The sequence below is a fragment of the Methylomagnum ishizawai genome (assembly GCF_019670005.1).
Taxonomy (GTDB): domain Bacteria; phylum Pseudomonadota; class Gammaproteobacteria; order Methylococcales; family Methylococcaceae; genus Methylomagnum; species Methylomagnum ishizawai.
The window spans coordinates 1,592,103-1,822,788 of the sequence record NZ_AP019783.1 but is presented as its reverse complement, the minus strand read 5'-3'; the positions used below and the strand labels follow the sequence as shown (position 1 = coordinate 1,822,788).

General features: G+C 63.5%; 192 protein-coding genes, 3 tRNA genes, 1 other RNA gene and 1 pseudogene (2 of these 197 only partly in view). 130 read left to right on the top strand and 67 right to left on the bottom strand.

From position 1 onward, the window contains the following. Positions 1 to 598 carry the 3' portion of a 5'-nucleotidase gene (locus K5658_RS08360; RefSeq protein WP_221066489.1) on the top strand. 332 nt of this gene lie to the left of the window's left edge, so the window shows 598 of its 930 coding nt (coding positions 333-930); the start codon falls outside the window, past its left edge; it ends in the stop codon at positions 596 to 598. A 20-nt stretch (positions 599 to 618) separates the two neighbouring features. Here the strand turns inward: K5658_RS08360 and K5658_RS08355 are convergent, their stop codons facing one another. Together K5658_RS08355 and K5658_RS08350 are read right to left on the bottom strand one after the other, a co-directional pair. Then, positions 619 to 2,148, bottom strand: a complete 1,530-nt coding sequence (locus tag K5658_RS08355; protein ID WP_221066488.1) for a CYTH and CHAD domain-containing protein — start codon at positions 2,146 to 2,148, stop codon at positions 619 to 621. A gap of 171 nt (positions 2,149 to 2,319) precedes the next feature. Next, the gene (locus K5658_RS08350; RefSeq protein WP_221066487.1) at positions 2,320 to 2,595 is read right to left on the bottom strand and encodes a hypothetical protein; all 276 of its coding nucleotides are present in this window, start codon (positions 2,593 to 2,595) and stop codon (positions 2,320 to 2,322) included. A gap of 316 nt (positions 2,596 to 2,911) precedes the next feature. Here K5658_RS08350 and K5658_RS08345 point away from each other — a divergent pair, with 316 nt between their 5' ends. The 8 genes from K5658_RS08345 to K5658_RS08310 all read left to right on the top strand — a co-directional run bounded on the left by K5658_RS08345 (position 2,912) and on the right by K5658_RS08310 (position 10,397). Further along, positions 2,912 to 4,156 carry a GGDEF domain-containing protein gene (locus tag K5658_RS08345; RefSeq protein ID WP_221066486.1) on the top strand — a complete coding sequence of 415 codons (1,245 nt, stop codon included), beginning with the start codon at positions 2,912 to 2,914 and terminating at the stop codon, positions 4,154 to 4,156. Between the two features lie 65 nt (positions 4,157 to 4,221). Further along, a complete protein-coding gene (locus tag K5658_RS08340) occupies positions 4,222 to 6,390 on the top strand; it encodes a RelA/SpoT family protein (protein ID WP_221066485.1) in 2,169 nt (722 codons plus the stop codon). Continuing rightward, positions 6,383 to 6,829 (top strand): hypothetical protein, encoded by a 447-nt coding sequence (locus K5658_RS08335; RefSeq protein WP_221066484.1) that lies wholly within the window; start codon positions 6,383 to 6,385, stop codon positions 6,827 to 6,829. The genes K5658_RS08340 and K5658_RS08335 overlap by 8 nt, the downstream gene beginning before the upstream one ends. A 92-nt stretch (positions 6,830 to 6,921) precedes the next feature. Next, a complete protein-coding gene (locus tag K5658_RS08330; protein ID WP_221066483.1) occupies positions 6,922 to 7,146 on the top strand; it encodes a type II toxin-antitoxin system HigB family toxin in 225 nt (74 codons plus the stop codon). Between the two features lie 62 nt (positions 7,147 to 7,208). Beyond that, positions 7,209 to 7,436, top strand: coding sequence for a hypothetical protein (locus tag K5658_RS08325; RefSeq protein WP_221066482.1), 228 nt, complete (start codon positions 7,209 to 7,211; stop codon positions 7,434 to 7,436). A gap of 106 nt (positions 7,437 to 7,542) precedes the next feature. Next, positions 7,543 to 7,968 (top strand): hypothetical protein, encoded by a 426-nt coding sequence (locus K5658_RS08320; RefSeq protein WP_221066481.1) that lies wholly within the window; start codon positions 7,543 to 7,545, stop codon positions 7,966 to 7,968. 163 nt (positions 7,969 to 8,131) lie between these two features. After that, on the top strand, positions 8,132 to 8,827 hold the full coding sequence (locus tag K5658_RS08315; protein ID WP_221066480.1) for a glutathione S-transferase family protein: 696 nt from the start codon (positions 8,132 to 8,134) through the stop codon (positions 8,825 to 8,827). A gap of 394 nt (positions 8,828 to 9,221) precedes the next feature. Further along, entirely contained in the window at positions 9,222 to 10,397 is a 1,176-nt protein-coding gene (locus K5658_RS08310) for an oxygenase MpaB family protein (RefSeq protein WP_221066479.1), read from the top strand. A 4-nt stretch (positions 10,398 to 10,401) separates the two neighbouring features. Here the strand turns inward: K5658_RS08310 and K5658_RS08305 are convergent, their stop codons facing one another. The 6 genes from K5658_RS08305 to K5658_RS08280 all read right to left on the bottom strand — a co-directional run bounded on the left by K5658_RS08305 (position 10,402) and on the right by K5658_RS08280 (position 16,086). Next, positions 10,402 to 11,745 carry a cytochrome P450 gene (locus K5658_RS08305; RefSeq protein ID WP_221066478.1) on the bottom strand — a complete coding sequence of 448 codons (1,344 nt, stop codon included), beginning with the start codon at positions 11,743 to 11,745 and terminating at the stop codon, positions 10,402 to 10,404. 18 nt (positions 11,746 to 11,763) lie between these two features. After that, positions 11,764 to 12,819: a sulfotransferase family protein gene (locus K5658_RS08300; protein ID WP_221066477.1), complete on the bottom strand. Its 1,056-nt coding sequence runs from the start codon at positions 12,817 to 12,819 to the stop codon at positions 11,764 to 11,766. After that, entirely contained in the window at positions 12,785 to 13,831 is a 1,047-nt protein-coding gene (locus tag K5658_RS08295) for an NAD-dependent epimerase/dehydratase family protein (protein ID WP_221066476.1), read from the bottom strand. Before K5658_RS08295 ends, K5658_RS08300 begins: the two co-directional genes overlap by 35 nt. A gap of 332 nt (positions 13,832 to 14,163) precedes the next feature. Further along, positions 14,164 to 14,703, bottom strand: a complete 540-nt coding sequence (locus K5658_RS08290) for a hypothetical protein (protein ID WP_221066475.1) — start codon at positions 14,701 to 14,703, stop codon at positions 14,164 to 14,166. Between the two features lie 215 nt (positions 14,704 to 14,918). Beyond that, on the bottom strand, positions 14,919 to 15,506 hold the full coding sequence (locus K5658_RS08285; RefSeq protein ID WP_221066474.1) for a hypothetical protein: 588 nt from the start codon (positions 15,504 to 15,506) through the stop codon (positions 14,919 to 14,921). A gap of 70 nt (positions 15,507 to 15,576) precedes the next feature. Beyond that, positions 15,577 to 16,086 carry a hypothetical protein gene (locus K5658_RS08280; protein WP_221066473.1) on the bottom strand — a complete coding sequence of 170 codons (510 nt, stop codon included), beginning with the start codon at positions 16,084 to 16,086 and terminating at the stop codon, positions 15,577 to 15,579. Positions 16,087 to 16,320: 234 nt separating this feature from the next. On the opposite strand from K5658_RS08280, the gene rlmKL reads away from it, so the two are divergent. The 21 genes from rlmKL to K5658_RS08175 all read left to right on the top strand — a co-directional run bounded on the left by rlmKL (position 16,321) and on the right by K5658_RS08175 (position 38,157). Beyond that, the gene (rlmKL, locus tag K5658_RS08275; protein ID WP_221066472.1) at positions 16,321 to 18,522 is read left to right on the top strand and encodes a bifunctional 23S rRNA (guanine(2069)-N(7))-methyltransferase RlmK/23S rRNA (guanine(2445)-N(2))-methyltransferase RlmL; all 2,202 of its coding nucleotides are present in this window, start codon (positions 16,321 to 16,323) and stop codon (positions 18,520 to 18,522) included. A gap of 135 nt (positions 18,523 to 18,657) precedes the next feature. Next, positions 18,658 to 18,939, top strand: a complete 282-nt coding sequence (locus K5658_RS08270; RefSeq protein WP_221066471.1) for an acylphosphatase — start codon at positions 18,658 to 18,660, stop codon at positions 18,937 to 18,939. 458 nt (positions 18,940 to 19,397) lie between these two features. After that, positions 19,398 to 19,997, top strand: coding sequence for a nitroreductase family protein (locus K5658_RS08265; RefSeq protein WP_221066470.1), 600 nt, complete (start codon positions 19,398 to 19,400; stop codon positions 19,995 to 19,997). A gap of 108 nt (positions 19,998 to 20,105) precedes the next feature. Beyond that, positions 20,106 to 22,013, top strand: coding sequence for a DCC1-like thiol-disulfide oxidoreductase family protein (locus K5658_RS08260; RefSeq protein WP_221066469.1), 1,908 nt, complete (start codon positions 20,106 to 20,108; stop codon positions 22,011 to 22,013). 92 nt (positions 22,014 to 22,105) lie between these two features. After that, positions 22,106 to 22,726: a MotA/TolQ/ExbB proton channel family protein gene (locus tag K5658_RS08255; protein ID WP_221066468.1), complete on the top strand. Its 621-nt coding sequence runs from the start codon at positions 22,106 to 22,108 to the stop codon at positions 22,724 to 22,726. A gap of 9 nt (positions 22,727 to 22,735) precedes the next feature. Then, the gene (locus tag K5658_RS08250) at positions 22,736 to 23,170 is read left to right on the top strand and encodes an ExbD/TolR family protein (RefSeq protein WP_221066467.1); all 435 of its coding nucleotides are present in this window, start codon (positions 22,736 to 22,738) and stop codon (positions 23,168 to 23,170) included. Continuing rightward, on the top strand, positions 23,167 to 24,165 hold the full coding sequence (gene lpxK, locus K5658_RS08245) for a tetraacyldisaccharide 4'-kinase (protein WP_221066466.1): 999 nt from the start codon (positions 23,167 to 23,169) through the stop codon (positions 24,163 to 24,165). The genes K5658_RS08250 and lpxK overlap by 4 nt, the downstream gene beginning before the upstream one ends. Further along, positions 24,162 to 24,380, top strand: a complete 219-nt coding sequence (locus K5658_RS08240) for a Trm112 family protein (protein WP_221066465.1) — start codon at positions 24,162 to 24,164, stop codon at positions 24,378 to 24,380. Before lpxK ends, K5658_RS08240 begins: the two co-directional genes overlap by 4 nt. Next, the gene (gene kdsB / locus K5658_RS08235) at positions 24,377 to 25,153 is read left to right on the top strand and encodes a 3-deoxy-manno-octulosonate cytidylyltransferase (protein ID WP_221066937.1); all 777 of its coding nucleotides are present in this window, start codon (positions 24,377 to 24,379) and stop codon (positions 25,151 to 25,153) included. The genes K5658_RS08240 and kdsB overlap by 4 nt, the downstream gene beginning before the upstream one ends. Before the next feature lie 92 nt (positions 25,154 to 25,245). Next, entirely contained in the window at positions 25,246 to 26,340 is a 1,095-nt protein-coding gene (gene rlmM / locus K5658_RS08230) for a 23S rRNA (cytidine(2498)-2'-O)-methyltransferase RlmM (RefSeq protein WP_221066464.1), read from the top strand. A gap of 110 nt (positions 26,341 to 26,450) precedes the next feature. Then, positions 26,451 to 27,179 (top strand): phosphate signaling complex protein PhoU, encoded by a 729-nt coding sequence (gene phoU / locus K5658_RS08225; RefSeq protein WP_221066463.1) that lies wholly within the window; start codon positions 26,451 to 26,453, stop codon positions 27,177 to 27,179. 79 nt (positions 27,180 to 27,258) lie between these two features. Further along, a complete protein-coding gene (gene bamA / locus K5658_RS08220; protein WP_221066462.1) occupies positions 27,259 to 29,604 on the top strand; it encodes an outer membrane protein assembly factor BamA in 2,346 nt (781 codons plus the stop codon). Between the two features lie 158 nt (positions 29,605 to 29,762). Beyond that, complete coding sequence (locus tag K5658_RS08215; protein WP_221066461.1) at positions 29,763 to 30,269, top strand: OmpH/Skp family outer membrane protein; 507 nt, start codon at positions 29,763 to 29,765, stop codon at positions 30,267 to 30,269. 52 nt (positions 30,270 to 30,321) lie between these two features. Continuing rightward, on the top strand, positions 30,322 to 30,762 hold the full coding sequence (gene fabZ / locus K5658_RS08210) for a 3-hydroxyacyl-ACP dehydratase FabZ (RefSeq protein WP_221066460.1): 441 nt from the start codon (positions 30,322 to 30,324) through the stop codon (positions 30,760 to 30,762). Beyond that, the gene (lpxA, locus tag K5658_RS08205; RefSeq protein WP_221066459.1) at positions 30,759 to 31,529 is read left to right on the top strand and encodes an acyl-ACP--UDP-N-acetylglucosamine O-acyltransferase; all 771 of its coding nucleotides are present in this window, start codon (positions 30,759 to 30,761) and stop codon (positions 31,527 to 31,529) included. The genes fabZ and lpxA overlap by 4 nt, the downstream gene beginning before the upstream one ends. A gap of 13 nt (positions 31,530 to 31,542) precedes the next feature. Further along, the gene (locus K5658_RS08200) at positions 31,543 to 32,133 is read left to right on the top strand and encodes a ribonuclease HII (protein ID WP_221066458.1); all 591 of its coding nucleotides are present in this window, start codon (positions 31,543 to 31,545) and stop codon (positions 32,131 to 32,133) included. A gap of 92 nt (positions 32,134 to 32,225) precedes the next feature. Continuing rightward, positions 32,226 to 32,867, top strand: coding sequence for an MOSC domain-containing protein (locus tag K5658_RS08195; protein WP_221066457.1), 642 nt, complete (start codon positions 32,226 to 32,228; stop codon positions 32,865 to 32,867). Positions 32,868 to 32,890: 23 nt separating this feature from the next. Further along, positions 32,891 to 33,667, top strand: coding sequence for a helix-turn-helix transcriptional regulator (locus tag K5658_RS08190; RefSeq protein WP_221066456.1), 777 nt, complete (start codon positions 32,891 to 32,893; stop codon positions 33,665 to 33,667). Positions 33,668 to 33,820: 153 nt separating this feature from the next. Further along, the gene (locus K5658_RS08185; RefSeq protein ID WP_221066455.1) at positions 33,821 to 36,796 is read left to right on the top strand and encodes a beta strand repeat-containing protein; all 2,976 of its coding nucleotides are present in this window, start codon (positions 33,821 to 33,823) and stop codon (positions 36,794 to 36,796) included. Positions 36,797 to 36,827: 31 nt separating this feature from the next. Then, entirely contained in the window at positions 36,828 to 37,529 is a 702-nt protein-coding gene (locus K5658_RS08180) for a PEP-CTERM sorting domain-containing protein (protein WP_221066454.1), read from the top strand. 181 nt (positions 37,530 to 37,710) lie between these two features. Further along, positions 37,711 to 38,157, top strand: a complete 447-nt coding sequence (locus tag K5658_RS08175) for a methyltransferase family protein (protein ID WP_221066453.1) — start codon at positions 37,711 to 37,713, stop codon at positions 38,155 to 38,157. 94 nt (positions 38,158 to 38,251) lie between these two features. On the opposite strand, the gene hpnH is transcribed toward K5658_RS08175, so the two are convergent. Then, the gene (hpnH, locus tag K5658_RS08170; RefSeq protein ID WP_221066452.1) at positions 38,252 to 39,355 is read right to left on the bottom strand and encodes an adenosyl-hopene transferase HpnH; all 1,104 of its coding nucleotides are present in this window, start codon (positions 39,353 to 39,355) and stop codon (positions 38,252 to 38,254) included. Positions 39,356 to 39,672: 317 nt separating this feature from the next. Here hpnH and K5658_RS08165 point away from each other — a divergent pair, with 317 nt between their 5' ends. From K5658_RS08165 to K5658_RS08115, 11 genes are all read left to right on the top strand, one after another. Next, entirely contained in the window at positions 39,673 to 40,764 is a 1,092-nt protein-coding gene (locus tag K5658_RS08165) for a phytoene/squalene synthase family protein (protein WP_221066451.1), read from the top strand. Positions 40,765 to 40,796: 32 nt separating this feature from the next. Then, the gene (gene shc / locus K5658_RS08160) at positions 40,797 to 42,755 is read left to right on the top strand and encodes a squalene--hopene cyclase (RefSeq protein ID WP_221066450.1); all 1,959 of its coding nucleotides are present in this window, start codon (positions 40,797 to 40,799) and stop codon (positions 42,753 to 42,755) included. A gap of 163 nt (positions 42,756 to 42,918) precedes the next feature. Beyond that, positions 42,919 to 43,680, top strand: a complete 762-nt coding sequence (locus tag K5658_RS08155) for a phosphorylase family protein (protein WP_221066449.1) — start codon at positions 42,919 to 42,921, stop codon at positions 43,678 to 43,680. Further along, a complete protein-coding gene (locus K5658_RS08150) occupies positions 43,681 to 46,320 on the top strand; it encodes an MMPL family transporter (RefSeq protein WP_221066448.1) in 2,640 nt (879 codons plus the stop codon). It abuts the gene before it with no gap. Positions 46,321 to 46,364: 44 nt separating this feature from the next. Then, positions 46,365 to 47,756 carry an aspartate aminotransferase family protein gene (locus K5658_RS08145; RefSeq protein WP_221066447.1) on the top strand — a complete coding sequence of 464 codons (1,392 nt, stop codon included), beginning with the start codon at positions 46,365 to 46,367 and terminating at the stop codon, positions 47,754 to 47,756. An 82-nt stretch (positions 47,757 to 47,838) separates the two neighbouring features. Next, positions 47,839 to 48,018, top strand: a complete 180-nt coding sequence (locus K5658_RS08140) for a hypothetical protein (protein ID WP_221066446.1) — start codon at positions 47,839 to 47,841, stop codon at positions 48,016 to 48,018. A 39-nt stretch (positions 48,019 to 48,057) separates the two neighbouring features. Further along, a complete protein-coding gene (locus tag K5658_RS08135; RefSeq protein ID WP_221066445.1) occupies positions 48,058 to 48,564 on the top strand; it encodes a DUF3592 domain-containing protein in 507 nt (168 codons plus the stop codon). 51 nt (positions 48,565 to 48,615) lie between these two features. Further along, entirely contained in the window at positions 48,616 to 48,987 is a 372-nt protein-coding gene (locus tag K5658_RS08130; protein WP_221066444.1) for a copper resistance CopC family protein, read from the top strand. A gap of 12 nt (positions 48,988 to 48,999) precedes the next feature. Beyond that, positions 49,000 to 50,676, top strand: coding sequence for a copper resistance D family protein (locus K5658_RS08125; protein WP_221066443.1), 1,677 nt, complete (start codon positions 49,000 to 49,002; stop codon positions 50,674 to 50,676). A 161-nt stretch (positions 50,677 to 50,837) separates the two neighbouring features. Beyond that, positions 50,838 to 52,235: a glycoside hydrolase gene (locus K5658_RS08120; RefSeq protein ID WP_221066442.1), complete on the top strand. Its 1,398-nt coding sequence runs from the start codon at positions 50,838 to 50,840 to the stop codon at positions 52,233 to 52,235. A 179-nt stretch (positions 52,236 to 52,414) separates the two neighbouring features. Continuing rightward, complete coding sequence (locus K5658_RS08115) at positions 52,415 to 53,047, top strand: protein-methionine-sulfoxide reductase heme-binding subunit MsrQ (RefSeq protein WP_221066441.1); 633 nt, start codon at positions 52,415 to 52,417, stop codon at positions 53,045 to 53,047. Here the strand turns inward: K5658_RS08115 and K5658_RS08110 are convergent. Together K5658_RS08110 and K5658_RS08105 are read right to left on the bottom strand one after the other, a co-directional pair. Beyond that, positions 53,004 to 53,417, bottom strand: coding sequence for a DUF6691 family protein (locus K5658_RS08110; protein ID WP_221066440.1), 414 nt, complete (start codon positions 53,415 to 53,417; stop codon positions 53,004 to 53,006). The genes K5658_RS08115 and K5658_RS08110 overlap by 44 nt on opposite strands. Then, positions 53,414 to 53,881: a YeeE/YedE family protein gene (locus K5658_RS08105; RefSeq protein WP_221066439.1), complete on the bottom strand. Its 468-nt coding sequence runs from the start codon at positions 53,879 to 53,881 to the stop codon at positions 53,414 to 53,416. The genes K5658_RS08110 and K5658_RS08105 overlap by 4 nt, the downstream gene beginning before the upstream one ends. A gap of 116 nt (positions 53,882 to 53,997) precedes the next feature. Here K5658_RS08105 and corA point away from each other — a divergent pair, with 116 nt between their 5' ends. The 4 genes from corA to K5658_RS08085 all read left to right on the top strand — a co-directional run bounded on the left by corA (position 53,998) and on the right by K5658_RS08085 (position 57,489). Further along, a complete protein-coding gene (gene corA / locus K5658_RS08100) occupies positions 53,998 to 55,158 on the top strand; it encodes a magnesium/cobalt transporter CorA (RefSeq protein ID WP_221066438.1) in 1,161 nt (386 codons plus the stop codon). A gap of 43 nt (positions 55,159 to 55,201) precedes the next feature. Continuing rightward, on the top strand, positions 55,202 to 56,149 hold the full coding sequence (locus tag K5658_RS08095; protein ID WP_221066437.1) for a glycosyltransferase family A protein: 948 nt from the start codon (positions 55,202 to 55,204) through the stop codon (positions 56,147 to 56,149). Positions 56,150 to 56,164: 15 nt separating this feature from the next. Continuing rightward, a complete protein-coding gene (locus tag K5658_RS08090) occupies positions 56,165 to 56,569 on the top strand; it encodes a hypothetical protein (protein WP_221066436.1) in 405 nt (134 codons plus the stop codon). Between the two features lie 371 nt (positions 56,570 to 56,940). Next, entirely contained in the window at positions 56,941 to 57,489 is a 549-nt protein-coding gene (locus tag K5658_RS08085; protein ID WP_221066435.1) for a DUF1097 domain-containing protein, read from the top strand. A gap of 154 nt (positions 57,490 to 57,643) precedes the next feature. Here the strand turns inward: K5658_RS08085 and K5658_RS08080 are convergent, their stop codons facing one another. Beyond that, complete coding sequence (locus K5658_RS08080) at positions 57,644 to 59,329, bottom strand: L,D-transpeptidase family protein (RefSeq protein WP_221066434.1); 1,686 nt, start codon at positions 59,327 to 59,329, stop codon at positions 57,644 to 57,646. Positions 59,330 to 59,465: 136 nt separating this feature from the next. On the opposite strand from K5658_RS08080, the gene K5658_RS08075 reads away from it, so the two are divergent. From K5658_RS08075 to K5658_RS08005, 15 genes are all read left to right on the top strand, one after another. Further along, positions 59,466 to 59,924 (top strand): SUF system Fe-S cluster assembly regulator, encoded by a 459-nt coding sequence (locus tag K5658_RS08075; protein ID WP_221066433.1) that lies wholly within the window; start codon positions 59,466 to 59,468, stop codon positions 59,922 to 59,924. A 4-nt stretch (positions 59,925 to 59,928) separates the two neighbouring features. Beyond that, entirely contained in the window at positions 59,929 to 61,374 is a 1,446-nt protein-coding gene (sufB, locus tag K5658_RS08070; RefSeq protein ID WP_221066432.1) for a Fe-S cluster assembly protein SufB, read from the top strand. Between the two features lie 17 nt (positions 61,375 to 61,391). After that, positions 61,392 to 61,598, top strand: a complete 207-nt coding sequence (locus K5658_RS08065) for an AbrB/MazE/SpoVT family DNA-binding domain-containing protein (RefSeq protein WP_221066431.1) — start codon at positions 61,392 to 61,394, stop codon at positions 61,596 to 61,598. After that, positions 61,595 to 61,969, top strand: coding sequence for a type II toxin-antitoxin system VapC family toxin (locus K5658_RS08060; protein WP_221066430.1), 375 nt, complete (start codon positions 61,595 to 61,597; stop codon positions 61,967 to 61,969). Before K5658_RS08065 ends, K5658_RS08060 begins: the two co-directional genes overlap by 4 nt. 49 nt (positions 61,970 to 62,018) lie before the next feature. After that, positions 62,019 to 62,771 (top strand): Fe-S cluster assembly ATPase SufC, encoded by a 753-nt coding sequence (sufC, locus tag K5658_RS08055; RefSeq protein ID WP_221066936.1) that lies wholly within the window; start codon positions 62,019 to 62,021, stop codon positions 62,769 to 62,771. After that, a complete protein-coding gene (gene sufD / locus K5658_RS08050) occupies positions 62,740 to 64,086 on the top strand; it encodes a Fe-S cluster assembly protein SufD (protein ID WP_246628596.1) in 1,347 nt (448 codons plus the stop codon). Before sufC ends, sufD begins: the two co-directional genes overlap by 32 nt. A gap of 38 nt (positions 64,087 to 64,124) precedes the next feature. Next, a complete protein-coding gene (locus K5658_RS08045; RefSeq protein ID WP_221066934.1) occupies positions 64,125 to 65,387 on the top strand; it encodes a cysteine desulfurase in 1,263 nt (420 codons plus the stop codon). A gap of 32 nt (positions 65,388 to 65,419) precedes the next feature. Then, complete coding sequence (locus K5658_RS08040) at positions 65,420 to 65,818, top strand: VOC family protein (RefSeq protein WP_246628595.1); 399 nt, start codon at positions 65,420 to 65,422, stop codon at positions 65,816 to 65,818. A gap of 78 nt (positions 65,819 to 65,896) precedes the next feature. Further along, positions 65,897 to 66,352, top strand: a complete 456-nt coding sequence (gene sufU / locus K5658_RS08035; RefSeq protein WP_221066429.1) for a Fe-S cluster assembly sulfur transfer protein SufU — start codon at positions 65,897 to 65,899, stop codon at positions 66,350 to 66,352. Positions 66,353 to 66,357: 5 nt separating this feature from the next. Continuing rightward, positions 66,358 to 66,678 (top strand): non-heme iron oxygenase ferredoxin subunit, encoded by a 321-nt coding sequence (locus K5658_RS08030; RefSeq protein ID WP_221066428.1) that lies wholly within the window; start codon positions 66,358 to 66,360, stop codon positions 66,676 to 66,678. A gap of 27 nt (positions 66,679 to 66,705) precedes the next feature. Further along, positions 66,706 to 67,554 (top strand): hypothetical protein, encoded by an 849-nt coding sequence (locus K5658_RS08025; RefSeq protein WP_221066427.1) that lies wholly within the window; start codon positions 66,706 to 66,708, stop codon positions 67,552 to 67,554. Between the two features lie 58 nt (positions 67,555 to 67,612). After that, positions 67,613 to 69,622 (top strand): UvrD-helicase domain-containing protein, encoded by a 2,010-nt coding sequence (locus K5658_RS08020; protein ID WP_221066426.1) that lies wholly within the window; start codon positions 67,613 to 67,615, stop codon positions 69,620 to 69,622. Positions 69,623 to 69,646: 24 nt separating this feature from the next. Next, positions 69,647 to 69,723, top strand: a tRNA-Arg gene (locus K5658_RS08015). Positions 69,724 to 70,280: 557 nt separating this feature from the next. After that, positions 70,281 to 71,264 (top strand): PAS domain-containing protein, encoded by a 984-nt coding sequence (locus K5658_RS08010; protein WP_221066425.1) that lies wholly within the window; start codon positions 70,281 to 70,283, stop codon positions 71,262 to 71,264. Further along, positions 71,261 to 72,250, top strand: coding sequence for a sensor domain-containing diguanylate cyclase (locus K5658_RS08005; protein WP_221066424.1), 990 nt, complete (start codon positions 71,261 to 71,263; stop codon positions 72,248 to 72,250). The genes K5658_RS08010 and K5658_RS08005 overlap by 4 nt, the downstream gene beginning before the upstream one ends. Here K5658_RS08005 and K5658_RS08000 read toward each other — a convergent pair. The 5 genes from K5658_RS08000 to K5658_RS07980 all read right to left on the bottom strand — a co-directional run bounded on the left by K5658_RS08000 (position 72,247) and on the right by K5658_RS07980 (position 79,011). Beyond that, a complete protein-coding gene (locus tag K5658_RS08000; RefSeq protein ID WP_221066423.1) occupies positions 72,247 to 73,380 on the bottom strand; it encodes an FG-GAP repeat domain-containing protein in 1,134 nt (377 codons plus the stop codon). The two genes, K5658_RS08005 and K5658_RS08000, sit on opposite strands and share 4 nt — an antisense overlap. Positions 73,381 to 73,453: 73 nt before the next feature. Beyond that, a complete protein-coding gene (locus K5658_RS07995) occupies positions 73,454 to 74,398 on the bottom strand; it encodes a GDP-L-fucose synthase family protein (RefSeq protein WP_221066422.1) in 945 nt (314 codons plus the stop codon). 13 nt (positions 74,399 to 74,411) lie between these two features. Further along, on the bottom strand, positions 74,412 to 75,503 hold the full coding sequence (gmd, locus tag K5658_RS07990; protein ID WP_221066421.1) for a GDP-mannose 4,6-dehydratase: 1,092 nt from the start codon (positions 75,501 to 75,503) through the stop codon (positions 74,412 to 74,414). A gap of 35 nt (positions 75,504 to 75,538) precedes the next feature. After that, positions 75,539 to 76,897 (bottom strand): HlyD family type I secretion periplasmic adaptor subunit, encoded by a 1,359-nt coding sequence (locus K5658_RS07985; RefSeq protein ID WP_221066420.1) that lies wholly within the window; start codon positions 76,895 to 76,897, stop codon positions 75,539 to 75,541. Then, positions 76,870 to 79,011: a peptidase domain-containing ABC transporter gene (locus K5658_RS07980; protein WP_221066419.1), complete on the bottom strand. Its 2,142-nt coding sequence runs from the start codon at positions 79,009 to 79,011 to the stop codon at positions 76,870 to 76,872. Before K5658_RS07980 ends, K5658_RS07985 begins: the two co-directional genes overlap by 28 nt. A gap of 707 nt (positions 79,012 to 79,718) precedes the next feature. Here K5658_RS07980 and K5658_RS07975 point away from each other — a divergent pair. From K5658_RS07975 to K5658_RS07905, 15 genes are all read left to right on the top strand, one after another. Next, on the top strand, positions 79,719 to 86,978 hold the full coding sequence (locus tag K5658_RS07975; protein WP_221066418.1) for a hypothetical protein: 7,260 nt from the start codon (positions 79,719 to 79,721) through the stop codon (positions 86,976 to 86,978). Positions 86,979 to 87,039: 61 nt separating this feature from the next. Then, the gene (locus K5658_RS07970; RefSeq protein WP_221066417.1) at positions 87,040 to 88,884 is read left to right on the top strand and encodes an O-linked N-acetylglucosamine transferase, SPINDLY family protein; all 1,845 of its coding nucleotides are present in this window, start codon (positions 87,040 to 87,042) and stop codon (positions 88,882 to 88,884) included. A 114-nt stretch (positions 88,885 to 88,998) separates the two neighbouring features. Further along, positions 88,999 to 89,769 carry a glucose-1-phosphate cytidylyltransferase gene (gene rfbF, locus K5658_RS07965; protein WP_221066416.1) on the top strand — a complete coding sequence of 257 codons (771 nt, stop codon included), beginning with the start codon at positions 88,999 to 89,001 and terminating at the stop codon, positions 89,767 to 89,769. Continuing rightward, the gene (gene rfbG, locus K5658_RS07960; protein ID WP_221066415.1) at positions 89,766 to 90,863 is read left to right on the top strand and encodes a CDP-glucose 4,6-dehydratase; all 1,098 of its coding nucleotides are present in this window, start codon (positions 89,766 to 89,768) and stop codon (positions 90,861 to 90,863) included. The genes rfbF and rfbG overlap by 4 nt, the downstream gene beginning before the upstream one ends. After that, complete coding sequence (gene rfbH / locus K5658_RS07955; protein ID WP_221066414.1) at positions 90,829 to 92,142, top strand: lipopolysaccharide biosynthesis protein RfbH; 1,314 nt, start codon at positions 90,829 to 90,831, stop codon at positions 92,140 to 92,142. The genes rfbG and rfbH overlap by 35 nt, the downstream gene beginning before the upstream one ends. Further along, on the top strand, positions 92,139 to 92,723 hold the full coding sequence (locus tag K5658_RS07950) for a dTDP-4-dehydrorhamnose 3,5-epimerase family protein (protein WP_221066413.1): 585 nt from the start codon (positions 92,139 to 92,141) through the stop codon (positions 92,721 to 92,723). Before rfbH ends, K5658_RS07950 begins: the two co-directional genes overlap by 4 nt. Then, a complete protein-coding gene (locus tag K5658_RS07945) occupies positions 92,720 to 93,604 on the top strand; it encodes an NAD-dependent epimerase/dehydratase family protein (RefSeq protein WP_221066412.1) in 885 nt (294 codons plus the stop codon). Before K5658_RS07950 ends, K5658_RS07945 begins: the two co-directional genes overlap by 4 nt. Continuing rightward, the gene (locus K5658_RS07940) at positions 93,601 to 94,776 is read left to right on the top strand and encodes an FkbM family methyltransferase (RefSeq protein ID WP_221066411.1); all 1,176 of its coding nucleotides are present in this window, start codon (positions 93,601 to 93,603) and stop codon (positions 94,774 to 94,776) included. Before K5658_RS07945 ends, K5658_RS07940 begins: the two co-directional genes overlap by 4 nt. Before the next feature lie 18 nt (positions 94,777 to 94,794). Then, the gene (locus K5658_RS07935) at positions 94,795 to 95,832 is read left to right on the top strand and encodes a radical SAM/SPASM domain-containing protein (protein WP_221066410.1); all 1,038 of its coding nucleotides are present in this window, start codon (positions 94,795 to 94,797) and stop codon (positions 95,830 to 95,832) included. A 46-nt stretch (positions 95,833 to 95,878) separates the two neighbouring features. Further along, on the top strand, positions 95,879 to 97,516 hold the full coding sequence (locus tag K5658_RS07930; protein ID WP_221066409.1) for a B12-binding domain-containing radical SAM protein: 1,638 nt from the start codon (positions 95,879 to 95,881) through the stop codon (positions 97,514 to 97,516). Positions 97,517 to 97,528: 12 nt separating this feature from the next. Next, positions 97,529 to 98,824: a glycosyltransferase family 4 protein gene (locus K5658_RS07925; protein WP_221066408.1), complete on the top strand. Its 1,296-nt coding sequence runs from the start codon at positions 97,529 to 97,531 to the stop codon at positions 98,822 to 98,824. Next, positions 98,821 to 99,972, top strand: a complete 1,152-nt coding sequence (locus K5658_RS07920; protein WP_221066407.1) for an FkbM family methyltransferase — start codon at positions 98,821 to 98,823, stop codon at positions 99,970 to 99,972. Before K5658_RS07925 ends, K5658_RS07920 begins: the two co-directional genes overlap by 4 nt. A gap of 5 nt (positions 99,973 to 99,977) precedes the next feature. After that, the gene (locus K5658_RS07915; protein ID WP_221066406.1) at positions 99,978 to 102,140 is read left to right on the top strand and encodes a glycosyltransferase; all 2,163 of its coding nucleotides are present in this window, start codon (positions 99,978 to 99,980) and stop codon (positions 102,138 to 102,140) included. A 9-nt stretch (positions 102,141 to 102,149) separates the two neighbouring features. Beyond that, entirely contained in the window at positions 102,150 to 104,111 is a 1,962-nt protein-coding gene (locus tag K5658_RS07910; protein ID WP_221066405.1) for a glycosyltransferase, read from the top strand. Then, on the top strand, positions 104,108 to 104,839 hold the full coding sequence (locus K5658_RS07905; protein WP_221066404.1) for a DUF5672 family protein: 732 nt from the start codon (positions 104,108 to 104,110) through the stop codon (positions 104,837 to 104,839). The genes K5658_RS07910 and K5658_RS07905 overlap by 4 nt, the downstream gene beginning before the upstream one ends. Positions 104,840 to 104,863: 24 nt before the next feature. On the opposite strand, the gene ubiH is transcribed toward K5658_RS07905, so the two are convergent. Genes ubiH through K5658_RS07890 form a run of 3 tightly spaced genes read right to left on the bottom strand, consistent with a single transcriptional unit; the run spans position 104,864 to position 107,929 of the window. Next, positions 104,864 to 106,054 carry a 2-octaprenyl-6-methoxyphenyl hydroxylase gene (ubiH, locus tag K5658_RS07900; protein ID WP_221066403.1) on the bottom strand — a complete coding sequence of 397 codons (1,191 nt, stop codon included), beginning with the start codon at positions 106,052 to 106,054 and terminating at the stop codon, positions 104,864 to 104,866. Beyond that, positions 106,051 to 107,367 (bottom strand): Xaa-Pro aminopeptidase, encoded by a 1,317-nt coding sequence (gene pepP, locus K5658_RS07895; RefSeq protein WP_221066402.1) that lies wholly within the window; start codon positions 107,365 to 107,367, stop codon positions 106,051 to 106,053. The genes ubiH and pepP overlap by 4 nt, the downstream gene beginning before the upstream one ends. A gap of 13 nt (positions 107,368 to 107,380) precedes the next feature. Beyond that, entirely contained in the window at positions 107,381 to 107,929 is a 549-nt protein-coding gene (locus K5658_RS07890) for a UPF0149 family protein (RefSeq protein WP_221066401.1), read from the bottom strand. A gap of 230 nt (positions 107,930 to 108,159) precedes the next feature. On the opposite strand from K5658_RS07890, the gene K5658_RS07885 reads away from it, so the two are divergent. From K5658_RS07885 to K5658_RS07775, 23 genes are all read left to right on the top strand, one after another. Then, positions 108,160 to 108,453: a cell division protein ZapA gene (locus tag K5658_RS07885; protein ID WP_221066400.1), complete on the top strand. Its 294-nt coding sequence runs from the start codon at positions 108,160 to 108,162 to the stop codon at positions 108,451 to 108,453. Positions 108,454 to 108,498: 45 nt separating this feature from the next. Further along, positions 108,499 to 108,683, top strand: a non-coding RNA gene (gene ssrS / locus K5658_RS07880) — 6S RNA. Between the two features lie 71 nt (positions 108,684 to 108,754). Continuing rightward, a complete protein-coding gene (locus K5658_RS07875; RefSeq protein ID WP_221066399.1) occupies positions 108,755 to 109,351 on the top strand; it encodes a 5-formyltetrahydrofolate cyclo-ligase in 597 nt (198 codons plus the stop codon). A 2-nt stretch (positions 109,352 to 109,353) separates the two neighbouring features. Beyond that, positions 109,354 to 109,668 (top strand): hypothetical protein, encoded by a 315-nt coding sequence (locus K5658_RS07870; protein ID WP_221066398.1) that lies wholly within the window; start codon positions 109,354 to 109,356, stop codon positions 109,666 to 109,668. 66 nt (positions 109,669 to 109,734) lie between these two features. After that, positions 109,735 to 110,193: an EVE domain-containing protein gene (locus tag K5658_RS07865; RefSeq protein ID WP_221066397.1), complete on the top strand. Its 459-nt coding sequence runs from the start codon at positions 109,735 to 109,737 to the stop codon at positions 110,191 to 110,193. 143 nt (positions 110,194 to 110,336) lie between these two features. Continuing rightward, a complete protein-coding gene (locus K5658_RS07860) occupies positions 110,337 to 111,296 on the top strand; it encodes a Nudix family hydrolase (protein ID WP_221066396.1) in 960 nt (319 codons plus the stop codon). Between the two features lie 148 nt (positions 111,297 to 111,444). Next, complete coding sequence (glnA, locus tag K5658_RS07855; protein ID WP_221066395.1) at positions 111,445 to 112,854, top strand: glutamate--ammonia ligase; 1,410 nt, start codon at positions 111,445 to 111,447, stop codon at positions 112,852 to 112,854. Between the two features lie 180 nt (positions 112,855 to 113,034). Continuing rightward, entirely contained in the window at positions 113,035 to 114,258 is a 1,224-nt protein-coding gene (locus K5658_RS07850; RefSeq protein ID WP_221066394.1) for a tyrosine-type recombinase/integrase, read from the top strand. Between the two features lie 199 nt (positions 114,259 to 114,457). Then, complete coding sequence (locus K5658_RS07845) at positions 114,458 to 114,847, top strand: hypothetical protein (protein WP_221066393.1); 390 nt, start codon at positions 114,458 to 114,460, stop codon at positions 114,845 to 114,847. Positions 114,848 to 114,896: 49 nt separating this feature from the next. Beyond that, positions 114,897 to 116,225: a transposase gene (locus K5658_RS07840; RefSeq protein WP_221063785.1), complete on the top strand. Its 1,329-nt coding sequence runs from the start codon at positions 114,897 to 114,899 to the stop codon at positions 116,223 to 116,225. Positions 116,226 to 116,230: 5 nt separating this feature from the next. Then, positions 116,231 to 117,700 carry a hypothetical protein gene (locus K5658_RS07835; protein WP_221066392.1) on the top strand — a complete coding sequence of 490 codons (1,470 nt, stop codon included), beginning with the start codon at positions 116,231 to 116,233 and terminating at the stop codon, positions 117,698 to 117,700. Between the two features lie 200 nt (positions 117,701 to 117,900). Then, a complete protein-coding gene (locus K5658_RS07830; RefSeq protein WP_221066391.1) occupies positions 117,901 to 118,155 on the top strand; it encodes a helix-turn-helix transcriptional regulator in 255 nt (84 codons plus the stop codon). Beyond that, complete coding sequence (locus tag K5658_RS07825; RefSeq protein ID WP_221066390.1) at positions 118,152 to 118,364, top strand: hypothetical protein; 213 nt, start codon at positions 118,152 to 118,154, stop codon at positions 118,362 to 118,364. Before K5658_RS07830 ends, K5658_RS07825 begins: the two co-directional genes overlap by 4 nt. A 320-nt stretch (positions 118,365 to 118,684) precedes the next feature. Continuing rightward, complete coding sequence (locus K5658_RS07820; protein WP_221066389.1) at positions 118,685 to 119,035, top strand: hypothetical protein; 351 nt, start codon at positions 118,685 to 118,687, stop codon at positions 119,033 to 119,035. Further along, entirely contained in the window at positions 119,028 to 119,432 is a 405-nt protein-coding gene (locus K5658_RS07815) for a hypothetical protein (protein WP_221066388.1), read from the top strand. The genes K5658_RS07820 and K5658_RS07815 overlap by 8 nt, the downstream gene beginning before the upstream one ends. After that, the gene (locus K5658_RS07810; protein ID WP_221066387.1) at positions 119,422 to 120,432 is read left to right on the top strand and encodes a toprim domain-containing protein; all 1,011 of its coding nucleotides are present in this window, start codon (positions 119,422 to 119,424) and stop codon (positions 120,430 to 120,432) included. Before K5658_RS07815 ends, K5658_RS07810 begins: the two co-directional genes overlap by 11 nt. After that, a complete protein-coding gene (locus tag K5658_RS07805; protein ID WP_221066386.1) occupies positions 120,429 to 122,024 on the top strand; it encodes a YfjI family protein in 1,596 nt (531 codons plus the stop codon). The genes K5658_RS07810 and K5658_RS07805 overlap by 4 nt, the downstream gene beginning before the upstream one ends. A 618-nt stretch (positions 122,025 to 122,642) precedes the next feature. Further along, complete coding sequence (locus K5658_RS07800) at positions 122,643 to 123,014, top strand: hypothetical protein (RefSeq protein WP_221066385.1); 372 nt, start codon at positions 122,643 to 122,645, stop codon at positions 123,012 to 123,014. 230 nt (positions 123,015 to 123,244) lie between these two features. Further along, entirely contained in the window at positions 123,245 to 125,095 is a 1,851-nt protein-coding gene (locus K5658_RS07795) for a site-specific DNA-methyltransferase (protein WP_221066384.1), read from the top strand. After that, the gene (locus tag K5658_RS07790; RefSeq protein ID WP_221066383.1) at positions 125,092 to 127,590 is read left to right on the top strand and encodes a DEAD/DEAH box helicase; all 2,499 of its coding nucleotides are present in this window, start codon (positions 125,092 to 125,094) and stop codon (positions 127,588 to 127,590) included. The genes K5658_RS07795 and K5658_RS07790 overlap by 4 nt, the downstream gene beginning before the upstream one ends. Positions 127,591 to 127,617: 27 nt before the next feature. Continuing rightward, positions 127,618 to 128,166, top strand: coding sequence for a DUF4365 domain-containing protein (locus tag K5658_RS07785; RefSeq protein ID WP_221066382.1), 549 nt, complete (start codon positions 127,618 to 127,620; stop codon positions 128,164 to 128,166). Next, on the top strand, positions 128,163 to 129,347 hold the full coding sequence (locus tag K5658_RS07780) for a hypothetical protein (protein WP_221066381.1): 1,185 nt from the start codon (positions 128,163 to 128,165) through the stop codon (positions 129,345 to 129,347). Before K5658_RS07785 ends, K5658_RS07780 begins: the two co-directional genes overlap by 4 nt. Positions 129,348 to 129,615: 268 nt before the next feature. Continuing rightward, positions 129,616 to 130,179, top strand: a complete 564-nt coding sequence (locus K5658_RS07775) for a recombinase family protein (RefSeq protein ID WP_221066380.1) — start codon at positions 129,616 to 129,618, stop codon at positions 130,177 to 130,179. A gap of 562 nt (positions 130,180 to 130,741) precedes the next feature. Here K5658_RS07775 and K5658_RS07770 read toward each other — a convergent pair. The 12 genes from K5658_RS07770 to mutL form a co-directional block, all read right to left on the bottom strand. Further along, the gene (locus K5658_RS07770) at positions 130,742 to 131,392 is read right to left on the bottom strand and encodes a nucleotidyltransferase family protein (RefSeq protein WP_221066379.1); all 651 of its coding nucleotides are present in this window, start codon (positions 131,390 to 131,392) and stop codon (positions 130,742 to 130,744) included. Positions 131,393 to 131,406: 14 nt separating this feature from the next. Next, positions 131,407 to 132,390: an XdhC family protein gene (locus K5658_RS07765; protein WP_221066378.1), complete on the bottom strand. Its 984-nt coding sequence runs from the start codon at positions 132,388 to 132,390 to the stop codon at positions 131,407 to 131,409. Continuing rightward, complete coding sequence (locus K5658_RS07760) at positions 132,390 to 134,585, bottom strand: xanthine dehydrogenase family protein molybdopterin-binding subunit (RefSeq protein WP_221066377.1); 2,196 nt, start codon at positions 134,583 to 134,585, stop codon at positions 132,390 to 132,392. Before K5658_RS07760 ends, K5658_RS07765 begins: the two co-directional genes overlap by 1 nt. Positions 134,586 to 134,598: 13 nt before the next feature. Continuing rightward, positions 134,599 to 135,057: a (2Fe-2S)-binding protein gene (locus tag K5658_RS07755; protein WP_221066376.1), complete on the bottom strand. Its 459-nt coding sequence runs from the start codon at positions 135,055 to 135,057 to the stop codon at positions 134,599 to 134,601. A 181-nt stretch (positions 135,058 to 135,238) separates the two neighbouring features. Further along, the gene (locus K5658_RS07750; RefSeq protein ID WP_221066375.1) at positions 135,239 to 136,411 is read right to left on the bottom strand and encodes a zinc-dependent alcohol dehydrogenase; all 1,173 of its coding nucleotides are present in this window, start codon (positions 136,409 to 136,411) and stop codon (positions 135,239 to 135,241) included. Between the two features lie 15 nt (positions 136,412 to 136,426). Beyond that, complete coding sequence (locus K5658_RS07745) at positions 136,427 to 137,305, bottom strand: SRPBCC family protein (RefSeq protein ID WP_221066374.1); 879 nt, start codon at positions 137,303 to 137,305, stop codon at positions 136,427 to 136,429. Positions 137,306 to 137,474: 169 nt separating this feature from the next. Then, complete coding sequence (locus K5658_RS07740; RefSeq protein ID WP_221066372.1) at positions 137,475 to 138,845, bottom strand: tetratricopeptide repeat protein; 1,371 nt, start codon at positions 138,843 to 138,845, stop codon at positions 137,475 to 137,477. Then, entirely contained in the window at positions 138,842 to 139,921 is a 1,080-nt protein-coding gene (locus K5658_RS07735) for a DNA polymerase beta superfamily protein (RefSeq protein WP_221066371.1), read from the bottom strand. The genes K5658_RS07740 and K5658_RS07735 overlap by 4 nt, the downstream gene beginning before the upstream one ends. Further along, entirely contained in the window at positions 139,918 to 140,673 is a 756-nt protein-coding gene (locus tag K5658_RS07730) for a nucleotidyltransferase domain-containing protein (RefSeq protein ID WP_221066370.1), read from the bottom strand. The genes K5658_RS07735 and K5658_RS07730 overlap by 4 nt, the downstream gene beginning before the upstream one ends. A gap of 49 nt (positions 140,674 to 140,722) precedes the next feature. Continuing rightward, entirely contained in the window at positions 140,723 to 141,049 is a 327-nt protein-coding gene (locus K5658_RS07725) for a hypothetical protein (RefSeq protein WP_221066369.1), read from the bottom strand. Positions 141,050 to 141,298: 249 nt separating this feature from the next. Beyond that, on the bottom strand, positions 141,299 to 142,243 hold the full coding sequence (miaA, locus tag K5658_RS07720; protein WP_246628594.1) for a tRNA (adenosine(37)-N6)-dimethylallyltransferase MiaA: 945 nt from the start codon (positions 142,241 to 142,243) through the stop codon (positions 141,299 to 141,301). 2 nt (positions 142,244 to 142,245) lie between these two features. Continuing rightward, on the bottom strand, positions 142,246 to 144,081 hold the full coding sequence (gene mutL, locus K5658_RS07715) for a DNA mismatch repair endonuclease MutL (protein ID WP_221066368.1): 1,836 nt from the start codon (positions 144,079 to 144,081) through the stop codon (positions 142,246 to 142,248). A gap of 549 nt (positions 144,082 to 144,630) precedes the next feature. On the opposite strand from mutL, the gene K5658_RS07710 reads away from it, so the two are divergent. The 4 genes from K5658_RS07710 (at position 144,631) to K5658_RS07695 (ending at position 148,788) form a co-directional block, all read left to right on the top strand. Then, a complete protein-coding gene (locus K5658_RS07710; protein WP_221066367.1) occupies positions 144,631 to 145,944 on the top strand; it encodes an FAD-dependent oxidoreductase in 1,314 nt (437 codons plus the stop codon). A 14-nt stretch (positions 145,945 to 145,958) separates the two neighbouring features. Then, positions 145,959 to 146,723 carry a 6-phosphogluconolactonase gene (locus tag K5658_RS07705; RefSeq protein WP_221066366.1) on the top strand — a complete coding sequence of 255 codons (765 nt, stop codon included), beginning with the start codon at positions 145,959 to 145,961 and terminating at the stop codon, positions 146,721 to 146,723. Positions 146,724 to 147,051: 328 nt separating this feature from the next. Further along, complete coding sequence (locus tag K5658_RS07700; RefSeq protein WP_221066365.1) at positions 147,052 to 147,780, top strand: class I SAM-dependent methyltransferase; 729 nt, start codon at positions 147,052 to 147,054, stop codon at positions 147,778 to 147,780. A 180-nt stretch (positions 147,781 to 147,960) separates the two neighbouring features. Continuing rightward, positions 147,961 to 148,788, top strand: coding sequence for an IS5 family transposase (locus K5658_RS07695; RefSeq protein WP_221066364.1), 828 nt, complete (start codon positions 147,961 to 147,963; stop codon positions 148,786 to 148,788). 64 nt (positions 148,789 to 148,852) lie between these two features. On the opposite strand, the gene K5658_RS07690 is transcribed toward K5658_RS07695, so the two are convergent. The 3 genes from K5658_RS07690 to K5658_RS07680 form a co-directional block, all read right to left on the bottom strand. Further along, complete coding sequence (locus tag K5658_RS07690; RefSeq protein WP_221066363.1) at positions 148,853 to 150,028, bottom strand: N-acetylmuramoyl-L-alanine amidase family protein; 1,176 nt, start codon at positions 150,026 to 150,028, stop codon at positions 148,853 to 148,855. Positions 150,029 to 150,137: 109 nt separating this feature from the next. Continuing rightward, complete coding sequence (gene tsaE, locus K5658_RS07685) at positions 150,138 to 150,599, bottom strand: tRNA (adenosine(37)-N6)-threonylcarbamoyltransferase complex ATPase subunit type 1 TsaE (RefSeq protein WP_221066362.1); 462 nt, start codon at positions 150,597 to 150,599, stop codon at positions 150,138 to 150,140. Then, complete coding sequence (locus K5658_RS07680; protein ID WP_221066361.1) at positions 150,596 to 152,083, bottom strand: NAD(P)H-hydrate dehydratase; 1,488 nt, start codon at positions 152,081 to 152,083, stop codon at positions 150,596 to 150,598. The genes tsaE and K5658_RS07680 overlap by 4 nt, the downstream gene beginning before the upstream one ends. Before the next feature lie 221 nt (positions 152,084 to 152,304). Between K5658_RS07680 and K5658_RS07675 the strand changes: the two genes are divergently transcribed. Continuing rightward, positions 152,305 to 153,054: a HesA/MoeB/ThiF family protein gene (locus tag K5658_RS07675; RefSeq protein ID WP_221066360.1), complete on the top strand. Its 750-nt coding sequence runs from the start codon at positions 152,305 to 152,307 to the stop codon at positions 153,052 to 153,054. Between the two features lie 131 nt (positions 153,055 to 153,185). On the opposite strand, the gene K5658_RS07670 is transcribed toward K5658_RS07675, so the two are convergent. Further along, on the bottom strand, positions 153,186 to 154,112 hold the full coding sequence (locus K5658_RS07670; protein ID WP_221066359.1) for a histone deacetylase family protein: 927 nt from the start codon (positions 154,110 to 154,112) through the stop codon (positions 153,186 to 153,188). A 111-nt stretch (positions 154,113 to 154,223) separates the two neighbouring features. On the opposite strand from K5658_RS07670, the gene acnB reads away from it, so the two are divergent. The 8 genes from acnB (at position 154,224) to K5658_RS07630 (ending at position 168,584) form a co-directional block, all read left to right on the top strand. Then, positions 154,224 to 156,794, top strand: a complete 2,571-nt coding sequence (gene acnB, locus K5658_RS07665) for a bifunctional aconitate hydratase 2/2-methylisocitrate dehydratase (RefSeq protein WP_221066358.1) — start codon at positions 154,224 to 154,226, stop codon at positions 156,792 to 156,794. A 147-nt stretch (positions 156,795 to 156,941) separates the two neighbouring features. Then, positions 156,942 to 157,706, top strand: coding sequence for a hypothetical protein (locus K5658_RS07660; RefSeq protein WP_221066357.1), 765 nt, complete (start codon positions 156,942 to 156,944; stop codon positions 157,704 to 157,706). A 242-nt stretch (positions 157,707 to 157,948) separates the two neighbouring features. Further along, positions 157,949 to 161,110: an integrin alpha gene (locus K5658_RS07655; RefSeq protein ID WP_221066355.1), complete on the top strand. Its 3,162-nt coding sequence runs from the start codon at positions 157,949 to 157,951 to the stop codon at positions 161,108 to 161,110. Positions 161,111 to 161,412: 302 nt separating this feature from the next. Then, a complete protein-coding gene (locus K5658_RS07650) occupies positions 161,413 to 164,790 on the top strand; it encodes a beta strand repeat-containing protein (protein ID WP_221066353.1) in 3,378 nt (1,125 codons plus the stop codon). A 157-nt stretch (positions 164,791 to 164,947) separates the two neighbouring features. Next, the gene (locus tag K5658_RS07645) at positions 164,948 to 166,303 is read left to right on the top strand and encodes a calcium-binding protein (protein ID WP_221066352.1); all 1,356 of its coding nucleotides are present in this window, start codon (positions 164,948 to 164,950) and stop codon (positions 166,301 to 166,303) included. 22 nt (positions 166,304 to 166,325) lie between these two features. Next, positions 166,326 to 167,378, top strand: a complete 1,053-nt coding sequence (locus K5658_RS07640) for a TIGR03032 family protein (protein ID WP_221066350.1) — start codon at positions 166,326 to 166,328, stop codon at positions 167,376 to 167,378. A gap of 32 nt (positions 167,379 to 167,410) precedes the next feature. Beyond that, complete coding sequence (locus K5658_RS07635) at positions 167,411 to 167,767, top strand: nuclear transport factor 2 family protein (protein WP_221066349.1); 357 nt, start codon at positions 167,411 to 167,413, stop codon at positions 167,765 to 167,767. Continuing rightward, positions 167,757 to 168,584 carry a ferritin-like domain-containing protein gene (locus K5658_RS07630; protein WP_221066347.1) on the top strand — a complete coding sequence of 276 codons (828 nt, stop codon included), beginning with the start codon at positions 167,757 to 167,759 and terminating at the stop codon, positions 168,582 to 168,584. The genes K5658_RS07635 and K5658_RS07630 overlap by 11 nt, the downstream gene beginning before the upstream one ends. A gap of 20 nt (positions 168,585 to 168,604) precedes the next feature. On the opposite strand, the gene ispG is transcribed toward K5658_RS07630, so the two are convergent. Next, positions 168,605 to 169,834 (bottom strand): flavodoxin-dependent (E)-4-hydroxy-3-methylbut-2-enyl-diphosphate synthase, encoded by a 1,230-nt coding sequence (gene ispG, locus K5658_RS07625; RefSeq protein WP_085212566.1) that lies wholly within the window; start codon positions 169,832 to 169,834, stop codon positions 168,605 to 168,607. 158 nt (positions 169,835 to 169,992) lie between these two features. Between ispG and K5658_RS07620 the strand changes: the two genes are divergently transcribed. The 4 genes from K5658_RS07620 to K5658_RS07605 all read left to right on the top strand — a co-directional run bounded on the left by K5658_RS07620 (position 169,993) and on the right by K5658_RS07605 (position 175,124). Next, positions 169,993 to 170,721, top strand: a complete 729-nt coding sequence (locus tag K5658_RS07620) for a metallophosphoesterase (RefSeq protein WP_221066346.1) — start codon at positions 169,993 to 169,995, stop codon at positions 170,719 to 170,721. 280 nt (positions 170,722 to 171,001) lie between these two features. After that, positions 171,002 to 173,131, top strand: coding sequence for a DUF3604 domain-containing protein (locus tag K5658_RS07615; RefSeq protein WP_221066345.1), 2,130 nt, complete (start codon positions 171,002 to 171,004; stop codon positions 173,129 to 173,131). Beyond that, positions 173,092 to 174,090: a peptidylprolyl isomerase gene (locus K5658_RS07610; RefSeq protein ID WP_221066344.1), complete on the top strand. Its 999-nt coding sequence runs from the start codon at positions 173,092 to 173,094 to the stop codon at positions 174,088 to 174,090. The genes K5658_RS07615 and K5658_RS07610 overlap by 40 nt, the downstream gene beginning before the upstream one ends. After that, a complete protein-coding gene (locus K5658_RS07605) occupies positions 174,087 to 175,124 on the top strand; it encodes a HupE/UreJ family protein (protein WP_221066343.1) in 1,038 nt (345 codons plus the stop codon). The genes K5658_RS07610 and K5658_RS07605 overlap by 4 nt, the downstream gene beginning before the upstream one ends. Positions 175,125 to 175,304: 180 nt before the next feature. Here the strand turns inward: K5658_RS07605 and K5658_RS07600 are convergent, their stop codons facing one another. Together K5658_RS07600 and K5658_RS07595 are read right to left on the bottom strand one after the other, a co-directional pair. After that, positions 175,305 to 176,075, bottom strand: coding sequence for a DUF2272 domain-containing protein (locus K5658_RS07600; RefSeq protein ID WP_246628593.1), 771 nt, complete (start codon positions 176,073 to 176,075; stop codon positions 175,305 to 175,307). A gap of 71 nt (positions 176,076 to 176,146) precedes the next feature. Beyond that, positions 176,147 to 177,931 carry a hypothetical protein gene (locus K5658_RS07595; RefSeq protein ID WP_221066342.1) on the bottom strand — a complete coding sequence of 595 codons (1,785 nt, stop codon included), beginning with the start codon at positions 177,929 to 177,931 and terminating at the stop codon, positions 176,147 to 176,149. Positions 177,932 to 178,660: 729 nt separating this feature from the next. On the opposite strand from K5658_RS07595, the gene K5658_RS07590 reads away from it, so the two are divergent. From K5658_RS07590 to K5658_RS07540, 11 genes are all read left to right on the top strand, one after another. Beyond that, complete coding sequence (locus K5658_RS07590; protein ID WP_246628592.1) at positions 178,661 to 179,011, top strand: hypothetical protein; 351 nt, start codon at positions 178,661 to 178,663, stop codon at positions 179,009 to 179,011. 87 nt (positions 179,012 to 179,098) lie between these two features. After that, positions 179,099 to 181,672 carry a heavy metal translocating P-type ATPase gene (locus K5658_RS07585; RefSeq protein WP_221066340.1) on the top strand — a complete coding sequence of 858 codons (2,574 nt, stop codon included), beginning with the start codon at positions 179,099 to 179,101 and terminating at the stop codon, positions 181,670 to 181,672. Between the two features lie 86 nt (positions 181,673 to 181,758). Next, positions 181,759 to 182,196, top strand: a complete 438-nt coding sequence (locus tag K5658_RS07580) for a hypothetical protein (protein WP_221066339.1) — start codon at positions 181,759 to 181,761, stop codon at positions 182,194 to 182,196. A gap of 40 nt (positions 182,197 to 182,236) precedes the next feature. Next, positions 182,237 to 182,446: a hypothetical protein gene (locus K5658_RS07575; protein ID WP_221066338.1), complete on the top strand. Its 210-nt coding sequence runs from the start codon at positions 182,237 to 182,239 to the stop codon at positions 182,444 to 182,446. Positions 182,447 to 182,511: 65 nt separating this feature from the next. Continuing rightward, positions 182,512 to 183,045, top strand: a complete 534-nt coding sequence (locus K5658_RS07570; RefSeq protein ID WP_221066337.1) for a hypothetical protein — start codon at positions 182,512 to 182,514, stop codon at positions 183,043 to 183,045. A 32-nt stretch (positions 183,046 to 183,077) separates the two neighbouring features. Next, positions 183,078 to 183,281, top strand: a complete 204-nt coding sequence (locus K5658_RS07565) for a hypothetical protein (RefSeq protein ID WP_221066336.1) — start codon at positions 183,078 to 183,080, stop codon at positions 183,279 to 183,281. Continuing rightward, on the top strand, positions 183,278 to 185,662 hold the full coding sequence (locus K5658_RS07560; protein ID WP_221066335.1) for a heavy metal translocating P-type ATPase: 2,385 nt from the start codon (positions 183,278 to 183,280) through the stop codon (positions 185,660 to 185,662). The genes K5658_RS07565 and K5658_RS07560 overlap by 4 nt, the downstream gene beginning before the upstream one ends. Positions 185,663 to 185,722: 60 nt before the next feature. Next, on the top strand, positions 185,723 to 186,394 hold the full coding sequence (locus K5658_RS07555) for a hypothetical protein (RefSeq protein WP_221066334.1): 672 nt from the start codon (positions 185,723 to 185,725) through the stop codon (positions 186,392 to 186,394). Between the two features lie 2 nt (positions 186,395 to 186,396). Then, the gene (locus tag K5658_RS07550; protein ID WP_221066332.1) at positions 186,397 to 187,215 is read left to right on the top strand and encodes an EcsC family protein; all 819 of its coding nucleotides are present in this window, start codon (positions 186,397 to 186,399) and stop codon (positions 187,213 to 187,215) included. 158 nt (positions 187,216 to 187,373) lie between these two features. Continuing rightward, positions 187,374 to 188,471: a calcium/proton exchanger gene (cax, locus tag K5658_RS07545; protein WP_221066331.1), complete on the top strand. Its 1,098-nt coding sequence runs from the start codon at positions 187,374 to 187,376 to the stop codon at positions 188,469 to 188,471. 12 nt (positions 188,472 to 188,483) lie between these two features. Further along, positions 188,484 to 189,230, top strand: coding sequence for a hypothetical protein (locus K5658_RS07540; RefSeq protein ID WP_221066329.1), 747 nt, complete (start codon positions 188,484 to 188,486; stop codon positions 189,228 to 189,230). 97 nt (positions 189,231 to 189,327) lie between these two features. Here the strand turns inward: K5658_RS07540 and K5658_RS07535 are convergent, their stop codons facing one another. The 4 genes from K5658_RS07535 to uvrB form a co-directional block, all read right to left on the bottom strand. Beyond that, entirely contained in the window at positions 189,328 to 190,053 is a 726-nt protein-coding gene (locus tag K5658_RS07535; protein ID WP_221066328.1) for a DUF4410 domain-containing protein, read from the bottom strand. Positions 190,054 to 190,097: 44 nt separating this feature from the next. Beyond that, a complete protein-coding gene (locus K5658_RS07530) occupies positions 190,098 to 191,675 on the bottom strand; it encodes a reprolysin-like metallopeptidase (RefSeq protein WP_221066327.1) in 1,578 nt (525 codons plus the stop codon). A gap of 181 nt (positions 191,676 to 191,856) precedes the next feature. Further along, complete coding sequence (locus K5658_RS07525) at positions 191,857 to 193,071, bottom strand: polysaccharide deacetylase family protein (protein ID WP_221066326.1); 1,215 nt, start codon at positions 193,069 to 193,071, stop codon at positions 191,857 to 191,859. A gap of 342 nt (positions 193,072 to 193,413) precedes the next feature. After that, complete coding sequence (gene uvrB, locus K5658_RS07520) at positions 193,414 to 195,477, bottom strand: excinuclease ABC subunit UvrB (RefSeq protein WP_221066325.1); 2,064 nt, start codon at positions 195,475 to 195,477, stop codon at positions 193,414 to 193,416. A 172-nt stretch (positions 195,478 to 195,649) separates the two neighbouring features. Between uvrB and K5658_RS07515 the strand changes: the two genes are divergently transcribed. Continuing rightward, positions 195,650 to 196,831 carry a pyridoxal phosphate-dependent aminotransferase gene (locus K5658_RS07515; protein ID WP_281425971.1) on the top strand — a complete coding sequence of 394 codons (1,182 nt, stop codon included), beginning with the start codon at positions 195,650 to 195,652 and terminating at the stop codon, positions 196,829 to 196,831. A 64-nt stretch (positions 196,832 to 196,895) separates the two neighbouring features. On the opposite strand, the gene galU is transcribed toward K5658_RS07515, so the two are convergent. From galU to K5658_RS24165, 15 genes and pseudogenes are all read right to left on the bottom strand, one after another. Then, on the bottom strand, positions 196,896 to 197,774 hold the full coding sequence (galU, locus tag K5658_RS07510; RefSeq protein ID WP_221066324.1) for a UTP--glucose-1-phosphate uridylyltransferase GalU: 879 nt from the start codon (positions 197,772 to 197,774) through the stop codon (positions 196,896 to 196,898). Positions 197,775 to 197,790: 16 nt separating this feature from the next. After that, complete coding sequence (cysC, locus tag K5658_RS07505; RefSeq protein ID WP_221066323.1) at positions 197,791 to 198,396, bottom strand: adenylyl-sulfate kinase; 606 nt, start codon at positions 198,394 to 198,396, stop codon at positions 197,791 to 197,793. A 123-nt stretch (positions 198,397 to 198,519) separates the two neighbouring features. Further along, a complete protein-coding gene (locus K5658_RS07500; RefSeq protein ID WP_246628591.1) occupies positions 198,520 to 198,828 on the bottom strand; it encodes a ComEA family DNA-binding protein in 309 nt (102 codons plus the stop codon). A gap of 147 nt (positions 198,829 to 198,975) precedes the next feature. After that, positions 198,976 to 200,130, bottom strand: coding sequence for a lipopolysaccharide assembly protein LapB (gene lapB / locus K5658_RS07495; protein WP_221066322.1), 1,155 nt, complete (start codon positions 200,128 to 200,130; stop codon positions 198,976 to 198,978). A 103-nt stretch (positions 200,131 to 200,233) separates the two neighbouring features. Next, positions 200,234 to 200,545: an integration host factor subunit beta gene (locus tag K5658_RS07490; RefSeq protein ID WP_221066321.1), complete on the bottom strand. Its 312-nt coding sequence runs from the start codon at positions 200,543 to 200,545 to the stop codon at positions 200,234 to 200,236. Positions 200,546 to 200,596: 51 nt separating this feature from the next. Next, positions 200,597 to 202,267 (bottom strand): 30S ribosomal protein S1, encoded by a 1,671-nt coding sequence (gene rpsA / locus K5658_RS07485; RefSeq protein ID WP_221066320.1) that lies wholly within the window; start codon positions 202,265 to 202,267, stop codon positions 200,597 to 200,599. Between the two features lie 104 nt (positions 202,268 to 202,371). Next, positions 202,372 to 203,037 carry a (d)CMP kinase gene (cmk, locus tag K5658_RS07480; protein ID WP_221066319.1) on the bottom strand — a complete coding sequence of 222 codons (666 nt, stop codon included), beginning with the start codon at positions 203,035 to 203,037 and terminating at the stop codon, positions 202,372 to 202,374. After that, complete coding sequence (gene aroA / locus K5658_RS07475; protein WP_221066318.1) at positions 203,034 to 204,362, bottom strand: 3-phosphoshikimate 1-carboxyvinyltransferase; 1,329 nt, start codon at positions 204,360 to 204,362, stop codon at positions 203,034 to 203,036. The genes cmk and aroA overlap by 4 nt, the downstream gene beginning before the upstream one ends. Positions 204,363 to 204,378: 16 nt before the next feature. Then, positions 204,379 to 205,251, bottom strand: coding sequence for a prephenate dehydrogenase (locus K5658_RS07470; protein ID WP_221066317.1), 873 nt, complete (start codon positions 205,249 to 205,251; stop codon positions 204,379 to 204,381). Next, the gene (hisC, locus tag K5658_RS07465) at positions 205,248 to 206,363 is read right to left on the bottom strand and encodes a histidinol-phosphate transaminase (protein WP_221066316.1); all 1,116 of its coding nucleotides are present in this window, start codon (positions 206,361 to 206,363) and stop codon (positions 205,248 to 205,250) included. Before hisC ends, K5658_RS07470 begins: the two co-directional genes overlap by 4 nt. Positions 206,364 to 206,392: 29 nt before the next feature. Then, positions 206,393 to 207,496 carry a prephenate dehydratase gene (gene pheA, locus K5658_RS07460; RefSeq protein ID WP_246628590.1) on the bottom strand — a complete coding sequence of 368 codons (1,104 nt, stop codon included), beginning with the start codon at positions 207,494 to 207,496 and terminating at the stop codon, positions 206,393 to 206,395. Positions 207,497 to 207,502: 6 nt separating this feature from the next. Further along, on the bottom strand, positions 207,503 to 208,666 hold the full coding sequence (locus tag K5658_RS07455) for a phosphoglycerate dehydrogenase (protein ID WP_221066315.1): 1,164 nt from the start codon (positions 208,664 to 208,666) through the stop codon (positions 207,503 to 207,505). Positions 208,667 to 208,671: 5 nt separating this feature from the next. Then, a complete protein-coding gene (gene serC / locus K5658_RS07450; protein ID WP_221066314.1) occupies positions 208,672 to 209,754 on the bottom strand; it encodes a 3-phosphoserine/phosphohydroxythreonine transaminase in 1,083 nt (360 codons plus the stop codon). Then, positions 209,738 to 213,424, bottom strand: a complete 3,687-nt coding sequence (gyrA, locus tag K5658_RS23930; RefSeq protein WP_425515948.1) for a DNA gyrase subunit A — start codon at positions 213,422 to 213,424, stop codon at positions 209,738 to 209,740. Before gyrA ends, serC begins: the two co-directional genes overlap by 17 nt. Continuing rightward, a pseudogene (locus tag K5658_RS24165) lies at positions 213,425 to 213,928 on the bottom strand (DNA gyrase subunit A); the annotation flags it as partial. A 208-nt stretch (positions 213,929 to 214,136) separates the two neighbouring features. On the opposite strand from K5658_RS24165, the gene K5658_RS07440 reads away from it, so the two are divergent. The 3 genes from K5658_RS07440 (at position 214,137) to K5658_RS07430 (ending at position 223,268) form a co-directional block, all read left to right on the top strand. Continuing rightward, positions 214,137 to 214,940 carry a hypothetical protein gene (locus tag K5658_RS07440; protein WP_221066313.1) on the top strand — a complete coding sequence of 268 codons (804 nt, stop codon included), beginning with the start codon at positions 214,137 to 214,139 and terminating at the stop codon, positions 214,938 to 214,940. 262 nt (positions 214,941 to 215,202) lie between these two features. Continuing rightward, positions 215,203 to 219,021, top strand: coding sequence for a beta strand repeat-containing protein (locus K5658_RS07435; protein WP_221066312.1), 3,819 nt, complete (start codon positions 215,203 to 215,205; stop codon positions 219,019 to 219,021). 182 nt (positions 219,022 to 219,203) lie between these two features. Beyond that, positions 219,204 to 223,268 (top strand): hypothetical protein, encoded by a 4,065-nt coding sequence (locus K5658_RS07430; protein ID WP_221066311.1) that lies wholly within the window; start codon positions 219,204 to 219,206, stop codon positions 223,266 to 223,268. A 58-nt stretch (positions 223,269 to 223,326) separates the two neighbouring features. On the opposite strand, the gene siaD is transcribed toward K5658_RS07430, so the two are convergent. The 9 genes from siaD to gltX all read right to left on the bottom strand — a co-directional run. Further along, positions 223,327 to 224,124, bottom strand: coding sequence for a biofilm regulation diguanylate cyclase SiaD (gene siaD, locus K5658_RS07425; protein WP_221066310.1), 798 nt, complete (start codon positions 224,122 to 224,124; stop codon positions 223,327 to 223,329). 1 nt (position 224,125) lies between these two features. Next, positions 224,126 to 224,518 carry a biofilm regulation phosphoprotein SiaC gene (gene siaC, locus K5658_RS07420; protein WP_221066309.1) on the bottom strand — a complete coding sequence of 131 codons (393 nt, stop codon included), beginning with the start codon at positions 224,516 to 224,518 and terminating at the stop codon, positions 224,126 to 224,128. 14 nt (positions 224,519 to 224,532) lie between these two features. Beyond that, on the bottom strand, positions 224,533 to 225,078 hold the full coding sequence (gene siaB, locus K5658_RS07415; protein WP_221066308.1) for a biofilm regulation protein kinase SiaB: 546 nt from the start codon (positions 225,076 to 225,078) through the stop codon (positions 224,533 to 224,535). Between the two features lie 22 nt (positions 225,079 to 225,100). Then, positions 225,101 to 226,861: a SpoIIE family protein phosphatase gene (locus K5658_RS07410; RefSeq protein WP_221066307.1), complete on the bottom strand. Its 1,761-nt coding sequence runs from the start codon at positions 226,859 to 226,861 to the stop codon at positions 225,101 to 225,103. A gap of 381 nt (positions 226,862 to 227,242) precedes the next feature. Further along, on the bottom strand, positions 227,243 to 227,866 hold the full coding sequence (locus K5658_RS07405; RefSeq protein WP_221066306.1) for a PEP-CTERM sorting domain-containing protein: 624 nt from the start codon (positions 227,864 to 227,866) through the stop codon (positions 227,243 to 227,245). Positions 227,867 to 228,566: 700 nt separating this feature from the next. Beyond that, on the bottom strand, positions 228,567 to 228,956 hold the full coding sequence (locus K5658_RS07400) for a VanZ family protein (protein ID WP_221066305.1): 390 nt from the start codon (positions 228,954 to 228,956) through the stop codon (positions 228,567 to 228,569). 112 nt (positions 228,957 to 229,068) lie between these two features. Next, a tRNA-Glu gene (locus K5658_RS07395) sits at positions 229,069 to 229,144 on the bottom strand. 20 nt (positions 229,145 to 229,164) lie between these two features. Further along, positions 229,165 to 229,240 (bottom strand) — tRNA-Ala (locus K5658_RS07390). A gap of 46 nt (positions 229,241 to 229,286) precedes the next feature. Then, on the bottom strand, positions 229,287 to 230,686 hold the 3' portion of the coding sequence (gltX, locus tag K5658_RS07385; RefSeq protein WP_221066304.1) for a glutamate--tRNA ligase. It continues 7 nt past the right edge of the window; the window shows 1,400 of its 1,407 coding nt (coding positions 8-1,407); its start codon lies off the right edge, out of view; the stop codon is at positions 229,287 to 229,289.

The window sequence follows — 230,686 nt, the reverse complement described above, 5'->3', positions numbered from 1 at the left end:
CATCGGCGCGTTCGGGGCCGACCTGTTCCTATCGGCCAACGCCGAGGACGTGGCCCAGGCCCTGGCCGCGGGCCACGCCGCCGCCACCATCCTCGATTCCAACCCGGCCCACAGCACCAACCCCCAACTCCGCATCGCCTTCGATGGCGACGCCGTGCTGTTCTCCGACGAAGCCGAGCGCATCTACCAAGCCGACGGCCTTGGCGCGTTCACCGAGAACGAGGTCGAAAAGGCCAAGACGCCGCTGTCCGGCGGTCCGTTCAAAGCCTTCCTCGCCAGCCTGCACCATATCCAAAGCCTGTTCCCGCCCGACCTGGCCCCGATCCGCACCGCCCTGGTCACGGCCCGCGGCGCGCCCGCCCACGAACGGGTGGTCAGGACGCTCAGGGCGTGGAATATCCGCATCGACGAGGCTTTGTTCCTGGGCGGGATGGACAAGGGGCCATTCTTGCGGGCGTTCGGGGCGGATATTTTCTTCGACGACCAGCAGAAGCATTGCGCCTCGGCCTCGGGGCATGTGGCGACCGGGCATGTGCCGCATGGCATCGCCAATCCGCGCGTTTTGCCGGGACCGGCCGGCCCCGGCGGCAAGGCATAGGCGGACCCGGCGTGTCCGCCCTATAGCGGCTTGGCCGCGGGCTTGAACAAACGCCGGAATTTGCGCCGCCGCCCCGCCGCCGCGAACCCGGCGAAGCAGTCCGGAAAATCCTCCCGCAACCGCCGCTCGTGGTTATAACGCCGGTCCAGCAAGGCACCCAAGGCCAACAGCGTCCCGGTCGGCGCGCCCGTTGCCCGCAAGGCTTCGGCGAAATCCCGTAACTGCCCGATCTGGGCCTGGGCATCCTGGTACGCGCCCAAATGTTCCTGCAAGCCTTTGAGCGCCTTGATGAGCGGGTCGATCCGCTCCGGCGGATAGAGTTCGCGGAAGAATTCCAGCAGATAGCGCAGTTTCTTGGCGGTCTTGCGCAATTCATGGAGCCGGTCGGCGGGGCTCGCGGGTTCTATCGCCAAGCCTTCCGCGACCACCCGCCGATAGAGCTTCCAGATGCGGCGGCCGGCCAACGCCCGGATCGGCAGGGCGGCTTGCGGCGCGGTGGGACGGGCGGGCGGTTCGCGGTGCAGGAAGCGCTCCCATTGCCGCGCCATGCTGCGGTAGCCGGGGGACTTGAGATAGTCGTTGAGCCGGGCATGGGCGGCCGCGGCGCGTTCGCGGAGCAGCGCCCGCAACGGTTCGAGTTCGCCGTGCCAAGCCTCCGGCAACGCCTCCCGGTGCCGCTCGAAATCCAACAGGTACACATCCAAATCGCGGGGTTCGCCGGTGACGCGCCCGAGCTCCGCGAAAGCCTGGGCATAGCGCAGGGTGGCCGCCGCCGGGAACACGCCTTTGATCTGGCCCAGGGCGGCGCGGGTGCGCCGCACCGCGACCCTGAAATCGTGCAGGAATTCGGTGTCGATGGGGTCCAGGACACCGGCCTCGTTGCGCCGGATCGCCGCCCACTGGGCCGCCAGGATGCGCTTGGCCGCCACATCGGCCCGCTCCGCCGGATCGAGCCGGCATCCGGCCACGCCGGATAACTCCGACACCTCGGCCCGTCCACCCACCGGGGCGGGCTCCAAACCGAAGCGTCCGCTCACAGCCACCACGGTATGGCGGAACCGCTTATGCCCGCAGCCGACCGCGACCAGCCGCAACCGGACAGGAAGCGGCGGCGCTTCCAGCGCCGGAATATCCAGTTCCGCCCGCATCAGCGCCTCGCCCGCCGCGTCCTCCCACACGAACATCTCGCGCACCAAGGCGATACCGGGCCGGGGTAGCAAGGCCCGGCAATCCAGCAAGGCCGCCACCGGCCCGCGCCAAGGAGCCGACGGCAGGTCTTGGGCGAAGCGCGGCGGGGCCGCGACGGCGACCGGCTCATACCAAGCGCCGCCGGGTCCGGCCACCCATACGGCGAGCGCGTCCCCATCCGGCTCGATGGCGTAGCCGAACCCGGCCCGCCGCAAGCGCCCGTCGAAGCTGTCGTAATACACCCGCTCCAAACGGCGGCGTCCCTGGGGCAGGAAGCCGAAGGCTTGCTCCAAGGCATCGGCCAGTTCGGCGGGATTGGCATGGGAAGGCAGCGCGAATTCACTGCGGAGGAGATCGCTCATAGCGGCGCGGTGGCTGAGGAACGGGCCGGGATTTTCCCATGGCACCCCGCCCCCTGTCTCCCCGCGCATCCAGGACGATAGGAAACAACGCCGGGCCAGGCTGGAACGCAGTGGAATCCGGGACTCCGGGTTTCCCCAAGAACCCCCGGATTCCGCTTCGCTCCATCCGGGCTACGCCACCCGGTATAAAGTTTGCCGCGACGGCGGCGTCTTGGGCGCGTAGGCCGCGGCGGCCTGGCCGGGGGCGGGTTCCAGGCCGACGGGCCTGAGATCGTATTCCGGCACCAGCAGCACCAACCCGGAAGCGAAGACGATATAGACCTCGTGGGTGTCGGAGTGCGGATGGCGGACGATGACGGCCTCCTTGCCGACATATTGGGCGCGCCGCGGATTGCTGTGCAGCGGCGCGTAGATCATGGTGGTTCCAATGGTGAATTTTCCGTCCATAAGCATCATCATCCAGCAGTGGTTTCGATTGCCATGGGCCATCTCTCGGCCCTCCGCCTGGAAACAGGCTTTGGCATTGCAGCAAAGCCACCCCGCCCCGGCAATACGGGAATCCCTGCATTGCTTAAGGGCAGCGGAGGGACTAGCCTTCGCCATGGACGGGCCGCTTCCATAAACCCGGACCGCGTGGCTCGCCCCGGATTCCCCGCCGGGATATACTGCCCCCGAGCCGAAGCGGCCGCGCCCACGCCGACCGAACCTGGCTAGCCCGGCCTTCGCGGCCCCCCTCAACGCCCCTACCCCAGTGTTGCCCCGGATGCCACCCAGTGCCGCTTTCCCCTGGATAGACCCCATCCCCCGTCCCGTGCTGCTGGTCGCCCTGGACGATGGCCGTATCGCCTTCGCCAACCGCCGGGCGCGGGAAAAGCTCGGAACCACCGCCCAGCCCGGCCCGGCGGCGGCGTTCTTCTCCGAACCCGGCGACCTCGCCCACCTGCTCGAAACCACCCGGACCGGACCGGCCCGCCTGGACCGCACGGCCTTGCACAGCGCCGCGGGAGCCCGCGCCTGGTGCCGGGTCGAGGCCGAGCGCACGCTGATCGAAGGCCGCGAATATGCCTTGTTGAGCCTGGACGAGGCGCAGGACGACCCGGCCCACGGATTCCCGGACCCCCGGTCGGCCTGGTGGCGGGCCATGTTCGACCAAGCCGGGATCGGCATCGTGCTGTTGGACGCGACGGGCCGGCTGCTGGACGCCAATCCGCGCTGGCTGGAACTGTTCGGCTACACCTGGGACGATGCGCGGGCGCTGCGCCCCTCCGCTTCCCTGGACCAAGGCCGGATCGGTGCCCTGCTGCGTGGCGAAATCGCCCAATACCGTGTCGAGCAAGCCTATGTCCGCCAGGATGGCACGCCATTCTGGGGGGATTTATCGGTCGGCGCGTTGCGCGACGCCGAGGGCGCCGCCCGCTATGTGGTGGGCTTCCTGCTCGATATCACCGCCCGCAAACGCGCCGAGGACCAACTGCACGAAGCCAACGAGCACCTGGAAATGCGGCTATTGGAAAACCAGCGGCTACAGGAGCAACTGGCCGGCTTCGCGGTGCGCGACGGACTGACCGGCCTGTTCAACCGCCACTACCTGGAAGCCACCCTGCACCGGGAACTCAACCGCGTGGGCCGGGAAGACCAGCCCCTCAGCGTGGTGGCCATGAAGATCGACCAACGGGCGGGCGATCCGGCCCTCAAAACCGTGGCCGGCCTCCTGCAAAGCCAGATGCGCGGCGCAGACCTGGCCTGCCGCTACGGCGACGCGGTCTTCGTGGCGGTGCTGCCCGGCGCGCCCCTGATGAACGCGGCCCGGCGGGCCGAATCCTGGCGCGCCGCCGTGGAAGCGCTCGCCATCGACCACGCCGGCCAGACCCTGCGCTGCACCCTGTCCATCGGGATCGCCGAATATCCCCGCCACGGACTTTCCGGCGAGCAACTGCTCGCCCAGGCCGACAACGCCCTCCACCTCGCCCAAGCGGCCGGCCGCAACCGGGTCATGGCCTGGGGTTGAACCCCGGCGCGGAACCCCTAGAATTCAGCGGAAGCGGCCCGCGCCGGGACCGATACGGATTTCCCATGAAGCATTCCTATTACCACGCCGATATTTCCTCCCGCCCCAACGACGAACTGCTGGCCCGGCTGTCGGCGGGCTACAAGGAAGAGGAGCGCGGCAAGATCGCCGAAGCCCTCGAACTCGCCGTCAAGGCGCGGGACAACGACACCCAGGTCCGCCCCCGCGGCATCGATGTCGCCCACACCCTGCACAATCTCAAGGTCGATGCCCCGACCCTCCAGGTCGCCCTGCTCAGCGATCCCTATCTGCGCGACACCCTGGACGAACACGAGATCGAACACCGTTTCGGCCCGGCCATCGCCGAACTGGTGCGCAAGGTGAACTGGCTCAACACCTTCGACGAATACCGCCCCGACGAGCCCAAGCAACCCGACCAGGCCGAATTGCTGCGGCGCATGTTGCTGGCGGTGGTGAACGATGTGCGCGGCGTGGTGGTGAAGCTGGCCTACCGCCTGCAACGCCTGCGCCTGCTCAAGGACCAGGACCAGGACGAACGCCAGCGCCGCAAGATCGCCCTGGAAACCCTGGACATCTTCGCCCCGCTGGCCAACCGGCTCGGCGTCGGCCAGCTCAAGTGGGAACTGGAAGACCTGTCGTTCCGCTACCTGGAACCGGAGGAATACAAGCAGCTCGCCAAATCCCTGGCCGCCAACCGCGCCGAGCGCGAAGGCTTCATCCACCGTTTCATGGCCGACCTGCGCGAGGAATTCGAGGCCCAGGGCATCAAGGTGCGGGTGTTCGGCCGCCCCAAGCATATCTACAGCATCCACCGCAAAATGACCCGGAAGGAGGTGCCGCTGGACGAGCTTTACGATCTGCACGCGGTCAGGGCCATCGTCGAGGACGTGCCGTCCTGCTATGCCGTGCTGGGTTTGGTGCATAGCCGCTGGCTGCATGTCCCCAAGGAATTCGACGATTACATCGCCAACCCCAAGGACAACGGCTACCAATCGTTGCACACCGTGGTGGTGGGACCGGAAGGCAGGCCCGTCGAAATCCAAATCCGCACCGAGGACATGCACGCCTTCGCCGAATACGGCGTGGCCGCGCATTGGCGCTACAAGGAAGGCGGCAGGCAAGATGCCGCCCTCGACCGCAGCATCAACGCCCTGCGCCGCCTCCTGGAAAACAAGGAGGACGAAACCATCCTGGAAAGCTTCCGGGCGGAATTGTTCGAGGACCAAATCTTCGTGCTGACGCCCAAGGGCCAGGTGATCCGGCTGCGCAAGGGGGCGACGCCGGTGGATTTCGCCTATGCCATCCACACCGAGGTCGGCCACCATTGCCGGGGCGCGAAGGTCAACGGGCGCATGGTGCAGCTGACCCACGCCTTGAAATCCGGCGACAAGGTCGAGGTGCTGACCACCAAGGCCGGCGGGCCGAGCCTGGGTTGGCTCGACAGCCACTTGGGCTATGTCAAGACCGCCCACGCCCGCGGCAAGATCAGGGCGTGGTTCCGCCAGCAGGACCACGAAAAACACCTCAAGGCCGGCAAAACCATCCTCGACCGCGAACGCCAGAAGATGGGCGTGAAGGAGGTGGATTTGGAGGACCTGGCGCGGCATTTCCATCTGCCGCACGGCAACGATTTGTTGTTGGCGGTGGGCCGGGCCGATATTTCGGCGGCGCAGTTGGCGGGCGTGCTGAAACCCGCCGATTGGCAGCCGCCGCGCCCCAAGGTGCCGGTGGTGAAGAAACCGGTGCCGCAAGGCCAGGCCAAGGAGGAAGTGACGATCCAGGGTATCCGCAACCTCATGACCCATATGGCCCGCTGTTGCGCCCCGGTGCCGGGCGATCCCATCGTGGGCTATATCACCATCGGGCGGGGCATCGCCATCCACCGGCGGGATTGCGTGAACGTATTGCAATTGCGCGAGGAGAAGCACAGCCGTTTGATCGATGTGGCCTGGGGCGAGGAGCAGGAAACCTTCCCGGTGGAACTGGAAGTGCGGGCGCTGGACCGCAAGGGCTTATTGAAGGATATCGCCCATGTGCTGTCCGCCGAGCATATCAACATCCTCCGCAGCAACACGCTGACCGATCCCGACAAGGGGGATGTGGTGATGCTCATCACGGCGGAAGTCGCCGACCTGGCCCAGTTGAGCCAGGCGCTGGACCGGATCGGGGAGGTGCATAATGTTTTGGGGGCGCGGCGGAAGGAGCATGGGTGAGGGAATCAGCACAGATTTTATGTCATCCTGCACTAATCGGAGCGGCCTAACCAATAAAGCGAGTAAAGCAAGGAAAACGCCTTTGGAAAACACGGCGAAATCGTACAAGCAAAAAACAATTGACGAAGCACTCTCAGTCAACTTGGCAGACGGTATATTCATTATCACATTTTACAACTCACGGCATTCAGCCAAAGAACCCGATAGCCAAATTAATCCGTTCGAGATTTTTGCTGCGGCATCTCAAACAGAAATTGAAGATTGGATAAAGCGCTCAAAAATGCTCATGTCGTCTTGTTATGCGGTAGGAATCGCATTTATAGACAAGAGTACGGAATACGAAAAAATTAGAGATGACTTTATCAATAGCAACCCCGGCTTTAGCGACGCGACTTACGGACGTGCTTTCTATATTGGAGCTACTGCGGCTTGCTTTTAACCAGTAAGGCCTTAGGGCAGAATAGCGTACCCACGTATTCCGCCGACCCGCCCCCGCCATTTTGGATATAACCACCCACCTCCCAGAAAACCATGCGAGTTATCTCCAAGAAACCCATCCGTGAATTCTGGGGACGCCACCCGGAATCGAAACCCGCGTTGGAAGAATGGTTTCGCAAAATGGGGCAAATTACGGCAACATCCTTTCCCGAATTGCGGAGAACCTTCAGCTCGGCGGATTATGTCGATGGCTATACGTTATTCGATGTGGGCGGCAATAAATATCGGATCGCCACCGTCATCCACTACGACAAATAACGCCTCTATATCCGGCAAGTCATGACCCACGCCGAATATGACCGAAACCATTGGAGGAAAAAATGAACGCCGTCCTCAACATCGAAAAACTGGTTCCCGCTTGGCAGGCACTCAGAGCCACCGCCCCCATATCCCATATCGAATCAGAAAGCGATTACGAACAAGCCACCGAACTCTTGAACAACCTACTCGATATTGTCCGGGACGATGCCACCCATCCGCTATATTCGCTGGTTTCCGTGATTGGCGATTTGATCGAGACCTATGAACACGATCACGAGCCGCTATAGCTCGTAGGATGCGATGAACGAAGGGAATCGCATCATTTGGGCAGCCCCGCTCATCACCGCACACTACAAGAAGCGACAGCCAAACCCGGCTCATTAGCAAAAAGCCATGGAAAAATACTTCATAGAACCCACCCAAGAATCGGGAGCCGCCTTATTTAGACGGGGTATTTCAGGGCCGGTGGTGATGCTGAACCTGATCCGCCTCAAAGAGATCGCGGATTACGCCAATAGCCCGGAACTGGCACCCCAAACCCAAATATCCGGCGGAGAGGCGTTCCAAAAATACATAGACCACGCCCTGCCCTTCCTCAAGGCAAGTGGCGGTGAACTGCTACTGCTCGGGGACGGTGGAAAACTCCTTGTCGGCCCCAGCGAAGAGCAATGGGATATTGTCATGCTGGTTAGGCAAAGCTCCGTGGCAAGCTTCTTCGCTTTCGCCTCCAATCCTAGATATATGGCTGGAATAGGCCATAGAACCGCCGCAGTCCTTGATTCCAGATTATTGCCGGTAGTGGAGCGCCACATTCCGTAGCTGTGGTGAACGGAGACAGGCCCGTAGGGTGGAATAGCGTACCTGCGTATTCCGCCGGATGTGGAATCCCAACCACGCAGCGGCAAGAGGGGTTTCGCTACGCTCCACCCATCCTACGGTACCGATCTGCCCTATCAACCACCATCCCCAACGAGGCTTTGCGATGCTGACCCTCTATTCTTACCCTCCCCTATTCGGCGTCGCCGACAACAATGGCTACGGCCTGAAGGTTTTCGCGTTCATGCGCCTCGCGGGACTGGCTTTCGAGCAGGTGCATACGCTTGATGCTTCCAAGGCACCCCGGGGGCAACTTCCCTATCTCATCGACCAGAACCAGACCGTGGGCGACAGCGACACCATCATTGCCCACCTTAACCAAAAGTACCCATCCAACCTCGATGCCGGTTTGACCCCCGCACAGCGCAACACCTGTGTCTGGGCCAGCCGCCTGCTGGACGACCTCTACTGGGCGATGTCTTATTCGCGCTGGCAGGACGAACGCTACTGGCCCGCCTTCTGTGCGGCACTGACGCGGGAACACCCCGAAATCAACGAAACCGCGCTGTGCCAAGCCCGCGAATACAACCGCCAGCGCTATTTCTTCCAAGGCATAGGCCGCTATGAGCCGGATGCGGCCCTAGCCCGTGGCATCGCCGACCTCCAAGTGCTGGCAGACCTCGTTCCGGCGCAAGGATTCGTGTTCGGCGACCAACCCACCAGCCTCGACGCCGCCCTCTACGGTTTCCTCGCCAACATCCACTTTTACGAAATCGATACCCCCCTGAAACGCTGCCTGGAAAACCACCCAAACCTGGTGCGGCATTGCCTCGAGATTCATCGGAGGATTACCGCTGTTTAGGATAAGCGGGTCCTTTATGGGTTGGTGCCCCCTGCGAATCGAGCGGTTCCTGGGGGTCCGGCCTATCGAATTTGACAGGTAATTAACGCCACGTTATAGCTTATGGGGTGGAATAGCACACCCGCGTATCCCACCGGATGTGGCATCCCGACCATGCGGCGGAATACGTCCGACCTCAAGCCCGCGGAACCGGCAAGACCACGGGTTCCGCACCGCTCCATTCATCCACGAACCACAGGCCAGCCCGCGACCCAGGAACACCCCAGGCACGCGCCTTGCCAAGTGCCGCGCCCCGTATCGTTGGCGTATACGGGCGTTTCTCCGCCGCCCACATTTGTTTGGTCAACCTCTCCTATATTCTTCAATCAATCGCGCAACCTTCAGAAGAAGACCGATGAAAGCCGAACCCTTTACTCCCGGAAGCTCGCCATTTCCCCCGCTGTCTCCCGAGCGCGTCGCGGCGGCCAAGGCGCGGCATGGCGAAGCCGTTGACCGCTATCTGGAATGCCTGCATATCGGCGACCCGCTGGCCGACGCATTGACCCTTCATTTCGCTACGCTCCCGCCCGGCGACGGCATGAAAATGCTGAACCTGGCGCTTGAAGAAGGTATCGGGGCGGTCGAGGACGCGCCCGACGAACTGCGGGCCTTGTTCGAGACGCTGGATCGTGTGCCGTTATGGGTGGATTGGGACCGCATGCGCCATGCCAGCGCCAAGATTTGCCGCAACGGCTTCTTGGTCGCGCTGTCGTTCGCGGCCTATGCCTTGCCGCACTCTTATCTGGCCAACGGCAACAAACCCCTGGCGTTCACCGCCGAACTCCTCAATGCGACCCCGTTGCGTTTCGCCCGCACGGCGCGCTTCGTGGTCGAGACGTTCTATCCCCAGGGCTTGCGGCGCGATGCGGACGGCTTTAAATGGGCGGTGTTGATGCGGATGATGCACGCCCGCGCCCGGCAGCAGTTGCTGCGATCCGGCCAGTGGGATTGCGCGACCTATGGCCTGCCGATCAATCAGGCGCATATGGCGATGAATGCCGTGTTCTTCTCGTTCTATGTGCTGAAGGGTATGCAGCGCATGGGGGTCCGCTTCACCCCGCAAGAGGTCGAGAGCATCTTGTTGACTTGGCGCTATGTCGGCTATTTGTTCGGCATCCATCCCGAGATGGTCTACACCTCGGAGTATGAGGCGCAACGGTTGCTCGATATCGGCTTTTCCCTGGAATTCGATCCCGACGAGGACTCCAAGCGGCTGTGTAAATCGATGATGGAGGCGGGACCGGCCTTCCTGAAAATCGACGATCCGCGCCTGGCCCAATGGGAGATCAACCTCGTCTATACGATGTCCCGCCATCTGCTCGGCGACGGCTTGGCCGACCGCCTGGGCTTCCCCCCGGCCCGGCACCGGTGGCTGGGCCATGCCTTCATGGCCTGCGTGCGCGGGTCGGAATGGTTGCCCTTTTTGGTGCCCGCCGCCGTCCGTAACTTCATGGGGATGGAGTTCTGGCTGGACATGAGCGATTACGAGAGCGTCCCCTTCGGGCAGCACGCCTCCCGCCCTCCGGCTTGAACGGCTATGGCGCGGTCGCCGCCCGCGCCCGCACGGTCATCTGGAACCCCCGTGGAAATTGATAGAACACCAGGGAATTCACCACGGGGGGATGGCTGGACACCACATTCAACCGCCAGCGCGGGACGATGGCCGCCAGCATGAACACGGCTTCCATCCTGGCGAAGGCTTCGCCCACGCATTTATGGACGCCCAGCCCGAAGGCCGACAGGGCCAGCTTGGGATGGTCGTTCTCCTCCAGCCAACGCTCCGGCTTGAAGCCCCCGGCCTCCTCGAAGAAACGTTCATCGCGGAGGCCGGCCAGCAAACAAGGCTGGAGGGCCGTTCCCTTGGGAATCAAGTAATCGCCGAGGGTACTGTCCTCGATGGCTTGGCGTCCGACGTAGTAGACCGGCGGGAATAGGCGCACCGTCTCGTCGAACACCGCGCGCGCATACACCAGCCGGTCGTAATCGGCCAAGCCCGGACGCCGCCCCCCCAACACCCCGTCGATTTCGCGCTCCAAGCGCTCGCGCACCGCCGGGTGCTGGTCGAGGCAGTAGAACATCCAGGCCATGACGTTGGCGGTGGTTTCATGGCCCGCCATCAAAATGACATAGGCTTCGTCGCGCACCTCGGCGCGGTTCAAGGAGCGATCCACGCCGCCTTCGTCCTTGGCCCGGACCAAATGGGAAATCAGGTCGTTACGTTCCTGGCTGGCGTCGAGGGCTTGGTCGATGATGGCGTCGATCTCATGATCCAGCGCACGGAAAGCGGCTTGGGCCTGCCGGTTCCGCGGCAAAGGCAAGCGGGCCAAATAGCGGTTGAACGGCAATTGGCCGAGCGTGAAATCCCAAAAAACGCCTTTGAGCGCCTCCCCGACCAAACCGGGATCGATCCGCGAATCCGCGCCGAAGAAGGTCCGGGTCGCGATATTCAGGGCGGTCGCGGTGGTGGTTTGGACGAGGTCGATGGTCTGGCCGTCGCGCCAGCCCCGTTGCAGTTTGTCCGTCTCATCGATCATGGTCTCGGCATAACCGTTGAGCGCCTGCTTGTGGAAGGACGGCTGGACCAGCTTGCGCCGCCGCTTATGCTCGTCGCCATCCGAGGTCAGCACGGTGGGACCGCCCAGGAAAGTGGCCCGCTTATAACCCGGCCCTTGCTCGAACGAGGCGCGTTTTTCGACCAAGGCTTGCTGGATCAGCACCGGGTCGAAGATCACGCAGAGCTTCCTGAACGGCACGCTGAGATAAACGATGCCGCCATATTCGGCCTGGAGGCGGGCGAAGAAATCGGCGTTATTGTGTAGCCGCGCCCAGAAATGGCGGATGGCGCGGCCTTTGGGGCCGGGAGGGAGTTGGGTGGTCATGGCGTGTCACCTGGATCGCTAGGGTTGAAGGCCGTAGCCCAAAAGTTGTTGTCCCGGCGCGCAGGCGGCGGCCAGCCGGGCTTGTTCGTCCGGGGCCAGCCCTTGCCAAGCGGGTGGCCTGGAGCGCGGCAGGGCGGCCGCCGCCTCCAGCCAGGCCGGGTTTTCGTATTCCGGCCCCACGAACCGGATGAACCGGGTCAATTCCTCGCGCGGCGCGGCCACCAGGATTTCATAACCCACGGACAACACCCGGTTCTGCGGCAAGGCGTTCAAATACCCGAGGCCGCGTTCGATCATGCCGCTCCAGAACCCCCCGAACGCCGCAAGCGGGAGTTCGGTCCGCCGGTATTTCTCGGCATCGAAGCGCCAGAACAACAGCCGCTCGAACCAGGGCATCCACGGGCTGGTGCCGGGCACGTTGAACGGGTGGAAGGGGTCGAGCCCGAACGCCTTCAAGCGCAGCGCGGCCTGCACCCGCAGGCGGAAAAAGTGATGGCGGTACATGGACAGGGCGGTATCCCGGCCATCCCGGTAGATATGGACGAACCGCGCATCGGGAAACATCCGGGCCAAGGTGGGCACGAACAACAAAGACGCCCCGGAACGCTCCAGCCATGCCTGTTTCCCGAAGCGGCAGGCCAGCCAATCGAACACGAAGCGGTAATGCCCGGCCAGCGTGTCCGCGCCCCGCGCCCGCAACAAGGGGGCGAGTTCGTCCCAGAGCGCGTCAGGGTCCCCGGTCAGGTGCGGCAGCGTGGCGCAGAGGATCGGCGGCAGATTCTCGGGTTGGTAACGGCCCCCTTGCGGATACAGGAATTCATCGACGGTCAGGCCGTTCTTCAACAAGGCCCGTCCGCCGGGCGGCAGGGTATTCAGGCGCTGGAACACCGCCTCGCCCGTCGGCCGCCCCCCGCCGGGAAAGGCGTTGCTGGACAGCGAGGTGAAGAATTCCGAAATGCTCAACAGGTCGGGATGCAGCTTGACCATATTCGACAACAGGGTCGAACCGCAGCGTCCGGTGCTGACGATGAATAAGGGTTTAAACGAGGCCGTCGGCGAGTAATTGTTCGACATGGTCTTGGATGGTTTGGGAAAAAGGGATATAGCGGAGGCCCAGCCGGGTTTGGCTTTTGGTATTGTCGAAGGCCACCGGCAAGCCGATGTTCCTGGCGATGAAGCGCCAGCTCAGGCCAAAGCCGGGACCGGCCACATAGGCCAAGACCTTGGGAAGGGTCCGTTTCGGCAACTTGTAGCGCCCCGGAAAATGCCGCTCTATGGCCTGGGCGATCCCGAGCAGCGAACCGCCCTCGCCCACCACGATATGCCTGCCCTCGGCGTCGGCCCGGAACGCCGCGGCCAAATGCGCCGCCGCGACATCGCGCACATCGACCACGCCGAACGCCAGCGCGGGCACGCCCCAGGCGAAGCGGCCCCGCAGGAAATCGCGCAAGGTGGCGATGCTGGTGGAATCGACCCTCGGGCTGAGGGAAGGCCCCATGACGAATCCCGGATTGATCGTCACCAAGCGCCAGCGGTCTTGGCCCTGGGCCACTGTCCAGGCGGCGCGTTCGGCGAGCGTCTTGGAATAGGGGTAGGGCTGGTGGCGGGCCGAACTGCTTTCGTTCCAATCCGCCTCGGTGAATATACCCCGCGGCGTCCGCTGGAGGTCGGCGTTATCGCCGCAGATGGCCGCGACGCTGGAGGTCAGGACCACCTTCTTCACCGAGCCGGCTTTTTGCACGGCGTCGAGGACGTTGAGGGTGCCTTCGAGCGCCGGTTCGATGAGTTGCCGGTGCGGGTCTTCCACCCCGACGCCCAGGAATGGCGAGGCGGTATGGATAACCACTTCGCAGCCTTGGGCCGCCGCGTCGAAAGAACCTTTCACCAGCAGATCGGCGGCCACCGGCTGGAATGAACCGGGCGCGGCGGCGCGTTCCAGGTGTTGGTAGCGGTCTTTGGCGTCCAGGTGCCTGACCGTTCCCCTCACGGTACATCCTTGATCCAAAAGTTGCTTCACGATCCAGGAGGCCACATAGCCGCCCGCGCCCGTGACCAGCACCGGCTTGTTTTTATCGATGGTGAACATTGCCTAGGCATCTCCACGTTATAAAGCCACGCGGATAATCTGGACCGCTTGTGGGAAACCGGGCGTGATCCGCTAGTCGCGGATAAGCGTAGCGCATCCCCCAACAGCCGCCGGTTAAGTGGACCAAAACATGATGGGCCGCACCTTCCCCATTTTACAAGCCGTCCTTAGCGCTGGCCCGGTGTTTTACAGTGTCATTATGATCGCCCGCGTCGCAGGTTCCGCCGCATCCTGCCCATCCTGCAAACCCGCGATGAAAAAAGGCCGACGCCCACCGGGCACCGGCCTTTTGCCTGCTTAGCCCGCCGGAATTCCCGGCCAGCCGGCCGCCCTTATTCCGCCGAACAAATGGGGGGTATGGCCTTGAGGTATTGGTAAATCGCCAGCAGGTCGCAATCGGCCATCTTGCTATAGACCGGCCAGGGCATCACTTGCAGCTTCGGTCCGGTGGGATCGTGCATATCCGTACCGTTCCGCATGATGTCCTTGAATTGCTCGAAGGTCCATTCCGGGTGGCCATTCTTACCGCAAGGGGTCAGATTCCGCGACACGAAGGGACCGAAGGTGGTCCCCCCGGCCAAATAGCCCGCCGTATTGATCTGCTCGGGTTGGCCCTGGAAGGGATCGCCGCCGCTGGCGTAGGGCGGATTCGTATGGCAATCGTTGCAACCGCCCACGGCGTTGACCAAATAGCTACCATAGCCGACCCGCCTGGGGTTGATGCCTTTCATGCCCAGGTTCAGCGTCACCGGCGCCATGGCCAGACCCGCTTCCGAGCGATCCAACGGCACCGGACAACCGGCGGTGGCGGCGGCCTGGTCGATAGCGAGGACGCTCAACAAACCCAAAGCTAGCGGTAGGACTTTTTTCATTTTCGTTCTCCTAGGCAGTGATGGTTCTTTGAACCCTGGTTCCGCAAACGCGGGCGGTACATGTTCATCCGTGAAGCCGCCTCTAATTCAGTATCCTTGACTCCCCTCAAAGCCACGCCACCCGCACGCGGTACCTCCGGGCGCATCCATGGTACCTGCTTTTTGGGAAGAAAAAACCCCGGCGTGACTATGGAATGGCACGGTGTATCCCCACACTAAGGGGATACGCAATCATAGGCGACGATGATTTGTTCATCGACGACCTGCACCCGCGACGAGCCGACCTGAACCGGCAAGGTCGATGTTTTTCCGCATTGATAGGAAAATCCGACATAGCGGGCGATTTTGGGTTGTTTTCTACGGTGACAATAATCCGCTGCGGCGCTCTCGGATTTGGAGGCTTCCCGGGCGGCATCACCTTGGAACCAGAAATCTATCGATCCCTCGTTGTATTGGAGCACACGGATCACCGGCCCGGCGCTGGTCGTCAAGAAACTGAAGTATGGGGTTAAGGCTTCCGCCGATAGGTTTGCGTCCGGTTGTCCGCTGGGGTTCCTCAATGGATTGATAAGAGAACCCAAAGCCGATGTCAAGGCCGAGTCGATGCCGCCCCCTATATTGGCGTTGCATAGGGAAAGACCCGCTGGCAAGTGTTGTGGATTCAAGGGTCCGAAACTAGCGCGGGTGAGGTTGACCCCTTCGGGTTGGGCCATGGATAAAGTACCGCAGCCCGATAGGATCGCGCTTAATAGGGCGGTGATCGCGGGGGATATATATTTCGTATATGGGGTGATGGTCGTCATGTTTTGGTTCCTTGCTTTTTAGGGTCGATGTGCGGTTCATTCTATGGTTTTTGGCATGGGATGGCGCAGCCTATTTCGTCCCGCCCGTCATGGTTTCGATCTCCATCGGGTTGACTGGGATTTTATCAACCATGCCGTCCAATAATTCCCTGTAGAAAGCCAGCCACTCCCTGTCATATCGCGCAAACTCCGGGATGCTCGATTTTCCTGAGTACGCCAAACTTATCGTTTGCCCTTTGACTCGCACCGCTATTTCAGTTTTCTCGTCATGAAATCCTTCAGAGTTTCCTACTCCGATATTATCACCCCTTCCAGCAACCCAGCGCTGGATTTCAGGGAGGCTTAATATAAGCTTCGCATGAAGATAGTGTTTTTTTATTTCTTCATTTTCAACAAAACTAAACGTCTCCACCTTCATATCCACAGTTGGATCGCCATAAATAAAATTCCCCCTACTGGGAAGAAAAAAAATCTTGACGTAATCCTTACCATTGACATCCTCCTCCTCTTCTTCTTCGGCAAAGACCGGCTGCGATAACAACAAGATGATCGATAAAATTGTAAGTTTGAAAGGTTTCATGGCGGTTTTGGCAAGTTAAGGTTGAAGGAAACTTTATAACCCATAGGCATTTCCGAATCACAGCCCAGACACTACGCCAAACTATCTCGCCCATCAAGCACACCGCTCATTTTAGAATCACCGTCAATGGCAAAATCCCCCAAACCGCGACATTCCTCCCGCTATCCTCCCGCCCCCCCACATGCTATGGTGCGTCCCCCCTTTTCCCCATAGCCCATCGCCACGCCCGATCCCATGAATCCAACCCACCGCTTCTTCGCCACCGCCCCCCTGGGGCTGGAACTCCTCCTGGCCCAGGAACTCCGCGACCTGGGCATTCCAGAAGTCGCCGAGGCCAAGGCCGGCGTCGCCTTCGGCGGCGACCTCGAAACCGCCTACCGCGTCTGTCTCTGGACCCGCCTCGCCAACCGGGTCTTGCTGCCCATCGCCCAATTCCCGGCGGACAGCCCCGAAGCCCTCTACGCCGGGGCCGCCCGCATCGAGTGGGCCGACCACATGGACGCCGAAGCCACCTTCGCCGTCGATTTCGCCGCCAACCGTTCCCAGATCACCCACACCCTGTTCGGGGCGCAACGGGTCAAGGACGCCGTCGTCGATTATTTCCGCGCCCGCTCGGGCACCCGGCCCTCGGTGGACCTCGCCGAACCTGAAATCCGCATCAACCTCTATCTCGACCGCGACCTCGCCACCGCCAGCATCGACCTGTCCGGCGACAGCCTGCACAAACGCGGCTACCGGCTCGACGGCGGCAAGGCCCCGCTCAAGGAAAACCTCGCGGCGGCGATCCTGCTCCGCGCCGGTTGGCCCAAGTTCGCCGCCGCGGGCGGGCAGTTCATCGACCCCATGTGCGGTTCCGGCACCCTGCCCATCGAGGCCGCGCTGATGGCGGCGAATGTCGCGCCCGGCCTGCGCCGGTCCTGGTTCGGCTTCCTGGGCTGGCGCGGACACCGGGCCGGCCTCTGGCAAACCCTGCGCGACGAGGCCCAGGCCCAAGCCCAAGCCGGACTGGAACATCTACCCCCCATCGTCGGCTACGACATCGACCGCACAGCCGTCCACACCGCCCTCGCCAACGTCGAACGCGCCGGTTTGCGTGGCCGGGTCCACATCGAGCGCAAAGCCATGGCCGAAGCCCGCCCGCGCCTGGCCCACGGCCTGGTGGTGGCCAATCCACCCTATGGCGAGCGCCTGGGCGAAGAGGAAACCCTGGTCCCGCTCTACACCGGACTGGGCGCGACCCTGCGCGAACATTTCCAGGGCTGGCAGGCCGCCGTGTTCACCGGCAACCCGGAACTGGCGTTCAAGCTCGGCATCCGCGCCCGCCGGTTCTACGCCCTCTACAACGGGGCCCTCGAATGCAAGCTGTTCAACTTCGAGATCGCGCCGGAACGCTTCTTCACCCCGCGCGAAGGCGGCCCCCCGAGCGAAGCCCAACGCCAGCACAGCGCCCTATTCCGCCAAACCCGCGCCATCGATGTCCACAGCGGCGGTGCGGCCATGGTCGCCAACCGCTTGCGCAAGAATTTGAAAAACCTGGGCCGCTGGGCCAAGCAGGAGGGCATCAGTTGCTACCGGCTCTACGACGCCGATCTGCCGGAATACGCGGTGGCGGTCGATCTCTACCAAGGCGAGCAACTCTGGGCCCAGGTCCAGGAATACGAAGCCCCGGCCACGGTCGATCCGGCCAAGGCCGAACACCGCTGCCTCGAAGCCCTGGCCGCGATCCAAGCGGTGCTGGAACTACCGCCCGCCCAAATCTTCCTCAAAACCCGCCGCCGCCAGAAAGGCACGGCCCAATACGAGAAACAAGCCGAATCGGGCCGGTTCTTCGTGGTGGAGGAAGGCGGCTGCCAATTCTGGGTGAATTTCGAGGATTACCTGGATACCGGGCTATTCCTCGACCACCGCCCGGTGCGCCTCATGATCCAGCGGGAAGCCCAGGGGAAAAGCTTCCTCAACCTGTTCGCCTACACCGGCACGGCCACGGTCCACGCCATCCGCGGCGGGGCCAGCGCCACCACCACGGTCGACCTGTCGCGCACCTATCTGGATTGGGCCGGACGCAACCTGGAACTCAATGGGATGCGCGGCCATCAACACGAGTTGATCCAAGCCGATTGCCTGGAATGGCTGGCCGAGGCGGTGCGCGGCAGTTGGCGCTACGACCTGGTTTTCCTGGACCCGCCGACCTTCTCCAGTTCCAAGCGGATGCGCGACACCCTCGATGTGCAGCGCGACCATGTCGGCTTGATCCGCCAATGCGTAGCGCTGTTGGCACCGGGCGGCAAGTTGCTGTTCTCCACCAACCACCGCAGGTTCAAGCTGGATACGGAGGCGCTGGCCGATTTGCGGATCGAGGACATCAGCCGCCGGACGCTCCCCAAGGATTTCGAGCGGGATGCGCGGATCCATCGCTGTTGGGCGATCAGCCGCTAATCCGGATATCGGGCGAAACGATTTATGATGTAATGTTGCTCAGCCTGTAGCGATACACCACACAGGCGCACGGCCCAAGACAGGGCGTTCACTATCGGAGACTTGAAAACCAGAAAGGGGGCGAGGCCGGGATCGATGCGACAGCGTGTGCATGTATGGGTAAGTGGTCGGGTACAGGGCGTGTATTTCCGGGGGACGGCGAAAGCCCAGGCGATGGAATTGGGGTTGGCGGGTTGGGCGCGTAACCGCGCCGATGGCGGGGTCGAACTCCTGGCCGAGGGCCCGCCCGAACGCATCGCCCAATTCCTGGCCTGGTGCCGGTCCGGCCCGCCCTTGGCGCGGGTGGACGAATGCCGGGTGGTCGAGGAAAGGCCGTTGGGCGATTGCGTGGGTTTCGAGGTGCGGCGCAGCCGTTGAGCCGTCGCCAGCGGGATCTGTAATTGCGCGTAGGTACCGATGCGGATAGGTGCGGAACGGCCGGGGTGGTTAACTCTCGGTCCAGAGGCGTTACCCAAAGGACAGGAACCGTAACGGCGGAGGAAAGCCAATCCGGGTGGCCCAAGGAGGGGCGACAGGGAGGAAAGCCGGTTCAGGGCATGAACCCGATGGAATCCCGGCAATCCGGTTTTCCCCGCCGTGGCGAAGGGAATCGCCCGCCTCATTAACCGTCCGGTCGTTTGGAGTCGTTGATAGCATGGCCGGGAGCCGCCCGGCCTCTGAAGCCCACTTGCCGCCCAGGCCGGTCGTTCCGGCTTGGGCGGATTTTGTCGTATCTTTTATCCCCGGCGGATGGGATTGCCGGTTCGCCCATCCACCCTGGAGTGGCGGTACAATTCAGCCGCCCGCGGCCGCGCCGCTTCTTCCAGGACAGCGCCATGTTCGACAAACCCGCCCTGACCCAAACCCCCATCGCCGATCCCCTGGCCCGCCGCTGGAGTGGCCGGGCCTACGATCCCGCCCGTCCGGTCGAGCCGGAAAAACTCGCCGCCCTGTTGGAGGCCGCCCGCTGGTCGCCCTCCTGCTTCGGGGACCAGCCCTGGCGCTATCTGATCTGGGACCGGTTGGGCGACCCCGAGCGCTGGCGGCGGGCGTTCGACTGCCTGGTCGAGGGCAACCGCGGCTGGGCGATCCACGCGCCCGTGTTGATGCTGGCCTGCGCCGACCGCCAGTTCGCCGATGGCCGTCCCAACCGTTGGGGCCAGTACGACACCGGGGCCGCCAGCATGAGCCTGTCGGTCGAGGCCACCGCGCTGGGCCTGATGGTGCATCAGATGGGCGGCTACGATCCCGCCAAAATCCGCGCCGAATTCGCCATCCCCGAGCGCTACGACTGCATGGCGATGTTGACCCTCGGCTACCAATTGCCCGAAAGCCAAATCCCCGAAGACCTCAAAGCCCGCGAATACGCCGCCCGCAGCCGCCGCCCCCTGGGCGAAAGCTTCTTCGTCGGCGACTGGGACCGGCCCTACGCCTGAAGCCCCGGTTCCACGGTATTTTTCCCGCAGCCATCGCACCCGCGGGGGCGGATTCATCCGCCCTCCAGCCCCGTGTTGGCGCATGCATCCGCACATCCGCTCCCCGACATGTACAAAACCATTTTGAATCTCGTCGCCCAAGGGCTGCAAAAACCCGTACCCGCCACCGGGCTCGGTATTTTCCGCATCGCCTTCAGCCTGGTGATCTTGCAGGAAATCCTGTTCCTCTATTACTTCCGCCACCTCATTTTCGACCCGGTGCCCTATCTCGACCGGGCTTCGCCGATGCTGCATTTCTTCCTGCTGGTTTGGCTGGCGGTCGCCGGGTGTTTGGCGTTGGGCTACCATACCCGCCGCGCCGCCGTATTCAATTATCTATTCTGGGTCTTGTTCGTCTGTTTCACGCCGATGTGGCAGGATTTCGACGGCGGTTTCGACCAGTTGATGACCAGCACCAGTTTCCTGTTGATCTTCCTGCCCGCCGAGCGCGCCTTATCGCTGGATAATCTACGCCATAAGCTGCGCTATTCCATCCCCGGCTCGCCTTATCAACCGCCCACCCAGGTCACGGTCTTGGCCTATTATCTGCCGTTGGGGATTTCCTTGGGCCTCCTCTATTTCGATTCCGGCCTGCATAAGCTCTCCTCGGAATTCTGGCGCAATGGCATGGGCTCCTGGTTGCCACCCACCATGCCGTATTACATGTCCGCCATCGACATGAGTCCGCTGTTGAATCTCAAGGTTTTCGAGCAACTCATCGGCTATGCCATCATCTTGTTTCAATTCCTATTCCTACCGCTGTTTTGGCACCGGCGGTTCCGGGTACCCTTGATGCTGGCCGGTGCGACCTTCCATGCCGGGATCATCCTGTCGCTGAATATCTATCCCTTCGGTTTCGCCATGCTGGTGCATTATCTATTGATGGTGCCGTTCCGCTGGTGGCGGGAGATACACGATAAACTCCGCTTGGCGCAGCCGATCCTGACCGTGTTCTACGACCAGGATTGCCCCTTGTGCAATCGCACGGTGATCGTGGTGCGGCATTTCGATGTGCGCGGGGCCATCGACTTCAAGGGTTTACAAACCCATGCCCGGCAATACCGGGCCTTGGATGCCATTCCCGACGATAAGCTCTTGACCGACCTTTACGCCCTGGATGGCCAAGGGCGTTTATTCGCCGGATTGGATACCTATATCAACATCCTCCGGGCCATGGGTTATACCCTGCCCTTGGCTTGGATCATGGGTTTGCCGGGCTGTTATGGTTTGGCCGGACGGGTCTATCGCAAGATCGCCGATAACCGCGAGCGCTGGGTTTGCGACGGGGCTTGCGCGGTGATTACCGCGCCTCCGTTCGAGGACGAACGGCCTTTTTCCCGCGGGTATGCCCGTTATGCCGCCACCGAGCGCCAGACCGCCCAGCGCATCGCCAAATTCCTGGTTTTGGTCCTGGTGCTGCAATTGAATAGCACCATCCATTACGGCCTGTTATATCGCTGGGCGCAGCGGCCCGCCGATCCGGCCCTCGCGATATTGGATCATCTGAGCGATTCCATCATCAATTATTCCCACGCCTTTTTGGGGATTACCCCGCACGCCTTGTATATGCACGACCATTTCGCGGGTTATAACCATATCCTGGCGCTGAGCTACCGGGATGCATCGGGCCGGGAAACCTGGCTGCCCTTCGTCAACCAGGAAGGCCGCTTGCTGTCGCCGCATTGGGGCCGGGTGCAATCGATGTGGGCGAATGTGGCGGTGACTTCGCATATGGGCCGCGAGCGCCTGGAGAAATTCCTGCGCAAAATCACGGCCTATTGGGCCATGGAACTGGGCATCGACCTCAAGGACGCCGATTTCGTCATCAAGCTGAAGGAAGTGCGGGTACCCATGGATTGGGAGGACGATTTGCGCCACAAGAATATGGCCGCGCCCTGGCGGGATATCGGTGTGGTGCAATGGCGGGGTAAGACGATGCGGGTGGATATTCCCGGCTTGGATATCGAAGCCCTATGATGAAGACGGCCTCCCCACCCGTGACTTGAATCACGGGCGGGTAGCCCAAGCTCCTGTTAGTATTAGCGGCTTTGTTTGACGGGGAGAGGACCGTGTTCGAGATCATCACTTCGGGCGGCTGGATGATGTGGCCCATCATCGCCTGTTCCGTGCTGGCCCTGGCCATCGTCGTGGAACGCTTCTGGACCCTGCGTCCGCAACGGATCGTTCCGCCGCACCTGGTGAACCATGTCTGGGGGCTTTACCGCAAGCACCAGTTCGACACCATGCAACTCCGCGCCCTGCGCATGGGTTCGCCCTTGGGCACGGTGCTGGCGGCGGCGCTGGCCAGCCACAGCCAGGGCCGCGCCGCGATGATGGAGAGCGCCGAGCAAACCGGGCGGCAGGTGGTCCACGAACTGGAACGCTATCTCAATACGCTCGGCACCATCGCCTCGGTCTCGCCCTATCTGGGCCTTTTGGGCAGCGTGCTGGGGATGATCAAGGTGTTTTCCACCTTCTCGGTGGCGGGGGGCATCGGCAATCCGGCCCGTTTGGCCGGGGGGATTTCGGAAATCCTGGTCGCCACGGCGGCGGGTCTGGCGGTGGCGATTCCGAGCCTGATCTTCCACCGCTTTTTCCAGGGCCGGGTCACCGATTACGCCGTGCGGATGGAGGAGGAAACCCAGCGTTTGATCGACGCCGTCCACGCCGCCCGCGAAGACGACCACTGAGGCATCCCCATGAATTTCCGGCCACGGCGACGGGAAACCCCGGAGCTGAACCTCATCCCCATGATCGACGTGCTGATCGTGCTGCTGATTTTCCTGGTGCTGACCACCACCTTCAGCCGGGAAGCCGAACTCAAAATCCACCTGCCGGAAGCCACCGGGACCGATCCCTCGGAAGACCCCGGCATCGAGGTCGTGGTCGATGCCGAGGGCCGCTATGTCATCGAGCATCGCCAGACCGTGAACAACCAGCCCGAGACCGTGAAGAAAGCCCTGCGCCTCGCGGTCGGCGAGCGCAAAGACCCGCTTATCGTCATCGACGCCGACAAGGACGCCACCCACCAAGCGGTGATGACCGTACTGGACGTCGCCAGCCAACTGGGCTACCGCCATGTCACCTTCAACGCCATGCACGAACCCGGCGGAACCGCGGGCGGTAAGCCATGAAGTCCGACCTGGGCCGTTGGCTGCAAGCCCAGTGGTACGGAGCGTCCGGGCCGCATCCGCTGCTCTTGCCCTTGGAGGCGCTGTTCCGGCAGGCGGTGGCCCTGCGCCGCCGGGCCTATCGCGAAGGACACAAGCGCTCCGAGCGCCTCCCCGTCCCGGTGATCGTGGTCGGCAATCTCACCGTAGGCGGCACCGGCAAGACACCCTTGACGATCTGGCTGGCCGATTTCCTCAAGGCACAGGGCTACCGGCCCGGTATCGTCAGCCGGGGCTATGGCGGCAAGGCGCAAGCACAACCCCTGGCCGTGGACGCCTCCACCGATCCGGCCCTGGCGGGCGACGAGCCGGTTTTGATCGCCCGCCGCACCGGCTGTCCGGTCTACGTCTTCCCCCGGCGGGCGGAAGCGGGCCGGGCGCTGCTGGCGCGGCATGATTGCGATATCCTCGTCGCCGACGATGGCTTGCAGCATTACGCCCTGGCCCGCGATATCGAAATCGCCGTGGTCGATCACGCCCGGCGCTTCGGCAACGGGCATTGCCTCCCGGCGGGACCGCTCAGGGAACCGCCCGAGCGCTTGGCCGAGGCCGATCTGGTGGTGTATTCCGGCGCGGAACAAGCGCCCGCGGGCTATGCCATGGCCTTGGTCGGCACGGAAGCCGTGAACCTCCGGGATGCAACCCTGCGCCGTCCCTTGGCCGATTTCGCCGGGCGACCGCTGTGCGCACTGGCGGGCATCGGCCACCCGGAACGGTTTTTCGCCCATTTACGCGCCGCCGGGCTAACATTCGAGGCCCGCGCCTTCCCCGACCATCACGCCTACCGCCCGGAGGATTGGGCGTTCGCCGCCGGGGCCGACCTCCTGATGACCGAGAAGGACGCGGTCAAATGCCGCCCACACGCCGAGGCCCGGCATTGGTGCGTGCCGGTCGCGGCCCGTTTACCGACGGCGTTCGGCCAAGATTTATTAACCCTGTTGAAGGCTAAAACCCGATGAATCAGAAACTGCTTGAAATCCTGGTCTGCCCGGTCTGCAAAGGCCCGCTGGTCTACAAGAAGGAAGAGAAGGAATTGATCTGCAAGGCCGACCGGCTGGCCTATCCGATCCGCGACGATATCCCGGTGATGCTGGAAGGCGAGGCCCGCCGCATCAGCCTGGAGGAATACGACGCCCTCGCGCCCCAGCGTCCGGCCCCGGTGGCGGCGGAATAATGGCCGGCTTCAAGATCGTCATCCCGGCCCGCCATGGCTCGACCCGTTTGCCCGGCAAGCCTTTGCTGCCGGTGGCGGGCAAGCCGATGATCGCCCATGTGTGCGAGCGGGCGCTGGAAGCCGGGGACGAGGTGTTCCTCGCCACCGACGACGAGCGCATCCGCGAGGCCGTGGCGGATTTGCCGGTCCAAGCCTTGCTGACCCGCCCGGACCATGCCAGCGGCACCGAGCGCATCGCCGAGGTGGCCGATGCCTTGGGTTGGCCGGATGACGCCATCGTGGTCAACCTGCAAGGCGACGAGCCTTTGATGCGGCCCGCTTTGATCCGCGAACTGGCGGCGGCCCTGGCCGGGCAGACGGCGGCGCGGGTCGCCACCCTGGCCGCGCCCATCGGCGAAGTGGCCGAGGTGTTCGATCCCAACGCCGTGAAGGTGGTGACGGACGCCCAGGGTTATGCGCTGTATTTCAGCCGTGCGCCGATTCCCTGGCACCGGGCGTCGTTCGGACAGGCCGGACCCGGCTTGCCGGAGGATTTCCCCTGGCTCCGGCATATCGGCATCTATGCCTATTCGGCGGGCTTCCTGCGGGACTATGTGCGTTGGCCCGCTTCCCGCCTGGAGGCGGTGGAAGCCTTGGAGCAATTGCGGATACTGTGGCGGGGTGAGCGCATCCGGGTGTTGCCGGTGGACGAAGCCCCGGAGGCGGGGATCGATACCGAAGCCGATTGGCGGCGGGTGGAGGCGGTGTTGGCGGGACGGAATCCAGCGGGTTAGGCGCTTTGCGCCCATTCCCCGGCGGGGTTTGGGAACCCACGGAACCCGCCCCGCTATTGACGCCACCCGACTCCACCCCTACCCTCTGCCCGATGAATCCATCCATCGCCACCCATCCCGCCCCGAAATCCTCCCCCGACTGTCTGCTGCTCTACTGCCGTGGCGGCTTCGAGAAAGAATGCGCGGCGGAAATCATCGACCACGCCCTGGCCCTGGGCGTCGGCGGCTATGTCAAGGCCAAGCCCGATAGCGGCTATGTGGTGTTCGTGCCCAACGACCCCAAGACGATGGCGGCGGCGCGGCGGCTGCGCTGGGCCGATTTGATCTTCGCCCGCCAATTGATCTTCGCCAGCGGTCCCCTGACGGAACTTCCGCCCGAAGACCGGGTGACGCCCCTGCTGGAACAGGCCCGCGGCCTGGCCCAGCGCTTTTCCGATTGCTGGCTGGAAACCGCCGACACCAACGCGGCCAAGGAACTCTCGGTGTTCGTGCGCAAATTCGCCGTGCCCTTCCGCAAAGCCCTGGAACGGGAAGCCCTGCTCGGCGGCAGCAAGACCTTGCGCCTGCATGTCTTCTTCCTGGACTCGGCCACGGCCTATGTCGGCGTGGCCGATCCCCACCACGCCGCGCCCTGGCCCATGGGCATCCCGCGCCTGAAAGCGCCGCGCTCCGCCCCCAGCCGCTCCACCCTCAAGCTGGAAGAGGCGTTCCTGGTGTTCGTGGCCGATCCCGAGCAAGACCTGAAACCCGCCATGACCGCCGTCGACCTGGGCGCGGCCCCCGGTGGCTGGACCTGGCAACTGGTGCGGCGGCATCTGCGCACCACCGCCATCGACAACGGCCCGCTCGATCCGGCCCTGCTCGACACCGGCATCGTCGAGCATCTCAGGGTCGATGGCTTCCGCTACCGCCCGCCCAAGCCGGTGGATTGGCTGGTCTGCGATATGGTGGAGCAACCCGCCCGCATCGCCGCCCTCGTCGCCGAATGGCTGGCGCAAGGCCATTGCCGCCAAGCCATCTTCAACCTGAAATTACCCATGAAAAAGCGCTACGAAGAAGTCCGGCGCTGCCGGGAAATCATCGCGGCCCGGTTGGATAAGGCGGGTATCGATTACCGGCTGGCGTTCAAACAGCTTTACCATGACCGGGCGGAAATCACCGGGTATCTGGCCCTGGATCGCCGCTGAAACCCCGTGCCGCGCCGCAAAGTCCCGAACTTTCAACCGTCATGCCGAGTTGATAGAATGCCGACCGCCCCCATCGATGAAAATCAGCCAATAATCGTGCCGAACCCATCATGACCAGCTTATTCGACAGCGAAAATATCCACCATCATATTTCCAAGCAATACGACCAGGAGCTACTGGATATCCGCAACCGGGTTTTGGCCCTGGGTGGCTTGGTGGAATCCCAAGTGGAATCGGCCATCACCGCCTTGATCGAATGCGATGTGGAATTGGCGGAACGGGTCATCGCCGACGATTACAGGGTCAATTCGATGGAGGTCGCCATCGACGAGGATTGCACCCATATCCTGGCCCTGCGCCAGCCCGCCGCCCGCGACCTCAGGTTGGTGGTGGCGGTCATCAAGACCATCACCGACCTCGAACGCATCGGCGACGAGGCCAAGCGCATGGCCCGCGTCGCCATCGACCTCGCCGCCCACTATCCCAAGAAGAACCAATTCACCGACCTGCAACAACTGGCCCAGCATGTGCGCGGCCTGTTGCGCGAAGCCCTGGACGCCTTCGCCCGCATCGACGTGGACGAAGCCCTGCGGGTGGTGCAGGAAGACCGGCAGGTGGATTGCGAATACGAAAGCATCATGCGCCAGCAGATCACCTATATGATGGAAGACCCGCGCTCCATCCCCCTGGCCTTGAACATCATGTGGTCGGCGCGTTCCCTGGAGCGGATCGGCGACCGCTCCTGCAATATCTGCGAATACGTGATTTACTACGCCAAGGGCAAGAACATCCGGCATATCAGCATCGAGCAGGTGCAAGCGGACCTCCGGCGCAATTGACGCCCGCCCGGCGGGGCGCAGACCGGAACGCCCGCCACCCCCGTCCCAGGCCGTCCCCAATCCCTGACTATCCCCATTCATGAAGCGCTTCCTCAAAACCCACTTGGCGGGGCTGATGCTCCTTACCGCGGTTTCGACCCAAGGCATGGACTCGTTCATCATCGAAGATATCCGCGTCGAAGGGCTGCAACGGGTTGCGCCGGGCACGGTGTTCAATTACCTGCCGGTCAAGGTCGGCGATTCCTTCGACCAGCGCTTGGCGGCGGAATCGATCAAGGCGCTGTTCAAGACCGGCTTCTTCAAGGATGTGAAGCTCGAACAGGACGGCGACACCCTGCTGATCCTGGTCGAGGAGCGGGCCTCCATCGCCAGCGTCAAGCTGGAAGGCAACAAGGACATCGGCACCGACGACCTCAAGAAGGCGCTCAAGGGCGTGGGCCTGTCCGAAGGCAAGGTGTTCGACCGCGCCATCCTCGACAAGGTGGAGCAGGAACTCAGGCGGCAATACTACAGCCGCGGCAAATACGGCCTCAAAATCACCTCCACCGTGGAGGAACTGCCGCGCAACCGGGTCGAGGTCGTCATCAAGATTTCCGAGGGCAAGGTCGCCAAGATCAAGCAGATCAACATCGTCGGCAACTCGGTGTTCAGCGACGAGGAATTGCTCGACGCCTTCGAACTCAGCACCGGCAACCTCCTGTCCTTCTATACCAAGAACGACCAATACTCCAAGCAAAAACTGGGCGCGGACCTGGAACGCCTGCGTTCCTATTACCTCGACCGCGGCCATATCAATTTCCAGATCGAATCCACCCAGGTCGCCATCACCCCGGACAAGAAGGAAATCTACATCACGGTCAACGTGAAGGAAGGCGAGGTCTACAAGGTCAGCGATGTGAAGCTGACCGGCAAGCTGATCGTGCCGCCGCAGGAACTCACCCCCCTGGTGCAGATCGGCCCGGCCGACACCTTCTCCCGCAAGCTCGCCACCGAAACCTCCAAAGCCATCTCCGACCGGCTCGGCGACGAGGGCTATATCTTCGCCAATGTCAACATGGTGCCCGAGGTCGACGAGGCCACCAAAACCGTGGCCATCACCTTCTTCGTCGATCCGGGAAAACAGGTCTACGTGCGCCGCATCAACTTCCGCGGCAACACCAAGACCCGCGACGAGGTGCTACGCCGGGAAATGCGCCAGATGGAAGCCGCCTGGGCCTCCAGCACCAAGATCGAGCGCTCCAAGACCCGCTTGGAACGCCTGGGCTATTTCCAGGAAACCAACGTGGAAAGCCCCGCCGTCCCCGGCACCACCGACCAGATCGACGTGAACTACAGCGTGACCGAAAAGCCCTCCGGCAACATCATGGCGGGCGTCGGCTATTCGCAGGTGCAAGGCATCATCCTCAACGCCAGCATCACCCAGGACAACGTGTTCGGCACCGGCAAGCGCATCAACTTCACCTTCAACAACAGCCAGATCAACACCATCTACCGGATCGGCTATTTCAATCCCTATACCAACCTGGACGGCGTCAGCAGCGGCTTCGACCTGTCCTACCGCCAGACCAACGCCCAACAGATGAACCTCGCCAACTACAATACCGACGTGGCGACGGCGGGCGGCAACCTGGGCGTGCCCCTGGGCGAATTCGACTCCCTGCGCTTCAACCTGGATTACAACCACACCAAGCTCAAGACCTCGTCCAACACCTCGGAGCAGGTCTACAACTTCATCCAGGACAACGGCGACACCTTCGACTACGTCACCCTGGCGGCGGGCTGGGTCCACGACACCTTGAACCGGGCCATCTTCCCCACCGACGGCGGGGCGCAGCGCCTGTCGATCCTCAGCACCATCCCGGTGGGCGGGCTGGAGTTCTACAAGGCCAGCTACAAAATCCAGCATTATTTCCCCATCGCCAAAGACCTCACCTTCATGGTCCAGGCCGAGGCGGCCTATGGCGACGGCTATGGCGACACCGACGGCCTGCCGTTCTTCGAGAACTATTTCGCGGGCGGCCCGCAATCGGTGCGCGGCTTCATGGCCAACACCCTGGGCCCACGCACCACGCCCAACCCCACCACCGGCTTCGGCGGCAACCTGCCCCTGGGCGGCTCCAGCAAACTGGTGGGCACGGCGGAACTCCTGTTCCCGGTGCCGTTCATGCACGACAACAAGAGCATCCGGCTCGGCGCCTTCATGGACGCCGGCAACGTGTACTGTGGCGCGTTCAAGACCCCGAACCCCGACGATATCAATTGTTACGCCCAGTCCAGCGGCAATTTCATGCGCTTCTCGACCGGGCTGTCGGCGCGTTGGTTGTCGCCCTTCGGCAACCTGTCGTTCAGCATCGCCGAGCCGCTCAATTCCCAACCGGGGGATAGGACGCAGTTGTTCCAGTTTTCGTTCGGTTCGGGCTTCTGAGGCGCGACGGCCGGCCCCGCCCGCGCCCGGCCCCGGCATGGAATGGCGCGGCTACCGGCAAAGCCTGTTAGAATTTTCCCCTTCATGCGCCGGGCCATTCCCCGACCGGCCGGCGCATCCCGGATTGTTTTCACTATTAGCCTTGGAGCGAGACTCGAATGGGTAAGAAAATCGGTGTAGCGTTGCTGGTCCTGTTGACGAGCGCGGGCGTTTCCGCGGCCGACCTCAAGATCGGATTCGTGAACGTGGCGAAACTGCTGGAAAAAGCCCCCCAGGCGGAAAAAGCCAAGAAGGACCTGGAACGCGAGTTCGCCCCCCGCGATAAAAAGCTGGTGGCCGAGCAAAAGGAACTCAAGCAGATGGAGGAAAAGCTCAACAAGGACGCCGCCGTCATGAGCGACTCGGAAAAACAACGCCTGGACAAGGAAATCATCAGCCGCAAACGCGAAGCCAAGCGCCTGCAAGACGAATTCCGCGACGACTTCAACCTGAGCCGCAACGAAAAGCTGAGCCAACTGCAAAAGGAAATCTTCGAGGCCATCCAATCCCTGGCGAAAGAAGACAGCTACGACCTGCTCCTGACCGATGGCGTGGTCTACGCCAGCGAAGCCATCGACGTGACCGGCAAGGTCGAAAAGAAGCTCGAACAAAGCTTCAAGCGCTGACATTCCCCCGCCCCTCCCGCACGGCCCACTCCTGACATCATAGGCAACCGCATTGGATATCCAACAAATAAAGGAATACCTGCCCCACCGCTATCCCTTCCTGCTGATCGACCGCGTGGTGGAGGTGGAACCCGGCAAACGGCTCCTGGGCTATAAGAACGTCACCTGCAACGAACCGTTCTTCGCCGGGCATTTCCCGCAGGAACCCATCATGCCCGGCGTCCTCATCATCGAAGCCCTGGCCCAGGCCACGGGGCTCCTGGCCGGCAATTCCATGGCCGGCATCATGGGCAAGAACAAAACCTATTACCTGGTCGGACTCGACAAGGTCCGCTTCAAACGCCCGGTGACCCCCGGCGACCGGCTGATGCTGGAAGCCACCTACCTGCGCCACAAGCGCAACATCTGGGCCTTCTCCTGCCGCGCCGAGGTCGATGGCGAATTCGTCGCCAGCGCGGAAATCATGTGTGCCGCAGCGGAGCGGGAGTCTTGATTCATCCCACGGCTATCATCGACCCGTCCGCCGAACTGGCGGAAGATGTGGAGGTCGGCCCCTACAGCCTGATCGGCGCGGATGTCCGCATTGGCGCGGGCACCCGGATCGGTCCCCATGTGGTGATCCGGGGTCCGACCGTGATCGGGCGCGACAACCGGATATTCCAATTCGCCTCCATCGGCGAAGACCCGCAGGACAAGAAATACCGGGGCGAAACCACCCTGCTGGAGATCGGCGACCGCAACACCATCCGCGAATTCACCACCGTCCACCGCGGCACGGCCCAGGACCGGGGCGCGACCCGCATCGGCCACGACAACCTATTGATGGCCTACACCCATGTCGCCCACGATTGCGTGGTCGGCAACGGCGTCATCATGGCGAATGCCGCCTCGCTGGCCGGCCATGTCCATGTCGATGACTGCGCGATCCTGGGCGGATTTTCGCTGGTGCACCAGTTCTGCCAGATCGGGCAATACAGCTTCTCGGCCATGGGCAGCGTCATCACCCGCGATATTCCGCCCTATGTCATGGTCGGCGGCAGCCCCACCAAACCGCACGGCATCAACAGCGTGGGGTTGGAACGCCGGGGCTTCAGCCCCGAGGCCATCCGCCAAATCCGCAAGGCCTACAAAGCCATCTACAAATCCGGCCTGAAACTGGAAGAAGCCCTGCAAAGCCTGATCGAAATGTCCGCCGCGACACCGGAAATCCAGTGCATGGCGGATTTCATCCAACAAACCGGGCGCAGCATCCTGCGCTGAGGCACGGGAACCCATGGACGCCAGCGGTCCCCGGCTCATCGCCGGCCTCGACGAAGTCGGGCGCGGTTGCATCGCCGGTCCCGTCATCGCGGCGGTGGTGGTGTTCCCGGAGGGCGCGGCCCCGTTCCCCGGCCTCGCCGATTCCAAAAAACTCACGCCCAAGCGCCGCGCCGAACTGGCCCGGCGCATCGAGGCGGAAGCCCTGGCCTACGCCATAGGCCGGGCCGAAGCCCCCGAGATCGACCGGATCAACATCCTGCAAGCCACCTTCCTGGCGATGCGCCGCGCCTACGCCGGCCTCGGGCTGGAACCCGACGAAATCCGGGTCGATGGCGACCGACGCCCCCCCGGATTGCCGCGGCCCTGCCGCGCCATCGTCGGCGGCGACGCCATCGAACCCACGATTTCCGCCGCCTCCATCCTGGCCAAGGTGTTCCGCGACCGCGAGATGGAAATCCTGGACGGCTTCCATCCGGGCTATGGTTTCGCCATCCACAAGGGTTATCCCACCCCGGCCCACCAGGCGGCGCTGCGCGCTTTGGGCATCAGCCCGGTCCACCGCCGTTCCTTCGGGCCGGTCGCCCGCGCGGCCAGCCTGTTTTAAACCGGGCGGTATATCCTATGCGCCCATTCCCAAGCGGCGCTTGGGAATCCGTACAACCCGCAAACTATCCATCATGCCCGCGAGGTAATCCCATGGAACTGCTCGCCATCAGCCTGGCCCCGGCCCGGCTCGTCGAATACCAACGGGGCCGGGTCTCCACCGGCATCTTCAAGGAACCGGTCGCGGGACCGGTGCGGGTCGGTCCCGAAGGCTTGGAAGGCGATGTGCAGGTGGACCGCGAGAACCACGGCGGACCGGACAAGGCCGTCTATGCCTATAGCCTGGAGAATTACCGCCATTGGGAACAAGCCCTGGGCCGCACGGCACCTTTTCCTTACGGCCAGTTCGGCGAAAACCTGACCGTCACGGGACTGCCGGACGAAGCCGTGCATATCGGCGATATCTTCCAGGTCGGCGGCATCCGGGTCCAAGTCACCCAACCGCGGGTACCCTGCTTCAAGTTAGGGCTAAAGATGGGCGATCCCCGCTTCGTCGCGGTGTTCCGGCATTCGGGGCGGGTGGGCTTCTATCTCAGGGTGCTGGAAGGCGGCGAGATCGAGGCGGGGGCTCCCATCGTCCGGGTCGGGGAAGACCCGGCCCAGGTCAATATCCGCGATGCCATGCTGGCGGTGAACAAGGGGCCGCGCCAGCGCGAGTTCATCGACAAGGTGTTGGCGGTCCCGGCGCTGTCGTTGGCCTGGCGGGAAGAATTGACGCAGCGCCGGGCTGGCTAAGCGCCTGCGCGACCACGGCCCACATGAACGCCGCGTCCCAAGAAGATATCCACCGCCTCTGGGATGAACTGTCGGACTTCGAAGCCCACCAAGCCGAGCAAGCCGCCATCCACCTAATGGAATCCCTGTGCCATCTGGCCGGTGCCTGGAACGCCACCTGGGGTGGCGCGACCCGCCTGTCCGGGGAGTGCGGGAGCGACCCGTTGCGGGGCTGGCGCGTTCCCGCCATGAAGTTGCTCCACCCCATCATGCCCCATCCCGACGAAGGGCCGTTCAAAGAAATCCTGCGGCTCTGGGACCAAAGGGAAATCGATCCTTCCTTCCTGCTGCCCATGCGCGGTGTCGGCACCTTCCGCACCTATTCCTTCCGGCGCGAATTGCCACCGGAGTGGTTCGAATCGCCGTTCTACCAAGGCCATTACGCCGCCGTCGGCACCCACGACTCGGTCTTCGTGGGCTTCCCGCTCAATCCCGACGCCGAATCCCATTTCGGCTTCTATTCCCGCAGGACGTTCACCGACGCGGAAATCGCCCTGCTCGCCTACGCCATGCGCGGCATCAAATGGTTCCATCGCAAGCTCATGCTGGGCCACGGCCTATTGATGGCGTCCTCCCCTTTGACGCCGACCGAGCGCCGGGTGTTGCAACTGTTGCTGACCGAGTTATCGGAAAAGCAAATCGGCGGTCAAATGGGCCTCGCGGCTTCCACGGTCCACCAGCACGTCCTCAACATCTTCCGTAAATTCGGGGTACGCAGCCGCGCCGGGCTGATGAGCCTATGGCTGAACCGGGCCGGTTGAGCTTCCCACCCCCACCGAATAGTGGATATGGCGCGGCGACCATTTTCATTATTCTTATCCGGTTAAACCCTTACATACGCATGGAATTGCCGCCGCCCGGGCCGTGGAGGCCCAACCATCCACAACCCACCCCCTCGACACAGGCCCAATCCAATGAAAAACACGAATTCCCCGCTTCCGACAGCCCTGCCCCTGGCCGGGCTGTGCCTCCTGGCCTGGACCTCCGGCGTCCACGCCTTCGACACGACCCTAGGCTCCGGGTCCAGCGCCAACGGCACCTGGTCCGGCAATACCTGGGTGCCCAGCGCGGCGGGCTCGGTGGTGTCCGCCGCCGAGGTGCGGAGCCATCTGGCCTCCGGCCCCGTGACCATCGAGGCCACCGGCGGCGACGACCTCACCGTGGCCGCGCCGCTGGCCTGGGCCGACCAGACGCTCACCCTGCGGGCGGGCGGCGACATCAAGCTCCAGGCCCAACTCGATGGCACCGGCACGGCGGGCCTCGCGCTGGAATACGGCCAGGACGCGGTGACCGCGGGCAACGCCGCCAGCTATTCCGTCAACGCCCCGGTCAACCTCGCCGCCACCGGCGGTTTCAGCACCCAACTCGGCTCCGACGGCACGGTGAAGAACTACACCATCCTCACCAGCCTGGGCAGCGAAGGTTCCATCACCGGTACCGACTTGCAGGGCATCCATGGCAACCTCGGCGGCAACTATGCGCTGGGGGCCGACATCGACGCCAGCGCCACCAGCGGCTGGAACGGCGGCGCGGGGTTCAAGCCGATTGGAGGCGCGTACGATGCCATTGATCATTCGAACTACTACACCGGGCAATTCGACGGCCTCGGCCATGTCATCAGCGGCCTCACCATCAACCGCCCCTCGCAGTATTACATTGGGTTGTTCGGGAAGGCGAAGGATGGCGCGCGCATTGCCCATGTCGGCCTCCGCGACGTTTCCATCGTTGGCAATATCTTTGTCGGAGGGCTGCTCGGACTGGGGCAAACCGCCACGATAGAAAGGAGCCATGTCACCGGCTCGGTGACCGGCGCCGACCACGTGGGCGGCATTCTCGGGCGAGACCCTGTTCCCATCAGTTCGGTCTCTCTCAGGAACGTCTGGTCTTCCGCCGATGTCACCGCCACCCGCCCGGGAACCGGTGGTCAAAGTTTGGGCGACGGCGTCGCCGGTGGCTTGGTTGGATATGGGGGCAGGGTCTACGACAGCTATGCCACCGGCAAAGTGCGCGGCGGCAACCATGTTGGCGGGCTGATCGGCCTGGGCATGGCAAGCACCGTCAACAACGCGTATTTCTCCGGCACCGTGGGCCTTTACGCGGGAACATCCCCTTCAGTCGGCGGCATCATGGGTTCCTGGGTGAACGGGGCCATCGGGGCGGGGATCCACAATGTCTATTGGAACACCGACACCGCCGGAGCCACTGGCCTTGCCCAGGGGGCTGCCTCGGGCACCATCACCAACCTCACCGGCCTGACCACCGCGCAGATGCGCGATGCGGCCAACTTCACCGGCTTCACCTTCACCAGCACGCCGGGCGGCGACGGCTGGGTGCTGGTCGGCAGCGACGGCACCCTCAACGGCAACAATGGCACCGTGCTGCCCATGCTCGCCTCCGAATGGTCGCCAGTCATCAAAAACACCCACCAGTTGCAGTTGATGACGCTGAAAAAGAACACGGGCTATGCCCTGGCCGGCAACATCGATGCCGCCGACACCAACGGCAAGGACGTGTGGCTTTCCAGCAGCTTCATGCCGGTGGGCAGGGCCACGGTAGGGAACTTCTTTACCGGCCGCTTCGACGGCCAGGGCCACATCATCGACGGATTGACCATTGACCGCAGTGGAACGGATTACGTCGGCTTGTTCGGCTTTGCCCAAACCGGCTCCTTGCTGCGCAACGTCGGCCTAACCAACAGCCACATCACGGGACAAAGCAAAGTCGGCGCACTGGTAGGCGGTATCGTTAACGGCAGCGTCGCCACCAGTTATGCGGACGGCGGCAGCGTGAGCGCGACCGGCGACAATGCCGGCGGCCTGGTCGGCAGCATTGCCAATGGGGGTAGCAGCGTCAGCAATTGCTTTGCCAATATCAGCGTCAGCGGTGCCAACTTTGTGGGTGGATTGGTCGGGATCAACTGGGGAAGCCTGGGTAACAGCCACGCCAGCGGCAATGTCAGCGGCGGCAGCAATCTCGGCGGTCTGGTGGGACATAACTACGGTGGCGGCACCGTCGCCAACGGCTATTACGCCGACACCACCGGCCAAGGCGACACCGGCAAGGGCACCCGCAGGACCGACACCGAGATGAAACAGCTCGCCACCTTCGCCGGCTGGGACATCGACGACGAAGGCGGCACCGGCAAAGTCTGGCGCATCTACGACGGCCACACCTACCCCCTGCTACGCGGCTTCCTCGCGCCACTCACCGCCACCGCCACCAGCGGCAGCCGCCCCTACGACGGCACCGCCACGGGACTCGGCCTGACCTACTCGCCCGCCCCTGACATGGCCCATTTGTTCGGCACCCTCACCGGCCTCGCCGACGGCGCGGAGGTCGGCTCCCACGCGGTCACGCCCGCCGGGCTGTATTCCGACCAACTCGGCTACGATATCACCGCCGTCGCCGGGACGCTGGACATCAACGCCGGATGCCCCGGCGATTCCGACTGCGACGGCCTCAGCGACATCCTCGAAGCCAAGCTGGGCACCGGCATCAACACCCCCGACACCGTGAAAACCGGCACCCCAGGCGCGGACAACCTCGTCGGCACCGGCGGCCCCGACCTGCTCGACGGCGGCCTGGGCCGCGACACCCTCACCGGCGGGGCAGGGGCCGACGTGCTCATCCTCCACACCCGCAACGACGGCACCGACCTCGCCACCGACTTCCAGCCCGGCACCGACCGCATCTCATTGGTGGACCTGTTCGCCGCCGAGAGCATCCACACCACCGACCCCATCGGCGACGGCTATATCAAGGCCATCGCCAGCCGGGGCGTCACCTACCTCCAGTTCATCCCGCCCGGCGGCCGCGCCATCACCCTGATGCAGTTCTCCGGCCCCCTCGCGGCGGCGGCGCTGGGGGTCAACGGCAACTTCGTGTACTGAATCCACCAAGCCCAATAGATAGGCAATCCCCATGTTCCATAGAAAATCGGCCCTCCTAATCCTGGCCGCGCTATGCCACGGCACCGCCGCCCAGGCCGGCATCTTCACCTTCACCAACCGCGCCGCCTTCACGTCGGCGCTGGCCACCGGCGGCTACGCGACCACCGTCGATAGCTTCGAGAGCTATACCCTGGGCACCACCTTCGCCAGCGGCGGCGGTCTCGGCGGCTATAGCTACACCGACAACAACGGCACCGGCCTGGACTTCGTGGTCGAAGACCAAACCGACACCAGTTCGCCCACCCAGGGGCTGGGCCTACGCGATCCGGGCGGTTCCGACCTCCTGACCTCCACCGACAGCATCGATATCGGCTTCGCCGCCACCCACGGCTTCGGCCTGGAAGTGATCACCGAGCCCGGCGCCCAGGATGGCGACCTGGTCCTCACCATCGGCGGCACCCAGGTCAACCTGCTAGCCTCCGCCCTGCAAACAACCCTGCCCGACGGTGGCACGGCCTATTTCTTAGGGCTCTACGACGACACCGGCACCTTCACCAGCGCCACCATCGCGGGCTCCGGCGGCTGGGGCTTCTGGAACATCGACGACGTGACCGCCGCCTACGCGCCCGCCGCCTCCGTGCCCGAACCCGCGACCGGCGGCGCGGTCTTGCTCGGGCTGGGCCTGCTCGGCGCGGCCCGGCGCAGGACCGGCCACGCCCTCCACTCCCGATAACCCCAAACGGCGGACGCCACCGGGGAAACCTGGCGGTGGTCCACCGGCACCGACGCTATAGCGCCGCGCCCACCCTCCTGCGCGGCCTGTCGCCCTTGGGCGGACTTTAGCCGCCCAAGGGGATTTTTGCTTATCATGGCGGTCCCTACCCCCTACCCTATCGAACCCATACCATTCCGCCATGAACAAACTCATTCTGATCCCGCCGCCCGTGTTCGCCCTGCTATTGTTGGGCGTGGGCTATGGCCTGGACCTTTTGTTCCCCACCTTGCCCAGGCCGCATTTGCCGCTATTGGGCCTGATCCTGATGGCGTCCGGCCTCGCGCTGGGCTTGATGGCCCTGGCCTATTTCCGGCGCGAGCGCACCACCCCCATCCCGCATGGGGAACCCAGCGCCCTGGTGCTGGCCGGGCCTTACCTCTGGACCCGCAATCCGATGTACCTGGGACTCTTCACCGCGCTGCTGGGCCTGGCCTGCTACCTGGGCGGATGGCCCTTGCTGCTGGCGGCACCGGGCTTTTGCGCCGTGGTCAACCGCATCCACATCCCGCACGAGGAGGCCAAGCTGGCCGGGTTGTTCGGCGAAGATTACGCCGCGTTCCGGGACCGCATCCCGCGCTGGCTCTGAATCGCGGAGGCCGTAGCCCGTAGGCTACGAGGCGCATAAAAAAACGGCGGCTCCCCAAGTGGGGAGCCGCCGTTTTCCGTTGGGTCCGGCGGACTCAGTCCACGGCCTTGATCGGGATGGCCGGGCGGGCCTTGGGCGCGGCGGGGATTTCGTATTCGGGCACCGGCTCTTCCGCCATCGGCCCCGTGGTGCGCGGCCCGAGCAGGGACACCCAGGCGGCTTTGAGCGGATTCCTCAGCGAATCCTCCACGGCGCTGGCCTCGTAGCCGCAATGGGCCATGCAGTTGGCGCACTTGGGATTCTTATTATTGCCGTATTTATCCCAAGGGGTTTCTTCCATCAGCGCCTTGAAGCTGGGAGCGTAGCCTTCGTCCACCAGCAGATAGCATGGCTTTTGCCAGCCGAACACGTTGCGGGTCGGATTGCCCCAGGGCGTGCAGTTATAGCTTTGGTTCCCGGCCAGGAAATCCAGGTACAGGCTGGAATGGTTCAGTTTCCACTTGCGGCCCCGCCCCAGCTTGAACACATCGCGGAACAACTGCTTGCTCTCGCGCATCTTGATGAAGATATCCTGCTTGGGCGCGTGTTCGTAGCTGAAACCGGGCGCGATGGTAGTGCCCTCGACGCCCAGCCGGTTGCAATGGTCCAGGAATTCGGCGATTTCCCCCGCTCCTTCGCCCTGGAACAAGGTGCAATTCACCGTGACCCGGAAGCCCCGGCTGATCGCCATCTCGATGGCCTCGACCGCGCGGTCGAACACGCCCTTCTGGCAGACGGAGGCGTCGTGGCGGTCGCGGTTGCCATCCAAGTGGATGGAGAAGGTCAGATAGGGGGAAGGCTGGTAATCGTCGATGCGCTTCTTGAGCAGCAAGGCATTGGTGCAGAGATAGACATATTTGCCCCGTGCGATGATGCCCTCGACGATCTGGGGCAGTTCCTTGTGCAGCAAGGGTTCACCGCCCGCGATGGACACAATGGGGGCACCGCATTCGTCCACCGACTGCAAAGCCTCCTCGACACTTAAGCGGCGATTAAGAATCTCGTCTGGATAATCGATCTTGCCGCAACCGGCGCAGGCCAGGTTACAGCGGAACAGGGGTTCGAGCATCAACACCAGGGGATAGCGCCGATTCCCCTTGAGTTTCTGCTGTAGAAGATATTTCGCCACGGTGAACTGTTGCCGTAGTGGAACGCCCATGCGTCGTCTCCATTGAATGGTCGGTTGAAACTATCGGGGATGGCGTCCTGTTGCGTAATAGAAACACGGCCGGCCATCGGAAATCTTGGTCGGGCCTTGGAATTCCCCGCTCCAGCGTCGTGGAAACCGGGAAACTCCAACTATTCCCAAACTTTGAACAACATGCTAGCGTTTAGTTGTATTTTCCTCAACTCTTTTTCGTTAAAATACAACATCGCTTGACGGAAAGACCGATAGCCCAAGCCCCGGCCCCGATGCCGGGATCGCCCAAGACCCGAAACGGTTGGAAAAACACCACACGGAGCCGCGTTGCCCGCATGAGCGCTAACCGCCCCATGGACCTATCCCAGGGGACCGCATCCCTATCCGACGACGCCCTGCAAGACCATCTCTTGCAAGGCGTCTCGCGCACTTTCGCCCTGACCATCCCGCAATTGCCCCCGGCCCTGGCCAAGCCGGTCGCCAACGCCTATTTGCTGTGCCGGATCGTCGATACCATCGAGGACGAGGTCGCGTTGGACTCCATCCAGAAGCGCCGGTTCTGCCAGCAATTCGCCCAGGTGGTGCGGGGCCGGGAACCGCCCGCGGCCTTGCGCGACGCCCTGGCCCCGCTGCTGTCGGACCAGACCCTGCCCGCCGAACACGAATTGATCGGCCTGATCCCCAGGGTGGTCGCCATCACCCACGGCTTCGCGGAAGAACAGCAGGACGCCCTCGCCTGTTGCGTCGAGATCATGGCGCGGGGCATGGCCGAATTCCAGGACCGCGACCTGAGCGCGGGGCTCGCCACGATGGCGGAAATGGACGCCTATTGCTATTACGTGGCCGGCGTGGTCGGGGAAATGCTGACCCGCTTGTTCTGCCATTATTCGCCCGCGATCGCCGCCCACCGCGCCGCCATGATGGAACTCGCCGTCTCCTTCGGCCAGGGCTTGCAGATGACCAACATCCTGAAAGACCTGTGGGACGACCGTGGCCGGGGCGTGTGCTGGCTACCGCAAAACATCTTCGACGCCCATGGCTACGATCTGCGCGAACTCGCGCCCGGCCATGACAGCCCGGCCTTCCGCGCCGGATTCCAGGATTTGATCGGCATCGCCCGCGGCCATTTACGCAATGCCTTGCGCTACACCCTGCTCATCCCACCGCAGGAAACCGGACTCCGGGAATTCTGCCTATGGGCCTTGGGCATGGCGGTGCTGACCCTGCGCAAGATCAACCGCCATTTGGATTTCGCCGCCTCCTCCGAAGTCAAGATCACCCGCCGCGCGGTCAAGGCCACCATCTTGACCAGCCGCTTGTTCCGTGCCTGCAACCCGCTGTTGAACGCCAGCTTCGCCCTCGCCACCACCGGGTTGCCACCGGAGCCCAACCGGCCCTCGCTCCCGGCGCATCCCCCAGAATCCTAAGCAGCCAACCACAATAAGGGAATCTCTTAGCTATGTTTACAGAACCGGCAGCCCGCAGCACCGCTATCGATTCGGCTTTCCTCAAGCCGTACGAAACCCCGCTGGACCAAGCCATCCGCCGCGTCAAAGAGCCGCTCCTGGCACTACAGTATCCAGAGGGCTATTGGGTCTTCGAATTGGAAGCCGATTGCACCATCCCGTCGGAATACATCCTGATGATGCATTTCATGGACGAGATCGACGCGGACTTGCAAGCCAAGATCGCCGTCTACCTCCGCGCCCACCAGCAGGCGGACGGCAGCTACCCGCTGTTCACCGGCGGCCCCGGCGACATGAGCTGCACGGTGAAGGTCTATTACGCGCTGAAGCTGGCGGGCGACGATATCGACGCCCCCCACATGAAAAAGGCGCGGGATTGGGTCTTGGCCCAGGGCGGCGCGGCCCATTCCAATGTGTTCACCCGCATCATGCTGGCGATGTTCGAGCAGGTGCCGTGGCGGGCCGTGCCCTTCATCCCGGTGGAAATCATGCTGCTGCCCAAGTGGTTCCCGTTCCACCTGGACAAGGTCTCCTATTGGTCGCGCACGGTGATGGTGCCCTTGTTCATCCTGTGCAGCCACAAGGTGAAGGCCCGCAATCCGCTCAAGATCGGCGTGCGCGAACTCTTCACCGTGGACCCGGAACAAGAGCGCGATTATTTCTCCCATGTCAAAACCCCGCTGGGCAAGGTGATCCTGGCCTTGGAACGGGTGGGCTTCAGGCTGGAACCCCTGATCCCCAAAGCCCTGCGCCAAAAAGCCACCCAAAAGGCCTTGGACTGGTTCGTCGAGCGCCTCAACGGCGTCGATGGCCTGGGCGCGATTTTCCCGGCCATGGTCAACGCCTACGAAGCCCTGGATTTGCTGGGCTATCCGCCCGAGCATGAATACCGCCGCATCGCCAAGGAATCCATCGACCGGCTGTTGGTGTTCAAGGACGACCATGCGTATTGCCAGCCCTGCGTTTCGCCGATCTGGGATACCGGCTTGTCCAGCCTCGCCCTGCAAGAGGCCAACAAATACGACCGCGACATCCGCACCGAAATGGCCGTGAAGGCCGGGCTGCGCTGGCTGGCGAGCAAACAGCTCACCGACCATCCAGGCGATTGGCGGATACGCCGTCCCAATGTCGAAGGCGGCGGCTGGGCCTTCCAGTTCGACAACACCTATTATCCGGATGTGGACGATTCCGCCGTGGTGGCCCAGGCCATCCTGCAAGGCCATGGCCCGGAACACCAGGAAGTCCTGCGCCGGGCCGGCAACTGGATCGCGGGCATGGCCTCGGAGAACGGCGGTTGGGGCGCGTTCGACGCCGACAACACCTATTACTACCTGAACAACATCCCGTTCGCCGACCATGGCGCTTTGCTCGATCCGCCCACCGCCGACGTGAGCGGACGCTGCGTGATGTTCCTGGCCAGCGACAAACAGCGCCGGGCCGAATTCCAGCCGGTGATCGACGCCGGAATCGCCTATCTCCGCCAGGAACAGGAAGCCGATGGTTCCTGGTTCGGACGCTGGGGCACCAACTATATCTATGGCACCTGGTCGGTGCTGGTGGGTTTCGAGGCAGCGGGCATGTCCAAGGACGACCCCGCCATGCGCCGCGCCGCCGCCTGGCTCAAGAGCGTGCAGCGGCCCGACGGCAGTTGGGGCGAGGACAACCTCACCTATCACGATCCCGGCGAGGACAAGCGGGGCCGTTTCGAATACAGCATGGCCTTCCATACCGCCCTGGCCTTGCTGGCCCTGATGGCGGCGGGCGAGGCCGATTCGCCCGAGGTGGCGGCGGGCGTGGATTATCTATTGCGGACCCAGGGCGCGGATGGCTTTTGGCACGATCCCTATTTCAACGCCCCCGGTTTCCCCAAGGTGTTCTATCTGAAATATCACGGCTACGATAAGTTCTTCCCGCTATGGGCCTTGGCGCGGTATCGCAACGAACGGGGCTGAACCGCGACGGGACGGGCCGTGGCCCGCCCCGTCCGATCCACGTGTTAGTCCGAACGCGCCGGGCCGGGCTTTCCAAGCATCCGTTTGGAAATCCGGCCCGGAATGTTTCGGCCCGTGGCACGGCCCAAGCCGGGAAGACCCCAGAAAAAACGCTGCCCGCACCATGAAGAAGCTCCGCGCCCGACCCAAGCCCCCGCACAACCCCATCGGCGTCCTGGTCGCCCTGCCCGACGAGGCCCAGAGCCTGCGCCGCTTCAAACCCGGTTGCGGCCGCTTGGTGCGCACCGGGGACGGCCATCATTTGATCGCCTCGGGGGCCGGTCCCGACCACGCCCGCCGCGCCGCCCTCCGGCTGGTCCAACAGGGCGTTTCCGGCTTGATGAGTTGGGGCTGCGCCGGGGCGCTGGTTCCGGGGCTGCAACCGGGATATTTGGTGATCCCCCAAACCCTGCTGGGCGCGGACGGCGAACGATTCGCGCCCGACCCCGCTTGGCACGAGCGCTTCGCCTGGGCCCTGGACAAAAAGCTCAGCACCAGCACCGACCTCCTCGCCGAAAGCGCCCACGTGGTCGCCACCGTCGCAGCCAAGCAAGCGCTACGCGCCGCCACCCAGGCCACGGCGGTGGACATGGAAAGCGCGGCGCTGGCGCGGGTGGCGCGGGAACACGGCCTGCCGTTCCTGGTGGTACGCGCCATCGCCGACCACTGGACCCTGGACATGCCCAAGGCCGTGACCTTCGCCCTGAACCGGCGCGGCGAGGTCCGCCTGCTGTGGCTGTTGGCCTATACCCTGGTCCATCCCGGCCAAGTCCCGCAACTGGTGGCGCTGGGCCGGGCCTTCGAGTCCGCCCTACAAGCGCTCCGCGCCGCCAAGGCCCATTCCGGCGCGGATTTTTGCTTCCCGACCCCGAACCCGGATTTTTAAATGACCAAGCTCGCCTCCCGTTTCCTGCTCCGCCTGATCCACGGCTGGGAAACCCATGTCATGAGCCACCCCTGGCTGGTGATCCTGTTCTTCGTGGCCGCTTGCGGACTGAGCCTGTGGTACACGGTGGAGAACCTATCGGTCAACACCAACACCGCCGACATGATCGCCACCGACGTGCCGTTCCAGAGGAACCGCATCCGTTTGGAAACCGCCTTCCCACAGGATGTGAATACCATCCTCCTCTTGGTCGAGGGTCAGACGCCGGAGGACACCCAGACCGCCGTGGAACGGATCGGCGATGCCCTGCGGGCCGACCGGGCCGATTTCTCGGCGGTCTACGTCCCGGACGACGGCGAATTCTTCGCCCGCAACGGCCTTTTGTACCTGAGTCCCCAAGAGCTTGAGTCCCTCGCCGCCCAACTGGCCCAGGCCCAGCCCTTCATCGGGCGCATCGCCGAGGACAACACCTTGCGGGGCTTGTTCGGCATCGTCGGCCAAGCCCTGACCGAGGGCGACCAGCACGACCTCGACCTGGACCTCAAGCCGTTGTTGCACAAGGTCCGCGAGGCGGTGGCGGCGGTGGCGGCGGGCCGGCCCTACCAGGTGTCCTGGCAGCAATTGATGAGCAGCCGCAACTCCGGGCTGGGCATCACCAAACGCTTCATCATCGCCACGCCGATCCTGAATTTCTCGGAGATGCAGCCCGCCGAAAAGGCCATCGCCGCCGTCGATAGGATCGTCGCCGCCACCGTCCAGGGCGAACTGGCCGGCGTGGTGGTGCATAAGACCGGCGAGGTGGTGCTGGAACACGAGGAAATGCAGACCATCGGCCTCGGGATGGGCGGCGCGGGGCTGGCTTCGTTGGTGCTGGTCAGCCTGACGCTGTGGTTCGCCTACCGCTCGTTCAAGCTGATGTTCGCCACCACGCTGACCCTGACCATGGGGCTGATTTTCTCGCTGGGTTTCGCCACCGCCGCCATCGGCCAGTTGAACCTCATCTCCATCGGCTTCGCGGTGCTGTTCATCGGCATGGGCGACGCCTATTCCTCGCATTTCTGCCTACGCTACCGGGAATTGATCCTGCGCGGCCAGACCGACCGCGATGCCTTGCACGGCACCCTGACCTCGACCGGCTCGTCCCTGGTGCTGAGCGCCATCACCGGGGCATTGGGCTTGTTCGCCTTCATCCCGACCAAGTATTCCGGGGTGGCGGAACTCGGCGTCATCGCCGGCACCAGCATGTTCATCGCCCTGGCGACCACCTTCACCGTGTTGCCGGCCCTGATGCGGGTCATGCCCATCCACCCCAAACCCAAGCTCAAAACCGCCAAGACCCGCCAAAAACCCCCGGCCTTTTCCTCGAACTGGCCTTTGCGCTATGCCAAGCAAGTGCGGATCGTGACGATCCTACTGGGACTCGGGGCGTTGGGCCTGGTGTTCCAGGTACAGGTGGATTTCAATCCCTTGAACCTCCGGGACCAAAGCACAGAATCGGTGAAGACCTTCAAATACCTGCTGCAATCGCAGGACACCACGCCCATGACCCTGGCGTCCCTGGCCCCGAACGCCGAAGAGGCCCAAACCCGCAAAGCCCGCTTCGAGCGCCTGCCCACGGTGGACCGGGTGATGAACATCTTCGATCTGGTGCCGGGCGAGCAGGAGGACAAGCTGGCGATCCTGTCCGACCTCGCCCTGGTCATGGGTCCGCAGTTGGAAAGCTTCACCGGACCCAAACCGGGCGGAGCGACGGTGGCGGCGGTGGAACAATTCCATCGTGCCGTCCAAGAACGGCTGGCCGCGAGCGGGGACGATGGCGTGCTCGGTCCCTTGGATCAAGCACTCAACACGTTCCGCGCCCAACTGGAAACCACGCCCGCGGCGCGCCAAGCCCTGCTGGACCGCCTACAGAGCAGCCTCCTCGACCCGCTGCCACCCATCATCGCCAATCTGCGGAAAAGCCTGGACGCCCAGCCCATCACCCTGGAATCCCTGCCCAAGGATTTGGTGGAGCGCTGGATCAGCGCCGATGGACTCTACCGCTTGCAAATCTTCCCCAAAAAGGACTTGAACGACCTCGACAATCTAAGGGAATTCATCCTGGACGCGCAAAAGGTCGATCCCGATGTCACCGACCTGCCCGTGACCTATCTGGAATCGATGAACGAGGTCATCGTCGCCTTCCAGCAGGCGTTCGCCATCGCCTTCGCCCTGACCACGGTCATCCTCCTGATCGTGCTGCGGAATATCAAGGATACCTTGCTGGTGTTGCTGCCCTTGCTGCTGGCCTCGCTGTTCACCGCCGCCATGACGGTGCTGGTGGGCGTGCCGTTCAATTTCGCCAATATCATCGCCCTGCCCTTGCTGTTCGGGCTGGGCGTGGACAGCGGCATCCACATGGCCCACCGGCTGCACTATCTCCGCTCCAGCGAGGACAACCTGTTGAGCAGCAGCGAGGCGCGGGGCGTCTTGTATGGCTCGCTGACCACGGTGTTCAGTTTTTCCAGCCTCGCCTTCACCCACCACGCGGGCACCGCCAGCATGGGGATGTTGCTCGCCATCGGCTTGTTGCTGACCCTGGTGTGCGCCCTGGTGGTCTTGCCCGCGTTCAGCACCCTGCGCCTGCCGCGCACCCATTGATCGTGTAAAATCCCAATCATTTCAATATCTTCTCGACTTCGGCCATGTCCAGCTACATCAAGGATTTACTCCAAACCCACCCCGGCAAGAATTTCGATTTGCACGATGCCCACCTCAACACCCAGATGGTGCGGGTGCTGAAAACCATCGGCTACGACCGGGTCTACACCCGCGCCAGCGGTCCCTATCTCTACGACAACCAGGGCAACGAATACCTTGATCTTCTGAGCGGCTTCGGCGTGTTCGCCCTGGGCCGCAACCACCCGGAAGTGGTGCAGGCGCTCCGGGACGTGCTGGACGCCGAATTGCCGGATTTGGTGCAGATGGACGTGTCGCTGCTGAGCGGCCTCTTGGCCGAAGCCCTGCTGAAGCATTGCCCGCCCAACCTGAGCAAGATGTTCTTCTGCAACTCCGGCGCGGAAGCCAACGAAGCTGCGATCAAATTCGCCCGCTACACCACCCAGCGCGAGAAGATCGTCTATTGCGAGCATGGCTTCCACGGTCTGACCCTGGGCGCTTTGTCCTTGAACGGCGAGGAGGTGTTCCGCGAAGGCTTCGGTCCCTTGCTGCCGGGCTGCGTGGCGGTGCCGTTCGACAACCTACCCGCGCTGGAAAACGCCCTGAAAAACCAGGACGTGGCGGCCTTCATCTTCGAGCCGGTACAGGGCAAGGGCGTGAACATCCCCTCCGATAGCTACCTGCCGGAAGCCGCCAAGCTGTGCCGCAAATACGGCACCTTGCTCGTGGCCGACGAGGTCCAGACCGGGCTGGGCCGCACCGGGAAATTCTGGGCGGTCGAGCATTGGGGTGTGGAACCCGACATGATCCTGATGGCGAAGGCGCTGTCGGGCGGTTTCGTGCCGGTGGGCGCGGTCGCCATGACGGCGCGGATCATGGACGCGGTATTCAACCGCATGGACCGCGCCGTGGTGCATGGCTCGACCTTCTCCAAGAACAATATGGCGATGGCGGCGGGCCTCGCCACGCTCAAGGTGATCGAAGAGGAGAAGTTGGTGGAGAACGCCGCCAAGATCGGCGGCGAGATCGTGGAGGGCATGCGGGCCATGATCCCGAAATACGATTTCCTCAAGCAGGTGCGCGGCAAGGGGTTGATGATCGCGGTGGAATTCGGCTCGCCCGACGGCCTGCTGCGCAAAGCCGCCTTCGCCGGGCTGGAAGCCGCCAACAAGGGGCTGTTCAGTCAAACCATCACCATCCCGCTGTTCAAGAACCACCGGATACTCAGCCAGGTGGCGGGCCATGGCATGAACGTGGTGAAGTTCCTGCCGCCCCTGGTCGTCACCGAAAAAGACCGGGATTGGATACTCCGGGCCATGGACCAAGTCATCGGCGATACCCAGGAAGTGGGCGGGGCGATCAAGGATTTGGGGAAGAATCTGATTAGCCATGCGTTGAAGCAGAAGGCGGGGGCTTGAATAGGTAGGATGCGCTGAACGAAGGGAATAGCTTTTATATCTTTGGACAACCATAGCAACAAGCCTCTATTAGAAGCCCATAATGCACGCCATCAAACGCGCAATCTCTATAGATGCCAACCATGAAATTCGCTTAACCATACCGGAAGCCCCCATTGGCTGCGAGGCGGAAGTCATTATTTTATTCAAACAGATACCCGAAACCGCCGAAGCCGAGAAATTTACCGATTTCCAAGGCAAGTTCCTAGAATTCCATGGATGAAGTGGTAGCCCACGTCCAGAAACTGCGGAAAGACCGGAAATGATCGAAAAGCAAATAAAAATGCGCCCATGTCCGCCAACTAAGTCGCTTTTGCTTTTACCCGCTTTCACTGCGTTTCTAGGAATTATTCTCCTGCTCTCTGGGCATGGAAACATCAAACAGGCTTGGCAATCATTAAGCTGGCCGAGTGTTGACGGTGAGATACTCTACTCCGATGTCGTGATGGCAAGCGGCGTCGGGCAATACCAAGCCATAGTCAAATTCCAATATTCGGTAGATAGCGAACAATATATCGGCGATACGATAGCTTTTACTCAAGCCTACAGCAGGGATAAAAGTTCTTTGCAAAATTTGGTGGCCGCCTATCCTATTGGATCGAACCCCAAAGTTTATTATGACCCTAAGAATCCCTCCACATCCGTGCTTAAGCCAGGGCTCCTAGGCACCAAAGACGATAATTTCGCGACCATTTCCGGGGGATTCATGTTTTTGGCTTCGCTATTAGGAATATTTTCAATACTGTACAAGCAAACAACAGAAAAATAGACCGGAAGCAACTTAATCCCCCCAATATTTCACCCAACCAATATCCACCCCATGCCACACCACCACAAAACCCTCCCCACCCTAGCCCTGGCCGCCCTCCTCGGTCTCGTCGGTGTCAACACCGCCCACGCCCACGCCGTGGTCACCGAATCCTCGCTCACCAAGGAACCCATCAAGCCGCACCATGCCGCCACCGTGGCCCTGTTCTTCAATTCCAACGTGGAACTGAAACTGTCGCGGGTGTTCCTGGTCAGCGCGGGCGATGTCTACCACCCGGTGGAAATCTCCAAGGGCAAGAAACCCGGCGAACTCCATATCAAGCTCCCCGCGCTCGACCCCGGCGACTACGCCATCAAGTACAAGGTGTTCGCCGCCGACGGCCATCTCACGGAAAACGCCATCCGCTTCCACGTCGCGGAATAAGGGGGCCATTCCATGTACATGCAAGGTTTGGCCAATTTCATCGACGACTTCCTGGGCGGGCTTATCCTCATCGGCTATGCGTTGGTGGTGGGCAGCCTCCTGTGGAGCATCGTCATCCTCAAGGTCTGGTCGCCCCAACCCGCCGCCGGCCCGGCCATCGTCCGCCGCGCCGCCTGGGTGCTGCGCTTCGGGGCCATCGCCCTCGCCGCCATGCAGGGCAGCAAGCTGCTCATCAAGGGCATGGTGCTATGGGGCGTGCTGGGGGAATTGCCGGTCGATGCCTACGTGGGCACGGTGCAATTCCAAGCGGGGCTGATGCGTTTCCTGCTGGCGCTGGGCATCGCCTACCTGGGGGGGCAATTGCTGCTGAGGCCGACCGAGCGGCGGCTGTGGGATTACCTCGCGCTCTGCACCGCGCCCCTGGTCATCGCCGGGGCTTGGCTGGTCCACGCGGTCGGGCGCTTCGAGATGCGTGAACCTTTGATGCTGATGACCCTCCTGCACCAATTCGCCGCCGCCGTCTGGTTCGGCGGGGTGGCGCAGTTGTTGGCGCTGTGGCATCTCGGCAGGCACGACCCCGAGGCCAAAGCCCTCTGGCCCAGCGCCATCGTGCGTTTCGGGGCCTTGGGCTTGAGTTCGGTGGTTCTGCTGATCTTGACCGGATTGCCCTTGGCCCTGGCCTTCGTGGCGTCCTGGCAAGGCTTGTTCGGGACGGGCTATGGCAGCCTGGTGTTGACCAAGATTTTCCTGCTGGGCGTGGCGCTGTGCTTCGCCTATATCAACAACCGGGCGGGCAAGCGCTGGAAGGAGCAAGGCGACGGCGACACCTTGAACCGCAAAGTGCCGTACTACATCGAGGCCGAAGCCTTCGTGCTGGTCGGCGTGCTGTTCATCGCCGCCACCCTGTCCTCGCAACCGCCGTCGGAGGATATCGCGGGCAATCCCGAACTCACCGCCACCCTCCCCGAAGTGGCGCAGATGTTCACCCCGCGGCTCCCCAAAATCCATTCGCCCAGCCACGAGGCGCTACTGGCCGGGGAAGCGGGCCGGGTCGCCGTGGTCAACAAAGTGCCCTCGGTCGCCGCCACCGAATGGTCGGACTACAACCACAACGTGGCCGGCTTGTTCCTCGCCACCATGGGCTTGATGGCGATGCTGTCCTACATCCGGGGGCCGGGTTTCCAATGGGCGAACTACTGGCCCATCGGCTTCGTGGGGCTGAGCATCTTCCTGTTCTTCCGCAGCGACGCCGAAACCTGGCCGCTCGGCCCCATCGGCTTCTGGGAAAGCACCTTCAGCAATGGCGAGGTGTTCCAGCACCGCATCGCCACCTTGTTGGCCTTCGTGCTGGGCGTGTTGGAACTCCGCGCCCGCACCCGGCACGGCGACCCCAGGATGCGCTACATGTTCCCGATCCTGTGCGCGTTCGGCGGTATCCTGCTCCTGACCCACGCCCATGCCGAATTCGAGCTGAAGAGCGAATTCCTGATCCAGTCCACCCACACCACCATGGGCCTATTGGCCGTGTTGATGGCGAGCGGGCGCTGGTTGGAACTGCGCCTCGCCCCAACGGAAGGCGCGGCCCAGGGCGAGGCCTACGCCGAAGGCAGCATCGCCGGTTTCATCGGCATCGTGGCGATGTTCCTGATCGGCAATATCATGATGTTCTACCGGGAGCCGTTGTTCTAGGGGGAAGCGTTCCGGCCAAACCCAAGGGCACCCTTTTCCTATGGGCATCCGCTGTCCCACCGGGAACCGCCGTTTGGAGCGGGCCGCGCAGCGGTCCAATCCCAAGGGCGCCGGTTCCGCGCCCACGTTTCCGAACCATCCCACCCAAGGAGGGATCCGCCATGCCAAACCGCCGCAAACCCTATCTGGCGCTCCTGCTGTGCCTGAGCCTCGATGCCTACGCCGACCCGAAACCGGAAATCCCGGAGGTCCGGGAAACCGTCGCCATCGACACCCGTCAGATTTCCCACGAGTTCCTCGGTTTCGGCACACAAATCTGGGCGCCCGAACTCACTCCCAAAGGCCGGCAGGTATTGGCGGACCTCGATATCGATTATGTCAGGCTCTCGGCCTCGTCGGGATTGAACACCCCCGGCGATCCCACCCCGGTGGATAGCAGCCCGGAGGCTATGGATCGATACATCGCCCGGCAATTCGATAAGAACCCGACCCGGTTGCCCGCCACCAAGTCCGCGTTCGATTTCCTGAAAAGCCAACAGATACAAACCGTGCTTTTAATCTGGCAGGCTCCCAAAGAATGGCAACCCAAGGCCAATCAACTGCTCCCCCAATACCTGGACGATTATGCCCGCGCCTGGGGTTCGACCCTGCATTATCTGGAAACACATGGCATCCGTCCCGATTTCATCGAAATCGTGAACGAACCGGAAGGCCATTGGAGCACCTACGTCCCCCCCGACCAATATAACCAACTCGTGAAACAGGTGAAGCGAGAACTCCAGCGGCGCGGCCTCGGCGATATCGGCATCCTCGGCCCCGGCGTCGGCTCCCAAACCGGCGATAAATGGCCGGCTGGCTTGGACAGCGAGGGCAGGAACGCCTTAAAGGCCTGGTCCGCGCACACCTATGAGGGCAAATATGGCGGCGCCGCGCATAACCTGGCCCCTTTCATCGCGGCGGTCCGCAATATCCAGCCCCAAAAGCCGGTATACATCACCGAGTATTCGACCAAAAACACCGTATTCGACGGTTTCGTCACCCGGCCCAACAACGACCCGGCGGTCGCCGGGCCGATCAAGGCCTCCTATTCGGACCATTATGCCGTGGAGGTTTTTCAAAATACCCTGGCCTTGATTAATGGCGGGGCCAATGCGCTCTTTTACTGGGAATTGGGAGACCATAACTGGGGCATCAACAAAGACTGGGGGATGATAGACCGCCAGGGCAATCCAAAGCCGGTATATTTCGCCCTCAAAACCCTATATCCCCGGATACCGGACCATGCCTCGGTCATCAAGCCGCAATGGCAAACCCATGCCATTACGCTCAGCGCGTTGAAGGCCCAAGGCAAGCTGATTGTCGCGGTCGCCAACAATACCCGCGCCCCGGTGAGCGCCACTTTGAACCTATCGCCCCCGCCTCCGCCAGGGAAACTCGGCTACGTTTCTTTCGAGGGCGGTGCGGCGGTCCAGAAAAACACCGCCCAGTTAGGACAAAACCGGCAAATCGAGATTAAACTGAACCCACAAAGCACGCTCACCTTGGATATTCCCTACTAGCCCAGGGCTCGTCGATTGCGCAAACCTATGAAGCCCAACAACCCTTCCCCGCCCGCGCGGGGTTCCGTGGACGGCATGCCCTGTCCGGCGGCGGTTGGCTTTCCTAGGGGCCGGACGATCCTGGCCGGTGGGAAGCCACCCCCCCGCTTCCACTGAGCGGCGGCCCCGCGCGCCACCGCATGAAATCCCCGCCGCCGCCGCGCATCCTCCTGTTCCTGGCTTGTTCGATCCCGGCGCTCCGCTTGACGGTGGGCGCCCTCACCGGCGGCCTCGGGGCCGATCCGGTCGCCGCCATCACCGCCACCACCGGCCTGTGGACCCTCAACCTGCTGTTCGCCACCCTCGCCATCACGCCGCTGCGCAGGCTCACCGGCTGGCATGGCCTGGGCCGCCCGCGGCGGATGCTGGGGCTGTTCGCGTTCTTCTATGCCTGCCTGCATGGCGCGGCCTACCTGGTGTTCGAGCAGTTCTTCGATTGGGCCGGGATGCTGGCCGATATCGGCAAGCGGCCCTTCATCGCGGCGGGCTGCCTGGGCTTCGCTTTGATGGTGCCGCTGGCGGCGACCTCGACCGATGGCATGATGCGGCGCTTGGGCGGACGCCCTTGGCGGCGGCTGCACCGGCTGGCCTATCTTTGCGCCCTGGCGGCGGTGTTGCATTACCTGTGGTTGGTGAAACGCGATATCACCGTGCCGGGGCTTTATGCCTTAGTCTTATGCGGCTTGCTGGCGGCGCGGATGGTCCGGCCCCGGCGCGGACCGGTCCCGGTCAATCTCCCGGAAACCAGCGCCCCTGTACATAGGCACCAATGAAAATACCGGCCAGGGCGATCAATAACGGCATGTTGCCCACCCCCAAACCCGCGATGGCGGGACCGGGACACACCCCGCACAAGCCCCAACCCGCCCCGAACAGCGCCGCGCCGATCCAGGTCCTGGCACCGGGCCGGGAAGGATGCCGCCCGAATCGCGGCTCCAGCAAGGGCTTTTGCAACAGGCGCGGCGCGAGTTGATAAAACACCAAGGCCACCCCCACCGCGCCGCCCAACACCAAGAGCAGGCCCAAATCCCGGAACAGCAGGAAATCCAGCACCACCTCCGGCCTGACCATGCCCGACACCGCCAAGCCCAAACCAAACAAGGCACCACACCCCAACACCACGCCCAAAGACGCCGCCTTCATGGAACCACCCCCAAACCGTGGAACACCTGGGCCACGGCGATGGCCGTGCCCAGGAACACCAACACCGCCACCAAGGACGGCCATTGCAAAGCGGCCAGCCCGCAAATGCCATGCCCCGCCGTGCAGCCATTCGCCAACCGCGCCCCGAAGCCGATCAACAAGCCGCCGACGAACAAACGCCACGCCTCCACGCCCGTGGAAAAGGACCCGCCGGTGAAGGCCAGATAAACCAGGGCCCCCAGGATCAGGCCGGCGGCATAGACCAAGCGCCAAACCCGGCTAGCCCGCAGATGTTCGCCCTGGAAATGGGCTTGGCGCGACACATAGGACCAAGCGGCGCTGAACAGCGTGCTCATCCCGCCCACCAATCCGGTGGCGAGATAAAGCAACCCGACGGCACCGCCAATCGCGAGGCCACCCCCTAGGTAATGCGCTATCCCCCGGGGGAAAAACGGATCGATCATGGATGCATCCCGATAAGCAAAGGCTGATATTTTAAAGGCTCGGCCCACCCCACCGATACACGGGACCATGCCACCATGGGATAACATGCCCCACCCGATAGGAAGCGGACCCCGATATGAAACGTAAAAAAACCAAACGGCCCCGGACGGCGGAAGATAAATCGCCCCGCGCCCATTTTTCCCCCAGCGGGCGCATGTTGCGGCTGATGCCCTCCCTGCGCCCGTCCAAAGCGGAAATCCCCGCCGCGCCGGTCCCGGCCGCCGAACCCGCCGCCGAATCCGCGCTGCGCGTGATCTGCGTCGATTATTGCCCGGAGCGCATGGAATGCCGGGACATCGTCGATATTCCCGGTTTCCTGGCCCAGCACCGGCCCGTTTGGGCGCGGGTGCGCTGGATCAATATCTCGGGCCCCCACCGGACGGAAAACCTGCGCCCCTTCGCCGAGAAATACCAGTTGCACCCCCTGGCGATAGAGGATGTCTCCTCCGGTGCCCAACGCCCCAAGGTGGAGGATTATCCCGGCCATGGCGAAGCGCCGGGGCGCTTGTTCATCGTGGCCCGCGTGGTCCATATGCTGAACGGCAAACTGCACGACGAACAAATCAGCCTATTCCTGGGCCGCACCACGCTTTTGAGTTTCCAGGAAACCCCCGGCGGCGTATTCGAACCGATCTACCGCCGCCTCGAAGCCCCAGGCTCCAGGATACGCGAAGCCGAGGCCAGTTTCCTGTGCTATTCCTTGCTCGATGCCATCGTCGATAGTTATTTCCCCTTCCTCGAATATTATTCCGACCGTATCGACGAAACCGAGGATGAATTACTGGAAGACCCGGACCATTTCACCCTGCAAAAAACCCATTCGGTGAAGCGGGGCTTGCTGCTATTAAGACGGGCGATCTGGCCGATGCGGGAAATGATCGCCCAATTGCTACGGGAACGGCATGAATGCCTATCGGAAACCACGCTGACCTATTTCCGCGATATTTACGACCATTGCGTGCAGATCATCGACCTCAATGAAACCTACCACGAAATCGCCGCCGCCCTCACCGAAACCTATATGTCGGTCATGTCCAATCGCATGAACGAAATCATGAAGGTGCTCACGGTCATTAGCACCATCTTCATGCCGCTCACTTTCATCGCCGGGGTTTATGGGATGAATATGCCGATCCCGGAAAACCGCTGGCCCTGGAGCTATCCGGTGTTCTGGCTGGTGTGCTTGCTTATCAGCCTGGGGATGCTGGTCTGGTTCCGCCGCCGCGATTGGATATAATTTCGTTATTTCCACGATGCCTATCGCTCCCCGAATACCCGACATGCGCTATACCTTCACCATTTTTATTCCCACTTATAACCGCGCCCATCTCTTGCCCCGCGCCCTCGCTAGTATCCAAGCCCAGACTTTCCGGGATTTCGAAACCGTCATCGTGGACGATGGCTCCACGGATAACACCGAAGCCTTGATCCGGGACTGGCAGGCGCGGGCGGATTTCGAGCTGGTGTATCTCAAGCAGCCGAACCAAGGCAAATACGCCGCGCAGAATGCCGGGGTGGCGGTGGCGCGGGGCTGGTTTTTCCTACTGTTGGATTCAGACGACCGATTGTTGCCGGATACTTTGGAGCGCATACTGCGCCATTGGGAATCCATCCCGGCAGCCGAGCGCCCGCGCTATGCCGGGGTGGAAGGCTTGGTGGAAAGCATGGACGGGCAGCGGGTATTGACCACGCCCTACCCAAGCAATCCTTGCGATATCAGTTATCTCGACCTGTATTATCGGTTGGGGATCGGCGGCGATAAAAAGCACGCCATCCGCACCGAGATATTGCGGCGGTTTCCCTATCCATTATTTCCAAGTGAATTGAATAGCCGCGATTCCATCACCTGGAACCGGATCGCCCATGAATATATCTTCCGCTGCGTGAACGAATCGGTGCAGCAGGTGGAATATCAGCCCGATGGGCTAACCTCCAACCGCTTCCGCATCCGCATGACCAGTCCGCGTGGATTCCAATTATTTTTCCGGGAAGAAATCACCCTGCACCGGGCTTGGCTCAGCCGCAAGCAGCTTCGGCGCAGCACCATCGAATTCATCCGCTTTTCGCTGCATATCGGCTTGGGACCGTGGAGACAGGGAAAACAGGTGGGTTACGACCCGCTCTGGCTATTATCATTGCCGATGGGGTATATACGGTGGTGGGTGGACTTATATCGACTGCGCTTCAAGGGCGGAAATATCCGCAACCGGGCGGTGATGCATAATTAGCGGGTCAATATAACCATGTGGCGCATCGAGTTCTGTTCGGCTGAATTCCTGCCCGTCCTTCCCGAGCAATGCCAAGCCAATCCGGGCGCATATGGATTCGAACTGGCTTGGTGGCTGGCCCAAGCGCTCGCAAGAAACGGCTTTGTCACCAGTTATCCCATAGGGGAGGATTGGGGCTGGCTTATCGAATATATCAGCCCATCCGGTGTGGAATTCACCATCGGATGCGGCAGCATGGGCGAGCCGGGCGCTGGATATCTCCAAACTCCGCTTGAATGGTCCATCTTTATTCGACCCCATCCCTCTCTCAGGCAACAGCTCAAGGGTATTTCCCACGCAGCGGAGGTATCGCGCTTAGGCCGGGCTATTGTCGATATGCTCGATAGCAAAGGCATCGTAGCTACGCAAGCCGAGATGTAAGGTAAGCAGCACCATCGCCTATTATTTGCGCGGCCCCGGATGCGGGTTTTAACTGAGTGAATGAGCCATTCCGCACAGACCCAAACCCGCGCCATGAAATCCGGCGCGAAGACCCATCACCGCAAGCCATTATTCCATATCGGGTTCTGGATATATCACCTCGAAATGCCAACGGATCGCGCCTTATGGCGGGATTCGCAGCCGGACCGAAAAACTATTGCATATCCCATATTGCGACAATATGCCCCGCCCCGCCCGCGTTGACATCGGTGTGGGACGCAAGCATCCTCTGCCCCCCTTAATGGGTTATTGCACCCATTACGACACTGCGCTTACTTCGTTTTGATTTTTACCGATATGGGATATGAACCATGGATAAACTGACTTCCCTTTCCTTGAGCATTGGCGTTTTATCGGGTATCGCGACCTATTTCGCCGTGGGGCCGGCGGCGGGTGTGTTTTTCATTTGGGCGGCGACCATCGCCTGGGCCGCCTATTTCCTATTGGGTGCCAATTTGGAGGCCGCGATCAATACCGGCGTCAACGGCATCTTCGGGGTGTTCATGGCCTGGGTAACCGCGATATTTTTGCTGAAAATAGACCCTAAGGTTTCTATCGGCGTGGAAATCGCCACGGCCTTGATCGTAGGCGGAGCGGTGATTGTTTTGTGCCTGTCCGCCAAGCTACCGCAATTCGCGGTGATCCCGGTGGGCGTCCTGGGGTATTCCTCCACTTTCGCCTATTTGCTACAAACCCCGGACAAAATGACCCAGGAAGTGCTGTTGGGTGCCAGCCTGAATAATCCGCTCTTGGTGATTTCGATTTCCTTCATCCTCGGCGCGGTATTCGGCCACCTGTCCAATCAACTCGCCAACCAGTTGAATTCCCTGCCAAACCCATTCGCTTCGGATAGGGGATGATCAAGCGCAAGTAGCCCGGATGCGGCATAGCGGAATCCGGGCTACGCTAGAATATTCTCGGTTTGGGTGTACGCCCAGCCGTAGCGGATCATCTGAGTGGGCACGGAATACGTGCCCACCCTAAAAGGAATGTGGAAATGCTCTAGTGGCGGATTCAGAAAGGATAGGGAAACCCCTTCTCCAACAAGGTCTCCAACACCCGGTCATGGCCATAAATATCGCCAAAGAAACTCACCCGCCCTTCCCTGTCGGCCAGGACCGTGGAATAGAAAATATACACCGGGATCGGCTTATCCAGCGTGACATTCTTGGGGCTATCGCCCTTCATCGCGGCCTCGATCCGTTCCCGCGACCATTCCGCGTTATCCGCCAGCACCCATTCCGCCAACTTCACCGGGTCTTCCACCCGGATACAGCCATGGCTGAAATCCCGCCGCGAGCGCTGGAATAAACCCTGGCTGGGCGTACTATGCAAATAGACATTATTGTTATTGGGGAAGGTGAATTTAACCAAGCCCAACGCATTCTTAGGACCGGGCCTCATCCTCAATTTTAAAGCCCCGGAAGCCAGCATCTCGATATTGCCGGAACTGGCCGCATAGGGCTGGGCATTGGGGCCGAAATTGGCGACGATCTCCATATTATGCTGGGCCAGATATCCAGGATTGCGCCGGGCGATGGGCAGGTATTCCTTGACCGCGATTTGATACGGCACATTCCAATAAGGCCGGAAGGTCACATAGGTCATATCCGAATGGAACACCGGGGTATGGCGTCCATTGATGGCCTCGCCCACGATCACATTCATCTGGATATCGTGGTGGCCGAAACCCTCGCCATCCCTGGAGCCATACAATTGGAACGAAGGGATATTCACGATCAGATATAAGCCCTTGATATCCTCCGGCAACCAGCGCAGCCGCTCCAAGCCCAATTGGATTTGCCGGACCCGCTCGGCCAGCGGCACATTCAACTGCGCCAAAGTCCCCTTGCCGATCACGCCATCCGCCGCCAGGCCGTGGCGCTTCTGGAACGCCTTCACCGCCGCCGCCAATTCGGGATCGTAGGTTTCCGATTCCGCCAGTTCCGGCTTGATCTCCTTGATATCGCCCAAGGCCAGCAGCAAGCGCCGCAAGGCCGGCACATCCTTGTGCTTGGCACCGGGACCGAACTTGGCCGGGAAATTCACCGCCACCGTCAGGGTGTCCTTCGCCAACGCTTGGTAGCGCGCCAAAGCCTCTTTCAGCCAGCCATACACCGGCAGTTTGGGTTCGACCGCATCGACCAGGGCTTTCGGGTGATCGCTGGCGGCGATGTCCTTGAGCAGGGCGGGCAAATCCAGTTTCTTGGGTTCGATGCTGAGGCCGAAATCGACATGGCGCGGATTCACCCGCCCCACGTACAGGTTGGATACATAGCGCATGGTGGCGAGGCTCAAAGCCAGATCGAACAGCGCCGTCTCGCGGGGATTGGCGTTGGCCAGTTCCGGGGCGGCCAGCCATTGCTTGAGCAAAGCCGCGTCGTAATCGGCGGCGTTCAAACCCTTGGCGTCGGCCTCGGCCAGGCTGTCGATCATCGCCGCCGCTTGCGGGGTGGGCTGGCCGTCCTTGATCCAGAGCGGCGCAAGGCCGGTTTGCTGATAAAGCTCGTCGAGCTTGGCCTGATAATCCGGGAACGCGCCCCAGCGCGATTTGGGATGCGTCCCCTCCTTCAACAGGCTTTGGAGATGGGTGGACACCGTATCGGTCGGCGGCTCTTCGGCCCGGCCGGAATGGACGAAACACAGGAGCGCGAACAGGCAGCACCAAAGGCTCCCGGTGGGAAAACGGGCGGTCATCATCGGAATAGTTATCCTGGCTGGCAATCGGGCGGAGCGCGAAGTATACGCCGATTGCCCGCGTCCCCCGGCAATACCCGACTGCTTTACTTGGGCTTTATACAGGACTAGAATGGTCCCCAATTAACGGAGCCTATCCATGCTACGCATCGGCAAACTCACGGATTACGCCATCATCGTGCTGGGCCACATGGCGAAACAGCCCGAGCGGACCTATACCGCCTCCGACCTCGCCAGCACGGCCAGCGTCGCCATCCCCACGGTGAGCAAGATATTGAAAGCGCTCACCCGCACCGGCGTCCTCAAATCCACCCGCGGCGCCAAAGGCGGCTACCAACTTGCCCTGCCGCCCGAGCGCACCACCGTGGCCCGCATCATCTACGCGATGGAAGGCCCCATCGCCCTGACAGAATGCGGCCTGGAACACGATGTCTGCGAGCAGGCCTCCTGCCACATCCGTGGCAACTGGGCCGTCATCAACCGGGCGATCCGCTCCTCGCTGGAATCGGTCACGCTGGCCGACATGGCCCGGCCCCAAGCGCCCGAGGAAATCCGTATTTCCGCGCATAATATCCCCATTTACCCGAGACCGGAGTAACCCCATGGCCGCGACCGCCGAAACCCTGGAAAAGCTGATTAAAAAGGAATATATGCCCGGCTTCGTCACCGATTTAGAAGCCGATACCCTGCCCCCAGGCCTGAGCGAAGACGTGATCCGCGCCATTTCCGCCAAAAAGGACGAACCGCAATGGATGCTGGAATGGCGCCTGGAAGCCTATCGCCATTGGCTGACCATGCAAGAGCCGCGCTGGGCCTATGTCGATTACGAGCCGGTGGATTATCAGGCCATCAGCTATTACTCGGCCCCGAAAACCAAGGAAGGACCGAAAAACCTGAACGAAGTCGATCCGAAACTCCTGGAAACCTACAAGAAACTGGGTATCCCGCTCTATGAGCAAGAACGCTTGGCCGGGGTGGCGGTGGACGCGGTATTCGATAGCGTTTCGGTCGCCACCACCTTCAAGGACAAACTGGCGGCGGCGGGGGTGATTTTCTGCTCCATCTCGGAAGCCGTGCAGAAACATCCCGAGCTGGTGCGGCGATATATCGGCAGCGTGGTGCCGACCGGCGATAACTTTTTCGCGGCGCTGAATTCGGCGGTATTCACCGATGGTTCCTTCGTGTATATCCCCAAGGGTGTGCGTTGCCCGATGGAGTTATCGACCTATTTCCGTATCAATGCCTCGAAAACCGGCCAGTTCGAGCGCACCTTGATTATTGCCGATGAAGACAGCCATGTGAGCTATCTCGAAGGATGCAGTGCACCCATGCGCGACGAAAATCAACTCCACGCCGCCGTGGTGGAATTGGTCGCGCTGGACCGGGCACAAATCAAATATTCCACCGTGCAAAACTGGTATCCCGGCGACGAGGAAGGCCGGGGCGGGATTTATAATTTCGTGACCAAGCGCGGCGATTGCCGGGGGTTTCAATCCAAGATTTCCTGGACCCAGGTGGAAACCGGCTCGGCCATCACCTGGAAATATCCCAGCTGCATTTTGACCGGCGATGAATCGGTGGGCGAATTCTATTCGGTCGCCGTGACCAACCACCGCCAGCAAGCCGATACCGGAACCAAGATGATCCATATCGGCAAGAATACCAGCAGCACCATTATCTCGAAGGGGATTTCCGCCGGTCGCGCCCAGAATAGCTATCGGGGCTTGGTCAAAGTTTTGAAGAGCGCCGAAAACGCCCGTAATTATACCCAGTGCGACTCCCTCTTGATCGGCGACCGCTGCGGTGCCCATACCTTCCCCTATATCGAAGTCAAACAACCTTCGGCCCAGGTCGAGCATGAAGCCACTACCTCGAAAATCAGCGAAGATCAATTATTCTTTTGCCAACAGCGGGGTTTGTCCGCCGAGGATGCGGTATCGATGATCGTGAATGGCTTCTGCAAGCAGGTGTTCAAGGAATTGCCGATGGAATTCGCGGTGGAGGCGCAGGCTTTATTGGGGATTAGCCTGGAAGGCAGCGTGGGTTAATCAACCGGAGATCGCCAATGCAAACCGTGACCGTCTCGCCAAACCTGGAACTGCCTTTACCCATTTCGATTTGCGAAGCTTTGCATATCAAGCCGGGCCAGAAAATCCAGGTGGTTCAACTCGATGGCCGCATCGAATTGATTCCGCAACCCAGCCTAAAACAGGCCCGTGGTTTTCTAAAAGGCATAGACACTACGATTGAACGGGAAGAGGACCGGCTGTGAATGTCGTCGATTCCTCCGGCTGGTTGGAATATTTCGCCGAAGGTCCGAATGTGGAATTTTTCGCTCCGGCCATTGAGGATACCCGGAACCTGATCGTACCTTCCATTAGCCTGTACGAAGTGTTCAAGCGGGTATTGATCCAAGCCGACGAAACCCAGGCTTTACGTGCGGTTGCCTTGATGCAGGAAGCCCAGGTTATCGATTTGAATACAAGCTTGGCCGTTTACGCGGCCCAACTTTCATATCAATATAAAACGCCCATGGCGGATAGCATCATATTAGCCACGGCCTGGACATATCAGGCCGTACTGTGGACCCAGGACAATGATTTCGAGGGGTTGCCCAAGGTGAATTACATCCATAAACCATGAACCATAACCCTTGAAACTATCGCCCCAGCTCATCGAGATTTCAAAAACCATGCTCACCATCGAAAACCTCCAAACCCAAGTCGAAGACAAACCCATCCTCAAAGGTATTAGCCTCACGGTGAATCCTGGCGAAGTCCATGCCATCATGGGCCCGAACGGCTCCGGCAAAAGCACTTTGTCGCATGTTTTAGCCGGGCGCTCCGGCTATGAAGTGACCGGTGGCAGCGTGGATTTCAAAGGCCAGAACCTCCTGGACATGAAACCCGAGGAGCGGGCCAGGGCCGGGATATTCCTGGCGTTCCAATATCCGGTCGAAATCCCCGGCGTCAGCAATATCTATCTGCTGAAAGCGGCGCTCAACGCCGTGCGGCGGCATCGCGGCGATAACGAAGTCGATGCCATGGATTTCCTGCAACTGGTGAAAGGCAAAATCAAATCGCTAGGATTGGATGAACAATTCCTCTATCGCGGCGTCAACGAAGGGTTTTCCGGCGGCGAGAAGAAGCGCAACGAAATCCTGCAAATGGCGATTTTGGAACCCGGTTTGTGCATCCTCGACGAAACCGATTCCGGCCTCGATATCGACGCCCTGAAAATCGTCGCCGATGGGGTGAATGCGCTGCGCTCGCCGGAGCGGTCTTTCATCCTGGTCACGCATTATCAGCGCTTGCTCGATTACATCAAGCCGGATTTCGTGCATGTATTGGCCCATGGCCGTATCGTCAAATCGGGCGGGCCGGAATTGGCCTTGGAATTGGAAGAAAAAGGTTATGGCTGGGTCGAACAACCCGCCGCCGCCTGAGGGTTCCATCATGCAGCAATACGCCGAATATTACCAAGCCACGGCCCGCGATTTACCGGGGCGGGATTTGCCTTGGCTCCAAACCCTGCGGGCGGAAGCCACCGAGCGCTTCGCGGCGGGCGGTTTTCCGTCGCCGCGCGAAGAGGAATGGAAATACACCAATATCGTCGCCCTGGAGAAAAAGCGGTTCCAGCCCAGCTTGGCCGGGACGGCTGGCACGCTCGCTCCGGCCAAGATCGAAGCCTGGCGTTTGCCGGAAGCCGCGGCGCTGGTGTTCGTCGATGGCCGCTTCGATGCGGGCTTGTCGCGCTTGGAAGGCTTGCCGGACGGCGTGACCGTGTTGCCCTTGACGGCGGCTTTGGCGCAATATCCCGAACGGGTCGAGGCGGCTTTCCAGCGCGTGGCCGGACGCGAACCCCATGGCTTCGTCGCCTTCACCACGGCTTATTTCCAGGATGGGGCGTTCATCTCGATCCCGGCGGGCGTGGTCTTGGCTAGGCCATTGCAATTGCTGCATGTTTCGACCCGCGACGATGGGCTGGCGACCCTGCGCCATATCATCGCGCTGGACCGGCAGGCCCAGGCCCAGGTGGTCGAAACCTATGTCGGCCTCGACGGCGCGGCCTATCTGACGGCGGCGGTCACGGAAATCGACCTGGGCGAAGACAGCGCCCTCGACCATTACAAGTTCCAGGCCGAGACCGACAAGGCTTATCACTTCGGCGGCATCTACGCGGCAGAGGCGCGTTCGGCCCGGCTGTATCAGCATCACGCGGCTTTCGGGGGACTCCTGGCCCGCACCGAAATCCACAGCGCCCTAGGCCTGGGCGCGGAATGCGAATTGAACGGCCTGTTCCTCGCCACGGGTCGCCGCCACCTCGACACCCACACCTTGATTCAGCACCAAGCCCCACGCGGCACCAGCCGCGAAACCTACCGGGGCATCGCCGCCGACCGGGCGCGGGGCGTGTTTTCGGGCAAGGTCGTGGTCGCCCAGGACGCCCAGAAAACCGATGCCGATATGAATATCCGCAACCTGCTGCTGTCGGCGGATGCCGAGATCGACGCCAAGCCGCAATTGGAAATCCTGGCCGACGATGTGAAATGCGCCCATGGCGTCACCGTGGGCCAACTCAACCCGCAGTCGGTGTTCTACCTGCAATCGCGGGGAATGGACGAGGCTTCGGCCCGCAATATGCTTACTTTCGCCTTCGCCAATGAAATGGTGGAGAAAATCCGGCTGGACGGCCTGAAACAACAGGTCCAAGACGCCCTGCTCGCCGCCCTGCCCCAAGCCCAAGGGGACTGGCTATGAATACCGCTGTGCAAAAACACCAAAGAACCGCCGAACCCATGCCGCAGTTCATACCCCAACCGCAATTACAGGTCGCCGATACCGGCTACGACCTCGCCCGCATCCGCGCCGATTTCCCGATCCTGGCGCAGAGCATCCACGGCAAGCCCTTGGTCTACCTGGACAACGCCGCTTCCACCCAGAAGCCCCGCGCCGTCATCGATTGCATCCGCAAGGTGTACGAGGAGGACTATGCCAATGTGCATCGCGGGGTGCATACCCTGAGCCAGCGGGCGACGGATTTGTTCGAGGGGGCGCGGGAGAAGGTGCGGGCGTTCATCAACGCCGGAAGCGAGCGCGAAATCATCTTCACCCGCGGCACCACCGAGGCCATCAACCTGGTGGCGCAGAGCTATGGCCGCTCCAAGCTGGGCGCGGGCGACGAAATCCTTATCACCGCCATGGAGCATCATTCCAACATCGTGCCCTGGCAGATGTTGTGCGGGCAAACCGGCGCAGTGCTGAAAGTCGCGCCCATCAACCTCGACGGCGAATTGCTGCTGGACGAATTCGCGGCGCTGTTGTCGGAACGCACCCAGCTGGTGGCCGTCACCCATATGTCGAACGCGCTCGGCACCATCAACCCGGTGGCGGAAATCATCGCCCTGGCCCATGCCCGCAGCGTGCCCGTGCTGCTGGACGGGGCGCAGGCGATTCCCCACCTCACCGTGGACGTGCGGGCGCTGGATTGCGATTTCTACGCCTTTTCCGGGCACAAGCTGTATGGGCCGTCCGGCATCGGCGTGTTGTACGGCAAGGAAACCTTGCTGAAAGCCATGCCGCCCTACCAAGGCGGCGGCGACATGATCCGCCAAGTCACGTTCGAGAAGACCGAGTACAACAGCCTGCCCTATAAATTCGAGGCCGGCACGCCCAATATCGTCGATACCATCGCCCTGGGCGCGGCCATCGACTATGTGCGCGGCATCGGCATCGAAGCCATCGCCGCCCACGAACACCGGCTGTTGGCCTACGCCACCGAACGCGCCGCCCAGATCGACGGGCTGAAGCTGATCGGCACCGCCCACGCCAAGGGTGCGATCCTGTCCTTTACCCTCGGGCGCATCCATCCGCACGATATCGGCACCTTGCTCGACCATATGGGCATCGCTATCCGCGCCGGGCACCATTGCGCCATGCCGGTGATGGATTTCTTCCAGGTGCCGGCCACGGCGCGGGCCTCGTTCGGGCTTTACAATAGCTTCGAGGAAGTCGATACCCTGATGGCGGGCCTCCGCCAGGTGATCGAGATTTTCGGTTAGGTGCCGCTTTCCAGACCAATAGGAAAACCCCGATGGGCTCACCGATAAAAATCGCTGGCATCGACCATTTGGTCTTGACAGTCAAGGATATCGCCACGACCTGCGCCTTCTACGAAAAAGCGCTGGGCATGAAGGTCACGACCTTCGGCGCGGATAGGAAAGCCTTGTCCTTCGGCAGTCAAAAGATCAATCTGCACGCCTATGATCATGAGTTCGAGCCGAAAGCGCTGAAACCCACACCGGGGGCGGTGGATATCTGCTTTATTACCTCCACCCCCATCCCCGAAGTCATCGGGCATTTGACCGGCTGTGGCGTGGCGGTCGTCGAAGGGCCGGTGCGGCGGACCGGCGCGCAAGGCCCGATCTTATCGGTCTATTTCCGCGACCCCGACCTGAATTTGATCGAAGTCGCCAACGCGATAGACCCGTAGTTGATCGCCAAACGCCCAGCGCGGCGGATGCTCCGCTGCCGGATGCGGCCTATTTCCCCCTTTTCGGACACCTAAAGAATGCTGGATACAATCAGAGACCTGTACCAAGAAGTCGTCTTCGACCACAACCGCAACCCGCGCAATTTCCGGGTGATGGACGACGCCAACCGTAAGATCGAAGGCTTCAATCCCCTGTGCGGCGACCGCATCACCCTTTATGTCAAAGTCAACGCGGGCGTGATCGAGGACGTGAGTTTCCAAGGCTCGGGCTGCGCCATCTCCACCGCCTCGGCCTCCTTGATGACCGAGATCGTGCGCGGCCAGACCGAAGCCGAAGCCGAGCGGCTGTTCGAGACCTTCCACCGCATCACCACCAGCCAGGACGGCGACGCCGTGAACCTGGAGGAAATCGGCAAGCTGGCGGTATTGGCGGGCGTCCGGGCCTATCCGGCGCGGGTGAAGTGCGCGACCCTGGCTTGGCATTCCTTGCAGGCGGCGCTCAAGAACGAAGGCGAGACCATCAGCACGGAGTGAGAACCATGTCCGACTGGATCGACGTGGCCCGCGAGGGTAGCCTGGCCGAAGGCGAACATCTGGTGGTGGACGTGGACGGCACCGAGGTCGCCGTGTTCAGGATCGAAGGCGCGTATTACGCCATCCAGGACGCCTGCACCCACGACGGCGCGGAAATCGCCAGCGGGCGGTTGGAAGGCTGCGAAATCATCTGCCCGCGCCACCGCGCCCGCTTTTCCCTCAAGACCGGGAAAGTGCTGTCGCCCCCGGCCTACGAAGACCTCGCCACCTTCCCGGTGCGGGTCGAGGACGGGCGCATCCAGGTCCGGGACGCATGCTGGGATTGAAAGGCCCATACCCCGCCCGCTGTCAGGATGAAACCGTGGCTCGTCGGCTGGCTCCTGGCCCTGGCGCTGGCCTCCGGCGCGGCGGAAGCGCGTAGCCTGCGCGGCAAGCGCCTGAAATCCACCCAGGACACGGTGGCAACCGATAGCGGCGACCGAAAAAAAACCGACAGCCTCGCCGTCGAAGCCGACGAATCGGTCGCCGAACAAGTCAACGACCCGGCTTCCTTCCTCCGCGAAATCAGCCTCGACACCCGCATCGAACACGGCACCGGACCCGATCCCACCACCCTCGAACTCACCCCCACCCTGGCCCTGCCCGTCGGCCAAAGGTTCCGCTTCGAGGGCGGGATTCCGGTGCTGGTGAACGGCCCCGGCGACCGCAACGATATCGAACCGGGGGATATCTATGGTTCGCTGGCCTATATCTTCGCCTCGACCCGGAACGCCAATTATCTGGCCGACCTACGCATCGACCTCCCCACCGGCAACCTCCCGTTCAACGCCGGACAGAACGTCGCGCTTTGGCATGTGGGGCTGGGCGCGGTGGGCTACGCCTTCCAAGAGCTTGGCTTCCTGCTGGTTTCCAAGCTGGAATACCAACGCTCGATCCCCCGGAACCGGGGGGACGCCCGTATCGCCGACCTGCTGGGCAATCTCGCCCTGGTCTACCTCTGGTCCGATACCGCCTACCTGCGCGGCGAATTCACCCTCACCCTGGACGAACGGGCGGGCTGGCGCAACGCGGGGCTGTTCGCCGTGGAAGCCGGCTGGGTATTCCTGGACCATTATTCCGTGGCGCTGGGCTATGAATTCGACGCCTGGGGCAGCCCAGAAATCCGCAACGCCGCCAACCTCGCGCTGGGCTATCTGTTCTGAGCCAAGCCGCCGCCGATGCCGGTACAATCCGCCGCTTCCCCCTTCGCATCACTTTCCCATGTCCCAACTCAATCCCCAACAACACGCCGCCGTGGTCACGCTGGATTGCCCGCTCCTGGTCCTGGCCGGGGCCGGCAGCGGCAAGACCAAGGTCATCACCGAGAAAATCGCCCATCTCATCCGGCAAGGCACCCCGGCCCGCCACATCGCCGCCGTCACCTTCACCAACAAGGCGGCGCGGGAAATGAAATCCCGCGTGGGCCGCATCGTGGACGAGCGCAATATCCGGGGACTCACGGTCTCGACCTTCCACGCCCTGGGCCTCGATATCGTGCGGCGCGAACACAAGGCGCTGGGGTTCAAGCAGAACATCTCGATCTTCGACGAACACGACCGCCTGGTGCTGCTCAAGGAACTCATCAAGCATTCGGTGTCGGAATGGGATATCGACAAGGCCGAAGCCTACGCCTGGCAAATCAGCCGCTGGAAGAACCTGTTCATCACCCCGGAACAGGCCCAGGCGGAACCGGAAGGGCTGAATCCCGGCATGGCCCGGCTCTATGGCGAATATGTGCGCCATCTGCGGGCCTATAACGCGGTGGATTTCGACGACTTGATCCTGTGGCCGGTGCTGCTGTTCCAGGATCAACCGGAGGTATTGGAGCAATGGCGGCACCGGATCCGCTATCTGCTGGTGGACGAATACCAGGACACCAACCAGACCCAATATCAACTGGTCAAGTTGCTGGCCGGGGCGCTGGGCCGCTTCACCGTGGTGGGCGACGACGACCAGTCGATCTACTCCTGGCGCGGTGCCCAGCCGGAAAACCTCGCCCAGTTGCAGCGCGATTACCCGAGGCTCAAGCTGGTCAAGCTGGAACAGAACTACCGCTCGACCGGGCGCATCCTCAAGGTCGCCAACCAGCTCATCGCCAACAATCCCCACCCGTTCGAGAAACGGCTGTGGAGTTCCCTGGGCTATGGCGATCCGCTGCGGGTGCTGAGCCACAAGGACGACCTCCAGGAAGCCCGCAACATCGCCACCGATCTGGTCCATCACCGCTTCCGCCACGGCACCCAATACCAGGATTACGCCATCCTCTACCGGGGCAACCATCAATCGCGGCCCTTCGAGCAGGCGCTGCGCGAACACAGCATCCCCTATTTCATCAGCGGCGGCCTGTCGTTCTTCGGCTACACGGAAGTGAAAGACATCCTGGCCTACCTGCGGTTGCTGGTGAACCCGGACGACGACGCGGCCTTCCTCCGCATCGCCAACGTGCCGCGCCGGGAAATCGGCCCCGCCACCCTGGAAAAACTCGGTGCCTACGCCAACCGGCGGCACATCAGCCTGTTCGCGGCCTGTGCGGAATTCGGCCTGGAACACAGCCTGCCCGAGGCGGGTTTGCGGCGATTGCGGCATTTCTGCGGGCAGATTTCCACCGTGGCCGAACAGGCACGGCAGGGCGACGCCTTCGCGGTGGTCGATGAATTCGTCGCGGCCCTCGGCTACGAGCAATGGCTGAAGGACAGCCTCGACAATAACGACACCGCCAAGCGCAAGATGGGCCAGGTCCGCGAACTGCTGGACTGGCTGAAACGCATCGCCCACGAAGACCCGGCCAAACCGAAAAGCCTGTCCGAAGTGGTGGCCCGCATCATGCTGCTGGACGTGCTGGAACGCGGCCAGGAAGAAAAAGCCGGCGACCGGGTCAACCTGATGACCCTGCACGCCGCCAAGGGTTTGGAATTTCCCCATGTCTATCTGGTCGGCCTGGAGGAAAACATCCTGCCCCACCAAGCCAGCATCGAGGCCGACACGGTCGAGGAAGAACGCCGCTTGGCCTATGTCGGCATCACCCGCGCCCAGCGCACCCTGACCTTGAGCTATTGCAGCCACCGCAAGCGCCAGGGCGAATTGCAAAGCACCCAGCCCAGCCGCTTCCTGGACGAGTTGCCGCAGGACGACCTGGAATGGGTGAACCGCAAACCGCCGGACCCCGAACTCCAGCGCGAATACGGCATCGCGGCCCTGGCCCATATCCGCAGCCTGTTAAACAAGCCCTGAATGCGTTAGAATGGGCGCTCCTCAGTGCCCGTAGCTCAGTTGGATAGAGTGTTGGCCTCCGAAGCCAAAGGTCGTGGGTTCAAGTCCCGCCGGGCACGCCAGATAAATCAAGGGGTTAGCGAAAGCTAACCCTTTGTCATTTTCAGCGGTGCAACCTCTATTCCCCCCCGCGACCCGCACCGCCGTAAGCCCCACCGCAATCCCCCCAATCGGCGGCGACCCAATCCCGCATTCAGACGATGGGCGTGAAAATTAGCGGAGCGCTAAAGCCCGATGTAATATCGAACCGCCCGGCAGCGTCCACCCCCATGGCAATCAGGACAAAACATCCATCCGCTCCGGCCTATTTTTCAGATGTTGGCGGAAGCGGGGGGATGGACCCAACCCCGCCCATAGGGCCCTCCTAAGCCATCGCGCAAACCCAAGCAGAACCGCCCGCCGGGCTCGCCCGGATGCCGGCACCTTCGAGCGTATCGGCGGCTCCCGGCGGTAAACCATCCCATGGCCCGGATTCCGCGCTCCTCCCGCCGGAATGACGGCATCCGAGACAGTGTTAAACCCAAACCCAAACCAAAATCACCTCTGGAATATAGGGTTTATACCCAACAGCCACCAACGGTGCTTAGACCGACCCCTGCCACCCGCCGACCCATCAGCCATGCGATTTCCGAAAATCTTCGCCCATCCATCCACGTATCCGCCCTATCCACGGGCGGAACAGGCACCGGCCCGGAAAATGTACGCGGTGGTGGCCTTGTTCACGGCCATCGTCCTGGGTTCGCTGGGCGTGAACCATTTCTGCGCCCAGGCGCTCGATTCGGTCCGGGCCTATATCGCCGGGGAAGGCTTGTGGTCCAAGGGCCAGAAAACCGCCTTCATCCACCTCCTGCGCTACCTGTCCTCGCACGACGAAGCCGATTACCAAGCGTTCCAACAAGCCATCGCCATCCCCCTGGGCGACCGCCAGGCGCGGCTCGAATTGGACCGGCCCGAGCCGGACCCCGGCCGGGTCCGGGCCGGTTTCCTCGGCGGGGGCAACCATCCCGACGATATCGAGGCTTTGGTGTCGTTTTACCAGCGCTACCACGCCATCGGCTACATGCGCCAAGCCGTCGCCACCTGGGCCGAAGGCGACCGGCACCTCCTGGCCCTGCTCGCCCTGGCCGAACGCCTGCATCGCGAAGCCCTGGACGGCATCCCGCCCGACGCCGATAGCCTGCGCGAACTGGAAACCCTCAACCAACGGCTCTCGACCCTGGAAGCCGCTTTTTCCAGCACACTGGGGGCAGCCTCCCGCTGGGTCAACCACCTCACCCAAATCCTGACCTACGCCAGCGTGGCCCTGTTCCTCGGCCTGGGCCTGTCGCTCTCGCTGCTGATTATCCGCAAGGTCCACCGCGCCGAGCGGACCCTCTACGACAGCGAGGCCCGCTTCCGGCACGTCGTGGATTCCAACATGATCGGGATCGTGTTCTGGCGGCGGGATGGGAAAATCCTGGAGGCCAACCAAGCCTTCCTCAGGATGCTGGGCTATGACGAAGCGGATATCCACGGCCTGGACGGCCTGTCCTGGCAATCCATCACCCCCGAGGAATACGCCGGACTGGACCGGGACGCCCTCCCCCCTACGAAAAGGAATTGATCGGGCGGGATGGCGATAGGATTCCGGTCTGTGTCGGCGCGGCCCTGTTCGGCCATCCCCCCGACCAGGGCGTCGGCTTCGTGCTGGACATGCGCGAGCGCAAGCGCATGGAGGCGCGGCTGCGGCTGGCGGCGCGGGCCATCGAGGACAGCGGCAAGGCCATCGTCATCACCGATGCCGAAAACCGCGTGGTCTTCGCCAACCGCGCCTTCACCGAAATCACCGGCTACGCCCCCCACGAAGTCCTGGGCAAGAGCCAGCACCTGTTCAGCCCGAAAACCGAACATTCGCTGCGGGAAACCGGGCGCTGGGAAGGCGAGATCGTCGGGCGGCGCAAAAGCGGCGCAGCCTATCCCAAATGGTTGAGCATCAGCGCGGTGAAGGACGAACACGGCAGGGTCGGCCATTATGTCGCCATCTTCTCCGATATCACGGAACGCAAGGCGATGGAAAGCAAGATACTCCACCAAGCCCGCCACGACGCCCTGACCGGCCTGCCGAACCGCCTGCTGCTGGAAGAAGGGCTGGGATGCGGCATGGCCGAGGCGGAACGCCGCCATCTGGGCCTGGCAGTCCTGTTCCTCGATTTGGACGGCTTCAAAGCCGTCAACGACAGCTTCGGCCACCGGGTCGGCGACCTGTTGCTGCGGGCGGTGGCGGAACGGCTGCGGCGCGGCGTGCGGCATGACCACGACCTGGTGGGCCGCCTGGGCGGCGACGAATTCGTGGTCATCCTGAACGGCATCCATCATGTCCGCGAAGCCTTGGCCGTGGCCGAAGAATTGGTGGACGCCATCGCCACGCCCTACGATATCGAGGGCCGGACGCTCAGGATCGGTACCAGTATCGGCATCAGCGCCTACCCCCAAGATGGGCGCAGTCCGGCGGAATTGCTCGGCCACGCCGATAGCGCGATGTATCAGGCCAAAAAACAGGGCCGCAATACCTATAGGTGCTATAGCCCCGGTCCGAGGGTACTGAATTAAAAGGCTGTTTTATTCATCAGCACGCTGACCGAATTATCCAGTTGGCTCGGCACAGCGACATCCAGCTTGCCATCGCCATTCCAATCCCCCAACACCACCGAGAAAGGAACCCTCCCGGTCGCATAATCCAGTTTGACTTGGAAAGCGCCATTCCCCAAACCTTTCAACACGCTGACGGTATTCCCATAATAATTGGCGGCGACCAGATCAAGCTTGGTGTCCCCATCCATATCCGCCACCGCCACCCCGGTGGGCGATTGCCCGGTAGGATAATTTACTTCCGCGCCCAAAGTTCCATCGCCATTTCCCAATAAAACGCTCAGCGCATTGCCACGGAAACTCGGGGTGACCACATCGAGCTTACCATCCCGGTTGAAATCCCCCAGCGCGGCCGCTTGCGAAAACGTGCCGGCCGGATAGGTCGCCTTGGGTTTAAAAACTCCTTTGCCATCATTGAGCAAGACGCCGAGCGTGTTGTCGCCCTCGTTCTCGATAGCTATATCGGGCCGGCCATCGCGATTCAAATCCCCCACCGCAATCGCATCGGGATAGGCACCAGTGGGATAATCCACATGGGTATCGAAAGTGCCATCCCCCCGACCGGATAAAACACAAACAACATTTCCATAAAAATTCGTCACGATCAGGTCGGGTTTGCCATCGTAGCCCAAATCCGCCACCGCCACGGCGGTGGCCACCGCGTTCACCGAACCGATGGGGTAATCGACTTTGGGATTGAAGATACCGTTGCCCTTGCCCAGCAGTACGCTCACGACATTGCCGCTGGTGACCGCCAGGTCGGGTTTGCCGTCACGGTTAACATCCCCCACCGCCACGCTATTGGGAAACGCCCCGACCGGATAATCCAAATGGGGATTGAAAGTACCATTGCCCATGCCCAGCAATACGCTCACGCTATTGCCGTTATAATTGGATGTCACCAAATCGAGCTTCCCATCCCGGTTGAAATCCCCGGCGGCGATCCGGTTGGGAGCCAAGCCGGTGGGATAATCCACCTTGGCGGCGAACCCCAAGGTACCGGCATACAATCCAACACCAAAATCGGGGATCACTATCCCGGCGACCAAAGCCCACAAAAGTTTATTGATATGGTTTTTACGTGTTTCCATTGGCTTTTCCATCGTTGTCTTCTATTTCCAGAAGCATAATTTGGGCATCGCATTTCTTTCAACCCGGCCCACCTCAAACCCGCAAGTCCGCCGCGTGACCCAAATACCAACGGTAGGTTTTGCGGATGCCCTCGGCCAGCGGCGTCGCCGCCCGCCAGCCCAGCGCCGACAAGCGCGACACATCGAGCAATTTCCTGGGCGTGCCATCGGGCTTGCTGGCGTCGAAGCGCAGTTCGCCCGCGAACCCCACCTCGGCCCGGATCATTCCGGCCAGTTCGCGGATCGATAAATCCTCGCCGGTCCCGATATTGACGATCCCTGGGTCCGAGTAATTTTCCATCAAGAACACCACGGCCTCGGCCAGGTCGTCCACGTAGAGGAATTCCCGCCGGGGCGTGCCGCTGCCCCAGACCGTGACGGCGGCGTCGCCGCGCTGCTTGGCCTCGTGGAACTTGCGCAGCAAGGCCGGCAGGACGTGGGATTTCTCCAGGTCGAAATAATCGCCCGGCCCGTAGAGGTTGGTGGGCATCAGGCTGATGGCGTCGAAGCCATATTGCCGCCGGTAGGCTTGGCACATTTTTATACCGGCGATCTTGGCGACGGCGTACCACTCGTTGGTGGGTTCCAGCGCCCCCGTGAGCAGGTGTTCCTCGCGCATGGGCTGGGGCGCGGCCTTGGGGTAGATGCAGGACGAACCCAGGAACACGAACTTGCGCACCCCGGCCCGGTAGGCGCAATCGATCAGGTGGTTCTGGATGAAGAGGTTGTCGCGGATGAAGTCGGCGGGATAGCTGTCGTTGGCGAGGATGCCCCCGACCTTGGCGGCGGCGTCGATCACCACCTCGGGTTTTTCCTGCTGGAACAAGGCCGCGACGGCGCGGTAATCGGTCAGGTCCACTTCGCCGCGGGCGCGGGTGAGCAGGTTGTGATAGCCCCGCCGTTCCAAGCAGCGCAGCACCGCCGACCCCACCAAGCCCCGGTGGCCCGCCACGAAAATCTTCCGATCCAGGTTGTCCATGTTCGCGCCTCGCTCATTCTTCGCTGCGTTCGGGGATGGCATAGCCTTCGCGGCGGCAGAGGGCGTCGCGCTCGGCGGCTTTCCTATCCTCCCGCACCATTTCCTCGACCAGTTGGCGGTAGGGGATGCGTGGGGTCCAGCCCAGTTTTTCCCGCGCCTTGGTCGGGTCGCCCAACAGGGTTTCGACTTCGGCGGGGCGGAAATAACGCGGGTCGATTTCGACCACGCAGCGCCCGGTGTCGGCGTCGTAGCCTTTTTCCTCGACGCCGTGGCCGCGCCATTCCAGCCGCATCTCCAAGAACTCCGCCGCCGTCTCGACGAATTCGCGCACCGTGTGCTGCACGCCGGTGGCGATGACGTAATCGTCGGGCGCGGGTTGTTGCAGCATCAGCCATTGCATTTCGATGTAGTCGCGGGCGTGGCCCCAATCGCGGCGGGCGTCGAGGTTGCCGAGGTGCAGCCGCTCCTGCATCCCGGCCTTGATGCGGGCGAGGCCGCGGGTGATTTTGCGGGTGACGAAGGTTTCGCCGCGGAGGGGTGACTCATGATTGAACAGTATGCCATTACAGGCATACATCCCATAGGCTTCCCGGTAATTGACCGTGATCCAATAGGCGTAGAGCTTGGCGACGGCGTAGGGCGAGCGGGGATAGAACGGCGTGGTTTCCCGTTGCGGGGTTTCCAGCACCTTGCCGAACAACTCGGAGGTGGAGGCTTGGTAGAACCGGGTTTTGTCCGTCAATCCCAGGATGCGGATGGCTTCCAACAGCCGCAGCGTGCCCAGGCCGTCGGCGTCCGCCGTGTATTCCGGGGTTTCGAACGACACCTGCACATGGCTTTGCGCCGCGAGGTTGTAGATTTCGTCGGGCCGGACCTGCTGGACGATGCGGATCAGGTTGGTGGAATCGGTCAGGTCGCCGTAATGCAGGATGAAACGGCGGTGATCGACATGGGGGTCCTGGTACAGGTGGTCGATGCGCTCGGTGTTGAACAGCGAGGCCCGCCGCTTCACCCCATGCACCTCGTAGCCCTTGCCGAGCAGGAATTCGGCGAGATAAGCCCCGTCCTGGCCGGTCACGCCGGTAATCAACGCCACTTTGGTCATGGTTGTTCTCCCTTCGTTTAAGGTTTTGGCGGCGGTCACGGCTCGCGCATCGATTCATCCAGGGCGCGGGTCAAGGGCCACAGCAGATAGGACATCACCGAGCGCTTGCCCACCACGATTTCCGCCGTGAGGGTCATGCCGGGCAGCAGGCGGGCGTGGGCGGGCAAGCGCCGCAAATGGGTGTCGCCCAGTTCGATGCGGCTCAGGTAATAGGCGTCCAAGCCGTCGGCCTGGGCATTGGCGTCGCGGCGGAAGGCGTCCTCGCTGAGGGTCCGCACCTTCGCCTCCAACGTGCCATGGCGCTGGAAAGGATAGGCGTCGAGCTTGAGATGCGCGAGGTCGCCGGGCTTGACATAGCCCACGTCCAGGGAATCGATCTGGACCTCGGCCTCCAGCTTGGCATCGAGCGGAACCAGGGTGAACAAGGCTTCCGCCCCCCGCGCCACCGAGCCTTGCGAGAGCTTGGCGATTTCCAGCACCACGGCGTCGGAGGGCGATGTGAGCGTCACCAGCTTCTGGCGCTTGTCCGCCTTCTGCAATTGCTCCTTGATCGAATCGCGCTCCCGCGTGACCGCCAATAGCTCCTCCATGGTCTTTTGCCGCCAACCCTTCTCGAACGCCGCCTTTTCCGCCTGGGTCGAAGCCAGTTCCTTGCGTAGTTCCTGCTCGCGGTTGATCGCCAATTGCATATCGCGCTCCACTTCCAAACGCCGCTCGCGGGCTTCCAGCAAGCCGGTCTTGGGACCGAGTTGGCGTTCGACCAGGCTTTGCTGCATGGTTTCCATTTCCCGCAACGGCTCGATGCGCTCGGCCAAGGCCTTTTGGTCGCGGCGGTCGGTTTCGATGGCGGCTTGCAGGCGGGCGAGGCTTTCGTCGAAATGGGTGATCTGGGCCGCGTAATTGGCCCGCCGCTCGTCCAGGAGTTCGGCCTGCAGTTGGGTATCGGCATCGACCGGGGCCGCGGGCGACGGACCCAGCTTACCGGCCAGTTCGGCTTGGAGGCGGCGGGTCTCGGTGTCCAGGCTGTTGAGGCGCACCCGCAACTGCGCCTCGTCGGCGCTGGCGAAGGTCGGGTCCAGGGTCGCCAGCCGCTCGCCCTTCCGCACCACCTGGCCCAGGCGCACATCCAGGCTCTGGATGATGGCGGTTTCCAAGGGCTGGACCACGATATTGGGCAAGGGCGTGACCAAGCGCCCATGCGCCACCACCACCCGCTCGATCTCGGAAAAATAAGCCCAGGCCAGGAAGACCACCAAGACGGCGAACAGGACGTGCAAGGTCAACCGGGCCACCCGCGGCAAGGGGGCGCGTTCGATTTCGTCGGCGTCGGGCAGGAAATCGACCGCCGTGGCCGGATGGGCCGGTTCTACAGGTGGCTGGTTTGTTGATGCCATAGCTGTTGATAGGTGGGGCAACGGGTCAGCAATTCTTCGTGGCGGCCGCTATCGACCAAGCAGCCCCGCTGCATCACCAGGATGGCATGGGCGTTGACCAGGGTGGACAGGCGATGGGAAATCATGACGACGGTGCGGCCCACGGCGATGCGCGACAGGTTGCGGATAAAAATAGCCTCGCTTTCGGGGTCGAGGGCGCTGGCGGCCTCGTCGAGGATCAGGATGCGCGGCTTGGTGAGCAGGGCGCGGGCGATGGACAGGCGCTGTTTCTGGCCGCCGCTCAGGTTCGAGGCGTTCTCCTCCAATAAGGTGTCGTAGCCCTGCGGGAAGCGCTCGATGAATTCCTCCGCCCCCGCCGCCTGGCTGGCCGCGACGATCTCCTCGAAACTGGCGTCGGGCCGGGCCACGGCGATGTTGTCGCGGATGGTGCCGCGGAACAGGAAATTCTCCTGCAAGACCACCCCGATCTGGCGGCGCAGATGGGCCAGATCGATCTCGCGCGCGTCCACGCCGTCGAAACGGATGATGCCCTCCTGCGGCGCGTACAAACCCTGGATCAGCTTGGTCAACGTGGTCTTCCCGGAACCGCTGCGCCCGACGATGCCCACCACCTTGCCCGCCGGGATGGCGAACGCGGCACGGTCCAGGGCGGCGGTGGTCGATTCCGGGTAGCGGAACGTCACGTCCTCGAAGCGGATTTCCCCGACCAACTGCGGCCTGAGGTTGCCCGCGCCGGGACGGCTTTCCGGGGGCCGGTTCATCACCTCGCCCAGCATCCGCACCGACAGGGCGGTCTGCTGGTATTGGTTGACCAGGGCCACGATCTGCACCAAGGGCGCGACCACCCGCCCGGAAATCATCTGGAAGGCGATCAAGGCGCCGACCGTGAGGGTCTGGTCGAACACGTCCTGGGCGCCGATGACGATGACCGTGACCGGCAACAGCTTCCCCAGGAAATCGGTCAGGGCGTTGCCGGCGATGGCGAGCTTGCCCACCTTGAAATGCGAGGCGATCGACAGCGCGGACAACTGGTCCCAGGCCCGGCGCTGGGCCGGCTCGATGGCCAGCGCCTTGACCGTCCGCATGCCATGGATGGTCTCGACCAACAAGGCTTGGCGGCTGCCCTCGGCCCGGTACAGCGCGTCCAGCAAACGGCGGAAGGTCGGCATCAACAAGCCCACGGTGGCGACGATCACCGCGGTGAAACCCAGCACGATCATCGCCAGCTTGACCGAATAGGCGAACAGGATCGGCATGAAAATCCCCAGCGCGGCCAGGTCGAGGGTGGTGGTGAACAACTGGCCGGTGAGGAACTGGCGGATGATTTCCAATTGCTGCATATGGCGGACCACCACGCCCGCCGCCGCCGTCTCGAAATAATCGATGGGCAAGGACAGCAAATGGCCGAACGCCCGCCGGGTGATCCGCATATCGATCTTGTTGGTGGCGGCCAGGGTCAGCAATTGGCGCAGATAGCCGAACACCGAATCGAACAGCAGCGCCAGGGCGATCCCCACCGCCAGCACCCACAGGGTGGAAACGCTCTTGTGGACCAAGACCTTGTCCACCACCAACTGGAAAAAGATCGGGGTCGCCAGCCCCAGCACATGCATGCCCAAGGCGGCGATGGCGATATCGCGGAAGGCGTCCTTCTGGCGGAGGATTTCCGGCACGAACCAGCGCAGGCCGAACGGCTGGTCCGGGTCGTTCAGGGCGTGATGGCGCTTGAGGAACACCACCTCCCCGCTCCAGCGCTCGCGGAACTGCCCGCCCGGAGCCAGGATGACCTCGGCCTTGCCCGCCATGGGATCGATCAAGGCCACCCGCCCGCCCTCCTGGGGCTGGACCGCGACCACGATCACCATATTGCCGCCGTTCAACCGGGCCATGAGCGGGAATACCCCGTCCTGCGCCAACAAGCCGTCCCAAGCGAGTTTTTGCAGCTTGGCCTTGAGTCCGATGTCCTGGGCCATGCGGAGCAATAAAGCGGGCCGGGGCTCCTCCGCGCCCAGGGCGTATTCGTCGATCAGCCGCTCCGGGTTGACCCGGAGTCCATGGTGCTGGGCGATGGCGGTGAGGCACTGGACGGCGGTATGCGGAAAAGCGGCGGGCATGGGCGTGTTCGGAAATGGACGGGTCTGGTGGGTGTCATGGATTGGCCGGGACAAGGCCGGTCTTGAGGGAAGTCTAGTGCCCAATCCTTCCGCGTGCGCGGTGACGGACACATGGCCCACCGGTCCGGCTCCGTGGATGGGCATGCGTCCCGCAATACACGGCGCGTCTCCCGGCCAGGCCAGCGGCTTCTACAGGTTCTTAGTAGTTCCAACAGTGTTCACCAGCTCTACAGCATAAATACCGTTATTTTTTATAAACATATCCCGCTTATCCCAAACCAAAACAGGGCAGATTTAAACCGATGAATATTTTACGTGAAAAAATTCCCAGCCCATCCAGCAGGCGATATTCGGAAGCGTCATCCCTATAGATGCCCAGCCCAAACCACTGTCTCCAAAAAAAACATATATCAAATAAAAATTACACAAAAATAATACTAAAGTTTCACCCAGCCCTACCGCTACATACTGAAAAATCTATCTGTAGACCTTGGCCTCGGGACCCAACCCCCACTTCGTCGATCCACATGGGACACCCAAACCCTGGGCCTGAAAACAGTATTTAAAGGTTTAACTATCCGGTGGCGAGCGTATCAATCGAAATATATCGAAAGCTGTTATCTGCCGGATATTTCATTTTTATACCTGAATGAATGCCGATGCCGGGTCATCGTGGACATTCCAAATAACTTGAAGAGGATACGAATATGAGCTCCATAGTCATTGGCATGACCACCGCCCAGATCGCTGCGCTCACGACGGCCCAGGTCCAATCGCTCTCCACTGCGGATTTCGCCGCGCTCACTACCACCCAAATCGCGGCCTTCACCACCGCCCAAATACAAATCATCGAAACCAGGGATTTGGCGGCGCTCTCGACGACCCAAATCAACCAAGGCCTGACCACCACCCAGATCGCCGCGCTGACGACCGCGCAAGCGCTCAACATGGGTACCGCCCAGGTCGCGGCCTTCACCACCGCCCAGGCGGCGGCGCTGGAAACCGCCGATCTCGCCGTCTTCAAGACCGCCCAGATCGCCGTCATGACCACGGCCCAGGTCGCCGCCCTCACCACCGCCCAGGCCGTGGCCCTCACCACCCTGCAAGCCGCGGCGCTGACCACCGCGCAAACGGCGGCCTTGACCACCGCCCAGGTCGCGGCCATGGAGACCGCCGACCTCGTCGCCTTCAAGACCACCCAGATCGCCGCGATGAACACCGCCCAGGTCGCGGCGCTCGCCACCACCACCATCGCCGCCCTGAAGACCGCCCAGGCAACGGCGCTCACCACCGCCCAGGTCGCGGCGATGACCACCGCCCAGGCGGCGGCTTTGACCACCGCCCAGGCCGCGATCCTGTCCACCGCCCAGACGGCGGCGCTCACCACCGACCAGGTCGCCGCCCTCGAAACCGCCGACCTCGCCGCCTTCAGGACCGTCCAGGTCGCGGCGCTCACCACGGCACAGGTCGCCGCCCTCACCACCACCCAGGCGGTCGCCTTCACCACCACCCAGGCGGCGGCGCTCACCACCCTCCAGACGGCGGCCTTGACCACCGCCCAGGTCGCGGCCATGGAGACCGCCGACCTCGCCGCCTTCAAGACCACCCAGGTCGCCGCGATGAACACCGCCCAGGTCGCGGCGCTCGCCACCGCCGCGATCGCCGCCCTGAAAACCGCCCAGGCGGCGGCGCTCACCACCGCCCAGGTCGCGGCGATGACCACCGCCCAGGCCGTGGCCCTCACCACCGCCCAGGCCACGATCCTGTCCACCGCCCAGACGGCGGCGCTCACCACCGCCCAGGTCGCCGCCCTCGAAACCGCCGACCTCGCCGCCTTCAGGACCGTCCAGGTCGCGGCGCTCACCACCGCCCAGGTCGCCGCCCTCGCCACCACCCAGGCGGTCGCCCTCACCACCACCCAGGCGGCGGCGCTCACCACCCTCCAGACGGCGGCCTTGACCACCGCCCAGGTCGCGGCCATGGAAACCGCCGACCTCGCCGCCTTCAAGACCGCCCAGGTCGCCGCGATGAACACCGCCCAGGCGGCGGCGCTCACCACCGCCGCCATCATCGCCCTGAAAACCGCCCAGGTCGCGGCCTTGACCACCGCCCAGGTCGCCGCCTTGACCACCGCCCAGGCCGTGGCCCTCACCACCGCCCAGGCCACGATCCTGTCCACCGCCCAGACGGCGGCGCTGACGACCTCGCAGGTCGCCGCCCTCGAAACCGCCGACCTCGCCGCCTTCAAGACCCTCCAGGTCGCGGCGCTCACCACGGCCCAGGTCGCCGCCCTCGCCACCACCCAGGCGGTCGCCTTCACCACCACCCAGGCGGCGGCGCTCACCACCGCCCAGACGGCGGCGCTCACCACCGCCCAGGTCGCGGCCATGGAGACCGCCGACCTCGCCGCCTTCAGGACCGCCCAGGTTTCCGCCCTCACCACCGCGCAGACGGCGGCGCTCACCACCGCCGCCATCGCCGCCCTGAAGACCGCCCAGGCGGCGGCGCTCACCACCGCCCAGGTCGCGGCCTTGACCACCGCCCAGGCCGTGGCCCTCACCACCGCCCAGGCCGCGATCCTGTCCACCGCCCAGACGGCGGCGCTCACCACCGACCAGGTCGCCGCCCTCGAAACCGCCGACCTCGTCGCCTTCAAGACCCTCCAGGTCGCGGCGCTCACCACCGCCCAGGTCGCGGCGCTCACCACCACCCAGGCGGTCGCCCTCACCACCACCCAGGCGGCGGCGCTCACCACCGCCCAGACCGCCGCGATGACCACCGCCCAGGTCGCGGCCATGGAGACCGCCGACCTCGCCGCCTTCAAGACCGCCCAGGTCGCCGCCCTCACCACCGCGCAGACGGCGGCGCTCGCCACCGCCGCCATCGCCGCCCTGAAGACCGCCCAGGCGGCGGCGCTCACCACCGCCCAGGTCGCCGCGATGACCACCGCCCAGGCCGTGGCCCTCACCACCGCCCAGGCCGCGATCCTGTCCACCGCCCAGACGGCGGCGCTGACGACCGCCCAGGTCGCCGCCATGGAAACCGCCGACCTCGCCGCCTTCAGGACCCTCCAGGTCGCCGCGATGACCACCGCCCAGGTCGCGGCGCTCGCCACCACCGCCATCGCCGCCCTGAAGACCGCCCAGGCGGCGGCGCTCACCACCGCCCAGGTCGCCGCGATGACCACCGCCCAGGCCGTGGCCCTCACCACCGCCCAGGCCGCGATCCTGTCCATCGCCCAGACGGCGGCGCTCACCACCGACCAGGTCGCGGCCCTCGAAACCGCCGACCTCGCCGCCTTCAGGACCGTCCAGGTCGCGGCGCTCACCACGGCACAGGTCGCCGCCCTCACCACCACCCAGGCGGTCGCCTTCACCACCACCCAGGCGGCGGCGCTCACCACCCTCCAGACGGCGGCCTTGACCACCGCCCAGGTCGCGGCCATGGAAACCGCCGACCTCGCCGCCTTCAAGACCACCCAGGTCGCCGCGATGAACACGGCCCAGGTCGCGGCGCTCGCCACCGCCGCCATCGCCGCCCTGAAGACCGCCCAGGCGGCGGCGCTCACCACCGCCCAGGTCGCCGCGATGACCACCGCCCAGGCCGTGGCCCTCACCACCGCCCAGGCCACGATCCTGTCCACCGCCCAGACGGCGGCGCTGACGACCGCCCAGGTCGCCGCCTTCGAAACCGCCGACCTCGCCGCCTTCAGGACCGTCCAGGTCGCGGCGCTCACCACGGCCCAGGTCGCCGCCCTCGCCACCACCCAGGCGGTCGCCCTCACCACCACCCAGGCGGCGGCGCTCACCACCCTCCAGACGGCGGCCTTGACCACCGCCCAGGTCGCGGCCCTCGAAACCGCCGACCTCGCCGCCTTCAAGACCGCCCAGATCGCCGCGATGAACACCGCCCAGGCGGCGGCGCTCACCACCGCCGCCATCATCGCCCTGAAAACCGCCCAGGTCGCGGCCTTGACCACCGCCCAGGTCGCCGCCTTGACCACCGCCCAGGCCGTGGCCTTGACCACCGCCCAGGCCGCGATCCTGTCCACCGCCCAGACGGCGGCGCTGACGACCTCGCAGGTCGCCGCCCTCGAAACCGCCGACCTCGCCGCCTTCAAGACCCTCCAGGTCGCGGCGCTCACCACGGCCCAGGTCGCCGCCCTCGCCACCACCCAGGCGGTCGCCCTCACCACCACCCAGGCGGCGGCGCTCACCACCGCCCAGACGGCGGCGCTCACCACCGCCCAGGTCGCGGCCATGGAGACCGCCGACCTCGCCGCCTTCAGGACCGCCCAGGTTTCCGCCCTCACCACCGCGCAGACGGCGGCGCTCACCACCGCCGCCATCGCCGCCCTGAAGACCGCCCAGGCGGCGGCGCTCACCACCGCCCAGGTCGCGGCCTTGACCACCGCCCAGGCCGTGGCCCTCACCACCGCCCAGGCCGCGATCCTGTCCACCGCCCAGACGGCGGCGCTCACCACCGACCAGGTCGCCGCCCTCGAAACCGCCGACCTCGTCGCCTTCAAGACCCTCCAGGTCGCGGCGCTCACCACCGCCCAGGTCGCGGCGCTCACCACCACCCAGGCGGTCGCCCTCACCACCACCCAGGCGGCGGCGCTCACCACCGCCCAGACCGCCGCGATGACCACCGCCCAGGTCGCGGCCATGGAGACCGCCGACCTCGCCGCCTTCAAGACCGCCCAGGTCGCCGCCCTCACCACCGCGCAGACGGCGGCGCTCGCCACCGCCGCCATCGCCGCCCTGAAGACCGCCCAGGCGGCGGCGCTCACCACCGCCCAGGTCGCCGCGATGACCACCGCCCAGGCCGTGGCCCTCACCACCGCCCAGGCCGCGATCCTGTCCACCGCCCAGACGGCGGCGCTGACGACCGCCCAGGTCGCCGCCATGGAAACCGCCGACCTCGCCGCCTTCAGGACCCTCCAGGTCGCCGCGATGACCACCGCCCAGGTCGCGGCGCTCGCCACCACCGCCATCGCCGCCCTGAAGACCGCCCAGGCGGCGGCGCTCACCACCGCCCAGGTCGCCGCGATGACCACCGCCCAGGCCGTGGCCCTCACCACCGCCCAGGCCGCGATCCTGTCCATCGCCCAGACGGCGGCGCTCACCACCGACCAGGTCGCGGCCCTCGAAACCGCCGACCTCGCCGCCTTCAGGACCGTCCAGGTCGCGGCGCTCACCACGGCACAGGTCGCCGCCCTCACCACCACCCAGGCGGTCGCCCTCACCACCACCCAGGCGGCGGCGCTCACCACCCTCCAGACGGCGGCCTTGACCACCGCCCAGGTCGCGGCCATGGAGACCGCCGACCTCGCCGCCTTCAAGACCACCCAGGTCGCCGCGATGAACACGGCCCAGGTCGCGGCGCTCGCCACCGCCACCATCGCCGCCCTGAAGACCGCCCAAGTTGTGGCACTCACCACCACCCAGGTCGCCGCAATGACCACCGCCCAGGCCGTGGCCCTCACCACCGCCCAGGCCGCGATCCTGTCCATCGCCCAGACGGCGGCACTGACGACCTCGCAGATCGCCGCCCTCGAAACCGCCGACCTCGCCGCCTTCAAGACCCTCCAGGTCGCGGCGCTGACGACCGCCCAGGTCGCGGCGCTCACCACCGCCCAGGCCGTGGCCCTCACCACCCTGCAAGCCGCGGCGCTGACCACCCTCCAGACGGCGGCCTTGACCACCGCCCAGGTCGCGGCCATGGAGACCGCCGACCTCGTCGCCTTCAAGACCACCCAGGTCGCCGCGATGAACACCGCCCAGGTCGCGGCGCTCGCCACCACCGCCATCGCCGCCCTGAAGACCGCCCAGGCGGCGGCGCTCACCACCGCCCAGGTCGCCGCGATGACCACCGCCCAGGCCGTGGCCCTCACCACCGCCCAGGCCGCGATCCTGTCCATCGCCCAGACGGCGGCACTGACCACCGACCAGGTCGCCGCCCTCGAAACCGCCGATCTCGCCGCCTTCAGGACCGTCCAGGTCGCGGCGCTCACCACGGCCCAGGTCGCCGCCCTCGCCACCACCCAGGCGGTCGCCTTCACCACCACCCAGGCGGCGGCGCTCACCACCCTCCAGACGGCGGCCTTGACCACCGCCCAGGTCGCGGCCATGGAAACCGCCGACCTCGCCGCCTTCAAGACCGCCCAGGTCGCCGCGATGAACACCGCCCAGGTCGCGGCACTCACCACCGCCGCCATCGCCGCCCTGAAAACCGCCCAGGCGGCGGCGCTCACCACCGCCCAGGTCGCGGCCTTGACCACCGCCCAGGCCGTGGCCTTGACCACCGCCCAGGCCACGATCCTGTCCACCGCCCAGACGGCGGCGCTGACGACCGCCCAGGTTGCCGCCATGGAAACCGCCGATCTCGTCGCCTTCAGGACCGTCCAGATCGCCGCCCTCACCACCGCCCAGGTCGCGGCGCTCACCACCGCCACCATCGCGGCGCTCGCCACCACCCAGGCGACGGCGCTCACCACCGCCCAGGTCGCGGCCTTGACCACCGCCCAGGCCGTGGCCTTGACCACGGTCCAAGCCGCGATCCTGTCCACCGCCCAAACCACGGCGCTCACCACGGCCCAGGTCGCCGCCCTCGAAACCGCCGACCTCGCCGCCCTCAGGACCGCCCAGATCGCGGCCTTGACCACCGCCCAGATCGCGGCCCTGACCACCACCGAGGCGGTCGCCCTGACCACCCTCCAGGCGGCGTCCCTGACCACCGCGCAAGCGGCGGCCTTGACCACCAACCAAGTGGCGGCCCTTGAAACCGCCGATCTGGTCGCCCTGGGCACCACCCAGATCGCCGCGCTCACCACGGCGGGTATCGCGGCGCTCACCACCAACGCCATCGTGGCCCTGACCACCCGTCAGGTCGTGGCCCTCACCACCCAGCAGTTGGTGAACCTGACCACGGTGCAAGTGGCCGCGATGGAAACCGGCGACCTTACTGCCCTGACCACCAGCCAGATCGTGGTATTGACCACCAACCAGATCGCGGCCCTGACCACCTTCGAGGTGGCCGCGCTCAACACCGCCCAGGTCATGGCGCTGACCACCACCCAGATCAGTTCCTTCAACACGGTCCAGATCAGCCATTTGCAGATCGGGAGCCCGGTGGCGCTGGACCTCAACGGGGATGGGGTCAAATCGCTGGGGATCGACGCCGGTACGCGCTTCGATTTGTTCGGCACCGGGCAGGATACCGCCACCGGCTGGATCAACCGGAAAGACGGCCTGTTGGCGCTGGACCGCAACCACGACGGCGTCATCGGCGATGGCACCGAGCTGTTCGGCAACGCCACCCCGCTGCCTTCCGGCGGCACGGCGGCCAACGGCTACGCGGCCCTGGCGGCCCTGGATCAAGACCACGACGGCCAGCTCGACGCCCAGGACGCGGCCTTCAAAGACCTCCGGGTCTGGGTCGATGCCAACTCGGATGGCGTCAGCCAATCCGGGGAGCTGCGGACCCTCGCCGCGTTGGGTATCACGCAAATCGGGGTGGATGCCGAGCAGACTTCGATCAAGGACCAAGGCAACTGGATCAACCTGATCTCCACCTACCAGACCCAGGACGGCGCCACCCATCAAACGGCGGATGTCTGGTTCGTGGCCGACAAGTCGCAACAAGCCAACGGCGACGGCCAAGGCTTGCGGACCCAGGTCAGCGGCATGGCCCAGGCCATCGCGGCCTTCGCCGAGTCCCAGACCCAGCCCGCCGGCGGCACGCTGCCGGGACTCGACGCCCCGTCCGGCAACCAGACCGGCACCGTGGCGGCGAACGTCTCCCGCATCAGCGGCTTGTTGGACCGCTTCGACGCCAACGGCAACCCGCGCTCCGCCGTGCCGGGCTTGGGGCAATCGACCGCCACGCCGCTCAACGTCGCGGACGCGCTGGACCCGGCCAAGACCGGCTTCCTCGCCATCGGCGGCGACAAGGGAGGCAAATAGCTTGGCAAGCGCCACCCGGAACCGATAGGCTGCGCCGATCTCAATCCAGGAGGCGGATCACTTGGCAACGCAAAACGGGAAACTGGTACAGGCCATAACGCTACAGAACCGGGGCGACTGGGCCGAGGCGGCCCGGTTGTTCCGGGAAATCCTGGCGGACGAGCCCGGCAACGGGGCCGCCCTCTATTCCCTGGCGGTGATCGCGCTGAACCAAGGGAATCCGGCGGAAGGTTTGGCCTATTGCGAGCGGGGCACGCGGGCGGCCCCGCATTTCGCCCCGCTCTGGTTCGCGCAGGGTTCGTTGCTGCAAACCCTGGGACGGCGGCAGGAAGCCCTGGCGAGCTACGACCAAGCCCTGGCAATCCAGCCCGATTATGTGGAGGCGCTGGTCAACAGCGGTGCCCTACTGCGGGATTTGCTCCGCCACCAGGACGCCCTGGCCCGCTTCGACCGGGCGCTGGCGCTGCAACCCGACTATCTCCCGGCCCTCGCCAATAGCGCCATCCTCTTGACCGAATTCAAGCAAGGGGAACAAGCCATCGCCCGTTTCGAGCGGCTGTTGCAACTCAATCCCGGCTACGACTACGGGCCGGGACTGTTGCTGTATGAAAAGATGCACTGCGCCGATTGGAACGGCTTCGAGTCCGCCCGCGCCGCCATCGTCGAGGGCATCCGGGCCGGGCGGAAGGTGTGCAAATCCCTGGCCTTCATGGCCTTGTCGGATAGCGCCAGCGACCAATTCCTCTGCGCCCGTTTGTTCGCCCATTACTATTGCCCGCCGCCCGGTCCACCCCTCTGGCGCGGCGAGCGCTATGCCCACGACCGCATCCGGCTGGCCTATGTGTCGCCGGATTTGCGCGAGCATCCGGTCGGGCACCTGATGGCCGGGGTGTTCGAGCATCACGACAAAAGCCGGTTCGAGACCCTCGCCATTTCGCTGGGACCGGACGACGGCAGCCGTTTGCGCGGACGCATGGTGCAAGCCTTCGACCATTTCATCGACGCCCGCGCCCTGGGCGCCCGCCAGATCGCCGAGAAGATGCGGGACATGGAAGTGGATATCGCGGTCGATCTGGCCGGCTACACCTCGGATGCGCGCATCGAAATCTTCGCCCAGCGCCCGGCCCCGGTGCAGGTGAATTTCCTGGGCTATCCCGGCACCTTGGGCGTTGGCTTCATGGATTACATCCTGGCCGACCGCCACGTCATCCCGCCCGAACACCAGCCGTTCTACAGCGAGCGGGTGACCTATCTGCCGGATTGCTATCTGCCGACCGATGCTTCCATCGCAATCGGCCCGACCCCGACCCGCGCCGACTGTGGCCTGCCGGACACGGGGCGGGTGTTCTGCTCGTTCAGCCAGGACTACAAAATCTCGCCGCCGCTGTGGGCGGTGTGGATGCGGGTCTTGGCGCAGGTGCCGGACAGCGTGCTATGGCTGGCTTCGCGCGGCGACACCAACCGCCGCAACCTGCAAGCCGCCGCCCAAGCCCAGGGTATCGACCCCGGACGCCTGGTCTTCGCCGGACGGGTGCCCAGGGTCGAGGACCATCTGGCCCGCTACCGCCTCGCCGATTTGTTCCTCGACACCTGGCCTTATAACGCCCATAGCACGGCGGCGGACGCGCTCATGGCCGGTTTGCCGGTGGTGACCTATATGGGCGGGGCGTTCCCGGCACGGGTGGCCGGGAGCCTGTTGCACGCCATCGGGATGCCCGAATTGATCGCCACCTCCCTCGACGGCTATGCCGATCTGATTATCGAACTGGCCCATGCCCCCGCCCGCATCGCCGGCCTGAAGGAACGCTTACGCACGGAACGGAGCCATTGGCCCTTGTTCGATACCGCGGCTTTTTGCCGAAATCTGGAATTGGCCTATGCTTCCATGCTAAGCCAGGGCTATTAATAATTGGCCGTCCCGCCACCGGGCGGGCCGGGAATCCAAGACCAGCCGCTGGAACGTGGCATCCCCGCCGTTATGCGGGAATGGCGACTAGGCAAGCGTCCCGGAGGTTGTGACATGAAAGCCGTGATCCTGGCGGGTGGCCTGGGCACCCGGATTTCCGAGGAATCCCACCTACAGCCCAAGCCGATGATCGCCATCGGCGGCAAGCCCATCCTGTGGCACATCATGAAGGTCTATTCCAGCCACGGGATCAACGACTTCATCATCTGCCTGGGCTACAAGGGCTATCTCATCAAGGACTATTTCGCCAATTATTTCCTGCACATGTCGGACGTGACCTTCGATGTGGCCGAGAACCGCATGGAAATCCACGACCGCCACGCCGAACCCTGGCGCGTCACCCTGATCGACACCGGACCCGACACCCAGACCGGAGGCCGCTTGAAGCGGGTCCGCCGCTACCTGGGGGCCGATGATTTCTGTTTCACCTATGGCGATGGCCTGGCCGATGTGGATATCGGCGGCTTGGTGGCGTTCCACCGCCACCATGGACGCTTGGCGACGGTGACGGCGGTGCAGCCACCGGGCCGCTATGGCGCGTTGCGGCTGGAAGGCGGCGATGTGCTGGGTTTCGAGGAAAAGCCCCGCGGCGATGGCGGCTGGATCAACGGCGGCTTCTTCGTGCTGGCCCCCGGCGCGGTCGATTTCATCGAGGGCGACGACACCTCCTGGGAGCGCCAACCCCTGGAACAACTGGCGCGGGAAGGCCAGTTGCAAGCCTACCGCCATGTGGGATTCTGGCAGCCGATGGACACCCTGCGCGACAAAGTCCTCCTGGAAGAACTTTGGCAATCGGGCAAAGCCCCGTGGAAGGTGTGGTCATGACCCCCGATTTCTGGCGCGGCAAAAAAATCTTCGTGACCGGGCACACCGGCTTCAAGGGCGCTTGGCTCTGCCTGTGGCTACAGCGGCTGGGGGCGGAAGTGGTCGGCTACGCCCTGCCGCCGCCGACCGAGCCCAGTTTGTTCGAACTGGCCGATGTCGCCCGCGACATGCATTCCATCGAGGGCGATATCCGCGACGACGACGCCCTGGAGCGGGCCTTGCGCCTGGCCCGGCCCGAAATCGTCATCCACATGGCGGCGCAGCCCTTGGTCCGCCATGCCTATGCCCATCCGATCGAGACCTATTCCACCAACATCATGGGCACGGTCCATCTGCTGCAAGCGGTGCGCGGCGTGGCCTCGGTGCGGGCGCTGGTCAATGTCACCAGCGACAAATGCTACGAGAACCGGGAATGGTCCTGGGGCTACCGCGAGAACGAAGCCATGGGCGGCCGCGATCCCTATAGCAGCAGCAAGGGCTGCGCCGAACTGGTAACGGCAGCTTTCCGCCAATCCTATTTCGGGCCGGGCGGACATCCGGCGGCCATCGCCACCGCGAGGGCCGGCAATGTCATCGGCGGCGGCGACTGGGCCGAAGACCGGCTGATTCCCGACATCCTGCGCCATATCGAGGCCGGAAAAACCCTCAAAATCCGCAACCCCTCCGCCATCCGGCCTTGGCAGCATGTCTTGGAACCCTTGGGCGGCTATCTGACCCTGGCGCAACGGCTATACCAGGACGGCGCGGCCTTCGCCGAAGCCTGGAATTTCGGCCCGGCCAAATCCGACGCCAAGCCGGTGCGCTGGATCGTGGAGCGGATGCGGACCGCGTGGAAAGACCGGCTGCGCTGGGAATTCGATACCGAACCCCAGCCCCACGAAGCCACCCATCTGCGGCTGGATTGCGAGAAAGCGGCGGACCGCCTGGGCTGGCAACCGCGCTGGCACCTGGGGCGGGCGCTCGACGCCGTGACCGAATGGCACACCAGCCACTGGTCGGGAGCCGACCCCCGCGGCCTGAGCCTGCGCCAGATCGACACCTATATGGCAGAGGACAAGCGTGAACAAAGCTGGGATCAGGCAGCAAATTCTTGAACTGGTGGCCCGCTACGCCGCCGCCGAAACCCCGGCGGCGTTCGTGCCGGGCCAGACGCCGGTGCCACCTTCCGGCAAGGTGATCGGTGCCCCCGAGATGCAGGCCATGGTCGAGGCCGCGCTGGATGGCTGGCTGACCACGGGCCGCTTCAACGCCGCTTTCGAGCAGCGCCTGGGCCGTTTCCTCGGCGCGAAACACGTCCTCACCGTCAATTCCGGCTCTTCCGCCAATCTGCTGGCGTTCTCGGCCCTGACCTCGCCCAAACTGGGCGAACGGGCCATCCGCCCCGGCGACGAAGTCATCGGCGTCGCCGCCGCCTTCCCGACCACGGTCAATCCCATCCTGCAAGCGGGCGCGGTGCCGGTGTTCGTGGACGTGGAACTGCCGACCTACAACGCCGATCCCGCCCTGGTCGAAGCCGCCATCGGCCCCAAAACCAAGGCCATCCTGCTGGCCCATACCCTGGGCAATCCGTTCGACCTGGACGCCATCGCCGGACTGGCCGAAAAGCACGGCCTGTGGTTGATCGAGGATTGCTGCGACGCCCTGGGTTCGACCTACCGGGGCCATCCGGTCGGGACTTTCGGCGCGGTCGGCACCTTGAGCTTCTATCCCGCCCATCACATCACCATGGGCGAAGGCGGGGCGGTGTTCACCCAGAGCGGCAAGCTGAAACCGATCCTGGAATCCTTCCGCGACTGGGGCCGGGATTGCTTCTGCGCCCCCGGCCAGGACAACACCTGCGGCAAACGCTTCTGCTGGCAACTGGGCGGCCTGCCCCCCGGCTACGACCACAAATACACCTATTCCCACCTGGGCTATAACCTCAAGATCAGCGATATGCAGGCCGCCTGCGCCCTGGCCCAGATGGACCGGCTGGAAGGTTTCATCCAAGCCCGCAAGGATCATTTCGCCCATCTCAAAACCCGGCTGCGCGAACTGGAAGAATTCCTGATCCTGCCCGAAGCCACGCCGGGCAGCGATCCGGCCTGGTTCGGCTTCCCCATCACCCTGCGCCAGGGCGGACGCCTGGAACTGCTGCGCCACCTCGACCGCCACCGGATCGGCACCCGCTTATTGTTCGCCGGCAACCTGACCCGGCAGCCCTATATGGCGGGACGCGCTTATCGAGTTTGCGGCGACCTCGCCAACACCGACCGGATCATGCACGACACCTTCTGGATCGGCGTCTATCCCGGCCTCGACCGGGATAGGCTGGACTTCGCCTGCGACACCCTGGCCGCTTTCTTCAGGCGGACGCAAGGAGCCGGACCATGAACGCCGCGCCCTCCGACCCGGCGGGCTTGTTCGAGGCGCGGGCGACTGTTCTACCCGGCTGCCTCGAACTCAGGCCGAGGATCGTCGGCGATGGGCGCGGGCGCTTCGTGAAGGTGTTCCATGCCGAAGCTTTCGCCGCCTTGGGGCTGGAAACCGTGTACCCGGAAGAGTACTACTCGGTTTCCAAGGCCGGGGTCATCCGTGGCCTGCATTTCCAGATTCCGCCCATGGACCATGCCAAGCTGGTGTATTGCGTGGCGGGCAGGATCCAAGACGCGGCGCTGGATATCCGCCGGGGTTCGCCGACCTATGGCCGTAGCCTGACCCTGGAACTCTCCGCCGAACTGGGCAATATGCTCTATCTACCGAGCGGACTGGCCCATGGTTTCTGTGTCCTCGGTGAAACCGCCGTGGTGGTCTACAAGACCAGCCGCCCCTATTCCCCGGCGCACGATAGCGGGCTGCGCTGGGATTCCGCCGGCATCCCCTGGCACACCGCCGAACCCATCCTGTCGGAACGCGACCAAGGGCATCCGCCCCTCGCGGGCTACGCCAGCCCCTTCGTATTCATACCGCCATGAAAATCTTCGTGACCGGCGCGACCGGCTTTATCGGTTCCCATCTGGTGCCCCACCTGCTCGGCCTGGGACACGAGGTCGGCTGCGCTTCGAGGAGCGCCGCGCCGCCCAGGAACGCCCGCACCTGGAGCGTCGGCCCGGACGGCCTGGGGTTCCGCGCCGCCTTGGCGGAGTTCCGGCCCGATGTGGTGGTCCATCTGGCGGCGCTCTATATCGCCGAACACCGTTACGAAGACATCGGCCCCTTGCTGACGGCGAACCTCCAATACGGTGCCTATCTGTTGGACGCCATGCGGGACAGCGGTTGCGGCGCGCTGGTCTATGCCGGGACTGCCTGGCAACACTACGAAAACGCCGACTACCGGCCCGCCAACCTCTACGCCGCGACCAAGCAAGCCTTCTCCACCCTGGCCGAATACTACCTGGACACGATGGGGATGAAACTCCTGGAACTACACCTCTACGACAGCTATGGCGAAGGCGACCGCCGGAAAAAGTTGATCGATTTACTAAAGTTCTACGCCGGATCGACCGATACACTGGCCATGTCCCAAGGAAATCAACGCCTCCATCTGGTCCATGTCGACGACCTCGCCCACGGGTTCGCGCTGGCTTGCGGGCAGGTGCTGGCATTCCGGGCGGGCGAGCGGCGGATCTACCGTTTGCCTTCCGAGAGCGCGGTATCGCTGCGCGAACTGGTGGACGCCTTCAACGCCGCCGACCCGGCGCATCCCGTCCGCGTGGACTGGGGGGCGCGGCCCCGCCGGGAGCGCGAGGTGTTCGACCCTTGGGAAAACGCCGAAACCTTGCCCGGCTGGCGGGCCGGGATCGATCTGGCGTCCGGGTTGTCCCGGCTCCGCCGCAACGAGGACGGCCCGCCATGAACCAGGATTACCGCGCCCGCCTGTTTCCCGAGATTTGCAAGGCCGACACGCCCGGACGCTTGCTGGCCGTGGCCCGCGCTGCGGCGGCCCTGCATCCCTGGTCGGCGGATGGCGCGATGGACCCCGAGGAACTCCTGGTCGGGGATGTACCGCTGGCGCTGTACGGCGCGGGCCGGTTCGCCAAATCGGTGCTGGAACACTGGCTGCCCTTGGGCGTCCGTCCCGCGTTCTGCGTGGACAACAATCCCAAGCTCTGGGGCAAGCAACTACTGGGCATCCCCATCGCGCCCGTGGCCGCGCTCGGGGAACAGCGCCCCGCGCCGCGGGTGGTGGTGGCCGCGATGATTAGCGGCGGAATCGCGGCGGAACTGGCCGGGCACGGCCTCCCCTGCCTGTTCGCCGAACGCGACGGCCAGGTCGGCTATCTACCGGGCTGGCATTTGCTGCGGGCCGGGGCGGACCTGGAACGGCTCTGGCCAGCGCTCGCCGACGATCACTCCCGCCGGGTTCTGCTGGCAGCCTGCAAGGCGCGGCTATTCCAGAGCATCCATTTCGAGATGGTCGGCAGTCCCTTCCTGCATCAGGTCGCCAGCGCCCCGCAATATTTCCAGGCCGATCTCCTGGATTTCGCGGACGGCGAAACCTGGGTGGATTGTGGCGCTTTCGACGGCGATTTCGTGGTGGGGGGACACGCCTTCATGCACGCGGCGGGACGGACGGCTCCGGCCATCCATGCTTTCGAAGCCGACGCGGACAACCTGGCCCGGTTGCGGCGGACGGTGCGCGACTACGGCCTGGAGAATATCCACCTACACCATGCGCTGGTGGGCGGCGCGGACGGCTGGTGCGCCGAACCCGATTTCAACAATTGCCGCGCCGACGGAACCATCGCCCCGGTGCGCCGGGTGACGCTGGATTCGGCGCTGGAAGGCCGGGAAGCGCACTTCGTGAAAATGGACATCGAGGGCGCGGAGCCGGAAGCCCTCGCGGGGGCGCGGAACCTCATAGGCCGGTGGCATCCCAAGCTGGCGATCTGCATCTACCATGAAACCCGACACCTGTTGGATATTCCGTTGTCGCTCCACGACCCTCACTCGGGATACCGGATATACCTCAGGCACCATTCCACCCACACCCTGTGGGAAACCGTTTGCTACGCCGCTCCCGGCTGACGCTCCAAGGAGGTTCCGATGAAGGCCCAGGTCAAACCCAGGATCAACCTGGATAACCGTACCCCGTTGCAGGAAGTCATCCCCCTGTCCACGCCCTTCGTGCTGTTCGTGGACCCCGTGAACACCTGCAATTTCCAGTGCAAATTCTGCCCCACCGGGGACCGTGAATTGATCCGCTCGACCGGGCGCTGGCAAGGGCGGCTGGATTTCGATATCTACCGCAAGCTCATCGACGACCTGGGCGAATTCGACCAGCCGTTGAAGGTGCTGCGCCTCTATAAGGAAGGCGAACCCTTGCTGCATACCCGCTTCGCCGACATGGTCGGCTACGCCAAGCGGAGCGGCCATGTGCAATACATCGACACCACCACCAACGGCTATCTGCTGACGCCGGACCGGGTGGGACCAATCCTGGACGCCGGGATCGACCGCATCAATATCTCCGTCGATGGCATGTCCAGCGCGCAATATTGGGAATTCACCCAGACGCGGGTGGATTTCGACCGCTTCGTCGATAACATCCGCCAGCTTTACCAGCGCAAGGGCGATTGCGAAATCTGCGTCAAGATTCCGGGCGATATCCTCGACGAGGCGGACAAACAGCGCTTCTACGATATCTTCGGCGAGATCGCCGACCGGGTGTTCATCGAGAACTTCGCGCCCTGCTGGCCCAGCTTCGACGTGGAGGAGCGCACCGGGATCGAAATCACCGAAGGCATCTACGGCAACAGCATCCACGATATCGAGACTTGCCCCTACATCTTCTATTCCATGGCGGTCAACACCGACGGCAGCGTCAGCCTGTGCTTCCTGGACTGGGCGCGCACACTCCCCATCGGCGATGTCCGCACCGAGTCCCTGAAAACCATCTGGAACGGCGAATCCATGCGCCGCCACCGCATCGCCCATTTGAGCGGCTGCCGCAAGGACGACCCCACCTGCGCCGCCTGCGGCCAGTTGAGCCATTGCCTGCCCGACAACATCGACCCCTACCGCTGGCAACTCCTGGAACGGATCGATCCGGGCACGCGCCCCCCGTTGGGGAAAGTGGCCTAGGCTTAGCCCATCACTGTGGATCGACGCAACCCGGAGGCCGAACATCATGACTGCGGAAACCCTGAACATCCCCCATCCAACCGGGCAGGAGCGCGAATTCAGCCTGCTGTTCGTGATCCTGCCCTACCGCGTCTATGCCAACGAGGCGAAATCCAGCAAGACGCGGAGTTTCACCGCGATGCCCTACGGCGTGCTGTCCATCGCCTCCTACCTCAAGAAGCACAGCCGCCGTCCGCTGGACATCCGCATCTTCGACATGAACCTCTACGAGCGGGACGAATGGCATAACGCCCTGGCGCAGACCCTGGAACAACGGACCCCGGATGTCGTCGGCTTGTCGCTGATGTTCGATATTTCCTACCGCTACGTGGCCGAGATCGCGGGCGCGGCCCGGAAGCTGTCGCCCGAGACCTTGATTCTGCTGGGCGGGGCGGCGGCCACCACCTCCTGGGAAGTCATCCCCCGCGAGCAGCCCGATATCGACGCGGTCTGCTACGCCGAAGGCGAAGCGGCCCTGCTGCGCTTGGTGAACGCGCCCGAGCCCAGGGCCGAACTGGCCCGCCATCCCGCCTGGGTCACCCGCCACAAGCTCGAACAACGGATGCCGCCGGTCGCCGATTATCTGAACGACCTGGACGAACTGATCGACATCGATTACGGCCTGATCGAGTATTGGAAATACGGGATGAAGGAGGCGTTCTCGCCGTTCTCCTCCTACGGCGACGACCATGAGAACCGGCAGTTTTTCATCGTGACTTCCAGGGGCTGCCCGTTCAAATGCGTCTTCTGCGCCGAGCCTTCCTTCCACGGCAAGAACATGCGCTATGCCAGCGTCGACGCGGTGATCGCCCATGTCGGCCAGTTGGTCGAGCGCTACGGCATGAACGTCCTGACGTTCTACGACGACCAACTCCTGCTGGAACGGGACCGGGCCAAGGAACTGTTCCGCCGCCTGGCACCGTTCGGGCTGCGGGTGGAAACGCCCAACGGGCTCACCGCCGCCTTCATCGACGATGAAATGGCGATGCTGATGAAGCAGGCGGGCCTGGACACCGTGCCCCTGGCCATCGAATCGGGCTCGGACCACGTCCTCAAGCACATCATCCACAAGCCCCTGCGTCTGGACAAACTCAAGGGCATCGTCGATACGCTGAAGAAGCATGGCTTGTTCGTGCAGGGCTTCTTCGTCAGCGGCCTGCCGGGCGAACTAGAGGAACACCGCGACGAAACCGTCCGCTTCATCAAGGAGGTCGGGTTGGACTGGGGCAGCTTCAGTCTGGCGACCCCGCTGCGCGGCACCCAGCTTTACCACATGTGCGTCGAAAACGGCTGGATCGACAAGAACCTCGGCATCGGCGATATCGACCTGAACCAGTACATCATCCGGGTCCCCGGCACCGATCCCGACCACATCATGCGCAAGACCTATTTGATGAACCTGGAAGTGAACTTCGTCCACAACCACCGGATGTCGGCGGGCGATTACGCGGTGGCGGCCCGCTGTTTCGAGGACGTGATCCAGCGCTATGGCAACCACGCCTTCGCCTACTATTACCTGGCCCAGGCGCAACGCGCCATGGCGGCGGACGACGGCGGGGACGCGCTCGAACACTACTTCCGCATCGTCGAGACCGATCCCATCTGGAAAAGCTACGCCCAGGCGTTCGACCTGCCCGTCCATTAATCCGGCCCGCCCATGAACCGCCGCCGCCTCCTGCACATCACCGCCCATCTCGGCGGCGGCGTCGGCAAGGTGTTGTCGCGGCTGGCGGCGGAATCGGCCCGGCGCGGGGATGGCTGGACCCATGTCATCGCCTGTTTGGAAGCGCCCGAAAAATCCCAGTTCGTGGACCACGCCCAGGCTCATGGCGCCGAAGTACTGGTCTGCCCCGACCCCGCCACGCTGGCCGCGCGGATCGCCGCCGCCGATATCGTGCAACTGGAATGGTGGCATCATCCCAAAGTCGCGGCCTGGATGGGTGGCGATCCTTGGCCCGCCATGCGGCTCGTGGTCTGGAGCCACGTGTCGGGGCTGAGTCCGCCCGAGATTCCGCCCGAATTCGCGGCCCTACCCCACCGCTTCCTGTTCACCTCGCCCTGCTCCTGGGAACATCCCCGCCTCGCCGCGCTGGACGGGGAAACCCGGCGACGGATCGACGCGGTGTTCAGTTCCGGCGGTTTCGACGACCTGCCGCCACCGCCCCGGCGCGATCCCCAAGCTCCGGTCAAGGTCGGCTATATCGGCACGCTGAACTACGCCAAACTGCACCCGGACCTGTTGGATTATCTCGCGGCGGTGCGCCTGCCCGGTTTCCGCCTATCCATGGTGGGCGATCCCGTCACGGCGGATGGGCTCATGGCCGAAGCCAAAGCGCGGGGACTGGCCGGGCGGCTCCATCCGCTCGGCTATTCCACCCAGGTGGTGGAACAACTGGCGGCCTTCGACCTCCTGGCCTATCCGCTCAACCCCCGGCATTACGGCACGACCGAGAACGCCCTGCTGGAAGCGATGGCGATGGGCGTGGTCCCGGTGGTCCTCGACAATCCCGCCGAGCGGCATCTGGTCCGCCAGGGCGAAACCGGCCTGATCGTGGATTCGCCCCGCGCCTTCGCCGACGCCATCCAGTATTTGGCCGAGAACCCCGACGAACGACAGCGCCTCTCCGCCAACGCCGCCCGCGCCATCCGCCAAGATTTCGCGGTGGGCCGCACGGCGGACCGGCTCCACGCCCATTACCAAGCCCTGTTGGCCGAACCCAAGCGCGGCTTCGATTTCAAAGCCGTGTTCGGCGAAGAACCCGCCGACTGGTTCCGCGCCTGCCAGGGCGGGGAGGCTTGGCGCTTCCCCGACGGGGCCACCGCCGACCCCCTGCCTCCCGGACCCCATTGCCTATACGAGCGGACCAAAAGCTCGGTCTTCCATTACCGCGATTGTTTCCCCCAAGACGCCCGCTTGGCCCGCTGGGCCGGACGGCTGGAAGCCAGCCGATGAACCCGCCCGGCCCCCCCAACTCGGCGACCGCCCTCGATCTGCTGGAACGCCTGCCCGCGCCGCCGCCCGGACTGGGCCCCGATCCGGTGGACCGGCCCTTGGTGTTGTACGGTGCCGGCAAGCTGGGGGAACTGGCCGCCGATTTGTTCGCCGCGCTGGGCATCGACATCGCCTATGCCGTGGACCGCGCGCCGCCGCCTTCCGGCTTACTGGCCGGGCGGATTCCGGTGCTGGCCCCGGACCGGGTTCCACCTCCACATAAATCCAGCCATCTCATCGCGGTCTGCGTCGTGACCGCGCCCTATCGGCCTATCCACGGTTTCCTGGCGGAATCCGGTTGGCGGCGCATCCGTCCCGTCTACGATGTGTTGGAGGCTTATGCCGACCGCCTGCCGATGGGCAATGGCTGGTTCGCGGGACCGCTGTCGGCGATGGACCGGGAGCGCATCGCCCAGGTCTTGGAGCAATGGGAGGACGACATTTCCCGCGCCGCCCAGTTGCAAATCCTGGCTTGGCGCTGCTTGCGCGAGGAATGGCTGTTCGATGGCGCGCCCATCCATCTGGACGACCGCTATTTCATCCCGCCCATGCTCGCCGCCTTGGGTTCCCAGGAACATTGCCTCGACGCGGGCGCTTGGGACGGGACGGCCAGCCAGCAGTTCCTACACAGGACCGGCGGCGCTTGCCAAACCCTCACGGCCATCGAACCCGACCCGGACAACGCCCGGCGCTTGCGCGGATGGGTGTCCGGGTTGCCCGCCGAGTTGGCGGCGCGGATCCGGGTGCTGGAATACGCGCTTGGCGCGGAGGACGGCGAACACGCCTTCGCCCAAGGCCATGGCATGGCTTCCCGGCTGATGGCGGGCGCTCCGGGCACGGTCCGCGTCCGCGCCCTGGATGGCCTGGACCTCCCTTGCACCTTCGCCAAACTCCATCTCGAAGGCGGCGAACTGGCGGCGCTGGCAGGCGGCCTGGACTTCCTCCGCCGAAACCGGCCTAAACTTGCGGTGACGGTCTACCACAGCCGCGACGGGCTGTGGCGCATCCCTGCCCTGCTGATGGAAGGGCTGGAAAATTATCGTTTTTATCTGCGCTTGCATGGCTGGTGCGGCACCGGAGCCGTGGCCTATGCGATCCCCCGCGAGTGAACCCCATGGCCGAAGCCCAAGAACCCCGCCAACCCCTCTTGTCCGTGTTGGTCCCCTCGCACCGGAGCTGCCTGGAAGCGATGCCCATCATCAGCCGCTTGGCGGCGCTGCGTAACGAGCGGGTCGAGGTGCTGGTCGCGGACAACAGCGGCGATCCGCATAAGCAAAAAGCCCTGGATATTCTGCGCGGGATCGCGCCCCGGCTGAAAGTCGTCAAAAACCCGGACCACCTGCCGCCGCATGAGAACTATAAAACCATTATCGATATCGCCGCCGGGGATTATATCCTCGCCTGCGCCGACGACGATTACCTCGATCCGGGTTTCATCGACGATGCGATCCAACTCATCCTGGGCGCGGACCACGAGATTTGCGTCGTGCCCGCGCTCTACCAATATATAGGCCAAGGCCAACTCTATCCGACCCAGAGGATTCCAGAACCCGCGGCCCCGGAATGGACCCGCCGGGTCATTGGCCATTTCGAATCCAAGATCATGCCGGTGCTGACCTATTCGGTGGTCCCGAAGCGCTTGCTCGCCGCCTTCCTGAATTACCAAAGATACCATCCCATGATCGGGAGTTTCTTGGATTGGAGCTTCGAATATTTCGCCCGCGCCTGGTGCCCCTGCCATTATGCCGAGCATGGCTTTTATCTTTATGATTCCCAGCGCTGGATGAATATAGACTCGGCCACCGAGGCGGACGGTAGGCAGTACCGGAACGGTGGCCTGCCATTCTGGTTCGTGGCCTTCCATAAACTGCATTGGGCGGTCGAGTTATCCAGTTTCCTGTACAGCGGCTATTTCCCCGGTACGCCCCAGGAGCGGGAACCCATTATCAAAGCCTTGATCGCGCAAAACATGGGCTTGTTCCGCTACGAATCGTGCGTAAGCAAACGGGAGCGCTTCGACAATGCGCCGGTTTCCGCCAGCCTGAAACGGGAAATCATGGCTTTATTCCTGCAAAGCGAATGGTCATACCCGGAAATCCGGGCGATATTCCTGCGACTGCTCGGCGAGGTGTGCCCCGACAAGGCGCTGAGATACGAAAACTTCATCCGCGCCATCCAAACACCCCGCCCGGATAAGACCGGGCTGCCCGATCCATCGGCCATCGAGGGTATGAGCGATAATTACCTGAACCCGGAACCCAAACCGCAAGGCCGGGAACCCTTGGTCAGTATTATCGTCTCCCTCGATCAGCACGCCGATAAACTATCGGAAACCCTCGACAGCGTGGCCGGCCAAACCTGCCCGGACTGGGAAACCATCCTGGTCGATAGCCATGGTTCCGAAGCTGTGGACCGTCTCGCCGGGGAAATGCTGGCCTATTTTCCAGGCCGCGCCATCCGGGTCATCGCGACGGCGGGTCGTGGCTTGGCGGAAAGCCGTAATACGGGCATAGGGGCCGCGCTGGGCAAATATATCCTTCCCTTGAATTGCGGAGATCAATTACACCCCAGGGCGCTCGAAAAACTGTCCGGGTTATTGCAAGCCGATCCCCGCGCCATCGCCTATAGCGATATTCAGGAATTCGGCACCGCCTCCCGCTATGTCCAAACCTTGGATCCCCGCGCCGGAAACCCGGCTTTGAATCCTTATCCCTATTGCGCCCTGTACCGGCGGGAAATGTGGGCAACGGCGGGTGGCTATAACCTCGATATGGCCCAGGACTACGCGGATTGGGATTTTTGGCTCTCCTGCGCCGGGCACGGCTACATAGGCCGGCACATCCCCGAAGCTTTGCTGTTCCGCCGGACCAGGGAGGCCGACAGGGTTCCCGCGCCACCGCGCGAGACCGAATCCAGGGCGCGGCTGGTGCTGAACCATCCAACGCTGTACGACCCGTCCATGCTGGCCCAGGCCGAAGCCCTGCTGGCGGACCCGGCCCGACAGGGCGGCAAAGAGGAAGTCCTGGCCGTGATCGCCGAGGCCGAACGGCTGGCCGCGACCGAAGGCCTGGCCGCGGCGGTGGCGCATTACCGGCGCTGGCTGTGGTTCCGTTCCGCGGCTTCGCCCTTGGCCTACGCGGTCCAGTTCAACCTCGGGGTGGCGCTCCAGCAATTGGACGATCCGGCGGGCGCGGCCTGGGCCTACCGGGAAGCGCTGGAGAAAAATCCCGCTTTCGAGCCCGCCCGCAACAACCTCGCCTTGCTGTCGGCCCTTTGAACTTCCGCCATGGACACACCCAACCCGATGAAGCCCGCGTCCTCCCCACCGCCCTTGGTCTCGGTGGTGATTCCTTGCTACAACCAAGCCCAATACCTGCGCGAGGCGGTCGAGAGCGTGGCCGCGCAAAGCTATCCGCAGCGCGAGATCGTGATCGTCAACGACGGCAGCCCGGACGACACCCGGGCCGTGGCCCAGGCCCTGACCGCCGAATTCCCGTACCTGCCCATCTCCCTGGTCGAGCAAGCCAACGGCGGGCTATCGCGCGCCCGCAACGCCGGGATCGCCCAGGCCAGGGGCCGCTATATCCTGCCCTTGGACGCCGACGACAAAATCCATCCCGAGATGTTGGCCAAATGCGTCGATCTACTGGAATCGCGTCCGGATATCGCCATCGCCTACACCGATTACCAGCATTTCGGCGATGTCGATTTCGTCCAGCGCACCCCCGAATACGACTTCACCGTACTCAGCACCCAGAAATGCCTGCACACGGCCACCGCCCTCTACCGCAAAGCGGCCTGGACCGCGACCGGGGGCTATAAGGCCAATATGGTCTGGGGCATGGAGGATTGGGAGTTCTGGATCCATTGCGGCAAGCTCGGCTATTTCGGCCACAGGATTCCCGAGGCGCTGTTCTACTACCGGGCCAAGCTGGCCGGCAGCATGATCCAGGTGCAACGCGCCCATTTCGAGGAACTGTGGGCGCGGATCGTGCTGAACCATCCCGACCTCTATCCCGGCGAGATCCAAGGCTGGGCCGGTCGCATCTGGGCCAGGGCTTTGGCCGAGATGCTGGCCGGGGGCGGGCGCTACCTGAACTATCTGGCCCGGCTGGACCTGGTCGCCTTGATCGGCGACGCCGAATGCCTGGGCACACAGGGGGATTTCGCCCACGCCGCCGCGCTTTATCACCTGTGGCTGGAACACAACCCGCAACAGGAACTCGCCTACGCCATCCATTTCAATCTCGGGGTGGCCTTGGCCCAAGCCGGGGACGCCGCCGGAGCCGAGCGCAGCTATTTGAAGGCGCTGGAACTCAAGCCCGATTTCGCAGCCGCCGCGACCAACCTGGGCCTGATGCGGGCGCGTTCGGCCCAGGCGCGGGGCGATGGCGTCCCCGTCCCGGCCCAGACCTTCGGCGTCGATTGGCTGGCGATGGACCTGCCCTTCCCCTGCGAATTGCACGCCTTCTTCCCGCGCACGGAAACCCCCGCCACCGGGGCCAAACGGGTGTTGTTGATCTTCACCGAACCGCCCAGCCGCATGGCCAGCGCCGCCTGGGTCCGCCAACACCACCATGAATTCGACCTGATCGTGACCTATCAGCGGGAATTGGCCGATCTACCGAATGTGCGGCTGCTGGAATTCGGTTCGTGCTGGTGCGGCTACGACGACCCGCCCGCCGTCAAGGATTTCAGCGTCAGCTTCATCCTCTCCACCGGCTGCGACGACGGCCTGGAAGGCTACGCCCTGCGCCGCGCCATCGCGACCGGGGCGGAAACCGGCGGACCGCCGTTCAAACTCTGGCTGTCGCGCAAGGGCATACGGCTGGCCCCGGAAGACATCCCGCAAATCCAGGAACGGGAACGGCTCGGGCAATACCTCGTGCAAGGGCTGGGCGACTCGAAAGTCCCGGTCTATGCCAGCATGTACAACCTCGCCATCGAGAACACCGATGCCGATTATTACTTCACGGAGAAGTTGATCGACTGCTTCATCAACTTCAGCGTGCCGCTCTACTACGGCACCGGCAAGATCGCGGAAATCTTCGACATGGACGGCATCATCCCGGTGCGGGATATCGGGCAGGTCAACCAAGCGCTGGCCGGACTCGACCCCGCCGATTATTGGCGCAGGATGCCCGCCCTGCTGCGCAACCACGCCATCGCCCGCCGCTATGCCCGGCCTGTCCAAAAGCTGCAAGCATTGTTGGCGGCGGAATTCGGCCCCGCCGGGGGAGCGCCGTGAACATCGCCGTGCTGACGCCGATCTACAAACCCAGGCTCAGCGCCAACGAACTGGCCTGCCTCAAGCATTCCCACGCCGTGCTGCGCGGGCACGACACTTTCCTGGTGGGACCGGGCGGGCTGGCGCTGGATTTCTATCTGGAACAGTTCCCGGCGGCGAAATACGCCTTCTTCCCGGCGCACTGCTTCGCCTCGCCCCAGGCCTATAGCGACCTGCTGCTGTCCCAGGATTTCTACCGCGCCTTCGCCCATTACAGCCATATCCTCATCCTGCAACAGGATTGCATCGTGTTCCGGGACGAACTCGCCGACTGGGCCGCGACCCCCTACGACTATATCGGCGCGCCCTGGGCCAATGTCTGGACCTATCAATTTCCGCCGCTGGGCAGCCCCTACGATGGCATGGGCTACCCGGTGGTGGTCGGGAATGGCGGGTTGTCCTTGCGGCGGGTGGCCGCGTTCCTGGCGGTGTTGGAAGAACTCGATTGGCTGAAACGGCGCTACGACACCGTGGTGGAGGATGCCTTCTATTCCCTGGCCGGGCTGGTGTCCGAACGCTTCCTGGTGCCGAATATCACGGTGGCGGCGCGGTTCTCGGTGGAATGCGAACCCCGCCGGTTCGTGGGGATTGCCGGACGCCTGCCCATGGGCGTCCATGCCTGGGAGAAATGGGACAAGGCCTATTGGCTGGAGATTTGTGGGGAACAGGGCATCGGCGGCTTGGTTTGAAAACCTGGGGCTTGGACCTCCGGCCTAAAGCCTCACCCCATAACCCATCGCGTGGCGGGCCAACAAGCGCTTGGCCGGGGGCAGCCGGTCCAGGGCCAGCAAGGCCAGATTGCGGGCCAGGGCCAAGGGCGGGAAATTGTTGGAGAAAATCCGCACCAAGCTGTCGGTGAAGCGGATCACGTTGGCAAGATCGCGGCGGCGCGCTTCGGCATAGCGGGCCAGGAACCCGGCCTCGCCGATATCCTCGCCGAAACCCGTCTGCGCCCATAGCCGATCCGCCAGCAAAGCCGCGTCCCTAAGCCCCAGGTTGAACCCCTGGCCCGCGACGGGATGGATTTGGTGCATGGCGTTGCCGATCAGGATCACCCGCTCGTCCGCCATCTTTTCCGCCCGGACCAGCTTGAGCGGGAAGCCCTGCCGCGCCGCCGCCGGTTCGATCCGCCCCAGCCAATAGCCGAACACCGCCTGCAAGCGGGCGGTGAACTCGGCCTCGGACAGGGCCAGGACCTCCTCGGCGTCGGCGTCCTTCAAGGTCCACACCACCGAGCATTGCTTGCGTCCCAAGGGCAGGAAAGCCAAGGGACCGGAAGCGGTGAAGCGCTCGTAGGCGGTGAATTGGGTGTCCTTCTCGGTGCGGACTTCGGTGACGATGGCGGTCTGGCCGTAATCGCGCACGTCCTGCTCTATCCCCAGGAGATTCCGCACGCTGGAATTGCCACCGTCGGCGGCCACTACCAGCTTGGCGTTCAATCCCAGGCATTCGCCATCGCGCTTGAGGGTGACGCACACGCCCTCCGCGCCCGCCTTCAGCCCGATGATGCGGGCCGGACACAGCCGGTCGATGGGCAGCCGTTCCAGGCCGCGCTCGATGGCGTCCTCCAACACGCGGGCCACCGCCACATAGCCCAGGGCATCGACGCCCTGGCTGGCGGCATGGAGCCGGGTCTTGCCGAAATGGCCCTGGTCGGACACATGGATATGGCGGATCGCCATGGCTTCCGGCGCGACCTCCCGCCACACGCCCAGCCCGTCCAGCACTTGCGCCGTGCCCCGCGACAAGGCCAGGGCGCGGCTACCCGCCGGGGAACGCCGCCGTTCCTCCGGGCTCAGGGCTTCCACCACGCCGACCCGCAAGGGCGCGTCCTTGATGGCCAGGGCCAGACTGCCGCCGACCAGCCCGCCGCCGACGATCAACAGGTCGTAGTCGTAATTCATGCCGCCTCCGCCATCAGGGCTTCGATGTCCGCCACGGACTTGGGCACGGCGGCGGTGAGGATTTCGCAGCCATCCTCCGTCACCAGCACATCGTCCTCGATCCGCACGCCGATCCCGCGCCAACGCGGATCGACCTCGGTGCAATCGGGCGCGACATACAGTCCCGGTTCCACCGTCAACACCATGCCGGGTTGCAATTCGCGCCATTTGCCGCCGACCTTGTACGCCCCGACATCGTGGACATCCATCCCCAGCCAATGGCCGGTGCGGTGCATGTAGAACTTCTTATAAGTCCCTTCCTTGATGAGCTTGGGCACCTTGCCTTCCAACAAGCCCAGATCGACCAAACCCTGCACCAGGGTTTTCACCGCCGCGTCGTGGGGTTCGATCCAGCGCTTGCCGGGGCGGACCTCGGCGATGGCGGCGGCCTGGGCTTGCAACACCAGTTCGTAGATGAGGCGCTGGCTCGTGCCGAACTTGCCGTTCACCGGGAAGGTGCGGGTGATATCGGCGGCGTAGTTTTCATACTCGGCACCGGCGTCGATCAGCAGCAAATCGCCATCGCGCAGGGCTTCGTTATTGGCGGTGTAATGCAGGACACAGGCGTTCTTGCCACCCGCGACGATGCAAGGATAGGCGGGCGAACGACAGCCCTGTAGGCCGAATTCGTGCAGCAATTCCGCCTCGACCTCGTATTCGTGGCGGCCCGGACGCGCCACCCGCATCGCCCGCCGATGGGCCTGGACCGAAGCCGCGGCGGCTTTCCGCATCAGGTCCAGTTCGGCGGCGGTTTTGAACAAGCGCAGTTCGTGCAAGACCTGTTCGAGCGCGACGAATTCATAGGGCGCTTGCACCCCGGTCCGGGCGCGGCCCCGCACCACGTTGACCGCCGCCATCACCTGCGCGTCGAATCCGGCTTCATGGCCGATATGGAAATACAGCCGGTCGCGGTCGGCGAAGAGATCGGGCAGTTGCGTCGCGAGTTCGGCGATGGGAAAAGCCTCGTCCGCGCCGAAATGCTCGCGGGCCCCTTCCAGTCCCGCGTGCTGGCCGGTCCAGATCGCCTTCTCGGGATCGAACTCGCGGCAGAACAGCACGAACTCGCCCTGCTTGCGGCCCGGCGCGAACACCGCCACCGCTTCCGGTTCGTTGAAGCCGGTCAGGTAGAAGAAGTCGCTGTGCTGGCGGAACGGATATTCGGTGTCGCGATTGCGGTGGTGGTGGGGGGCGCTGGCGATAAGGGCCACGCTGTTCTTCTTGAGCCGCCGCATCAATTGTTGGCGGCGGTGCTTGAAATCGCTGGGTTGGAGCATGGAATTCCGGGAATCAATGGAGGCGGATGGGTTGGGAGGGCCGCGCCCTCAGTTCGCGCTGGACGACTTGCACGCCCACACGGACATACTCGGCCAGTTCGGCGTAGGCGGTTTCATCGCTCTCGCTGTCGCCGGAACTGGCGGGATCGAGCTGGGTGATTTCGGCGAAATCGCGCAGGATTTCGGTGCATTCGCCGGGCCAATCCGAGACGTTGGAGCCATAGCCCAGCCCCAGCAGGAAACCCCGGCACCATTCGCCCAGGGCGTCGGCGCGTTCTTCCAGGGTGCCGTCGTCGTCGTCCGGCAACAGCGGCATGAACGAAAAATCGAAGTCCTCCAATTGCCGCCGGGTTTCCTTGAACAATTGCTGCCACACGGACGAGGCCACGGGGTCCAGGGGTTCGGCGTCGGGGCCGAGGGTCAATTCCAGCCAACGGCCTGGATCGGCCCCGCCATCCATGCACAGGAGGCCGGACAACAACCCATGGGCCTCGGCGGCACTGCCGCACTCGGAGTCCTCCGGGAGCGTATCCTCGATATCGGACCAAGTGATCTTAGCCATATTAAACCGTGGGGTTGGGTTGAAAGGGACGGGTGGGCGGAAGGCGTTTTCCGGCACCAAACTGGCCGGGCTTCCATCCGGGCATTATACGCCCGCCCTCCCGGTCATGTATGGACGGGGCGGGTTTTCGGGTCGGCTTGGCGGCTGCGGGCTTGCCTTGTGGACATTCGGGTAATTCCTTTATCCTAGACGCCGCACCGCCCGCCCCCGCCTCCCTGGAACCCGAAATCATGAGCGAACCGAATCCCCTGATCAAAGTGCAAATCCTCGGCAAGGAATATCCGATTTCCTGCCCGGAAGAAGAGCAGCACGACCTCTTGCTCGCCGCCCGCTACCTGGACGAGAAGATGCGCCAAATCCGCAATACCGGTCGGGTGATCGGCACCGAGCGCATCGCGGTGATGGCGGCTTTGAACATCGCCCATGAGCTGCTGCAAGCCCACCGCCGCAGCGTTCCGCAAGAGGTGCCGGGCGAATATCCCGAGCGTCCACCCCGGAACCGCGGCAACCGCCCCCCCGAATAAGCCGGTGTTGCGGTCCCGGCCCAACTCCGCTAAATTGGACCCGCGTATTCCCTGCGGCGTGCGAAGCCCACTGGGTTACTTCTTGAGCCTAATCCAAAACCCCGGGTCCATTAGAGTTCGCGATGTGCGCAAGTCCGCCCCGAGCGGAAAGCCTGATTCGGTACTTCTTGGTCCCACCTGAACCATTCGGTTCAAGGGCGAAAGTGAGTTACGGCGCAGGCGGGGAATACATTCCTTCCCTCGTCTGGCGGTCAGGAACCGGCGCTGGTCTCCGCATCCCAAGCCCCCAGCATTCTCGCGCATGACCCTTCCCCAAACCCTCCGCAGCCAAGCCCGCGCCCAGCGCCGCGCCTTGAGTCCCGAAGACGCGCTCCGCCATGGCGCCAGCCTCGCCCGGCAGGCCGGTTTGCTCCACCTGCTCGAATCGGCCCGCACCATCGCGGCCTATCTCCCCAACGACGGCGAAACCGATACCGGCCCCTTGATCGCCCTGCTCTGGGCACGCGGCAAGCGCGTGTTCCTGCCTTTGCTCCGCTTCGCCCCGCATAAGCATCTCGCCTTCGGCCTATACCGCCCAGATACCGCGCTGCTGCCGAACCAGTACGGTATCCCCGAGCCCGTCGGCACCCCTGTCCTGGATCATCCCGGCCAACTCGATCTGGCCTTGGTGCCGTTGGTGGCCTTCGACGGCCAAGGCCACCGCATCGGCATGGGCGGCGGTTTCTACGACCGCACTTTCGCCTATCTCAAGGCACCCGGCGCGGTCCGTGCCCCGCTGCTGATCGGGCTGGCCCACGAATGCCAGAAATACGCGAGCCTGCCCGCCGAGCCTTGGGATGTGCCGCTGGACGGCGTGGCGACCGAGCGGGCTTTCTATTCCTTCAAGTTAGGACGCTGAGAATGGCTGTGATCGTCGAGTTGGTACCAAATCCATTGCTTGGCACATGGCAATCCTGTGATGGCCTGTCCGATGTCGAATTTTCCATTGCCTATGACGAAGGTGAATTGCTCGTGAGCGGCCGTGATAACAGCGATGGAGAAGTCGCCTCGATTAGCAATGTAAGTTGGAGTGCAGCGGAGCAACGATTGTGCTTCGATGCGTATTGGCCATCTAGCGGTCAGCTCACAAGATACAGGCTTATCCGTGCGCCTAGGAATGGCCGAGTCATGGTCACATATACACTCACCGCCCAAGATACATGGGAAAGAGTGTGACTCCCAAACAATGCACCAACCCAACCCCGCTTTTCTATGCGTATCCTATTTATCGATAGGCACGCCATGAATCATTGGCTGATGAAATCCGAACCCGGCGAATTCGGCATCGACGACCTGGAACGCCGCCCCGGCCAGACCGAACCCTGGGACGGGGTCCGCAACTACCAAGCCCGCAATATGATGCGCGACCAGATGCGGCCGGGCGACCGGGTATTCTTCTACCATTCCAACTGCGAACAACCCGGCATCGTCGGGCTGGCCGAAATCGCCAGGGCGGCCTATCCCGACCCCACCGCCTTCGATCCCGGCCATAAGCACTACGACCCCAAGAGCCGCCCCGAACAACCGGCTTGGCTGATGGTCGATGTGCGCTTCGTGCGCAAGCTCAAGCGCACGATCACCCTGGCCGAACTGAAAGACCGCCCGGAACTCGATGGATTCGCCCTCTTGCGCCGGGGCAACCGGCTGTCGATCCTGCCGGTCAGCCCCGAACAATGGGATTTCATCCTGGCCTTGGAATAGCGCCGCCCCAAAGCACACACGGGCAAGCCAGCCGCGAAACAGTTTGTTAAAATGCCGCGCCCTAGAATGGTTTTGATCCCTAATCCCCCGATTTCCCTAACTTCATGCCCAACCAGGACCGCGCCCCCGCCAGGACTTCCGCGATGAACCCAGCCGCGCCCATCCTGGAAGTCGCCGCCGGGGTGATCCACGACCGCGAGGGCCGCATCCTCATCGCCAAGCGCCCGGCCCATCTGCACCAGGGCGACTTATGGGAATTCCCCGGCGGCAAGCTGGAGCCGGGCGAAACCGCCGCCGCCGCCCTCCGCCGCGAACTGCGCGAGGAACTCGACATCGACACCGAGCAAGCCTCCCCCCTCATCGACCTCCGCCACGATTATCCCGACCGGCGGGTCCGGCTCTCGGTCTGGCGGGTCGAGCGCTTCGCCGGCACCCCCAAGGGCTTGCAGGGCCAACCGATCCGCTGGGTCCACCCGGACGAACTGCCCCACTTCGATTTTCCCGCCGCCAACCGGCCCATCGTCACCGCCGCCCGCTTGCCCGACCATTACGCCATCCTGGACGGCGACCGCCTGGAAGGTTTGAAACTCCGGCTGGACCGGCTCGCGGCCTCCGGTATCGCCATGGTCCAACTGCGGGCCAAGGGCTTGAATCCGCTGGATTTCGCCGCGCTGGTCGATCATGCCGTGCCCCTGTGCCAACGCCTGGGAATCCGCCTGTTGCTGAACGCCGCGCCGGAACTAGCCCGGAACAGCGGTGCCGACGGCGTCCACCTGACGGCGGCGCGGCTGCTGGCCCTGGACGCCAGGCCCTTGGATGCACCGTTTTGGGTCGCCGCTTCCTGCCACAACGCCGATGAATTGCGCCACGCCGAGCGCATCGGCGTCGATTTCGCCGTGCTGTCCCCGGTGCGGCCCACGGCCTCCCATCCCGGTACCGCGCCTTTGGGCTGGGAGGCTTTCGCCGGATTGGTGGACCGGGTCGCGCTGCCGGTCTACGCCCTCGGTGGCTTGCTGCCCGCCGATGTGGGGGAAGCCAAACACCGGGGTGCCCAGGGCGTCGCCGGTATCCGAGGATTCCTGGAAGGATTCGCGCCACAGTAGTGCGTCGATGGGTCGATCACGGTGCGTAGCGATGCCGCGCCGACTTCCAGGCCGGAAGAATCGACCCCCACAAGGATTGGTGTGAATTTTGTATCGCAGCCCGCTTCCGGTTTTTGCAACCCTAGCTCTTACCCCTGAGGAGATAAGAATGACGCCACAAGACGTACTGAAACTGATCGAAGAAAAGGAAGTCCGCTACGTGGACCTGCGCTTCGCCGACACCAAGGGCAAAGAACAGCACGTCACCATCCCGGCCAGCACCGTGGACGAGGACATGTTCGAGGACGGCAAGATGTTCGACGGCTCCTCCATCGCCGGTTGGAAGCACATCAACGAATCCGACATGATCCTGATGCCGGATGCCAGCACCGCCGTCATCGATCCCTTCTTCGACGATGTGACCCTGATCTTGCGCTGCGACATCATCGAACCCGCCGATATGCAGGGCTATGAGCGCGATCCCCGCTCCATCGCCAAACGCGCCGAAGCCTATCTGAAATCCACCGGCATCGGCGACACCGCGTTCTTCGGCCCGGAAAACGAATACTTCGTGTTCGACGACGTGCGTTGGGGCGCTTCCATGCAGGGTTCCTTCTACAAGGTCGATTCCGAGGAAGCCGGCTGGAACTCCGAGAAGGTCTACGAAGATGGCAACATCGGCCATCGTCCGGGCATCAAGGGCGGTTATTTCCCGGTGCCGCCGGTCGATTCCATGCAGGACCTGCGTTCCGCCATGTGTAACACCCTGGAGGACATGGGCCTGGTCGTGGAAGTCCACCACCACGAAGTCGCCACCGCCGGCCAGTGCGAAATCGGCGTGAAGTTCGGCACCCTGGTGCAGAAGGCCGACGAAGTGCTGACCCTGAAGTATGTGGTGCAGAACGTGGCCCACGCCTTCGGCAAGACCGCGACCTTCATGCCGAAGCCCTTGGTCGGCGACAACGGCAGCGGCATGCACGTCCACCAGTCCATCGCGAAGGACGGCGTGAACCTGTTCACCGGCGATCTGTACGGCGGCCTGTCCGAGACCGCGCTGTACTACATCGGCGGCATCATCAAGCACGCCAAGGCGCTGAACGCCTTCTGCAACGCCTCCACCAACAGCTACAAGCGCCTGGTGCCCGGTTTCGAGGCTCCGGTGATGCTGGCCTACTCGGCCCGCAACCGTTCCGCTTCCATCCGCGTGCCCTATGTGCAGAACCCCAAGGCCCGCCGCATCGAAGTCCGCTTCCCGGACTCCACCGCCAACCCGTACCTGGCTTTCGCGGCCATGCTGATGGCCGGCCTCGACGGCATCCAGAACAAGATCCATCCCGGCGACGCCATGGACAAGGACTTGTACGACCTGCCCGCCGAGGAAGCCAAGGCCATCCCGCAGGTTTGCCATTCCTTCGACATGGCGCTGGAAGCCCTGGACGCCGACCGCGAGTTCCTGACCCAGGGCGGCGTGTTCACCAACGACATGATCGACGCCTACATCGACCTGAAGATGCAGGAAGTCACCCGTCTGCGCATGAGCACCCATCCGGTCGAGTACGATATGTACTACAGCCTGTAATGGCTAGCTGAGTCCGGTAACGTCCGGGAAAGGCCGCAAAGCTTTGAAAAATCAAGGCTTGCGGCCTTTTTAATGTCCGCCTACTTCCGCTATGGTCCGCTCGAATCCGGCCTTGTTTGTCCCCGGAATTGTCCCCGCGCTATGATCCTGGGGCGCTTTTCCTGAAATCACGGGGACAAAATGAAGCTAACCCATTTATTTCTAAGCAAAAAAGCCAAACCCGCCGACAAGGATTTCCAGCTTGCGGACGGGCAGGGCTTGGCCTTGATCGTTCGGGCGGGCGGCGAGATGGTTTGGATGTATGAGTACCGCATCGAGGGCCGGAAGGTGAAATACCGCCTGGGCTACTATCCCGATCTGTCGCTTGCGGAGGCGCGGGAGAGGCACCAAGCCGCCCGCAAGCTGGTCAGGCAGGGGATTTGCCCGAAGGCCCAGGCCGAGGCCGACAAGGTGGCGGCGCGGGCGCGGGAAAACCGGATGACCTTCGCGGGCGCGGCGGAACGCTACCGGGCCGAGTGCCTGGAAAAGGATTGGAAAGACCCGTCGAAGCCTTGGGGCGTGATTCAACGGCACTTGGTCCCGGCGTTTGGTGCGATGCCCTTGGAGGAAATCACCATGGACGCGCTGCGGCTGATGCTCTACGACCTGCGGGCAAGGCGGGGCGAGGCGGCGGCGCTGGAAGCCCATGGGTCGATGCGCCGGGTTCTGGCCTATGCGGTGGAATGCGAGTGGATAGCCTGCAATGTGGCTGCGGCCATCACGCCCAAGCGCATCGGCACCCGCAAAAAGCGCACCCGGTACTTGAAGGCCCAGGAAATCCGCCGCTATCTGACCGCGCTCTATCAATCTTCCTGCTACCGGGGCTATAAGCTGGGGCTGCACCTGTTGCTGATGCTGGGCTTGCGCTTGAACGAACTGGCGGGCGCGGCCTGGGTGGAAATCGACCTGGAACGCGGCGAGTGGGTGATTCCGGCGGCGCGGATGAAGGCCGGGCGGGAACATTGGGTTCCCCTGTCGCCGCAGGCGGTGGAGATGTTCGCGGAACTGAAGGCGCTGGCGGGCGGAAGCCCCTGGGTGTTCCCGATGCGTACCGACCCGGCGCGGGCGATGAACGGGAACAACCTGGGCGGGATTCACCGGGTGATTTGTGCAAGCTGCGAGATGGAGGATTACCACATCCACGACCACCGCCATACCTTATCCACCCATTTGCACGAGATGGACTATCCCGCCGATGTGATCGAGGCCGCGCTGGCCCACGCGATCCGGGGGCTACGCGGGGTGTATTCCCATGCGGAGTACCGGGAGCAACGGGCCAAGATGCTTGCCGCCTGGGCCGAATACTTGGACGGCCTGATGAACGAGGCGACGGTGATCCGGGCGACTTTCCGCAAGTCGGCTTGAGGGTGGCAGGGGAGTTCCGATCCGGCGCGGCGCGTGAAGCCCGCGGGCTTGGCGGTCATCGATTGGGGAAGGCAGCAACAGCGAACACACCGGGTAATCGAAAAAACCACGCCTAGCCTTTGGCCGGGCGAAAACCGGATACCCCTTGTCCGGCTGGCGTGGTTTCCATCCTCAAGGGGATTGGCGTCAAGGGGGCGCTATGCCGATCATCCATCAGATACAGGGGCGGGACGCGCTCTTGGTGTGGGCTATTCCATTTGCCAGCGGTCGGGAAATTCCGCCCGATTCATTGGCCGGGTATCTGCGGGATCGTGGAGATACCGGGGTCTTACCGCCGCAATCCGATTTCCCTTCCGCTTTCCAGTGGCATAACCGCATCCGGGGGGAGTTGTATCCTTCACAGTGGGAGGAACTTTGCGGGAATCTTGAGCGGTTGCGGCGGGACTTGGGTTCGAGAAGCCTCCCCGAGGTCGAAGACCGTCAAGAATGGGTTATCGCTTCGGCCAAACTGTTCCCGGCGCGGGTTTATGTGTGGCTGGACGAGTTCAATGAATGGCTGGGCAAGGCCAGCCCTTTCAAACTGAAATAACCGATAGTATTATCGGCGCTCAACATACCAACACCAATAGTCGAGATCAATGCTAGAGCTATTCCGCCAGAAAATGCCCCTGTCCTGCCTGCTGCACGGCCTACTGGAACGCTGCTTTGCGGCGGAGAGGCTGGACAGGATTTTCCTGGAGAACGCGAAGGAGCAATACACGCGGGAAATCCTATTTTCGACGGTGTGCGACCTCATGCTGAGCGTGGTCCTCAAGGTCCATCCCTCGATCAACGCGGCCTACCAGAAACACCCGGAACCCCTGGGGGTAACGGTATCCGCGCTCTACGAGAAACTCAAGGGCGTTGAATTATCCGTGTCCCAAGCCCTGCTGCGCGATACCTCGGAAGACCTGTCGGATATTCTCGATGCCCTGGGTTTCACCCCCGAACCCTGGTTGCCGGGTTATCCGGTCCGCCTCCTCGACGGCAACTGTCTGGCGGCGAGCGAGAAACGCCTCGCCGTCCACCGCGAGGTCGGCGGTGCCGCGTTGCCGGGCAAGTCGCTGGTGGTGTTCGACCCGGAGCGCCGCCTGATGCGGGACGTGTTCCCTTGCGAGGACGGACATGCCCAGGAGCGCCGCCTGCTCGACGCCGTGGCCGGTATCCCCAAGGCCGGCGAACTGTGGATCGCCGACCGCAACTTCTGCACCGTGGGATTCCTCGACCGGCTCCAGGGCCGGAACGCCCACGCCTTGATGCGCTTGCACCTGAACCTGCCGCTGACCGAGGAAACCCTGTTTTCCCAGGCCGGGGAACAGGGCGGCGGGCGGCTTTTGGAAAAGCGGGTCGGCGTGGCCGGGCGGCCCTATCGCCTCGTCCGCGTCGAACTCGAACAACCCACCCGCGACGGCGATGCCTTCGTCGATATCCTGACCGACCTCCCGGCGGACATACCCGCCGCCACCGTCGCCGACCTCTACCGCAGGCGCTGGACCCTGGAAACCGCGTTCCAACACGTCGAAAAACATTTCAAGTCCGAGATCGAAACCCTGGCCTATCCCAAGGCCGCCCTGTTCGGATTCGCCCTGGCCCTGGTCGCCTATAACCTCTTCTCGGTCATGATCTCGGCGCTGGACTGCGCCCATGGAAAACCCGTGTCCAAGGATATCTCCGGGTATTATCTCTCCCACGAGATCGCCGCCACTTTCCTCGCGCTCATCCAACTCAGCGGGGTCGGCGACTGGCTGTTCGTCTCCGAACAAACCCCGGCGGAATTCGCCGCGTGGCTGCGCGAAACCGCCCGGAACATCCCGTTGCGTACCCTCAAAAAGCATCCGCGCGGCCCGAAAAAGCCCATCGACAAACCGCCCTACGACCCGAAACAGCCACATGTCTCGACATATCAATTACTTAGGAAGAAGAAGTAGTCACTTTGAAAGGGCTGCTGGGCAAGGCCAATCAATTCATGTTCTGCGAACCCGTCGAGTTCTGCGATAACCCCCTGATACCCGATGCGGTAAGGGAACATTTCCGTTGGGATTTGGATGGCGGCGAGGAAGGCCGTCTTCCCGTGGACCGAATCAGCCTTGTGGAATATTTGGGGTTGCTTGAACTGGGTTCCCATTACTATCGGGAAGCGCCGCTTATCAGGCTGTATCGACAGCTTGAAGGGGGGTTGCGGATTCACGATGCGGAAGGGCGGAAAGCGCTTTACCACGGCTTCAAAATGAAATCGGTGGCGGGCGGTAAGCCCGTGCTGGTCGATGCGTCTTGGCCCACCCTTTATGAGGAGGGTGTCACCGATAACGCCGAGCTTGGGCGGTTCCATGTCCGGTGTGAGGATGTCGCGGGCTATGTGTCCACCCTTCCGCCCGGAAACTCGGGCGATTTCAATTGGCGGCGGCAGAACGGGGGCTTGGTTTCCTTGCGAGCGGCGGAGCATGTCCAAGAGCGCTTCATAGGGTTCCAAGCCACCTTGCATATTCTGCGGCGGCGGTTCGATAAACCGGGACACGAGGTTACGCCGGGGGAAATCGCGATATGGTTGAGCCGTGGGTTTATCCGGGCGCGGACGGGCCGCTATAGCTGCGCTTGGGAGGTTGATTATTCGCACTGGGTGGCTGAACAGCGGCGGGAATTGGCCCCGGAGATACCCAACCTGGAGGATTGCTTGCAGCCGCTCTTTTTCGATGCGGATGAGTTGGAAAGGCTCCATAACCCGGAACGCTATTTGTCCTACGCGCAGTTGGCCGAGCGGGAGGGAAAACGGGGTTTGAGCGAATCGGCGATTATCGCGGCTCTTTCTGGGGATGGATGGTTCCGCCAGGATTTAACCCCCGGTTATCACCCCGCTCCGCTGAGCGAGGAAGAATTCAGCAAGCTGTTGGAGGCTATAACCCATCCCGATTCGGGGTTGATACGGCGATTTCTCCCCGACCTCATGTACCCGCTTACCTTAGTGGAGGAATGGGAACTGAGGGAAGCCCTACCGGACTATGAGCGGCCAGGGGCGCGGGAATCTGCCCTGCTGCCAGGATCAATACCCACCCCCGAATCCACCCCGCAAGCCGCTTGTGAAGACCACCAGGAAGGGCAACCGGCCCGACACGAACCCAGTACCAAGCCCGGCGAATATGAGGACGAAACGGCTAGAACAGAGTTCTGGCGGTGGGCTATTGCTTTATGGCATACACTAGGTAAACCAAAAACTAAGGTGTTTTGGGGAAAACTAAAAAACTACCAAAAAGCCCACGGAAGCCCTATTGAATCTTGGTGCAATAACGAATTGGAATGGCAAACCAAAAAGGGGGATACAAAGGAACTCAAGAAAAGAACTTTTGAGAACCGAATGGCGAGAATTCGCGCTCAAGACAACAACACTGAACCCGCTGTCAAGCCCTGATACCTTCTTCTTTCGGGTAATCGGCCCATAGTTTTCACACCTACCTTCACACCTAATAAGAACTTTTTCACGGTTAGAGTGGTTTTCACATTTTGCCGCTAGTCGTGAAAAAACCGCGCTTATGTTGTTTTCCGTCAAAGGTCGCTTAAACACTGGCGACCCTTGGCGAATCAATCAGCATAATCAGTGAGGTTTTTGTCATGGCGCGTTCATTATTACGTCTACCCAAAGTCCTGGCCCATTACGGCTGCCAGCGCACGAAGTTATATCAACTCATCAAGGATGGATTATTTACCCCGCCTGTGGACCTTGGCGGGCGGTGTGTCGCGTGGCCGGATATGGAGGTTGATTCTATTATCAACGCCCGCATCGCTGGGAAAACCGATGCCGAAATCAAAGTCCTGGTTCGCGAATTGGTTTCCCTCCGCAATCGTGATGTGAGGGATGCCGCATGAATCCTAAGGATTCCATTTCGATTTCCGAAGCTGCGGCGCGGCGTTTGTCTCTCTGCGTTCTTGCGCTGAGCCGCGTCACCACGCCTCCGCTCATTGGTTCTGAACATGAAGCCGAACTCCTGGCGGAGTTGGGAGGCCAATTCAAAAAAGAAGACCTCGACCGGGTTTGCTTCGGCACGAACCGGGAAGACAAGGCGGAGGCGGCATGACCACGCCCACGTCCAACAACGCGGCGGGCTTGACATGCCCGCCCATCTTCGCCCATCCTGAAAAAGCCCCGGCGCTGGCCGGGGCCGGGGCGTGGAACCCCCGCCAGTCCTACAGGCGCACAGCGCCATCTTGCCGACCGGGGCGCTTTTTTTGTGCCTTGCGGTCCGACCTGCCCATGTCTATGACGGGTCGAGCGGGGTGCCTGACGCGGCTAGCCTGTAGGGCTGCGTCCTGGCGTTCCACCCCCGCCGATCCGTCGCCATCTTGCCGTGGAACGCAAACGGCGACGGCTCCAAACTCAACTACAGGAGCCTTCCCTATGTCTGCCAAGACCCCCAGCGCCCCAGTTGCGCCCATCATTCCCTCCACCCAAAAACCCACCCCCACCGCGCCCGAAATCCAGGCCACCATTAGCAAGCTGGTTTCCGAATTGTTCGGTGTTCAATCCTTGCTGCGGCTGAGCCATTTCACCCTCGAAACCATCGCCTCCCGCGATCCGGCCCGGATCGAAGTAGACGCCGACGACTTGGCCCGCGCAAATGCTATCGCGCTAGAAAGGCTCGGGGTCATCGTCGATTTGGTGGATAGGGTAGAGTCGGCTATCGACACTTTCGGGCCGGAACCCCGGCAAGTCAGCAACAAGGACACTGTGGGGGTGGGCCATGAATAACCCACACAACACCTCGCAAGCCCGCGAAACCGCCGCGCTCCTGGGTAAGCGCCTGGGCATGGCGCTGGACTATGCAGGTATACCGGAGCGCGACCACACGGCCACCGTGGCAGTCTTCTGCCATATCACCAAGGCCACCGCGAAACGTTGGTTATCCGGTCAATCCTTGGGCCGGGTCGGTAGCTCGCTCGGCCTGTTCGATTTGGCGCACCGGCTGCGGATTCATGTGGATTGGCTGCACGATGCGAGCCTCGACATCAGCGTCGATACGGCGCATTTCGCGTACATCGTTCAGAGCTGGATCCCGGCCCAAGTCGAGGAAGCCCGCCGGATGCTGGATGCGATGCTTGAGGCGCAGAGGGTGGAAGAGAGCGCGGGGGGTGGCGATGTTAGGTAGCCAAAAAAAAGCCCCTGCCGCTATGGCAGGGGCCGGTAAAAGTCAAAATTCAACACAAGCCAATTATACATCGATTCACCTTTTAACCGAAGAATTCAGGGGTTTTATTCAAAGCCGCTATGGCCTTGAATTGGTCGGGACGATTCGGGCGGATGGGGCTTTTCATGGCTTGCGGAGCGCCGACGATAAGCGCGGATATACCGGGTTTCGGTATTGTTTCTACTTGGATTATCCGCAATGCGTGTATTTCGAGGATAAACGGCGGGGGTTCGGCGGGACATGGTTTCCAGAGGACCGGAAACCCCTATCACCCGCCGAACGGGAAATCTTGCGCCGGGAGTTCGAGGCCCGGAAACAGCGGCGGGACCGGGACACCCTGGCCCGCCATGTGAAGCGTGCCGATGAAGCCCTGGCGATTTGGCGGGCGGCGAGTCCTGGTCCACATGAATACCTTGCCTTGAAAAGGGTATCAGCCCATGGGGCGCGGGTGGGAGATTGGCCCAAGTGGATCGAGACCCCGGAAGGCTGGCGGCGCATCGTGATACCCGGTGCGCTGTTGGTTCCGATGGTCGATAAGGACCGCAAAATTTGGAATCTCCAAGCGATTTGGGCTACAGCCCCGGAACCCTTGGAGCGTTCCAAAGACTTCATTTCCGGCGGGCGGACCACGGGGCTATTCTTCGTGATTGGTCCGGCTACTGAAACCGTTATTGTCTGCGAAGGGTTCGCGACCGGGGCGAGCCTGTTCGAGGAAACCGGATACCGGGTATTCATCAGCTTCAGCGCTGGAAACATGGCCGCTGCGGGGAAGGTCGCGAGGGAGTTCTATCCAGCGGCCCGGCTGGTATTCGCCGGGGATAATGACGAATCCGGGACCGGACAGGCGGCGGCGATAGAGGCGGCGCGACTGGTTTCTGGGATGGTGGCGATTCCTCCGGTTATCGGGGATTTTAATGACTATAGAAATTCTTGCCTGAAATCCACGCAGGGGGTTATATGAGCGGAACCCAAACCCCTGTCAAGGCTTTGATCGATGGTGCCGCCCCGCCACCAGGGGCGGGCGTATCGACCCCCAAGCCCGCCCCACGCAAAACCCCGCCCTCGAATGGGCCGGAGGCGTGGCCGGAACCCATCCTGCCCGCGCACAGCGTCCCGCAAATCCCGGCTTCGGCCTTGCCCGGCTGGGCGGGCGACATGGCGGCGGCGGTGGCCGCAAGCACCCAAACGCCCGAAGCCCTGGCGGTGATGACCGCGCTATCCGTCCTCGCAACGGTCCTGCAAGGCCGCTTCGAGGTCGCGCCCTGGGGCGACGATTACCGCGAGGTACTGGCCCTGTGGACCCTGAGCGCCGCGCCGTCCGGTTCCCGGAAATCCGCGGTGCTTGCCGCGCTGACGGAACCCTTGCTGGCCTGGGAGAAGTGCCGGCGCGACCGGATACGCCCGGACATCGCTCGGGTGGAGTCGGCGCGGGAGGTCGCCAAGAAACGCATCGAGGAGTTGAAGCGTGTCGCGGCGAAGGCCAAAACCGACGAGGACCGGGAACGCCTTCGGGCCGACATCCAAAAAGAGATCGAGGGGACTCCGGCCGAACTGATCCCGCCCCGGCTGTTCTCGGGCGATGTGACCCCCGAACGCCTGCAAGCCATGTTGGCCGAGCATAGTGGGCGCATGAGCATCCTCGCCGACGAGGGTGGCGTTTTTCAGATCATGTCGGGCCAGTACAGCGGCGGGCGGGCTTCGCTGGATGTCTTCCTCCAATCCCACTGTGGAAGCCCGATCCGGGTGGACCGGGCCGGTCGCTTGGCCCATATCGACCGACCAACCTTGTCGTTCGGGCTGCTGCTGCAACCGGACATCCTGGCGGACGTGGCGAAGTCCCGGAATTTTAGGGGTAGCGGGCTGCTGGCGCGGTTCCTCTACGCCATGCCGGTCAGCACGGTGGGCAGGCGCAACGTGCGCGACCGGCGGGCCGTTCCACCCGAGGTGCAGGCAACGTGGAACGCCAATATCCACGCCATGCTGGACGGCTTGGTGGAACCGACCGACAAGCCTCGGGTGATTCCATTTACACCCGAGGCGTTGGAATACTGGCTGGAGTTCTCGGAGTACGTCGAGGCCAACCAGGGCGCGGGCTGTAAATGGGCCGACATCAACGACTGGACCGGCAAGCTTCCGGGCGCGGTGGCGCGTATCGCCGGGCTGCTGGAACTGGCGGCGAACGGCACCGGGGTCGAATCGGTCGGTGCGGACAGCATGGCGCGGGCGCTGGCGCTCGGAGACCTGCTGGTCGAACACGCCCTGGCGGCGTTCGCGCTGATGGGCGCGGGCAAGGCGGAGGACGACGCCGGGGCGGTGTTGGCCTGGATCAAGGCCCACCGGCTAGACGGCTTCACCCGGCGCGAACTCCAAAAGGCGCTGGAATCCAGGTTCCGCACCACGGAACGGCTCCTGGCGGCGATCAAGCTGCTACAGGAATGGGGTTGCCTCTCGGACGGACTCGACCGCCATCCATCGGAAACGGGCGGTAAGGGGGGGCGGCCTTCGGTCGTCTATCTGGTGAACCCCCGGCTCCTCTCGACAAAAGCCACCTGAGGGGGGTTTTGTCGATAAGCGCCATCGACAAAACTCGACAAAACCCCCGGCCCCACCCTTCCCGGCGCTCCGAAAGGGTGGGTTTTGTCGATTTGTCGCATTTGTCTCTAAAGGTCTTTAAGACCTTAATTTTATTATTATTTTTTTGTTTTCCAGGCGGTTGTGGACCTACGCCCTGAACTTCTATCGACAAAACCGACAAAACCTCCCAAGCCCCTTCCGGGGTTTTGTCGGTTTTGTCGATTGTCGATGGGGTAGGAGGGCGCTACACATGCTCTGACGGGTTTCCGGCCCCCATGGCCGCTCCGGGCTGTCCCTACCGAAAGGCCGGACACACCGCTTGAGGGTGGCGGGGCACACCAGGGGCGCGGCGATTCCAGAAAATCGGGAATAAGTGGAGGTTTTAGAATGGCCGGGGGGTTTGTTTCGGGTTTGGCGATGATGCTTGGCGGGTTTAAACGGCGGGTAAAATCCGGCCAAAACCAAGGTTCAAACATGCGTAAATGTTTGATATTTAAAGGTTTAGTGGTAAAATAGTGTTAATGTAGGCGGACTATAAACCGCCTTTTTTTATTTGCGCGTCCGCATTATCAAAACCATGTGGAACACCTGGGCGAAATGATCGAATCGGGGCTTGATGGCGCACTGAGCGAAGCCGGGACACGGGCGGCGCTCAAGGTTTGGGGCGAATGGCGGGCGAGCGGTTGCGGGCGGCGGGATGTCTTGCTGAGCGCGAGAGCGGGGGCGGCGCGGCGCTGGGCGATGCGCGTGGAGCGCGTGTTGCCGTTGATGGAGCCGTCGCTACGCCTCGTCCTGGCCCAAACTTTCGTTGACGGGTTGAGCGTCGAGGCGGCGCGGCAGGACGTTAGAACCCGATGGTCCGCCCGCAAATACGCGGCGGAACGGCGGCGGGCGCTGGCCGTGGCGGGGCAACTGTTGAACCGGGCGCTTCTTGCCGAGCGGTCCAGGGTGTCAAAGCGCTTGCCTTGAAATGGACTTCGCGTCCTGCACCAGGGCGCGGACCCGTTACCCCCCGACCGTGTGGCATCGACCACCCAGGGCGCGGCCCTGGCCGTTCGGGTGGAATCCCGGCCATCTCCGCCAATTGCCCACGGAAAACCCGCAAGGTTCGCGCCTCGCGGGTTTTTTATTGCCCGGAAAATCCACGCCGCAATGACCGCAACGCCGTGGCGTGGGACAATCGCACCCCGGAGGAACCCATGGCCGATAATTACGACAGCTACACCCGCGAACAACTCATCCACCTGTTACGCACCCGCGACCGCAAGCCGACGTTCGGGCTGGTGTGGGAGCGCGACGAGATCGAGCATGAGAGCGCCATCAACGAGGATTTCGTGGCGCTGGATTTCGATGCCGGGCTTTCGGTGGGGGAAGCGCCGTTCCAGAACCTCATCATCGAGGGCGACAACTTCGACGCCCTGCGCTTCCTGAGAATGACCCATGCCGGTCGGGTGAAGTGCATTTATATCGACCCGCCGTATAACACCGGCAACCGGGATTTCATCTACAACGACAGGTTCATCGACAAGGAAGATACCTACCGGCATTCCAAGTGGCTGGAATTTCTATTCCGGCGGTTAGAACTGGCTAGGGAATTACTTAGCGAAGATGGAGTAATTTTGGTTTCTATCAATGATGAAAATCGCGCAAAACTAGAATTGCTGTTAGATAGGGTTTTTTCTGGAATGCGGATCGGTTCATTCGTATGGCGAACAAAAGATACCGGAAATGACGCGGGTGGCAATTTTAGCCAAGTACATGAACATGTATTAGCTTTTGCAGGTTCAGGTTTTCAGTTCAATGGTAAAACTCTTGAGCTTGGCAAATATCGTAACCCAGACAACGACCCAAACGGTCCCTACAGTCTCGACCCGATTACTTGCAACAAGACATTCAAAGAGCGTGAAAACCTTTACTACCCCATTTATGACCCTGAGACAAAATATTGGTATCCCTGTGATCCAAATGCTGTTTGGCGGTATGTAACGGAAAGAAAGATAAAACCAAATAGCAAGATTCGCACAGAAAGTATGGAGTCTTTAATTAAAAAGAAATTAATCGCGTTTCCTCGCTGCAAACCGGAAGAAATAATGTGGTGGGATAGCAAAGAAGAGTTAATAAAAGCAATCCAGGAAGGGAGGGGGCCAATTTTGCCAAAAAAGAAAACACCGCTATTGCGTGAGGATTTACCAGACTTGGATTTTTGGATAGGCAAGCCAATTGCGCCCGGAAGACCATCAAAAAAATCATATTTAAAAAATAAAGAGAAGATGGTGGCACCTGTAAGCAGTTGGATTGCGGGAGTTAATGAAGAAGTCGAGTATATTTATCATGACATGGATGAAGAGATTGAATTATTGCGCTCACAGCGAGGCGGAGAGGGAACGGATGCAATAACCGCAATTCTCGGAGTTAAGGCATTCCACCATCCAAAACCTCCATCTCTTATAAGGAGCTTAATTCGGCAGGCAACCCAGCCCGGTGATGTAGTATTGGATTTCTTTGCCGGGTCCGGGACTACGGCGCAAGCGGTTTTAGAATTAAACACAGAGGATGATTTTGGACGCCATTTTGTTTTGGTATCTAATCGTGAAAATTCAGAGGATGAGCCAGATAAAAATATTTGCCGCGATGTGTGTGCCGCTCGGGTAAAAAATGTAATTCAAGGATATCGAAGTACATCAGGTACGGGCGGCGATTTTGCCTATTTCCGCACCCGCCGAATATCCCCCGAAGCCATCCTGAGCGCCATCGAACACGAACAAGTGTGGACCGCCCTGCAATTGATCCACACCGGGACGCTCACGCCCTACCAATCCGCCCAACCCATCCAACAGGCGGACCTCGACCCAGGGGCCATGCTCTACGTGCCGAAGCTCTCGGCGGCGGTGGTCGAACTTGTCAAACAAGCCATCGTCACCCACGGCAGCGCCGTGGTGTATTCCTGGCAACCCGGTATGCTGGCCCAATACCTCGAAGACGAACGGGCCAGCCTCCAACCGATTCCGCAATTCCTGGTCAACCGCTTTGGCTTGGGGGCCAAACCATGAGCGTACCCACACCCAAAGGCTACCAACAGGACGCCGTCAACAACGCCCTGGAAATCTTCCGCTACGCCGAAAGCCAAATCCAGCAAGCCACCGACGCGGACAGCCGCCGCACCGCCAGCGCCTTCAACGGCTGCGTGCTGCTGGAAGCGCCGACCGGGGCCGGTAAAACCCTGATGGCGGGCATGATTGCCGAAGCCTTCGCCGCCCCGGACCATCACCACAACGCCAAAATCGTCTGGTTCTGGTTCACCCCGTTCGCCAACTTGGTGGAGCAATCCAAGGCCGCGATGAAGGAACATTTCACCGGGCTACGGGTGCGCGACCTCGCCAATGAGCGCGTGGCCTATTCCAGCCGCAGCGGCGATGTCTTCGTGACGACCTGGCAATCCGTGGCCGCGAAACGGGCCGATACCCGCAAACTCCGCAAGAACGGCGACACCGCCCTGGCGCTGGATGATTTCATCCCGGCCTTGCGGGAAGCGGGTTTCCGTATCGGCGTGGTGGTGGACGAAGCCCATCACGGCTTTACCGGCGCGACCGAAGCCGTGAAGTTCTACCGGGAAGTCCTCGCCCCCGAATTCACCTTGCTGATTACCGCCACGCCCGACGATGCCGACGTGAGGAAATTCAAGCAGGCGGCGGGGATCGGCGAATTGCACCGCATCGCCGTATCCCGCCAGCACGCCGTGGACGCCGGGCTGATCAAGGGTTCCGTCAAAGCCATCGCCTACTTGGCGGCGGACGACCAAAAACCGTTCACCGACATTCCGGCCACGGCTTTGGCGGAGGCGTGGCAAGCCCACTGCGCCATCAAAGCCGGATTGGCCGCCATCGGCGCGACCTTCACCCCGTTGCTGTTGGTACAGGTGGGCAACAAAGGCCCGGCGGGCGTTTCCGTGATCGAGGACGCCAAGGCCAAACTGCTGAACCTGGGCGTGCCGGAAGCGGCCATCGCGTCCTATACCGCCGACGAACCCAACGACGATTTGGCGACCGTGGCTTTCGACGACAGCAAGGAAATCCTGCTGTTCAAAATGGCCGTGGCCTTGGGTTTCGATGCGCCACGGGCGTTCACCGTGGTTTCCATGCGCGGGGCCAAAGATACCGATTTCGGTGTGCAAGTGGTCGGGCGCATCCTGCGCGTGCATCGGCAATTGCAAGCCAAGGCGGCGGACAAGACCTTGCCGGAATTGCTGCGGTTCGGCTATGTGTTCCTGGCCGAGCCGGAGAGCCAAAGCGGGCTGATTAGCGCGGGCGAGAAAATCAACGTCCTGCAAACCGAACTGTCGGAGATCAGCCCCTATGCGCTCACGGTGCGGGTGGGCGGGGAAACCCAAGTGCAGTATTCCCAAGACGGGCAAACCAGCCTATTGCCGAATCCCTACCCGCCTCCGGCCTGGAAACCGGCGGGCGGCGCACCCGCCGCAACCGCGCCCAATCCCGAGGCGGTGGTTTATGGCGTGCCGGGAACCTTGCCCGGTTTCTCCTGGGTGCCCCAGGCCGAAACCGCCGCGATCTATCAAGGCAAAAGCAATAGCGCCACCTTGACCGCGCCCTTGCCCGGCGCTGCGTTGTTTCCATTGCGGGAAGGAATGCCGACCCGCTTTAAAAAAGAACAGCTACCCCTCGAAACCGATGTGGTGAAATGCGCCGGGGCGTATCTCAAACTCAGTGGGGATGTGCTGGCGGCGGGCTTGCGGAAAACCGTCAGGATCACCCGCAAGACCGTGGCCGATATTTTCGGGAAAGACACCGAATCGGTGGACACCGTGCAGGCCAAGCTATCCCATGCCGAATTGGCCCGCCGGGCGCAAAGGGTGTTATTCCAAGCCGAATACTACAACCCCCGCGACCTCGAAGACGCCTTGCTGGCCGCGCTGCGCCTCGAATACAACGATGAGCAAGGTATCGGGCTGGACGAAGGGGAATTGCGGCGGGCTTTGAACCTGATCCTAGCGACCTATCCGAATTTGGTGCGCGATGCCGTGCGGGCCTGTATGGCCCGCGATAAGGAAATCTTGGACACCGCGCCCTTGCCCGCCCAGGTCGAAGCCTTGCCGGGCGCGGCCCGTTCCCGCCTTAATATCTACGGCATCATGCCACCGGACCTGAACGAACCCGAACGGAAGTTCGCCGAACTCCTCGACGCCAACGCATCGGGAAACGTACTGTGGTGGCACCGTAACCCACCACGCAAGCCGTGGTCGGTGCGTCTCATCATTCCCGAAGGTGACGGGTATTACCCGGATTTCGTCATTGGCGTGAAGGACCGGACACGGGGCGGTGGGATTCTGCTGGTGGAAACCAAGGGCGGTCATCTCCTTGATAATCCCGAGACGCGGGAAAAGGCGCGGGCGGAGCATAAAACCTATGGCCCGCCGGTATTGCTGACCCAGCGGGATGATGGGAAATTCTGGATTGCCCGGTATATCCCCAAGGAAAACCGGGTGGAGCCGGATCAAGCCTTCCGGGTGGAACACATGGGGCAGTATTGAAAGCCGAACCAATAACAGGCCATCACCGTGAAACCGCTTTCCGCCAACGACATCGAATCCGAACTCAGCTATGCCTACCTGCACGCCGTCGCGGCCAAGGCCGGAGTTGGCTGCAAAGTAGGTTCCAGGCACGATGATAACGCCGGAATCGACGCCGAACTGACCGGCTGGGGACCATTCCCCGGCGGCGGCTACCGGGAGGAAATCGACATCAAGGTGCAACTCAAAGCCACCGTCCAACCGCCCACCGACCACGGGGATTTCTGGTCCTACAGCCTGAAAGGCATCAACCGCTACAACGACCTACGCACGGAAGCCGTCTCGACACCCCGGCTCCTGGTGGTGCTGTTCCTGCCCGCCGACCCGGCGGACTGGCTCGCCCTGGACGACGACGCCCTGATTCTGCGGAAATGCGCCTACTGGGCCAGCCTGCGGGGCGCGAAACCTTCCACCAACGCCACGGCCCAAACGGTCTATCTACCCAAGGGCCAACGCTTCGACCCGGACGGATTGCTCGCCCTCATGACGCGGCTTTCCCGCAACGACATCCCCCGCTATCAGGAGTTCGCCGAATGACCCCGGACACCTTGGTAACACCCCTCGACCTCCGCGACTTCGCCAAATCGCTGGGTTGGGAAATGCTGTCCGAAGCCCTGGCCGACCGGCTCTATGTGCTGCGGAATCCCGCCTTCCCCCGGCGGCAACTGGTGTTCCCCATGGACATGACCGCCCCGGACTATGCCGAAACCACCGGCCTTGTGTTCGAGAAGCTGGCCGAAATGCTGGGCATCCCGCCCCGGTCCCTGCTGAACCGCGCCCTGGCCATCAACGACGACACGCTACGCTTCCGGGTGTTCGACAACCACGGCACCGACCACACGCTACCCTTGGGCTTCGCGGCCCTGCTGGTGTCCGGCGCACAGCAATTGCTCAAGGCGTCGGCCTGTACCGTCATGCGCCCGCGCCCCCACCATCCGCGCCTGACCCTCACCGAAGCCCTGCAACTCATCGACAAAACCCGCTTCGGCCATACCGAGCCGGGTAGCTTCGTGCTGCGCGTCTCCTGCCCGGTCCACGCCCTCGACGTGCAAAGCACCCTCGCGCTGAATGAAACCTGCCTGCCCTTCGTCCGCCGCGTCACCCTCACCCTGAAGCGCGGCATGGAGCAGCTTATCCGGGCTATCGAAGCGGACACCCTGGATGCCCTGGTGGCGGACCTCAAGCGGGCACCGGAACCCCTGCTGTCCTCCAACTTCTGCGAGGCGCTGACGCAGTTCTACGATGAATCCCTGGAAAACTCCCTGGACGTGTTCTTCGACTGGTCCGCCAAGGAAGCCGTGGACGAACGGGACCGGCTGACCCGACCGCTGCGCTTCCAGCGCGATTACTTCGGGCGCATCGAGGAAATCCGCCGCGAACTGCGGGCCAGCGAAGGCCACATCAAGGACACCTATATCGGGACCGTCGAACGGCTGAACGGCGAAATGGGCGAGGATGGCAAGCGGGCCGGGGAAGTGGTTTTGGCCCTGCTGCTACAGGAGGGCGAAACCGTCCGTGTCCGCGTGGCCCTGACCGCCGACGAATACGAAAAAGCCGACCGGGCGCACATGACCGAAGGCGCGTATGTGCAGGTTAGCGGCAAGCTACAACCGGGACGCCAGCCCCGGCAATTGAGCGAGATTAGCCGGTTCGGGCTGATCCTGCCCAAAGACCTGGACGCTTCGGCGAGCAATCCGAACCCCGCCGCAACCGCCTGAAGGCTATCGGCTGAACCCCGCCGGGCTTGGCCTGCCCGGAGCCAATCCCGGCCCGCTCCACCGGCACGAGTCGCCCCGCGTTCGTCTCCCTCCCGCCGAAATTTCCCCTGTACGGAACCCTCCCCGAAAATCGCCCCCCGGACCCTTGGGCCTCAGTCCTAAAAAGTATACTTTTCAAGACCCAGGTTCTTGCGTGTCTCTTTCCATGTCTTATAATATGATTCCATGAATGTTTAAGACGTTTCGAGACATCCGGGAGGGCAACATCATGGCGAAGGTAGGTTATGCGAGGGTAAGCAGCGTCGGGCAATCCCTGGACGTGCAGCTTGCCAAACTCAAGGATTGCGACAAGGTATTCCAGGAAAAGCGCACCGGCACCACCGCCGAGCGCCCGGAATTCAAGGCCTGCATGGATTACTTGCGGGAGGGGGACATCCTGGTCATCAGCCGATTGGACCGACTGGCCCGTTCCACTCTGCACCTTACCCAGATTGCCGACTCGCTCAGGCAGAAAAAGGTAGAACTCAAGGTCATAGACCAAGCCATCGACACGACCACCCCAACAGGGCGGCTCATGTTCAATATGCTTTCGGCCATCGCGGAGTTCGAGACCGAAATCAGGAAGGAGCGCCAACTGGACGGGATCGAAGCGGCCAAGGAAAAGGGCGTGGAGTTCGGGCGCAAGGCCAAGCTCACCCCAGCCCAGGTGGAGGAGTTGAAGTCGAGGCGGGCGGCGGGCGTACTCATCAAGGACTTGATGGCCGAGTACAAACTGAGCAAAGCCAGCGTCTACCGGCTTTTGGGTGAAAGTCCTACGATGCTTGTAGATTGATCCGGGCGGGGAACGCATAGTCTGCGGTGTGGTTCGGTGTCCCCGGATTGTCCCTGAATAAATGCGAAAACCATGTAAGTAATTGATTAAAAAGGCATATATGCACTACAGCCTGTGGCTAGCTGAGTCCGGTAAAGGCCGCAAAGCTTTGAAAAATCAAGGCTTGCGGCCTTTTTAATGTCCGCCCACGTCCGCTATGATCCGCTCGGATCCGGCCTTGTCCGTCCCCCGATGGTCCCCGCGCCATGATCCTGGGGCGCTTTTCTTGAAATCACGGGGACAAAATCAAGCCAACCCACTTATTCATAAGCAAAAAAGCCAAACCCGCCGCCAAGGATTTCCAGCTTGCGGACGGGCGGGGCTTGGCCTCGATCGTCCGTGCGGGCGGCGAAATGGTGTGGGTGTACGCCTACCGCGGCCTGAAGGTGAAATACCGCCTGGGCCACTCCCGACCTGTCGCTTGCGCGGGCGCGGGCGCGGGCGCGGGCGCGGGGAAACCGGACGACCTTGGCGAACGCCTGGAAAAGAATTGGAAAGACCCCTCGAAGCCCTGGGGCGCGATTCAGCGCCACTTGGTCCCGGCGTTTGGCGCGGCGCCCTTGGAGGAAATCACCATGGACGCGCCGCAGCTGACAAAATCCCCCGGCTTTTCCAGGTCGCCCGGCACATCCACATCGAACAGGCAACCAGGGTCATCCACCTCCAAGCGGACGATGGCCTCACCCTGGGTCCGTAGCAGGTTCCGGGCACCTTCGTCGCCCGAGAGCGCGGCCAGCGCATCGAACCACCGTTTGGCGAAACCCACCGGATGGCCGCGCCGCCCCCCGTGATAAGGCGCGGCGATGGCAGCCCCGGCACGCAGCGCGGCGGCGACACCGCCCAGGGTCTCCTCCCGGAGGTAGGGCATGTCGCCGAGGGCCACCAACCAGCCCCCGGCCTGGGGTACCGCCCGTACACCGGCCGCCAGCGTCGCGCCCATACCGTTCCCGGCGTCCGCCACCTCGACGATTTCGACCCCGAGCGGGGCGAGCGCCCCGCGCAACGCCGGTTGGCCGGGACGGACCAGGACGATGGCGCGATCCACCGCCGCCGCCAAGCGCCGCGCGCTCGCGGCGGCGATGGCTTCCCCGCCGGGTAGCGGATGCAGCAGCTTATCGCCACCGAAGCGGCGGCTGTCACCGGCGGCGAGCAGCAATCCGACGATGGGTTCCATAACGTCCGCCCACCTCACGGTTCCGCAACCGCGCCCGCGTCCCGCAGCGGCACGGCCACCCCGTTCTTGACCGCCGTCATCTCGGCGAGGATCGCCAGCGCGATCTCGGGCGGCGTGCGGCTGCCGATGGCGAGTCCCACCGGCCCGCGCAGACGGGCCAGCTCTTGCTCGGAAAGCTCGAAATAGCGCGCCAGCCGGTCGCGCCGTTTGGCGTTGTTCAAGCGCGAGCCGATGGCCCCGATGTAGAACGCCGGTAGTTTGAGGGCTTCCATCAGCACCATGTCGTCCAGCTTGGGATCGTGGGTCAGCGCCACGACGGCCAGCCGCGCATCCGGTTCCAGGGCGAACAAGGTATCGTCGGGCATGGTGGTGACTAGCCGCGTACCGGGCACATCCCAACCCGGACCGTATTCCTTGCGCGGATCGCAGACCACGATCTCGTAATCCAGCGCCAGCGCCATGTGCGCGAGATAACGGGAGACCTGGCCGGCCCCGATGATGAGCAAGCGCCAGCGGGGACCATGCACGGTCGTCAAGCGCCCGCCATCCCAGGACAGCGCGTCGCCGCGCTCGGCGGCGACGATGACCACGGTGCCGCTGGCGATATCCACCTGCCGCTGGGTCAGTTGGCGCTGGCCCAGCCGGGCCGCCAACTCCTCCAATTGCGCCGGGTCGGGCGACGGCTCGACCACGAGTTCCAATGTGCCGCCGCAAGGCAGGCCGTAGCGCGCCGCTTCTTCCTGGGTCACGCCGTAGGCCAATACGAAGGGCTGGCCGCCGCCGAGACGGTTCCCGCGCATCCGGGCGATGAGGTCGTCCTCGACGCAGCCGCCGGAAACCGACCCCTCCACCCGGCCATCCTCGCGCAGCGCCAGCCAGGAACCGGGCGGACGTGGGGCCGAACCCCAGGTCCGGGCCACCGTGACCCAGGCGAAGCGCCTGCCCTCGGCGGCCCAGCGCCGGGCCGCCGCCAGCACTTGCAGATCGACGCTGTCCATCAGGCTTTCAGCGCCTCGGTGTCCAGCGGCAAGCGCCGGACCCGCTGGCCGGTGGCGGCGGCGATGGCGTTGGCGACCGCCGGGGCCAAGGGCGGCACGCCGGGTTCGCCGATGCCGGTCGGCTTCTCCGCCGAGGGCACGAGATGCACCTCGACCCGTGGCATTTCGTCGATGCGGAGCGGCGCGTAATCATGGAAATTGGTTTGCTCGACGACCCCGGCCTTGAGCGTAATCGCGCCGCGCAGGAACGCCGACAGCGCGAAGCCCACCGAGCCTTCGACCTGGGCGCGCACGTTGTCGGGATTGACGACGACGCCGCAATCGACCGCGCAGACGACCCGGTCGACCTTGATGCCGCCATCGGGCTGGACCGTGACTTCCGCGACCTGCGCGACCACCGTGCTGAACGACTCGTGTACCGCCACGCCCCGGCCCCGCCGTCCGCCGTTGGCGGCGGGGGCCAGCGGTTTGCCCCAACCGGCTTGTTCGGCGGCGAGCTTCAGCACGGCGATATGGCGCGGTTGCTGTGCCAGCAGCCCGAGGCGGAAGGCCAGCGGGTCTTGGCCGGCCGCGACCGCGATCTCGTCGATGAAGGTCTCGGTGGAATAGGCGGTGTGGGTCGAGCCGACCGAGCGCCACCACAGCACCGGCACGCCGATATCCGTGGGCGTGTGGAGTTCGACCCGCAGGTGGGGGACCGCGTAGGGCAGATTGGCGGCACCTTCGACCGAGGTGGGATCGATGCCATCCTCGATATATTCGGCGAGGGGGGAACCGGCCAGGATCGATTGGCCGACCAAGCGGTGCCGCCAACCGACCAGTCGGCCCTGGGCGTCGAGGGCGGCTTCCAGCGCATGGTGGAAGGCCGGGCGGTAATAACCGGCCTTCATATCGTCCTCGCGCAGCCGCACCAGCTTGACCGGGGCGCGGCCCCCGATGGCCTGGGCGATGGCGACGGCTTCGATGACATAGTCCGCATCCTTGCTGGCCCGGCGGCCAAAGCTGCCCCCGGCGTACAGCATGTGGATCGCCACCTGTTCGGGCTTGAGGCCCAGGCGTTCGGCGACCTTGTTCTGGTCGGCGGTTTGCATCTGCTCGCCGTTCCAGATTTCGCAAGCGTCCTTGGCCAGCCGCACCACGCAGTTCATCGGTTCCATGGCGGCATGGGCCAGATAGGGGAAATCGTAGGCCGCCCGCAGCACGCGCTTCGCCGCGGCGAAAGCGGCGTCGGGATCGCCCTCCTTGCGGGCGACGGCACCGGGCGTTTTCGCGAGTTCGTGGTAGCGGGCGAAAATCTCGTCGCTGCCGAGCTTGAACGCGGCGGATTCGTCCCACTCGACCGCCAGCGCATCGCGCCCTTGTTTCGCGCTCCAGGTGTCCTGGGCCAGCACGGCCACGCCGGTGGGAACCCGGACCACCTCCACCACGCCCCGGACCGCCTTGGCCTGGGTCGCGTCGAAGGATTTGACCTGGGCACCGAACCGCGGCGGGCGGGCGACGACCGCGGTCAACATCCCCGGCAGATGCACATCCTGGGTGAACCGCGCCTGGCCGTTGATCTTGTCCCCGGTATCCTTGCGCGGCGCGTGCTTGCCGACCAGCTTGAAATCCTTGGGGTCTTTCAGCGTGACATCGGCGGGGACCGGCAGGGTGGCGGCGATCCCCGCCAATTCGCCGAAGCTGGCTTTGCGCCGCGTGGGCGGGTGCGCCACGACGCCCTCGCCGACCTCGATCTCCCGCGCCGGAACCCGCCACTGCCGGGCCGCCGCCGCCACCAGCATGGCGCGGGCCGAGGCACCGGCTTTGCGCATTTGCTCATAGGAATTGGCGATGGCCGAACTGCCGCCGGTGCCTTGGGCCTTGCCCCAGGCGAGGTTGTTGAAGCGCTTGGCGTCGGCCGGCGCGCCTTCGACCCGCACCTGCGACCATGCGGCATCCAGTTCCTCGGCGACCAGGGTGGCGAGCCCGGTATAACTCCCCTGCCCCATTTCCAGATGCTTGGCGATGACGGTGACGGTGTTGTCGCTGGCTATCCTCAGGAACGCATTCGGTTCAAAGGCCGGAGCCGGGCCGGGGGCCGCGGATTTCCTGGCCGCGCCGGGGCTGTCCGGCACATAGATGGCCAGCGTCAAACCGGCGGCTTGTTGCAGGAAGCGGCGGCGGCTCGCGTTTTCAATGCGGATCGTCTGGTTCATGGGGGTGGCTCCATCAAGCCAAGGCCTGGGCCGCCGCGTGGATCGCGGCGCGGATGCGGACATAGGTGCCGCAGCGGCAGAGGTTGCCGCCCATGGCGGCGTCGATATCGGCATCGGAGGGCTTGGGGTTCTTTTCGAGCAAGGCCACCGCGCCCATGATCTGGCCGGGCTGGCAATAGCCGCATTGCACGACATCCAGGCGCTTCCAGGATTCCAGCACCGCCTGGGCGGCGCGGCCCTGGCCGATGCCTTCGATGGTGACGATCTTCTTGCCGACGGCGGCCGCCAGCGGGGTAATGCAAGAACGCACCGGCTGGCCCGCTAGATGGACGGTGCAAGCGCCGCACAAGCCCTGGCCGCAGCCATATTTGGTGCCGGTGAGCTGTAGTTCATCCCGCAACACCCATAACAAGGGCGTGTCCGCCGCGGCGTCGACGCGGGCCGCGCTACCGTTGATGTCGAGTGTGGTCATGGCGTACTCCCGAATGGTGAAGCCGCACCTTATACGACCGTCATCCCGCCGTCCACCGTCACGGCGTGGCCGACGACATAGCCGCCCCCGGACCACGCCGCCAGAGGATGACCGCCCACGTACTATCGTATTCCGCCGCTATAACCCCATGACCCTCCAACGCATGCCCACTACGCCCCCATTAGGGTTTCAACACCACCTTGATGCACTCGTCCTGCTTGCGGTCGAAGATTTCGTAGCCCTCGGCCGCGTCTTCCAGCGACATGCGGTGGGTGACGATGAAACTGGGATCGATCTCGCCCTGGGCGATCTTATCCAGCAAGGGATGCAGGTAGCGCTGGACATGGGTCTGCCCGGTCTTGAGGGTGAGCGAGCGGTTCATCAACGCGCCCATGGGGAATTTGTCGATGAAACCGCCATACACGCCCGGCACCGACACCGTGCCGCCGTTGCGGCAGGCCATGATGGCCTCGCGCAGGACGATGGGCCGGTCGGTTTCCAGCATCGCGGCTTGCTTGGCACGGTCGTAGGCATATTGGACGCCGTGGCCATGCGCTTCCAGGCCCACGGCATCGATGCAGGCATCCGGGCCGCGTCCGCCGGTCAGTTCCTTCAGCGCCTCGACCACGCCATCGACTTCCTCATAGTTCAAGGTTTCCGCCCCGCTCTCCTCGCGCGCCATGGCCAGGCGTTCGGGTAGCCGGTCGATGGCGATCACCCGCTCGGCCCCGAACAGCTTGGCGCTCTTGATGGCGAGTTGGCCGACCGGCCCGCAACCCCAGACCGCCACGGTATCGCCCGGCTGGATGGCGCAAGCTTCCGCCGCCATATAGGCCGTGGGGAAAATATCCGACAGGAATAGCACCTGCTCGTCGTCGAAGCCGTTCTCGATCTTGATCGGGCCGACATCGGCGAACGGCACCCGCGCATATTCCGCTTGTCCGCCGGCGTAGCCACCCACCACATGCGAATAGCCGAAAATCCCGGCGGGCGAATGGCCCCACAGCTTTTCCGCGATCGAGGCATTCGGGTTGGAGTTCTCGCACAGCGAATACAATTCCTTGCGGCAGAAAAAGCACTGGCCGCAGGCAATCGGGAACGGTACCACCACCCGGTCGCCCACTTTCAGGTTGGCAACCCCGCCGCCGACCTCGACCACCTCGCCCATGAATTCATGGCCCAGGATATCGCCCTGCTCCATCATCGGCATGAAGCCGTTATAAAGATGCAGGTCGGAACCGCAAATCGCGGTGGAGGTGACGCGGACGATGGCGTCGCGGGGATTGAGGATGCGCGGGTCGGGCACTTCTTCCACCCGGATATCGTGCTTGCCGAACCAACAGGTCGCTTTCATGGCCGTCTCCCTGGCTCAATGGTGTAGGAAATGCTCGTACTTGGATATTGATTGCGGGCGTCCGGCGGACTGGCCCTCGATGCGGGCGATTTCGCCGGTTTCCATCCATTGCTTGAAATGCTGCAAATCCACCGCGACCTGTTGCTCCGGCCCTTCGCCGAACAGCTTGGCGAGGGTCGCGCCGATCCTTCCGGCGGGCGGGGTATAGGTCATTTCCACCCGGACCACGGTACCGCGCCCCCCCGGCGCGGGATTGAAACCCACCGAACCCATATGGTCCACGTCCGAACCCGGCAGCGAATGCCAAGCGATGAGTTGGCCCGGACGGTCGAGGCTGATCTCGGCGTCCCATTCCAATGTACGGCCCAAGGGTGCCCGCGCCACCCAATGCGAGCGGCCCGCCGGGTCGGCGCGGACGGAGACGAGGTGTCGCATGATGTTCGGCAGGTTCTCGAAATCCCGCCAATAGGCATAGAGGTCGTCCGGGGAACGGTCGATGGTGATGCTTTTTTCCAGATGCAGGACGCCGCCGGAAGTATCGATATCCTGTTGGACTTGCAGGCCGCAGACCACGTCCAACAAGGTCACGCCGGCCACCGCCGCCGTCGCCACCATGGCCGCATCGCGGCGCGGATTATCCTGGGCCAGGGCTTGACCCAACACGGCCAAATCCAACGCGTCGCCGCCGACCCGCGCCCAAATCCATCCGCCGGTGTTCTTGCCCGACAATATCCCCAGGCCGCTGACGAATTCGCGCAAGCCATAAACCCGAATCAAACCCTGCTGGCCGGGCAGGCCCAGCCCTCTGGCGATCTGCCTCGGAGCCACCATCTCTATCAACCCCAGGCCGATGCTGAACCAGCCCAAACCCCGCGCCAATCGCTGTTGATCCATAGCTATTCCTTCCCTTGTTGATCACAAGGCCCGCGTTGTGCCGGGCCGGTTTTATCGCATGATCGAAGTGGCCCGGATAGGGTGCAACGGAATCCGGGCGACTCGTTAGGGTTCAGACTGTGCGGAGAACGGGGATGTTCGGGCGATGCCGGGGCTTAGGTAATCGCACCTACCGGGGAAAGGGCGTGTTTTCCGACCACGCGGCCAAGGCTTGGGCCACCGCCGCGACCACCGGAATCCACCCGCCCCCTGTGGGCTGGCGGAACAGCCGCATCGTGCCGGGATACCAGGGCGAATCCAGCCGGTCCTTCAGCCAGCGCCAATCGGTCATATGGTCGGGCAGCAATACCCAACAGGGCTTGCCCATCGCCCCGGCCAGATGGGCCACGGCGGTATCGACGCTAATGACCAAATCGAGGCCCGCCAGCACGGCGGCGGTATCGGCGAAATCGGCCAATTCATGGCCCAAGGCCAACAGATTGAACCCCGAGGGCGGATTCAAGGCTTCGTCCTCGCCCGCGCCTTTTTGCAGGCTCACGAACTGGATGCCGGGCACTTGGCCCAGCGGGGCGAGCGGGTCCAGCGCAGGCAAAGACCGCTCCGCGTCGTTCTCGAAGCGGGAATTGCCTTTCCAGACCAAGCCGACCCGCTTCCCTTGCGGCAAGCGCGGCGACCAACGCGCGACCCGTGCCGGATCGGCGGATAGATAGGGAATCGGCGCGGGAATGCTATCGAGGCGGGTCCGGCAGTGATAAGGCAGGCTCAAGGGCGGCGTCCAGCAATCCCAGCCCGCGGCGGGCACATCCTCCGCGACCGAAACAACTTCGTCGATGCCGGACAAGGTGGCGAACAGGGTTTTCAAGCCGGGATGGCATAGCACCGTGATCCGCGCCGCGCCCATCCGTTTCAGCAGCGGCCCGTAGCGGCAGAACTGGATCATGTCGCCGTGGCCGGCTTCGAGTCCGATCAAGAGCGACTTGCCCGCCAAGTCCTCGCCCCGCCAGCGCGGACAGGTGAAATGCCGGTCCAGCATGGCATACCAATCGCGGGCTTCCAGGCATTCCCAGCCTTCTTCATAGCGTCCTTGCCGCAGCAGCCCATAGGCCAGATTGAAACGGGCCTTGGCGTAAGCCGGGTCCAAGCCGATGGCGGTGCGGAGACAGCGTTCCGCCGCGTCCTCGCGCTGGGTGCGGATCATCAACACGCCCAGGTTGGACCACGCCGCCGCCGAGTCGGGCGCGAGGTCCAAGGCTTGGCGGAGGTGGGTTTCGGCTGCGGGATAGCGGCGGGCGTTCATCAGCATGACGCCCAGGTTGAGCTGCAAACAGGCTTGGTCGGGACGCAGGGCGATGGCGCGGCGGTGGCAGGCTTCGGCCTCGTCCAGCGCCCCGGCTTGTTCGCGTAGCAAACCCAGGTTGGTCAGCGCTTCCGGGAAATCGGGCCGGAGCGCGAGGGCGAGCCGGAAACAGCGCTCGGCGGCTTCGGCCTCGCCCGCCGCCATCAGGCGGTTGCCTTCGGTGAACAGCGGGTCCGCAGTCATCGTGGGCCGGGGCTGGCGGCATAAACGGCCTCCCGCACCTCGACCAAAACCGCTTCCACCACCGCCGCGTCGGGTTGTGCGGGCAGGGGGCAAACGGCATAGGCGGCGTGGATTTCCGCCAGCTTATCGTCGGCGCGGCGGACCAGTTCGTCATAGTCGAATTCCCCCCGGCGGATGGCGAGCAGGAATTCCCGGTCGGGGCGGCGCACGTTGACCCGGCCCTCGGTGGCGATTTCCAAGGCCATGTGCAGCAGCCGGAAGGTGTGCATCATATTTTTGGCGTCGTAGTGCTTACCGTGTTCCAAGGTGCCACGGTAGCGGGCCTCGTTGCGCTTGGCCACCCAATCCCAGTATTCCCGATACTCGCGGCAATAGGCCGAATAGCCATCCTTGTTGACGTGCAGCAAACCGGCGGGGTTCGAAGCCTTTGGAATGCTGCTGAGGCTGACTTCCTGCGCCTCCGGTCCCGAAACGATGCCCCGGAAGCGCCGTTCCGGGCCGTCCTCGTGGAACAGCGCGTAACCGTCGCGGAAATGGGGGATGGCCGCGAGCCCGCAATCCTCTTGCCGCCAGCCCCGGCGCTCCAGCCATTCGAGCAGGGGCACGCTGCCCTGGCCCTCGGCCATATGGCAGAAGTCGAGCAAGCTTTTACGCCCCGGTTCGATGGGGCGGACGATCTTCTTGTTCAGTCCACGCGCCTTGCGGATTTGCGACTGCGCGTAGCCGGCGAAGCTCTGTTCGCACAGCTTGCTCAGGAATAGCTCCGGCGTGAACCGTTCCATCAAGGGATGCCGGTAGCGCAGGCAATCGGATGGGGTGGCGAGCAATTCCAATAGGTTGGGGTTGTTGCGGCAGAGCAGTTCGGCGTAGCGCTTCAGCTCGTAATAGGTTTCGTCCTGACTCGGATTGCTCACCTGTTCGGTGTAGCCGAATCCATAGAACTCCCGCTTTGGCAGGATGAACACCCCCCTGAGGTCGGTGTCGGATTCGGGCGTGGCCAGTCCATAGGCCCGGCTGCCGCTTACGGCCTCCAACAACAGGCAATCCCGGTTGTCCCGCAGGCGTTGGTAATTCATGGCAATAGCAGGCTCCTGAATAGCCGGTTCAAGGGTTCCTCCGCCCCGCTATGCGGAGCCAGCACCGCGCTGTCTTGTTGGTGCGCGGCCAAGCGGCGGGCGATGAAATCTTGCAGGACCGGCACCGGAGCCGTTTCCGCCCGCTCGTCGCTGCGCCGCTTGAGATCGAGCAAGGCGTCGATGGCGGCTTGTACAGTCGCATCCGCGACCTGGCTGCGCAAGGACGCGAATTCCATCGGCGGCACGCCACCCCGTTCCAGGATCCAAGCCGCCGCCAGCAAGGGCCGCAGGGCATAGAAATAATGCTTGAGCCGGACGCGGGCTCCTTGGAGTTGGTGTTCGTAGGCGTTGCGGGCCATGGACAAATAATGATGGCAACCGGCCCGCCGGGAAAAATAATCCGGCAGCAAAGCCAGCCATGGATCGCTGCACCGCGCATCCCGGCGGTAGACGATGGGTGATTGCAGCCATTCGTAGAGGGGCGCGTTGCTCTTGCGGAACAAGGCCAGCGCCTTGCGGATATCCCAGCCGTTCACGTCCAACAGGCGATCTATCGGCACTTCGATCACATCGCGCTGGGCGGCGATGGACAAATAATCCTCCAGCGGGCGGATATAGACGAAACGGACATCGTAATCGCTGTCGGACGAGGCGAAGCCCCAGGCCCGGCTGCCCGATTCGGCGGCATAAAGGATACGGACCCCGTGGTCGTGTTCGATTTGGTCCAGGCAGGCAAGGATTTGGGTGTGCATGGAGGAAGGTTCCGAAGTCGGTGGAATATCCTGCACGGGGGCCGGATAGTTAATCGCCAAATTCCACGTTGGAATCAGCGACATCTACGCTATAAAGGCGAATTTCGTCAACATAAATCCGCTTGGGTTTAAAGGCGTTGGAAAACTTCGCATCGCCCCGATATTTGGCCAGCATGGCCCTACGTTTGCGCTTGGTAATAACCAGCTTATTGAAAGGGGCGAGATAGGCGCGAAACGATATGATTTCCCGCAAATTCGGTCGATAATATTGATGTTTTTCAACCTTTGAAAGCTCATGAAAAACCGCGTGGACGACGGCTTTTGCGCGAATGCGCGCAACGCCTTCATCGAAAGAAAAAACAATCAACGCCTCCATGGGATAAATACTTGCCACCTGCACCCCAAATCTGTTCTTAAAAGGAAAGTTAGTTAATATCAATACGTTTTTTATAATCCGAGAAAGCGAACCAAAACTCTCGGATCGCCCGTTTTATCTCAGCAATCGAAACAGGAAAAAATTGATTTTTTGCCGGACGGGAAATTTGATCTTTATTTGGCAGCATACCGCCCCCCACATAGGATTATCCAAAGCTTTTGCCCTCGCTCCGCCCTGTACACAGGCGGACTATCGTGCGGCCTCCAACCGCCCAGCCACATCGGCCAAAACCCGCTCCACCAGCCGATCATCCTCGCTGAAATAGTGTGCCGCGTCCGTTTCCCGCCGCAACCAAGTGAATTGCCGCTTGGCGAACTGCCGGGTCGTGATGACGCCGCGCTCGACCATCGTCTCCCAATCATATTCCCCGGCCAGATAAGCCCAAACCTGCCGATAGCCCACCGCCCGGATCGAGGGCAAACCGGGCTGCAAATCCCCGCGTCCGTACAGGGCGCGGACTTCCTCGACCAAGCCGCGCTCCAGCATAGCCAGGAAGCGCAGCCGGATACGCTCGTGCAAAGCGGGCCGGTCGGCGGGTGCCACCACCAGCTTGATGAGATCGAACGGTGGCGGCGGGGCCAAGGTGGCGGCGCAAAGTTCGGTGAGCGGCACGCCGGTAATCCGGTACACCTCCAAAGCCCGGTGGATGCGCTGGGGATCGTGGGGATGGATGCGGGCGGCGGCTACGGGATCGACCCGCGCCAGTTCGGCGTGCAGTTCGGGCCAACCCCGGTCGGCGGCTTCCGCGTCGAGTTGGCGGCGGATATCCGGGTCGGCGGACGGGAGTTCCGAAATCCCATGGAACAGCGCGTTGAAATACAGCAGGGTCCCGCCCGCCAGGATGGGCAGCTTGCCACGCCCGGTGATATCGCGCATCAGGGCCAGGGCGTCCTCGCGGAACCGGCCCGTCGAATACGCCTCCGCCGGGTCGAGGATATCGATCAGATGATGGGGCACGCCCGCCCGCTCTGCGAGGTCGGGCTTGGCGGTGCCGATATCCATGCCCCGGTAGACCAGGGCCGAATCCACGCTGATGACTTCGCCATCCAGCGCTTGTGCCAAGGCGATGGCGAGCCGGGTCTTGCCGGAAGCGGTCGGCCCCATCAGGGCCAGGGCGGGCGGCAGGCGTTCCATGCTCAGCGGCCCCTGGCGAACCAGCCGTTCAATTCCTTGAGGCTCAACACCACCCAGGTGGGCCGACCGTGGTTGCACTGGCCGCCGCGCTCGGTGGCTTCCATTTCCCGCAACAGGGCGTTCATCTCGGGGAGGGTGAGCTTGCGGTTGGCCCGCACCGAACCATGGCAGGCCACCGTCGCCAGCACGCCATTCAAGCTTGCTTCGACACGGGCGCTGTGGCCGTGCTGGTTCAAATCGGCCAACACATCGCGCACCAGCGTTTCGCCGTCGGTTTCGCCCAACAGCACGGGCAAGGCGCGGATGACCAGGGTTTCGGGACCGGCGCGGTCGAGTTCGATGCCGAGCGCGGCCAGGGCGTCCTGGGCCTCGACCGCCATCTCGGCCTCGGCCCCGGTCACTTTCAACCGCAGCGGCAATAACAAAGGCTGGCTGGGCACCGGCCCGGCCTCGTGCTGGCGCTTGAGCTTTTCGTAGGTGATGCGCTCGTGCGCGGCATGGGCATCGACCAAGACCAAGCCCTCGCGGTTTTCGGCCAGGATGAACGCGCCATGCACATGGGCCACGGCATAGCCTAGGGGCGGCATGGCTGCGGGTTCGGACTCCGGGGTTTCGGCGGTGGTGTTGGCCGGTTTGCCGTACAAACCGGCATAGCCTTGGAGGGTTTCGGCCACATTCAAGGGTAAGGAGGCTTGGCGGGCGGCGGCGCGGGTGGAAAGCGGGGTGGATGGGCGCGGGGCGTACAGGCCGGAACCGGATGTGGCGCGGGACGATCCGCCCTGCGCGGCCACGGGTTCCGCCACCTCGAATCCGGCACCCGTCCCCACGCCCGCGCCCGGCTTGGCCTCGCCCAAAGCCCGGTGCAAACCCCGGAACAGGAAATCATGCACCATGCCGGGTTCGCGGAACCGTACTTCCAGCTTGGCCGGATGGGCGTTGACATCGACCAGGGCCGGATCGAGCGTCAAATACAGCACATAGACCGGCTGCCGCCCGTGGTACAGCACATCCTGATACGCCTGTTTGATGGCGTAGCCCGCCAGCTTGTCGCGCACCGAGCGGCCATTGACATAGAAATATTGCATATCGGCTTGGCTGCGGGAAAAGGTCGGCAAGCCCACCCAGCCCGTGAGCCGCATCCCCGCCGCCTCGAACTCCACCGCCAGCGCCTGGGCCAGGAACTCCCCGCCCAGCAGCAAGGCCAGACGCAGTTCGGTATCGGCCTGGGTGGTAGCCGGGCGCAGGTCGAACACATTGCGCTGGTTATGGCTCAGGGAAAAGCCCACCCCGAAGCGGGCCAGGGCCAGCCGCTTGACCAGGGTTTCGATGTGCTGGAATTCGGTCTTCTCGCTGCGCAGGAATTTGCGGCGGGCCGGGGTGTTGTAGAACAGGTCGCGGATTTCGACCGTGCTGCCTTCGGGATGGGAGGCGGGCTGCACATCGAAATCGGCCTCGCCGCCATCGGTAGTGACGCGGAAGGCGCAGCGCTCGCCACGGGTGCGGGAGGTCAGGGCCAAGCGCGACACCGAACTGATGCTGGGCAGGGCTTCGCCGCGGAAACCGAAGCTGGACACCCGTTCCAGGTCGTCGAGGCTGGCGATTTTGCTGGTGGCGTGGCGCGAGAGGGCGAGCGGGAGTTCTTCCTTGGGGATGCCGGTGCCATCGTCGCGGACCCGCATGAGCCGGAGCCCGCCCTGCTCCACTTCGATTTCGACGCGGCGGGCGTCGGCATCGAGGGCGTTTTCGACCAATTCCTTGATGGCCGAGGCGGGGCGCTCGACGACTTCGCCGGCGGCGATTTGGTTGACGAGTTGGGGGGGGAGGAAGCGGATGGGCATGGCGGCGGGCCGGGAGTGGTTCGTGTGGGGTGGGTATTGTCGCCTAGTGGGAGGGGGGGCGGAAGGGTTGGCGGCTTGCTTGGGCTGGGGGTGGTTGGATTCCGCTAATCCAACCGGGATACCGCGTGGAGATGGGTGTGCCGGGATGTTTTCGCGCTATGGGCTATCGGCGGCGGAAAAAGAAAAATGGGCATGGATGTTCCCACCCTGAGCGATGCGATACGGATGGCGGCATCCGTTCCTCGTTGGGGCACAAGCCCCACGCCCCAGTTTTACAACCGGGGCTTTTTTCATTGGTCGCCGGGCCGGGTATTCCGCGTTTGCCTGGAAGTTGCCTTTGGCCCTCCAGGATTCTTGTTTTTTCCCCGAAGCCCTGTCAATTATCATCGAAACCTTATGCTAAGCTCGGATCACCAAAGCTGGAATAAGCCAGACTTGAATCAATAATTTTTTTCAGCATGACATCCCAATCGTTAAAAGCATATAGCCGTTACTTATATCACCTAAAAAAGTCTTCATTGATTGACAAAAAACCTTGATTTATTGACAATGAACGAAAAAACCTTAGCAACCCTAATTATCGGTGGCGGCCCAGCCGGAATATCCATATTGCTCGCAGCCCGTCGCGCGGGATTATTAGAAACGCTGATACAGCGGGGCATGAAAGTTCTAGAGCAAACTCCAGGATTAGGGGCGGGCGAACTCGGAACCTATGTGATCCGCTCCGACAGTTTCGCCGATAGTTTCATCTCCTCGCCGAATGACGAGGGCATCCCCAGTCTCCGGCACTTGATGGATTATTATCCGGGCTCACACCTCAACAACCTTCGCGGCAGCCCAGTTGAACTGACCATAGCAGCGGAATATTTATCAGAAATCGGTAAAGAACTACACCACTGGGATATGGTTAACAACCTAGGCATATTTTCTACAAACATAACCGCTATGGCATCGCATCTCGACGAGCAAGGATCATGGGCGACGATATGTCAAAACTCCGATGGAACAACCCAGAAGTTCCACTCGAAGTCATTGATACTTGCCACAGGTGCCGACCAAACGCTAGGGCCGTTATATTCGATCCCGGTTTGCGGAGAACCCTTGCTGCCGCGATTCGCGGATAAAACGATATTATCAAAGCACGCTTTGGCCTTGGCCGGTCCAAGCCTGCTCTCTTCCCGCCTGCGCGATATCCGTCAACCACGGATAGCCATCGTGGGAGGGTCGCATAGCGCCCTTTCATCCGTTTGGGTCTGCCTGAACAAGTTGGAAGATGTTAATACCCAAAACATCGCGATTACCGTGCTGCATAAGAACAAACTCGCGCTGACTTATTCCTCGCCGGAAGCGGCACACCAGGATGGATATTATGATTTCGGACGGAAAGATATCTGCCCAAAAACAGGCCGGGTATACCCACTCGCCGGATTTCGTAGCGACTCACGGGAATTGATGCGGAGAATATGGGGATTGGGCGGTCTGCCAATTGAGACCCGGATTAAATTATTAAAGCTAGGATGTGATTCAAGCCAAGAGGCAAGGCGGGTGTTGGAACAAGCGGATATCATCATCGCCGCTTTGGGCTATCGGCCTAGAGCCTTACCCCTCTTCAATGCCCAAGGCAACCCAATCGCCCTCAAAAGCCAATTGACATATAAAGCACCATTGGTTGACCACGATAGCCGCGTTCTCGATTCGCATAACAAGCCGATTCGCAATGTGTATTGTATGGGACTATCCGCTGGCTACCCCTTGGCCGGAAGATATGGCGAACCTAGTTTTAATGGGGAAGCCAACGGGATCGCCCTGTGGCAATCCGATATTGGCGGCGGGATTTTGCAACAAATCCTCAAAACAGGATAGCCAGGGGATATGACATGCCCAGCCTATATATTTCAGATAATCTTGACGCTATCGCAAGCGAGGTTGCCCGAATGATTGTATCTATCATCGGCGACGTGCTGTCCACTAAGCCTTATTGTATATGGGTTCCATCGGCTGGCCGTACCCTGATCGCCACTTGGGCCAAACTGCGCGAGCTATATTCTGGAGCTGTGGATTGGCAAAGGGTCGTTTGCGTTCAGATGGATGAATATTACGGTGTCCCGCCCGCCAACCCGACGAGCTTCGCGTGGCAACTCGATAATGAACTAATAAAGCCACTCGGCATCAAAAGGTTAATTACCTTTTTGAATGCCGACGGGGAACTTAAGCTTACGCCCCAAAACTACGAGCGCCAGTTATACGGGCTTGGCGGCATTGACTGCGCGGTGCATGGGGTTGGACGCAACGCCCATATTGGGTTTAACGAACCATCGCCCCACGCTTCGCTTAATGCGACCAGAATCGTAGCGCTATCCACCGATACCCGAGCGGCCAACCAGGTCGAATATACCCATGGAATTACCCTTGGTTTGGATGCGCTCACCAGCGCACGGCATTCGCTTGTGGTGATTGTCGGGATGGAGAAACGATTCGCGACAGAGTCATTGCTGACTTTGCCCAATACACCGGCCAATCCAGTATCTTATTTGCGGGCAAGGCAAAATACATCTGCTTTTATAGACAGCAGCACCATATCTGCGACAATATTAGAGCACATTCGCGCCAACCGCTTGCCGAGTGGATTTTGCCTCCACTAGCCAAATCGCCCTATTTATATTACACTTGTTCTATTCCGGGTTAGAGAAGAGGACGGCCTATTGGTGGAGGCAATAGTTTTAGCAACCTACCTTCCATGTTTCGTCATTAGCGTACAAGGCGTCTTTGGCGGAACCCATTAACACCGAAGCCGATGCCTTCGCTTGAAGGCGGTATAGGTGGGAAAAACTGAAATTTGAAGCCAGATTTGACGATTTAGTATATGGTACCGCTCCAGGAAGCTAGAGTTTGATAGCAAGGATTCATGCGCTATTGATCCGGTAATATGCAGAACCACATGGGTTTTTAATTACTTAGTGAGAAGAGAGTATGGACGATAAATTTTTCTACGCCATCACCAACCGTAAGGAACTTTTCAAGCTCTTGCCCAAGGACACTATCGGCTGCGAGATTGGAGTTCAGCGCGGCCATTTTTCAGCGATTATTCTCGAAAACGCAAATCCAAACCAACTCCACTTGATTGATCCTTGGCGCTTTTCTGAAATCGCCGAATATTCCGCCGACGGGGCCAACGTCCAACAAGTGGAACAAGATAAAATACACCGAGGCGTGGTCAAACGGTTTAAATCCGAAATCTCCACACAAAAAGTGATCCTCCATCGAAAAACCAGTGCCGAAGCCTTGTCCGATTTCGAAGACGGCTCATTGGATTTCGTTTATGTGGATGGCATGCATCACTATGAGGCGGTTTTGAATGATTTGGTCGGATACGCGGCCAAACTCAAGCCGGGCGGGCTGCTCTTAGGGCATGACTATAGCGAAAACTACCATTCTCATAGGATGGGTTTCGGGGTGGTGGGCGCGGTTACTTCGTTCCTCAACAGAACGAACTATAAAATAATTCTGCTCACCCATGAAACTTGGTCAACCTATGTACTGGCAAACGACACAACGACCGGTGCCGCCCAATATCTCATCAAGCGGCTAATGCAATCCAATATTGAATTCGTCGCGCTGCCCCAGCTTTTGTCGGCGTCGCTCAAGCACATCAGTTTCAAACGCGAAACCGGCAATTTACGCTGGATACCCTGTTTCTAATAGCAGGACGGGGATGAACACCCCATAGGACGAGTGGCTTGCGGGGCGGGTTAACCATAGGGGAACCCGCCCTTTTGTCCCGCTGGACGACCGGATAAGAGGACATCCGGCACATCTTGTGCTTTGCGCGGCGAACGCTTAAAAGACCCGTCTTTTGCGAAGCGGAAGCGGAGGAGACCCATGAGTTGCCTGGAAATCTCGGACCGGCTGTGGGAGCACGTGGAGCCATTGTTGGAGCCGTTCAAGCGGCGCAGGCCGGGCGGCTCCAAGCCGCTGGAGTTCCGGACGGTCATGAACGGGATTCTGTATGTGCTCAAGACCGGTTGCCAATGGGATTGCCTGCCGGCCTGCTACGGCTCGAAAAGCGCGGTCCACGAGCACTTTCAGAGATGGGTTGCCGCCGGCGTGTTCAAGGAGATGTTCCGCTGGTCGGCGGCGGAGTACGAGGAACTCGAGGGGTTCGACCTGGCTTGGCAGTCGATGGACGGCAGCCTGGTGCAGGCCCCGGTCCGCCAGACCCGCTGCCAGAAGGACGAGGGCCTGGGGCGCAATCCCACGGATCGTGGGCGCAGCGGTGGCAAGATCCACCTTCAGGTGGACGGGAAGGGGATGCCTTTCGCCGTCGCGCAGGCCGGGGCCAACGTGCACGACAGCCGCCTGGTGACGGTCACCGTCGAGGCGGCCGTGATCGAGGCACCCGCCGACGCCGGGCAAAGTCCCAGGCATCTTTGCCTGGACAAAGGGTATGGCTACGAACGGGTCGAGCGGGAAGTCGCGGGACTGGGCTACACCCCCCATATCCGCAAGATCGGCGAGGAGAAGCGTTCCTGCGACTCCGAGCCAACCCACCCCGCGCGGAGGTGGGTGGTCGAGCGCGCTTTCGCCTGGCTCAAGGGCTTCCGGGCCATCCGAACCCGCTACACCTGCCGGGGAGCCAACTATCTGGCCTTCCTTCAGTTGGCGTGCGCCCTGATCCTGGGAAGACGGATCGAGGCCAAAACCGTGTAAGCAGTTTATGTGCCGGATGTCCTCTAAGATAGGCTATCCCCGGCGGTTTATTCTTTCGCCCGCCTCAAGGCACCTCCGCCACCCGCAACCCCGCCGCCGCCCCCGCCCGGCGCGACTCCGCACAATACGCCCTGATCCCCCGGAACACCGAACGCGCCACCCGGTCCTGGTGGGCGTTGTTGGTCAGGTTGCGTTCCTCCTCCGGGTTGGAGATGAAGGCGGTCTCGACCAGCATGGACGGCACGTCCAGCGATTTCAGCACCGCGAACTCGGCCTTCTGCACCTCGTCGTGATGCACGGCGAAATCCCGCCTCAATTCCCGCAATACCTTTTCCGCCGCCTTGTCGCTGGCGTCCAGGGTGGCGTTCTTGGACAGGTCCACCAGCACCGAGGCCAGCAGCTTGTTCTTGTCCTTGAGCTTGGGGCCGCCCACCAAGGCGGCGTTCTCGCTGTCGGCCAGCCACCGCGCCGCCTCGCTGGACGCGCCGTGTTCCGACAGCGTATACACCGAGGAACCCTTCACCCCGCCGTCGGTATAGGCGTCGGCATGGATGGACACGAACAAATCGGCCCGCACCTTGCGGGCGATGGCGGCGCGGTGACGCAGATCGACGAACTCATCGCCGCGCCGCACCAAGACCGCCTTCATCCCCGGCTCGGCCTGGATATACCCAGCCAGCTTGCGGGCAATCGCCATCACCACGTTTTTTTCCAAAGTACCGCCGGGTCCGATGGCCCCGGTGTCCTTGCCGCCGTGCCCGGCGTCGATGGCGACCACGAAGGAATGGGCCGGTTTGGCACGGGCGCGGGCGGAATTGGTGGAAGCAGCGGCGGGGACCGGGGCGGCGGACGCGGCCCATTCCACGGTCAGGCGGGCGTGGTCGGGCCATTGCTCCATGCGGGCCTGATGGGGGGCGTTGCGCTTGGTCTCGACCAGGAGGCGGAGGCTGCCCTTGGCCTTGCCGGGCAGGGAGCCGATCCGGGCCGCGACCGGATGGGCGGCGGGCGGTTGCGCCAAGCCCCCGGCCAGGGCGGTATCGGCCAGTTCGATGGCGAGCGGCGCGTCGCCGCCCAGGCTGGCCACCCGATATCCCGGCACCCCGCTGAAATCCACCATCAGGCGCGGGTGCGGCCCCGCCGTCCATTGCACCGATTTCACCCAGACCGCCGCCGCGCCGGACTCCCCGGACACCCACACGGCGAGCCACAACAAACCACCCCATACGGACTTTTTGTTCATGTTGGATACCCCTGGTCAAGCGCTTTGGAAAAATAGCGGCGCATTCCGCGCTACGCAAGCTTTCGAGCGGGACTTATCGCCCAAAATCAACTGGCCGCGGCGGGTTCCATCACCCCGCCGCCCACGCGGCCAGGATCGCCCTGCCCTGTTCGCTATCCGCCGCCAGCGTGGCGCGGCGGCTTCCCCCCAGGATTTCCAGGCGGATATCCAGGTCGGCTCCGGGCAGGAGTCCCGCGCCGCGTCCGGGCCATTCGATGAAACAGGTGGCTCCGGGCCGGAGATAATCGCGGATGCCCATCCATTCCAATTCCTCCGGGTCGTTCAGCCGGTACAGGTCGAAATGGAACAGGGTACGGTCGGGCAGCGCGTATTCCTCGACCAGGGTGAAGGTCGGGCTTTTCACCGCGCCGGTGAAGCCGGTCGAGCGTAGGCAACCGCGCACGAAGGTGGTTTTGCCCGCGCCGAGATTGCCATGTAGATAGACCAGGCAGCCCGGCGGCAGATGGCGGTAGAGCCGGGCGGCGAATTCGAGGGTGGCGGCCTCGTCGGGCAGGTCCAGGACCGTGTTCATCGGTTCACCCAGCGGCGCAAGGGGGTCATCAAATCGCCCGCCAACAGGCCGCGCTCGCCATCGCGGGCGGCTTCGTCGCCGGCGGCGGCATGGAGGCGCACGCCCAGGGTGGCGGCTTCCAGCGGCTCCAACCCCTGGGCCAACAACCCCGCGACCACCCCGGTCAGCACATCGCCCATGCCGCCGCTGGCCATGCCGGGATTGCCCGCGATGCACACCCTGGGCAATTCGTCCGCGCCCGCGATGAGCGTGCCCGAGCCTTTCAGCACCACCACGCCGCCATAGCGGTCCTGCAAGGCGCGGGCGGCGGCATAGCGGTCGCGCTGCACCGCCGCCGTGCCGGTCCCGAGCAAGCGCCCGGCCTCGCCCGGATGCGGGGTCAAGACCCAGCGCTCGCACCGGCGCGGCTGCGCGGCCAGGAGGTTCAAGGCATCGGCATCGACCACCAAGGGCAAACCGCTGTCCACGGCGGCATCCAGCAACAGCGCCGCCCAGTCCGAACGCCCCAGCCCCGGCCCCACCGCCGCCACCGTGGCCCGGCCCAGGAGGTTTTCCACCTCGTCGCGCCGGGCCACGCCGTGGCACATGAGTTCGGGCCGGTCCAGGTTGAGGAAGGCGGCGTGTTCCGGGCGGGTGGCGAGGCTCACCAGCCCCGCCCCGACCCGCGCCGCCGCTTCCGCCGCCAGCCGCGCCGCGCCGCTATAGCCCTGTTCGCCGCCCAGCACCAGCACGTGGCCGAAATGGCCCTTATGGGCGTAGCGCGGACGCGGCGGCAAACCCTGCGCCAAGGGCGGCAGCAACAGGGCCGAAGGCTTGACCGCGTGTTTCACCATGGGCGGTGTCTCCAAATCGGCGAACACCAGTTCGCCCGCGTATTCCAAGCCCTCGCCGGTACACAAGCCCTGTTTCAGGCCGATGAAGCTGACCGTGACATCCGCCCGCACCGCCACGCCCAACACCGCCCCGGTATCGGCGCACAGGCCGGAGGGAATATCCAAGGCCAGCACCTTGCCCCGGAAGCGGTTGACGGCGCGGACGACCTCGGCGAACAAGCCCTCGATCTCGCGGTCCAGCCCGGTGCCGAACAGGCCGTCCACCAGGATTTCCGCGCCCTCGAAATCCGCCGGAATGAAATCCAGCACCGCGCCGCCCGCCGCCCGGTATTCTTGATAGGCGGCCAGCGCATCGCCCTTCAGCCCCGCCAAGGGCGCGACCGGATAGACCCTGACATCCCAGCCCGCCGCGTGGGCTAGCCGCGCCACCACATAGGCATCGCCGCCGTTATTGCCGGCCCCGCAAATGGCCGAGAGGGTCCGCGCCGTGGGCCAACGCCCGCACAGCGCGGCGAAAGCGGCGGCCCCGGCCCGATGCATCAGCTCCAGCCCCGGAATGCCCAGGGTGTCGATGGCGTAGCGGTCCATGGCCCGCACCTCCTGGGCGCGGTGCAGTTCTTTGGGCAGGGTTCGGGGCTGGGTTTGGATCATGGGCATACCTCGGACGGGTGATTCCGGTTATTGTGGCGTAAAACGGGAAACAGTGGCGAGTACCGCAACAATAGCGACCATTCCCAGGGGCTGGAAAACCCGTCATTTCGGCACCGATATCGAAATCCAGCGTCCAGGGCGCGGCAAGCGATCGCCCTATTCCCGCCCCGGCCCGCGCCGACCGATAATCCCCGTTCCAACCACCGACCGAATCAAGCTCCATGGACGACCATCAACTCCTGAGATATAGCCGCCAAATCCTGTTGCCCCAGATCGATATCGAGGGCCAGCAAAAGCTGCTGAATGCCCGCATCCTGGTGATCGGGCTGGGCGGGCTGGGTTCGCCCGCCGCCATGTACCTCGCCGCCGCCGGGATCGGCGAACTGGTGCTGAACGATTACGACCGGGTCGATCTTTCCAACCTGCAACGCCAGATCATCCATGGCACCGACAACCTGGGCGAACCCAAGGTCGAATCGGCCCGCAAGACCCTGGCCCGGCTCAATCCCGATATCACGCTCCGCACCCTGGATCGCCGCCTGGAAGGCGCGGACCTGGACGCCGCCGTGGCCGCGGTGGATGTGGTGTTGGATTGCTCGGACAATTTCGCCACCCGGTTCGCGGTCAACGCCGCCTGCGTCAAGGCCCGGAAGCCCTTGGTGTCCGGCGCGGTGATCCGCTTCGAGGGGCAACTGGCGGTATTCACCCCGGAGCAGCCCGACAGCCCGTGCTACAACTGCCTGTATCCGGCGCAAGGGGAACTGCCGGACAGCTGTGCCCGCAACGGTGTCATCGCGCCCCTGCCCGGTATCGTCGGCGGGATGCAGGCGCTGGAGGCGATGAAATTATTGCTGGGGATCGGCGAGACGGCATCCGGGCGATTACTGCTGTTCGATGCCCTGAACCTGGAATGGCGGCAGATGAAATTGCGGAGGAATCCGCATTGCCCGACTTGCGGGGCGGGGGAATGAGGTTCTCCGCGATAGGCGGTCGCCGTATTGCGCCGGATGGAAGGACCCAGCCAGGTAGCCCACCATCATCGTGCATCGCGGTGGGCACGGAATATGTGCCCACCCTACCCGGCTACGCCCCAATATCCGCCCTACACCGACATCAGCGCCCGTACATGCGCCGCCACGCTGCGGCCCAATGCGTCCAGGTGATAGCCCCCTTCCAGGAGGGAAACCACCCTCCCCCCGCAATGCCTATCGGCGAGTTTCATCAACTCGCCCGTGGCCCAGGCGTAATCGTCCTCGCTAAGCTGCAATTCACCCAGGGGATCGTCGCGGTGGGCGTCGAAACCCGCCGAAATCAACACCAGTTCCGGCGCGAACTTGTCGATGAAAGGCAGCATCCTATCCGTGAGGGCGGCGCGGAATTCTTTAGAACCGCTGCCCGCGGCGAGGGGCGCGTTCATGATGTTGCCCACCCCGGTTTCATGGGCGTGGCCGGTATCGGGATACCAAGGCGATTGATGGGTGGAGGCGTACAGGACTTCCGGGTTCTTGGCGAAGGCGTCCTGGGTACCGTTGCCGTGGTGGACATCGAAATCCAGGATCGCCACCTTCTTGATGCCATGTTGTTTGCGGGCATGTTCGGCGGCGATGGCGACATTGTTGAACAGGCAGAAGCCCATGGCCTGTTCGGGCGTGGCATGGTGCCCCGGCGGGCGGAGGGCGCAAAAGCCATTCCGCGCCGCCTTGGCGAACACCGCGTCCACGGCGGCGCAGGCCGCACCGACAGCGTGCAAGGCGGCGTCGCCCGATTCCGGCGACAGGATGGTGTCGGCGTCCAGGTAGCCGAAGCCGATCTTGGGCACCCTATCGAACACCCGCTTGATGTGCTTTTCGCTGTGGATCAGCCGCACGGTGTCGAGGTCGGCCTTGGGCGCTAGCCGCCGGTCCAACGCGGCGAACTCGGGCCTTTCCAGCGCCTTGGCAATCGATTCCAGGCGGGCGGCGCTTTCGGGATGGCCCAGGCCGGTTTCGTGGTGTAGGAAGATGGGGTGGGTATAAAGCAAGGTGTTCATGGCATGGTTCCGGCATGGCGGGGGGGTTGTGGAATCATATAATAACCGGGTGCAGGGCTGGGCCGGACCGTCGGCCCAACCCGGACCCCATCACCACTCATAGGGCTTTACATGCTGCAAGACTACCGCACACACGCCGCCGAACGGGCGGAGCAAGGACTGGTTCCCAAACCCTTGAGTCCCGAATGGACCGCCGGGCTGGTGGAACTCATCAAGAATCCCCCGGCGGACGAGGCGGCGTTCTTGCTGGACTTGCTCGCCAACCGCGTCCCGGCGGGCGTGGACGAAGCCGCCTACGTCAAGGCCGGTTTCCTGGCCGCCATCGCCAAGGGCGAATCGGTATCGCCGATCCTGTCCCCGGCCTGCGCCACCGAGCTGCTGGGCACCATGCTGGGCGGCTACAACGTCGCGCCCTTGATCGAACTACTGGAGAGCCCGGAACTCGGCCCCATCGCGGCGAAGGGCTTGTCCCATACCTTGCTGGTGTTCGATGCCTTCCACGATGTGCAGGAAAAGGCCAACGCGGGCAACGCGAACGCCCAGGCCGTGCTGCAATCCTGGGCCGAGGCCGAATGGTTCACCAGCCGCCCGCAGGTGCCGGACTGCGTGACCGTCACCGTGTTCAAGGTGCCGGGCGAAATCAACACCGACGACCTCTCGCCCGCGCAGGACGCTTGGTCTAGGCCCGATATTCCGCTGCACGCCAAGGCCATGCTCAAAGTGCCCCGCGAGGGCGTGACCCACGCCGAAACCCAGATCGCCGAATTGAAGGAAAAGGGTTTCCCGGTCGCCTTCGTCGGCGATGTGGTGGGCACCGGCTCTTCCCGCAAATCCGCCACCAACTCGGTGCTGTGGTACATCGGCAACGATATCCCTCATGTCCCCAATAAGCGCGACGGCGGCGTCTGCATCGGCGGCAAGATCGCGCCGATCTTCTTCAACACCATGGAGGACTCCGGCGCCTTGCCTATCGAGTGCGATGTCACCCAACTCCAGACCGGCGATGTCATCGATATCTATCCCTATGCCGGGATCATCAAGCGCCACGGCGGCGGCGAAGTGGTCTGCGAATTCGCGCTCAAGAACGACATCATCCTCGACGAGGCCCAGGCGGGCGGACGCATCCCCTTGATCGTGGGCCGTGGCCTCACCGACCGCGCCCGCAAGGCGTTGGGGTTGGAGGTTTCGACCGTGTTCCGCCGTCCCGTGCCCCAGGCCGACAGCGGCAAGGGCTACACCCTGGCGCAGAAGATCGTCGGCAAGGCGTGCGGCGTGGCGGGCGTGCGTCCCGGCACCTATTGCGAACCGCACATGACCACCGTGGGTTCCCAGGACACCACCGGCCCCATGACCCGCGACGAGTTGAAGGATTTGGCCTGCCTCGGCTTCTCCGCCGACTTGGTGATGCAGTCGTTCTGCCATACCGCCGCCTACCCTAAGCCTGTGGACGTGCAGGTCCACCACACCTTACCGGACTTCATCATGAACCGGGGCGGCGTATCGCTGCGTCCGGGCGATGGCATCATCCATTCCTGGCTGAACCGGATGTTGCTGCCCGATAGCGTCGGCACCGGGGGCGATTCGCATACCCGCTTCCCGATTGGGATTTCGTTCCCGGCGGGTTCGGGGCTGGTGGCCTTCGCCGCCGCCACCGGCGTCATGCCGCTGGATATGCCGGAATCGGTGCTGGTGCGGTTCAAGGGCCAGATGCAGCCCGGCATCACCCTGCGCGATCTGGTCCACGCCATTCCTTATGAAGCCATCCAGCGCGGCCTCCTGACCCTCGAGAAGAAGGGCAAGAAGAACGTATTCAATGGCCGCATCCTGGAAATCGAGGGCTTGCCCGATCTCAAGATCGAGCAGGCGTTCGAGCTGGCCGACGCTTCCGCCGAGCGTTCCGCCGCCGCCTGCACCGTGCGCCTGAACCCGGAGCCCATCGCCGAATACCTGCGCTCGAATATCGTCCTGCTGAAATGGATGATCGCGGAAGGCTACGGCGATGTGCGCACCATGACCCGCCGCATCCAGGCCATGGAGGAGTGGCTGGCTACCCCTACGCTGTTGGCACCGGACGCCGACGCCGAATACGCCGAGGTGATCGAGATCGACCTGGACCAGATCAAGGAACCGCTCTTGTGCTGCCCCAACGACCCGGACGACGCCAAGCCCTTGTCCGCCGTGGCCGGGACGCCTGTGGACGAGGTGTTCCTGGGTTCGTGCATGACCAACATCGGCCATTTCCGCGCCGCCGGGAAAATCCTGGAGCAATCCGGGAAACAGGTGCCGGGGCGCTTGTGGATCGTGCCGCCGACCCGCATGGACCAGACCGAACTCACCGGCGAGGGCTATTACGCCACCTATGGCAAGGTCGGGGCGCGGACCGAGGTGCCGGGCTGTTCCCTGTGCATGGGCAACCAGGCGCGGGTGGCGGACGGGGCCACGGTGGTTTCGACCTCGACCCGCAATTTCCCCAACCGCATGGGCGCGGGGGCCAAGGTGTTCCTGGCTTCGGCGGAACTGTCCTCGGTCTGCTCGGTGCTGGGGCGGATTCCCACGTTCGAGGAATATATGGGGTATATGGATAGCCTCGCGGCCCAGGCCGGGGAGACCTACCGCTATATGAATTTCGACCAGTTGGCGGATTATCAGCGGAAGGCGGAGAAAGTCGCCATGGCGGGCTAATCCACCCGTCGCCAGCGCACAAAAGCGGGCGTGAATTTCACGCCCGCTTTTTTTGTTGTACCCTAGGCGCGGAGCGGGACCGGCGGGATTTTGAGTCCGACGCCATCCTTACACCCAGAATAGCCAAACCCAAGATACCGATTCGATATGAACCCACCCATTTACGCCGCGCTATCCAGCATTCCAGGACGGGAAGACATGCTATCGCAAGTCGTGGCATCGATCCTGCCCCAGGTTGACCACCTCTACCTTTGCCTGGACGGCCACCGCGAACCCCCCGATTTCTTGAGCGGACCCGGCCACGATAAAATCACCTTGAAATTCAGCCAACGGGGATATCCCAAGGCGAAATTCGCCATGATCGAATCTATCGAGGAAGGGATTATCCTCAGCATAGACGACGATATCGCCTATCCAGAAGATTATGCCAAAACCTTGGTGGCCGGCTTGCGCAAATACCCCGGCCCCACCATCTGTGGATTCCATGGGCATTTGTTCACGGATACCCCGGACTTCACCGATGTCAGCAAAATCATTTCCTATCAAAGAACGCTCAAAAAAGACACCTATGTCCACGCCGTCGGCTCCGGGATCGCGGCGTGGGACGCCCGGTACTGCAAAGTGAAAGCGGAGCATTTCCCCTTCTCCGCCGGGGCCGATTCGCAACTGGCGGTGCTGGGCCAGAAGAACCGATGGCCTTTTGTCCTGCTCAGCCATACCGCCAAATGGTTGGTCCCGTTATGGCCCGAAGGGACCGATGGCATCCGGCGGGTCGGGGAATCGTGCATCTGGACCCATACCAAGAAAAACCTGGCTTCCCGCCTGAATGCCCGCCCCGCCAACCAATGGGCGGTGGCCCAGGTCGAGCGGTGGGTGCTCCATACCCACGAGAATAAACCGGGTCCGGGATAGGCTTCGGGCATCCATTCCAGAGCGCGAGGCCCCGGCGATACGCCGGCAAGGGCGGGCAGGGTTTCCATGCCCGCCCTTGCGTTTGGCGCGGGCCGCTGGGTGGAGACCGGCCCCGCCGCCAGTCCGGCATGGTTCCCACCGGCGGAATCTGTCTGCCCCATTTTGCGGGCACCGTGGCGCGGGCCAACATAGGCCAAGCCAAACGGCCTCATCCGATCCACCCATCCGCCCAGGCCAATCCCATGACCACCTACACCTTCAGCCAGCTCTATTACAAACAGACCCTCGACTTCGATCCGGCGACCGATATCCTGGTGTTCGACAAGCCCGGCGACCATGCCGCCAACCTCGGCCTGCGCCAGGACGGCGCGGATTTGCTGCTGTCCCTCCAAGGCATGACCATCCGCTTCGCGAACCTGACCCTGGGGCAGCTTTCCAGCGCCCATTTCAGCTTCCCCGACGGCGGCAAGCTCCTGGTCGGCGACGATACGCCCGGCACCGCCAACGACGCCCTGCCCAACCTGCTGATCGGCGGCGGCGGCCGGGACTACCTGAACGGCCTGGGCGGCGCGGACCTCATGACCGGGGGCGGCGGCGACGATGTGTACGTGGTGGACAATCCCGGCGATATCGTGATCGAACACGACGCCGATCCCAACCAAATCGACAGCGTGTCTTCCTATCTCGCCGCCTACAGCCTGCCCGACCGGGTCGAGCGCCTGCGCCTATTGGCACCGGGCGACAGCGATGGCACCGGCAACAGCCTCAACAACCTGATCCACGCCAGCCCCGGCGACAACGTCATCGATGGCGGCCAGGGCGTCGATACCGTGAATTTCCGCACCGGCACCTATGGCGCCCTGGGGGTGGCGGCCAATCTGGCGACGGGACAGGTCAGCGGGGGTTCCGGCCACGACACCCTGCTCCATATCGAGAACCTGATCGGCACAAGGTTCGCCGACACCCTGGTCGGCGACGATGGCAAGAACATCCTGGATGGCGGCGATTACGGGGCCGACGCCCTCTACGGCGCGGGCGGCAACGACGTGCTGCGGGTGGCGAGCCTCGATTTCGCCGCCATCGACGGCGGCACCGGCACCGACACCCTGGCCCTGCCCGCGGGGGCGCGGCTGGATTTGGCCCAGGTCGGCCCGCGCCTCCACGACATCGAAATCCTCAAGGCCGGGAATTCCGGGGCTTTGCTGCTGACCGCCGACGCGGTACGGAACCTTTCCAGCAGCACCGACACCTTGATCGTGCAGGCCGGCGCGGACTACCAGGTCTATACCGACCTGGGCTGGAGCCAGGGCGGCGACGCCCAATTCCAGGGCCGGACCTACCATACCTATACCCAAGACGGCACGGCCCTCTGGCTGGACGCCGCCATCGCCCAGGTCCACCTCAACGCCACGCTGCCGCTCGCCGCGCTCGACGGCAGCCCAGGCTTCCGGGTCGATGGCGCGGCCCCCGGCGATGGGCTAGGCTGGGTCGGCGGGGCCGGGGATATCAACCGGGACGGTTACGACGACTTCATCGTCGGCGCTCCGGAAACCGATCCCCAAGGCGGATTCAGCACGGTGGGTTCGGCCTATGTGATCTACGGCGCGGCGGACGGTTTCCCCGCCGCGACCGACCTCGCCCAACTCGCGCCGGAGGACGGCTTCCGCCTGGACGGCGTGGACCCGTCCGCCTATACCGGCGGCGCGGTCGGCGGGGCCGGGGATGTGAACGGCGATGGCTACGCCGATTTCCTGATCGGAGCCGCCCACGCCACCCCGGCCAACGACTACGCGGCGGGATCGGCCTATCTGGTGTTCGGCACGGCCCAGGGCTACCCGGCGGTGTTCGACCTCGCCACGCTCGACGGCGACAACGGCGTCCGTTTCGACGGGAAGGGCTCGTGGACGTTCACGGGCGGTTCGGTCGGCGCGGCGGGGGATGTCAACGGCGATGGGTATGCCGATATCATCATCGGCGCGCCCGGCGCGGGAGTCGCTTCGGTGGTGTTCGGCAAGGCCGGGGGGTTCGCGGCGCATTCGGACCTGGACCTGCTCAACGGCAAGGACGGCTTCCAGATGCAAGGCGGCGCGGATTCCACCGAAACGGGCGTCTCCGTGGCCGGGGCGGGCGATATCAACGGCGACGGCTACGGCGACCTGATCGTCGGGGCGATGTGGAACAAGGCCAATGGCCATGATTCCGGCTCCAGCTACGTGGTGTTCGGCAAGGCCGGACGCTTCCCCGCCGATATGGCGCTGGGCCAATTGGACGGCACCGACGGTTTCCGGCTGGATGGCAGCGCCGGCCAGAACGCGGGCACCTCGGTGAGCGGCATCGGCGATATCAACGGCGATGGCCGCGCCGATCTCGGCATCGGGGCCAGTTGGGCCGATCCCGACCAAAGACTGGGCGCGGGTTCGGCCTACGTCCTGTTCGGCAAGACCGGAGGCTACGCGCCCACCCAGAACCTCGACCCGGTCGATGGAACCCAGGGCTTCCGCATCGACGGCGCGGAATGGATGGACCGGTTGGGGATCGCCGTGGCCGGGGTCGGCGATATCAACGGCGACGGCTATGGCGACCTGGTGGTCGGCGCGTTCGGCACGGCGGCGTTCGACCAGCCCCACACCTCTTCCTACCAAGGTTCCGCCTATGTGCTGTTCGGCCACGCGGGCGGCTTCCCGGACCATATCGATGTCGCCAACCTCGACGGCAGCCAGGGCTTCCGCCTGGACGGCGTGGGGGTCTCGCCCTATTTCGGCGTCTCGGTGAGCGCGGCGGGCGATATCAACGGCGATGGCTACGACGATATGGCCATCGGGGCACCGGGGGCCGATCCGGGCGGCAAGGACAACGCCGGTTCCGGCTATGTGCTGTTCGGGCGGAATTTCACCGGCGGGGCGGTCCAGCAAGGCGGCACCGGCGACGACACCCTGGCCGGCACCGCGGCGGCGGACCGCTTCGTCGGCGGCCTGGGCAACGACCTGATGATCGGCCAGGGCGGCGCGGATGCGTTCTCGGGCGGGGCGGGCAACGACACCCTGCGCGTGGCCAACCTCGGTTTCCTCCGCGCCAATGGCGGCGCGGGGATCGATACCCTGGCCCTCGACGGGAGCGGGCTGTCGCTCAATCTCGCCCATGAGCGCGGACGCCTGGAGGGCATCGAGCGGATCAGCCTCACGGGAACGGGCGACAACACCTTGTCCATGAGCCGGCGCGACGTGGCCGACCTGTCCGACACCAGCAACACCCTCAGGGTGGACGGCGACGCCGGGGATCATTACCGCTTCTCGGATGGCGGCTGGACCCAAGGGGCCGACGTGACCCTGGTGGGCGTGGATTACCACAGCTTCGATAACGGCGCGGTCCATGTTTTGGTCAATGCGGTGCTGGGTGCCGTGTAGCGCCTTGCCCTCCTGGATGGGCGGAACCTGCCGCCCCTAGATTTTGGGGCATCGGTATAAAGCCGGTCGCGATGAAGTGCCAGCCACTTCGTCCACCGGCTTTTTCATGCCGCACGGATGACGACACAGCGCGGGTATTTTTGCGGCATGATTCACAAAAAAGCCCGGATCGTCTGGGTATCGCACGATCCGGTCTAGCCCAGGGACCAGTCGTTCCTTTATCATCCATTTCCGAATATATATGTTACATATTCGCTTCGCGAATGTGTCGCTTGACTTGGTTAAATCAAGGAGCATGGCAAATGGCCACATACAACTTCAGCGCCCTGACCAACAATCAATCGCTGTCCTTCAATCCCGCGACCGATTTCCTGAACTTCGATAACGCCGGGCTACAAGCCGCTTCCGGCAGTTTCGCGCAGAACGGCGCGGACCTTTGGATCACCTATGCCGGCAAGACCGTCAAGCTGACCGGGGTGGCGCTGGCCCAGGTCTCCAGCACCCATTTCACCTTCGCCAACGGCAGCAAGGTTTTGATCGGCGACAACACCACCACCGCCACCGCCACCGATGGCGCGGCCAATTCTTTGATCGGCACGGCGCAGGGCGACTACCTCAACGGCCTGGGTGGGAACGATACGCTGGACAGCGGGGCCGGGGCCGACAAATTGATCGGGGGCGCGGGCAACGACACCTTCATCGTGGACAACAACGGCGACCAAGTGGTGGAGAACGCCGGTGAAGGCACCGACACCGCGCAAAGCTCGGTCGGCTATACGCTTCCGGCCAATGTCGAAAACCTGACCTTGACCGGCACGCTGGATATTAACGGGACGGGCAACGGCCTGAACAATTCCATCACGGGCAACGCCGGGAACAACCTGCTGGACGGCGGGGCGGGCGCGGATACCCTGATCGGTGGCGATGGGGGCGATGACTATGTGGTCGATAACGCGGGCGATCAGGTCGTCGAAACCAATCCCTCCTCCTGGCCCGGCGATACCGTGGAATCCTATCTGGCGGACTATATCCTGCCCGCCAATGTCGAAGGATTGCGGTTGATGGGCACGGGCAATAGCGACGGCACCGGCAATAGCCTCGACAACACGTTGTACGGCAATGCCGGTGACAACCTCCTGAGCGGGGGGGAGGGCAACGACTTCCTGGTCGACAACGGCGGGTCCGACACCCTGGTCGGCGGCACCGGCAACGATATCTATTGGGTCACCGATGCCGGAACGGGCGTGGTGGAAGCGGCGGGCGCCGGCACCGACACCGTCGAAAGCTCGATCAGCTATACGCTGGGCGGCAATCTTGAAAACCTGACCCTGGACAACACGGACAGCGTCGGGGTCGGCAACGCGCTCGACAACACCCTCACCGTCTTCGACCTAGGTTTCCAAAGCCTGGATGGCGGCACCGGCACCGACACCTTGGCTTTGGGCGGAATGGGCTTGAACCTCGATCTTGCGGCGCTGGGGTCGCGGCTCGCGGGGTTTGAGGCTATCGATCTCGACCCCTACGGTATCAACCACCCTTATGGTGGCAATACCCTGACCCTGACGGCGGCGGCACTACGAAACCTCTCCGATACCAGCGACACCCTGGTGGTGGACGGGAGCGCTAGCGGCATCGTGCAGGCCGGCCTGGGATGGACCCAGGGAAGCGACGCCACCCTGAATGGCCGGGCCTATCACACCTATACCCAGGGTTCGGCCACCCTCTGTGTGAACACCGACATCCTACTGGTCATCAACCAGTTTTCCCCGGTGGTGCCGCTGACCATGCTCGACGGCGGCAACGGCTTCCGCCTGGACGGCGCGGCGGGCTACGCGGTGAACGGGGTGGGCGATGTCAACGGCGATGGCTACGCCGACCTGATCGTCGGCTCGTCCGATGGCGGCAGCGCGGGCAGCGCTTATGTGATGTTCGGACAGGCGGGGGGCTTCGCGCCAAGCTTCGACCTCGCCAACCTGGACGGCGGCAATGGCTTCCGCCTGGACGGGACCGGGCGGGCGGTCGGCGCGGCGGGCGACGTGAACGGCGATGGCTATGCCGACATCTTCGTCGGATCGTCCGGCACGGGATTGGGTGCCGTGGTGTTCGGACAGGCCGGGGGATTCGCGCCGACCCTGGACCTCGCCAGCCTCGACGGCGGCAATGGCTTCCAACTGGGTGGTTTCACGGGATCGGGCTTGGTGCAAACCTCGGTCAGCGGCTCGGGCGACCTGAACGGCGACGGTCTGGCCGACCTCATCGTCGGGGTCGGCGACGCCCAACCGAACGGCGTGTTCACGGCGGGTTCCAGTTTCGTCGTCTTCGGCCAGACGGGAGGATTCCCCGCCACGCTGGACCTGACCACGCTGGATGGTTCCAACGGCTTCCGCCTGGATGGCCTGGCCGAATGGAATGCGGTGGGCTATACGGTCAGCGCGGCGGGCGATATCAACGGGGATGGCTACGGCGACCTGCTCATCGGCGCGAGCGGCGTGGACAATATGGGCAATACCGGCGTGGGCTTCGGCTACGTGGTGTTCGGCCAAGCCTCGGGCTTTTCCGCCACGCTGGACCTCTCCACCTTGGATGGTAGCAATGGCTTCCGCCTGGACGGCGAATACTCGTTGAATTTCTTGTCGGGGGCCAGGGGCGCGGCGGCGGGCGATGTCAATGGCGACGGCTTCGCGGATATTATCGTCGGGGCACCCTATTCCGATAAAAGCGGCAATAGCTGGGGCGGTTCCAGCTATGTGGTGTTCGGCAAGGCCGGGGGCTTCGCCGCCACTTTGGACCTGTCCACCCTGGACGGCACCGACGGTTTCCGCTTGGACGGCGGCAATGCCTCGGATCAAGCGGGTGGGTCGGTCAGCCAAGCCGGGGATATCAATGGCGATGGCTATGGCGACCTCATCGTCGGGGCAACCGGGGTCGCGAATTCGGCGGGGACCGGCTATGTGGTGTTCGGCAAGGCCGGAGGCTTCGCCGCCACCCTGGACCTGTCCACCCTGGACGGACACGACGGTTTCCGCCTGCAAGGCGATCCACTGGGCTGGAACGCGGGCTGGTCGGTCGGCGCGGCGGGCGATGTCAACGGCGATGGCTTCGCCGATCTGGTCGTGGGCGAACCGTCCTTGGGTTCGTCCTATGTGGTGTTCGGCGGTCCGGCTTTCGCGGGCGATGTCACCTATCTGGGCGGCAGCAACGCCGATAGCCTCACCGGCACCAACACCGCCGAGCGCTTCGTGGCCGGTCAGGGCGATGACACGCTGGTGGGCGGCGGCGGCGCGGACGTGCTATATGGCGCGGAAGGCGACGACACGATCCAAATCGCCGACCTGGACTTCCAGAAAATCGACGGCGGCAGCGGCACCGACACCCTGGCCCTGACAGGTTCCGGCCTGAACTTGGATTTGGCGAATTTCCGCAACCAAATCTCCGGCATCGAGCAAATCGACCTCGGTGACAGCGGCAACAATACCCTCACCTTCACCACCAGGGATATGCTGAACCTCAGCGATACCCGCAACACCCTCCAGGTGGACGGCGACGCCGGGGATCATTACCGCTTCTCGGATGGCGGCTGGGTACAAGGCGCGGATGTCACCTTGGTCGGCACCACCTACCATGTATTCGACAACGGCGTGGCCCATCTCCTGTTGGATGCTACCCTGACCGCCGTCTAGCGGCGGCACACGCCACAACCCTATCCCGGCGGCGGTATCGCGCCCAACCCCGCCGCCTGTCGGGAACCGTCCCCCGCCCCCCGCGGCTCCGGGTTTATAATCGCCCCAGCCCCCGGACACCGATCCCGGAATCCCGCCACCCACCCGCGATACGCCCATGGCAACCTACGACTTCGGCGCATTGGCCGACCAGCAAACCCTCGCTTTCGTCCCGGCCCAGGATATCCTGTGGTTCGGCGACCCCGCCTGGGGCGCGGCGGAGGTGGGCCTCGTCCCCGCGGGCCACGACCTGTGGCTATCCGGCCCCGACAAGGCCATCGCGCTCTCCAGAACCCAACTGGCGAACCTCGCATCCACCCACTTCGGCTTCGCCGACGGCAGCCGCTTAAGGGTCGGCGACGACACCCCCGGCACCGCCCTGGACAACGCCGCCAACCTGCTGACCGGCACCGGCCAAGGAGATTACCTGGAAGGACTGGGCGGCAACGACACCCTGCAAGGCTTGGACGGCAACGACCGCCTGATCGGCGACCGGGGCCAGGACCGCCTGGACGGCGGCGCGGGCGCGGACCTGATGCGGGGCGGTGCGGGCAACGACACCTACACCGTGGACAACCCCGGCGATACGGTGCTGGAGGACACCGCCGAGGGCACCGACACCGTGCAAAGCTGGATCGATTACGCCCTGGCCTCGGAGGTCGAACGCCTGGCGCTCCTAGGCAATAGCGCTCTCGCGGGCCACGGCAACACCCTGGATAACCACTTGGCCGGCAACGCGGGCGACAACGCGCTTTGGGGCGGGGACGGCGACGATACCCTGCTGGGCGGCGGTGGGTCGGACCGCTTGTATGGCGAGGCGGGCGGCGATTTCCTGTACGGCGGGAGCGGCAACGACACGCTGTACGGCGGGGATGGCTGGAACGAACTCCACAGCGGCGGCGGACGCGACGCGTTGTACGGCGGAACCGACAGCGACCTGATGGACGGCGGCGCGGGCATCGACACGATGGCGGGCGGCGGCGGCAACGATCTCTACAAGGTGGACAATCCCCGCGACCAAATCGACGAAGCCCCCGGCGGTGGCGACGATATGGCGGTCAGCACCGTGCCCTATATCTTGCCGCCCAACGTCGAATACCTGCTGCTTCCAGGAGGCGACCGCCCCGGCACCACCCCGCTGCAAACCCAGGCGGCGGGTTCGGATACCTTGATCTTCAACGGCCACGGCCTGAACCTGGACCTGGGCGCGGCCATCGCCGAGTACGGCTTGGGCCGGCTCGATGCCATCGACCTCGGCAGCGCGGCGGACAATACCTTGAGCCTGGACCGGCAAGCCGTATGGGCCCTCGCCCCGGCAAGCGGCATCCTCCGCATCGACGGCGCGGCGGGCGACACCCTCCATTTCAGCGATGGCGGCTGGGTCGCGGGCGGCACCGTGACCCTGCTCGGCACCGCCTACCACAGCTTCGCGAACGGCCCGGCCCAGGTGTGGGTCAACGCCGATTGGCTTTAACCCTCCCCACCGGAATCGACGCATGGAATCCCCTCGAACCCCGTCCTTGGAAATCTCCGCTTCCCGCCAACTCACCGCCTGGATGGCGGAAACCGGGATCGGCTTCGCCTTCACCACCTATCAAATCGGCAAGCTGTTCTTCGTGGGACTGAAACCCGACGGCGGCCTATCCCTGTTCGAACGCAGTTTCAACCGCTGCATGGGCCTGTGCGCCCAGGGGAATAGCCTCTACCTCGGCAGCCTGTTCCAAATCTGGCGCTTCGAGAACCTGCTGGAACCCGGCCAGGCCCAGGACGGCTACGACCGGCTTTACCTGCCGCAGGTCGGCTATACCACGGGCGATGTCGATGCCCACGACCTCGGGGTGGACCGCGACGGGCGCTTGATCTTCGTCAACACCTTGTTCAGTTGCCTCGCGACGCTGAGCGAGGCCCATAGCTTCGTGCCGGTCTGGAAACCGCCCTTCATCAGCAAGCTGGCGGCGGAAGACCGCTGCCACCTCAACGGGCTGGCGATGCTCGATGGACTACCCGCCTTCGTCACCGCCGTCAGCCGCAGCGATGCCGCCGACGGTTGGCGCGACCGCCGCCGCGATGGCGGGGTGGTGATCGAGGTCGGCAGCGGCGAAACCGTGCTTTCCGGGCTGTCCATGCCGCATTCGCCGCGCTGGCATGACGGTAGGCTGTGGCTGCTGAATTCCGGGACCGGCGAATTCGGCTTTGTCGATACCGCCGCCGGGCGCTTCGAGCCGGTGTGTTTCTGTCCCGGCTATCTGCGCGGCCTGAGTTTCCATGGGTCTTACGCCCTGGTCGGCCTGTCCAAGCCGCGCCATAACAAGACCTTCGCCGGGCTAGACCTGGACCAACGCTTACGCGACCGCGATGTGGAACCGCGTTGCGGGGTGCAAGTGATCGACCTTAGAAGCGGCGATCTGGTGCATAGCCTGCGGCTGGACGGCATGGTCGAGGAACTCTATGACGTGGTGGCGCTGCCCGGCGTGCGGCGTCCGATGGCCTTGGGCTTCAAGACCGACGAAATCCGCCGCGTCTTGAATGTCGGGCCGTTTTCCGGCTGAATGCCCTTTTTCCCCATCCCGAGACCCAGACCATGGACCCCGATTTCGCCCGACACTTCGCCGCCGAATGGCTGGCGGCCTGGAACAACCACGACCTGCCGCGCGTCCTGGCGCATTACGCCGACGACTTCGAGATGGCTTCGCCCATGATCCAAAAGCTGGCCGAGGAACCTTCCGGCGTGCTGCGCGGCAAGGCGGCGGTGGGCGCGTACTGGGCCAAGGCGCTGGCGCTGATTCCCGACCTGCGTTTCGAGCCCATCGCCACCTTGGTCGGCGTGGACAGCCTCGCCCTGCATTATCGCGGGGCGGGCGGGCGTCTGGTGATCGAAGTGCTGCGCTTCGGCCCGGACCGCAAAGTCATCCAGGCCAGCGCCCATTATGCCGACTGAATCCTTCCACGCCCTGGCGGAAGCCTGCCTCTATTCCCCCTCCATCGCCGCCAAGCTCGCCGCCACCGACCGGGCGGCGGCGGCGCTCGCATCCGGCCATCTGGACTTCGCCGCGCCGGAACCGCCCCGCCCGGCCACCGCGGTCCGGTTTCCCGAGCGGCCCCGTCTGGTCGATCCCCGCGATTTGCCGCGCCGGGGCCTCCACACCGACGCCGGACGCCTCGCCTTCCTGCACGCCCTGGCCCATATCGAGTTCACCGCCATCCATCTGGCCTTCGATATCGGCTACCGCTTCCGCGACATGCCCGACGCATTCCGCCTGGATTGGCTGCGGGTCGCCATCGAGGAAGCCAAGCATTTCCGCGCCCTGGACCGAAGGCTCCAGGATTTCGGCGGCACCTATGGCGATTGCCCGGCGCACCGGGGGTTGTGGGACTTGGCCGAAACCACCGCCGACGATGTGCTGGCGCGGCTGGCCCTGGTGCCGCGCTTCATGGAAGCGCGGGGCTTGGATGTCTCGCCCGGCATGATCGCGAAGCTCCGGCGACTGGGCGATGCCGAGAGCGTCGCGATTCTGGAGATGATCCTGCGCGAGGAAATCGGCCATGTGGCTTTCGGCACCCGCTGGTTCCGGGAGGTCTGCGCGGCGCGGGGTTTGGAGCCGGAGGCGGCTTATTTCGAGCTGGTGCGGACCCACGTAAAAGGCGCGGTGCGGGGACCGTTCAACCGGGAAGCACGGCTCGCGGCGGGGTTCGGGGAGGGGGAATTGGCGTGGTTGGAGGCTTTGGAAGCGGGATCATCGGCCCGCACGGCCTAGCGCCGCCGGGCCGCTCAAGCTTACTGGGCCTGCGCCCCGGAGCCATAATGGCTCTCGACATACCTTTCGACCAGCGCCTGGAATTCCTCCGCGATGCGCTCGCCCTTCAGGGTCACGGTCTTGACGCCATCCTCGTACACCGGGGCCACCGGGTCTTCGCCGGTGCCGGGCAGGCTGATGCCGATATGGGAATGCTTGCTTTCCCCAGGGCCGTTCACCACGCACCCCATCACCGCCACCTGCATCTCGGCGACGCCGGGATATTGCTTCTTCCACACCGGCATCTGGTGGCGCAGATAGCTTTGGATGTCCTGGGCCAATTGCTGGAAATAGGTACTGGTGGTGCGCCCGCAACCGGGGCAGGCCGTGACCATCGGCGTGAACGAGCGCAGCCCCATGGTTTGCAGGATTTCCTGGGCCACGATGACTTCGCGGGTGCGGTCGTTGTCTTGGGGTTCCGGGGTGAGCGAGACGCGGATGGTGTCGCCGATGCCTTGCTGCAACAGCACGCCCAGCGCGGCGGTCGAGGCCACGATGCCCTTGGTGCCCATGCCGGCCTCGGTCAGGCCCAGGTGCAGGGCATAGTCGCAACGGGCGGAAAGGCTCTGGTAGACCGCGATCAAATCCTGCACCCGGCTCAGCTTGCAGGACACCACGATGCGGCTGCGCGGCAAGCCCTGTTCCTCGGCCTTGGCGGCGCTTTCCAGCGCGGAGGCGATCACGGCTTCCTTCATCACGGCTTCCAAGGGTTCCGGGTCGGCCCGCTGGGCGTTCTTGTCCAGCAGCCGCGCCAAGACCGATTGATCCAGGCTGCCCCAGTTCACGCCGATCCGCACCGGCTTGTCGTAGCGGCAGGCGAATTCGATCATCTGGGCGAATTGCGGGTCGCGCTTGGCGCCGCGTCCGACATTGCCGGGATTGATGCGGTATTTGGCCAGCGCCTCGGCGCAGGCGGGGTATTTTTCCAGCAGCTTGTGGCCGTTGAAATGGAAATCGCCGATCAAGGGCACCTTGCAGCCCTGCCGGTCCAGCCGCTCGCGGATATGCGGCACGGCGGCGGCGGCTTCCTCGTTGTTCACGGTGACGCGGACCAATTCCGAGCCGGTGCGGGCGAGGTCCACGACCTGGGCGACGGTGCCGTCGATATCGGCGGTGTCGGTATTGGTCATCGATTGCACGACGATAGGCGCGCCGCCGCCGATTTGGACATCGCCTATTCTTACGCCAACGGTGTTTTTACGAACGATCATGCTGAGAAACCTAGCTAGGGGGATGCGGGAAGCCGCCATTTTAACGCCAACGGCGGGTGGGAAGGGTTTGGTCCGGTTGACGCCGGTAATTTCCGAGTTCCTTACTCGGGTGTCAAGCCTCCACCCCGGCCCGCGCCGGGCAATCCGGGTGTAAAGCCATGCGTATCCAATATTTTTCCGATATCCACCTGGAATTCGGCCCGCTCGACCCGCCCGACGGCGGGGCGGATGTGATCGTCGCGGCGGGGGATATCGGGCTGGGGCTGCAAGGCTTGGACTGGCTCAAGACCCTGCCCAGGCCGGTGGTCTATGTGGCGGGCAACCACGAGTTCTACACCCACGAACACGCCGCGACGGTGACGGCCCTGCGCCTGGCGGCGACGGGCAGCAACGTGCGTTTCCTGGAACGGGAATCCTGGCTGTACGGGGATATCCGTTTCCTGGGCTGCACCCTGTGGAGCGATTTGGGCGGGCAGGAGCGCGACGACCTGGAGGAATTGGTGCGGCGGGTCAACGATTTCCGCAAAATCCGCCGCGGCCCGGACCGGCTGGACCCGGACGCCTACAAAAAGCTCTACGCCGCCTCCCGCCGCTGGCTGCTGGAACAACTGGCCCTGCCCTTCCCCGGCCAGACAGTGGTCGTCACCCACCACGCGCCCAGCCCCTGGAGCTGGCGCGACAACCCCGGCGATGTCAAACGCCATGCTTATTACAGCGACCTCAAGGAAGTACTGCACAACCACGAGATCGCCGCGTGGTTCCACGGCCATACCCATGCGGTGTCGGATTACCTGTGCGCGGGTGCCCGCATCCTGTGCAATCCACGCGGCTACGCGCCGGACCGGCTGGTGGCCGAATTCGATCCCGCCCGCGTGGTCGAGGTTTGAACCGGTACCGACGTGCCCGCCCCCCCGGCGCGGCAAAACAGCCGCCCGGTCCGGGAACCATTGCTTTTACCACCATATGCTTTAATGTTCCCTCCTGAAACAGCGTCCCTCCCCCACCGCGCGTTCGGACGGAAGGGCATCGGGATCGATCACATCATGGACGGGAAAACCATGCGCCGCCCGTCGGTCGGCGCACAGGAACGCCGGACGCCAAGCCACGGCGGTCGCGGATTCCACGACCGCCGTTCCCAACAACAATAACTTTGCTAGGAGATCCCCAATGTCCGTGCGTTACCACTCGCAATGGGCGGCGCGAACCGCCCCTCCGGCCTGGTCCGCCGCGCTGGCGGCCAGCTTATTGTTCGGCCTGCCCGATGCCTCCGCCTTCGAGCGGACCGAACAGCGCGAGCCCTGCAAGAACTACGATGCCCTGCGCCAGCCGTTCTTCGGCGAAACCCATCTGCACACGGCGCTGTCCTTCGACGCCAGCATCCGCTTCGTCCCACCCATGCCCCATGACGCCTATCGCTTCGCCAAGGGCGGCAGCGTCAGAGGGGTCGGTCCCAATGGTTTCAAAAACCGCACCTATTACCAGGACCGTCCCTTGGACTTCGCCGCCGTCACCGACCATTCCGAACACTTCGGCGAGATGGGCGTGTGCAACAGCGCCGACATGAATGGCCGCTATTCCTTCGAATGCCAATTGCTGCGCGGCTTCTGGTGGCAACCGGGCCTGTTCCCCGGTTCCGCCCAACGCTCCATGGCGACCAGCGCCTTCAATCTGCTGACCCTGCCCAACGACGGCCCCAGCACCTTCAACACCCATTTGCCGATGTGCGTGGACGGCGAGGCCAATTGCTTCGAGGGCGAGCGCCGGGTGTGGGATCAAATCCAGGCCGCCGCCGAGGCCTATTACGACCGTAGTTCGGAATGCAGTTTCACCACCTTCATCGCCTACGAGATGACCTCGACCCCCCTGGGCGAGAACTGGCACCGCAACGTGATCTTCCGCAACGATAAGGTGGTCTCCCGCCCCATCACCGCCATCGACCTGGCCCGGAAGCCCAACCCCGACCCCAACACCACCGCGCCCCGGCAAATCGTCAAGGGCGGGCCGGATATCGAAAAGCTGTGGGACGGGCTGCGCGACCAATGCCTCGACGCGGGCACCGGCTGCGATGTCATCACCATCCCGCACAACTCCAACCTCGCGGGCGGCACCGGCCCCATCCCGCCGATGTTCTACGATCCCCCCAACCGCGCCTTCGCGGAAAAACGCCAGTTCTTCGAGCCTTTGGTCGAAATCTACCAGGACAAGGGGGCCAGCGAATGCCGTTGGGACCCGCGCTATGCCCAGGGCGTGCAGACCAGCGACGAAAGCTGCAATTTCGAGCTATTGGATTCGCCCAGCATCCTCGCGGCTTCGGGGGTCACGGCCGGTGGCGGCGGCGCGGGTTCGCCACCGCCCTCCGCCTTCAACGAGCGCATGTATATCCGCAACGTGCTGAAGGACGGCCTGTCGCTGGAGGACGATAAGAAGATCGGGGTGAACCCGTTCAAGCTGGGCCTCATCGCCGCCACCGATTCCCACAATGGCAACCCGTCCTATAACGTCGAGGACCAGCGCTTCGGCGGGCACCTGGGCATCGAGGACGCGATCCCGGTCGGCGATTCGTCCACCATCCAGAACGGTTCCGGCGGCGTGGCGGTGGCCTGGGCCGAGGAGAACTCCCGCGACGCCATCTTCGAGGCGTTCAAGCGCAAGGAAACCTATGGCACCAGCGGCACCCGGCCCGTCGTGCGCTTCTTCGGCGGCTGGAACTTCCAGCCCAGCGATTGCTCGGGCAATCTCGTCGCCAAGGGCTACGACCAGGGCGTGCCCATGGGCGGCGACCTGCCCAAGCAGCGCAAGCTCGCGCCCGGCCAAGCGCCCAGCTTCATCGCGGCGGCCTGGATGGACGACTATATCGGCACGCCCCTGCAACAGGTGCAGATCATCAAGGGCTGGGTCGAAAACGGCCAGACCTTGGAAAAGGTCTACACCGTGGCCGGCAACGCCGACAACGGGGCTACGGTGGACAAGCAATGCAACCGGGTGGGCGAGGGCTACCCCTCGCTGTGCGCGGTCTGGAAAGACCCGGATTTCGACGCCAAGCAACGGGCCTTCTATTACGTCCGGGTGTTGGAAAACCCGGTCTGCCGCTACAGCACCTTGATCTGCCAGAAGAACTACGACCTCAACCCGCTGGACCCGGCCCATTGCTCCAGCAACCTCGCCACCCTGCCCACCCAACAGCAGACCGAGGCGGCGAAATGCTGTAGCAACGAAACCACGACCCCCTACGTGCAACCGGTCATACAGGAACGGGCATGGACTTCCCCCATCTGGTATTCCCCTTCCCGGCTTTGAAGCTGCTCAAATCCCCGGCGCTGCATTACGCGGCGCTGGGCGGACTGTGGTACGCGGCGGTGTCCCTGTGGGGGGCGCCGCCCGCGGCCCCGCCCTTGCTCATCCCGGCTTCCCGCGTGGAATCGGCCTTGCAGGAATACGAGCGGCTCAGTGGCCGCCCGCTCTCGCCCGAGGAAAGCCGGATCGTCACCAAGGCCGTGGTGGACCAGGAAGTGCTGTACGCCTACGCCAAGATGCTGGGCCTGGACAAGGACCCGGTGGTGGAACAACGGCTGGCGCAGATCGCCACCTTCGTTTCGGAAAACCCGCACGAGGCCAAATCGGTGGAAGAACGCGCCGACGAGGCGGTATCGCTGGGCATCGGCGAGGGCGATCTGGTGGTGCGGCGGATCATGATCGACGGGGCGCGGCGCTTGATCCGGGCCGGCATCCTGGTCCGCGAACCGCCGGACCCGCTGCTGGAACAATACCTGCGCGACCATCCCGAGCAATTCCAACGCCCGGCGCGGACCCGCCTCAGCCAAATCTTGATCGACGCCCACAAGCCGCGGGCGGAACAAGACGCCCGCGACCTGTTGCACCGGCTGCGCCGGGACGCGGTGCCACCCGACCAGGCCAGCCATTACGGCGATGCCGGGCTGGTGAAACCCGAACTGCCCGACCTGCCGGAGCGGGAATTGGAACGCCTGTTCGGGTACCGCTTCACCACCGAATTGGCGAAACTGCCGGTGGGCGAATGGAGCGGGCCGGTGGCTTCGCGCTACGGGATGCACCTGGTGTTCGTGCGGGAACGGGTGATGGAACATACGCCGCCGCTGGCCGAAGTCCGCAAGGAGGTCCGCACCGAGGTCCGCGCCAAGCTGGCGGATGAATGGCTAGCCGTGCGGTTGGAACAACTCAAGGGCGAGTTTTCGATCCAGATCGCCGATGGCGACAAGACGGAGGAATCCAAGCTATGACCCAGCCCGGAATTCGCACCGCCCACCCGGCCCGCTGGCTGTTCGCCCTGTGGGCGCTGCTGGCCTGGGGCGCGGCCTGGAGCCATGCCTTCGCCCCCGCCCTGCTCGAAATCCGCGAAACCGGCCCCGGCCATGCCCTGGTGCGCTGGAAACAACCGGCCATCCGGGCGCTGGGCAGCGGCTTGTTCCCCATCATGCCCGACAATTGCCACGAACGCGGCGAACACCATACCGACAGCGAAGGCACGGGCGTGGTGGAAAGCTGGGAACTGGAATGCGCGGGCGGCCTGACCGGCCATCGCCTGCGCTTGGAAGGACTGGCCGACAGCCAAGCCGACGCCCTGTTGCGGCTGGCCCTGGCCGATGGCCGTTCGGTGCGCCATGTGCTGACGGCGGACCATCCCGAATTCCAGGTGCCCGAACGCGAGGGGGCGCTGGATGTGATGGCGGGCTATGGCCGCATCGGATTCGAGCATATCCTGGGCGGCATCGATCATCTGTTGTTCGTGCTGGGGCTGGTCTTGCTGGTGCGGGGCGGGAAACGGCTGCTGTGGACCGTGACCGCGTTCACTGTGGGCCATAGCGTGACCCTGGCCCTGGCGGTTTTGGGCTTCGTGCATGTGCCGCAACAGCCCATCGAGGCCGGGATCGCCTTCAGCATCTATGTGCTGGCGGTGGAATTGGCCCCGCGTTCCGAGCGCAAACCCAGCCTGATGGACCGTTTCCCCTGGCTGATCGCCGGGCTGTTCGGGCTGCTGCATGGGCTGGGTTTCGCCGGTGCCTTGGCCGAGGTGGGTTTGCCGGAGGGCGAGATTCCACTGGCCTTGTTCGCCTTCAATATCGGCATCGAAGCGGGCCAACTGGCCTTCGTCGGCGTGGTGTTGCTGGTGCTGGCGGGAGTGCGGGCCTTGCCGGTCCCCTGGCCGGGATTGGTGGCCCATGTGCCGGGCTACGCCCTGGGCACGGTGGCGGCGTTTTGGTTTTTCCAGCGGCTCGCGGCCAGTTTGCCGGGTTTGGGTTGGCCCGGCCTGTGAGCGCCGTAGATGGAATTAGCGCGGCGTAATCGCACGGATTGCATGTCTCCGATTACGCTGCGCCAATCGGAGACATGCGGGCTGAAACCCAGGCTTTGAAGCTTGAGGCAAAGCATCACCGCACCTCGCCTCTACCCAGCCACCCAGGTTTCAGCCTGTCATATACCACACTACGCCTCCCTACAACCGATTCTCCAACACCATGAACCAAGGCCGCCGCTGCGAAGGCCGCACCAAGCCCTCCGGGTCCAGCTTAAGCAGGGTTTTCGATACCGAATTGCGGACATTCCCCCCGATGGCGGCCAAGGTATCGCCGCCGCGCTCCACCACGATATCGCAATGCAGCTTGGTGTGTTCCAATAACACCGAGCGGAACCCCTGCCCCGGTCCCGGCATCTCGCCGGGACCGCCCCGCGTCGCGCAGATCAAATCCCCAGGCCGGGGCGAATACTCGTCGATCTCCCTGGGCGCGAAGGCGGCGTAGGGATCGCCCGCCTCGGCCACGATCCGGCTCAGATAGCCCCAATGCGCCTCGGACGGCTCGAACTGGTACGACGCCACCCCCGCCTCCCGCATGATCCAACTGACGAAGGCGGCGGACCAGGGCTGGCGGCAATCCCTGCCGTCCAGGTGGGGCTTGTCCACCGCCCGCCAATACCCATTCACCCGGTAGATATAGGCGTCGGCGTCGTCCTCCCATTTGCCCACATGGGGGATGCTCTCCTCCTCGCCGTCCAACACCACCGTCTGCCGCCCGAAAAACTCCCATTCCCGCCGGGCCAGTTCGATGATGTCCCGCTTGACCTGGGACATTTCCGCCTCGGCGGGCTTGTGGGCGGCGGCACGGGAAGGCTGGGCGGGAACGGGGGCGGGTCCGGGCTTTTTCTTGTGGCCGGCGCAGCCCGCCAGGGCCACGCAGAGCGATAAAACCAGCGTTTTGGAATGCATCATGGGTCCGGGATGGATCGGAAAGGGAAAAAAACAGGGCCGGCCCCAGGCCGGGGCCGGCGGGCGGGCCGGGTTCAGCGGGCGGGCCTGCGGGTGTCGTGGAACCAGGGGCGGTATTGCTCCATCCTGGCCCGTTGCTCGGCGGGGGCATGGCGGCTGCAAGTGGCGTATTCCAGGGTGCCGGGCCGGGCACCCCAACGGGCCTCGGCGCAATCGTTGGGGTTGTAGCCGGTCTCGAAGGCGGCGCGGCGGGCCATGGCCTCGGCCACGGTCAATTCCCAGGAACTGCCGTCGCTGCGGATATAGCTGAACCGCCGTTCCTGGACCAACCGTCGGTGCAAACCCTCGATGGCGGCGCGGGCCGCTTCCGGCGCTTGCCCGCCCAGCGCGAACAACTCGGGATAGCGGACGATATGCTCCGGCAGGCGGTCCAGCACCTTCATGGCGATCAACAAGCGCATATCCCGCGACGGCGTCGAATAATCCTCCCACAAGCCCTGGGTCTCGAAGATGGCCGCGCCGGACGGCATCGGCACCACCGCGCCGCGATGTTTGCGCAGATAACCCTCGCCGTTCTCGACCGATTCGGCGCGGGTTTGCAATTGCTCGGCCAAGGCGTCCAGCATGGCCTCATAAGCCTGGCGCGGGGCCAAACCCCTGGGATTGATGAGTTGACCCATGCGGGCGTAGAAATCCTCCGGCGCGAGTTCGCCCTGGGCGGTGGAATACGCGGCCACCGGGCCACCCACCGCCAAATCGGCGTTGGACGGCAATTCCCAACGGCCCGCCCCGCCGCGCAGCACGGGCCGGAACGCCTTGAACCCCGGCCCGGCGGACCCGGTGTCGGCGAACAGGAACGTCCCTTCCCAAAACCGCTTGCGGCTGACCGAATTATCCGGCTGGGCATCGACCGCCAGCAGCAAACCGCTCCGCCCCGCCGTCTGCGGCATCCAACGCACCAACATGAGGGTATGCCCATAGGGATCGGCGTAGACCGCGCCGGGCCACAGCGCTTCCCGCTCCAAGGGCAAGGGATAGAAATCGGTGGCCTCGGCGGATAGCGCGGTGCGGGCACTGCCGGAATGCACGGTGTCGGCGATTTTCCGCATCAGGCCGTTGAAGGCGGCGGTGGACGCCGGCCCCTGGGTGAAGGCCGCGCTGAGGTTGGGCGCGCCGCAATGCGGCGGACGCCCGGCCCCGCCCCGGTCGCAGGCGCGGAACGCCACCGGCAAGCCCACCTTCCAGGCGAAATAGGCCCGCAGGAAATAAGGCAGGTCGGCGCAATCGGGCGTGGCGGGCAGGCGGGCATCCTCGTTCCTGCCGAAATGGTCATAAAGGAAATTGCGCCCCGGATCGCGGATCACCGGCTCCAAGGAAGGAAAGCTCAGGTTGGCTTCGGGCGGGGCGTCGAACAGCTTTTCGATCCAGGCGGCATAAAAGGCTTCGGCGGCGGTGTTCCATTCGCCGGGTTCGGGATTGCCGGAGCCTTCCGCGGCGGAACCCACCGCCACGATCCGGCAGGCGATGGACTCGCCGCCGCGCTGGATGTCCATCCGGTAGGCTCCGCCGCGGGGCGGATCGAGTTCGGCCTCCAGGCTCCAGGGCGGACCGCCCCGCGCCGCGCTGTCCAAGGCGATGGCCTCGCCGCCCGGTCCGGTGGCGGACAGGGCTTCCGCCGGGCCGTCGGTCAACACGGCCATGAGTTTGACCGGCTCGCCGGGCACCGGATGGGCGGGCGAAGTCCACAACAGCGCCGCCGGGTTTTCCGGACAAGCCGTATCGGCCGCCCCGGCGGCGCTCAAAGGCAGGGCCGCGGCCAGGAAGAATAGGCGGGCGGCGCGGATTGGGAAGCGAGGCATGATTTTAGGCATGGATGTGGCTAGGGAAAGGGGGTTCCAGGCTGGTTTCCCGAGTATAACCGCCAAAAACGACACGGCATGGTTTACTCTGGAAAAACAGGCTATTCCATTTCAAGCCCATTGCGAACACCACTGAAAAACCCAGAACCCACTATCCTCCTGGGTTGGATACAAAGCCGGGCTTCCGAACCCATCGCCTCTATATGATCCCGTGAACCACAAGACCGCTTGCCTAGGGCGCGTAGCGGGTTATGTAACATAGTAAAATTTAGATAGCACTCCCCACCCTTCAAATAAGAAGCAAACCTCCCTAGATTAGTTATTTAATAGACACCCCAAGCACTTTATCGCACTCATAGAGCACAACCCCCCACCCAAAAACCGGAACCCCCCTCAAAAAAGCCATACCACACCCCCCTCGCGCCCATTCTTCCACAACCATCCTGTCATGCCTGCATGGCACATGACTTGTTTTTCATCTTCAAAGCTTTTATCGTTTTTAAAAGCCCCGCGACCCAGGGCAAGATTTTCAAGAAACTGTGGGGATTCCAAGCAAGAGAATTTGCTACGATGGCGTGTATGTGCCCAACAGGGATAGGTTCGGGGCTAAAAAAACTCCCCAAGGGATATTCTTGCCGAAATCGGACGAGGCTTTTAGCATCTTGCCCGCAGAGACATCACAATCCATCCAGCCCCTTGCAACCCAAAGCCCAATCGAGGACTAAAACCATGTCAGCCAACTCCACCATCGACGAACAAACCGCAGCCCATCCCGATCCCTTCGAATCCGTGGCCGACGCCATGCGCGACGCCATCCATTCGGCCAGCGAGGACGCCACCAAAGCCAAGGAGAAGCTCAAGAACGCGGGACCGGATGTGATGCGTTCCGCCTCGCGTTTCGCCTACACCAGCGCCTACATGGTTTCCTACGGCGTGGTCTATGCCACCGTGTTCCTGGCCAAATCGCTGCCGCAGGACAATCCCGTCATGGAAGGCTTCGCCGACGGTGGCCGCGCCGCCATCGACGCGGTCAACGAAGCCAAAGGCATCAAGACCGGCGACAGCACCCTTTCGGCCTAAATACTTGCCCGCCGCTTCGCCGTGCCACCGGCCACGGCGAACCCCCCGGTCCGCCCTTTTCCCCAACCATCGAACGGCACTCCACTCATGACCGAGCGTTCCATCTCCCCCGCGCCCCTGGATATCAAAATTTCACTACCCACCTCCGGCGCAATCCGTATCCATAGCACCGCGCTGTTCGCCGACCCCGAAAGCCCCGATTGCCGCCGCTTCCTAGGCCGCGCCTTCCGCGCCTCGGAACTCATCGGTGCCAAGCTCAACGGTGCCGAACATCCGGCGGCGGACCTGTATTTCGACCCGCGCCATCACAGCGCCCGCGAAGTGCTGGCCCTGGTCGCCGCATCCCTGACCACCCAGGAGCCGGTGCCCGCCGATTACAAATTCCAGGGCGATGGCCGTCCCGGCACCGAATTGGCCGCGGTCGCCCCGGCGATGACCGCCCGCGACCGCCATGGCGTCGTGCATTACCACCGCTATGGCAACCACGTCACCGGTTGGCAGATCACCCATGACAAGGTCGGCTCGCTCAAGCTCAAGAATCCGGTGCTGTACCGCAAGAACGTGTACTGCCAGGCCATCGAGCGCGAACTGATGAGCATCCTGGGCGTGGACCGCTATAAAACCCACGCCCTCAAATGCAGCGTGCAGATCGAATACGACCCGCGCCGCCTGACCCGCAACCAGCTCATCGAAATCCTCGACGAAGCCCTCGCCAACGCCGAGCGCCAGGAGGAACTGGACAAGCTCGACCTCGACCTCACCATCTGCACCGGCTCCCTGGTCCTGGCGGGGGCGACCACCCTGGCGGCCCCGGCCCTGTTGCCCGCCGCCGCGGCGCTGTTCGCCTACACCACCATCCCCAGCTTCCAGGGCGCCTACGAAGTCCTTTTCAAGGAAAAACGGCTGGGCGTGGACGTGCTGGACGCCATCGTGGTGCTGGGCTGCCTGGGCACGCTGCAAATCCTCCCCGGCGCGGTGCTGGCGTGGTGCCTGTCGTTCGGGCGCATGCTGGTCAAGAAGACCGAGGACAATTCCAAGAAGATGCTGCTGAGCGCCTTCGGCAAACAGCCGCGCTTCGTCTGGCTGTACAAGGATGGCGTCGAGATCGAAGTCTCCCTCGACAAGATCCAGCAGGGCGACCTGGTGGTCGTGCATACCGGCGACGCCGTGCCGGTGGACGGCCATATCGTCGAAGGCATGGCGATGATCGACCAGCACGCCCTGACCGGCGAATCCACCCCGGCGGAAAAAGGCGTGGGCGACCGCGTGTTCGCCTCCACCATCCTGGTGGCGGGCAAGATTTTCGTCTCGGTGGAAAAGGCCGGCAGCGAAACCGCCTCCGCCAAGATCAGCCAAATCCTCAACGACACGGCGGGCTACAAGCTCACCTCCCAGAACAAGGGCGAACGCCTCGCCGACACCGCCGTGGTGCCGACCCTGGCCCTGGGCTCCTTGGCCTACGCCGTCATGGGACCGTTCGGCGCGGTGGCGGTGCTCAATAGCGACCTCGGCACCGGCATCCGCATGGCCGCGCCGCTCGCCATGCTCTCCACCCTGGCCTTGTGCGCCCAGAAGGGCATCCTGGTCAAGGATGGCCGCGCCCTGGAACTGATGAACGAAGTGGACACCGTGCTGTTCGACAAGACCGGCACCCTGACCCGCGAGCGCCCGGAAGTGGGCCGCATCACCACCGCCAACGGCCACACCGCCAAGGATATCCTGCGTTACGCGGCGGCGGCGGAACGCAAATTCCACCACCCCATCGCCCTCGCCATCCTGCACAAGGCCGAGGAGGAAAGCATCGACCTGCCGCCCACCGACGAGACCCAATACAAGGTCGGCTATGGCATCAGCGTCGGCATCGAAGGCCACACCATCCGCGTCGGCAGCCGCCGCTACATGGAAATGGAAGGCCTCGCCATCCCCCCCGAAGTCGAAGCGGTGCTGGACGAAGTCCACCGCAACGGCGACACCATGGTCATGGTCGGCGTGGACGACCAACTCGGCGGCGCGCTGGAATTACAGGCGGCGATCCGCCCCGAAGTGCGCGACATCGTGAAGGGTCTCAGGGAACGCGGTGTCAAGCACCTCGCCATCATCTCCGGCGACCACGAAGCCCCCACCAAGAAGCTGGCCGAAGAACTGGGCATGGACCGCTATTTCGCCCAAGTCCTGCCCGCCGACAAGGCCGATTACGTGGAGAAACTGCAACAGGAAGGCAAGAAGGTCTGCTTCGTCGGCGACGGCATCAACGATTCCATCGCCCTCAAAAAGGCCAACGTCTCCATCTCCCTGCGCGGCGCGACCTCCATCGCCACCGACACCGCCCACATCGTGTTCATGGAACAAGGACTCGGCAAGCTCTGCGAACTCCGCGACATCGCCCGCGAACTGGACAAGAACATCGCCCGCAGCTGGGGCATGATCGTCGCCCCCAACGTCGCCTGCATACTCGGCGTGTTCACCTTGGGCTTCGGCATCGGCGCTTCGGTCCTGACCAACAATGTCGCGGCGCTCGGGGCGCTGGCCAACGGCGTCTGGCCCATGCGTAAGGTCGCCCATCTGGAAGCCGAGCGGCGGCACCAGCTGGAACTGGAACTCAAACGGGCCGGCTACGATCCCGAAGCCAAGCCGGCAGTGGAAGTCGTGGCGGCGGCCTGATGCCTAGCCAAGCGGCCACCGGGGCATTAAAGTCCCGGTGGCCGGTCCGGCCCGATTCCCCATACACCGCCTAGAGAGAAACCGCCATGCAAACCCAACGCCCGCATACACCCCGCTACCATGTCTTCCTGCTCGACCTGGGCTGGCAGACCGAGAACGCCAGGGTGATCCATGAGAACCTGGGGGTCATCAACGCCTGTTTGGGCGGCTGTCCCTTGTTCGTCCTGAACCGCGAGCAATCGCTGGCGGTTTTGCAGCGCGACCCGCATTTGATCGGCTCCGACCCCTGCCTGATCGTCCACGACACCCATGTGCTGGGCCACAACGGCGGCGACGGCTACCACGGCTTCCGGCTCAGCCTGGGCCGGGCCAAGGACGGCCAGGAAGCCCTGCGGCTATTCCAGGACTTCCTGCGCTTCGTGGCCGAACACTCGGGCAGCCCCGATATCCAGAAGGACCTGAGCAAGAAGCTGCACCGCGAAGGCCTGGCCCAGACCATCGAATTGCTGCGCCATTCGATTTGACGGACACCCCCATCCTTCCACCCACACCGGGGAGAACAAGATGAACGAACAATTCAGCAATATCATCGCGGGACTCACCGCCACCCTGGCGATCGCCTGGTTCGGCTTCGAGATTTCGCGCAAACGCAAGCGCCTCCGGGAAACCTACGACGTGCTGGACAAGGACGACCGCCATATCTGCATCGCCCTGGAGCAAATGGTCGAGGACGGCAAACTCAAGCCTTGGACGCCGGGTTCCAGCCTGCCCTGAGCCGAAGGCCCGGACCGCCGGGCCGCATCCCTCCGATCCCAGCCCATCGCCAACGAGGTGTAGCCATGTCCGATACCGCCCCCAGCCCAGAACGCGCAGGCCACCGCCCGGCCATGGTGGAACCCCAGGAACCCGCGCCCTTCCAGGCAAACCATCCGCCCAAGGCCCGGTTCCATTTCTTCCTGATCGATTCCGGCTGGGATTGCGCCGCCGCCAAGGTGATCCGCGACAACCTGGACATGATCCTGCAATTCCAGAACGACGACCCCTTGTTCGTGCTGACGCGGGAGCAATCCACCGACCTGATCCGCCGCAACCCGCATTTCATCGGCAAGGATCCGATCCTGCTGGCCCGCGACCTCAACGCGGTGAACCAAGCGGGCCGTCCCGAATACCACGGCTTCCACCTGAACCTCGGCGTCATCAAGCACCCCAGCAAGGCGCTGGCCGCCCTCCAGGAATTCCTGGCCTTCCTCGCCATCCACCGGCAAAGCCCCAACATCGAGGTCGATATCCGCGAGAAGCTGCACCGCGACGGCATCAAAGGAGCCATCGAGGTCATCAGGACCGGCACCGAAATCATGATCCAACCCAACTAAAACATTCACACCATCCGCCCGGAAAGCACACCATGGAGCAAGCATCCAATACCGTCACCCTGATCCTCGGCCTGGCCCTCATCGCGGCGGTCGGGTTCGAAATCCATAGGAAGCGCGAGAAGCTGCGCGAACTCTACAACGTCCTCGAAGCCGACGACGCCAAGGTCGTGGCGGAACTGGACCGTCTGGTCGATATCGGCCAGCTCAAGCCCTGGACCGGGGGGAGCCTCGCATGAACGGCAGCGTCCTGAAACCCAAAATCAGCCTGGGCGCGGATTCGATCCGTATCGAGGATGGCCGGATTTTCGCGGGCACCGACCCGCAATTGCTCCGTTGCTTCGCCCGCCGGGTGTTGGGCCTGGCGGAACTGCGTTCGCTGGCCTTGTTGCCCGGCGAAGACGCCGCCCTGATCCGCTTCGAGGTGGACGCGGCCCATAAAAAAGCCTTCCTGGCCCGTTTGTCCGCCGCCGTCGGAGGCCAGGGCCAAGCCATCGCCGACAGCGCCCTCCCGGCTTGGCGCGTGAGCGAGGCCGTGACCTTCCACCGCCATGGCGACCTGATCTCGACCTGGGAAATCCTGGGCGATAGCCGGGGCAAGCTGCAACTGCGCCATCCCGGCATCCTGCAAGACCCGGCCTTCGGGCTGGCGGCGGAGCAGGCCCTGCGTGGCCTGCCCGGCGTCAAGGACGCCAGCGCCATCCGCAGTTCCGGCAAGCTCTGGGTGAGCTACGACGGGCGCGTCGTCACGCCCGCCGCCCTCCTCCGCGCCGTCGAACGGCCCGCCGCCCATGGCTCAGCTCCCATGGCCGTGGCGCAAGCCAAACCGGTGGATTTGACCGTCGCCAACGCCTCGGTCGGACTCGCCACCGTGGGCGAACTGGTGTTGCCGCTGGCCACGCCGGTCTGCGCCGGGCTATTGGTCGTCACCAATTTCGGCATGTTGCGCGAAGCCGGCCAGCAATTGCGCCGGGGCAAATTCGGCACCCCGGTCTGGACCACCGCCCTCCTGGCCTGCTCCATCGTCAGCGGCCAGGTCCTGGCCTACGCCCTGACCGACTGGTCGTTCCGCTACTGGTCGCGGCGCTGGCGCAAGGATGTCGCCACCCACAGCCAAGCCCTGGCGCGGGAAACCGTCCCGGCCCCGGAACAGGCCCGCTTCCTGTCCGCCGAGGGCATCGAGGTCATGACCCCGGTGGAGCAACTCACGCCCGGCCACGCCATCGGCGCGGCGGAAGGCGACCTTATCCCGGTCGATGGCCGGGTGATCGAGGGATCGGCCCTGGTCCACGAAACCCATTTGTCCGGCGCGGCCACCTCGGTGCGCAAAATCCCTGGGGATGCCGTCTATGCCGGCAGCACCGTGGTCGCGGGCCGCGTCCAAATCGAAGTGGAGCGCACCGGCCAGGAAACCCGCGCCGCCCAGATCGCCCAATCCATGGCCCGCACCGTCGCGGCCATCCCCGCGGACCCGGCCCTGAACCAACGTTCCATCGCCCTGGTGGACCGCACCGTGCCCCCGACCTTGGCGGCGGCGGGCGTCGGCCTCGTGGTCGGCGATTTGTTCACCGTCGGCGCGATCCTGCACCAGGATTGGCTGAGCGGGGCCGAACTCGCCGTGCCCCTGGAAACTTCCCGCGATATCAAACTGGCGGCGGGACGCGGCGCCCTGATCCTCAACCCCAGCGCCCTGCAACGCTTCCATGAAAGCAAGTTCGTGGTGCTGGAGGATCAACCGGCCCTGCGCCTACGCGCCCTGGACCTCGGTGCCATGCGCTCCCGCATCCCCGAAACCGACGCCTTGTTGCAGCACGTGGCGGGGGCGGGGCTGTACCTGGGCGACGAGCGCTCGGCGGCCTTGGCGCGGGCGTGCGCGGAACGCGGCCTCGTGGTGCGCCAACCCGAATTGCAGGCCATGGACGCCGATTCCGTGACCGTGCGCGATGGCAAGCACCGCATCGTCCTGCGCGGGGCCAAACCCGTGGGCGACACCACCGCGCATTTGGAAGTCGAGATCGACGGCACGGTGGTGGCCGAATTGGAATTCCGCCGCGCCGCCCGGATGCAAGCCGCCGAAGCGGTGGCCCGCCTGCGCCGCCTGGGTTTCCAAGTCTTCCTGGTTTCCGACCAACCGGAAGCCGAAACCGCCGCCCTCGCCCAGCAACTCGGGGTGGAACTCCACAGCGGCGATTTGTCGGTGGAACGCAAAATCCTGTTCCTGGAAGGCTTGCGGCGCCGGGACGTGCGCCCAGTCTGGATAGGAAACTCCCGCACCAGCCCGGCCCTGCGCGAACACGCCCACGTCACCGTCGCGCTGGCCGGTGGGGCCGATTTGGCGGATGATGTGGCGGTCGATATCGTGCTGCTCGGCGAATCGCTGGAACCCTTGGCGGATATCGCGGCACTCTCGGCGGAAAACCGCGAGCGTATCGTCAAAACCTGCCGCACCGCGATGATCCCCAACCTGCTCTGCATCGTCGGGGCCTTCGCGGGGCTCTTGAACGGCATCACGGCGGGCATCCTGGCCAATATCGCCGTATACAACGTCTACCGTTCCGCCAAGGCTTCGTTGCGGTCCAGCGCCGCCAGCCGCACCCAGCCCGCACGGTTGACGGTCTAGCGCCTAGCGGGCGGGGAACGCCTCCCCGCCCGCCGCAATTCATATAAAGAGATTCAGGGTATGAACGCCAACACGACCAGTCCCCCCAAAAAAAGACGCCGGAAAGCCCAGCCCGGCGCGGACATCGCCCTAGCGCCCGCCCCCAAGGAACCGGCGGCACCCGACACCCACAGCGACACACCGGCCCCAGGGTCCACCCTGGAAGCGGCCCGCAGCGCCACGGCGGCGGTCGAAACCGCAACCACAGCGGCCATCGCCACGCCGCCCCCGGAATCCCCCGCGGATATCCCCCCCACGGCCACCGACACGGCCACGCCGCTCCCCGAACTTAACCCCGAAGCGGTGCCGGTCACGGAGGCAACCCAAGCCGGCGACGCGCGCTCCGCACCGGAAGCGGCACCCGCCACCCTGCCCTGCCTCGTCAAAATCGCCCCGGAAACCGGCGGCGGCAACGCCAACGACGCGGATGTCGTGGACCGCGTCGAGCATCTCGCCAAGGATGTGGCCTGGGTGCTGATCGTGGCCGGGGTGATCGGTGTCGTGGTGCCGGGCGTCATCGGCACGCCCTTCCTGATCGCGGGGGCCGCCGCCCTCTGGCCCGGCAACCGCAAACGGCTGGAAAAATGGCGGCAAGGCCATTCGCCCAAATTCGCACGGGGCGGCATGAAGCAAATCAACCGTTTCCTGGACGATCTGGAGCGGCGTTATCCACACGACGGGAGCAAACGCTGAGCATGGCCGCGCAGAGCCTCACCGCGATTGACGGCACCCCGCATGTGCTGAACGAGTACGAATTGCGGCAGGTCTGCGCCATCGCGGCCTGGAAAGGCGAAAAGCCCGGCATGACCAAGCGCCTGGCCAACCAAGTCGCGGGTTCGCTGGGCAAGCTGAGCGGCAAGCTCATCCCCGACGCCCCGGTCCAGGCGGCGATGAACGCCCTCAACAAGGCCGCCGGGCAAATCGCCCGCGACGACAGCATTTTCAAGGATAAGCGCCTACGCTTGGCGGATATGCACAGCCTGGATGATATCGCCGCCCAGCCGCTGGAATTCTGCGACGCCCTGGCCGACCGGATCATCGCCGACGCCAGCCGCATCGCCCTCGGCATGGGCGCGGCCACCGGGGCGGGCGGGCCGGTCTCGACGGCGGTGGGTATCCCCGCCTTGCTGTTCGGTGCCCTCAGGGTGATCCACGAGGTTTCGCAAGCCTATGGCTACGCGGCCCATAGCGAAGCCGACCGGCACACCATGATCGGCATCCTGGCGCTATCCTTGGCCGCGACCCCGGAACAAAAGTCCCGCGCCCTGGAATGCCACCGCCGCCAGATCGAAACCTCGCTCATCAACCAGGCAATGGAAGAATCGGCCAACAAGGCCTTGCAACGGGCGGTGCTGGGGGCGGAACTGGGCGCGTTGATCCCCGGTTTCAATATCGCCTTCAACGCCTATTTGAACCGGCAGTTCGTCGACCGCGCCGGGGTGGCGGCCAAGCGGGTGTTCCAGGAGCGCTGGCTGCGCGAGCGCGGCAAAGTGACCTGGATCGCGCCGATCTAGAACGCGCCCGCATAAATCGTTTTACGGACTTCGGGCCGCATACCCGAATTAGCGGAATCACTGCGGCGGATGGCCCGGCCATCCCACCGCCACACACAATAGGCGCGGGCCATCCCGGCCACGAACCCTCCCTCTGGACAAAGTACACAAGGCAAACAATGGGAACCCTGCCCCGCGAACTCGGCAGCAAAACCGTATGGTGGATTCTGATCCTGGTGCCCGCCAGTTTCCTGGCGGAGCGGCTGGCACTCGATCCGATGGCTGTATTCCTGATCTCGGGGCTGGCGATCATCCCCATCGCCGCCCTCATCGCCGAGTCGACCGAAACCATCGCGGGCGAGGTCGGCCCCACCCTGGGCGGCCTGCTCAACGCCACCTTCGGCAACGCCACCGAGATGATCATCTCGGTGGTGGCGCTGTCCCAAGGTCTGGGCGATGTGGTGAAGGCCAGCATCACCGGCACCATCGCGGCCAACCTGCTGCTGGCACTGGGGGCCGGGATGTTCCTGGGCGGGCTGAAACACCGCGAGCAACGCTTCCCCTCGCGGGTCGCCCGCATCAACGCCTCCTCCCTGAACCTGGCCCTGGTGGTGCTGCTGACCCCGACCGCGATCCACTACACCTCCTCCGGCATGGACCCCAAGCTGCTCGACCACTTCTCCCTGGTCGCCGCCGGACTATTGCTGATGTTCTATATGCTGTCCCTGGTGTTCTCGATGCAGAACCACCGCCAGCTCTACGAATTGGACGAAGCCTCGCTGCATTCGGACGAGGACGAGGACGCCGCCAAAGGGCAGGTCGCCCTGTGGAAACCCATCCTCATCCTGCTGACGGGAAGTTGCCTCCTGGTGTTCGTCTCGGAATTGCTGGTCGATAGCCTCAAGCTGGCGATCACCAGCATGGGCCTGACCGAGTTGTTCATCGGCGTGATCCTGATCCCCTTGTTCGGCGGCATGGTGGAATATATCACCGTCGCCAATTTCGCCATGAAGAACAAGATGGACCTCGCGGTGGCGGTGGCGGTGGGTTCGAGCCTGCAAATCGCCATGTTCGTCGCGCCGGTGCTGGTCATCGCCGGCTTCCTGATGGGCAAGCCCATGAACCTGGAATTCCATTCCTTCGAGCTGGTGGCGGCGGTCATCGCGGTGGGCATCGCCAATTCCATCAGCGCCGATGGCCGCTCGAACTGGCTGGAAGGTTCCCTGCTGCTCACCACCTATGGGATATTGGGCACCGCTTTCTATTTCCACCCCTGACACGGAGCCACGATGCCCACGCTACCCAACGCTTTCCCGCTGTTCCGGCAAGCCCTGGACACCCGACTGCCGGGCAGCCTGCCCCTGGACGACTATCTCCAGCAGGGTGCCGTCCGCCTCGCCGACTACGGCTTCGAGGACGCCAATACCCTGGGGATGGTCGCGGTGTGCCGGGACGAAATCGCCTCGGCCTTCGTGACCGGGGTCACCCGCCACTGGGGCAAGACCTTCGGCTGCCGCAGCCTGGGCGGCTTCCTGCTGCTGGGGCGTAGCGGCATCCTGACCGGCGTCTCCCATGCCCCCCTGGTGGGCGGGCGGCGGCGCTTCGTGTTCTTCGCCCTGCCGCATATCGCCATTTCCGGGCAGGGCGAGATCGGGGCGGTCTACCGGGAGGGCTTGCACGAGGCTTCCCACGCCTGCGGCTCGCTGGCGGCGGTGCTGAAGGAACTGGCCTCGGGCCGCATCGATCCGCGCACCGACTTCGACGACCTCGAACAATGCTGCGTCCGCCAGAAGCTGCTCTCGGGCCTCCGCTATGGCGAACAACCCGACCTCCTGGCCACCACCCGGCTGGCCTGCCAAATCATCCGCGAGGACGGCGAACGCCTGCTGGGCGGGGTCGATCCCACGGTCTACGACTACGCCTTCATGACCGGCATCCTGGTTCACGGTCCCGACGACGGCGATTGGGTGTATCCGCAAAGCTGCCTCCTGGCGGGCGACGGCATCCCCGGCGGCAGGCAATCCATCGAACTCTGAGCCCCCGCGCGGACGGCCCCGCCGGGCGTTGCCACCCGGCGGGGCCGTCGTCGTTTCCTGGACGTTGGCGCGGAACCCCGATCCCGCCCCCCGCCCGCTACTTGGCCAAGCTGGGATCGATCCAGCCCTGCTCCGCGAAATACTTGCCCAAGGCCTTGGCGACCTCGTCGGCCATGCCCTTGGCCTGCTGCGCCGAGGAGGATTTGTAGTTCTTGACCGTGCCGATGGCCGCGTTGGTCGCCACCACCGCCGCCGTGCCGGCCCCGGCGGCGGCACCGACCGGACCCATGACCGCCGCGCCCGGCATCTTGCCGCTGTCGGCATGGGCGTCGAAGCCGATCAATTGCTGATAGCCCTGGTTGGTCGGGGCCATCACGCTGACATTGGCGTCGATGGAGGATTGCCCCGCGCCGAAGCCGATGACCGTCCGCTTCAAACGGCTGCCCTCGTCGATGTTGACGAATTGCCCCGTCACCAGGATCGACCCCGGATTCAGCGGCATATTCTGGTCGGCCCGGATCGCGTTCAAACCCCAGGACTGGAGTTTCACCGTCAGCTCGGTCGCCAGGGCGTCGGCCACTTCCCGGCCGATCTGCATTTCCTCGGCGGTGGGGTCGGTGTTCTGGAACTTGGACAGCAGGCCGGAACCGGCCTTGACCTCGGAGGGACTCACGGCGAAGTTGTAGATCAACACCTGCTGCGGCCTGGGCAGGCCGGAAGTGGCGATTTCGGTGGTGTTCTTGATCTTGGCGCCGGCGCAACCGGCCAGCCCCAGGACCGCGAAGGCCAGGACCAAGGATTTGAGCGGGGACAGGGAACGCATGGATGCCTCGTTTTGGTTATGGTGGTGGAGGGATGGTGTGCCCATCATGGGGAGGTCGACCGCGAGAAAGCCGCCACGGTCGGCGCGGTTTGGTTGAAGGTCAGGGCCACGTCCGCCGCCCCCGGCTGGTCGATGGGCACGCCGCAAGGCGAACCCGCGCAAACAGCCAGGTCGGGATTGGCGTAGACGCCGACCTCGGGATCGTAATAGCTCATGATGTCACCGAATCGACCGGGGACGCCATAGCCATACGAATAAGGGAATTTGCCGGGGGTGGTGGCGTGGGCGCGGTCGTGGGTGGCCCCCATGACGTGGCCGATCTCGTGGGCCAGGGCGTAGTCCGAACAGTAATAGCCGCCCGCCGCGCCATAGCCCACCACGGCGAACGCCTGGTCGGCGGTGAGCGGGGTGTCGCCGCCGCCATCGACCCAGGCGATGCCGCAGTTGCCGCCCTGGCTCTGCGGTTTGAAGGGCCGGACCAAGGCCACCACATCCGCCCCGTATTGGGCGCGCAGGCGCGGAATATTGCGGAAGCCCTTGCCGGCATAGGTCAGCCGGTCCAGGGCGGCGGCGTTGGGGGTACGGTCGGCGTACCCGACCTTCTGGGCCGCGGCCAAGCGGAACAAGGCGTTCACCTGGCTATCCGCCAAGGCTTGGTTCGCCAGCGCCATGAGCTGGTTCAAGCGGGTGGCGACCCCGGTGTTGCCCATCCCGGCGGTATAGAGCAGCAGCACGTCGATGAGGCTCTTGCCATCCTGGGTGGCGGTGGTATCGGCGGGCTGGGTCGAACCCCCACCATCCCGCACCTTGACCTTCGCCCCCGCGCCCACCGCGGATTGCGGCAACGGCCCGGTCGCGCCGATACCGCTGGACACCGGGCTTTCGTCGCCCTCGAAACCGCCGTTCTGCAAACCCGAGTCATCCATATCGACCAACCATTGGCCGCCGCCCTCGTCCGATTCCAGCTTGTACAGCCCGCCGGGGGTCAGGATTTGCCCGGCCAAGGCCCCATCGTCGCCCAAGGTCAACAGCGCCCGGTAGCGGCCTTGCGGACCGTCGAGATAGCCGACCCAGGTCAGGTCGCCGTTGCCGTGTTTCCAGGCGTTGTCGTGGACCAAGGCATAGCGGCCATCGGGCAGGTTGGCATAGAGGCGCTCGCCCTTCTTCATATTCCTGAGGCGCCGGGCGGGCACCTCGATGGGATAGACCGAACCCGGCGCGTAAATGCGGTACTGGGCCGGGACGGACCGGCCGGGACGGTAGGCGAACAACTCGTCCAGGGCCGGTGCGGCGGCGGGTACCCGCCCATCGCCGTTGCGCCCGGTGACATTGACCTCGGTCAGTTTGCCGCTGGCCGACCAGGTGCCGGCGTAGTTATAGCCGCGCAGCAGGTGGCGGATGATATCGGGCCAGGCGGTGCCTTCGGGTTGGGCCTGGACGCGGTCCTGGGCGATCTCCGGCGCGATACGGAAACGCACGCCGGAGGGAACCGAAATGTCTTGCAGCAGGACTTGGAGGGATTTGGGGGCGGCATTCCCGGCCTGGACCGGGACGGCGGCGGGGACCGGAACCCCGGCCAGGGCGGTCAACAGGCCGATAATCCAGGCGATTCGATGGCGCATGGCGGAGACTCCTGAATAGCGCGAATCCTGGGATTATAGCCTTGCGGCGGATGGTTTTGGGGGAAGGGGAATCCAGGGCCGCCGGGCCCGGATGGAACGCGGCGCGATCCGGGAGCCAGTACGGAGCGCCGTAGCGTTCCCGGATTCCGCCACGCCGCAACCGGGCCAAGGGCCTTGCCGCTCAGCCGGGAAGATGCCAGCCCGGATCGCCGTCGAGGGAATATTTCTTGGCGCGGAAGCGGTTCAAGGTCGCCACCGCCTCGTCCAGGTCGGTATGGCAACGGTTCACCCAGTCCTCGCCCCAGTAGAAATTGCAACTGGTCTCGGCCCGCAGCAAACGCCAGTGGGCGGACTCCAACTCATAGCGCTCCTGGTCGCCCAGTTCGCGCTCGGCGGCTTCGGTCAGCGCCTCGTGGACCTGGGCGCTCACCTTCTCGACCCGCGCCAGCGAATCCTTCTGCGCCTGCGAGCCGGTCCATTGGACGAAATCGTTGCCATGGTGCCAGCCGGTGTTCCACGCCCCGGTCTTCACCCGCACCTCGCCCACGGCCCCGTGCTTATCCAGATAGTCCTTGATGAAGGTGGGCCGGATCAGGCTGTCCTTGCGGGCCTCGTCCAGGAGTTCGCGGTAGAACGCGCCCCAGAAATTGACCTCGTTCTGGGTGTTGCGGAACCAGCCGCCGTTCTCGCCATCGGTGCAGGTGACGACCAACGGCTCGAAATCGCACCACTGGGTGCGCTGGGCCACTTCCTTCACGAACCAGATGTAATCCATGCCCGACTCCTGGGCGTCGGACAATTCGCGGTCGCGCACGATGACGATGATCTCGTCGTCGCCATGGCGGGCGATATGCGGCCGATAGCGCAATTCGTGCCAATCCATGGGCGTGACCGGCTCCACATGCTCGCTGTCCACGATCACATAGCGGTAGCCGAATTTCTTCAGCAGCGGAATCAGTTCCATGGAAAACCCCATTTCCGGCGGCCAGAACCCCTGGAATCCATTGCGCCAGAACAAATGCCGGGCGATACCCTGCCAGCGGGCGATATGCTCGTCGCGGTCGGCCTCGGGAATCAGGGGGAATACCGGGTGGTAATACCCGGTGCCCAAAACGTCGATGATCCGTTCGTTCTGGAGATGCCATAACAGGGAGCCGCAATCGATGATGCCATAGACACTGCTTTGGAATTCGGGATTGGACAGGGTTTCCAGCAGGGTTCCGGAAAGGGAAAGATGGACCCTGGCGACATCCTCGTAACCCCACAGGAACCTCGGGATGCGGTCGTAGGCATAGAGGATTTCGCGAGCTTCCCAGGGTTGTTCCGCGAGGAGATGTTCGAGGTTGCCGGGCGGCTGGTGGAGGTTGAGGACCAGGGCGTGATGGATGATGGACATAGCGGCTCGCTAGGATGGGATTCTGAAAGGACTTCCACCGCTATTATGCCGGGCGCGGGTAGCGCTTGTGACAAGGGCAAGCCTTGTCGGAAACCGAACAATCTTTTTCCCGAAGCGAGCCATTGGGCGATGCGGGCCCCAACCCGCCTGGGACAGGGTATCTCCCGGTCCCGCCCCGGATATTGGCCGGATTACCGGACCATAAACAGCGCATTAACCCGCCCGTTAGGACCAAGCGGGAATCCAGCCCCGGAGGCCGGATGCGAGCCGGAGCGCGGATATGGATTTACACCGTACAATCCGGGCGACAGGCCAAGGCTTGCGTTCCCATCCGATCCGGGACTAGGCGCCGCCGGCGAAAACCTCGGCCTGGATGCGCTGGATTTCATCCCGGAGCCGGGCCGCTTCCTCGAACCGCAATTCCTTGGCGTGGGCGTACATTTGCTCTTCCAACTGCTTGATGAGCTTGGCCGCGTCCTTGGGTTGCACCGCGCGATAACCGGCCTGGGGTTCGGCCACCTTGGCGGCGGACCGGGTTGGCGTCCCCGCCGCGCCGGGAATCGGCACTTCCAGGATATCCACCACCCGCTTGACGATGCTTTTCGGCACCTGCCCGGTTGCGAGGTTGTGGGCGATTTGCTTGGCGCGGCGGCGTTCGGTTTCCTCCAGGGCGCGGGCGATGGAGCCGGTGAGGGTGTCGGCGTAGAGGATGGCCTTGCCATGGACGTTGCGGGCGGCGCGGCCTATGGTCTGGATCAAGGAGCCGGTCGAGCGCAGGAAGCCTTCCTTGTCGGCGTCGAGGATGGCGACCAGGGACACCTCGGGGATATCCAGCCCTTCGCGCAAGAGGTTGATGCCGACCAGCACCGCGAACTTGCCGAGCCTCAGGTCGCGGATGATTTCGACCCGCTCCACCGTTTCCACGTCCGAGTGCAAATAGCGCACGGCGACCCCGTGTTCATACAGGTATTCGGTCAAATCCTCGGCCATGCGCTTGGTCAGCGTGGTCACCAAGACCCGCTCGTTCTTGGCGACGCGCTGGCGGATTTCCGAGAGCAAATCCTGCACCTGGTTCAACACCGGGCGGATTTCGACCTCCGGGTCCACCAGGCCGGTCGGGCGCACCACCTGCTCGACGATGGCCCCGGAATGCTTGAGTTCGTAGGGTCCGGGCGTGGCCGAAACATAGATGCGGCGCGGGGCGCGTTCCTCGAACTCCTCGAACTGCAAAGGCCGGTTATCCAGCGCCGAAGGCAGGCGGAAGCCATATTCCACCAGGGTTTCCTTGCGCGAACGGTCGCCCCGGTACATCGCGCCCAGTTGGGGGATGGTGACATGGCTTTCGTCGATCACGACCAGGGCCTCGGCGGGCAGGTAGTCGAACAAGGTCGGCGGCGGCTCGCCCGGCCCGCGCCCCGAAAGATAGCGCGAGTAGTTCTCGATGCCGGGGCAATAACCCACTTCCAGCATGATTTCCAAATCGAACAAGGTGCGCTGCTCCAGGCGTTGGGCCTCGACCAGCTTATGGGCATCGCGCAATTCATCCAGCCGCGCCTTCAAATCCAGCTTGATCTGGTCGATGGCTTCCAGGATTTTTTCGCGCGGGGTGACGTAATGGGTCTTGGGGAACACGGTGTAGCGGGCGATGCGGGCCAGGATCGCGCCGGTCAGGGGATCGAACAGCGACAGGCGCTCGATTTCGCCGTCGAACAATTCGATGCGGAGGGCTTCGCGCTCGGATTCCGCCGGGAACACATCGACCACCTCGCCCCGCGCCCGGAAAGTGGCGCGGCGCAATTCGGTATCGTTGCGGGTGTATTGGAGTTCGGCGAGGCGGCGCAGCAGGGTGCGCTGGTCGATCATATCGCCGCGCACCAAGTGCAGCACCATGCTGAAATACGAGGCCGGTTCGCCCAGGCCGTAGATGGCCGACACCGTCGCCACGATCACGGTATCGCGCCGCTCGATCAGCGCCTTGGTGGCCGACAGCCGCATCTGCTCGATATGCTCGTTGAGCGAGGCATCCTTCTGGATATAGGTATCGGAGGACGGGACGTAGGCTTCGGGCTGGTAATAATCGTAATAGGAAACAAAGTATTCCACCGAGTTTTCCGGGAAGAATTCCTTCATCTCGCCATAGAGCTGGGCGGCCAGGGTTTTGTTGGGGGCCAGGATCAAGGTGGGTAATTGGGTGGCCTGGATCACCTGGGAAACGGTATAGGTCTTGCCCGAGCCGGTGACCCCGAGCAAGGTCTGGTGCAACAAGCCGTCATTCACGCCCCGAACCAGCTGGCGGATGGCCTCGGGCTGGTCGCCCGCCGGTTGAAATGGGCTATGCAGGCGGAACGGCTTGCCCTGGATCGGCTGTTGCGGGAGGGATTCGTCTAGCAAGGGTTTGATCGGCATGGTGGTGCGCTACCTAATAAACGCGGGTGGATCGGATGGGTGGATGCCCCGATATTAGGCGGAAACCGCCCGGAATGGTTTGCGCCGGGACCGCGGCCTCCATACTCGACAGCCCCGCCCCGCATGGCTATCCTCTCGGTTTTTCCACGCCCTCGCACGACAAGCGCCCACGATGAACATCAGACTCTCCGACCGCGTACAATCCATCAAGCCCTCCCCCACCCTGGCCGTCACCGCCCGCGCCGCCGCCATGCGGGCCGCCGGCAAGGATATCGTGGGACTCGGGGCCGGCGAACCCGATTTCGACACCCCGGAACACATCAAACAGGCGGCGATAGCGGCCATCAATTCGGGTTTCACCAAATACACCGCCGTGGACGGCACGCCCGGCCTCAAACAGGCCATCGTCGCGAAGTTCAAGCGGGAAAACGGCTTCGACTACACGCCCAAGCAAATCCTGGTGTCCTGCGGCGGCAAGCAGAGCTTCTACAACCTGGCCCAAGCCCTGTTGAACCCCGGCGACGAGGTCATCATCCCGGCCCCGTATTGGGTGTCCTATCCCGACATGGCGCTGCTGGCGGGAGGCGTCCCGGTCATCGTCGAGGCCACCCAGGCCCAGCGCTTCAAGATCACCGCCGAGCAACTCGCCGCCGCCATCACCCCGAAAACCCGGCTGTTCGTCATCAACAGCCCGTCCAATCCCACCGGCATGGCCTATAGCGCCGACGAACTCAAGGCGCTGGGCGAGGTGCTGCGCCAGCACCCGGACATCGTCATCGCCACCGACGACATGTACGAACACATCGTGTGGAACGGCGCTTTCGTCAACATCCTCAATGTCTGCCCGGACCTCTACGACCGCACCATGGTCCTGAACGGCGTCTCCAAGGCCTATTCCATGACCGGTTGGCGCATCGGCTACACGGCCGGCCCCGAAAAGCTGATCGAGGCCATGACCAACATCCAGTCGCAAAGTACCTCCAACCCGACCTCGATTTCCCAGGTCGCCGCCGAGGTCGGCCTGAACGGCGATCAAGCTTTCATCGGCGAAATGGTGAAAGCCTTCAAGCAGCGCCACGATTACGTGGTGGCCGAATTGAACACCATCCCCGGCGTGGATTGCCTGCCGACCGACGGCACCTTCTACGTGCTGCCCAATGTGCAGGGCGTCATCGACCGGCTGGATGGCATCGCCGACGACCTGGGCCTGGCCGAATTCCTGATCGAGCAAGGCGGGGTGGCCGTGGTGCCGGGGTCGGCCTTCGGAGCTCCGGGCTGCATGAGGTTGTCCATCGCCACCAGCCTGGCCAACCTGGAGAAAGCGCTGGGCCGCATCAAGCAAGCCCTGGCCTAAGGCCATAAACGCAACGGGCGGGGCGGCTGGCGATGCCATCCGCCCCGCCCGTCGGGCGTTCGGATCAATCGAAGCGCAACGCGGACAGATAAGCCTTGAAGCTTTCCCGCAATTCCTCGTGCTTCAAGCCCTGTTCCACCGTCGCCATCAGATAGCCCAGCTTGGAGCCGCAATCGTAGCGCTTGCCGGCGAATTCGTAGGCCAGCACGGGTTCGTCCTTGAGCAGCGCGGCGATGGCGTCGGTGAGCTGGATTTCGCCGCCCGCCCCCCGCGTCACATTGTCGAGTTTGTCGAAAATCGCCGGGGTCAGGATGTACCGGCCCACCACCGCCAGATTGGACGGCGCGTCCTCGGGCTTGGGCTTCTCGACGATGCCGTCCAGCTTGCCCAAGCCTTCCTGGATCGGATTGGCCTGGACGATACCATAGCTCTGGGTCTCGGAAGGATCGACCCGTTCAGTGCCCAACACCGAGCATTGCCATTGGTCGAACACCCGGATCATCTGCGACAAACAGCCATCCGCGCCGTTATCGACCATGTCGTCGGCCAGCACCACGGCGAACGGCTCGTCGCCGATGACCGAACGGGCGCAATTGACCGCGTGGCCCAGCCCCAGGGCTTCGGCCTGGCGGATGAACACACAGGTCACATGGGACGGCACGATGTTCTGCACGATGCGCAGGGTTTCGGCCTTGCCGCGGGTCTGCAACTCGGTCTCGAGTTCGTAGGCCTTGTCGAAATGGTCCTCGATGGAGCGCTTGGTCCGGCTGGTGACGAACACCAAGACGTCGATGCCCGCCGCCACCGCTTCTTCCACCGCGTATTGGATCAGGGGCTTATCGACGATGGGCAGCATTTCCTTGGGGCTGGCCTTGGTGGCCGGCAAGAACCGGGTACCCAGGCCCGCCACGGGAAATACGGCTTTCTTCACTGGTTTCTTCATGCTCACTCTCCCTTTTTTACGTTATGGTTTGGATCTGTCCCCGCTCTTCCAGGAAACGGACGACCTGCAAGGCGCAGGCCTCCAGGCCATCGCGCCCGGTATGGACGGTGATCTCGGGATTCTCGGGCGCCTCGTAGGGCGAGGAAATGCCGGTGAATTCCGGGATGACGCCTTGCCGGGCCTTCTTATACAAGCCCTTCACATCGCGCCCCTCGCAGACCTCCAAGGGCGCGTTGCAATATACCTCGATGAAATCCCCGGCCTGGGCCAGGCCGCGGACCATGTCCCGGTCGGCCCGCAACGGGGAAATGAACGCCGTCAAGGCAATCACGCCGGCCTCGACGAACAGTTTGCTCATCTCGCCGATGCGGCGGATATTCTCGTGCCGGTCCTCGATGCTGAAGCCGAGGTCGGAGCAAAGCCCATGCCGCACATTGTCACCATCGAACACGTAGGTCCGGCAGCCGCGCTCGAACAGCAATTCCTCCACCCGGTGGGCCAGGGTGGATTTGCCCGCGCCGGACAACCCCGTGAACCAGAGGATGAAGCTTTTATGATTATTCAACCGTTCGCGCAGGGGACGGGTGACTACGGCGTGGTGCCATTGGATGTTTGAGCTCATAGGTAAAATTCACCGTCGGTTCGAATAAACAAACCTCATTTTAGCCACGAACCCGCCATCCCCCAAACGGCGGCGCAAAAAAGGCTCCCGGAAGGGGAGCCTGGAACGGGCATGGATACGGTACTATTTTTGCTTGGGCTTGGCCTCCGGCGGCGTGGCGGGGGCCGCCGCGCCCACCGTGATCCTGTCCCGGTTCTTGGCGATGATCGCGGGACCGATGCCATTGACCCGTTCGAGGTCGTCGACCGATTTGAATGGGCCGTTTTTCTCGCGGTCCTCGACGATGGCCTGGGCCTTGGCCTTGCCGACGCCCGCCAAGGTATCGTCGAACTGCTCGACAGTGGCGGTATTAATATCCAAAACCTCCGCCGACACCCGGAACGGCGACATCAGCAAACCCCAAAGCAATAAAGATTTCAATAGCGCGCGCATGGTCAACCTCTTATCAAAAAACCCGGTATGGGCGGCATAAGCTAACCATTATGCCCGACCGCTAAAAAGGGCTTGTTTGTAGGCGGTCGCGGATTTTTTTGTAGGGCTATGCCGATTTTCTTGTAGGTTTTTCCCTACACGGCCAGGTCAGGCCGGTTTGATGGAGGCCCAATGCTGGCACGAGGGGCAGCGCCAATGCAGTTCCGAACCGCCGAAGCCGCACTCCACGCAGCGGTAACGGGGAATTTCCGCCGCCAAGCGGTCGACGACCGCACCCAGGCGGCCCAATTCCAGCCGCGGCTCCGGCCCGCCCCCGGAGACCGACAGCAAGCGCACGGTATGGCCCAGGCCGCGCAGGGAGGGTTTGGCTTCCAGCGCCGCCAGCGAATAATCCAGCGCCGCCGGAATCCCCGCCGCGTCGCGCATCCAGGCCGCGAGTTCGAACGCCGCGGCGGCCAAGCCATAGCGCCGGTACAGGTATTCCAGATAATCGGCCCAACCCCGCGCGTCGCCCAACCGGGCATAGCACACCGCGACGGGGTGCAGCGCCTCGGGCAGGTAGTCGGGATTTTGCGCCTCCACGTTACGCAAGGTCCGCAACGCCCCGGCGTAATCGGCGGCGGCCAATTGCAGGCGGGCTTTGACGAGGCTGGCGCGGACGCAGGCGGGATCGTCGCGCAAGGCCTGGTCCAGGTAATCCCGCGCCGCCTTGCCGTCGAACCGGGCCACGGACTCCTCCGCCAATTCGCACAGGAATTGGGCCACGCTCTCGCCCTTGGGCGCCTTGGCGAAGCGCAGCAGCTTACGGACGCAGGCGATGGCTTTAGGCCACTCCTTTTCCTGCTGATAGATTTGCAACAGCCGTTGCAGCGAAGATTTGCGGTGGGCCTCGCGTTCGGCCAGGGCCTCGAAGATGGACTCGGCCCGGTCCAACAACCCCGCCGCCATGTAATCCACCCCCAGCGCGTAGCGGGCGTGGGCGCGCTGGGCCTCGCCCAGGCCGGGCTCCTCCAACAGCCGGGTATGGACCTCGATGGCCTTTTCCACCTCGCCCTGCTTGCGGAACAGGTTGCCCAGCGCAATATGGGTTTCCACGGTCTCGTGGTCCATTTCCAGGATATGGGCGAACACCTTGATGGCCTGGTCGGTCTTTTCGCTGAGCAGGTAGTTCAAGCCCCGGCAATAGGCCTGGTTGATCGGGCGGGCGTGGTCGAGCAGATATTTCCGCGTGTAATGCCGCTTGGCGGCGAGCCAACCGGAGGCGGCGGCTACGGGAAGCAGGAGCGCCAATAATTCCAGCATGGGCGGTACGCGCCGGTCGGGAGGGAAAGGCGGAAAACGGTGAACGAACGCGCCGGAAACCGGTCGAGGCCGGGTTCGATCACCGCCGGGAAGGTCGCCGCCATCAATCGGAAGCCGAAAGCTCGAAGTATTCGCGGGATTGGTTGACCTTGTCCCGCAATTCCTTGCCGGGCTTGAAATGGGGGACGAATTTGGAAGCGAGTTCGACGGCATCGCCGGTCTTGGGGTTGCGCCCGACCCTGGGCGGACGGTAATGCAGGGAAAAGCTCCCGAACCCCCTGATTTCGATCCGCTCCCCGGAAGACAGGGCCACGGTCATATGGTCGATCATTCCTTTCACCGCCAACTCGACATCCTTGAAAGCGATATGGCTGTATTTTTCCGCCAGCAAGTTGATCAGTTCTGACTTTGTCACCGTCTTATCCACAGAATGAAGGGGGGCTCGCGCCCCCCTTGCTTGGCCGGATTACTTGTTCTCCATCTGTTCCTTGAAGATGTCGCCCAAGGTCGGCATCCCGGACGATGCCTGCTGCGAATAGCCCTTGATGGCGGCGGCTTCTTCTTCCTGGTCCTTGGCCTTGATGGACAGGGTGATGGTCTTGTTCTTCTTGTCCACGCCGATGAACTTGGCCTCGACCTCGTCGCCCACCTTCAACTGGGTGCGGGCGTCCTCGACCCGGTCGCGGGAAATCTCGGAAGCCCGGAGATAGCCTTCGACGCTGTCGGCCAGGACGATGACCGCGCCCTTGGCATCGACTTCCTTGACCACGCCGCGCACCGCGCCGCCCTTCTCATGGGTGGCGAGGTAGTTCTGGAACGGGTCTTGTTCAAGCTGCTTGACGCCCAGCGAGATGCGTTCGCGCTCGGGGTCGATGGCCAGGATGACGGTTTCGACCTCGTCGCCCTTCTTGAACTGGCGGATGGCGTCCTCGCCGGTATTGCTCCAGGAGATATCGGACAGATGCACCAAACCGTCGATGCCGCCGTCCAGGCCGATGAAGATACCGAAATCGGTGATGGACTTGATGTTGCCCTTGATCTTGTCGCCCTTCTTGTGGGTGCCGGCGAACTCTTCCCAGGGATTGGGACGGCACTGCTTCATGCCCAAGGAGATACGGCGGCGGTCTTCGTCGATGTCGAGGACCATGACTTCGACTTCCTCGCCCAACTGCACGATCTTGGCGGGGTTGACGTTCTTGTTGGTCCAATCCATTTCGGACACATGGACCAAACCTTCCACGCCTTCTTCCAATTCCACGAAGCAGCCGTAATCGGTCAGGTTGCTGACCTTGCCGAACAAACGGGTGCCCGGCGGATAACGGCGGGCGATGTTGAGCCACGGGTCTTCGCCCAGTTGCTTGAGTCCCAAGGAGACGCGGTTCTTCTCCTGGTCGAACTTGAGCACCTTGACCTGGATTTCCTGGCCGATCTGCACCGCCTCGGACGGATGGCGCACGCGCTTCCAAGCCATGTCGGTGATGTGCAGCAAACCGTCGATACCGCCCAGGTCGATGAACGCGCCGTAATCGGTGAGGTTCTTGACCACGCCGGTGACGATGGCGCCTTCCTTGAGGTTTTCCAGCAGGGCTTCCTTCTCGGCGCTGTATTCGGACTCGACCACGGCGCGGCGGGACAGCACCACGTTATTGCGCTTTTGGTCGATCTTGATGACCTTGAATTCGAGGTCGCGGCCTTCCAGGTAGGAGGTGTCGCGCACCGGGCGCACATCGACCAGGGAACCCGGCAGGAACGCCCGCAGGGCACCCAGGGCGACGGTGAAACCGCCACGGACCTTGCCGGTCAGCTTGCCGCTGACGGTCTCGTTCTTCTCGAAAGCCTGTTCGAGGTCGAGCCAAGCCTTGAGGCGCTTGGCCTTGTCGCGGGACAAGAGGGTCGCGCCCAGCCCGTCTTCCAGCAATTCCAGGGTGACTTCGACGGTGTCGCCGATCTGGACTTCGATCTGGCCTTCGGCGTCGAGGAACTGCCACTTGGGCACCACGCCCTCGGACTTGAGGCCGGCGTTCACGACCACCACGTCGTTGCCGATGTCCACCACGGTGCCGCGGATGATGCTGCCCGGACGCATTTCGGCTTGGGCCAGGCTCTCTTCAAACAATGCTGCGAAGCTGTCGGTCATAAAAAAGGTTCGGTTGGGTAAATAGCCGGGTCGCGGCCATTCATGGGGTTGGTTTGAGACCGCCACCGGGCCTTGCCGGTGACTCCAAAAAACGAAGATCGAGGTTAGATGCCCACCACGGCGAGACAGCGGGCGACGACTTCGTCTATCGTCATGTCCGATGAATCGATCAAAACCGCGCCTGCGGCCATCGCCAGGGGGGCTTCGGCCCGCTCGCGGTCGCGCCGGTCCCGCTCCTCGATCTCTCTTGTCAAGCCGTCAAGGCTAACATCGATTCCCTTCTCTTTCAACTGCTTATGCCGCCGGAGGGCGCGTACCCCGGCGCTGGCGGTGAGAAAGACCTTATAAACCGCTTCGGGAAAAACCACCGTGCCCATGTCCCGGCCATCGGCGACGAGGCCGGGCGCACGGCGGAAATCGCGCTGCTTTTGCAGCAGCGCCTGACGCACCGGGCCATAGGCGGCTATCCGCGAAGCCGCGTTGCCGCAGGTTTCGGTGTGGATTTCGCCGGCGATGTTTTCGCCACCGAGCAGCACCTTGGGCGGATCGTCGGCGGTGAAACCCAGATCCATGGCTGCGGCGACCCGGACGATAGCATCGACAGCGTCGAGCGCAACGCCCGCCCGCATTACCGCCACCGCCAGCGAGCGGTAGATCGCCCCGCTATCGAGGAAATTCCAGCCCAGGCGCTGGGCCACGGCCCGGCTGGCGGTGCCCTTGCCGGAACCGCTGGGCCCGTCGATGGTCAGGACCGGAATTTCGGGGTTCATAGGATTTCGCCTTCGATGGATACGATGTCGAGACCCAAGCCCCGCGCCAGTTCCACGAAGATCGGGAACGAGGTGTTGACGTTGGCGCAATCGGTAATCTCGATGGTGCCGGACGCCCGCAGCGCCGCGATGGAGAAGGCCATGGCGATGCGGTGGTCGCCGTGGGAATCGACCTTGCCGCTGCCGAGCTTGCCGCCTTGGACGATCATGCCATCCGGGGTCGGTTGGGCGTCGATCCCTAAGATTCGCAGGCCGTCGGCCATCACCTGGATACGGTCGCTTTCCTTGACCCGGAGTTCTTCCGCGCCGGTCAGCCGGGTTTGGCCCTCGGCGCAGGCGGCGGCCACGAACAGCACCGGGAATTCATCGATGGCCAGGGGGACCAGGGCTTCCGGGATATCGATGCCGTGGAGTTGGCTGGCTTTGATGCGGATATCCGCCACCGGCTCGCCGCCCGCCTCGCGGGGATCGATGATCTCGATATCGGCCCCCATCAACTTGAGGATATCGATCACGCCGGTACGGGTCGGGTTGATGCCGACATGCTTCAAGGTCACATCCGCCCCCGCGGCGATGGACGCGCCCACCATGAAGAACGCGGCGGAGGAAATGTCGCTGGGCACGTCCACATCGCAGGCGGTCAGCTTGCCGCCCGGACGCACGCGGATCACTTCGCCCTCGCGTTCCACCGGATAGCCGAAACCGGCCAGCATCCGCTCGGTGTGGTCGCGGGTCGGGGCCGGTTCGCGCACGGAGGTTGCGCCCTCGGCATACAACCCCGCCAGCAACAGACAGGATTTCACCTGGGCGCTGGCGACCGGCATGTCGTAATGGATGCCCTTGAGTTTCGCGCCGCCCTTGATCCTGAGCGGCGAAGTCCCGGCCTCGGTGGTTTCGATTTCCGCGCCCATGTCCCGCAGCGGGTTGGTGACGCGCTTCATCGGGCGGCGCGACAACGAAGGATCGCCGGTCAGGACGCTATCGAACGCTTGCCCGGCCAGCAGTCCCGACAACAAGCGCATGGAAGTCCCGGAATTGCCGAGATAAAGCTCCTGGGCCGGTGCCTTGAGGCCGTGCATCCCGACGCCATGGAGGGTGACGCAACCCTCGACCGGGCCTTCGATCTCGACGCCCATGGCGCGGAAGGCGTTCATGGTGGCGAGGCAGTCTTCCGCTTGCAAGAAACCGGAAACCCGTGTCGTGCCCTCGGCCAGGGAACCCAGCATGATAGAGCGATGGGAAACGGATTTATCGCCGGGAACGCGGGCTTCGCCGCGCAAGGTGCCGCCCGGTTGCACCCGGAAGATGACGTTGCTGTTGCTCATAGCGTTAAGGCTCTGGTTATTTTTCCAATTGATCGAGAAAACGTTGCCGCGCATCGCGGGCTTCGGTGAAGAGGGCGAACAATTCGTCCGCCGAGCGCTGTTCGATGAGGCTTTCCACGGCGCGGAGTTGTTCGCGGAACCGTCGCAGCAAGGCCAGGATTTCGCCGCCGTTGGCGAGGCAGATATCCCGCCACATCTTGGGGTCGCTGGAGGCGATGCGGGTGAAATCGCGAAAACCGCCCGCCGCGTACTGGAAGATTTCGTCCTGCTCGTCCTTGCGGCCCAGCATGGCGGTCAGCGCGAAGGCCAGGACGTGCGGCAGATGGCTGGTCGCGGCCAACACCTCGTCGTGATGATCCGGGGCCATGTGCGAAACCCTGGCCCCCAGGCACCGCCACAGCGTTTCCACCGCGTCCACGGCGGCGGGCCGGGTTTCGGGCAAAGGCGTCAGGATCACCCGCTTGCCCGCGTACAAATCGGGCCGGGCGGCCCCGACCCCGCTACGCTCGGCCCCGGCGATGGGATGGCCCGGCACGAAATTGGACGGCACCTGGCCGAAGACCCGTTCCGCCGCCGCGATGACATTGCCCTTGGTACTGCCGACATCGGTATAGACGGCGCGGTCCGACCAGACGGGGCGCAACGCCCGCAACACCGCCTCGATGGCCCCGACCGGGGTGGCGATGACCACCATATCGCAATCCGCCGCGCCCGCGGCGATGTCGTCATAGGCGAAATCGACGACGCCCGAGTCCAAGGCTTCCCGCAGATTGGCGGCATCGGCATCGACCCCGGCCACGCCGCCAACCCCGCCCGCCGCCCGGGCACCGCAAGCGATGGAACCCCCGATCAAACCGACGCCGATGATACCAAGGCGCGGTAGGCTCATGCGGCCAACACGCGGTCCAGGGCGGCCAGGAATACGGCGTTCTGTTCCGCCGTCCCGACCGTGATCCGCAGATGATTGGGCAAGCCGTAGTTGCCGATGGGCCGCACGATCACGCCTTGCCGCAACAAAGCCTCGTACACCGGCCCGGCGGGACGCTGGAGGTCGAAGGTGATGAAATTGCCGACCGAGGGAATGAACTCCAGGCCACGGGCGGTCAAGGCTTCGCCCAATTGGCGCAACCCGGCGTCATTGAGGCGGACGGTGTTTTGCAGATGCTCGGCATCGTCCAGCGCGGCCTTGGCCGCTTCCAGGGCGGGCAGATTGACGTTGAAGGGCTGGCGCACCCGGTTCAGTAAATCGGCGATGGCGGAACTCGATACGGCATAGCCCACCCGCAGCCCGGCCAAGCCATAAGCTTTGGAGAAAGTCCGCGTCACCACCAGATTGGGGAATTCCGGCAGCCAGGACAGGGCATTCGGATAATCGGCCACCGCGACATACTCGAAATAAGCCTCGTCCACCACGGCGACGACATGGTCCGGCAATCCGGCCAGGAAAGCGTGCAACTCGGTCCGGGCCAGGTAATTGCCGGTGGGATTGTTCGGGTTGGCGATGAACACCACCCGCGTATCGGCATCGACCAGGGCGGCTATCGCCGCCAGATCATGCCCATAACGCGAACCCCGGCTGCCATCGTGGGCCTGCGCCACCTTGGCCGTAGCGCCCACCGCCTGGGTGACGATGGGATAGACCGCGAAAGCGTGTTCCGAAAACACCGCGTTGACTTCTGGCGACAGGAAAGCGCGGGCGACAAGTTCCAACACATCGTTGGAACCATTGCCCAAAGTGATCTGCGCGGGTTCGAGGCCCAGTTTCCCGGCCAGCGCGGATTTCAACTCGAAACCACCGCCATCGGGATAGAAATGCAGGTCCGGCAAGATGCGGCGGACGGCTTCCAGGGCTTTGGGACTCGGCCCCAAGGGGTTCTCGTTGGAGGCGAGCTTGACGATATTGGAAAGTCCCAACTCCCGCTCCAATTCGGCGATGGGTTTGCCGGGCAGATAAGGGGTCAGGCCACGCACTCCGGGAATGGCTAAATCGGCTGCTTGCATGGAAAGGCTGCGCTATCTCTTGTTTTTAATCAGGCCACGGCTTTGGGATAGGAGCCGAGGATTTTCAGCGAAGTGGTTTTGCGCTCAATTTCGGCCAAGGCACCCGCCAGGGTCGGATCGTCCCGGTGCCCTTCGACATCGACGAAGAACACATAATCCCAAGCCCCGCGCCGCGAAGGCCGCGATTCGATCTTGCTCATGCTGATGCCATGGCGGGCGAAAGGCTCCAACACGCCATACAACGCGCCCGGATCGTTGCGCGTGGTCAGCAACAGCGAGGTTTTATCCTGGCCGGTGGGGTTGACCGGGGTGCGGCCGATCACCAGGAAACGGGTGGTGTTATCCGGCTCGTCCTCGATATTCCGCGCCAAAATCCCCAGGCCATATAGTTCCGCCGCCACCTCGCCCGCGATGGCCGCGCAGCCAGGCGTCGCCGCCGCCAGCCGCGCCGCCTCGGCATTGCTGCTGACCGCCGTGCGCCGGACACCCGGCAAATGGCGGTCCAGCCAACCCCGGCACTGGGCCAGGGATTGCTGGTGCGAAAACACCTCGCGGATTTCGGCCAAGTCCCCGCACTGGCCCATCAGGTTGTGATGGATGCGCAGGCTCACTTCGCCGGTAATCAACAGCCCCGAGCGCATGAAGCTGTCCAGGGTATGGGTGATGACGCCCTCGGTGGAATTCTCGACCGGCACCACGCCATATTGGCAATCCCCGCCCTCGACGCTACGGAAAATCTCGTCGATGGACGGCAACGGACTGGCCGCGATGGCATGGCCGAAATGCTTGAACGCCGCCTGCTGGGTGAAGGTGCCGGCCGGCCCCAGGAAGGCCACGGCCAGGGGTTTTTCCAGGGCGAGGCATTCCGACATCAATTCCCGGAAAAACCGCACCACCACGTCCCGGCCCAACGGTCCCGGATTCCGCCCCGCCATCCGCCGCAACACCTCCGCCTCCCGCTCCGGGCGGTGGAAACACTCGACCTCGCCGGCGGCGGTCTTGATTTCCGCCACCTTCTGGGCGCAAGCGGCGCGGCGGTTCAACAATTCCAAAAGCTGGTCGTCGATGGCGTCGATTTCGCGGCGTATCCCGGCCAGGGGATGTTCGTTGGGGATGGTTTCTGGGTTCCGCATGGGGCTTCAGAGGGTCCGCACCGACAACACGCCCTTGATGGCCCGGATGCGCTCCAAGGTTCCGGCGGGCACCGGGACGTTCAGGTCGATCAAGGTGTAGGCATAATCGCCCCGCGACTTGTTCAACAAATCGATGATGTTGAGGTTGGCCTCGGCCAGGGCGGCGGAAATCTGCCCGACCATGTTCGGCACGTTCTCGTTGGCGATGGCGAGGCGATGGCCCTGGCTGCGCGGCATCACGACCTCTGGGAAGTTCACCGAATGGCGGATATTGCCGTTCTCCAGGAAATCGCGCACCCGTTCCGCCACCATGATGGCGCAGTTCTCCTCGGCCTCGTTGGTGGACGCCCCGAGATGCGGCAGCACGATGGCCCTGGGATGGCGCAGGATGGCCTGGCCGGGGAAATCGCAGACATAGGTTTGCAGATGGCCGGAATCCAGGGCGGCGCGGACGGCGTCCTCGTCCACCACCGGCGAGCGGGAGAAATTCAACAGGACCGCGCCCTTCTTCATGAAACCGAGCCGCGGGCCATTGATGAGATGGCGGGTTTGCTCGCCCAGGGGGACGTGCAGGGTGACGAGGTCGGCGCGGGAAATCAAATCGTCCACGCTGCTGGCCCGCGCCACCTTCGAGGACAGCATCCAGGCGCTTTCGACCGTCAGCAGCGGGTCGTAGCCGATCACATTCATGCCGAGATCGATGGCGGCGTTGGCGACCTTGACACCGATGGCCCCGAGTCCCAGCACGCCCAAGGTCTTGCCGGTCAACTCGAAACCCACGAACGCCTTTTTGCCCTTTTCCACCTGATGATGGATCGAGTCATCGTCGCCTTCCAACTGCTTGGCGTAATTCCAGGCATCGCAGATTTTGCGGGCGGCCAGCAGCATCCCGGCCAGCACCAGTTCCTTCACCGCGTTGGCATTGGCTCCCGGCGCGTTGAACACCGGCACGCCGCGCTGGGTGTATTCGGGCACCGGGATGTTGTTGACGCCGGCCCCGGCCCGGCCCACGGCCTTGACCGTCTCGGGAATTTCCACCCCGTGCAGGTCGAAGGAGCGCAACAGGATGGCGTCCGGGTGTTGGATTTCGGAAGCGACCTCGTAGCGGTCGCGGGGGAATTTTTCCAGCCCCAAGGGCGAGATGTTGTTGTAGGTGCGGATTTTGAGCATGGATTTCACCCGTGTTGCTTTTCGAAGCCAGCCATGAATTCCACCAAGGCATCGACGCCCGCTTCCGGCATGGCGTTATAGATGCTGGCGCGGAAACCGCCCACCGAACGATGGCCTTCCAGGTTCACCAAACCCGCCGCCTTGGCTTCGGCCAGGAAGGTTTTTTCCAGGTCGGTGTTGGCGATGCGGAACGGCACGTTCATGCGCGAACGGCAGGCGGGATCGACCGGGTTGGAATAGAACGGCGAGTTGTCGATGGCGGCGTAGAGCTTGTCGGCCTTGCGCGTATTGAGCGCCTCGATGGCGGCGAGTCCGCCCTGTTGCTTCAGCCATTCCAACACCAGCCCCAGCAGATACCAGTTATAGGTCGGCGGGGTGTTGAGCATGGAGCCGTTCTCGGCCTGCTTCTTGTAATCGAAGATCGAAGGTGTGAACGGCAGGGTTTGGCCCAGCAAATCCTCGCGCACCACCACGATGGCGATGCCGGCCGGTCCCATGTTCTTCTGCGCCCCGGCGTAGATCAGACCGAATCGGGCCACATCGACCGGGCGCGACAGGATGTCGGAAGACATATCGCAGACCAGCGGCAAGCCTTCGCTGTCGGGCACGGCGTGGAATTCCACGCCGCCGATGGTTTCGTTGGAGGTGTAGTGGAGGTAGGCCGCTTCGGCGTCGAGCTGCCAATCGGCGCGGGCCGGAATCGCGGTGTGCTGGTTGGCCTTGGAACTGGCCGCGATCACCACTTCGGAATACAGCTTGGCTTCGGCGATGGCCTTCTCGGACCAGATGCCGGTGTTGACATAGCAGGTCTTGGTCTTGCCGCGCAGCAGGTTCATGGGGATGGCGGCGAACTGGCCGGTGGCCCCGCCCGGCAGGAACAGCACTTTGTAATCGGCGGGCACCGCCAGCAACTCGCGGAAATCGGCCTCGGCCTGCTCGGCGATGCCGACATAGGCCTTGCTGCGATGGCTCATCTCCATCACCGACATGCCGGTGCCGCCCCAATCGAGCAGCTCGTCGCGGGCCTTGGCCAGGACCGCCTCGGGTAGCGTGGACGGTCCCGCGCTGAAGTTATACACCCTCGCCATCGCTCTCTCCTTCTTGGTTAATCGGATTGATTTCGGTCGGATCGGTCCCGGCGGTTTCTTCGCCGGTCTCGGCGATATCGTCGGACTCGCCTTCCAGCATCGGAATACGGTCCACGCCCACCACTTTCTCGCCCGGATTGAGGCGGATCACCATCACACCCTGGGTGTTGCGGCCCAGTTCGCGGATTTCCTCGACCCGGGTGCGGACCAGGGTGCCGCCATCGGTAATCAGCATAAGTTCATCGCTTTCGTTCACCAGCACCGCGCCCACCACCGCGCCGTTGCGCTCGTGGGTCTGGATGGCGATGACGCCTTGCCCGCCCCGGCGGTGCCTGGGGAAATCGGCGATATCGGTGCGCTTGCCATAGCCCTTTTCGGTGATGTTCAGCACCGAGCCTTCGGTGCCGATGATGAGGGCGATGATCTTCTGGTCGTCGCCCAAGGCCATGCCGCGCACGCCCGCCGCGCCGCGCCCCATGACCCGCACATCGTCCTCGTCGAAGCACACCGCCTTGCCCGCGTCGCTGAACAGCATGACATGCTGCTGGCCGTCGGTGATGGCGACATCGACCAAACGGTCGTCCTGGCGCAGGTCGATGGCGATCTTGCCCAGGCTGCGGGGCCGCTCGAATTCCTTCAGCGCCACCTTCTTGACGATGCCGGACGCGGTCGCCATGAAGATGAAATGGCCTTCGTCGAACTCGCGGATCGGCAGGATGGCGTTGATGCGCTCGCCTTCTTCCAGGGGCAATAGGTTCACGAAGGGCTTGCCGCGCGAGGTCCGGCTCGCCACCGGCAGTTCGTAGACCTTGAGCCAATACACCTTGCCGACGCTGGAGAAACACAGGATGGTGTCGTGGGTATTGGCCACGATCAGCTTCTCGATGAAATCCTCTTCCTTGGTGGTCGCCGCCGCCTTGCCGCGACCGCCGCGGCGTTGGGCGCGGTAGGCCGTGAGCGGCTGGGATTTCACATAGCCCTCGTGCGACACGGTGACGACCATGTCTTCCTCGGTGATGAGGTCGGCGCGGCTGAGGTCGAGATGGTCCTCGATGATGCGGGTGCGGCGCGGGTCGGCGAATTGCTCGCGGATGGCGGCGAGTTCCTCGCGGATGACTTCCATCAGCCGGATATCGCTGCCCAGGATCGCCAGGAATTCGTCGATCTTGGCGAGGATTTCGCGGTATTCGGCGATGATTTTGTCTTGTTCCAGGCCGGTCAGGCGGTGCAGGCGCAATTCCAAAATGGCCTGGGCCTGTTCGGGCGACAGGCGGTAGCCTTGATCGCCCAGGCCGAACAGGGCGGGCAGGGTTTCGGGACGGGAGCGGATGGCGTCCTCGGCCCGTGCCAACAGTTCCATCACCACGCCCGGACGCCATACCGGCTCCAACAACCGCTCTTTCGCCACGGCGGGGCTGGGCGAGGTCTTGATGAGTTCGATGACCGCGTCGATATTGGCGAGGGCCACGGCCAGGCCTTCCAGGATATGGGCGCGCTCGCGGGCCTTGCGCAGATCGAACAAAGTGCGCCGGGTCACGACCTCGCGGCGGTGGTCGATGAAGGCGGCCAGGAATTCCTTGAGGTTCAGGCAGCGCGGACGGCCATCGATCAAAGCCACCATATTGATGCCGAACACGGTCTGCATCGCGGTCAGTTGGTACAGGTTATTCAGCACCACTTCCGCCGACTCGCCGCGTTTGAGTTCGATCACCAAACGCATTCCGTCCTTGTCGGATTCGTCGCGCAAACCGGAAATCCCGCCCAGGCGTCCCTCCTTGGCGAGTTCGGCGATTTTTTCCTGGAGCTTGGCCTTGTTGACTTGGTAGGGCAGTTCATGGACCACGATACTGGTGCGGTGGCCGTCCTCCTCGAATTCGCAACGGGCGCGGAGGTAGATGCGGCCCCGCCCGGTCAGGTAAGCCTCGCGGATGCCGCCAGCCCCGTTGATGAGCCCAAAGGTGGGGAAATCCGGGCCGGGGACGTACCGCATCAAATCCTGGATGCTGGTTTCCGGCTGTTCGATAAGGTGCAGGCACGCGTCGATGACCTCGCCCAGGTTGTGTGGCGGGATATTGGTCGCCATGCCGACCGCGATGCCGGCCGAGCCATTGATCAGCAGGTTGGGAATCCGGGTGGGGAGGACCGTGGGTTCCCGCTCGGATTCGTCGTAGTTGGGGATGAAATCGACGGTTTCCTTGTCGAGATCGGCGAGCAGCTCGTGAGCGATACGGGCCATGCGGACTTCTGTGTAACGCATCGCGGCAGGTGGATCGCCATCGACGGAGTTATGCACGAACACGTTGGCCGCGAGCAAGAAATTATGGTGTTCATCCACCGTAATATCGTAGGTATCCGCAGTTTCCGCGGGTTCACGCTTGGCGACGATCCGGTGGTTATAGTGCCTTCCGGCATCCGCCAACGTATTGAAATCGCCGAAATATTCCACGGCCTTCCCGATATGGGGAATCCAGTTTTGATGGCGCTGGGATTCGTATAATTCGGGCGTGAAATCCTGTTCGGGAAACGCCTTTAGCAAGCCATAGACATAACCGGCGATTTTCCGGCGTATTACCTGCGAGCGATGATTCGGGTCGCGCCAGCTTTCACGCAAGGCCAGAACGGCCTTATCGCTGATCTCCCGCATCATGGATGGATTATCCTGGATGCGACGGGCGTTGCTGCGTTGCACCCCCTGCCTTTGCGCGGTGCGGAATTCCGCATCCTGCCGTTGCCGGGAAATCTTGTCGCGGTGCATTTCCCGCGTTTCCGGCTTGTCCCAAACGGCTTCAGCCATACGCGAAAAATGCCCGGACGGGAACTTGGCGCGATACTCCGGGTTTTCCCAATGCCGCCTGACCGCCCGGCTGATCTTGGCCCGGATGCCAGGATCGGCCATGGCGCGGGATATGGCCTCGACGATTTCCACCCGTTTGGCGTCGTCGCCCCACATCGCCTTGCTTTTCTCGGAAATGATCGCGGCGACCCGCGCTTTTTCTTCGTCCGAGAGCGGGCGTTTTTCTATGCCGCTCAATGCCTCGGACATGCGCTCGCGGTATTCCTCGTCCTGCCACAAAGCTTGCATCCGGGCGGAAATCGCCTCGCGGGCCTGGGGCCGTTCGGAGAAATGACGCTTCAACCCGTCCGCCATGCGGGGACCGTTTTGCCGCCGGAAATCTTCGTCTTGGTTCTGGCGGATAAACCGCCGCCGCCGTTGTTCCAAAACCTCCGGATTCTCGGCATAGAACCGCCGCACGCCGTGTTTCTGGGCTTCCCGGAATTCCGGGTCTTTCCATAGCTCCTTGATTTGCGCGGCGTGGATATGCAGGTGTTCGAGGAACCCTAGGCGCTGGATATTGGGCGGGCTATTGTCCCAGCGGTTGAAATTGCGATGATGCCGGACAAAAGCTCCGGACATCTGGGCGGCTATACCTTTGCGGGCGTTGAATTCATCCGCCAGTTGATGGACGAATTCGTATTGCCCCGAGTCCGGCTGCAACACCCGCAGATAATGGTTCAGTCCCGGCTTGATCGGCGCGGTGTCGAACACCCCCGGCATCAAGCTATCTTCGGGCGTGAGGTCTTTGGCCTCCTTATAAGAACCATCGCGCAGCATGAAGCGGTGGTCCGGCGTGCAACGGATGGTTTCGCCATTATCCAGGGTGAGTTCCAACAGCGCGGCACCGGGGCGGGTGATGCGGGAATAGCGGCCTTCGGCGATGACGATCCGACCGTATCGATTGACCGCGTAAACATAAAACACTTGGTCCGGCGGCAACTGGGCCAACTCGGCGAAGCTCTTTTCGGTGCCATCGGCCAGTTTGATGCGGGTGTCTCCCGTGAAACATCCGAAATTACCTTGTCCATCTATTAAGGTATAGCGCAAGGAAAAATGCTGCGCCATGCGTACAATAGTATCATAAACCGCCACATCTCCGTGTGGATGCAGTTTGCCTATAGTATCGCCAACGATACGGGCCGATTTCTTATAAGGCTTGTTCCAATCGTTGCCCAGTTCGTGCATGGCATAGAGGACGCGGCGATGCACGGGCTTCAGCCCGTCCCGCACGTCGGGAAGCGCCCGGCCCACGATCACGCTCATGGCGTAATCGAGGTAGGACTGCTTCATTTCGTCTTCGAGGTTGACCGGGATGATTTCTTTGGCGAAGGAAGTCATGGAGGGCTTGCGGCTCTGGGCGACGGTGTCCCGGCGGCTCGGGCGGGCCGGGTAGCACGGTAGCGCGTTGAAAAAGAGCGACATTATAGCGGTTGGGGCGGTCTGGCTCCACAGCGCGGGCCGGGGTGGACTCCACGGCCCGCCGCGCCACTATAATCCCGGCTTTACTGCGGCACCGGCACGCCATGGACCACTCCGGGAAGAACAGTTGCAGGACGCCCTGGGCAGCGGCTACCGCAGGCTGGACCTGCCCTTGAAGGTGGAATGGCCGGATGGCCGCCGGGCGGCGGTGTTGTTCGTGGTCGAGGAGGAGACCGAACCGCGCAATTTCTCCATCCACTGCCTGGCACATTACTGCCTGGACCTCGCGGACCTGCTCAAGACCACGCGGGTGGTGCCGGTGGTGGTGTTTTTGCGGCGGGGCGGGTTTGCGCGGAGTTTGAACCTGGGCGACGACCGCGAGGAATACCTGTCGTTCCGGTTCATCGCCTGCGAATTGGCGCGGCTCCCGGCCGAGGACTATTTCGACAGCGGCAACATCGTAGCGCGGCTGAACCTGCCGAACATGGCCCATCCCAAGGAACAGCGGCTGAGGGTGTACGACCACGCGGTGAAGGGCTTGGCCGGGCTGGAAACCGACCGCCACAAACAAGGAAAATATCTCGATTTCATCGATGCCTACGCCGATTTGAGCGAGGACGAGGTGGCGCGTTACCGCGCCGAGTATTACGACGACGAAGGAGGCAAGACCATGGGTTTAGCGGCGGTTTTACGTGAGGAAGGCCGGGAAGAAGGACGGCAGGAGGGTAGGCAGGAAGGACGGCAAGAGGGTCAACAAGAAGGGCGGCAGGAAGGCGAAGCCGCGATCCTGCTCAAGTTGATGGCGCTCAAGTTCGGTCCCCTGCCTGCGGCGGTGGAGGAGCGCGTGCGGCGGGCGGATGCGGAAACCTTGCTGGCCTGGAGCGGGCGGGTACTGACGGCGACCCGGCCGGAGGAGGTCGTCGGGGATTGAATCCGGCTAGATTTCAAGCGCGGCGCAGGGCATCCCACGGGATGCCCTTTTTGTTGGGACAGGAAATCCAAACCCATAATTCCGAAAAAAAAGCAAGGAACTATTCACCGTTTTCCCACGATTTTCTGCCACCGGGATGTGCTATAACGCTGGCCGGTCATGGGGCTGGCTCGCTGTCCGGGATATGGGTATTTTGGGGTGGGCCATGCCTATGTTAAATGACATAGTTGATGGTTTATCACTTTGCAATGTGGGGCATTTTATGGCTAAGCAACTTTGGGATGGTGAAGATTATGCGATGGTGGGCTGGGTGGGGGCGCAGGGCGTCATCAATGGCACCAGTGGGAACGATACGCTGAATGGTACAAGCGGAAACGATACGCTTAATGGACTGGCAGGCAACGACACGCTCTACGGCAACGAGGGCAACGACAGCCTGAACGGTGGCGCGGGCAACGACACGCTCTACGCGGGCTACGACAACGACACGCTGGACGGCGGGGCGGGCGACGACTACCTGTCCGGCTCGTCGGGGGACGACACCTATATCTTCGCCAAAGGCTACGGCCACGACACCATCAACGAGAGTTCGGACTACGCCTACGGCGGCAACGACATCCTGCAACTGAATGGCCTCAAACAAGCCGATGTGGCTTTCCAGAAGGTCAACGCCTGGGACTTGCAGGTCACGGTCAAGGCCACGGGCGAGACCGTCACCATCCAAAACGAATTCAGCACGCCCTACGGCGACGACTTTGGCCTTGCGATTGAAAGCCTCGTCTTCGCCGACGGCGCGGCGTTGAACCTCGACCAGTTGAACGTGCTGGCGGAAGTGGGCAGCGCGGGCAACGACACCCTGTGGGGTTGGCGGGCCAACGACACCTTGGATGGCGGGGCGGGCGACGACGCGCTCTACGGCAGCAACGGCGACGACAGCCTGATCGGCGGAACGGGGAACGACGAACTGCACGGAGACTTCGGCAAGGACACCCTGTCGGGCGGCGCGGGCAACGACACGCTCTACGCGGGCTACGACAACGACACGCTGGACGGCGGGGCGGGCGACGACTACCTGTCCGGCTCGTCGGGGGACGACACCTATATCTTCGCCAAAGGCTACGGCCACGACACCATCAACGAGAGTTCGGACTACGCCTACGGCGGCAACGACATCCTGCAACTGAACGGCCTCAAACAAGCCGATGTGGCTTTCCAGAAGGTCAACGCCTGGGACTTGCAGGTCACGGTCAAGGCCACGGGCGAGACCGTCACCATCCAAAACGAATTCAGCACGCCCTACGGCGACGACTTTGGCCTTGCGATTGAAAGCCTCGTCTTCGCCGACGGCACGGCGTTGACCCTCGACCAGTTGAACGTGCTGGCGGATATTGGCGGTTCGGGCGATGACACCCTGTGGGGCTGGCGGGCCAGCGACACACTCAGCGGCAATGGCGGCAACGACACGCTCTACGGCAACGAAGGCAACGACAGCCTGAACGGTGGCGCGGGCAACGACACTCTTTATGGCTACTACGACAACGACACGCTGGACGGCGGGGCGGGCGACGACTACCTGGAAGGCGGCGATGGCAACGATACTTACCAATTCAGTTCGGGCGACGGCCAGGACACCATCAATGATTACAGCCACAGTGACACCGTCCAATTCAACAACATTAAACTAACCGACTTGACCAGTGTCATCCGCAACGGCGACAACTTGGTTATCGGTTATGGCGCGACCGACCAACTGACCGTACAAAACCAATTTTCCGGGGATACCGGCTACCGGATCGAAACCTTCAAATTCACCGGCAGCGACACCCTCACCAACTTCGTCATCGGCGACAACACCAACAACACCCTCACCGGCACCACCGCCAACGACGCCCTCAACGGCCTGGGCGGAGCCGACAACCTGGCGGGCGGCAAGGGCAACGATCTGTACTTCGTGGACAACAGCGCCGATGTCATCACCGAAAACCCCGGCGCAGGCACCGACACCGTGCTATCCAGCGTCAACTACACCCTCCCCGCCAACGTCGAAAACCTCGCCCTCCTGGCGGGCGCGGCGACCGCCACCGGCAACAGCCTCGCCAACCAAATCACCGGCAACAGCGCCAACAACACCCTCGACGGTGGCCAGGGCGCGGATATCCTGGCGGGCGGCCAGGGCGGCGACACCTATCTGGTGGATAACATGGGCGACAGCGTGATCGAAAACCCCCTATCCGGGCTGGACACCATCAAAAGCGCCATCGACTACACCCTCGGGGCCAACCTCGAAAACCTCATCCTCACCGGCACCGCCCTCGTCGCCACCGGCAACAGCCTCGCCAACCAGATCACCGGCAACAGCGCCAACAACACCCTGGACGGCGCCCAGGGTGCGGATACCCTCGCGGGCGGCGCGGGCAACGACGTTTATACCGTGGACCACACCAGCGATATCATCAAGGAAAACACGGGCGAAGGCACCGACGGCGTACAAAGCAATGTCACCTACGCCCTCCCGGTCAACGTCGAAACCCTCATCCTGACCGGCAGCGCCAACCTCAAAGCCACCGGCAACAGCCTCGCCAACATCCTCACCGGCAACGGCGGCAACAATATCCTGGACGGTGCCCAAGGCGCGGATTCGCTCGTGGGCGGCGCGGGCAACGACACCTACCTCGTCGATAACCCCGGCGATGTGGTCAAGGAAAACCCCGGCGCAGGCACCGACACGGTGAAAAGCGCCCTCAACCACACCCTCGGAGCCAACCTCGAAAACCTGATCCTGACCGGCAGCGCCGCCACCGGCACCGGCAACAGCCTCGCCAACCAGATTACCGGCAACAGCGGCAACAACAGCCTCGACGGCGGGACCGGGGCCGACACCCTCGCGGGCGGCGCGGGCGACGACACCTATGTCGTGGACGCTACGGGAGACGCCATCACCGAAAACGCGGGCGAAGGCACCGACACCGTGCTGAGCGCCATCGACTACACCCTCGGGGCCAACCTCGAAAACCTGATCCTGACCGGCAGCGCCGCCACCGGCACCGGCAATAGCCTCGCCAACCAGATTACCGGCAACAGCGGCAACAACAGCCTCGACGGCGGGACCGGGGCCGACACCCTCGCGGGCGGCGCGGGCAACGACACCTATTCCGTCGATAATCCCGGCGATGTGGTCAAGGAAAACACGGGCGAAGGCACAGATACCGCGCTGAGCGCCATCGACTACGCCCTCCCCGACAACCTCGAAAACCTGATCCTGACCGGCACCGCCGCTACCGGCACCGGAAACAGCCTCGCCAACCAAATCACCGGCGACGACCTCGCCAACACCCTCGACGGGGGCCAGGGCGCAGACAGCCTCGCGGGCGGCAAGGGAGCGGACATCTACCTCGTGGACAACCTGGGCGACAGCGTGGTCGAAAATCCCCTATCCGGGCTGGACACGGTCAAAAGCGCGGTCGCCTACACCCTCGGGGCCAACCTCGAAAACCTGGTCCTGACCAGCAGCGCCGCCACCGGCACCGGCAACAGCCTCGCCAACCAAATCACCGGCAACACCGCCAGCAACCGCCTGGATGGCGGCGTGGGCGACGACCGGCTGAACGGCGGGGCGGGCATGGATAGCCTCCAGGGCGGTGCCGGGTCGGACAGCTTTGTGTTCACCAACGCCAGCGGCGGCGCGGATACGGTGCTCGACTTCCTCTCCGGTACCGACCATCTCGTCTTCGCCGACACCGCCACCGGCCAGAAGATCGGCAACGGCAACCATATCGTCGATGGCGGCGTCGCGGTCGTGGGGCCGGGCGGTTTCTCCAACGCCGCCGAATTGGTGATCGTCACCAAGAACATCGCCGGAGCCATCACCACGGCTTCCGCCGCCGCGGATATCGGCTCCGCCACCAGCGCCTACGCCACCGGCAACGTCCGCCTGTTCGCCGTGGACAACGGCACCGACAGCGCCTTGTTCCTCTTCAAGTCGGCCGGCGCGGACGCTACCGTCAGCGCCGCCGAATTGACCCTGGTCGGCACCTTGCAAGGCACGGCTTCCACCACGCTGGCGGATTACGCCTTCGCCTGAGGCCGGAACAAGGCTTTTAAGCTTGTTTTAAGCCACGCCGCCCTAACATCCCCCCCGTGAATGGCACTACCTGAAGGAAGCACTTAGCCGGTTCCCCGCGAACCGGCTTTTTTTCGCCCGCATCCCGGCGGTTGTGGCTATGATGGCAAACGCCACGCCATGCCCCCGGAAGGAGACTGCCCATGCCCAGCCGGTACATCCTGCCCGTCCTATTGTGCCTCTGCCTCGCCGCCATCGCCCAAGCCGGGCCGCTGCCCCCAGGCCAAGTGCCCGACGCCCTCAAGCCCTGGATCGATTGGGCGCTCTGGGACTACCCCGACCGCAATTGTCCACCGATGCCCGGCGTGGACGGAGAGCGCCCCTGCGTCTGGCCGGCCCGGTTGGCGCTGGACCTGGACGAACACGGCGGGCGGTTCGAACTGCGGGTCCAGGTCTACGCCCCCGGCTGGGTGGCGCTGCCGGGCGCCGCGGAACATTGGCCGGGCGCGGTCGAGGCCGACGGCCAGCCGGCGGCGCTGGAAGCGCAAGACGACCGCCCCGGCCTGCGCCTCGCGCCCGGCACGCATACCGTGACCGGGCGCTACACCTGGGACGCCTTACCGGAAAGCCTGCCCCTGCCCGCCCACACCGGCCTGGTCCAACTCAGCCTCAAGGGCAAGCCGGTCCCGATCCCGGCCTTCAACGACGACGGCGCGTTGTGGATCCACGACGAAGGCGCGGCCAAACCCACCGAAATCGCCGACACCCTGGCGCTCAAGGTCTACCGCCGCATCGACGACGGCGTCCCGGTCCAAATCACCACCCATCTCGACCTAGACATCGCGGGCCGTCCCCGCGAGTTGCTGCTACAAGGCGCGGTGCTGGACCACGCCATCCCGCTACGGGTGGATAGCCCCCTGCCCGCCCGCTTGGAACCGGATGGCCGCCTGCGGGTCCAGGCCCGGCCCGGCCATTGGAGCCTGGACATCATCACCCGCCAGCCCGGCGAAGTCGCCGAATTGAAACCGGGCACGCCCGCCGAACCCTGGCCCGCCGAGGAAATCTGGGCCTATGCCGCCGACCCCGGCATCCGGCTGGCCGAGATCGCGGGCGTCCCGGCCCTCGATCCGCGCCAGACCGAATTACCCGAAGCTTGGAAACACCTGCCCGCCTACCACCTGGAACCGGGCGCGGCCATGGTCTTCAAAACCCTCCGCCGCGGCGACCCGGACCCCGAACCCGACAGCCTCGACCTGCACCGCCGCCTGTGGCTGGATTTCGACGGCCACGGCTACACCGTCAACGACCAGATCGGCGGGCGCATGACCCAGGGTTGGCGCTTGAACGCGGGCCAGGGGCTGGACCTGGGCCGCGTGTCCCTGGACGGCGAACCGCAATCCATCACCCGCGACACCACCGGCGGCGGCATCGGCGTGGAAGTGCGGCGGGGCGAACTCGCCCTGTCCGCCGATGGCCGCTTGCCGGGTTCCTCCGCGCTGCCGGTCTCGGGTTGGGACCGGGATTTCCGGCAGGTGGACGCCGAATTGAACCTACCGCCCGGCTGGCGCTTGCTGGCCGCGACCGGGGTGGACCAAGCGCCCGGCTCCTGGATCGCCCGGTGGACCCTGCTGGATTTGTTCATTGTCTTGATCGCGGCCCTGGCGGTGGCGCAGTTGTGGGGCTGGCCCTGGGCCGGGCTGGCCGTGGCGGGGCTGGCCCTGTCCTGGCACGAACCGGACGCGCCGCGCTATATCTGGCTGCATGTGCTGGCGGCGGTGGCTTTGGCGCGGAACCTGCCGGAGGGACGGGCGCGGTGGGTGGCGGGCGGGTACCGGAATCTGGCCGCGCTGGCCCTGGCCTTGATCGCCCTGCCGTTCATGGCGGAGCGCATCCGGGTGGGGCTTTATCCGCAGTTGGAATATCCCTGGCTGGCGCAAGCGGCCCCCGCCGCGCAAGCCGAATTGGCGGCACCCGCCCAGCAGCCCGTCGAAGAAGCGGCTCCCACGGCCGGGGCCACGCTGGACCGGACATTCCGGGCCATGAGCAAAGCGGAACGGCTTTCCGCCCCCGCCACACCGGCCGCCGCGCCTCCGGCCCACCCCTCCCGCGCCATCGATCCCGACGCCATCACCCAAACCGGCCCCGGCCTACCGGAATGGCGCTGGACCACGATCCCCTTGACCTGGAACGGCCCCGTCACCCGCGCCCAGGAGATGCGCCTATTCCTGCTGCCGCCCGCCGCCAACCTGGTGTTGAACCTGCTGGAAGTATCGCTAACGCTGGGCTTGGCCGGATTGCTGGTATGGGGCAAGCCGGGGCCGGGGCCGCGTCCATCCGGGCCGGGCGGCGCGGTGCCGCCGCGCCCGTCGCTTCCGTTCCTGCTGATTCCACTACTGCTGTTCCTGCCCGAAGCCAAGGCCGAGATTCCCAGCCCGGAGCTATTGGAAACCCTCCGCGACCGCCTGTTGGCCCCGCCCGATTGCCAACCGCGCTGCGCGGAAATCCCGCTATTGCGGCTGGAAACCACGCCCGGCGAACTCCGGCAAATCCTCGACATCACCAGCGCCGCCCAAACCGCCGTGCCCCTGCCCGCCCAACCGGGGCAATGGTCGCCGTCGCGGGCCGAGGTCGATGGCAAAGCGGCGCACAGCCTGTTCCGCGACGAGCAAGGCACGCTGTGGCTGGGCTTGGAACCGGGGCGGCACCGCCTGGTCCTGGCCGGTCCCTTGCCGCCCCGCGAACAAATCGCCTTGCCCTTGCCGCTCAAGCCGCGCCGGGTCGAGGCCGCCGGCACCGGCTGGACGGTTGCGGGCATCGGCGACAACGGCGTTCCCGAGCAACAATTGCAATTGATCCGCGCCATCGGTAGCCAGGGCGCGGAAGCCACGCCGACCCTGGAAGCCCGGCCCTTGCCGCCTTTCCTGGAAGTGCGCCGCGTGCTGCGGCTGGGCTTGGCGTGGCGGGTGGAAACCTGGGTCCAACGGCGATCCCCGGCGGATAGCCCGGTGGCGGTGGAGATTCCCCTGTTGCCCGGCGAATCGGTGGTCACGGGCGGTCTGCGGGTGAAGGATGGCAAGCTGCTGGCGAACCTGTTGCCCGGACAAACCCAGCTGTCCTGGGAGTCGGTGCTGGAACCCAAGCCAACCCTGACCTTGACCGCACCCAACACCACGGCCTGGACCGAATCCTGGCAGGCCGATGTCAGCCCGATCTGGCATATGGGCAGCGAGGGGCTGGCCGTGGTCCATCACCAAAATCCGGCGGGTGCCTGGCTGCCGGAGTGGCGGCCCTGGCCGGGCGAATCCGTGACCTTGCGGCTCTCGCGCCCCGTGGGGATTCCGGGCCGGACGCTGACGCTGGACGCCAGCGAATTGCGGCTGGCTCCGGGCCAACGCGCCACCGAAGCCACGCTGACCCTGCGCCTGCGCAGTTCCCAGGGCGGACGCCACGACCTGGAATTGCCGGAAGCCGCCGTCCTGCAATCGGTCAGCATCGACGGCACCCCGCAACCCATCCGCCCGCAAGGCCGGACGGTTTCCCTGCCCCTGCATCCCGGCACCCAGACGGCGACCCTGGTTTGGCGCGACGACCACGGCATCGCCACCCACCTCGCCGCCCCGGAACTGGACTTGGGCGCGCCCAGCGTCAACGCCAGCACCCAGATCGACCTGGGACCGGACCGCTGGGTCTTGCTGCTGGGCGGGCCTATGCTGGGACCGGCGGTATTGTTCTGGGGCGCGCTGTTGTTGATCCTGCTGCTGGCCTACGGGCTGGGGCGGATGCCGCTGTCGCCGCTGCGGTTTTGGCAATGGGCGCTGCTGCTGGTGGGCTTGAGCCAGATTTCCGCGCTCGGCGGGATACTGGTGGTGGCCTGGCTGTTGGCCCTGGCTTGGCGGGAACGGTCCGGGCGGACGCTGGGGGACCGGGGGTTCAAGGCGCTGCAAATTGGGCTGGCCCTATTGACCCTGGCGGCCTTGGCCAGCCTGCTGGAAGCGGTGCAGCAAGGCTTGCTGGGATTGCCCGAGATGCAGGTCGCGGGCAATGGCTCCGACGCCTATCATCTGCATTGGTACCAAGACCGGGCGGAGTCCCGGCCACCCCGGCCCTGGGTGGTTTCCGCGCCCTTGTGGCTGTACCGGGGGCTGATGCTGGCCTGGGCGCTGTGGTTGGCCTACGCGCTGTTGGATTGGCTGCGTTGGGGCTGGACAGCCTACGCGGCGGATGGATGGTGGCGGACCCGGCCCCAGGCCGACCCACCGGAGCCGTAGGAATCCAGGGGCGGCAGCAGAAAACCGGGCCACCGGATTCCGCCGCGCCGCATCCGGGCTATCCGTTATCTCCGGCACCGGCGGCGTAACAGCGGTCCCGCCCGGCGCGTTTGGCTTCCAGCAAGGCCGCGTCGGCCCGCAGCAAGGTCTCGTGATAGCCCTCGCCATCGCGCCGCCGGGCCAGGCCGATACTGACCGTGATCGGCAATTCGACCCCGTCCGCCGCCACCCGCAAGCGGCGCACCCCTGCCAACAAGCGCTCCGCCACGCCCGTGGCCGCCGCGGCGTCGATCCCCGGCAGCAAGGCCAGGAATTCCTCGCCGCCCCAACGCCCGCATATATCCCCTTCCCGCAAGCCCTCTTTCAAAGTCCGCGCCAGCGCCACCAACACCCGGTCCCCGGTCTCGTGGCCGTGATCGTCGTTGACGCGCTTGAAGCGGTCGGCGTCGATCACCGCCAAGGCATAATCCCCGCCCCGCCCATCCTCCTGCTTCATGCACTCGGTCAATAGCCGCCGGTTGGGGAGGCCGGTCAGGGCGTCGTGGGTGGACGCCTCCTTCAGCGCGTTGTTGAGGTCTTGCAGCATGCCCTGGTAGCGGTCGGAAATGCGGGTGATCTTCTCGATCTGGCGCAACTGCCGGTTGTAGCGCTCCGTCATCGAGCGGGCCTGTTCCTGGGCGATGTTCTGGTAGCGGTCGGAAATGTGGGTGACGCGCTCCAACCGGGCGAGTTGCTCGCGGGTATGCTTCCAGAGCAAGGCCAACGCCTCCCGCAAGGGATGCCCCTGGTATTGCTCGTCCGCCAACAAGGCTTCGACCAGCTTCTCGAAGGAATCATCCTGGCGGTGCGGGGACATCTCACTCACCCAAGGGGAGGATTTGGAACGGGAAGGTATAATCCTCTTTGAAATCCCCCGCCAATTCCGCCACCCTTTCATTGCGGTGGTCGTAGAACCAGCGCAAATCCACCGCTTGGCCCCGCCCGTGGGCCGCCTCCAAAACATCGAGGATATCGATCATGGCGCGGATGCTGCTGGTATTGAGATAGACCAGGGATAACTCCACCCGCAAAGCGCGGCTCCCGTCGGATAGGAAATTTTCCACCCAACCGATCACCCGGTCGAAAATCTCGAAGGTATTTTCGGGATAGGAATCCCCGCGCAGGCTCAAAACCCCCGCGTCCCAATCGCCCCGGATTTCGGGCGTGGACTGGGTGCCGTCGATGGACAAGTCTTTGGATTGGTCGCTCATGGCCGTGTGCCGGATCAAATGATTGCGCGGAGGCTGAAGAAGGCCCGGCCCGAACCCAGCTCGTCGAGGCTGGCCTCCAGGGGTTCGCTGGCTTTGCGGGCGATTTCGATCAGGCCGAGCCCGGCCCCGGTGGCGGCGGCCCCCGGTTCTCGGGGCTTGCGGAGTTGTTCTTTGTAGACGGCTTTGAGCTGGGTCTTATCGAGGGTGGCGAGGGTTTCGACGCGGGCCTTCAAGGCCGCGCCATCGGCCATTTCCACCAGGTTGCCCGCCGACACCGTGTAATGCCCCCGCTCGTCGTTGGCGATCACCACCGTGGCCGTGGCCTCGGCCTCGCCATAGCCATGGCTGAGCGCGTAATGGCGGATATTCTGGCTCATCTCGATATAGACGCTGAACACATCCATCACCGCCGCGGCCCGGACCTCGGCGGATTGGAGATAATTGCGCAGGGCGTTGCCGATTTCCTCGATCAAACTCCGGGAAATCGGGCCGTTGAAGCAAATCAGGATATTCTCGCCATTGAAGCGTTCCCGCAAGGAATATAGGCTGGGATTTTTCATGGTTCGCACCGGGTTGGATGGATCATACGGTGAGCCGGAAGGATAACAGGGTGATATCGTCGCGCTGGGCGAGTTCCCCCCGGTAACGGGAGAGCACCTCGTTGAACGCGGCCCCTTGCTCGGCCAAGGGCAGGCGGGCATGTTCGCGCAGCATCGCGGCGAAGCGGCCACCGCCGAAGCCGAAGCCATGCTCCCCACCGGCCTGGTCGAGGAAACCATCCGTGGTCAGGTAATAGGTGCGGTCTTCACGCCAATCCAGGTCGTGGTCCCGGTAGGTGCCGGGGCGGCGGTCGGCCAGGGCCCGCCGTTCGCCCGCGACCTCGCCCACCGCCGCGCCATCGCTCCAATACAGGCCGATCTTGGCCCCGGCAAAGCGCAGGGTCCGCGCCGTCCGGTCCAGGTGGACCAATCCGACATCCATGCTGGTCGCCACCGTCCGCGTGAGATGGGCGTCGGCCAACATGGCCCGCATCACCTCGTCGGTCTTGGCGAGGACGGCGGCGGGCGATGCGATACCGGTCTGATAGATGGCGCGGTCGATGCCGGCGCGGGCCAGCATGGTCATCATCGCCCCCGGCACGCCATGCCCGGCACAATCGCCGATGCCGATCAAATAGCGCCCCCCCTCGCCATGGAACACATAGAAATCGCCGCCCACCCGGTCCTTGGGTTGCCACAACACGCAATGGTCCTCGGCGAAGACCCGCAGCAACTGGCGTTCGGGCAGGATGGTGCGCTGCAACAAGCGGGCGTAGTCGATGGAATCGTCGATCTGCTTATGGGCGGTGGCCATACCCCGGTTGGCGGCGTCGGCGGCCTTGAGCGCCTCGGACATCCTATCCAGCGCCGCGTTGAACGCCGCCGTCAAGCGCCCAACCTCGTCGCCGGAATAGACGGTCAAGCGCCCATCCCAATGGCCGTCGGCGATGCGGTGGGCCTCCTCCGCCAGCGAGGTCAAGGGATTGACGATATAGCGGCGGATGATCTGGTAGGAAGCGACGGCGGACATCCCCATCAGGATGACCAACAGGATGGTGAGGTCCAGCCATTGCTCCTGGACCTGGGTGTCGAGCCGGACCTGGCGCTGGGTGCGGGCGTCCAACAGGTCGTAGGCCGCGCCGATGGAGCGCATGATCCCGGCCTTGGCCGCGTGGTAGGCCGCATCGTACAGCAGGCGCTGGGCCAGGGCCGGGTCGGGCGGGCCCCGTACCGTGAATCCGCCTCGCGCGTCCACGAACACACCCTTGACGGCGTTGATGGCGGTGGCCTCGACCTTGAGCAATTGGCCGATATCGGCCTCGGCTTGGGTGAACTGGGCGATTTCCTGGGGCGAAAACCCGAGCCGCTCCATGCGCCGGGCCAAGGGTACCTGGGTCGCCGGGGGATCGGCCTGGAAACCGGGGTCCGCCACCGCGCTATCCCAATACAGGGCCGCGTAACCCTGGGGACGGGGCTGTTCGCCATTGCGGATGGCGAGGATATCCCAATAGCGCCGCTCCCATACCGGGTCGCCGGTCACCGCGTAGGTCCGGGCGAGGCGGCTCAAAGCATCCGAGCTTTGCCGGAGTTCGTCGGCCAGGAGATAGGACTGGTAGCGCAATAGGTGGGTCTGGTGCAATTTCTGGGCGGCGTTCAGCAACAGCATCGAACTGGCGACCAAAGCCACCAGGACCATGCCGTTGAAGAAGGCGATCAGCGCGAAACTGCGCTGTATCGACAAGGTCCGCCCCGCCTGCTGCTCCGAGAGGCTGAGCGTTCTGAATTTACCGGGGGAAATATTCACGCTGCGGAGATGATTGCCAGGGCTCGACGAGGATATTACAGAATCCACCCCCCCTGTATAAGCCCTCCAATCCGGGAACGATCCATGTTCCAAGGGTAAATCGAGGGACCGCGCAGCGGAAACCTGTCGCAATCCGGCCTGGGGATCGCGGCGCAACCGCCATGGCCCCGCCCGGCCCCGTAGGCGAGGATAGCCTGGGGAAGACCGCCCCGCCAACGTCTACCGTCCCGCAGGCCGCGCGGCCCGCAGCCGAACATGGCCATTGATGCCGACAAAAACGCCGAGTTTCAGCCGTAAAAAAACCCAGACAAGCCAGGCTTATCTGGGCCATCGCGATGGCCGGATAAAGCAACATGGGCGGCTTTATCCGGCACTATCGAGTTAGGCGCTTACGGGTGCAGAGCGGCGAACGCGGGTGGCCATACCAGCGAGGCCCGCGCCCAATAAGAGCAAGGTGGCGGGTTCTGGCACAACGCTCAAAACCGCATTACCAGAAGTAGTAGACCCTACTTTGATTAAAGCCCAGTTTATGCTGGCACCGGTATCCTCACAGGTATTACCCCCGGTGTTGCAACCGCCCGCCTGGGTGCCCGTCAGCGTACCGGCATGATAAATACCAGAAACGATTACATTTAAAAATGTAGCAGTCTGCGTCACTATCTGATAGGCGGAGGGCGTGAAAGTACCAAATCCACTGGGACCGGAGATGGCGAAACTACCCAAGGTCGCGGTCCCAGCATTAATGTGGAGGATATATGGATTAGGGGTTACGGAGGTAACGGTGGGGCTGATAGGGGCAAGGTCTCCTGTAGGAGGAATAAGACTATTAACCACGAGAGGGGAGAAAGTCACATTTCCAGGATTGGATAAATCGGTTCCCGAGATGGTGAACGACGTCCCGCCCAAAGATGCGCTCCCGTTGACGAAAGCCAGTCCCGCATGGGAGGCATCGGCAAAAGCGAGCGCGCTTATTGCCATCAATGAGCCAGCAAAGATTTTTTTCATAGCTGCTTTTCCTAAGATTTTACTGAGATTTGGTCTCCTAGTACGCTAAGGCGCAGGAGAGCTTTAAACATCAACTTCCGGCTGTAACCGTATCCGTTTGGATCGCGCAAGCCCGCCGCCGCATAGCTGCCAAGGAACGTGCCGGTGGGTAGGCGCAACGGCCATCAAGACCACATGCAACGATTGCTCCAACTCGAAGATTTCCAGGATATAAAGGGTCAAATCACCGATAAACTTGCCGTTCGCCCCACTCCGCTTATACGCTTGGCATCGCGTCTTGCCTGCATTGTAAAATTTTTCATAATTCGAGATTTGGGAGATACGGCACAGAAATATGGTACCAGCATAAGATAAAGAGCCGCCAGAGAAATGTAGACAGAAACCAGCATCACCCATGGCCATTAAAACAGGCGGGCGGCGTCAAAAACCATCGAGCGCTCGGCCAAATCCGGCCATGAGGTGCCAAGCCAAGCTACGCAAGGCATTTACGCTGTGACATAAGTATTAAACGCGGCGGTTGGCAATCCGCCGATACCACGCCTGCGGGCCTTATTCCCAAGCCCGCCAGACCCGCCCTAGGCATGCCGCCCAACAGGGCCAGACTCGCTCGAACCCGCCCGCCATATCGCTTGCGCCCACCGATGGCCGTACCGTTTTCGCTACGCACCGCATCAGGCACTAAGCCGGAGCGCCATCCTCCCTATCGCCGGAACCGGGGCGGCAGTATTTTGCCAAGAATGTGGTCGAGGCCGCGTAAGCCCTTGCCCAGCGGGGTGCCCGCGAGCCACAGGCCCGCGCCGACCCCCGCCGTATTAGCCACCATATCGGCCGGATCGAAGGTCCGGAACCCGCCCAAGCCCTGGAGGCATTCGAGCGCGATTCCGAGGGCCAGCAGGAATACCGGCCAGCGCCCATGCCTCGCGAACGCCTGCCGGAACCAAAACATGAGGCAGGCATAGGCGAACAGATGCTGGGCCTTGTCCCAGCCCAGGAGGGCGGGAGGCTGGGGCGGATGGGGTATCAAGCTGAGCCAGGCGACGGCGAAGGCCATGCCCCAAGCCATCGCTTGCCAAAGGCGGGTGTAACGCAAGCCATCGCCATAGCGGCTTGGCCGGAATGAGGGTGGGTCGGTTTGCATCGGGTTCGTTCATTCCATCGAACAACGGGCATAAAAAAACCCGGTCGAACCGGGCTTCTTTATATGGCGTCCCCAGGGGGATTCGAACCCCCGTCGCCGCCGTGAAAGGGCGGTGTCCTAGGCCTCTAGACGATGGGGACTTGGACTTGGTATCACAATTTGGTGGAGCCAGGGAGGATCGAACTCCCGACCTCTACAATGCCATTGTAGCGCTCTCCCAGCTGAGCTATGGCCCCACTGCGCTGTGAGTCCGAGAATAATATAGGAGCCCGGACCGCTTGTCTAGCTTTTTTTTGCGATAAATTCCAAGGCGTGGTCGATCCGCGCCAGGGTCTGGTTTTGACCCAACAATTCCAGGGTGGTGTCGATGGGCGGCGAAACCGCCGTGCCGGACACCGCCACCCGCAAGGGCTGGGCGACATTGCCCATCTTCACGCCCAGGGCTTCCGCCGTCGCCGCCACGGTTTCATGGATGGCGGCCTTGCCCCAAGGCATCAACCCGGCCAGGTTTTCCCGCAGGGCTTCGAGCGCCGTAGCGGCGGCAGGTGTCAGGTTCTTGTGGGCGGCTTTCTCGTCGTATTGCTCGAACTCGCGGTAGAAAAACTCGCTGGCCTTCGCCATTTCCACCAAGGTTTTGCAGCGCTCGCGCTGGGCCTTGACGATCTCCACCGGGTCCGGGCCGGCGCTGGGATCGATACCGAGTTGTCCCAGGTGCCAAGATAGATGGCGGGCCACATGCGCCGGGTCGCCATGCATCAAATAATGGTGGTTCAACCACAGCAGCTTGTCCGGGTTGAAGGTCGAGGCCGAATGGTTGATGGCGTCGATATCGAAGAGTTGGATCATCTCGTCGATGGAGAAAATCTCCTGGTCGCCATGGGACCAGCCCAGCCGCACCAGATAATTCAGCACCGCTTCCGGCAAATAGCCATCGTCGCGGTATTGCATGACGCTGACCGCGCCGTGCCGCTTGGAGAGCCGCGCCCCGTCCGCGCCCAGGATCATCGGCACATGGGCATAATGCGGAATATCCGCGCCCAGGGCCGCCAGGATATTCATCTGCCGCGGGGTGTTGTTCAGATGGTCGTCGCCACGGATGACATGGGTGATATTCATATCGTGGTCGTCCACCACCACGGTGAAGTTATAGGTGGGCGAACCATCGGAACGGGCGATGATGAGATCGTCCAATTCGCCGTTCTTGACCACCACCCGGCCCCGCACCCAATCTTCGATCACCACCTCGCCCTCGTCCGGGTTGTGGAAACGCACCACCGGGGGCACGCCTTCGCGGGGTTCGGCGCGGTGGCGGCAACGGCCATCGTAGCGGGGCTTTTCCTTCTTCTCCATTTGCTCGGCCCGCATCGCGTCCAATTCCTCTTTGGTGCAATAGCAGTGGTAGGCCTTGCCCTGGTCCAGCAATTGTTGGATCACCGCCTTATAGCGGTCGAAGCGGTGGGTCTGGTAGAACGGCCCTTCGTCGTATTCCAGGCCCAGCCAGGTCATGCCTTCGAGGATGGCGTTGACCGATTCGGCGGTGGAGCGTTCGAGGTCGGTGTCCTCGATGCGGAGGACGAAGGTGCCGCCGTGCTTGCGGGCGTAGAGCCAGGAAAACAGCGCGGTGCGGGCACCGCCGATGTGGAGGTAGCCGGTGGGGCTGGGGGCGAAACGGGTGCGTATCG

Coding starts and splice junctions, on each gene's coding strand:
- K5658_RS08350 (WP_221066487.1), bottom strand. CDS start 2,595: ATGGACGGAAAATTCACCATTGGAACCACCATGATCTACGCGCCGCTG.
- K5658_RS08125 (WP_221066443.1), top strand. CDS start 49,000: ATGTACATGCAAGGTTTGGCCAATTTCATCGACGACTTCCTGGGCGGG.
- K5658_RS07885 (WP_221066400.1), top strand. CDS start 108,160: ATGAGCGAACCGAATCCCCTGATCAAAGTGCAAATCCTCGGCAAGGAA.
- K5658_RS07650 (WP_221066353.1), top strand. CDS start 161,413: ATGGCCACATACAACTTCAGCGCCCTGACCAACAATCAATCGCTGTCC.
- K5658_RS08000 (WP_221066423.1), bottom strand. CDS start 73,380: ATGGAAACACGTAAAAACCATATCAATAAACTTTTGTGGGCTTTGGTC.
- K5658_RS08045 (WP_221066934.1), top strand. CDS start 64,125: ATGCCGCAGTTCATACCCCAACCGCAATTACAGGTCGCCGATACCGGC.
- K5658_RS07580 (WP_221066339.1), top strand. CDS start 181,759: ATGCAAACCCAACGCCCGCATACACCCCGCTACCATGTCTTCCTGCTC.
- rlmM (WP_221066464.1), top strand. CDS start 25,246: ATGAATCCATCCATCGCCACCCATCCCGCCCCGAAATCCTCCCCCGAC.
- K5658_RS07575 (WP_221066338.1), top strand. CDS start 182,237: ATGAACGAACAATTCAGCAATATCATCGCGGGACTCACCGCCACCCTG.
- K5658_RS08140 (WP_221066446.1), top strand. CDS start 47,839: ATGCACGCCATCAAACGCGCAATCTCTATAGATGCCAACCATGAAATT.
- K5658_RS08030 (WP_221066428.1), top strand. CDS start 66,358: ATGTCCGACTGGATCGACGTGGCCCGCGAGGGTAGCCTGGCCGAAGGC.
- K5658_RS07585 (WP_221066340.1), top strand. CDS start 179,099: ATGACCGAGCGTTCCATCTCCCCCGCGCCCCTGGATATCAAAATTTCA.
- K5658_RS07865 (WP_221066397.1), top strand. CDS start 109,735: ATGAATCATTGGCTGATGAAATCCGAACCCGGCGAATTCGGCATCGAC.
- K5658_RS07670 (WP_221066359.1), bottom strand. CDS start 154,112: ATGAACACCTTGCTTTATACCCACCCCATCTTCCTACACCACGAAACC.
- K5658_RS07780 (WP_221066381.1), top strand. CDS start 128,163: ATGACCCCGGACACCTTGGTAACACCCCTCGACCTCCGCGACTTCGCC.
- K5658_RS08290 (WP_221066475.1), bottom strand. CDS start 14,703: ATGAAAAAAGTCCTACCGCTAGCTTTGGGTTTGTTGAGCGTCCTCGCT.
- sufC (WP_221066936.1), top strand. CDS start 62,019: ATGCTCACCATCGAAAACCTCCAAACCCAAGTCGAAGACAAACCCATC.
- K5658_RS08090 (WP_221066436.1), top strand. CDS start 56,165: ATGTGGCGCATCGAGTTCTGTTCGGCTGAATTCCTGCCCGTCCTTCCC.
- K5658_RS07660 (WP_221066357.1), top strand. CDS start 156,942: ATGAACCCACCCATTTACGCCGCGCTATCCAGCATTCCAGGACGGGAA.
- K5658_RS07845 (WP_221066393.1), top strand. CDS start 114,458: ATGCCGATCATCCATCAGATACAGGGGCGGGACGCGCTCTTGGTGTGG.
- K5658_RS07940 (WP_221066411.1), top strand. CDS start 93,601: ATGAACCAGGATTACCGCGCCCGCCTGTTTCCCGAGATTTGCAAGGCC.
- K5658_RS08215 (WP_221066461.1), top strand. CDS start 29,763: ATGGGTAAGAAAATCGGTGTAGCGTTGCTGGTCCTGTTGACGAGCGCG.
- K5658_RS07795 (WP_221066384.1), top strand. CDS start 123,245: ATGGCCGATAATTACGACAGCTACACCCGCGAACAACTCATCCACCTG.
- K5658_RS07550 (WP_221066332.1), top strand. CDS start 186,397: ATGGCCGCGCAGAGCCTCACCGCGATTGACGGCACCCCGCATGTGCTG.
- ispG (WP_085212566.1), bottom strand. CDS start 169,834: ATGATCGTTCGTAAAAACACCGTTGGCGTAAGAATAGGCGATGTCCAA.
- pheA (WP_246628590.1), bottom strand. CDS start 207,496: ATGCGGAACCCAGAAACCATCCCCAACGAACATCCCCTGGCCGGGATA.
- tsaE (WP_221066362.1), bottom strand. CDS start 150,599: ATGAACACGGTCCTGGACCTGCCCGACGAGGCCGCCACCCTCGAATTC.
- hisC (WP_221066316.1), bottom strand. CDS start 206,363: ATGCAAGCAGCCGATTTAGCCATTCCCGGAGTGCGTGGCCTGACCCCT.
- rfbF (WP_221066416.1), top strand. CDS start 88,999: ATGAAAGCCGTGATCCTGGCGGGTGGCCTGGGCACCCGGATTTCCGAG.
- K5658_RS08095 (WP_221066437.1), top strand. CDS start 55,202: ATGCGCTATACCTTCACCATTTTTATTCCCACTTATAACCGCGCCCAT.
- cysC (WP_221066323.1), bottom strand. CDS start 198,396: ATGAGCTCAAACATCCAATGGCACCACGCCGTAGTCACCCGTCCCCTG.
- K5658_RS07435 (WP_221066312.1), top strand. CDS start 215,203: ATGGCTAAGCAACTTTGGGATGGTGAAGATTATGCGATGGTGGGCTGG.
- glnA (WP_221066395.1), top strand. CDS start 111,445: ATGACGCCACAAGACGTACTGAAACTGATCGAAGAAAAGGAAGTCCGC.
- K5658_RS07755 (WP_221066376.1), bottom strand. CDS start 135,057: ATGACCACACTCGACATCAACGGTAGCGCGGCCCGCGTCGACGCCGCG.
- K5658_RS07610 (WP_221066344.1), top strand. CDS start 173,092: ATGGACTTCCCCCATCTGGTATTCCCCTTCCCGGCTTTGAAGCTGCTC.
- K5658_RS08020 (WP_221066426.1), top strand. CDS start 67,613: ATGTCCCAACTCAATCCCCAACAACACGCCGCCGTGGTCACGCTGGAT.
- siaC (WP_221066309.1), bottom strand. CDS start 224,518: ATGAGCGACCAATCCAAAGACTTGTCCATCGACGGCACCCAGTCCACG.
- K5658_RS07980 (WP_221066419.1), bottom strand. CDS start 79,011: ATGCCCGCCGCTTTTCCGCATACCGCCGTCCAGTGCCTCACCGCCATC.
- K5658_RS07985 (WP_221066420.1), bottom strand. CDS start 76,897: ATGGCATCAACAAACCAGCCACCTGTAGAACCGGCCCATCCGGCCACG.
- K5658_RS08300 (WP_221066477.1), bottom strand. CDS start 12,819: ATGTCGAACAATTACTCGCCGACGGCCTCGTTTAAACCCTTATTCATC.
- K5658_RS08175 (WP_221066453.1), top strand. CDS start 37,711: ATGAACAAACTCATTCTGATCCCGCCGCCCGTGTTCGCCCTGCTATTG.
- K5658_RS07975 (WP_221066418.1), top strand. CDS start 79,719: ATGAGCTCCATAGTCATTGGCATGACCACCGCCCAGATCGCTGCGCTC.
- K5658_RS07535 (WP_221066328.1), bottom strand. CDS start 190,053: ATGCGTTCCCTGTCCCCGCTCAAATCCTTGGTCCTGGCCTTCGCGGTC.
- phoU (WP_221066463.1), top strand. CDS start 26,451: ATGACCAGCTTATTCGACAGCGAAAATATCCACCATCATATTTCCAAG.
- K5658_RS07500 (WP_246628591.1), bottom strand. CDS start 198,828: ATGCGCGCGCTATTGAAATCTTTATTGCTTTGGGGTTTGCTGATGTCG.
- lpxK (WP_221066466.1), top strand. CDS start 23,167: ATGAAGTCCGACCTGGGCCGTTGGCTGCAAGCCCAGTGGTACGGAGCG.
- K5658_RS08110 (WP_221066440.1), bottom strand. CDS start 53,417: ATGAAGGCGGCGTCTTTGGGCGTGGTGTTGGGGTGTGGTGCCTTGTTT.
- K5658_RS07655 (WP_221066355.1), top strand. CDS start 157,949: ATGACCACCTACACCTTCAGCCAGCTCTATTACAAACAGACCCTCGAC.
- K5658_RS07750 (WP_221066375.1), bottom strand. CDS start 136,411: ATGAAAGCGACCTGTTGGTTCGGCAAGCACGATATCCGGGTGGAAGAA.
- K5658_RS07870 (WP_221066398.1), top strand. CDS start 109,354: ATGGCTGTGATCGTCGAGTTGGTACCAAATCCATTGCTTGGCACATGG.
- bamA (WP_221066462.1), top strand. CDS start 27,259: ATGAAGCGCTTCCTCAAAACCCACTTGGCGGGGCTGATGCTCCTTACC.
- K5658_RS08340 (WP_221066485.1), top strand. CDS start 4,222: ATGAAGCATTCCTATTACCACGCCGATATTTCCTCCCGCCCCAACGAC.
- K5658_RS07470 (WP_221066317.1), bottom strand. CDS start 205,251: ATGAGCCTACCGCGCCTTGGTATCATCGGCGTCGGTTTGATCGGGGGT.
- K5658_RS07630 (WP_221066347.1), top strand. CDS start 167,757: ATGCCGACTGAATCCTTCCACGCCCTGGCGGAAGCCTGCCTCTATTCC.
- K5658_RS08040 (WP_246628595.1), top strand. CDS start 65,420: ATGGGCTCACCGATAAAAATCGCTGGCATCGACCATTTGGTCTTGACA.
- K5658_RS07875 (WP_221066399.1), top strand. CDS start 108,755: ATGACCCTTCCCCAAACCCTCCGCAGCCAAGCCCGCGCCCAGCGCCGC.
- K5658_RS08295 (WP_221066476.1), bottom strand. CDS start 13,831: ATGTTCACCATCGATAAAAACAAGCCGGTGCTGGTCACGGGCGCGGGC.
- K5658_RS08270 (WP_221066471.1), top strand. CDS start 18,658: ATGCGACAGCGTGTGCATGTATGGGTAAGTGGTCGGGTACAGGGCGTG.
- K5658_RS07620 (WP_221066346.1), top strand. CDS start 169,993: ATGCGTATCCAATATTTTTCCGATATCCACCTGGAATTCGGCCCGCTC.
- K5658_RS07600 (WP_246628593.1), bottom strand. CDS start 176,075: ATGATGCATTCCAAAACGCTGGTTTTATCGCTCTGCGTGGCCCTGGCG.
- K5658_RS07805 (WP_221066386.1), top strand. CDS start 120,429: ATGAGCGGAACCCAAACCCCTGTCAAGGCTTTGATCGATGGTGCCGCC.
- K5658_RS07570 (WP_221066337.1), top strand. CDS start 182,512: ATGTCCGATACCGCCCCCAGCCCAGAACGCGCAGGCCACCGCCCGGCC.
- K5658_RS08165 (WP_221066451.1), top strand. CDS start 39,673: ATGAGCGCTAACCGCCCCATGGACCTATCCCAGGGGACCGCATCCCTA.
- rpsA (WP_221066320.1), bottom strand. CDS start 202,267: ATGACCGACAGCTTCGCAGCATTGTTTGAAGAGAGCCTGGCCCAAGCC.
- K5658_RS08065 (WP_221066431.1), top strand. CDS start 61,392: ATGCAAACCGTGACCGTCTCGCCAAACCTGGAACTGCCTTTACCCATT.
- K5658_RS07430 (WP_221066311.1), top strand. CDS start 219,204: ATGCCCAGCCGGTACATCCTGCCCGTCCTATTGTGCCTCTGCCTCGCC.
- pepP (WP_221066402.1), bottom strand. CDS start 107,367: ATGCTCCAACCCAGCGATTTCAAGCACCGCCGCCAACAATTGATGCGG.
- K5658_RS07515 (WP_281425971.1), top strand. CDS start 195,650: ATGAACATCAGACTCTCCGACCGCGTACAATCCATCAAGCCCTCCCCC.
- K5658_RS07800 (WP_221066385.1), top strand. CDS start 122,643: ATGATCGAATCGGGGCTTGATGGCGCACTGAGCGAAGCCGGGACACGG.
- K5658_RS07910 (WP_221066405.1), top strand. CDS start 102,150: ATGGACACACCCAACCCGATGAAGCCCGCGTCCTCCCCACCGCCCTTG.
- K5658_RS07645 (WP_221066352.1), top strand. CDS start 164,948: ATGGCAACCTACGACTTCGGCGCATTGGCCGACCAGCAAACCCTCGCT.
- lapB (WP_221066322.1), bottom strand. CDS start 200,130: ATGCTGGAATTATTGGCGCTCCTGCTTCCCGTAGCCGCCGCCTCCGGT.
- K5658_RS08085 (WP_221066435.1), top strand. CDS start 56,941: ATGGATAAACTGACTTCCCTTTCCTTGAGCATTGGCGTTTTATCGGGT.
- ubiH (WP_221066403.1), bottom strand. CDS start 106,054: ATGAATTACGACTACGACCTGTTGATCGTCGGCGGCGGGCTGGTCGGC.
- K5658_RS08280 (WP_221066473.1), bottom strand. CDS start 16,086: ATGAAACCTTTCAAACTTACAATTTTATCGATCATCTTGTTGTTATCG.
- K5658_RS08120 (WP_221066442.1), top strand. CDS start 50,838: ATGCCAAACCGCCGCAAACCCTATCTGGCGCTCCTGCTGTGCCTGAGC.
- K5658_RS07890 (WP_221066401.1), bottom strand. CDS start 107,929: ATGGCTAAGATCACTTGGTCCGATATCGAGGATACGCTCCCGGAGGAC.
- mutL (WP_221066368.1), bottom strand. CDS start 144,081: ATGCCCATCCGCTTCCTCCCCCCCCAACTCGTCAACCAAATCGCCGCC.
- K5658_RS08260 (WP_221066469.1), top strand. CDS start 20,106: ATGTACAAAACCATTTTGAATCTCGTCGCCCAAGGGCTGCAAAAACCC.
- K5658_RS07950 (WP_221066413.1), top strand. CDS start 92,139: ATGAACGCCGCGCCCTCCGACCCGGCGGGCTTGTTCGAGGCGCGGGCG.
- K5658_RS07730 (WP_221066370.1), bottom strand. CDS start 140,673: ATGCACACCCAAATCCTTGCCTGCCTGGACCAAATCGAACACGACCAC.
- K5658_RS07915 (WP_221066406.1), top strand. CDS start 99,978: ATGGCCGAAGCCCAAGAACCCCGCCAACCCCTCTTGTCCGTGTTGGTC.
- K5658_RS08135 (WP_221066445.1), top strand. CDS start 48,058: ATGATCGAAAAGCAAATAAAAATGCGCCCATGTCCGCCAACTAAGTCG.
- K5658_RS07995 (WP_221066422.1), bottom strand. CDS start 74,398: ATGGACAACCTGGATCGGAAGATTTTCGTGGCGGGCCACCGGGGCTTG.
- K5658_RS07770 (WP_221066379.1), bottom strand. CDS start 131,392: ATGGAACCCATCGTCGGATTGCTGCTCGCCGCCGGTGACAGCCGCCGC.
- miaA (WP_246628594.1), bottom strand. CDS start 142,243: ATGGAACGCCTGCCGCCCGCCCTGGCCCTGATGGGGCCGACCGCTTCC.
- K5658_RS08155 (WP_221066449.1), top strand. CDS start 42,919: ATGAAGAAGCTCCGCGCCCGACCCAAGCCCCCGCACAACCCCATCGGC.
- K5658_RS08200 (WP_221066458.1), top strand. CDS start 31,543: ATGGACGCCAGCGGTCCCCGGCTCATCGCCGGCCTCGACGAAGTCGGG.
- K5658_RS08080 (WP_221066434.1), bottom strand. CDS start 59,329: ATGATGACCGCCCGTTTTCCCACCGGGAGCCTTTGGTGCTGCCTGTTC.
- K5658_RS07455 (WP_221066315.1), bottom strand. CDS start 208,666: ATGCTCAAAATCCGCACCTACAACAACATCTCGCCCTTGGGGCTGGAA.
- rlmKL (WP_221066472.1), top strand. CDS start 16,321: ATGAATCCAACCCACCGCTTCTTCGCCACCGCCCCCCTGGGGCTGGAA.
- K5658_RS08315 (WP_221066480.1), top strand. CDS start 8,132: ATGCTGACCCTCTATTCTTACCCTCCCCTATTCGGCGTCGCCGACAAC.
- K5658_RS08105 (WP_221066439.1), bottom strand. CDS start 53,881: ATGATCGATCCGTTTTTCCCCCGGGGGATAGCGCATTACCTAGGGGGT.
- K5658_RS07615 (WP_221066345.1), top strand. CDS start 171,002: ATGTCCGTGCGTTACCACTCGCAATGGGCGGCGCGAACCGCCCCTCCG.
- K5658_RS08285 (WP_221066474.1), bottom strand. CDS start 15,506: ATGACGACCATCACCCCATATACGAAATATATATCCCCCGCGATCACC.
- K5658_RS07700 (WP_221066365.1), top strand. CDS start 147,052: ATGGACGATAAATTTTTCTACGCCATCACCAACCGTAAGGAACTTTTC.
- K5658_RS08335 (WP_221066484.1), top strand. CDS start 6,383: ATGGGTGAGGGAATCAGCACAGATTTTATGTCATCCTGCACTAATCGG.
- K5658_RS08075 (WP_221066433.1), top strand. CDS start 59,466: ATGCTACGCATCGGCAAACTCACGGATTACGCCATCATCGTGCTGGGC.
- K5658_RS07745 (WP_221066374.1), bottom strand. CDS start 137,305: ATGGATCAACAGCGATTGGCGCGGGGTTTGGGCTGGTTCAGCATCGGC.
- K5658_RS08145 (WP_221066447.1), top strand. CDS start 46,365: ATGTCCAGCTACATCAAGGATTTACTCCAAACCCACCCCGGCAAGAAT.
- K5658_RS07810 (WP_221066387.1), top strand. CDS start 119,422: ATGTTAGGTAGCCAAAAAAAAGCCCCTGCCGCTATGGCAGGGGCCGGT.
- sufD (WP_246628596.1), top strand. CDS start 62,740: ATGGCTGGGTCGAACAACCCGCCGCCGCCTGAGGGTTCCATCATGCAG.
- K5658_RS07695 (WP_221066364.1), top strand. CDS start 147,961: ATGAGTTGCCTGGAAATCTCGGACCGGCTGTGGGAGCACGTGGAGCCA.
- K5658_RS08150 (WP_221066448.1), top strand. CDS start 43,681: ATGACCAAGCTCGCCTCCCGTTTCCTGCTCCGCCTGATCCACGGCTGG.
- K5658_RS08190 (WP_221066456.1), top strand. CDS start 32,891: ATGAACGCCGCGTCCCAAGAAGATATCCACCGCCTCTGGGATGAACTG.
- K5658_RS07825 (WP_221066390.1), top strand. CDS start 118,152: ATGAATCCTAAGGATTCCATTTCGATTTCCGAAGCTGCGGCGCGGCGT.
- K5658_RS08330 (WP_221066483.1), top strand. CDS start 6,922: ATGCGAGTTATCTCCAAGAAACCCATCCGTGAATTCTGGGGACGCCAC.
- K5658_RS07605 (WP_221066343.1), top strand. CDS start 174,087: ATGACCCAGCCCGGAATTCGCACCGCCCACCCGGCCCGCTGGCTGTTC.
- K5658_RS07540 (WP_221066329.1), top strand. CDS start 188,484: ATGCCCACGCTACCCAACGCTTTCCCGCTGTTCCGGCAAGCCCTGGAC.
- K5658_RS08265 (WP_221066470.1), top strand. CDS start 19,398: ATGTTCGACAAACCCGCCCTGACCCAAACCCCCATCGCCGATCCCCTG.
- K5658_RS07760 (WP_221066377.1), bottom strand. CDS start 134,585: ATGAACCAGACGATCCGCATTGAAAACGCGAGCCGCCGCCGCTTCCTG.
- K5658_RS08185 (WP_221066455.1), top strand. CDS start 33,821: ATGAAAAACACGAATTCCCCGCTTCCGACAGCCCTGCCCCTGGCCGGG.
- K5658_RS07560 (WP_221066335.1), top strand. CDS start 183,278: ATGAACGGCAGCGTCCTGAAACCCAAAATCAGCCTGGGCGCGGATTCG.
- K5658_RS07680 (WP_221066361.1), bottom strand. CDS start 152,083: ATGATCCAAACCCAGCCCCGAACCCTGCCCAAAGAACTGCACCGCGCC.
- serC (WP_221066314.1), bottom strand. CDS start 209,754: ATGGCGAGGGTGTATAACTTCAGCGCGGGACCGTCCACGCTACCCGAG.
- K5658_RS08180 (WP_221066454.1), top strand. CDS start 36,828: ATGTTCCATAGAAAATCGGCCCTCCTAATCCTGGCCGCGCTATGCCAC.
- K5658_RS07525 (WP_221066326.1), bottom strand. CDS start 193,071: ATGTCCATCATCCATCACGCCCTGGTCCTCAACCTCCACCAGCCGCCC.
- K5658_RS07640 (WP_221066350.1), top strand. CDS start 166,326: ATGGAATCCCCTCGAACCCCGTCCTTGGAAATCTCCGCTTCCCGCCAA.
- galU (WP_221066324.1), bottom strand. CDS start 197,774: ATGAAGAAACCAGTGAAGAAAGCCGTATTTCCCGTGGCGGGCCTGGGT.
- K5658_RS07790 (WP_221066383.1), top strand. CDS start 125,092: ATGAGCGTACCCACACCCAAAGGCTACCAACAGGACGCCGTCAACAAC.
- K5658_RS08195 (WP_221066457.1), top strand. CDS start 32,226: ATGGAACTGCTCGCCATCAGCCTGGCCCCGGCCCGGCTCGTCGAATAC.
- cax (WP_221066331.1), top strand. CDS start 187,374: ATGGGAACCCTGCCCCGCGAACTCGGCAGCAAAACCGTATGGTGGATT.
- corA (WP_221066438.1), top strand. CDS start 53,998: ATGAAACGTAAAAAAACCAAACGGCCCCGGACGGCGGAAGATAAATCG.
- shc (WP_221066450.1), top strand. CDS start 40,797: ATGTTTACAGAACCGGCAGCCCGCAGCACCGCTATCGATTCGGCTTTC.
- K5658_RS07840 (WP_221063785.1), top strand. CDS start 114,897: ATGCTAGAGCTATTCCGCCAGAAAATGCCCCTGTCCTGCCTGCTGCAC.
- K5658_RS08130 (WP_221066444.1), top strand. CDS start 48,616: ATGCCACACCACCACAAAACCCTCCCCACCCTAGCCCTGGCCGCCCTC.
- K5658_RS07920 (WP_221066407.1), top strand. CDS start 98,821: ATGAACCCGCCCGGCCCCCCCAACTCGGCGACCGCCCTCGATCTGCTG.
- K5658_RS07815 (WP_221066388.1), top strand. CDS start 119,028: ATGAATAACCCACACAACACCTCGCAAGCCCGCGAAACCGCCGCGCTC.
- K5658_RS07725 (WP_221066369.1), bottom strand. CDS start 141,049: ATGGAGGCGTTGATTGTTTTTTCTTTCGATGAAGGCGTTGCGCGCATT.
- K5658_RS07565 (WP_221066336.1), top strand. CDS start 183,078: ATGGAGCAAGCATCCAATACCGTCACCCTGATCCTCGGCCTGGCCCTC.
- K5658_RS07930 (WP_221066409.1), top strand. CDS start 95,879: ATGACTGCGGAAACCCTGAACATCCCCCATCCAACCGGGCAGGAGCGC.
- K5658_RS08320 (WP_221066481.1), top strand. CDS start 7,543: ATGGAAAAATACTTCATAGAACCCACCCAAGAATCGGGAGCCGCCTTA.
- K5658_RS08305 (WP_221066478.1), bottom strand. CDS start 11,745: ATGACCACCCAACTCCCTCCCGGCCCCAAAGGCCGCGCCATCCGCCAT.
- K5658_RS07850 (WP_221066394.1), top strand. CDS start 113,035: ATGAAGCTAACCCATTTATTTCTAAGCAAAAAAGCCAAACCCGCCGAC.
- K5658_RS08250 (WP_221066467.1), top strand. CDS start 22,736: ATGAATTTCCGGCCACGGCGACGGGAAACCCCGGAGCTGAACCTCATC.
- K5658_RS08025 (WP_221066427.1), top strand. CDS start 66,706: ATGAAACCGTGGCTCGTCGGCTGGCTCCTGGCCCTGGCGCTGGCCTCC.
- K5658_RS07830 (WP_221066391.1), top strand. CDS start 117,901: ATGGCGCGTTCATTATTACGTCTACCCAAAGTCCTGGCCCATTACGGC.
- K5658_RS07735 (WP_221066371.1), bottom strand. CDS start 139,921: ATGAATTACCAACGCCTGCGGGACAACCGGGATTGCCTGTTGTTGGAG.
- K5658_RS08345 (WP_221066486.1), top strand. CDS start 2,912: ATGCCACCCAGTGCCGCTTTCCCCTGGATAGACCCCATCCCCCGTCCC.
- K5658_RS08240 (WP_221066465.1), top strand. CDS start 24,162: ATGAATCAGAAACTGCTTGAAATCCTGGTCTGCCCGGTCTGCAAAGGC.
- K5658_RS07555 (WP_221066334.1), top strand. CDS start 185,723: ATGAACGCCAACACGACCAGTCCCCCCAAAAAAAGACGCCGGAAAGCC.
- K5658_RS07405 (WP_221066306.1), bottom strand. CDS start 227,866: ATGAAAAAAATCTTTGCTGGCTCATTGATGGCAATAAGCGCGCTCGCT.
- K5658_RS07765 (WP_221066378.1), bottom strand. CDS start 132,390: ATGGACAGCGTCGATCTGCAAGTGCTGGCGGCGGCCCGGCGCTGGGCC.
- hpnH (WP_221066452.1), bottom strand. CDS start 39,355: ATGGGCGTTCCACTACGGCAACAGTTCACCGTGGCGAAATATCTTCTA.
- sufU (WP_221066429.1), top strand. CDS start 65,897: ATGCTGGATACAATCAGAGACCTGTACCAAGAAGTCGTCTTCGACCAC.
- K5658_RS07635 (WP_221066349.1), top strand. CDS start 167,411: ATGGACCCCGATTTCGCCCGACACTTCGCCGCCGAATGGCTGGCGGCC.
- K5658_RS07775 (WP_221066380.1), top strand. CDS start 129,616: ATGGCGAAGGTAGGTTATGCGAGGGTAAGCAGCGTCGGGCAATCCCTG.
- K5658_RS07705 (WP_221066366.1), top strand. CDS start 145,959: ATGCCCAGCCTATATATTTCAGATAATCTTGACGCTATCGCAAGCGAG.
- K5658_RS07945 (WP_221066412.1), top strand. CDS start 92,720: ATGAAAATCTTCGTGACCGGCGCGACCGGCTTTATCGGTTCCCATCTG.
- K5658_RS08310 (WP_221066479.1), top strand. CDS start 9,222: ATGAAAGCCGAACCCTTTACTCCCGGAAGCTCGCCATTTCCCCCGCTG.
- K5658_RS08115 (WP_221066441.1), top strand. CDS start 52,415: ATGAAATCCCCGCCGCCGCCGCGCATCCTCCTGTTCCTGGCTTGTTCG.
- cmk (WP_221066319.1), bottom strand. CDS start 203,037: ATGAACCCCGAAATTCCGGTCCTGACCATCGACGGGCCCAGCGGTTCC.
- K5658_RS07710 (WP_221066367.1), top strand. CDS start 144,631: ATGAACGAAAAAACCTTAGCAACCCTAATTATCGGTGGCGGCCCAGCC.
- aroA (WP_221066318.1), bottom strand. CDS start 204,362: ATGAGCAACAGCAACGTCATCTTCCGGGTGCAACCGGGCGGCACCTTG.
- sufB (WP_221066432.1), top strand. CDS start 59,929: ATGGCCGCGACCGCCGAAACCCTGGAAAAGCTGATTAAAAAGGAATAT.
- K5658_RS07595 (WP_221066342.1), bottom strand. CDS start 177,931: ATGCCTCGCTTCCCAATCCGCGCCGCCCGCCTATTCTTCCTGGCCGCG.
- siaB (WP_221066308.1), bottom strand. CDS start 225,078: ATGAAAAATCCCAGCCTATATTCCTTGCGGGAACGCTTCAATGGCGAG.
- K5658_RS07740 (WP_221066372.1), bottom strand. CDS start 138,845: ATGACTGCGGACCCGCTGTTCACCGAAGGCAACCGCCTGATGGCGGCG.
- K5658_RS07820 (WP_221066389.1), top strand. CDS start 118,685: ATGTCTGCCAAGACCCCCAGCGCCCCAGTTGCGCCCATCATTCCCTCC.
- acnB (WP_221066358.1), top strand. CDS start 154,224: ATGCTGCAAGACTACCGCACACACGCCGCCGAACGGGCGGAGCAAGGA.
- uvrB (WP_221066325.1), bottom strand. CDS start 195,477: ATGCCGATCAAACCCTTGCTAGACGAATCCCTCCCGCAACAGCCGATC.
- K5658_RS08325 (WP_221066482.1), top strand. CDS start 7,209: ATGAACGCCGTCCTCAACATCGAAAAACTGGTTCCCGCTTGGCAGGCA.
- K5658_RS07925 (WP_221066408.1), top strand. CDS start 97,529: ATGAACCGCCGCCGCCTCCTGCACATCACCGCCCATCTCGGCGGCGGC.
- gmd (WP_221066421.1), bottom strand. CDS start 75,503: ATGACCAAAGTGGCGTTGATTACCGGCGTGACCGGCCAGGACGGGGCT.
- K5658_RS07530 (WP_221066327.1), bottom strand. CDS start 191,675: ATGCGCCATCGAATCGCCTGGATTATCGGCCTGTTGACCGCCCTGGCC.
- K5658_RS07675 (WP_221066360.1), top strand. CDS start 152,305: ATGGACGACCATCAACTCCTGAGATATAGCCGCCAAATCCTGTTGCCC.
- K5658_RS08355 (WP_221066488.1), bottom strand. CDS start 2,148: ATGAGCGATCTCCTCCGCAGTGAATTCGCGCTGCCTTCCCATGCCAAT.
- K5658_RS07860 (WP_221066396.1), top strand. CDS start 110,337: ATGAACCCAGCCGCGCCCATCCTGGAAGTCGCCGCCGGGGTGATCCAC.
- rfbG (WP_221066415.1), top strand. CDS start 89,766: ATGACCCCCGATTTCTGGCGCGGCAAAAAAATCTTCGTGACCGGGCAC.
- K5658_RS07935 (WP_221066410.1), top strand. CDS start 94,795: ATGAAGGCCCAGGTCAAACCCAGGATCAACCTGGATAACCGTACCCCG.
- siaD (WP_221066310.1), bottom strand. CDS start 224,124: ATGTCCCCGCACCGCCAGGATGATTCCTTCGAGAAGCTGGTCGAAGCC.
- K5658_RS07690 (WP_221066363.1), bottom strand. CDS start 150,028: ATGAACAAAAAGTCCGTATGGGGTGGTTTGTTGTGGCTCGCCGTGTGG.
- K5658_RS08010 (WP_221066425.1), top strand. CDS start 70,281: ATGCGATTTCCGAAAATCTTCGCCCATCCATCCACGTATCCGCCCTAT.
- K5658_RS07590 (WP_246628592.1), top strand. CDS start 178,661: ATGTCAGCCAACTCCACCATCGACGAACAAACCGCAGCCCATCCCGAT.